The organism is Lacihabitans sp. LS3-19 (assembly GCF_024343575.1).
GTDB lineage: Bacteria > Bacteroidota > Bacteroidia > Cytophagales > Spirosomataceae > Leadbetterella.
Genome location: NZ_RJUA01000004.1, coordinates 1 through 230,686 on the forward strand (window position 1 = coordinate 1; position 230,686 = coordinate 230,686).

A 230,686-nucleotide genomic window follows, 5' to 3' on the forward strand; every position below is an offset into this window, starting at 1 on the left:
ACAGACGACACAAATGCAGCGATAGCTTCAACAGCAGGAGCAAGTCCAATCAATGCATTGGCAGCTACGGATACAGACGGAACAATAGTAAGCTATACAATATCAAGTCTTCCAACAAACGGTATATTGGCTTTGGCCGGAACACCAGTAACGGTAGGACAAATATTGACACCAGTAGAAGCGGCAGCTTTGACGTATGACCCAAGTGGAACATTTGTAGGCACCGATAGCTTTACATTTACAGCGACAGACAATAATGGAGCAGACGATACAACGCCAGCAACGGTAAGTATTCCAGTAGGAAACAATCCTCCAGTGGCAATTTCAGATACTTTAAACGCTCAAGTGCCTGGTAGTAACGCGGTGATAAATATTATTGCAAATGATACTTTGGTAAATGGTAATCCTTCTACTCCTGCCGATGTTATCGTGGATATAAACCCTTCAATTCCTGGTAATAATGATACTTTGATAGTTTCTGGTGAAGGAGTTTGGACATATAATCCAGCAACAGGCGAATTGACATTCAATCCTGAAGTTGGGTTTACAACTGACCCTTCTCCAATTACTTATATATTAACTGAGATTTCTACTGGATTACAAGATACTGTAAATGTAATAGTAGAATATGTTGAGGTTGAACCTTTGGCCTCAGATGATTCAGTTGATGCTATACCAGTGGGTACAGACGGAGTGATTGATATTTTATCTAACGACAATCTTTCTGATGGTAGTTCAGCTACTATAAGTACAGTTTCAGTTGATTTGACCCCACTAACACCTTTGGTTGATGATACCTTGATTGTGTTTGGTGAAGGAATGTATGTTTATAATCCAACAACCGGCGAAATAACCTTTACTCCTGAAGTAGGATTTACAGGTAATCCAACAACAATCCAATATGTTTTAATTGAGAATATTACTGGATTGAAAGATACTGCCAATATTAGTATATCATATTCTGGTAATCCTATTGCTATCAATGATGCAGATATGAACAATTTGCCAGGTATGGTTGGTATTGTCAATGCATTGGCTAATGATACACTCAGTACTGGTTTAACAGCAACTCCTTCAACTGCTTCAGTTGATTTAATTCCTTCAACACCAGCAATTGATGATACGCTTATTGTTGCTGGAGAAGGTATGTATGTTTACAATCCAGCTTCTGGTTTAGTAAGTTTTACACCTGAAAGTGGTTTCACAGATAATCCTACTCCAATTGTTTATAAATTAATTGAAACCTTAACTGGATTCAGTGACCAGGCGACAATTACAATGACTTATTTATTGCCAATTAAAGCAATTAACGATACTATATCAAGTGTACCTTCTGGTGTGTCGGCAGTAATTAATATTGTTTCTAATGATACACTTTCAAGTGGTTTAGTAGCTGATCCACTTGAAGTTACTGTAGATTTAAATCCTTTAACGCCAGAGACTGAAGATACGCTAGTTGTTACAGGTGAAGGGTCTTGGATTTATAATCCTTCAAATGGTGAATTAACGTTTACACCAGAACCTACATTCACTGGAAACCCATCACCAATTGAATATTTACTTACAGAAGATGCAACTGGTTTAACGGATACTGCGACGGTTTTTGTAGAATACTTACCTCTTAACCCTATTGCCGTTAATGATGAAAGTCTAAATAATTTAAGTGGAATTGATGCTATTGTTAATATTCTTGCCAATGATACTTTGAATAATGGCAGTCCAGCTATACCATCATTAATATACATTGACTTAAATCCTGCAACTCCAGCTTTGGACGATACACTAATTGTTGCTGGTGAAGGTATGTTTGTTTACAATCCTTTTGGTGAGGTTTCTTTCATTCCAGAGCCTGGTTTTGTTGATTCACCTTCTGTGATCAATTATGTTTTGGAAGAAATTTCAACTGGTTTTAGAGATACAGCAAGTATCACAATTACCTATCTATATCCAATAGAACCTGTCAATGACGAAAGTCTTGACAATACCCCAGGTGTAAATGCTGTAATAAATATTATTTCAAATGATACTTTAGCTAATGGAAGCCCTGCTACGCCATCTCAAGTATTAGTGGATTTAAATCCAGGTCTTGCTGGCAACGATACATCTTTAGCAGTTCCAGGAGAAGGAATTTGGATTTATAATCCTGCTACTGGTTTACTTACTTTTGATCCTGTAAATGGTTTCTCTGGTAGTCCAACGCCTATAGTTTATACCCTTACCGAAATTGCAAATGGATATTCTAAATCAGCATCCGTTAGTGTACAATATGCTCCAGGGCAACCGCCAGCGGCTCTTGATGATTCAAGTCTGGGTAATATGCCAACTTTAGCTGCGGTGTTGAACATTTTGACAAATGATACATTAAGTACCGGTTTGGTTGCGAATACGTCAAATGCAAATGTAGATTTGGATCCATCAACACCTACTTTGAATGACACTTTATTAGTTTCGGGTGAAGGTCAATTTGTTTATAATCCTTCAACTGGAGAGCTTACATTTACTCCACAAGTAGGATTTACAGGTAATCCAACTCAGATATCTTATGTTTTGGTAGAAATTACAACAGGGCTCAAAGACACTGCTAACATAAATATTAATTATTTGCAACCAATTGATGCCATAAATGATTCAAATACAGGAAACGTTCCAGGTGTAAATGCTGTATTTAATATTGTATTAAATGACACATTGTCAGACGGAAATGCAGCGATTCCTTCTGAAGTTACGGTTGATTTAGATCTGACAATGGCAGGAATTCAAACAATGTTAACAGTAACAGGTCAAGGGCTTTGGACCTATAATGCTACTTCTGGTAATATTACCTTCAATCCTGAAATTGGCTTTACTACAGATCCTACAAGTATTTCTTATGTTCTTACAGAAATAAGTACAGGGATGATAGATACTGCGATTATTAATGTTCAGTACACCGAAATTCCACCGATAGCGAATAGTGATTCAGATTTGACCAACGACCCTCAGATGCCTTCAGTAATTAATCTGTTGATAAATGATAAATTGTCTGATGGTAGTCCTGCTCTTTTATCTAAAGTTTCAGTTGACTTAGAGCCAACGGTGGCAGGAATCCAAACCAGTTTATTGATTCCAGGAGAAGGGGTTTATGCTTACAATAATACAAACGGCAATCTGACTTTTACTCCGCAAATAGGTTTTTATGCTAACCCAACCCCATTGGTTTATGGTTTAGTAGAAACACTTACAGGATTAAGCGATACTGCTTTGGTTACTATTCAATACCAATTTAATCCTTCATTGGAACTAATAAAAATTGGTACTTTAATGGGTCCTGGTGCGGTTGGTGATTCTATAGAATTTAGCTTCACAGTTATTAATACAGGAAATGTTCCTGTAACTGGAATTACCATCAATGATGCTATGATTTCGCCAAACCCTATTTCCGTTACGCCTTCATCTTTGGCTCCTGGTGGTACTGGAGTCGCAATTCAAATGTATTATTTGACATTGACTGATATTATGGCTAAAGAAGTAATTAACTCAGCTTTAGTTAACGGTATGTCTTCCAATGGTATAGCTGTTAAAGATACTTCTGACAATGGAGATCCAGGTATGCCTGGCGGAAGCAATGCGACAAGACTGGCTTTACCTTCTTTGGGAGACGCAGACGTTAAATTAACGGGAGATCTCTTAGGAGCTTGCGATCATTTAGTTGGAGATACTGTAACTTATGTAGTAAAAGTTTTTAGAGAAGATACTCTTTCATTGCCTTTAGTTTTAACTGTTAAGGATAGTATTGGCACAAATTTCCAACTTATCTCTCAAGTTGCTAGTGAAGGGTCTTATAACGCAGGAACTAATCTTTGGTCCGGTATTAGCATAAATAAAGGCGATACTGCTACCATAACCTTCCAATACAAAATATTGACCAATGCTGGCGGATTGACCTGTGTGGAATCATGGGTAGAAGCAATGTCACTGAATGATGTAGATTCAAATCCTGGAGACAAAGTTACAACTGAAGATGATATAGCAAGAGCATGTGTAAGTATTCCTATAGCTATCTGTCCTGCAAAATCAGAAACTGTGGAACTTTCGGCTCCACTTGGATATACAAGCTACCAATGGTACAATAATGGAGCTTTGATTTCAGGAGCAATTAGTGATAAATATACCGCAAGTGTAGGAGGTGCATATACGGTTATAGTTGATGGAGGCACATGCCCTAATTCATACTGTTGCCCTATAAATGTTCAAGAGATATGCCCTTGTCCAGTTAATATTTGTATTCCGATTTCAATAAAGAAAAACTAAAATCTAATTTTTTGAAAAAGATTGGGAGTTCAATTTTAAATTGAACTCCTTTTTTTGTTAAAAAAAGGAATGGGTATTTGGCAAATTTTCACAATGGAGAATTTAAATTATCAGGTTTTCTATCTTTGAAATTTTCAATAAAAAGTATCATAAAATTCTTTCTAGCTTCTCAAACAGAATAAGTCTAAAACAATACAAGAGAATTGAAATTGCAGTAAATTATGAAGAAAATACTAAGTCACTCGATAAAATTATTGCGTTTTTTTTAGTTTGACACAATCAAAATAGAAGATTTAGATTTTATTTTGGAAAAAAATTGTGAATTTTGGATTGTTTTATCCATGCCAAATCTGATGACTATTTTTTTTGCTAAATATTGTCAGTCATTTGATTTTAACTCATTTATCTTTAATTGTTTGATTATTAGATATTTAGAGTATTTGTAAATAAAATTTAAAAAGTAAAAGTTTTCAAAAATAATTGTTTTCTACTTTAGCTGGCAATTGGCATTTATTTTGCGGCGTAATAGAAAAAAAATAACAGTTTAAATGCAGCATCAAAAGGTATTTATCCCAGCCGAAGAAATAACCAAAGTTCTATCAATGAGTAAAGATGTGTTTAATAATGACGAAGAATTGTCATTTATTAAGTCATGTTTGTATTATCTTACCGAAGGTGTAAATGCAGATTATGCAATAGATATGGCCATGATAGATTATCTAATTGACCTAAAATAAAAAAAGCATTATTTCTAATGCTTTTTTTATGCTCATTCATTTCTTTCAATACAATTATAAAAAATAGTTTATCAAGCAGGCAAAAGGTTTTTACGTTTAATTATAGATTCAAACAGTTTTTGGTCGTGTTCGGTATTGAATACATTGAAGCCAAAATGCAAAAACTGGCCTCTTCCTATGTGTAAATAATAGCCAGAATCATCTTTTTCGGCAGATAAAATCGAATCCCATTTAACTATTCCGCCCTCTTTCTGATTCATTTTTACCATTATTTGCCTACTGTCAATCTCATAGGCAAATTTCTCAAACATCTGTTTGTTTTGGTCCATTTGAGTGGCTGCATAATATTGAACATACCAAAACAAAACAAACAAACCTCCTCCAATTATGGCAGTTATCATAATCCACCAGTTTTTATAAACACCTGTAAAGTGCAATGCAACACCCAAAATAGCAACCGCTAATGGTATCAAAAGCCACTTCCAGCTAGTTTTCATTTGGTTTGCAAAGGCTTTCTTTATGTATAGTTTTTTGTTTAAAGCGAATTTCTTGGTTTTTACTATCATCTAATACAGTTTTTAATTTTTGCAAAAATAAAAAAAAAGGCTCGGATGCCATCCGAACCTTATAAATATATTTGGTAATATTTCTTTTGTTTAATGGAAATTGATTCCAGTTTTCAAAAATTAATCCTTTTTAAGTTGTAGTGTATTTATTAGAAAACGATCATTTTTGTCTTTTTTAATTAACAAATAGACCAAATAATCATTGTTTTTGCTTCTATAGTTTCCAATACAATACTTTAATGCAGTGCTGTTGGCTCCTTGGTATACATAAGAGAACGAAAGTGGAGGGTTTTTCTTAAAAAAAGAGTTTAAAATATTCTTTGCCGTATTAGCTGGTAAGTTTTGATATTCTATTCTGTCTCCATCTATAATGAGTTCTATTTCATTGTTCAAACACGAACTAAGCATCTCTGAGTTGCCAAATCTAAATGATTCACTTATTACTTTCGAAACCTCATTTAATCCTAAAGCTTCCCGGCCATCTGTTTTGATTGTATAACTCGATAATAATGTAATAAAAATTAATCCTAAAAAATTCTTCATAATCCTAATGTGCATGTTTTACTTTATATTTGTTTCCTGACATGGTAACAATTACAGAAACTATGCCAATGTCAACATTATAGATTAACATTATTTCAGATGAGCCAAGACGTCAATTCAAAAATCTTAAACCAAAGCAAAACGCTTCAAAAAATTAAAAGAATAGCCTATCAGATTTATGAAAATAATTTTGATGAGTCTGAAATAATACTCGCAGGTATAGCAGGAGAGGGGTTTGTTTTTGCTGAAATGGTTAGGGCAAATTTGCAAGAGATAAGTCCGTTGAATGTAAGTATAGCCAAGATTATCATTGACAAATCCGCTGATTTTCAACCTGAAATAACAATCGAAAGCGATGTTGATACTTTTAGAAACAAGGCGGTAATAATATTTGACGATGTTTTAAACACAGGTAAAACCTTGGCTTTTTGCCTTAGACCTTTTTTGTCTATTCCTCTCAAAAAACTCCGTGTGGCAGTTTTGGTAGACCGAAACCATCCCCAATATCCGATTGCTGCGGATTATGTTGGTTATAGCCTTTCTACTACTTTATCAGAGCATGTAAAGGTTATATTAAGTAATGAAGAATCTTTGGGCGTATATTTGTATTGATTCTAAAAATCAGAATAAAAGTCAATTTTATTATAGGTTTCAGCCAAGCCTAATTATATTTACAAAAAATCCTAAATATTTAGTGGATCAAATCGTATCGTTTTTTAATTATATAATGAATTCAGAAGAAATCATCCAAACTGGAGGACTTCTTGCTATAATTCTGATAGTTTACGTCGAAAACGGTTTGTTTTTTGGTTTTTTCTTACCGGGCGATTATCTATTGTTTTTGTCAGGGGTTTTTGCCGCCACAGGTCTTTTAGAAGTTTCATTTATAGCTTTATTTTCAGGTATTTTACTCGCAGCATTTTTAGGTACGTTCACGGGATATATTTCAGGTAGATTCTTTGGAGATAAAATAGAAAACAGGAAAGATTCCCTATTTTTCAAGCAAAAGTATATCACAAAAACTCGTCGTTATTTTGAGAAATATGGTAGCAGAACGCTCATAATTGCTCGTTTTTTGCCAATTGTCCGTACTTTCGCTCCTATTTTGGCAGGATTAGTTAAAATGAATGTAATAACATTTACAATCTACAATTTATTAGGTGGTTTTGTATGGGTTTTTACATTGGTTGGTAGTGGATATTATTTGGGTATTTCGTACCCTTGGTTAGTCGATTACGTGCACTATATTATTTTCTTTTTCTTGGCTATTACTACTTTTACTGTTATAAAAGGCTATTTTTCAGCCAAAAAGGAAATGGAAACTACTGAAGAGGATTGATTTATTTGTATTCCATTAATCTTAATTCCTCTCCATCAAAACTCGCGAATGAATTAAACATAATCCAATCGCCTAAATTAACATAACGGCTATTTTTATTTATATCAAGGTCTAGCTTGTAATGTCTGTGGCCAAAAATGTAAAAATCACGATGTTCTTTTTTTTCTTCTTCTTGGCAGTATTTAAAAAGTATTTCTTTTTCCTGTGATTCAAAGAAATATACATCTTGCTCTTTATCGTGTTTTTTCCAAGAATGTCCCGCCCATAGGTAACCAAGCTTTAGACTTAAATCAGGATGAAGGAGATTCGCAAATAGCCATCTGAAAATTTTATTTTCAAAAACTCTTTTTAAATATTTATAGCCATAGTCACCAGGGCCAAGTCCATCGCCATGGCCAACCAGTAGGCGTTTTCCGTTTATTAAATATTCTTGTGAATTTCTGAAAGTAGGCGTATTGAGTTCTTTTTCAAAATAATCTCGCATCCACATATCATGGTTGCCAGTAAATACAATTAACTCTATACCTGAATCAACCAGTTCGGCAAGTTTTCCAAAGAATCTGATGTAACCCTTGGGTACGGTTTGACGATGTTCAAACCAAAAGTCGAACAAATCACCTACTAGAAAAACAATCTGTGCGTCAGATTTTATCGAATCTAGCCATTTTACGATCAGCTTTTCGCGAGCAAGACTTTTTTCATGGGTAGGAGCACCCAAGTGAAAATCAGAGGCAAAATATATTTTCTTTCCAGGTAAAAGTTTAATTTCTCTCAAGAATTTTTTTTCTTCAAAATTAATATTGAAAAACATAAAAATGCTTTTTATTCATTTTTTAATGTTTTTTTTTCAATTGCGTAAGGTTTATTTTAAAACATTGTCGTTTTAAATTATATTTACACTTTAACAAATATAACGAATTCAAATTATGCCTTCTCCAAATAGAGTTCTAATAGCGGAAGATAGCTCAGTTATCCAAAATTTAGTAAAAAAAATTCTTGAATTTCAGAATTTTGAAATAACCGCCGTAAAGAACGGTGAGCAAGTGGTGCAATTGTTGCAAAAAGAAAGTTTCGATATAGTTTTGCTAGATATCAATATGCCAGTAATGGATGGTATGGAATGCGTAAAGGCTATTAGAGGAATGGATGATGCTGCGAAATCCAAAGTGCCAGTTGTGGCAATTACAGGTAACGCTCGTAATTACACTGAGGAAGAATTTAAAGAGGCGGGATTTAATGATGTGCTGATGAAACCATTAAATTTTGACAAATTGGTGATAGTCGTAAAAAGCCTCACTGAGAAGTAAATAAAAAGCAATGAAAGTTACATTTTTAGGTACAGGCACATCCACTGGCGTGCCTGTGCTTACATGTAAATGCGAAGTATGTAGATCCCTCGATTACCGAGACAAACGCTTGAGGGTATCTATTTTGATTCAACACAACGGAAAAAATATAATTGTCGATACAGGTCCCGATTTCCGACAACAAGCTCTTAGAGAAAACCTTCAAAGTCTCGAAGCCGTAGTTTTTACACACGAACACAAAGACCATACTGCTGGTTTAGACGATATCCGCCCTTTCAATTATCTTTCTGGAATAAAAAATTGTCCTATTTATGCTCATCCTAGAGTATTAGCTCAGCTGAAAATGGAATATTTTTATGCATTTTCCGAAAATCCATATCCAGGGGTGCCCATCATTACTTGTAATGAAATTGATACAGAACCTTTTGAAATAGCAGGTTTGGAGTTTATTCCTATTCAAGTTATGCATCATAAATTGCCCGTTATCGGATTCAGAATTGGCGATTTTACCTATATTACAGATGCCAATTTTATTGAAGAGAAGGAATTGGAGAAAATTTATGGTTCTAAGGTTTTGGTTCTAAATGCCTTACAAAGAGAACCTCATATCTCACATTTTAACCTTAAGGAAGCCATAGCCCTTTCAGGAAAAATTAATGCTGAAAAGACTTATTTTACCCATATTAGCCACAAATTAGGTCTTCACAGAGACGTGGAGTCGGAGCTTCCAACCCAAATTGGACTTGCATACGACGGACTTTCGTTCGAAATTTAGGATGGTAGAGTTACCTCCTAAATATTACCATACCAATTTTGAATACCTTCTTACTTTTGTCAAAGACAAATACAAAACGCTTTTAATAGAGCAGGAGTGGAGGTTTTTGAGAAAATACTATGGTTTATCTGAAGATGCACAATGTCTTTTTATTCGATTTACCAATCGAAAAGGATTGTTTTTCAAAACTTCTACTCTTAAATATGAAGAACTTCAGGAAATTCCAAAACAATTAAAATTGCTTGAAAAGCAAGGTTTTATTTCGTCTTTAAATTTTGAAGAACATAAACTTTGGTTATCTGAAATATTAAATGTTTTAACGAAAGCCGAATTGCTCTCGGTTTTTGATTTAAAATCTTTAAAAAATGAAAAGCGGGAGATAATAGTTGAATATATAAAAAATGAGGTAGAAGCTGAGCAAATTATAAAGTTGATAAAACAAAAATTAGAGATTATTAAAATGAATTTCGAGCAAGAAGTTTCATTTTTAAGATTTATGTTTTTTGGCAATCGCTCCATGGATATGACGGAGTTTGTTTTGCGTGATATGGGTTTGATTCAATATTATCAGCATTCCGACGATGATCTGGTAGCTAGGTTTGAAACTCGAAAGGATGCTGAAGACAAATGGAAGGTATCGGATCAGTTTATGATATTTGAAAGCTTAAAAAACCTTGCAAAAGATGCCGAAATGTTGGATTGGTTTAATAATCTAAGGTTAGATTTTACAGATTTGAGTTCTGTCGCTCTTCCGTCATTTCAAAAACTACAGTTAAAACTTGGTAAGTATTTTGAGCAAAGAAAAAACTTTCAGGCTGCTGTGGAGATTTATGAAAACACTGAAATAGTCCCTTCACGTGAGCGTAGGGCAAGGTGTTTGGTAAAATTAGGTTTTGTAGACGAAGCCAAAGCTACTTGTATTGAAATGATTGAATTTCCTCTTAATGTAGATGAACAATATTTTGGAGAGTATTTCCTGAAAACAATTGATGGAAAGAAAAACAAAAAACAAACGACAGAATGGCTAAATACCGCTGATGAGATTTCTATAGATAGGATGTTTAGAAATCAAGTTGAGTTAGGAGGAATAGACTATTATGAAAGTTTAGGTTTTTCGGCTGGATTTTCAGAAAATCATACTTGGCGGACATTGTTTGGTCTTTTGTTCTGGGAAATTATTTTTGACCCAAGTTTGGTGTCTTTTCATCATCCGTTTCAGCGTCGACCATCAGATTTACACTTGCCGGAGTTTTATGAAAAACGAAAAACTCAAATCCATGGTTTGTTAGATTCTTTTGAAAATTCGGATGATTTTCTTGAACACCTTTGGCTTAACTTTCAAAAAAATGAAGGCATCGCCAATCCTTTTGTAGTTTGGCTAGAGGAGGTTTGGGCAATGGTAAGAGTAATGGTATTAAAAATAGAAATAGAAAAACTGAAGTTAGTGATGCTGAAAATTGCGGAAAACTTGGTAGAAAACTCGAGGGGTTTGCCTGATTTGTTGGTTTGGTCTGAAAGCCACTATGAATTTATTGAGATTAAATCACCAAACGATACCTTAAGTAATCAACAATTGTTTTGGCTTAGGTATTTTAAAGAATTGGGCGTTAATGCCAAGGTTTTAAGAATAAAATTTGATTAATATTTTTAGTTTTAACACCACATTAACATCAAAATATTCACATCGAAATAAAAAATAACTTACCTTTACAACAGTTTATTAGATGTTTTAAATTTGATTTTTAATAAAAAGAAATGAAAAAAGTAGTTTTGTCAATTGCCATCCTTCTTGCAGCTTTGGCCTCTGCTCAAGCCCAGACTAAGATACCACCAAATATTCAGAAATTATTGACTAAAAACACATGTTTGGCTTGTCATAATCCAGACAATAAATTGGTAGGGCCGGCTTATAAAGAAGTAATGAAAAAGAAAAAATATAAGCCTGAGCAAATTGTAGAGTTGATTTATAAGCCGAAACCATCAAACTGGGCTGGGTATCCTCCAATGGCACCAATGTCTCAAGTACCAAAAGAAGAGGCAATGGAGATAGCAAAGTGGATTGTAACTTTGAAATAACACAAAAGTATTGATATAAAAAAAGGATTGCGAAAGCAATCCTTTTTTTATAAATCCTTGTTGAAGTTATTAAACTTCAACTGTTTCAGCTACCACACTTACTGAAACTTCGTGTTTAACTTCTTTGTGCAAGTCAACAATCGCTTTGTAGTCACCTACAAACTTGATGTCGTCGATAGTGATTTTCTTTCTGTCAATATTGATTCCCTTAAGAGCCAAAGCGTCAGAAATTTGAATACTTGTAACTCTACCGAATATTCTACCACTTTCGCCAGTTTTCATAGCGATAGTAAATATTGAATCACCGATTTGTTGAGCTATAGCTTCAGCATCAGATTTAAGTTTCTCTGCTTTGTGAGCAGCTTGTTTCAAATTCTCAGCTAATATTTTTTTGTTTTGAGCAGTAGCCAAAACAGCATATCCTTGAGGTATCAAATAATTGCGGCCATATCCTGGCTTCACGTCAAGGGTATCATTTTTATATCCCAATCCGGCAATATCCGTTTTTAATATTATTTCCATTTTAAAATTAAATTAATTCATTAAGATGTTTACAATCTTACTTTATTTAAGGTCTTATTTAAGACCATCGGCTACGTAAGGCAATAAAGCCAAATGACGTGCACGTTTGATAGCAGTAGCTACTCTTCTTTGAAACTTAAGGCTGTTGCCTGTCAATCTTCTAGGAAGAATCTTTCCTTGCTCATTCAAAAACTTCAAAAGGAAATTAGGATCTTTGTAATCTACATACTTGATACCCAATTTTTTGAATCTACAATACTTCTTGCGGTTAAGCTCTTTTCTTTCTACCTTTTCGTTAACTAATGACATAATGTTAATGTTTTTAAATTTCTTACTCTGTTACTGGAGCTGCCTCTTTTGATTTTGAAGCACCACTTTTACGACGAACTGAATATGCAGCTGCATGTTTGTCGAGTTTAGTGGTTAAAAAACGCATTATACGCTCGTCACGTTTGTACTCGGTTTCTAAAGTAGCTACCAAAGTAGGTGCACTTTTAAATTCAAACAACTGATAGTAGCCCGTGGTTTTATGCTGAATTGGATAAGCCAATTTCTTTAGACCCCAAACTTCTTCGTTGAGAATCTCAGCACCATTCTCAGTTAAAACTGATTTGAATTTTTCTACAGTGTCCTTTATCTGGGCTTCAGATAAAACGGGAGTTAAAATGAACACTGTTTCGTATTGGTTTTGAAACATTTTACTAAAAAATATAATTGATAAATATTTTATTCCGAAAATCGGACTGCAAAATTACTCCTTTATTGTTGAAAGTCAAATTATTGTCTAATAATTATTCCATTTTTTAGGAAGTTTTGATCCATTTTTGGTCTATAAAAACCCTTTATATAAATTATCTTTTATTTTTTTGTATTTTAGGTACTTTATTGTCTCTATTTTACAATTTCTCGGCACTTAAAATATCTCAGCCAAATAGAAATTTTACCTTTGTATTGTATTTATCCTGATTGTTAATCTAACATAAATCAATGAAAACAGTAGATTCTTTTGATTTTTCGAACAAAAAAGCCCTGATTAGAGTAGATTTCAACGTTCCTTTAAATGAGAGACTTGAAATAACCGACGATACCAGAATTCAGGCAACTATCCCTACCATTAAAAAAATATTGAGCGATGGTGGATCGTGTATTTTGATGTCTCACCTTGGTAGACCAAAAAATGGTCCAGAGGACAAGTTTTCTCTAAAACACTTGGTAGCTCCTTTATCTTTGATTTTAGGTGTTCCTGTTAAATTTGCTGATGATTGTATTGGACAACAAGCAGTAGACATGGCTGGAGATTTAAAACCAGGTGAAGTTCTTTTACTTGAAAATTTAAGGTTTTATAAAGAAGAAGAGAAAGGCGATGTGGCTTTTGCCGAAAAACTTTCTAAACTTGGAGATGTTTGGGTAAATGATGCCTTCGGAACTGCTCACCGTGCACATGCTTCTACTGCTATTATAGGTCAGTTTTTTACAGATAAAATCTGTGGAAAAGTAATGCAAGCTGAAATTGACAACGCTCAATATATATTGGAAAGTGCTGAGAAGCCATTTACAGCCATAATGGGTGGAGCAAAGATTTCTGATAAAATTTTAATAATTGAAAGACTCTTAGATACTGTTGATAATTTGATTATTGGCGGTGGAATGACCTATACTTTTACAAAAGCCTTGGGTGGCAATATCGGAAAGTCGCTTTTGGAAGCCGACAAACAAGAATTGGCATTGGAAATATTAAAAAAAGCCAAAGAAAAAGGTGTAAATATTATAATGCCTTTGGATAATGTTTGTGCAGATGATTTTAGCAATGATGCAAATAGACAAATAGTTGACACTGGATTTATTCCTGATGGATGGGAAGGTCTCGACATCGGTCCTAAGTCAATAGAGTTGTTTAAAGAAGTCATCAAAAAATCAAAAACTATTCTTTGGAATGGTCCAATGGGTGTTTTTGAATTCCCGAACTTTGCAACTGGTACTAACGCCATTGCGGAGGCGGTTGTAGCGGCTACGGAAGAAAATAATGCATTTTCTTTAATTGGTGGCGGAGATTCTGCTTCGGCTATTAATAATGCAGGTATGGGAGACAGAGTTTCTTATGTTTCTACAGGCGGAGGAGCATTGTTAGAATACATGGAAGGTAAAGTTTTACCTGGTGTTGCTGCTTTAGATTGATATACACAATTAAGTAATATAGAAAAAAGGAACTTCGGTTCCTTTTTTTATTTGAAGCTCATTAAACCAATCTGCCCATTTCCACCTGCTGCTACACATTTTTTGTTTTTACATCCAACCACATGAAAAGACTCCCTGTCTATTTTTTTCCACTGGTTATTGTTATTTATAGAAATAGAAGTTCCATGTGTTCCAACAGTTATGTATTTATTTGATTCAATTTTTGCCAAACATTCAGTAAGCCCTTTTAAGTTATTTTCTGGTAGATTGTCGAAAAATTGACCTTGGTTTACCGTTTTGGAAATTTGTAAGGTCGCTGTTTTATCGTTTTGGTAATCGCCTCCGACAATATATCCTTCTTTTTTATTTAGATAAAAATTGCCGAAAATACCCCTTGTTTGAGCCGTTTCAAACGGTGTTTCCATTACTTCCCATGATTTTCCAAGGTTTTTGGAATGAAAAATTCGATTTTGGGTATTAAACCAAACATTGTTTTTGAAAATACTTATGCAAGAATTGCTAGCTGCAAAAGACGCTTCACCTACCAATATATCTGGCAAGTTTTCGATTCGAAACCAGTTTTTGCCACCATCTAAGGTTTTTAAAACATAGGGCTGATGGTCAATAGCATCCCCTAGAATAAAACCAATTTTGTCATTTTTAAATTTAATGGTATCAAAAAATACGCCTTTTTCTATTTTTCTTAATACTTCCGCCCAAGTTTTTCCTCCATCTAAGGTTTTTATTACCAAAGCTTTGCCTTCTGAGCCATCGCCCGCACTCATCGCCAGAATCTCATTTTTATTTAAAACGGAAATACCTCTAAAATCCAAACTTTTGAATTCTTCTGGACATGTATTTAACCAGGTTTTCCCGCCGTCAACACTTTTTAAAATCGAACCTTTGCTTCCTGAAACCCAAACGGTGCTTTCGTCTAGCATTTGCATTGCCCTAAATGAGGCTTTGGTTTCAATCTGTACTTTTTCCCATTGGCATTTTGCTTGGAAACTGATTAAAAAACAAAGAATAAATAATGTTCGCATATATTGTTTTGTATCAAATACACAATTTAGAGAAAAAACAGATAGCTTTTGTTAATTTTGCAGAATGTTTAAAATTCCCAAAAATCTTTTTTGGTTTCTAATTTTTATTTCAATCGGCGGTTTTGCTCAAAATCAAACTGTACGAGTTGAAATAAATCCTCTTGAAGTAATTGTGGATGGTCAAATTAGCATTCATATTTATATTTTAGGGAATCAATATGAGGTTGGGGAATTTCCTGATATTAAGGGTTTTAAGAAGGGGAATAAATCAGTAAAGCACGCTAAGGTGGTTTTGAATAAGAAAAAACAAGATCAACATCAGGTGTCACAAAATTATATTGCTGAAACTTCCGGCAAAATAACCATACCGGATTTGGAGATTTTGGTTAATCAGAAAATCGTAAACATTGACAGCAAAGTCATAAATGTTTTAAAAAAGAATACAGGAGGTGTTGAAAAGGTAATAGATGTAGAAGAGGTTGATTTTGTGGTAGAAAGCTCTAAAAAAGAAATTTTTGAGGGAGAGGGAGTAAAAATTAATATAAATTTTTACGTTTCTGACAAAACAAACATTCAATGGCAATTTCCTAATAATATAGGAACGCAGGTGGAGGATTTTGCGAAAAAAATTAAGCCAAAGGATTGTTTAGAAAGTAGACATACTATTTCAAATTTGTCAGGCAAAAAAATATTGGTAAATGATGAAGGCTACACGGTTTATAATTTGTTTGAAGCCGTTTATTATCCATTAAATGATAAGAATTTTGTAATTCCATCCCTTTCTATCAATATGGAAAAGTTAAAGGGAGATGAGTTTGAAGGAGTTAGTTTAAAGTCTAAAAATCAAACAATTAAAGTTAAAAAACTTCCTGACCATCCTTTAAAAGATAAAGTCCCTGTTGGTGTTTTTAAGTTTAGAGAAGATATAAAAAATGGTAATAAACAAACGACTGGCAACAGTTTTGAATATACACTAACAGTAGAAGGTGACGGTAATTTTAGTGCCGTAAATATTAATAAAAGCGAGAGTACAAAGCAGTTTGATTTTTTTGAGTCTAGCACAAATACCAAACAAAACCTAGGGAGTTTGTCGGGACAAAAAACTGTAAAATATAAAATTGTACCTAAAGAAGCTGGGAACTTCTCTTTTTCAAATTATTTTTCTTTTGTTTATTTCAATATTGAAAAACAAAATTACGATACTTTGAAATCTCAAAGGGAAATATTGGTTTCTGGAGAAGATATTTCTAACAATAAAGAAACAAAAAGAGACATTTATTCTGATATTGAAAATCTTAAAACAGATCAAAAATCCTATAATTTTAGAAATATGGCCAAAGTTTTCGCCAATTTTGTAGTTGGGATAATGATTTTGGTATATTTATTTATTTTGAAAAGCAAAAACAACGGTCAATGAGCAGTACTTACGGAAAGGTTTTTAAAATTTCAACTTTTGGTGAATCACACGGAAGAGGCATAGGTGTAGTGATAGATGGCTGTCCATCAGGTGTGGATTTTGATCATGATTTTATTCAGAATGAGTTGGATAGAAGAAAGCCTGGCCAATCAAAAATAACCACACAAAGAAAAGAAGCGGATAGTTTTGAAGTGCTTTCTGGGGTTTTTGAAGGAAAAACTACGGGTACTCCGATTGCGATAGTGATATTCAATGAAGACCAACGAAGCAAAGATTACGGCCATATTGCGGATAGATTTAGGCCATCCCACGCGGATTTTACTTATTCGACCAAATACGGCGTAAGAGATTATAGAGGTGGCGGGAGAAGTTCGGCAAGAGAAACCGCTGCCCGTGTAGCAGCAGGTGCTTTGGCAAAGTTAGTATTAAATCACTATGGCATTGAGATATATTCTTATGTAGCACAAGTAGGAGGCATGAAGCTCGGAAAATCTTATAAAGAACTAGATTTGAGCCTAATAGAGTCCAATGCAGTTCGTTGCCCGGATGCTGAAATGGCGGAAAAAATGTTCACCTATATAGACCAAGTCCGTAAAGCTGGGGATTCTATAGGAGGCGTTATTACTGGAGTGATTAAAAATGTGCCTGCTGGTTGGGGCGAACCTGTTTTTGATAAATTGCATGCGGAACTTGGAAAAGCAATGCTAAGTATTAATGCCGTAAAAGGATTTGAATATGGAAGCGGTTTTGATGGTGTGGAACTTTTGGGTTCACAACATAATGACGAATTCTACAAAGACGAAACTGGTAAGGTAAAAACCAAAACCAATCATTCAGGTGGAATCCAAGGTGGTATATCCAATGGCGAAGATATTTATTTCAATGTGGCTTTTAAGCCAGTGGCTACTATAATGATAGACCAAGACAGCATAAACGAAGCTGGTGAAAACGTGACTGTGTCAGGCAAAGGTCGTCACGATCCATGCGTTTTGCCTCGGGCAGTGCCTATCGTAGATGCCATGTCCGCATTGGTTTTAGTTGATTTTATGCTGAGGGCTAGATTGAATAAGTTGTAAAATCCTTGAATGAAAATTTTGTGGTTATATTTTTAAAATATTACTGATGAATATTCATTCTAAAATATTTCTTGTCGCTACATTTATTTTCTTGATAGCTTGTGTAGAGCCATTTTCTATTGCGGTGGATGTTCCTTTGGAGGTGATATCTGTCGAAGCGGAAATTACGGACGAAGATATTCAGCAAAAGTTAAACATTTCTAATTCTTATTATCTTCATGAAAGTCTTTACAAAGAACCTATTTCAGGTTTACAAGTTGAGATTATCATTAATGGAAGTCAAAAAATAGATTTAAAAGAAGAGGAATATGGGAATTATAGCTTTCCCGTAGATTTTAGAGCTAAAATTGGCGACTCTTATCAATTGCTTTTCCAGAAAAAAGACGGAGATCGGTATCAATCTAATGTTGAAAAACTAAGTAAATCTCCCGAAATTGATGCCGTTTTTGATGAATTTAAAGTCAATGGAACAATTGCCTTTGGAAGAACCGTTCCTTCTAAAAATGTCTACATCAATTTCAAAGATGTTGATCTATCATCAAATTTTTACCAATGGTCTTGGAAACTTTGGGAACAACAATTTGTTTGTTTGAGCACAGATTATTATGATTTATACTGCAGAGAGGAATGCTATGAAATGCTTTACAATGAGGAAATTAATATTCAAAGTGATGAGTTTTACAATGGGAAATCAGTTGAAGGAAAATTGATTGGAAAAATTCCATATTACCAATACGAAGGGGCTTTATTAGAAATTAAGCAAGAAACTATTTCTTCTGAAGCTTATAGTTTTTACAAACAAATAAAGGATTTATCTCAAAACACTGGCTCACTTGCTGATACTCCGCCTCAGATAGTGGAAGGAAATATAAAAAATATTGATAATCCCTCTGAAATCGTCGTTGGAATGTTGATGGCAAAAGGCGTGAGTACAAAATATTATTGGTTAGATAGAGAAAATGCAAAAGGCAAAGCCTCACCAATTGGACTTTTAGGAAGAAAATCAATAAGTTCAGGAGGAAGCGTCACCGCTCCATGTATACCTAGTAAAAACAAGACTAAAGATAAACCTAAGAATTGGTTGGGGTAGTATTTGAAATCTACACTATTTGTCAAATACTCTAAATTGCTTTCATTTTAGTGCTTTTCTACCTCACACCATCTCACTCAATTCCAACCACCTCAATTCTTTTTCCTCCAGATTTTCTACTGTCTCTTCGAGTTTTTTAGATATTTCGGCTATTTCATCAAATGGCAACGAGCCAGACGAGAGTTTTTCTGTTAGGTCAATTTTGGTTTTTTCTAGTATTTCTATTTCTTTTTCAAGACTCTCGAATTCCATTTTTTCTTTGAAAGAGAACTTCTTTTTCGGAGCTGCTTCTTTTTCTGGGCTTGCTTCTATTGCTATTGGCTGAGATTTTGCCTTTTTCTGCTCTTTGGCATTTTCTTCTTGCCATATTCTGTAGTCCGTGTAGTTTCCTGGAAAGTCTTTTATTACTCCATCGCCTTCAAAAGCAAAAGTGTGATCAACTATTCTGTCCAAAAAATATCTATCGTGCGAAACTACCAACAAGCATCCACCATAACTCATCAAAAACTCTTCTAATACATTCAGCGTAGCAATGTCTAAGTCGTTTGTAGGCTCATCGAGAATCAAGAAATTCGGATTTTCTATCAATACCTTCAAAAGTTGCAATCTGCGTTTTTCGCCGCCCGAAAGTTTCGATATTTGAGCATATTGCGTGGCCGGAGGAAATAAGAAAAGTGTTAAAAATGCCGAAGCACTTATTTCTCTTCCATCACCCATTTTTATAAATTCGGCCACTTCTCGCACGTTTTCTATAACTTTTTGCTCAGGGTCAAATACCAAACCATCTTGTTTATAATAGCCTATTTTTATGGTTTCACCTTTTACTACTTTTCCTATATCAGGTTTTATTTCAGAGTTAATCATACCCAAAAGCGTCGATTTTCCCATTCCATTTTTTCCAACTATACCTATTCTATCACCTTTTTTGAATGTATAGCTGAATTCTTTAACGATAACTTTGTCTTTAAAAGACTTGCTAACGTGCTGTATTTCAATTATTTTATTGCCAATTCGCTCAGATTTTACACTAAGTTCGAGTTTGTCTTCGTTTCGTTTCCCAGAAGTTCTTTCTTTAAGGTCATAGAATGCATTTTCTCTGTAAGTAGCCTTATGTGTTCGGGCTTTTGGTTGGCGTCTCATCCATTCCAACTCTTTCTTAAGCAGGCTTTTATCTTTTTCCAATGTTACGGCTTCTATTTCTGCTCTTTCAGCTTTTTTCTCTAAGAAATAGGCGTAATTGCCAACATATCTATGCATTTTAGAATCGACCAATTCCATGATTCTATTGCAAACTTTGTCCAAGAAATACCTATCGTGCGTAACCAAAAATAAGGTAGTATTGCTTGAGGAAAGATGATTTTCTAACCATTCTATGGTATCTAGGTCCAAATGGTTGGTTGGCTCATCTAAAATCAAGAAGTCAGGCTCTTCTATCAAAACCTTGGCAAGTGTAACTCTTTTTTGCTGTCCACCCGATAGCTCACCCATCAGTTTATCAAAATCGTGGACATCAAGTTTACCTAAAATCTGCTTTACTTTTGATTCAAAATCCCAGCCTTCAAGCTCTGTGATGATCTCAGTATATTTCGAAATGCCATCCAAGTCGTCATGCAAAATAGCATTTTCGTAATTTTTGATAGCTTCGGCTATTGGGTTTTTAGAAGCAAAAATGGTTTCTAAAACAGTATTTGTTTTAAGGAAATGAGGACTTTGGTTTAGGTATCCAACTTTTATTTCTTTTCGGATACTCATCACGCCTTCATCGGCTGGTATTAAGCCAGCTATTACATCCATTAGGGATGATTTCCCACAGCCATTGGTGCCAATTAGAGCCACTTTTTCGCCTTGTAATACACCAAATGATAAGTTTTTAAATAACCACCTTTCGCCGAGATTTCGGCCCAAATTTTCCGCAGATAAATAATTCATGCTGCAAGTTAATGAATATGTTCCTTAACATTTCTGTTTGCTTGCCACTTCATGAATTTAATATGATTTTAAGCACCGAAATAGGATTTTTGATGTAAAAACTTAGGCTTATTTTGTTAAATTGCGGAAAATATACTTTTAAAACCGATGATAAATAAAAAAGAAATTTTTCCTTCAAAATTTCAGAAGGAATACAGTAAATCTGTGGCTTATTTCTCTATGGAATTTGCTATTGACCAAGCATTAAAAACATATTCAGGTGGACTTGGCTTTTTGGCTGGATCACACATGAGAAGTGCCCATGAACTCAATCAAAATCTAATTGGTGTGGGTATACTTTGGAAGTTTGGATATTACGAACAACAGAGAAATACCGACAATAGCCTTCGGGTGTTTTTTAGAGAACAAATGTATAGTTTTCTAATAGATACTGAGATTCGATTTCAGATAAATATAAAAAATAGACCAGTTTGGGTGGCTACTTATTATCTTCCATCGAATGTTTTTGGCTCGGCTCCAATGTTTTTTATGACCACAGATACAGACGGAAACGACGAATGGGCGAGGTCTATCTCATACCATTTGTACGACAAAGATCCTGAAATAAAAGCCGCTCAATGTATGCTTTTGGGTATTGGAGGTGCTACTTTTCTAGACAAATCTAGTTTGTTGCCTGAGATATATCACTTCAATGAAGCCCATGCAGTTTCGGCAGTTTTTTATTTTATAAGCCAAAACCAAACCCTTGACCAAATAAAAAACAAGGTGGTTTTTACTACGCATACGCCCGAAGAAGCTGGAAATGAAAAACACGATTTCGGTTTCCTGAACAATCTTGGCTTTTTCTGTGGTTTGAATCTGAATATGGTAGCAGAGCTTTCTGCTGTAAGGAACAATGTTTTTAACCATACGCTCGCTGCTTTGAGATTTGCAAAAAGAGCCAATGGTGTCTCTAAACTGCATGGTGAGGTTTCGAGGCAAATGTGGGGAAAGGAAACCGGGATTTGTAAAATCGGCCATATCACCAATGCTCAAAATAGCAAATATTGGACAGATGATATTTTAGAATCTTTCAGAAAAAAAGGAAAGGCTCAAGAAATAGCAGGAAGAAAGAAAGAACTTAAAAAAGAGCTTTTTAAAGTGGTAGCAGACCAAGTTGGGAAGATTTTTGATCCTGAAAAATTAACGATTGTTTGGGCGAGGCGGTTTGCAGCTTATAAAAGACCAGATCTCATAACCAGAGATATTGAGCGGTTTGAAAAACTCATGAAAACTGGGAAAGTGCAGATTATTTGGGCAGGGAAGCCTTATCCTTATGATTTTGGTGCCATCGATACCTTCAATCGATTATATTATTTAAGTCATTTGCATAAAAATATGGCTGTTTTGACTGGTTATGAATTGGCCTTGTCGAAATTGATGAAAGATGGCTCAGATGTTTGGCTTAACAATCCTGTAGTTACGAGAGAAGCATCTGGTACCTCGGGAATGACAGCCGCTATGAATGGGTCTATTAATTTGACCACTTATGATGGTTGGGTTTGTGAGTTTTCTAACAATGAAAATTCGTTTATAGCCCCTGTAGCTAAGGCCAATAATGATTACGAACGCGATGTATTAGACATGAATAATATTTTGGATTTGATAGAGAATGAAATAATTCCTAAATATTATGATAAGCCTAAAAAATGGAACGAAATGGTGTTAAATAGTATGAATGATGTAAGCCCATTTTTTGATTCTGACCGTATGGCTGACGAATATTACAAAATTATGTACAATCCAAAATAAGGAATTATTGTTTCAAACGTTTTGTAAGCGTAAAAAGAGCAAAAAAGACGAAAAGAATCCTCGTTTTTTTTGCTTTTTTGTAGTCCAAAATCAAAATTGACTTATATACTTACAAACAAAAAAGCTATCTTTGTCATTTACAGAATTTTAAGAATGAAAGTCTTTTTTTTGCTTTTTATTGGCGTCATAACATACTCTTGCGGAGGTTCGACGGCTGTTTATTATCCTAAGCCAAAAGGTTATGAGAGAATAGATTTGCCAGAACATAGATACCAAACGTTAGAAGGTTCGTATCCTTATACTTTTGAATATTCTGAAAGTGCAGTCATTACCCCTGATAAGTCAAAAGATGCAGAACCCAACTGGATTTTGGTGGAATATCCTAAACTAAATGCTAAGGTTCAGTTTACATACAAACCTTTGTATGGTGATTTGCAAAAATTGGATAAACATGTAGCTGATGCTTATAAGTTGGCCTCAAAACATCAAGTAAGAGCAACTTCGCAAAAAGAACAAGTTATAAAGCTTGAAAATGGTAAAAGTGTTGTGGTGATTGAATTAGAGGGTGAAGTACCAAGCCATTATCAGTTTTATGCTACAGATACATCCAAGCACTTTTTAAGAGGAGCAGTTTATCTTAATTCCGCTACTTTTGGCGATTCACTTAGACCGATTGTTGATTTTCTAAAAATAGACAGCAGGCATATTTTGGAAACTTTAAAATGGAAAAACTAAATGGGACAATGGATTACGGTATTTAAAGAGAAAGTACGCTCAAGAGCAGAATTACTCAAGAATGAGTTAGAAAACAACAATGTACCTGCGGTAATATTTGATAAAGTGGATCATGTATATCCTATGCTCGGAATTGTAGAAATCAAAGTTCGGGAATCTCAAAAGGAGCAAGCCGAATCAATAATAAAAGAATTTAGATTTAATGATTAAAAATTTACAGAACAAATCAAATCTTGTTCAAAGAGTAGTTACTGCCTTAATTGGGGCACCTTTATTAATATTTTGTATTTACTACAGCCCAATTACATTTTGGCTTTTGTTTTTAACATTAACAATTCTAACCCAATACGAGTTTTATAAGTTGTTAGGTATGTCTGGCAGTTTTCCATTGAAAATCTACGGAACCTTTTGCGGAGCAATGTTAGTTTCTTTGACTTATTTTATAGAATCCTATCAGATAGATTTTGAAAACTACTATATAATGGTGCCTTTGCTGACTTTAACATTTTTTATAAAATTATATAGAAAAAAGGATAAGCGTCCATTTGAGAATTTGGGATATACTTTTTTGGGAATTATTTACGTCGCAATTCCCTTTTCTTTGCTTTATGAGGTTACGTTTTTGAAAGGTATTTTTCAGCCTATATTGCCAATTGGTATTTTGGTGATACTTTGGGGAAGTGATTCAGGTGCATATTTTGCTGGTAGTTTTTTTGGACGTAGAAAACTTTTTGAAAGAATTTCACCCAAAAAGACATGGGAAGGCTTTTTTGGAGGAGCAATAATAGCCTTGATAGTAGCGTTCTGTTTTTGGAAAGCTACAGGTCTGATGTCCTTAATAGAATGGTTGAGTATTGCCGCTATTATAGTGGTTACAGGGACATTGGGAGATTTGGTTGAATCGCTTTTTAAGAGAAGTATTGAAATCAAAGATTCTGGAAGTTTGATACCGGGCCATGGTGGTTTTTTAGATAGGTTTGATGGGCTTTTGCTTTCAATGCCATTTATTGTTACATTTATTAAATTTTACGCTCTATTAAATTGAAATATTTATTAAGCATTTTTATACTTTTTACTGTTTTATTGAGTAATCTTTCAGCTTCAGCTCAAGGTGAAAAGAAGTTTGTTACATTCTCAGGTTTTGTGATTGATGGGAGTAATGACGAGCCCTTGCCTGGGGCTTATGTTATCAATGATAGAGCAGGTAGGGGAGTATTTACCAATGTCAAAGGATATTTTATAATAGATGTGTTCCCAGGAGATTCAATTTTGTTTTCGTTTTTAGGATTTCGAAAACAATTTCATATTATTCCCAAAAACATTGGCTTAGATTATTCTGCTGTGGTTGAGCTAAGTATTGATGCAAAAATGCTTAGAGAAGTTAAAGTATATCCCTTTAGAACTGAAGAGGAATTTAAGACAGCATTTTTAGAAATGGAACTTCCAAACCAAAGAGAAAGAGAACTTTTAGAAAAGAATTATAGCAATGAAAATATAAAACGAATGGCGGCCAATCAAGCCATGGGTTCAGGTGGAAACTATAGATATGCAATGGATCAGCAAATGATGCATTTGCAGGGTCAGAAACAAGTCACTGTGAATCCTCTGACTAACCCATTTGCTTGGCGGAATTTTATCCAATCTGTGAAAAGTGGTAGTTTGACAGACAAAGCTTGGAAAAAAGGCACCTATATTCCTGCAGAAAGAGGTAGCAGAGATAATATTTTTAAAGGAAGTAATTAAAAAAAAAGAACCTATTTTCATAGGTTCTGTATTTTTTTAGCCTCTTCTTCTTTCCAATAAAGCCATCATCATTACGCCTAGTTTTACGCGTTCTTCTTCTCCAGGTTCAAAATCACTGTCTTGTGAAAGTGTGAATTTCCTTCCAAAGAAAGAAGAGTCTTTTTTGAAAGTACAAACCAAAGTGCCGTCAGGTCTTGTGATTTCATAACTGGGATTGAACATATATCCAGTTAATATACCTAAAACGGGAATTTCTCCCAAAAGCGAGTCAAAAACTTTTGTCCATGGATTTTTCTCTTGAATATGGAGATCTTGTTGGTCGTTTTCATCATATAGTTCATACGATGCTTTCCAAATACTCCTCCAGCCTTTTCTACATACTCTGCCGAGACTTGAGCCATCAGGATAAAGGAATTTATAAGTTGTATTAAAGTCCAACCATTTGTCGGCCTTTATTTGATATTTCAATGTTTCCATGGACTCATCCGTAAATACATTAATTTCTTCCTTTAATTTAAACAACTTCTGTTTTACATAGGCAATCACATTCCCAGAAACATCTGTTGCAGTGAAATCATTGTGAAAAGTACCTATGTTAAATTTGAATGAAATGGGAAAAGCAAAGCTTTCTAAGTGGTTTTCTTGTGACATTTTGCGGTTTTATTTTATGAATTTTTTGAAAAGTATTTTCTAATAAAAAGACTTCAATTTCTTACAAATACAAGATTCAAGCCAAATAATAAAAATATATCTTATATAAGTTTTATGAATGAGTTTATGGAATTATTTCTCTTTAAACCATTCTGAATACATCACATAATTGTTGGCTGTTCGAAGAAATACTTCCCCAAGTTCAGGGCTTACATCTTTTATTTTTTTAGCTGGATTTCCAGCCCATACGGTCCCTGGAGGTACTTTTGTGTTTTGAGTTACAATTGCACCTGCTCCAATTATGGCATTCTTCCCAATTACTGCACCATCCATTACAATTGCTCCCATTCCTATCAAGACCTCATCTTCTATAACACAGCCATGCACTATAGCATTATGTGCAATACTCACATTGTTTCCGATAATGGTTTGTGTTTTTTTATAAGTACAATGCACGACTGCACCATCTTGGATATTTACCCTATCGCCCATGATGATAGAATTTACATCACCACGAACAACAGCATTGAACCAAACTGTACAATCTTTTCCCATTACTATGTCGCCAACAAGGGTTGCATTTGGAGCAAACCAACAGTTTTCGCCATATTGTGGTGTTTTATCTAAAACAGGAAGTATTAGTGCCATATATTTTATATAAAAAAAGAGGTCGATTGACCTCAAATATTTTTAAATGTAATACTATTTTTCAGGATAATCAAAAATGACTTTCTCCTTTTTCTCTTTTTCCTAATAAAATTGCTCCGGACATTGCTACTAAAAACAAAACCGAAACCAATTCAAATGGCAACATATAGTTTTTATACAAAACCATTCCTAGCGTTTCGATCAAACCAGTATTAGGGTCAAAATCATTATAATTCACTCTTGTTATTTCAGCTTTACGGATTGTCGCTATCAAAATTAATCCTAAAAGTAAACCAGTGGAAACGGCGGCGATAAGCATTGGACTGGTTTTCATTTCTGTGGATTCTTCCTTTAGGTTTAAGAACATTAAAACAAAAAGGAAAAGGACCATGATGGCTCCCGCGTATACAATCACATTAACTGCAGCTAAAAATTGGGCATTTAACATGATATAAATCCCGGAAATAGAGAAAAATGTCACTACTAAATAGATTACGCTGTGTATTGGGTTTTTAGAAAGAATAGTACCTAAAGCACCATACAAGGTTAAAATAGACAAAAAATAAAATGCCCATTGAACCAAACTTAAATTTTTTATTATTTCTAGAAAATGCATAATTACTAATTTTTACTTCTGTTTTTCCCAAAGTTCTTGCATGTCTTCTTTAGTCCATGCATCTCTTGTATATCTGTTGTCCATGTCTTCTACCAATTGGTCTTTGCCATATATTACCTGGTCTCTCGATGTAAATACTGGTACAAATTTATCGTGACGTAGATATACCGCCTGTTTAGGACAAGCTTCTTCACATAATCCGCAGAAAATACACCTTAGCATATTTACTTCGTAATTGGCAGCATATTTTTCTTCTCGATATAAATGTTCTTCTCCTTTTACACGTTCCGCTGCAACCATTGAAATAGCTTCTGCAGGACAAGCAACAGCACATAGTCCACAAGCAGTGCATCTTTCTCTACCCGCCTCGTCTCTTTTTAGAATATGATGGCCTCTGAAAACTGGTCCTAAGTATCTTTTTTCTTCAGGATACCTGATAGTAGCTTTTTTAGAAAAAAAATGCTTTAAAGTAATAGCCATTCCTTTAGCTACACCAGGGAAATAAGTTTTCTCAAGTACGCTTAAGTCTGACTTATCAGTTTTTTTAGATCTATTTGTTAATTGCATACTTTAAAATCTTAAAGTTTACTTTTTTTATTATTATAAACTGTCCTACTTCCGAAATATAAGAAGGCAAAAATTGCTAAACCTATATAATTAAATAATAATGGATAAGGTGAAAGTTCGGCAGCAGCTACAATTATTAAATTCACAATAGATAGCGGCATCATCCATTTCCAGGCCATATTCATTAATTGGTCATATTTGAACCTTGGAAGTGTCCAACGGACCCACATAAATACAAAAATAAAGAAGAATATTTTTAATATATATACTAATATTCCCAATACCGTTGCCAAGTTATGACCAAAGCTTTCGCCTAATTTACCTGTTAAGAAAGAATGTACGAAATCCATTCCTGGGTAATTATATGCACCTAAAAACAAGCTAGCAATAATAGCTGAAGAAATAAACATGTTTACGTATTCAGAAAATAAATAAAGCCCTAACTTCATTGAACCATATTCGGTATGATATCCAGCAACCAATTCATTTTCAGATTCAGGTAAATCGAAAGGAGTACGATTACACTCTGCTAGTGAGCAAGTTACGAATATTAAAAAACCAACGGGCTGATAAAAAATATTCCAATCGATGCCATGTTGTAAACCTACAATAGTCCTTATTGATAAAGAGCCTGTTACTACAATTACAGACAAAAGCGTGATGCCCATTGCTAATTCATAAGATATATTCTGAGAAGCAGCTCTAATGGCTCCATACAAAGAATACTTGTTGTTTGATGCCCAACCTCCAATCAAAATACCGTAAACACCTAAAGAAACTATTCCAAACACCCAAAGAATACCGATATTTACATCCATACCTTGTACAGGAATGTACTGTCCTTTAATCAATAAAGTATCTCCGAAAGGAATAACCGCACTTGACATCAAGGCAGTTAGCATTGCTATGCCAGGGCCTATAATGAAAAGGCCTTTGTCAGCTAATGTTGGAATGAAATCTTCTTTAAAGAATAGTTTTCCGGCATCTGCCAAAGGTTGTAAAATACCGAAAGGACCTGCTCTGTCTGGTCCAACTCTATCTTGAATATAGGCTGCAATGACACGTTCAAAGTAGGTTTCATAAGCCGCTATGCCCAAACTCAAGGCAAATATGGTAAGAATGATGAGTCCTTTTATTAATAATATAAATTCCATACTTTACTTTTTACTCGTTTCTTTTGGGAAAAATTCTGCATTCTGTTCCATCAAAGCTTTATAGTCTTCAGAGCCTTTTACTTCTTTAAGATTTTTGTAATATGGTCTGTCATCATTAATTTTCTTGAAATTATGAGCAGCATAATCTAATGCAAAAGCAGGTTTTTTGATTTCGTTTTTAGGATATTTATTGGCAGAAATCACAGATGCTCTTTTTACTTTGGTAGGTCCTTCTATTACCCAATCGGCAGTTTTTTTAGAATCAAATCTACAAGAATTGCAAATAAAATCTTCTACTTCTCCCCATTGGTTTTTTCTGGCTGTTACCCTAATTACTTCATCGCCTTTATACCAAAGGTTTACTTTTCCGCAGCATTTATCACAATCTCTGTGTGCATCTACAGGTTTTGAAAACCAAACTCTGCTTTTAAATCTATACGTTTTATCTGTTAATGCTCCAACCGGACAAACATCAATAACATTTCCTGAAAAGTCATTTTCAATAACATTGTTAATATAAGTACTTATTTCAGCATGGTCACCTCTATACATCACGCCATGGACTCTCTTGTCAGTAATTTGGTCAGCTGTGTAAACACATCTGTAACACAAAACGCAGCGGTTCATGTGCAATTGAATATTGTCACCTAAATTCTCAGGTTCAAAAGTTCTTCTTTCTTCTTCATAACGCGTAGTTCCGACTCCGTTTTCGAAAGCGAAATCTTGCAAATGGCATTCTCCAGCTTGGTCACAAACAGGACAATCTAATGGGTGATTTAATAGTAAAAACTCAACAACGCCTTTCCTTGCTTCTACAACCTCTGGACTTGTGAAATTTTCCACAACCATGCCATCTTGAGCTCCGGTAATGCAAGAAGCCACCAATTTAGGCATTGGTCTTGGGTCTTTTTCTGATCCTTGGCTAACTTTTACCAAACAAGCTCGGCATTTTCCACCAGAACCTTTTAGTGGTTTGTAATAGCACATAGCAGGAGGAGCTACATCTGGCCCAATCTGTCTTGCAGCTTCCATAATGGTAGTACCAACAGGAACGTGTACCTCTTGCCCGTCTATCGTAACTTTTATCAATTGAGGAGTATCCATAGATATGCCTTAAATTTCTTATTTGTTTAAACTAAAACCTCTTCTTTCACATAAACCGCCCCTTTCATTGTAGCCTCTTTTGGGTATTTTACATGCCATTCGAACTCATCCCTAAAGTGTCTGATAGCACTCGCTACTGGCCAAGCTGCTGCATCGCCTAATGGACATATTGTATTGCCTTCTATTTTCTTAGCCACATCTACTAACAAATCTATATCTCTCATGTTTCCATGACCGTGTTCGATTCTGTGAAGCACTTTTTCCATCCAGCCTGTTCCTTCTCTACAAGGTGAACACTGACCACATGATTCATGATGATAGAATCTGGAGAAATTCCAAGTATTTCTAACAATACAAGTAGTTTCGTCCATAGCAATGAATCCTCCAGACCCTAACATGGTACCTGAGGCAAATCCACCATCAGATAGAGACTCGTAAGACATCAATCGGTCTTCTCCGTTTGCTGTTTTTAAGAACAAATTTGCAGGTAAAATCGGAACAGACGAACCTCCAGCTACAACTGCTTTTAGGTGATGGCCATCTCTGATACCACCTAAAAATTCGTCAGAATATAAAAATTCTTCAACTGGCAATCCTAATTCAATCTCATAAACACCAGGGTTTTTGATATGTCCAGATGCTGAAATTAATTTTGTGCCGGTACTTCTTCCAATACCAAGAGCTGCATACGCATCACCTCCATTGTTGATTATCCAAGGGGTGTTGGCTATAGATTCAACATTGTTTACTACAGTAGGACTTTGGTAGAGTCCTTTTACTGCTGGAAATGGTGGTTTATTTCTTGGATTGCCTCTTTTTCCTTCTAAAGATTCTAAAAGTGCAGTTTCTTCACCACATATATAAGCTCCACCTCCTGGTTGTACCACCAATTCAAGGTCATAACCTGAGCCCAAAATGTTTTTACCTAAATATCCTGCGGCTTTAGCCTCTTCTATTGCTTTTTCTAAAATTCTAATTACATACATAAGTTCTCCCCTTACATATATAAAAGATTTGTGTGCACCCAAAGCAAAACTAGAAACTATCATTCCCTCAATTAATAAATGAGGAATGCTTTTCATTAAAAAATGGTCTTTGAATGTTCCTGGCTCAGATTCGTCTGCATTACAAACCAAATATCTTGGTACACCTTCTGGTTTAGCCAAAAAACTCCATTTCATTCCCATAGGGAAACCTGCACCGCCTCTTCCTCTTACACCTGATTTTTTTACCTCCTCTACAACTTCCTCAGGGGTCATTTTTTTAATGACTTTTTCTACAGCAGCATATCCACCTGATTTTTTGTAGACTTCAAAAGTCTCAATACCTGGGGTATTTATATGTTCGGTTAATATTTTTATTCCTTTCGCCATTATTATTTACTGAGTTCTTCGATTATACCATCAACTTTCTCATTGGTCAAATGCATATAAAACTTTTCTCTTATCTGAAAACATGGTCCCCAACCACAGGCAGCCAAACATTCTACTTCTTTTAGTGTAAACAAGCCATTGCTAGTAGTTTGATTAGCTTCGATTTTAAGTTTAGTTTTTAAATGGTCGTAAACTTCTTCGCCACCCATAGTGCAACAAGGACCTGTTCGACAGTATTCAATTACATGTTTTCCCACTGGTTCAAGATGAAACATTGTATAAAATGTCGCAACTTCATATACTTCAATAGGCTCAATCTGTAGCATTTCTGCTATGTAGTCCATCGAGGCTGCACTTACCCATCCAAACTGCTCTTGTGCTAAGTGTAAAAGTGGCAAAAGAGCTGATTTTTGTTTCCCTTCTGGGTAACGCAATATGATTTCTTTTGCCTTAGCTAACCTGTCTTCCGAAAAAGCTATCTTATCCGACATATTTATTTAATATTCTAATTATTAGGCGTCTAATTCGCCAGCTATTACGTTCAAACTACTTAAAATTGGCACAGCATCTGATATTGTTAGTCCTTTTATCATTTCACCAAATGCTTGATAATAAATAAAACTTGGCCTTCTAAAGTGTAATCTAAATGGAGCACGACCTCCATCGCTAATTAAGTAAAATCCTAATTCTCCATTTCCACCTTCTACTGCATGATAAACTTCGCCTACAGGAGCATCTATTTCTCCCATTACAATTTTGAAATGGTAGATTAAAGCTTCCATGTTATTATATACATCTTTCTTTGGAGGTAAATAATAATGGTCTTCGTTGGCATAATATGGACCTTCGGGAAGGTTTTCCATTGCTTGGCGAATGATTTTCATACTTTCCCAGATCTCAGCATTTCTTACCATATACCTATCAAAGGTATCTCCGTTGTGACCTACTGGTACTTCAAAATCAAAATCTTCATAAGATGAATAAGGTTCTATTACTCTCATGTCATAATCTATACCAGCCGCTCTTAGATTTGGTCCTGTAAAACCATACTCCATCGCTCTTTTGCCCGTTATCGGACCAACATTAACGGTTCTATCTCTGAATATTCTGTTTCTATCAAAAAGCGTTTCAAATTCTTTCATCACCTTTGGTAAGGTGTTGTATATCAAATCTTTGATTTTTTTGAATGCGGTAGGGGATAGGTCTCTTTCCATTCCGCCTATTCTACCCATGTTGGTGGTTAGTCTAGCACCACACATTTCTTCGTAAATCTCATATATTTTTTCTCTCTCTTGAAAAACATACAAGAATGCAGAATACGCACCAGTATCAACACCCAAAATAGAGTTACAAACTAAGTGGTCGGCTATCCTTGCCAATTCCATCATGATTACACGAATATATTCGGCTCTTTTCGGTACAGTAATTTGAAGAAGTTTTTCTACAGTCATGTGCCAGCCAAAATTGTTTATTGGCGACGAACAATAGTTCATTCTATCAGTCAAGGTAGTGATCTGATAGAAAGGTCTTCTTTCTGCTATTTTTTCAAACGCTCTATGTATATAGCCAACTGTTTGCTCACTATCCATAATTTTCTCCCCTTCCATGGTCAGAATATTCTGGAAAATTCCGTGTGTAGCTGGGTGAGTCGGCCCAAGGTTTAATATAGATTGGTCTGTATCCGACACAATAGGCACATTTAGTGCTAATGCATCTGCTGTATTGTTAGGAGCTAATTTTGTCGTTTCTTCCATCATATTCAATATTATCTTCCAAACATTGCGTCTATTTTGTCATTCCTGGTGGCATCTTCCATTGGATACTCTTTTCGCATTGGGAAATAGTCCATTTCATCCATATTCAAAATTCTTTTCAAATTAGGATGGCCACTATACAATATTCCAAAGAAATCAAAAGCTTCTCTCTCTAACCAATTGGCACATTCGAAAAGAGGTGTCAAAGAAGGTACAATTGGAGCCGAAGTAGGAACAAATACTTTAATTCTAAGTCTTACGCGATTTTCCCAACTATGCAAATGGCAAACTGAACAAAATTCTTTCCCAGTATTGTCAGGTAAATGTATGCCTGTGACATCTGTAAGAAAAGTAAATTTGAAAGTAGGATGGTCTTTAAGATAACTTACAATCTCTATCAGATTTTCTGCATGGGTAGTAAATGTCAAAAGTCCGAAAGGCTCTTCAAACTCAAAAACTTTTTCACCAAAGTGACTAACAATGTCTTCAACAATTGATTGATTCATTTATCAAAGTATTTTATAAGATTCAAGAAGCTCCCGATATTCATCGGTATTTCTTCTTCTTAACGATTCATTTTTTGCTATTTCTTGCACTTGCATCAAACCATCTAAGATTTGCTCAGGTCTTGGAGGACAGCCCGGTACATATACGTCAACAGGGATAACCCTATCTATGCCTTGCAAAACTGAATAAGTATCGAAAATACCGCCAGACGAGGCACATGCCCCTACTGCCATTACCCACCGAGGTTCTGCCATTTGAAGGTAAACTTGCTTTACGACTGGACCCATTTTTTTTGCAATAGTTCCCATTACCATCAGTATATCAGCTTGTCTTGGCGAAAAGCTGGGCCTTTCTGATCCAAATCTGGAAATATCATAGTGTGAACCCATGGAAGCCATGAATTCTATTCCGCAACAAGATGTTGCAAAAGGCAGAGGCCAAAGGGAATTGCTTCTAGCCATACCGATAATTTTATCTAATGAAGTGGCAAAGAAACCAGCCCCTTCGTATCCTTCAGGAGCATCTACCATTTTAATTTTACTCATATCAACACAATCAATTTGTCCAGTCTAAAATTATTAATCTTCATCCCAGTTTAAAACTCCTTTTTTTATAATATAATAGAATCCCGCCATTAAAAATCCAACAAACATCAGCATTTCAGTAAAACCAAACCAGCCCAGTTTTTTGAAATTTACTGCCCAAGGATACATGAAAATTATTTCTACATCAAAGAGTACAAAAAGGATAGCTATAAGAAAGTATTTTACAGACATTGGAAGCCTTGCATCTCCCTGACTTTCAATTCCACATTCAAAAGGATCTTCTTTTCTTTTGCTTCTTAATCTTGGGCCTAAATATGTTGAGGCAAAAATTGTCATTACCACAAAACCCAAGGCTAAGCTAAATTGAATCAGCAGCGGTAAATAATCTTGAGGAAGGCCTTTGTTCATTTTTGTTCAGAATTTTGGTGCAAAATTAACAGCTTAAGGTATAGAAACAAAATTTATGATAGCTAATCTATTTAACTTCTAAGATTATTGAATTGTTTAACGTATTTCTTAGAATTTTATAATTTATTGCTCGTTCAAATTATGCCATATAACGTCTTTAAGTTCCAATAGGCCTTGTTGGGTTTTTGAAGAGAAAAATACATAAGGAAGGCCTTCAGGGATTTTTTTCTCAATCTTTTTCTTTTGAGCCTCCGTTAATAAGTCTATTTTAGAAATACCCAAAATCCTGTTTTTGTCCAATAATTCTGGATTGAATTTTTCTAATTCTTTTATTAGTGTTTTATATTCCTTCAGTGGGTTTTCGGCAGATCCATCTATTAAAAAAAGTAAATTACTATTTCTTTCGATATGCCTCAAAAATCTCGTACCTAGACCTTTACCTTCTGATGCTCCCTCTATTATTCCAGGAATATCAGCCATTACAAACGACTGGAAGTCGCGATATTGCACTACACCAAGGTTAGGTACCAATGTGGTGAATGGATAGTCGCCAATTTCAGGTTTAGCAGCAGAAATTGTGGAAAGTAAAGTGGATTTTCCTGCATTTGGAAATCCTACTAATCCTACATCAGCAAGTAATTTTAATTCTAGTACACACCATATCTCTAATCCGGGCATTCCAGGCTGCGAATATTCAGGAGCTTGATTAGTACTAGTTTTAAAGTGATGATTTCCAAGTCCGCCCATTCCACCGTTTAAAACGATGATCTCTTGCCCATCTTCTATTATTTCGGCAATCTTTTCATTTGTTTCAGCATTTCTGGCAATTGTACCTAATGGCACTTCGATTATTATATCTTCACCTTGTTTTCCTGAACTTTTACTTTTAGCTCCCGTTACACCATGACCTGCTTTTATGTGTTTTTGGTATTTAAGATGTATTAGAGTCCAAAGTTGCTTGTTACCTTTTAGTATAATATGACCACCTCTTCCTCCATCTCCGCCATCTGGGCCACCTTTATCTACAAATTTCTCTCTTCTAAAGTGAGTGAATCCTCTTCCGCCATTTCCGGATTTGAGGTTAATTTTTACGTAATCTATGAAGTTTGAAGTCATCTAAAAGAGAAATTTTATGCAAAAGTAAGGATTTTAAAGTGTTTCTTATCAAAAATTCTCGTTTTGCTTTCTTTCAGGCCTTTTAAATAAAAAAACTCCACTTTGTGAAGTGGAGTTTTTTTATAAAGGGCGAGTACTAAAGGCTTTTATCAATTGCTTTTGAAATATCATCAAAAATATCATCTATTTTACCAATACCGTTTACTTTATCTACCTTGTTTTGAGCTTGGTAATATGGTAATACATGGACTGTCTTTGAGAAGTATTCATCTATTCTTTTAATCAATTTTGAAGCATCGTCATCTGCTCTTCCGCTTACTTTTTGTCTTTCAGCAATTCTCTCTTTGATAATATCTTGATTTACTTCTAATTGTAAAACTAAATTTACTTTCGAGCCTTTACTCTCAAGAAATTTATCCAATGCTTCAGCTTGGGGTACAGTTCTTGGAAAACCGTCAAAAATAAAGCCTTTAACATCAGGATTATTCGTAACTTCTTCTTCTAACATATCTATAGTTATTGAATCAGGTACAAGCATTCCATCCGCTAAAATTTGTTTTACTCTTTTACCCAATTCCGTATCGTTTGATATATGCATACGAAACATATCGCCAGTGGATATGTGTGCTAGGTTGTATTTCGCTATTATTTTTTCTGATTGTGTTCCTTTACCAGCACCAGGAGGGCCAAAAATTACCAAATTGTACATATGAAAAACTAGAGGTTTTAATTAGGACTTAAATATAATCGTTCTTGTTCTGAAACTTTTATTTTTTTTGTCTTTTTTTCGAGATATTGAATAAACATAAAAAAAGCCTGATTGCTCAGGCTTTAATGTTATTGTTTCTTTTCTTGTCCAGTTTGGTTATGATGATTCTTGAGGGCTTCTAATTCGCCTTTAAGAGCTTCGTTTTCAGGGTCATATTTTACCATTTCTTCAAAATAGGCTATTCCTTTTGGAATATCTTTATTGACTTGGAACTCTCTTCCTGCTAAATATTTTAGAGCCTCTACTACTTTAGCTTTATTTTTAGCATCAGCTTTTCCTGTTTCTCCAAGTAGGTCTAAATATTTTTGATATTCTTGATAAGACTCAAAATTAGCACTGTATGTTGAGTCAGAACGATTCATGTTTGTTTTAACTCTTGCACTTGTATAATACAAGTCAGGCCATGTATCTTTATATCCTTCTTTGGCTTTTTCAACATATTCATTAGCTTTTGAGTAGTTTCCAGAAGCATTAAAGTATTGATATACCATGTAATAGTCACCAGCATTTACCTTCTTATTTGTTTGAGCATTTTTCTCAGCAAATATTGCTGCTTTAGCATAATCTTTATTTTTTGCAAAAGTGGCAGTTAAATCCTGATAGTAATTGAAGGTAGTGTCACCTAATTGAATTGCTTTCTCAATGTTTAATATACCTAAAGAATCGTTAAGGTTTCTAACGTCATCTTCTCCTGGCATACTGATATATGATCTACCGATAAATCCATAATCCATAGCTGGACTTTCATCAGCTGGAGCTATTTCAATGAATTTTTTCAAATTTTCAATTGCTTCTACAGGTTTATTTTCTTCAAAATCCATGATACCTAACATTCTATAAATATATGGATCAGGATTAGTTCCTTTGATTTCAGCTATAGTTTTCTTAACACTTGCGTAATCTTTGGCAACAAACGCAAGTTTAGCATAACGTAACTTAGCTTTGCTGTCACCATCAGAATTTTTCAAATACTGGCTCGCAGCTTCTGCTGATTCCTTGAATTTACCCATAGTTTGCAAATAAGAACTATGATATCTGTGAATTGGGGCATGCGTTGGGTCTGCAGCTAAACCTTTATTTAATGCATCATTTGCTTCTTTGTAGTTTCTTCCTTGCAGCCATACTCTTGACATCTTTTCATAAGTCTTACCACCCTTCTTGCCTAATCTTTCTGCATTTGCTAAGGCATTCATTGCATCACCGCCTTCATTTTTTAGCATGTAAGCATCCGATTTAACAAAATAGTATTCAGGATTATCTTTCAGTTTTGATTTTTCCAAAGCCAAATTGATGTTCATTATCGCCTCTGCAGGGTCTGAACTAGCCGGAAACATTGTATATGCTTCAGCTATTCTATATAAAACATCTGCATTTTTAAGCTTAGTTGATTTTTTTACTTCCTCGAATATAGTTTTTGCACCAGCCATATCTTTAGATGCAAGTTTCACCATACCCAATCCAACTTCGTTTAAAGGGTCTCCTTTTTTTGAAAGTGCATTCCCAGCTTCAAATGCAGCTTGAGCAGCCTTTAAATTATCTGGATTTGTTGCATCCGGGCTTTTTAAAATGCCATAACCTTTATAAAAAAAAGTTTCAGGACTTGGGCTGGATTCGGTAAGCGAGTTAAATGCTTTACTTGCGGCGGTATACCTTTCAGCATCCAAATGTTTAATGGCTTCGTCTAGTGTCTGAGATTTTGAAATAAACGGCACTAAAAATAGTAAAGCCAAAGCATAAGATTTCACAATTTTCTTCATCATTTCGTAACAAGTAATAAGGTTATTTGTTTGGTTTGAAAACAATTTAAGGTTGCAATTTAATGCATTTTGTTGGTTTGAAAAAATCATTTCTTTAATAATCTTTTGTACTTATCCTTTAGACTTTTACAAAAAACGTTGGTTTACTAACAAAATGTTAAAGAAGTTTTAATATCAAGATTCTAAGAAGCTTTAAATATTGTTTTTAAAACTTATCAGTTTTCAATCGGTTTCGTGTTTAGCAAAAACTCTTTTGGTATTATGTAAAAAGGAACTAAGCCCATTTTTTCTGTAACTAGTTGTCCAGTTTTAGAGCAACAAAATCTAATAAATCCATTTTCAACACCCCATGATTTGGTTAAGGTATGAAGATACACAAAACGCTCTAGTGGGTATTTTCTGTCATTTAAATTTTTTGTATTTATTTTGTAATACCCCAGTTTGTCGGATTCTCCTACAGCTATTACGTTTACAGAGTTTAATAATTCTTGGGATTTTTTGTCATCGGTATCACTTATCCAGTTAAATCCTATAAACCCTATAGCATTTGGAGATTTTTTTACATAATCTATAACGTTCAAGGTTCCATCTGCAGAAAAAACATTATCTATATTAAACTCTTTAATTTTTAGTTTTTCTAAAATTATATTTAGATTGCTAGAGTTACTTTTATCAAAAACTAATTTGGTTTTTGAATTTTTATCAGTCAATAATACCTTCAATTCTGAAAGTGACAAGGTAGTGTCTTTATTGTTTTTGTTCTGAACCAACGCTACTGCATCTAAAGCCATCCTAGCAGGTAAATATTTAATTCCTCTGTTTTTTAACTCTTTTAGTTCAGATTCATTAAACTCTCTAGTGGTACACGCTAGTGTCACAGAATCATCAAGCAACATGTTTATACCTTTTGTTTCGGGTATATATTCTACGTTAATTTTTGTGTGAGGATAATGTACATGGTGGGAGCTTATTTGAGCCTCCATTATTGGTTTTATAGATTCGTCAACAGCTATGTTTATTGTTCCTTTATTTATTGAAGGTTCTTCGACTTTGGTTGAATTACATGCATTTAATATTATAATACCAAATATCAAGATTAAGATTTTATTCATGTTTTTGTTTGAAAATTTATATTTTTAAAACTAAACCCATATAAATAAAGTTCAAATAAGCGAGTCTTTTAAAGACTCACTTATTGCTGTTTTTTAATCCAATTTGTAAGTAATTGGCATATTGAAGTAGACCCTAACCTCTTTGCCGTTTTGCCTGCCTGGTCTCCATTTCGGCATAGACTGAATTACTCTTATGGCTTCTTCGTCACAGCCAAATCCTATCCCTTTAGTTATTTGCACATCGGCAATAGAACCATCTTTTTCTACTACAAATTTTACAAAAACTTTTCCAGTTACCCCTGCATTTACTGCTGATTTAGGATAGTGAATGTTTTTTGACAAAAACTCATACATTGCCTTTGTTCCATTTGGGAATTCAGGTTTTTGCTCTACAGAAATGAAAATTTTATTATCTTCTGGATTATCGACTTTTATAATTTCAACAATTTCTGGAACCTTTGGCGGAGTTGTAAACGCTCCATTTGACTCGATACCTTCATTTGTTTTGTTTGAAATGACCTTTCCTTCTATCTCATCCTTAGTCGGAGGTGGTGTTTCTATAATGTCTAGATTATCTATAACTGGTTCGGGGGGAAGAAACGTTATAGTAGCTTTTGGTATATCTATTTCTTTTATAGGAGGCGGAGGTGTAATCTCAGGTATAACAATAGGTTTTTCTGGAGGTGGTGGAATTAATTTTATTGTTCCATGATTAATATCTTTATTGGAGTTTTTATCCAATACATATTTATTGTAGGTAAATGCTCCGCCAAATAGTAAAATAAAGATGCTGCTGCCAATCACCATGGCTTTTGTCAAATAATTACTATAGTTTTTTCTAAGAAAGTAGGCACCGTATTCTTTGTTACGGTTTTCGAAAATAATGTCATCGAAGTTTTGATTGCTTTTCATAATTGTAATTGTTTATTTGTTTTTCATAATTTGTGCCTTTTTTGTATTTTCGTAGGCCAATTTCTCGCTTGGGAAAAGGTCTACTAGTGCATATCTCGGGTTTTGGGTTATTTCCATTTCATCCAATAAGTCCACTGTGTTTTTGAGGTTTGAATCATTGCTCGGTTTTATTATCACTGTAAAAATTTCAGGTTTCGGAGCCAATTCTCTTTTGTTTAATATTATTTCTCTGATTCCATGGGCACTAAAATCTGTCTTAATTAGGTCATTTGCTTTTAAGTCTTTTAACTCTTTTTGGTACCAATACACTTCATTATTTTTACCTAATAAAATGGTCATGCTATTCTGTATGCCGACATCACCTGTGGGTCCATTTTTTTCAGGCATAAATAATTTCATAATATGTGGCTTTGTAAAGCTTGTAGTAAACATAAAGAATGTAATCAATAAGAAACCCAAATCAACCATAGGTGTCATATCTGGTTTTTTAGAGGTAGAGCCAAGCCGCCTTTTCTTTTCTTCTTTTTTTTCTTCAATCTCTGCCATTTCCTTTTCATTTATAGTTTTTCATTAATACTAACTTTACTTCCCTTTTTATTTATGATACTAAATTAACAAATAAATTTAAATAAACAATGTTTTTTTGCTTTTTTTAATTAAATATTTAGTTATATAACGTAAAGGTTAGTAATTCGCATTCTTTTCAAGCTTTTTGAATAGTTATATTATCAAAAGCAAATAGAATCTAAAGTAGATTTAATAAATATGATTTCGGCAGGAACAAAGTAAATAGTAAAGAAGATCTATGTGATTTTTTTTATTATAAGCCCAAGAAAGAACTCGATTTGGAAGGAGATAAATTAAATGTTGAATGAAGTATAAAATAGTACAAAAAAAAAGAGTCGTTTTACAACGACTCTTCCTTTTGAATTTGAAATGCTCTATAAATTCGAAACAATCCGTAAAGTATTAAGATTGTTCCTAAAATATAAGCGATTGTATTATCGAGTAAGGTTAAAAACCATTTTTCCTTTGCTACATAGGTGCCAAGTAGGATATATCCTAAGCCTATGAAAGCTTGAAGCCATATTTTAACTTTTCCGAATAAATTTCCCATTCGTATTAATCCAATTTATAAACCACTGGCATGTTGTAGAATACCCTAACGTTTTTACCGTTTTGGCGACCTGGATTCCATTTAGGCATAGACTTGATAACTCTAATAGCTTCTTCGTCACAACCAAAACCTATTCCTTTCATTACTTCTACATTTCCAATTGATCCGTCTTTTTCAACAACGAATTTAACAAATACTCTACCAGCTACGTTTGCTCTTTGAGCCGCTGCAGGATATTTAATATTATCACCTAAGTACTTATACATAGCTGATACTCCTCCTGGGAATTCTGGATTTTGCTCAACCGCCGTAAAGATTTCCTCTTCTTTTGGTTTTTCAATTGCCACAATTTTTACTTCCTCTGGTGGAGGAGGGGGAACAAAAGCGTCTATAGCTTCAACACCTTTAACTGTTTTATTAGAAATAACAGCTACTTCTATTTTTTCTGCAGGTGGTGGTGGTTCCTCTACTAATACTTCCTCGTCCTTTTTAGGCTCCGGAGGTAAGAACTTAATCTGAGCTACCTCAGGTGGCGGTTCTACCGGTGGCGGTGGAGGTGGCGGTGGGATGTCTATTTTTTCCTCAGGTGGAGCTTCTTCTTTCAACTGGGTCAAGTCTATTTCTACTTCCCTATCAGCATTGGCTTGCATTTTAGGTAATATGTAATTGTTGTAGGTGTAAGCACCTCCAAACAACAATACAAATATGCTTGTTCCGTAAATTAAGGCTCGAGTCAAATAGCTCCTATAATTTTTCCTTAGATAGTATGCTCCGTATTCTTTGTTACGGCCTTCAAATACTATATCGTCTAAGGTTATTTTGTCTGCTTTATTACTCATATTTTTTGAGATTAAACCTTAGTGTTAATTACCTCCTTTCGGAGTTTTCATTTTCTCTTGATATGCCTCTTCTTCTTGCTTTTGAACATCTACGATGGCATACAATTTATTTCCCGTAATATCCATTTCATCCAATATGTCGACAGTGTTTTTAAATGTCGCCTCATCAGTTGGTTTTAGAATTATGGTAAATTTGGAACTATCTATTGCAGCTAGTTTCTTTTTCATAATGTCAGCCCTTATTCCAGTTGCAGAATAATCTGTTTCATTTAAATCTGCTGCAGTAACATCCGCTACAGCCTGTTGATACCAGAAAACTCTATCATCTTTCCCCATTAAAATTGTAATGGTGTTTGATAATTTAATTTCACTAGTTTCTTGATCTTCAGGCTTTTCTTCGTCTTTCTCAGGCATGTTTAGCTTCATCATGTTTGGTTTGCTAAACGTAGTGGTAAACATAAAGAAGGTGATAAGAAGGAAACCTAAATCCACCATGGGTGTCATGTCAGGTTTTCCAGAATTCTTTTTTGACCTTACTTTTCCGCCTTTACCACCGGAGTCTTTCTCTTGTATTTCAGCCATTTCTTAAATTAAGGTTTTGGTATTATTCACCTTTAGTTACTAATCTAAACTTGTAAACTTTCGCTTTTGCCAACTCATCAAAAAGAATTTTGACAGCAGGGTATTGCGTTTTTACATCACCTCTTATCGCTAAGTTACCTGCAGGGTTTGATTCAGCATAAGCTTTTACCCAATCCACCAATTCAGTATTGGTTGAATCGCAAGGTATTCCTGGAAGTTTTGCTTTCTCTCTGTCTCCTTTGCTAAGGTTTAGGTAAGATTTTAAGCCTTCTTTTCCAATACCAACTTCTGCAATTTTAGTATACTCATTTTGTTCAGCAGCTGTTAGGCCCAAATCAAATTTGGTATTAAGTACATTAATAAATGCTCTTCTTTCAACTGGTTCTGTGATACCAAAATAATATTTTCCATCATCAGTAATAGATACTGTTCCAATGTTTTTTTCTTCAACAATAAGTTTGGAAATTGACGAAGGTGTAACAATCTTAACAGTCTCTTGACTCTTGAAAGTAGTAGTCATGATAAAGAAAGTCAACAATAAGAATGCTACATCACACATAGCAGTCATGTCCATCGCCGGTCCGTGTCTTTTTGGTTTTACTTGTGCCATCTATCTAAAAATGTTTTAAGTTTTAACAATTGTTTTTGAAAAATTAGTTATGAGCAGCAAAATTTTGTTGAAGGCTCATTCCTATTTCGTCAATTTTGTATGTCAAAGTATCAATAGATGATGTAAAATAGTTATAAACCATGATCGCAATAGCTGAAGTACCGATACCAAGACCTGTATTGATTAGGGCTTCTGCAATACCTTTTGCAAGTGCAGCAGCATCTGGAGAGCCACCACCTGAACCAAGAGCAAAGAATGATTTAATCATACCTAATACCGTTCCTAATAGGGCAACAAGAGTAGAAACTGAAGCCAAAGTAGATAAGATAGTTAGGTTTTTCTCTAACATAGGAAGTTCTAAAGAAGTAGCTTCTTCGATTTCTTTTTGTAGAGCAGCTAGTTTTTGCTCTTTGTTTAGTGCATTGTCTGTTTGAAGTTGAGCGTATTTCTCAAGGGCAGTTTTAGTAACATTACCTACTGTTCCTTTTTGTTTTTCACACTCTTTCATAGCATCAGCTATGTTGTTTTGGTCAAGTAAGTTTCTTACTTTCTTTACAAAGCCATCTAAATCTCCTGAACCACCAGCTTTACCCAAAGTGATAAATCTTTCTAGTGAAAATGTTAGTACAACTAACATAAATGTGATAAGGAAAGGTACGATAATACCGCCTGAATAAATGATACCTAAAGCATTTTTTGGGTCGTGCTTAGTTTCAGGGTCTTCAAAGTTTGATCCAGAGCCTAATATTACATAGTAGATAGCAAATGCAATCACCATTAATATTGGGATAACAATCATAGGATTAATACCTGTAGATTTTTTGGCTGGCTTTGCAGCTGGAGCTTTAGTCTTTTTTTCCATTTGATTAGAAAATTTTTAGGGTTTTTGAAAAATGATTAAACTATTTGTTTTTTTAATCTTTAGTAATTTTTATAAAGATTCAGAATTCTTTTCCACCTTGGAAACTTAATTCTTTGGCAATTCTAATTAAAAACTCTTAAACATAAAATTTTTTTTAGGATTTATTTTCCAAAAACTATAAATTTAGTTATTATTTGTAAATTCAAAATTCTTGAAAATAGGAATAATATATGTTTTCTATCCTAATTATTAAATACTTAGGATTATTCTATTGCATTGTTAGATGTTACTAATAGAAAATTTGGAAAAGTCTTTTTTTTGCATTTTAGGGTTTGTTGCTATCGACCAATATTTTATTTTCTCTATTGGCTAAATTCCAAGAGGTTTCGAAAACTAGTTTAACAATCTTAGCGTATTTTGGGAACATGATTTTTTCTACATCATCACCAGGTTTATGGTAGTCTTCATGTACACCAGTAAAATAGAAAATTACTGGAATTTTGTTTTTTGCAAAATTGTAATGATCAGATCTGTAATAAAATCTATTTGGGTCTTTTGGGTCATTGAATTCATAGTCTAGTTCGAAATTTATAGTTTTCGCATTTGTTTTTTCAGAAATGTCATGAAGCTCTGAAGAAAGTTTATCACTACCTATTAAATATACATAATTTGGGTTTGCTTCATGTTTTTTGTCAACTCTGCCTATCATGTCAATGTTGAGGTCGCAGATGGTATTTTCTAATGGAATAATTGGGTCTATGTCTGTGTAATATTTTGAACCTAACAGACCTTTCTCTTCACCAGTTACCCAAAGGAAAAGAATACTTCTACGTGGACCATTTCCTTCTGCTTTTGCTTTGGAGTATGCCTGAGCTAGTTCTAAAATTGAACAAGTTCCTGATCCATCGTCATCGGCTCCATTGTATATTTGACCTTTATCGTCTGTACCTACATGGTCATAATGTGCTGAAATAATTATTACTTCATCTTTTTTGTCTGTGCCTTCCAAGAATCCCATAATATTGGCGGTTTCTATTTGGTCAGCACCTCTTTCAGATTTTATTTTAATTGAAGTTTTTTTTGTCGAAATATTGTTTGTTTTTCCATTTAAGTACTGGCCTAGTTTTTTAGAATTTATTCCTAACATTTCCACCGCCATAGATTCTGAAATCACAAATGATGGTAATGAGCTCTCAGTTTCTGATTTTGGTTTTTCAATGGCCATTCTATTAAATCTTGATAATACTGCTTTTCTTTCTGCCGAGAGAGTTTTGAATTGTGAGGCTTCTTTAAGGGATATTTCAAATATAAAACTAGCTCCTAATTCTGCTGCTATCGTCTGCTTTTTCTTAAGACCTTGGTTTCCCTCCCAAATTTTATGATCAGTTAAATCTTTTGGAGAATCTTCAATGAAAATTATAGCCTTTCCTTTGATGTTTTTATTTTTATAGTCGTTTCTATTATCGTTTTTTATGCCGTATCCAACAAAAACTGTTTCAATAGTTTTTTCTGCCGGAATATTAACCATACCGATTGGGAAAAAGTCTTTAAAAAAAGTTTTTCTTTTTCCGTTAATGATAACATATGATTCTTTCCAACCATTTTTATAAACATTGAAACGTTGATAATAGCTTAAACTTCCATCCTCGGCTTTAACTATGGGTTTCAATCCATATTCTTCTAAATGTTTGACGATATATTCCCCTGCTTTTTTTTGTCCTTCAGAACCGGTATCTCTTCCGCCAAGTTCATCAGATGCTATATAGGTTAAATGTTTCTTTAAATCCGATTCAGTAATTGTTTCTTCATATTTTAAGGCAGTAGATTGCGAAATAGCTACAGAAACAAAAAGGAAATTAAGGGCGATTATGAGGGTTTTGTTCATGAAAATGTTTTTTTGTTTTTACACAAATAAATCAAAACATTTTCTTAAAACAAGAAGTTTGTTTTTATAAATTTGCATTTTTATTTTCCCTCAAACAAAACTTCATGAAAGTAAATCTTATTACTACCGAAAAGTTCGAAAAAAGACATCAAGGAAAAACTTCTGCCGAATTGAAATCAATGTGTGAAGAAATAGGTGTTGAAAGCCTTAAGCAATTGATTTTAGAAACTGTACCAGAGAATATTAGGTCTGAAAAACCATTGAATTTGCCAGAGGCTTTGTCAGAAATTCAACTTCTTGAAAAGTTAAAATTTTTAGGCTCTAAAAATAAAGTTTACAAATCATTTATAGGAGGGGGGTACTATGATACAGTTGTTCCCAAAGTAATTTTAAGGAATATCTTGGAAAATCCAGCCTGGTATACCGCTTATACACCATATCAAGCGGAAATAGCTCAAGGTAGATTAGAAATGCTTTTGAATTTTCAAACCATAGTTACTGATTTGACTGGGATGGAGATTTCGAACGCATCTCTACTTGACGAAGCTACTGCTGCAGCCGAGGCTATGTCTATGTTTTTTAACTTAAAGAAAGGAGCTAAGAAGAATGCTAACGGTTTTTTTATTTCAAATGCATGCCATCCGCAGGTAATAGATGTAATAACTGGAAGAGCTATACCAATTGGCGTAAATGTTATAGTTGGAGATTTGAACGATTTTGATTTCGAAAACTCCAATGTTTTTGGTGCCATGATTCAAAATCCTGATACATTTGGTGAAATAACTGATTTTACTGAATTGATTTCAAGATTGCACAATTCTGACATTAAAGTGTGTATTGGAGTTGATTTACTTTCCTTGACGCTGTTTAAAAGTCCCGCTGAAATGGGTGCAGACGTAGTAGTAGGTACATCGCAGAGATTAGGTGTTCCTATGGGATATGGGGGTCCACATGCGGCATTTTTTGCCACAAAGGATGAATTTAAAAGACATATACCAGGAAGAATAATAGGTAAGTCAATAGATTCAGAAGGAAATTCTGCTTTAAGAATGGCCTTGCAGACTAGAGAACAACATATTAGAAGAGAAAAGGCTACTTCCAATATTTGTACTGCCCAAGTTTTGCTTTCTGTAATGTCAGCAGCCTATTGTATTTATCATGGACCAAACGGATTAAAAGAGATTGCACTTAAAATACATGGTTTAACCAAGTTGTTTGCCAATACCATCCAAGGTTTGGATTACAGAGTTTTAAATCAAAATTATTTTGACACGATTACGCTTGATGTTTTAGATAATAGCAAAATTAGAGAAATAGCAGAAGTCAAAGGCGTGAATTTAAGATATCACGGAACCGAAGATATTAGTATTTCATTTGATGAATCTAAGACGCTAGAAGATTTAGCTTTGCTTTTAGAAATTTTTGCTGAAGCTAGGGGAGAGAGTCTGGTAATGAACCTTAAAACCGAAGTAGAGGCTAATATAGCCGAAAATTTATTTAGAGCCAGTGACTATATGCTGCATCCAGTATTTAATAAATACCATACTGAGCATGAAATGCTGAGATATTTGAAGTCTTTAGAAAGTAAAGACCTTTCTTTGGTGCATTCTATGATTTCGTTGGGAAGTTGCACAATGAAACTTAATGCTACTTCTGAAATGATTGCGGTCACTTGGCCTGAATTTGCGAATATTCATCCATTTGCACCAGTAAACCAGACGGAAGGTTACCAAATAATGTTTGAGGAACTTACTGCTTGGTTGGCTGAGATAACTGGATTTGCTAAAGTGTCACTTCAACCTAACTCTGGAGCTCAAGGAGAACTAGCAGGTTTGATGGTAATTAGAGCTTTTCATGCTGCAAATAATAATGGAGAAAGAAATGTAGCACTGATACCTTCATCAGCACATGGAACGAATCCAGCGTCTGCAGTTATGGCTGGAATGAAAGTAGTAGTTGTAAAATGCGATGAAAAGGGAAATATTGATGTCGCTGATTTGAAAATTAAAGCTGATGAACATGCCAAAGATTTGGCTTGCTTGATGGTAACTTATCCTTCTACCCATGGCGTATTTGAAGAAACTATCATAGAAATATGTGAGATAATCCATAGTCATGGAGGTAAAGTATATATGGACGGAGCCAACATGAATGCTCAAGTTGGATTGACTTCGCCGGGTAAAATTGGAGCTGATGTATGTCATTTAAACTTACACAAAACCTTTGCTATACCTCATGGTGGAGGTGGGCCAGGAGTTGGACCTATTGGTGTGACTGAAGAATTGTCTCAGTTTTTACCAGGTAATGCTGTAATAAAAACAGGTGGCGAAAATGCAATTCATGGCATATCAGCAGCACCTTGGGGAAGTGCTAGCGTTTTGCCGATTTCGTACGCCTATATTGCTATGATGGGGCCTGATGGATTGAAAAGAGCAACAGAATATGCTATTTTGAATGCCAATTATATTAAATCAAGGTTGGCTAAACATTTTGATATATTGTATACTGGAGCTAACGGACACTGTGCACACGAGATGATTGTTGAGTGCAGACCTTTTAAAATGTCGGCTCATGTGGAAGTAGAAGATATAGCCAAGCGATTGATGGATTACGGTTTTCACGCACCGACAGTTTCGTTTCCAGTTGCTGGAACGTTGATGATAGAGCCTACAGAATCAGAATCTCAGGCTGAATTGGATAAGTTTTGTGATGCTTTGATATCAATTAGACAAGAAATAGCAGAAATAGAAAATGGAATTTATCCATCAGACGATAATGTTTTAGTAAATGCTCCACATACTATGAGGGTAGTTTTAGAAGAAAACTGGACAAAGTCTTATAGTAGAGAGAAAGCGGCTTTTCCAAATGCTTCTTTGAGATTTAATAAATTCTGGCCATCGGTAAGTAGAATTGATTCTGCCTATGGCGATAGGAATTTGGTTTGTGCTTGTGAGCCGATTGAAGCTTATGCATAGTTGAAGAAATTATTATATTATAAAAAAAAGGGCAAGCAATTGCTCTTTTTTGTTTTTATAGCAAAAATTAAAATATTAAGAAGTTTTTTTTACTAATCTTTAGATCTTAAAATTCGAGCTTTTGAAATTGTTATAATCTTTAGGTCTTGGTTTAAAGGTGCTTAGGTTTTTAGATTAGAAAGTAAAGTGTCTAGCCTGCAAAGTTCAAAGTAATAGATTTCTATTTAAACAATTTGACATGGAATCAGATTGTGAATTATCCACGTAGGTACATTTAAGGGTATTAAAATCAGATTAAAGCTAATTTTATTTATCTGAAATTTTCTTTTTTTAGTTTAAAAATAGAATTGAATTATAAAATCTATTTTAATCGACATTTACCAAATTCCTTAAAATTACAAATGTTAAAAAAAGCACAAATATTAATCTTTCTACTTACCCTAAGCTGTGCATTGCAAGCACAGTCTCCGCATGGGAAAGGCTTTAAGATGGATTGTGCCAAATGCCATGAATCAGGAAGTTGGGATTTTAGTTCGAAGAATACTTTTGAACACGCCACTACAGGTTTTTTGTTAGACGGGGAGCATAGAAATATTAATTGTAATGCCTGCCATATAAAATCAGATTTTGTAAATACCTCAGCAGATTGTAAATCTTGTCATGCTGATATGCACAATCAAACCGTTGGAAATGATTGTGCAAGATGTCATACGACTAAGTCTTGGATAGTTGAAAATATTTCTAGTTTACATGAACAAACTTCTTTTCCTTTAGTAGGTGTCCATAAAACAGTTGATTGCAATCAATGCCACGTTACAGACACCAAACTGAGGTTTAATCCTATTGGCCAAACTTGTATTGACTGTCACAACAAAGATTTTAATAAAACTGTAAATCCGAATCATGTAAAGTTAAATATGTCAACTGATTGTTCGGCGTGCCATAACACCTTAACGAAAGACGATTGGGCAACTTCAACTTTTCCAAACCACGACGAGTTTTATCCTTTAACAGGTGGTCACGCTGCGATAGCTCAAGATTGCGAAAAATGTCATATTGGCGGTAATTTTAATAATACGCCTACTGAATGCGAGGCTTGTCATAAAGTAGATTTCAATAAAACATTGAATCCGAACCATGTTAAATTAAACTTTTCCACTGATTGTGTTTCTTGTCATACTACCACGCCAGGCTGGGCACCTGCACAGTTTCCAATTCATGATCAATTTTATCCTTTAACGGGTGCTCACCAAACAATTTCTAATAATTGTGTGGAATGCCATAAAGGTGGAAATTACGAAAATACGCCTAATGAGTGTGCCTCATGCCATACCGCCAATTATCAAGCTACACAAAATCCAAATCATGCCACCATTGGTTTTTCTACGGATTGTGTGGCATGTCATACCACGTCTCCAGGTTGGACGCCTGCATTGTTTACAGACCATGATGTTTTTTATCCAATTACAGGTGCTCACAAATCATTAAGTTGTAATGAATGCCATATTGGAGGGAAATATAGCAATACGACTAATGATTGTAATTCTTGTCACAATTCTAATTATACAGCTACAAAGAATCCCGATCACGCACTGTTTGGAATGTCGACAGATTGTGCCTCTTGTCATACTACAAATCCTGGTTGGAGGCCGTCAACATTTGATCATAGTAATTTCTATCCGCTAACGGGTGCTCATGCCAATATTGCAGGTGATTGTGCCAAATGCCATCAGGGTGGAGTGGCAAATACACCAACAGATTGTTATTCATGTCATACAAATGATTATACCTCTGCGAAAAATCCAGATCATGCAAATTTGGGTATGTCCACAGATTGTGCAGGATGCCATACAACCAATCCTGGTTGGTCACCAACTAGTTTTGATCATAATCGGTTTTTCCCATTGACTGGTGGACACGCAATTGTGGCTAGTGACTGTAACAAATGTCATAATGGTAGTAATTATAAAAACCCACCTACAGACTGTAATTCTTGCCATAATGCCAATTATCAATCTGCAGCAAGTCCAAATCACGTAACGCTTGGTTTATCAACTGATTGTATATCATGTCATACCACTGATCCAGGTTGGAGACCAAGTACTTTTAATCATGATAATTATTATCAACTAACAGGTGCTCACGCAGCTATAGCAACAAACTGTGTGCAATGCCATACGGCGGGAGTTACTAATACACCAAATGATTGTAATTCTTGTCATAATGCAAATTATCAGTCCGCCGCCAATCCTAATCATAACACATTAGGATTCTCTACAGATTGTGCCTCTTGCCATACTACCAATCCGGGTTGGAGACCAAGTACTTTTAATCATGATAATTATTATCAATTGACAGGTGCTCATGCGTCTGTGGCTTCTAACTGTGTACAATGTCATGCGGCAGGTGTTGCAAATACTCCTACTGATTGTAATTCGTGTCATAATGCTAATTATAAAGCTTCTGTCAATCCTAACCATAACACATTAGGATTCTCTACAGATTGTGCTTCTTGTCATACTACAAATCCAGGTTGGAGACCTTCAACTTTTAATCATGACAATTATTATCAATTGACCGGTGCACATGCAGCCGTGGCAAATAATTGCGTACAATGTCATGCAGGTGGAGTCACAAATACTCCAACTGATTGTAATTCATGCCATAGTGCAGCATTTGAATCAGCGACTAATCCAAACCATGCGGCGTCAGGATTTTCAAGAGATTGTGCGTTTTGCCATTCGACAACCCCAGGCTGGAGGCCTTCTACTTTTAACCATAATAATGTTTATCCTCTAACGGGTGCTCATGCCAATATAGCTTCAAGTTGTACTTCATGTCATGTTGGGGGTAATTTTAATAATACACCGACAGATTGTAATTCTTGCCATAGCGGGGCTTACAATTCTGCTAGCAATCCAAACCATGCGGCGTCAGGATTTTCAAGAGACTGTGCTTCTTGTCATACAACCAACCCAGGCTGGAGACCTTCGACATTTAACCATAATAATTTTTATCCATTGACGGGTGCACACGCAAACATAGCCTCAAGTTGTACTTCTTGTCATGCAGGTGGCAATTTTAATAATACCCCAACAGATTGTAATTCATGTCATAGTGGGGCGTACAATTCGGCAAGTAACCCGAACCATGCGTCATCTGGATTTTCAAGAGATTGTGCGTCTTGTCATACCACAAACCCTGGCTGGAGGCCTTCAACTTTCAACCATAACAATTTTTATCCTTTGGTTGGAGCACATGCCAATATAGCATCTAGTTGCACATCGTGTCATGCCGGTGGAAATTTTAATAATACGCCTAATACATGTTATGGATGTCACTCAAATAAATATAATAGTGCTAGTCCAAATCATGCTTCTTCTGGTTTTTCAACAAATTGCACAGAGTGTCACAGTCAAAATGCTTGGAAACCTGCCTCATTTAACCACGATGCTCAATATTTTCCAATTTATAGTGGTAAACACAAAGGGAAATGGAATAAGTGTACGGATTGTCATACCTCAGCTGGAAATTACAGTATGTTTAGCTGCTTTAGTTGTCATGGTAAATCTAGCACTGATAAAGAACATAAGAATAATAAAAATTATGTTTATGATAGCAATGCCTGCCTATCATGCCACCCACAAGGTAGAGGATAATAATTGAATTTATCGGATTCAGCCTATTTCTATATCTTTAGTATTGTTTTTTCGAAGACTTCAAGTCCTTTTTTGAAATTTTATCCGAATGAAAAAAATATTTTTAATTTCCTTGTTGTTAATAAGTTTCTGTCAAATTGCACTGGCTCAAGTCGGTGGTCGTGTGGAAGGAATTGTGACTTTTGTTAATGCAAAAAACATTTATGTACGATTTGAAAATACCAAAGATTTAGAAATAAATGATACATTGATGGTTTTAGTGAATGAGCAATGGATAAAATCATTGGTTGTGCAAATGGTCTCTTCAAAATCATTTATTACAACGCCAATTGGGGCTGAAAAAATAATAGCTGGAGATAAAGTATCGTATTTTAAAAAAGAAATTAAAGAGGATACATTGGCTTTGACCCAAATTAAAAAAAAGGTTGAGCCAGAAAAAAGAGTGATAACAAAGATTGTTGAGGATACGGAAAGGAAGCAAAGTTACAATGGCAAAATCATGGTTTCGGCCAACGGAAGCATGGTAGAGTCCGAAAAAGCCTATAACAGAGTGAGGACTTCTGTGGCATTTGATATTTATAATATAAAAGATGGTAAATTTTCATTCGAGAGTTATGTAAATTATAGAAATAGTACGAACTCCCTACAAACCGAAAAGAATTTCAATGATAATTTTAAAGTATACAATTTGGCTCTAACTTACCAACCTACAAAGAATTCCACATTTTCAGTAGGAAGGAAGTTGAATTTGCGAATGGCAAACATGGGAGCTATAGATGGATTACAAGTAGAAAACAAGTATAAAAATATTATTTTGGGAGGTTTTGGAGGCTTTAGGCCAGATGTGAATGATTATGGATTTAATGCCAATTTGCTTCAATATGGAGCATTTATAGCTCATGAAAAAGAAAAAGGTAATGGAGCTCTTTCTACAAGTATAGCTTTTGCTGATAAAAAAAACAATGGTATAACAGACAGAAGATTTGCGTATTTTCAACACAGCAATTCAATTGTTAAAAATCTCTATTTGTTTTATTCAATAGAAGTGGATTTATATCAAAATATAGATAGTATAAAAACCCACAACGTTAATTTGACAAGCACTTACCTTTCTCTTCGCTATAAGCCGTTTAAGGTTTTGAGTTTTAGCACATCCTATGACAACCGAAGAAATGTGATATATTATGAAACGTACAGGTCTTATATTGATCAATTGGTCAATCAAGAGACACGTCAGGGTTTTCGTTTAAATGTGAATTATCACTTTTCGAAGTATATGAACCTAAACGCAACGGGTTTTTATAGATATCAAGAGAGCCGACCAGATCCAACTAAAAACTATAATATTAACTTGAATTTCTCGAAACTTCCTGCCATAAATACCTCCTTGAATCTTAGTGCAAATATTATGAATACCTATTATTTTGATGGGATAATATATGGTGCTAGACTGAACAAATATTTGATGAAAGGGAGATTATCAACAGAGTTGAGTTATAGAAAGGTGGATTATGCGTTTTTTAACCAAGAACAGGGAAATCTCAAACAAAATATTTTGGGTGCTTCCTTAAATCTTTATACACAAAAAAATACTTCATTTATGATAAATTATGAAGGTACTTTTGAGCCAACGGCTAGTTATAATCGATATTTTGTGACCCTTTCACAGCGAGTAAGAAGCAAATAAGAAGTACAAACAGTTCTGCTTTTTATTGATATTATTTTTGTTTTTTGCTGAAATTCTTCCAATATTAACCTGCATTTTCTGCTGTTTTTTGTTCAAAAACGTTTAGAATACATATGGGGATTTTAAATTTTGCCAAGAAATCTTCTGGAATTCAAGAAAATATCTACTTTTGTTTGAAAAAATTTTCAAATTATCTTTAATTTTTCCACATGAAAATTGGTTTTATTTTTCTCAATTTGTTCATTTTAATAGTTGCATGCAAAAAAACGGATCATCCTGTAATAACTATGCCTGTAGAAAAATACAAAATGCTAAAAGAGATTCCTGATAGTTTTGAGAAAGTTGAGAAATTTTATGAGAAATCTAAAGTTGAAATTGTGTTTGATTTCAACTCTGGAAAGTTTAAGGGTAAATACAAAACGCTGGAATTTAAGGGCAAATACAATATTTTAAAAGTGAGCTCAGGTTTTACCAAGGGATTTAACTATAAAGTTGAGCTTGAATCTTTGATAAAAAACGCGACTGAAGACAAAGTCGTAGACGATTTTGTTAGACAATTGGCTATCTGTAATAGAATTTATGTAGCTCCTGATAATTTGGTGAATACAAAATATGTGCGTTTGGAAATGTCGAATGCAGAAAATGAAGAAAAAATAAAATTTGTTTTACTGAAATAAATTATAGCAATGTTTTTAGAACCAAAACCTGACCGATTTGAAACTACTTCTGGCCTAATAATAACGATAATTGCTTCTTTTTTAGCTTTCGTGCAAATAATGGATGATAACTTTGGGGCAGAAGAGCTGAAAGCCGTAAATGAAAAAGCTGGGGCTTTCCAGTGGCAACAATCCAAAAGTATTAAACAAAACCTCGTAGAAGGACAAGTTGGCTTAATAGAAACGCTCATAAAATCTAAAACGATTGGGAAAGGTGATGCAGATCTTTTGGAAATAGATTTGGAGAAGCTGAAAAAGAAAGTACACAGATACGAATTAGAGAAAACCGAGATACTGAAAGGCTCAAAAGCTGTGGGGAAAGACAACTGGGTGCAGGATGTTGATGGAGAATTAGGGAAAGTAATAGGTGCCAAAGAATGGGAAGAAAAAATCACCTTCTATGAAAATAAAGGTGACCAAATGGCTCTATCGTCGATGTTTTTGCAGATTTCATTAATGCTCGGAGGGCTTGCACTTATACTTCAAGAAGCAAAATTAAAACTGTTTTTCTTTTATGCCACGCTGGTTCTTGGAGCCATAGGTATATCTTATGGTGGATTTTGTTTGGTAGTTTAATTTCATTTCTCAATAAATTTCTTCAAACCACTCATGGCTGTTGCTCTTACTTTGTTTTTTAAAAAAAGAGTCCAACCCAATAATAATCCAGAAAAGCCCAAGGCTTGTCTGCTCCATTTGTAAAAATCAAATTTATCTCGATGCCTTATGATTTTGCCGTCTTTGATTTTGAATTCGGCCTTTATGTCGTTTATCACCATGCGGCCAGTTTTTGAAAATGTATATTTCGCTATCCATCTTGCTTTTATGGTATCATCTTTTGATTCTAGTATTTGGTATTTTAATTCCATGTCCTTGCCTGCTTTTATCAGCATTTCCCACATTTTTCCGGCTTCAACGCCATTGAGATTTTGGAATACTTCATCGCTAAAAGTTGCATCAGGTGCATAACTATTTTGCATGCTTATATAATCTTTGCTTTGAAAAGCACGGTAGAAATTTTCTATTAATTCTGCATTATTCATAACGAATCCAATTTTTTTTATAAAAATAGCCATATTCTTTTCTTGAAAAAAATGTTAATGATTTATTAATATTTAACATTGGCTTCTTACAATTTCTATATTGCATTGATAAAATCACATAAAAATATATGCGTTTAAGCTTTATTCTCTTTTTTGTATTTAAACTTTTTACGCTTTCTGCTCAGCCTGATTTTCGTAAAACTTATTTTCCTTTGATAAATAAAGCGGAATTGCTATTTATTGAAGAGAAATATACTGATGCAAGTGAATCTTATTTTAAAGCTTTTTCACAGACAAAAAGCCCATTGGTTCGTGATTTATTAAATGCTACAGTCTGTAAATTATATCAGGGAGATTTTGAAGGGGCTAAGTTATACTTGTTCAAAATGGCCCAAAGGGGCGTTAATCTTGAAACTTTAGAACAACTAGAGATTTTCGAGATAGGCAATAATCAAGATGCCTGGAAAATGTTTAAACCTAGTTATGAGCAGTTTTATGAACCCAAAGAGCTCAATGATTTTTTGAAATATCATTTCTCTAATCTTAGTTTACTTAGGTCCAAATTGATGGATATGCTTTCTGAGAATTTTATTTTAATTGAAAATGGAGCAGACGAGCAAAAGTTTGCGATAAAAAGGAAAGATTATTCTGGATTTTTTTCGTCAATTAGTAATGAGGCCAAAGAAAATATTAGGGTTTATACAAAAGCAGAGATGGAAAAAGAATCCATTGTTATTAAAATAAATACAGAAGAAATTTATCACGAAGCCAAAGAGATACTATTGCTCATTATGGAAAACCAAATGGCTTTGAGCGATGGCACTAGCCAGGTGGAGACTTTTCATACCCACGACCATGATATGTTTTCTTTTCTGAATTTTTTTATGTTTAACAAACCTCAAATCATTGTTGAGAACGGAAAAGCGGTTAATAAACTGGCAGATTGGATGAATGAGGAGGAAATATCTTATTTAGATAGTCGATTACAAGAAGCTGTTTCTCAAGGTATTTTGAGTCCACAATTGGCCATTTCACAGTCATCAGAAAGGGATATTCCAGAAAAAATACGGGTGACTTCTTTTACTTTAAAAATTGAAAATAATAATAATTGCAACAAAGAATTTGACGATTTAGATAATGTTAAGTTTTTGAAAAAGAATACTTTAACAAAGGATGAGCAAAAAGAATACAATAAAATCCGACAAAAATATGGCTTAGAAACTTTGGAAGATAGATTTAAGAAAGAGGAATTTGCCATAGATCAAAACAAATATTTTATTCTAAATACCCGTTCTACGCTAGAGTCTTCGGTGGTACCGAATTGCGAAGTAGCTCAAAATATGATTGCTGGGGCCACAATTGTCCACGAAAAATAAATGAAAGCTTTAAAACTTCTAATCTTCTTTTTACCGCTAATCTCTTTTGCTCAAGAAGATTTCGGGAAATTGTATTATCCAGAGATTAACAAAGCTGAGCTTGCGTATACGCAAGATGATTATCAAGCATCTTTTACACATTATGCTTCAGCATTTTCCGCTGTGAAAAAACCTTTAGCTCGCGATATTTTTAATGCAGTGGTTTGCAAGTTTATGTTGAAGGACTTTGAAGGAGCGAAACCAATGTTGTTAAAATTGGCCCAAAAAGGAATTCCAGCTGAAGATTTAGAGCAGAAGGAAATGTTTCAGATAGAAGGAATTAAGGCTGAATGGGCGAATTTCAGATTCGTATATGAGCAGTTTTATTCTATTCTTGAAGAAAAAAAAGACCAAGATTTTATCGAGAATATTAATACGATAAATGAGTTATTTAAACAAAATCAAGAAAACTCTATATTTCGAAAAATTTTAGACAATGAACTAAAGTATTTACCTAAAGACTCGACCAAAAATGTTGATGATATTCTGAAAGAAAAAGAACTGATTTTGAAAAAAAATTTAATAAATAGTGAATTATATCATAAAGCTCAAAACTTTTTGGTTGATTATGTAATAAAAAATGGGTTTAATGACGAAGAATCTTCGCATGTAAAATTCGGTAATTTTTATAGAAATGAATTATTAAATACTATACAGGATTTCAGATATATAATTGTTTTTACTGAAGAAAGTATTGTTAGAGAAAGTGATCCTTTTTCCTGTGTATCATCAGAGAAAAAAGAGCTTTTTGATCAAAAGGTTATTGAAGCGGTAAAAAATGGAGTTATTCATAGAGATGTAGCCTCCCAATTATTTTTAAATTTCAAGGAGAAAGAGAAAGTTATTTTCAAGAAAATTAATATAGAAAATTCAGAATCATGTAGCCTAGATTTACAAAATAAGAATAGCATGATTTATTATTCAACAAAGGTTTCGATAATTAAAGACGATATGAAATATTTACAATATTCAGACCTGTTTTTAGACAATAAATTACTTTTCGAAAAAGCCAAATATTCTGTTTTGAAGAATCAATATTTTTTAATTACCTCAAATGCATTTTCACAATTTGAAATAACTACAGTACCGAATTGCGAAGTAGCTCAAAATATGATAGCTGGTGCCACGATTGTTCAGGAGAAATAAATGAAAGCATTAAAACTTCTAATATTTTTTTTACCGCTAATCTCGCTTGCTCAAGAAGATTTCGGAAAATTGTATTATCCAGAGATAAACAAAGCTGAGCTTGCGTATACACAAGATGATTATCAAGCATCTTTTACACATTATGCTTCAGCATTTTCCGCTGTGAAAAAACCTTTGGCTCGTGACATTTTTAATGCGGTGGTTTGCAAGTTTATGTTGAAGGACTTTGAAGGAGCGAAACCTCTATTGCTAAAATTGGCTCAAAAGGGAATTCCAGCTGAAGATTTAGAAAAAAAAGAAGTGTTTCAGATAGAAGAAATAAAAAGCGAATGGGCAAATTATAAATTCGTGTACGAACAATTTCAGTCAATGGCTGAGGAAAAAGAAGATAAAGAATTGATTAAGAATTTAAGTAGATTTGATTCTTTATACAGTGAAGTTAATCAAAATCTTATGGTTTTCTTAGTAATAGATGGTGAATTAAAAAGGATGACTCGTAGAGATTTTGACGCGAATAAAAAAGATGAAATTTTAGACGAGAGCGAAGCAAAATCTAAGAGTATATTAAATGCAATAAAAAGTAGCGAATTGTTTGTGGAAGCTCAAAAATACATAGTTGATTATGTTTTGAAAAATGGAATTGTAAGTGAGGAAGTTTTGCACGTGAAAGGAATAAATTTTTATAGAAATGAATTTTCAGATGCTATTCAAAAGTACAAATTCAGAATTCTTCCAACTGAAGAAGGAGGTACACGAAGTGAAATTATTCCTTTTATAGCTATATCTGAACAAAAGAAGGTGCTTTTTGACCAGAAAATTATTGAAGCAGTAAAAAACGGAACAATTCACAGAGATCTTGCTCCGCAGTTGTTTTTAAATTTTAGAGATAATGAGAGAGTTCTATTTTCAAAAATCAATATTGAAAATACCGACGCTTGCAAGAATGCATTAAAGAGTAAAACCAGTTTGATTTATTATACGCCTGAAATAATTCTTATTCCTGACAGCATGAAATGCCTTGTGAATGCTGATTTGTTTTTGGATGATGATGAACTAATTTTCGAAAAAGCCAAATACTCAGTTTTGAAAAATAGCTATTTTTTGATTACATCAAACGCACAGTTAGAAGAAACGACTGTGCCGAATTGTGAAATGGCTCTTGATATTATGAAAACAGCCAAAATTGTTAATTTGGATTAATTTTGGTCTACTAAAACGCTAGCAGCAAAAGGACTTCTAACTTCCCATTCTGACTCAATGTTCTTGTACATTTTTCTTAAAAATAGCTGGAAACTCCAACTGTAAACGTGTTTTTTGAAATATACGTAGTTGAAGTTTGCCGTTGGTTTGGCTCCTAAACTAGCCTTGGCTACTTGTGCTGTTCTACCAAGTTCTAAAGATATTTGTTTGTCGTTTATGGCGTGTTCGAGGCCAAATTGCAGGATGTTGAAATATAGATTGTATTTTTTGTTAAAATCATAATCCAAACCAATATAATGGATTTCCATTTGTTGGTTTTCATTGTAAATATGGGTGGTAAATGCCAATAATTTATCTTCCTCAAAGAAACCAAATACTTTCAATTTTTCGCCTAGCGACTTTTTTAAATTAATAAAATAGTCTTCGAAAATCTCTGTTAATTTAAAGTCTTGTGTGCTATATACTTGATTGTAAAGAGCAAATATTTCGTTTTTGAAATTCACTAAATCGTTTTCAGTCAATTCTCTTTTGTTCAAAGCTAAACCTGCTTCTTTTATCTTCTGGAAGCGTTTTCTGTATTTTTTGTCAAGATCACCTACGTAGTCATCAATAGTCAACCAAGATGGATTAAGGTTCAATTCCATCGAAACATCTTGCTGAATTGGTTTTATTTTTTGGATGCCATTCAATGGTGAGCAGCATTCTTTAATCAACAATCCCGAAAAGTCTAGGCTTTTATCTTCTGATTCCAGAAAAGGTATAAATTCTTTGAAAACATCTTCTTTAATGATTTCAGGTTTTAGAAAATAACCTTCTTGATTAGGTCGGTAAATATTTCCACAAACCAAAAAATCCAAACCGCAACTTATGTTTTTAATAGAATTAGTCAGGAATTTTATCTTTTCAATATTTTGTAAGCTATAGCCGAGAGTATTTAATGGAACAACCACTTTTTGGAGATATATCTGACCAACAGTCTCAGTTCCAGATTTTACAACAATATAATGCCCTTTTATTGATGTGTTATTCTCTAAGAAATGTAAGTTGGTGCTATTGAGATGGTGGTTTTCTGGTAAATTATTATCCCAATCCTTCTCAATTTCAGAAAGTGACCCGTACAATTGAAACGTGAAAGCACTTTCTTTAGATTTTTTAAAAAAACTCTTTATCATCAAAGACAAAATTGGTATCGGACTAAATACGATTTTCAATGAAAAATAGTTCCGATTACTTATTTTAAGAATTTCTAATTCAAAATAGTTTTTTGTTTTCTGATTTTCTTTCATAGTTTTGCATCATCAATTCTTTCTTCTATTTCAAAAAGCTGAAAGATTGATTTATAAAGACGAGTGGAGAGAATAGGCTCTTTGAAACTCGGGCAACCTGACGATTCTCGTCGAGAAGGTGCCAATACCTACCTAAGTGGCTCAAAAGTGGCCTTTAGGACTTATAAACCAATCAAGCGATTTTCAAAATTCCTGTTGGTTTTATGCTATCTCCGAAAATCGGAGCTGGAATTGCTTTCGGGCAATGCATTGTTTTATTTATTAATTATTTACAAACATGTCAGATCAAAGATTTGAAACGCTGCAATTACATGCAGGCCAAGAGATTGACCCAACTACTCAATCTAGAGCGGTACCAATTTATCAAACTACCGCTTACCAATTTAAAAACTCAGAGCACGGTGCTAACTTGTTCGCTTTGAAAGAATTCGGGAACATCTATACCCGAATCATGAACCCTACCAACGATGTTTTTGAGAAACGAGTAGCTGCTTTAGAAGGTGGCGTGGCCGCTTTGGCTATTTCGTCTGGGCATGCAGCTCAGTTTATTGCTATCAACAATTGCACAACTGTAGGCGATAATTTTGTTACGAGTAGCTTATTGTATGGAGGTACTTTTAATCAATTTAAAAACTCATTCAAAAACATAGGCGTGGAGGCAAGGTTTGCCAATGGTAACGATTTGGAGAGTTTTGAAGCTTTGATAGATGATAAAACTAAATTGCTGTATATAGAAACTATTGGAAATCCAGGCTTAAATGTCCCTGATTTTGAAGGTTTTGTGGCTTTGGCTAAAAAATACGATTTGCCAATTTTTGTAGATAATACCTTTGGAGCAGGTGGAGCTATTTGTCAACCGCTCAAGCACGGTGCTCATGTGGTAGTGGAATCTGCCACAAAGTGGATTGGAGGCCATGGTACAACTATGGGTGGCGTGATAGTAGATGGTGGTACTTTTAATTGGGGAAATGGAAAATACGCTCAGTTTACCACACCATCGCCTAGCTATAATGGATTAGTTTATAATGACGTTTTCGGTATTGGTGGACCATTTGGCAACATTCAGTTCATTATCCGAAGTAGGGTAGAAGGTCTAAGAGATTGGGGTCCTGCTCAATCACCTTTCAACTCGTTTTTGTTGATTCAAGGCCTAGAAACACTTTCATTAAGAGTAGAAAGAACTTGCGAAAATGCTTTGGCTTTAGCAAAATGGTTGGAGCAACATCCTGATATTGAGTCTGTTTCATATCCTGGCTTAGAAAGTCACCCTTCACATGCTTTGGCAAAAAAATATCTTACGAGAGGTTTTGGTGGAGTTTTATCATTCAAACTAAAAGGAGATAGAGCTAAAGCTGAAAAATTTGTGAATAGTCTTTCGCTTATTTCGCATTTGGCTAATGTTGGAGATTCAAAAACGCTTATTATTCATCCGGCTTCTACGACGCATTCGCAATTGTCTGAAAAAGAGCAATTAACAGCAGGTGTGGATCCGAATCTTTTGAGAGTATCTTTAGGAATTGAACACATAGAAGATATCAAAGCGGACATTACGCAAGCTTTAGCATAATATATTTTTCCTCTTCTAAAATTTTTTAGAAGAGGATTTTTTATTCTTTCGAATCGAATTTATATGGTCAAAAATCACATATTTAAGCAAGAGACTCCATTTCAACTAGAAAGCGGCGAATGGTTACCCGAACTGGAATTGGCTTATACAACTTACGGCGATCTCAATGAGGATAAATCCAATGTGGTTTGGGTTTGTCATGCATTTACTGGCAATGCCAATCCATCAGATTGGTGGAGCGGATTGATAGGCGAAAAACGTCGGTTTAATCCTTCTAAATATTTCGTGATTTGTGTGAATGTTTTGGGCTCTCACTATGGCAGTACAAATGCTTTAAGTATAAATCCTTTAACAGGAGATCCTTATTTTCATGATTTCCCATTTATAACTATTCGGGATGTTGTAAATTCATTTGTGGTTTTACGTAAAAATTTAGAAATTAATAAGATAGCTTATCTTTTAGGCGGTTCTTTGGGAGGGCAACAAGCCTTGGAGTGGTCTTTGATAGAGCCAGATATTATAGAAAAACAAATTTTGTTTTCGACAAATGCCGTACATTCACCATGGGGAGTAGCGTTTAACGAAAGCCAAAGAATGGCCATTCAGAATGATCCTACTTGGGAAAAAAGCACGCCTGATGCTGGCATGGAGGGCATGAAAGTAGCTAGGGCGATAGCTCTTTTATCCTATAGAAATTACGAAACCTACAACAGAACCCAGTCGAGAGATGCAGGACAAATCGACTTTTTTAGAGCCAATACTTACCAAAACTACCAGGGAGAGAAGCTTTTGAGGAGGTTTAATGCCTATTCGTATTGGACACTTTCTAAAATGTTTGACTCTCACGATGTGGGTCGCAACAGAGGCGGTTTACAAAAAGCCTTGGAAAATGTAAAAGCAAAAACTTTGGTAATTGGAATTACCTCTGACATCTTATTTCCGCCAATAGAGCAGGAGCGAATAGCTCAATATACTCCAGAGGCAAAATATGTAGAGATCGATTCCACCTACGGTCACGATGGGTTTTTGATAGAGTTTGAGGCTATGACAAACGCAATAGCTGACTGGGAGAAAGCCAATTAAGATTTTTTAATTTCTTTCCGCTCTCTTTTTTGCATTTTTGATCTTCCAATCAAACCATTTTTGACCAAAGGCTTTGTTGAAAAGCTCGTCTAAATGTGTCATGATACCTACTTGCCAAAATCCTAAAAGTCTATCACTAATATGAGGACTCAAAGAGCGAATGGCAAAACCCAAGCCCGCAGTATTGTATTCTATATGATGCCACCAGCCAGCTGGCATAAAAATGGTATCTCCAGGCCCAATGGTGCAGTCTATCCCTTTTACGTTTTTTAATGCCGGATATTTTTCGAAATCAGGATTGTTTACGTCAATAGACGTATGCGTTGAAAAAGGATATTGATATAAAGCATCAGAATATTTTGGGTCAAATAAAACCACTCTTTTATATCCTGCCAATTCGGTAAGAAACACGCAGCTATTGTCCATGTCGCGGTGAATACGCGTTATAGCTCCTTGTCCACCAAAAAATGCTAAAGGCAAGAAAGTTAGTACTTTATCGGCAATATTAGGAAAAGTAAAATGTTCATGAAGTTCTTTTTTGTATTTGAATACATTAAAAAGAAATAGTCGTTTTGTGGTGGGTCTTTCTTGAATCAGACTTAGGTATTCTCCAAACTTCATGGTTCTAGGAGCCTTTTTATACGATTTATCATCCTTCTTTTTGTCTGATTCGTCATCGTAAACACCCACGTCTATATTTCCCAGTTCTTTTTGGAAATAGTCGAAAGTCCAATTATAAACTTTGGCGTCTTTCCCATAAAGATTTTTGATGATAACTGGCCGCTGAGGCAACATGTAGAATTTTTGAAAATCCTCTCGGCTGATGTTTTCAACCACGTCTATGTGGTTATTCAAGTCTAATGCAATTGATTTATTGGCTACCATATCATATTAGATTTTTTATGAACTCACAACAAAAATCCAACGGCGATATGTTCCTTAAATTGTATAAAAAATGTTCATTTCTTTAGAAAAATCCCACTTATTATTTCTGCAGTACCATTATGATAATTTCCTTCGCTTAAAATAGTAGGCTTTTCTACTAATTCTAAAACCTCACATTCCTCAAAATCTTCCAAAAGCATTTCTTTGCTAAAAAGCATTTCCAATACTTTTGGTCCGCCAGAAGGATTTCCTAATTGTTTTTTATTGAAGCCTTCCAAGATTATCACACCGCCTGGTTTTAATAGGGATAGTAATTTATGGTGTACTTTTTTTCTGATGCTTTCTGGAAAATGAGCAAATACCAAAACTATTGCATCAAACGAATTTTCTTCAGCTTGATAATCAAGGATATCACAGACTTGATAGTCAAAATTGGTATCATATTTTTGGGCTAATTTTTCAGCTTTTATTTTTCCTTCCTCACTTATATCACAAGCAAAAACCACCCAGCCGTTTTTAGCAGCATAAGTTGCATTTCTACCTTCTCCTTCACATGGAAACAGTATTTTGCCTTTATTAAATTGCTTGAGTTTTTCTTCTACATATACGTTCGGATTTTCTCCGTAAGCATATTCTGTTTCGTTATATCTTTCGTTCCAAAATTCTTTCATATCTCTAATATAAAAAGAATGCCCCATTTCGGAGCATTCTTACAGTAATATTTAATAATTGTCTATCCAAGAAAAGTAAATCTGATTTATTGACTTATAAATTTAAAACCTCCCGAAAGCTATCAAGACACCCAAAACTAATCGACTAATAACAAATCTACCAATAAACTAATAACCATTAGACCAATCAACTAGTAAACCAATAACCAATTAACCAATAACTATTTTACTAATCAACCAATTACTAATTAACCAATTAACTAATCAACCAATAACTAACTAACTAACCAATCAAACCGCCTGAGCAGCATAATAGTTTACATCTAACCAAGATCCACCATTGTAACAATCCACACCTTGGGCTTTTAAAAATGCAGTTGCTTGTCCACTTCTTCCGCCAGATGCACAACATAGTACCAATGGCATTTTCAATGCTTTAATCTCTTCCAATCTAGCTTGAACTTCGTTTAATGGAATATTTAAAGATCCAGCCACATTTCCACCCATAAATTCGCCAACAGTTCTTACGTCTACTATTGTTCCTTCGTTGTTTTTAATTATGTTCTCTATCATTGTTTTTTTGTTTTATTTTTCTACAAATTTCAGCCAAATAAAAATCATCGAAGGTGAGAATTGTTACAAATGCGTTTTTCCTTTAATTAAAATACGTCTGGAATTGTAAAATAAATCCGCCTTTTCGCTCCGTGAAATTTCCCGAATTGTCAAACAAAGGTCTGTTTTGGTAGGCAGCAGTAAGTTTTGAGGTATTTCCAGTCATGTACATATTCAATCCTAAATCAATATAATTCATTTGGTGATTGAGTCTCTCAAATTTTGCTGATTGGATTGAAGCATAAGGCATGAAAGTGTTTTTACCCAAGGCATTGTCATTGAGTTTATATCCCACTTGTGTGTAGAAAACCGTTCCAGTGCCAATGGCAGGGAAACCATTTCCGCTTCCATTCATTAAATTGGCGTTTGTGGTGCCATTTACAGGATTCATAACCGCTTGATTCCTGATATAATTAGGTCCGAAATTGAAATTCGTTATGTTTGCATAAACCGAAATTGCTTGACCTTTTGTTCCTACAGGTGCATCATAAAATACGTCGGCGGCTATTTGTACCATGTTGGTTAAAACGGTGTCTTTGGCATTTTCTGCCAAGTGCCACATGGCTTGCGGCTGGTAAACCAAACCTGCACCAATGTTAAACACTTTCTTTTTGCCCAAATACGAACCCGCCATATAAGGCGTAAGATTGCTCTCTTGGTCTTTGAATTGGTATTGCAAATAAGAGTTTAACTGCATTTTTGGCGGTTTCGAAGAGAAATTCGATATAGGTTTTACTACGCCGGAATATGAGGCAGCTTTTTGGAAAGACATGGGGTCTGCCAAACTAATTCTATAATCCAATTTGCCCAATTTGCCTTTGGCATAAACCGAAAGTTTTCTTAGGAATTGATCCGTTACATCGTTTGTTGACTGTAAAAACAAAGGAGCATCAACGCCTAAAATAGCACCAACTGAAGGTGAAGAGAATCTCGAAAGTCCGCTCCAAGCGTTTAATCCAGCACCCATTGAGAGTTTGTTTTTCACTATGGAATATTCACCTAGTGCATCGTGAACAAAAAAGCCCAATTTGCGGTCTGAAATATTGCTAAAGTTATTTTCTCCAAACTGACTGTAAATAAAAACTCTGTCAGTCAATTGTCCGTATAATTGCACTCTATACCTTCTAATTCCTAAATCTGCACCTTTTTCTTTTGAATATCCAAAAAGCGTTGAGCCAGGATTGTAGTTCATGTCTCGAAGCCAAATTTGAGACAAAGCCGTGATTTTGAAATAATGAGAGCCACTTTCATTCAAAGTGAGTTTGCCGTCTTTAAAGCTTTGAGCAGAAGCAGAATACGTGAAAACTGATATGGCAAAAAGAGCCAAAATGATTTTTTTTATCATGATTTTATTGAATTTTCGAAATAAAATGAATAGTAGTTTTCTTGTGTTGGAAAACTAAAGAGGAAATTAAGCAATAGGGAAAATCTCAGAGTCTGAGGTTTCGAAAAAGGATGAATAAAAGGCTGGCTTTTAATCTTCTATTAAAAAATGTTGAGTATTCGGTCGGAATCCATGTTTCCTTTGTGAGTTGCCAATTTACAGTATTTGCAGGCAGAAACCCTTGAAATGCATCATCAGAATGCTCTTCTTCGTTTTCCTGGAAGTTTTCACTCCAAAAATAAATTGTTTTCTTATTCTGTTGACTAGAACTGTATGATTTGGCTTTTTCTTTTTCAAAATTTCTTCCTCCCGCAAATGTAGAAATCCATGGCAATAGTATAAATACTGCCGAAAGAATCAAAAAGCGAGAATATTTATTCAGTAAAACCAATCAATTTTCTTGTTAGTAGAGACTAAAAGTAATTTTCTTTCTTTATTTATTTAACTACAAACTTAAGATTTATCTTATTTTCAAAGAAAAGTCCAAAAAAATATTAAAATAAATATCAATTTTTTCTTTCGATTTCTCTCAAGTTCTCCAGTTTTTTATTTCTCAAAAATCCATTGATATCTTCAAAATGTTCCCGAACGCGTTTGTTTCCAAATTCAAAAACTTTTTCTGCTAAACCATCTAAAAAGTCTCTATCGTGTGAAATTAGAATTATTGTACCTTCAAAGGCTTTTAAAGCTTCTTTCAAAATATCTTTGGTACGTAAGTCTAAGTGGTTGGTGGGCTCATCGAGAATAAGCAAATTGACAGGAGAAAGCAGAAGCTTTATCATAGCCAATCTGGTTTTTTCACCTCCTGAAAGCATCTTTACTTTTTTATTCAAATCATCTCCTCTGAATAAAAACGCTCCCAATAAATCTTTAATTTTCGTACGAATATCGCCCACCGCTATTTGGTCTACAGTGTCAAAAATCGAAAGATCCTCGTCAAGTAGAGAGGCTTGGTTCTGTGCAAAATACCCAATGTAGCCATTGTGCCCAACTTTTAGATCACCATCAAAGTCGATTTCACCCATTATGGCTTTCACCATGGTTGATTTTCCTTCACCATTTTTACCAACAAATGCTACTTTTTGACCTCTTTCTATCGTAATATTCGCTTCCTTGAACACCAAATGATCTCCATAGCTTTTGGTAACATGGTCAGCAATAACGGGATAATTACCAGAACGTGGAGCCACAGGAAACTTAATACTAACCGCTGATGTGTCTACTTCGTCAACTTCTACAATGTCCAATTTTTCCAGCATTTTCACTCTTGACTGTACCTGGAGCGTCTTTGAGTAAGTACCTTTAAACCTGTCAATAAACTCCTGGGTCTCAGCTATCATTTTGGCTTGGTCGTTAAACTGCTTTTGCTGTTGCTCCATACGCTCTTTTCTTAATTGCAAATAGTGCGTATAGTTTACCTTATAGTCGTAGATTCGGCCCATGGTCACTTCAATGGTACGATTGGTAATGTTATCTACAAAAGCCCTGTCGTGAGAAATCACAATAACTGCCTTTGAGCTATTGATCAAAAAGTCCTCAAGCCACTGTACAGACTCAATGTCCAAGTGGTTTGTAGGCTCATCCAAAAGTATCAAGTCTGGATTTTTTAATAAAATTTTTGCCAACTCTATTCTCATTCTCCAGCCACCACTAAACTCCGAAGTAGGTCTGAGGAAATCTTCCCTTTCAAAACCCAAACCTTTCAGTATTTTCTCTATTTCGGCATCGTAGTTTATTTCTTCTATCGAATAATATTTTTCGCTCAAGTCAGATACTTGCGTGATGATGTCCATGTATTCGTCTGACTCATAGTCTGTTCTGGTTTCTAATTGATGATTGAGGGCTTCTATTTCCTCTTTCATTTTCAAAACTGTAGAAAAAGCCTTCGCGGTTTCCTCAAAAACAGTCGAGTCGTCTTCTGTAAGTAAGTGTTGAGGCAAATACGCAATAATCGCATCGCTGGGAGCAGATATTTTGCCTTTGGTGGGTTTGCTTTCGCCGGCTATTATTTTGAGCAAAGTAGACTTTCCAGCTCCATTTTTGCCCATCAATGCTATCCTGTCTTTTTCGTTTATGTTGAATGTAATATCAGAAAAAAGAGTCGTGCCGCTAAATTCTACCCCTACGTTGTCTACAGAAATCATTTTTTTGTTTTTAAAATAAAACGCAAAGGTAATCCAAAAAACAAAGAGGCCGAATCAAGAATTGAAATAATGTTAAGGATAAAGGCTATTAAAGATTTAAGTTTTGGATTGAAATTAAATAAAGTACTTAACCAAGATAAACTTAATCAGCATTTTCTTCGTCTTCTACATGCAAAATATGTAATAATCGGTGAATGATAGGGGCAAAAAATACGGCAGTAATACTCAAAAAGGCAACTCCGCTGTATAATGCATAAAAAGCTGAGAAAATCTTTGCGGAATCATTGGTCATCTCAGAAACTGGCCCCATTCCTGTCAAAATCATAGAAGCCATATAGAAACTATCAAGCCAGGAGATTTTGTCAAAATACCAATAGCCAATTGTGCCAAAACCTACCGAGAAAAATATAAGAATGAATGCAAAAAATGAATATTTTGCTAATCTAATCGCAAAATTTCTTGGGGTCAATAATTTCTGTTTTTTGTTTTCCAATGTTCTGAATGTTAAAAACTTACAAAGTCAACTCCATTTTGTCGCCCAACAAGATCTTGCCAGTTTTTATTACTCTGCACGTTATTCCTCCATGGCCTCGCATGGCATTAAATCCTCCTTTGCCTAAATTTTGTTCCATTCTGCTACATGGATAACAAAATCCCGTCATTTCTAAAATTGCCTCACCAATTTTAAATTGTCGACCTTTTAATGCATTTAGATTTATGCCTTTTACTACTATGTTTCTTCTTGTAAGACTTGGATCTATGTTTTCTTTACCAAGAAATGATGCTACTGCTGCCAAATGCTCTTTCTGAATCAGTGTTACTTGTCTTTTATTTGCAGGGCTATTTTTAGTAGCTCTGTCACCTTCAAGACCAGTTTCGGTTACATTTACTTCTTCTATCGCCTTCATTTCTTTCCGAGTAGCAGGCCTTAAGCCCATCCAAACCACTTCGCCTATTTGTGTAAAGTTTTCGAAAAGGGCCTTAAATGGAGATTCTTCTTTGTCAATGAGCATTTTTTGATTTTTAAATTAATTTCACTTTTAAAGATATTATGGTGGAAAAATGTTTTGAACGATGTATCATTTTGGAAATTTAAAATAAAAGATTTGATTCGACAATTTGATTAATCAATACAATTTTTGCCTAAAATATTTAAATTAATTCCCTAATAACCAATCAACAAATAACTAATTAACTAATAACCAATTAACCAATCAACTAATTGCCAATCAACAAATAACTAATCAACAAATAACTATTTAACAAATCAACCAATAACAAATCAACCATTCACCCATTCAATTTAGCATTCAATATCTGCCCAATTTCCAAAGCTTTTGATTTTACAAATTCGGCATTCTTTCCTGCAAAAAGAGCATCCGTGCACGTAATCCAATAAGCCAGCCAACGCTCAAAAAGTTCGGTGGTTAAAGGGTGCGTAGCATGGCGTTCCATGTGTACCCACATCATACCGCCTGTGTAGGAGCCCGTTTGAAACAGCCAGTTTTCCCAAAAATTATATACTCTCACGATGTGTTGTTCCCAATGGTGTGCCGAAGGGCCAAAAACAGGAGCGAGTTGTTCGTCAGCTAAAACGTTGTCATAAAAAGTATCTACTAATTTCACCACGTCTTCACGGTTTTCTATATCTTTCATAAAATTTAGTATATTGCATCAACATTTAACGCTCAGCTTACGTTAATGTATTATTAACCTTTGTTTTTTGATGAGATTTTCATTCATTTTTCTTCTGCTGATAATCACCACCGTTGGATGCAAAGTTCAACAAAAAAAGCCTGTTTCCAAAGAATCTGCCGTATTAGATAGGGGCAGAGCAAGAGAATCAAAACCTGTCGTTTCTTCAATTAACGGAAAATACAATTTTGTAGATTCTACGTCGGCAAAAGTTTTCCTTTTGGTAAATTTTGACAATTTAGCTGGAGACATAAGTTTTGAAAAACTCAATAAGATTTTTAGAGTTCAATGGTCTATTTTGCCAGAATATGGCACCAAAGAGCGTTTGAAGTCTGGCAAATTGGAGTTTTCTGAAAAGTATGTAACAAAAACGGAAAATGCCTACCAAATGACATTTGATGTGCCAAAGCTGAAAGATTTGGAGTCGGCGGTTTTGGTAATGGATTTTATAGATATTGATGCAGCTACAAAGTACACCTATGATTTGCCCATAGATTTTTATGCAAAAAAAGTTGATACCAGATATTTACTCTACGACAAAGAATCTTCTGAGTTTCCTAATTTTACACCGTATTTGTTTGAAAACGAGACTTTTGTGGTTAAATCCATAAATCCTAGTATTGAGAAATTATATTTAAAAAGATATTCCAATAATTCTTTACCTGCACTATCGCCAATGTCTGCTGGTAAAAGAGATCCTTTGGCGGAGTTTGAGGCTTTAGAAACCTTGGAGATTATTCCTGGAAAGGCTACTTCAATAAAAGATAAAGGTGTATATGTACTAACCCAAGATCCTGACAATCATACAGATGGGTATGGGTTTATGGTAGTAGGTGAGCGTTTCCCAAGAGATACAGAAGCTGACGCTCTAAGGGCTTCTTTGGTGTATATGAGTACCCCAAAAGAGATAGAAGAACTGAAAACTACTGAAGACCCAAAAGAAGCTTTGGATATGTATTTTTTAAATGTCAGCAAGGGCAACCAAGCCATGGCAAAGCAATTGATAAAAACCTATTACAAACGTGTGGCTGATGCCAATAAGCTGTTTACGAGCTACAAAGAAGGTTGGAAAACAGACAAAGGTATGGTGTTCGTAATCATGGGGCCGCCATCAAGAGTACAAAGAAATAGACAGCGAGAAGTATGGCTGTATGCTCAAAATTCAAATAATTCAGAAATAATTTTTACATTTTACCGAAAATCGAACGCATTCACTGACCAAAATTTTGAGCTGGTCAGATACCCCGAATACAGTTCGTTTTGGTATCCTTTTGTTGACGCATGGAGAACAGGAAACGTAGTGGAGTAGTAGATCGTGGTGGAGAATCCCCTCGCAAATTTTATAAACCAGTAAATAGACCTAACAAAGAGGATTTTGTTTTCGGAATCCAGTCGGTTTTAGAAACCCTAAAATCAGACAAAGAAATAGATAAACTGCTCCTTCAGAAAGACCTCAAGCATTTCGAAGAAATCGAGATTCTAGCCAAACAACGTGGAGTGCCTATTCAGAGGGTGCCATTGGAAAAACTCAACAGAGTGACCATGAAAAACCACCAAGGTGCTATTGCGTTTGTTTCTACGGTGAATTTTGCCATTTTGTCTAATGTGGTAACTTCTGCCTTTGAAACAGGCGAAGTGCCTTTGATATTGATGTTGGATAGAGTTACCGATGTTAGAAACTTCGGTGCGATATGCCGTTCGGCGGAATGTAGCGGCGTACATGCCATCGTGTTGCCTTCAAGAGGTGCCGCACAAATCAATGGCGATGCAATGAAAACATCCTCTGGGGCATTAAACTTTGTGCCAGTTTGTAGAGAAAACGATCTTTGGAATGCCATAAAATATTTAAAAAACTCAGGCTTCCAGGTAGTGGCTTGTACCGAAAAATCAAATGATTTTGTTTACAAAGCAGACTATACCTTACCGACAGTGATTATAATGGGTTCTGAAGAAGACGGTATCTCTGAGAATTTGTTGGCGGAGTCAGACGTTCGGGTCAAAATCCCTTTAAAAGGTAGAGTAGAGTCTTTAAATGTATCAGTGGCTACAGGAGTAATATTGTTTGAGGTTGTAAGACAAAGAGATTTCTCTTAAAATCTAAGGCATTGATTTTGGACGCCAGCTTTTAGTATTTGCTGAAAGTTGGCGTTTTCTTTTAAATTCATTAGATCTACCACACTGTCTAGGCTATGAACATTACTGCCAACAAAATCTATTAAGTTATTATTGATCAGGTATTTTAGGTTGTCTTTTTTTGTTTTTATGGCAGACTCAAGAAATGCATCCAAATCTACTTGAAACTTCAGTCCCATTTTTCTAAGTATATTAATTTTTTTATCTTCTTCAAAAAGGTAATTGAATTTTTCAGGGTGAGCCATTACAGGTGCGTAACCAAACATTAAGAGTCTTTCTATGGCATATTGCAGAAAATTGAATTCATTCAGAAAAGCTGTTTCTATCAAAATATGATATTCATTGTCGTCTAACGTTAGCAAAGGCGAAAAGGACTTTAATTTTTTTATAAATGATTCATCGATATAATACTCAGCGGCAGCTTTTAGTTTAATCGGAATATTGGCTTCTTCAATTCTACTTTGCAGATCAGAGCAAATTTCAATTATGTTTTTTTCGGAATTTTCATAATATATCGACATAATATGTGGAGTCACTATACATTGTCGAAAGCCCAAATTGGCCAACATGTCGCACATATCTAAGGATTCTTCAATTGAACTTGGGCCGTTGTCTAAAAACGGGAGGACGTGTGCATGCACATCTACATCAACAATTTGTTGACCTTGATTTAAAAATAAATTACAATTTTTTTGTAAATTTTTAAACATGCGTATAGATTCAAGAATATTGAGTTAAAATAGAATTATTTTGGCTATTAAACAGTTTCTATTAGCTCAATTAAAATGTCGAAAATCAATTGATTTGTATATGTTTTTCAGCATTAATAATGCCAACGAGGTGTTTTCCTTTATAAACTAATCTAAAGGTAGTGTGTGCGAATAAGTGGTTTGTAGTTAACCTTTTAACGTGGTTTTTATTTCTAAAAAAGTAGGAAGTTCAAGATCTTTTTCTGAAACATTTGGGTTCTCTATTCCCCAGTCAATATTAAGTGTTGGGTCATTGAAGATGATTCCAGCCTCTGAGGCTTTATGGTAGGTGTTGGTGCATTTGTACACAAATATGGCATCTTCAAGTGTAGAAAATCCATGTGCAAAACCTTCGGGTATAAACACCATATTTTGTTTTTCTGCACTCAATATAAAAGATTCGTATTGACCAAAAGTTGGAGAATCGGGTCTGATGTCAACAGCTACATCTAAAACACTACCCGAAATCACTCTAACGAGTTTACCTTGTGCATGGGGAGAATGTTGGAAATGTAAACCTCGCAAAACACCTTTGGTAGAGAAAGATTGATTGTCTTGTAGAAATGTTAGGTCTGCTATGTTTTCTGAAAACAATTTTTGGCTGAATGTTTCGAAAAAGTAACCTCTATCATCATGAAAAACCCTCGGTGTAATTTCAAAAAGTCCCTTGATCTTCGTTTCTCTAAAATCCATGTATTTTCGTTTGGTATAAATTCCCCGTAAATTTAGAAATAATTTATCTGATTTTTTATTTTAAAAGCATTTTCAATTTTTTGCAAATTGGAATTGTGTAAAATTTTAGAAAAAAGCCATAGCCTTAAAAGTCCATATTTGATATTCTAGACGATTTCTTTCTTATTTGGTTTAATTAAAATTGAAAAAGAAGATTAAAAACATTTATTTTATGAAAATTTTAAAACTGTTAGATGACCAAAGCTGAGCTTTTTGACCAAATTAAAACTAAGAAATCGTATTTATGTGTTGGATTGGATACCGATATCCGGAAAATCCCCAAGCATCTTTTGGGAGCAGAAGACCCAGTTTTTGAGTTTAACAAACAGATTATTGAAGCTACAGCAGACTACTGTGTGTCTTACAAACCTAATATCGCCTTTTATGAAGCCATGGGGCCAAAAGGTTGGGAAAGTTTGCGTAAAACTTTAGAAATAATTCCTAACAATTGCTTTACAATAGCCGATGCCAAAAGGGGAGATATTGGCAATACTTCGAGCTTGTATGCAAGAGCTTTTTTTGATGAATCATCATCTGGAATGTCATTTGATTCGGTAACAGTTGCACCTTATATGGGTGCTGATTCTGTGCAGCCGTTTCTAGCGTTTGACGATAAATGGGTTATATTGTTGGCCTTGACTTCAAATATCGGCAGTCATGATTTTCAGTTCAATGAAATGGCCAATGGCAAAAAACTCTTTGAACAAGTCTTGGAGAAATCGCAAGAATGGGGAAATGACCAAAACATGATGTATGTAGTAGGAGCCACCCAAACAGAAAGTCTTATGGAAATACGTAAAATTGTACCTGAGCATTTTCTTTTGATTCCTGGTGTGGGTGCCCAAGGCGGAAGTTTGGAGGAGGTTTCTCAATACGGTATGAACAGTACTTGTGGACTTTTGGTAAATTCGTCTCGTGGAATTATTTATGCATCTGACGGAGAGGACTTTGCGGATGTAGCTCGCGAGGAGGCGAGGAAAATACAGATCGAAATGGAAAAATATTTGCAAAATGTATGAAAAACGAAGACTTTATCCACTACACTTGGCAGTTTCAGCAATTTGATAAAACCAATCTTAAAACCACCGAAGGCCAGAACTTGGCCGTCATAAAAGCAGGTTACAGGAATCCCAATTCTGGGCCGGATTTTGAAAACTGCAGAATAAGCATTGCTGACATAGATTGGGCAGGAAAAGTAGAAATGCACATAAAATCTTCGGATTGGAACAGGCACAATCATCAGCGTGACGCAGCTTACGAAAACGTAATCCTGCATGTAGTTTGGGAGCATGATTTGGAGGTATATCGCCTAGATGGTACACTTATACCTACACTAGAAATCAAGGATTTGGTATATAAAGAAACCCTAGAAAAGTACGAAAACCTGCTAAGAAATCCTGTTGAAATTCCTTGCGAACAGCATATACCGGAAGTTTCGGACTTAGCAAAATTGGGAATGTTTGAAAAAGCTTTGGCACACAGACTCGAACAAAAATCTCAAGGTTTGAAAGAAATTCTCTTGGAAACCAATAATGATTTTGAGGAATTGACCTATAGAGTTTTAGCCAGAAATATGGGCTTCAAACTTAATTCCGAAGCTTTTCTGAGATTAGCAGAAGTACTACCTTTTAAAATCATCCAGAAACACAAAGGCAATTTAACGCAAATAGAAGCTTTGCTTTTTGGTCAGGCGGGATTTTTGGATACTCCCAAAGACGAATATGCCAAATTGCTCGCAACTGAATATGCGTTTTTATCCCAAAAATATGGCTTGAATTCCACTAAAATGGAACGTATGCAATGGCGGTTTTTAAGAACTCGTCCGAATAATTTTCCAACCATAAGAATTGCACAATTTGCGGCTATTCTGAATTCCAATTACGGCCTATTTTCCTTATTTATTGAAAATGCCGAAAAAAAAGTTCTGGAAACAGCTCTAAAAGTTAAGCCATCGGATTATTGGACCAAACATTATGATTTTGGAAAAACTTTGGAAACGCCATCAAAATGCATGGGAGAGAGTTCAGTAAATAATATATTGATAAATACCTGCGTGCAGCTTTTGGCATTTTATGCTGACGAAGTAGATCAACATACGTTTTTCGAAAAAGCCATCAAGATTTTGGAAACCATAAAGCCTGAGACGAATTTTATTACTAAAAAATGGCAGAATCTGGGTTTTAAGATTTCATCTGCTTTTGATTCACAGGCTTCGATAGAGCAATACAATCATTTTTGTACACACAAACGCTGTCTTCAATGCCCCATTGGTATCGAGATTCTGAAAAAGCCTATTCAGTGATTTCAGTTTTCAGTTGAATTTCCTCCAAAGTTTTTAAGGGCACAAAATTCATTTTTTCTCCTAGTTCGAGCAAAAGCGTAAAACTGGCTTCTAGATTGTTCTCTATTTTACAATCCAATATCGCTTCTCGGATTTCATTTTTCAATATCCCAACTTCTCGCGAAGGTTTCAAGGCAAAAACTTCCATTATCAACTCCCCAGTCATAACAGGCTGAAAACTCCTCAATTTGTCTTTTTCTTCAATTTCAAACAGCAATTCTTCTACTTTGTCAAAGTTCTTGAGGTATTTTTTTACTCTGTTGGGGTCTTTCGAAGTTATATCCGCTCTACACAGTTTCATCAAGTTTTCGATGTCATCGCCTGCTTCTACCAACAAACGTCTAACTGCCGAGTCCGTAATGCCATCTTTAGCCAAAGCAATTGGTCTGAGATGTAATCTAACCAAGTTCGAAACTTTTCTCATTTTTTCGTCCAGCGGCAACTTCATCTTTCTGAAAATTCCCTTTACCCAACGAGCTCCAAGTTCTTCGTGTCCATGAAACGACCATCCGTTTTTAGGGTGGTATCTTTTGGTGGCAGGTTTGGCTATGTCATGCAGTATCGCTGCCCAACGCAACCAAAGGTCATCTGATTTAGTGGCGGTGTTATCCAATACTTGTAGTGTATGGTAGAAATTGTCTTTATGTCCTTTGCCATCCATGGTTTCTACGCCCATCAGGTTCACTAATTCAGGAAAAATGATATCCAAAAGGCCAGTTTGCTGCAAAAGCTTAAAACCATAAGAAGGTGTTTTCGACAAAATGATTTTGTTCATTTCGTCTGTAATTCTTTCTTGCGAAATAATCTCAATACGCTTTGCCATGGCTTTTATGGCCAAAAAAGTATTGGTTTCTATGTCAAATCCCAGTTGGGATGCAAACCTGATGGCACGCATCATTCTCAGTGGATCGTCTGAAAAAGTAGTTTCTGGCTCTAAAGGCGTTTTTATGATTTTGTTTTCAATGTCTGCTACGCCACCAAAAGGATCTATCAAATCGCCAAAGTTTTCGGGATTGAGCGAAATCCCCATGGCATTTATTGTAAAATCTCGCCTGTTTTGGTCTTCTTCCAGCGTGCCGTCTTCTACCAATGGTTTCCTGGAATCTGACCTGTAGGATTCTTTCCGAGCACCTACAAACTCTATATCGTACTCGCCGAAATTAAACTGTGCCGTGCCGAAGTTTTTGAAATAATTAACATGCAAATCCTCGTCAATCAATGCTGCCGTGGCTTTGGCGAGCTCTATGCCGCTGCCCACACACACAAAGTCAATGTCTTTGTTGGGTCTATTTAGTATGAGGTCTCTCACAAAACCACCCACCACATAGCTCTCTATGCCCAAGTGCTTGGAAGACACCGCTATTAAGCTGAAAATCGGATTGCTTAATATCTCGTTTTTAAAGTTCTTTTTACTCATTGGTGCAAATTTAGGGTTTTGCATCGATTTGATAAAAGAAAACCCAAAATATGAGATAGGAATTGAGTTTTGGGAGGGGATTGGAGGTTTTTGGAAATTTATTTCTGTTTATTTTGTCATAAAACTAAAAAGGTTTTTCAAATTATTTAAGCCCAATTGTTTTTTGCTAAAAAACAAGGATAAGGCAATTTCGAAATGCTTTTGAATTAGTTTACGAGTAAAATAAAGAATATTTTACAAATTATTGAGATTTATGAAAATTGCATTTATTTTAATATCTTCACTTCATTAATAATTATATAATGACAATCATTCTTAAAAAAGGGCAACATTTAAATGATTTATTACCCACAAACACGTCAATTAAAGGTACAAAAAAGTTTAATGCAAAAAAATACGTTGGCGTGCTAAATCTTAAGGAAGAACCTATTTTAATTCAAAGAAAAATGCGAGATGAATGGGAATAAAATCTTAATTGATACCAATATTACACTTTATTAATTGAATGGTGATCAAACTTTGATATTCTGATATTTACAACAACGCCAACCAAAGAGGAAGCTTTGGCAGACCTGTTGTGATTTGCTTTCGTTCTTTGATATTCTGATATTTACAACAACCTAAAATTTGATTTAAATAATCTTTTGTAAGTTGTGATTTGCTTTCGTTCTTTGATATTCTGATATTTACAACAACGTTGAATATTTAAACTATTTGTGAAATGACGTTGTGATTTGCTTTCGTTCTTTGATATTCTGATATTTACAACAACTGAAGATGGTATTTTGATGTTTACCGGCAGTTGTGATTTGCTTTCGTTCTTTGATATTCTGATATTTACAACAACAATGAGACACAATTGTTTTACGCACATGGTGTTGTGATTTGCTTTCGTTCTTTGATATTCTGATATTTACAACAACCGACTGCTGAGTGCTGAGCAATATGCTTCTGTTGTGATTTGCTTTCGTTCTTTGATATTCTGATATTTACAACAACAAAAACAGTATCCTCGAAGCCATCGTCCAGTTGTGATTTGCTTTCGTTCTTTGATATTCTGATATTTACAACAACAAACCTTTTGAATCCTTGCTGATAAGCTCAGTTGTGATTTGCTTTCGTTCTTTGATATTCTGATATTTACAACAACACGATAGGTTCAGGGTAGTACTATCAAACCGTTGTGATTTGCTTTCGTTCTTTGATATTCTGATATTTACAACAACCCTATCTCAAGAATCTATCACCAAAGCCATGTTGTGATTTGCTTTCGTTCTTTGATATTCTGATATTTACAACAACCAGCTCCAAGCGAATACATTACTCGGTCTGTTGTGATTTGCTTTCGTTCTTTGATATTCTGATATTTACAACAACCCTATGTATTTCGCTTATGGTATGCATAACGTTGTGATTTGCTTTCGTTCTTTGATATTCTGATATTTACAACAACACTGACCTTCTCACTATCTATTGTCAACTGTTGTGATTTGCTTTCGTTCTTTGATATTCTGATATTTACAACAACCCGCAGGATTGGCGTATTTTACCCAAATGGTTGTGATTTGCTTTCGTTCTTTGATATTCTGATATTTACAACAACTTCGCATTGAAGACCTAGAGCGTGATATTAGTTGTGATTTGCTTTCGTTCTTTGATATTCTGATATTTACAACAACTGGCTATTGTGGAATAGAATATGCCACACTTGTTGTGATTTGCTTTCGTTCTTTGATATTCTGATATTTACAACAACAACAGGACAATTTAAGAAAATGATGCCTTCGTTGTGATTTGCTTTCGTTCTTTGATATTCTGATATTTACAACAACTAAAATTCCAATTATTAGTATTGTAGTGCTGTTGTGATTTGCTTTCGTTCTTTGATATTCTGATATTTACAACAACAAATGAGCTCAACCTTATTATTTGAGCCTGTTGTGATTTGCTTTCGTTCTTTGATATTCTGATATTTACAACAACTTGAAAATAACTTCAATCTTATTGAAAGTGTTGTGATTTGCTTTCGTTCTTTGATATTCTGATATTTACAACAACTCAAATGATTATCAAACAGATAAGGCACTGTTGTGATTTGCTTTCGTTCTTTGATATTCTGATATTTACAACAACAAAAGGCAGAACTAAAAGCATTGAGCGACAGTTGTGATTTGCTTTCGTTCTTTGATATTCTGATATTTACAACAACATCTAAGAACTGAATGAGTATGCAAGGTATGTTGTGATTTGCTTTCGTTCTTTGATATTCTGATATTTACAACAACGGTGTCCAAAACGCCTCCTCTACCTTTAAGTTGTGATTTGCTTTCGTTCTTTGATATTCTGATATTTACAACAACATTCTGCTTTCCACTCTCCTTCATCTTCAGTTGTGATTTGCTTTCGTTCTTTGATATTCTGATATTTACAACAACAGACGGCAATATCCTTTCTGTACCATCTCCGTTGTGATTTGCTTTCGTTCTTTGATATTCTGATATTTACAACAACACTTGTTGCAAAGTTTAATCTTGATGAAGAGTTGTGATTTGCTTTCGTTCTTTGATATTCTGATATTTACAACAACAAAGAGGAGATAAACATATTTTACATATTGGTTGTGATTTGCTTTCGTTCTTTGATATTCTGATATTTACAACAACATGTTACCGTTTGTTTCAATCTCCGACATTGTTGTGATTTGCTTTCGTTCTTTGATATTCTGATATTTACAACAACTTCAGGAAAAACAATTTATAGCAGAACAGTGTTGTGATTTGCTTTCGTTCTTTGATATTCTGATATTTACAACAACACATTTTGAAACTCTTAAACTTCCAAAAGAGTTGTGATTTGCTTTCGTTCTTTGATATTCTGATATTTACAACAACTTACCGGAATATTTAGCTTTTAAAAAGTCTGTTGTGATTTGCTTTCGTTCTTTGATATTCTGATATTTACAACAACAATGATTTTGCGGCCATTACTGTATTTACGTTGTGATTTGCTTTCGTTCTTTGATATTCTGATATTTACAACAACAGATACCCTTATAAGTCATATCGACAATTGGTTGTGATTTGCTTTCGTTCTTTGATATTCTGATATTTACAACAACGCTTGGACGAAGATGTCTCTGACGCAATGCGTTGTGATTTGCTTTCGTTCTTTGATATTCTGATATTTACAACAACATGGTGGCCGGAAGTCCACAGCATCCGTTTGTTGTGATTTGCTTTCGTTCTTTGATATTCTGATATTTACAACAACTTCAAAATCAATATGCCGCTGCTCAAAGTGTTGTGATTTGCTTTCGTTCTTTGATATTCTGATATTTACAACAACATACCTGCTGTTATCTATCAGAATATCAATATTTTAAATCAGTTATCAGGATAAAAAAATCAAATAATTATCATAAAGTCTTGCCCCGACTTGGGGCATTTTTTTTATCAGAACATCTCCAATTGCTGCGGATTTTCCTTGGTTTGGGTTCGTTTGTATCCGTTATAAAACTCCATTCTGCCAAATTGGGCGTCTGTTATTTCGAAAACTATGATGTTTCCTTTGGCTGGCATATTGTTTTTTACTCTGCGTTTATGCACTTCAGCATTTTCTCTGCTATTGCAATGGCGGAAATACACCGAGTATTGCATCATTCTGAAGCCGTCTTTTTGTAATGCTTTTCTGAAATCCTGATAAGCTCGCTTATCTTTTTTGGTTTCGGTTGGTAAGTCAAAATATACAATTACCCACATGATACGGTATTGGTTTAGTCTTTCTAATGACATGGCATTATAAAGTTGGATAAGAAATTTTTCTACTTTCGCCCATAAAACACTTCATCACTGATGCCGTGGTGCGTTGCACACCTACCATCAATGGACTTTTTTTGCCTTCTATTTCTACGTCTATATTCACCAAGTCTAGAATATGAGCTTTTTCCTTTTTGCCCAACTCTAGTGGCAAAAACTGCTGCAGTTCGATATTGTCAAATATATGTTGGTCTATAATAGGTCGGTAGGGTTCCATGATATCGTTTGCCAAACAATAGGCATTGTACTTGTTGCGGTGATGAATGCCCAAAACAGGCAATAAGCCACTTCCTACCAAGTTTCTGGCTACCGTGGCCCTTAAGATAGCATAAGCATAATTAAGGAAATTGTTCGGCGGCCCGTCAAAACGTCCTCGGGTGGTTTCAAACTGTTCGAGCATTTTATCCCAATACTTTGCTGCGGCTCTTCCTTCCATATTACCTGTATCGCCGCTGAGTACCTGGCTAGACATATTGATGAGGTCTTGGTAATGATAGCCAAAATGCTTTAATACTGCGGCTTGGTTAAGTATTTTGGACTCAATGGTTTGACGCCACAGTTGTTTTTTGAGAGGCTCTGAGGCTTCTATTTGGTATCTGGTTTTTTCAGAAAGTGTATCGTTGGCCGCAAAAGGTAGTGTCATACCCGTTGGGTGGTGTTTGGCGTCGCACCAAACTATAGCAGAATTGTTTTCTATCAGTTTCTCACAGAGGTCGTGGGTGATTGTAATCTGTCTGTGGTCTATGATTACCATACCTATATCTTCTATCGGTATGGTGGTCTCAGCTTCTTTCTTGAAATGAATCGGAAGGTTTTCGTTTTTCTCTACGGCGGGGTACTTGAGTACCAACTGCTCGTTTCGCATGGAGAGATAAGATGGATTTCCGAAATAAAGTGTCCGTTTAATCATGTTTGTAATGGCTTTATAATAAAGCCATTACAAATGACATGCCAAGAAGTTACTAAGCAAAACGAATATTTCCTAACCAATCCAAATTTAGCTTAACACAAGTGTCTTGAATCTTCTGAGGTTTAAACTGCTTATTTTTACCTTTAACTCCTTCATTTAAACTTCTAATAAACAATTCTCCAGACTCGTAGGGAGAACAATCTCTGTAGGAACCATATTCAACAAAATTGATTTCACTTTTAGGGATACTCTTTTTTCCTTCGTATTTCTTTTTTAGTTCTTCTTTATCTTTTTCAGTTAAATCTTTTGTAACGCTAATTATATTGGCATAATTGTGAGGAACAAAGTGACAGTCTTTTCCTGTGAATTTTGCTACTTTATATACACGTTTACTAAATAATCTTTTGTTTTCTGTATCATTTAACCAATCTTTAAATTGATAATTATTAAACTTTAAAATTGGATCATCTACATTTTCGGGAAGATAAACTAAATCATTTTGTTGCAGTGAAAATAAAAATTTTTCAGGCTTTTCTTTATGCTTTACTCTATAATCTTCACAAATACGCTGTCTGAAATTTTCGTCTTTTTCACGTAGAGATCTTTTCGCAATATCAGAAGAGTCATATAGAGAAGCAATATCAAAAATGCGGTTACCAGCTTTTTCCATCACCATAAACAGATAATTATCTCCTGTAACTACACTTAATTTGTCGTTGTCATCATACAACCTTTGCAAAGAGCTTTCCTCAGTTTGTTTATTAGTATACCATACTTTTAATTTATAAACAGGTGGTTTGAGAGTTGCATCATCATAAATTGATATTTTTCGCCTTTTTGGAAATCTATTCTTAAACTCTGTTAATCCTGCATCATTTAAAAGGTTATTTACTGAATGATTTTCAAATAGTTTCGATAAAAAATCTCTCAATTCTGAATTTACAATTTTTGAAATATTGTTTTTAGATAATTTAGTAATGGAAATTTTATTCGACTGAAATCTATTCTCATTAAATGCTTTTAATCCCTCTCCCGTAAAGGCTTCATTCAGAGAATCATATTTCCTACGATGGCTATCAATTTCACTTTTAATAACTTCATCAATGATTTGAGAAATGTCCTTACCCGCTATTTTTGATAGGTCAATGGTTTTAGTATCACGCAACAATCCGGTTTTAGGGTCTTTAGTTTTACCATAATTGGTTTCCTGATGTAACGCACCTTTTATTTTTAATTGTATGTTACCCTTATTGTCCTTTTTGATGCCTAATTTATCTTTTGGCTTAATTGATACAACCATTGCCTCCAAAAGTGCTTTGGTTTGTTCTATCAAATCCACAAAAGGTTTTTCAAAATATCTTGAACTTTCTATTTGCTTTTGTACTTCTTCTCTTCGATGTTTCTCTAAGTTAAAAAATGCTTCTAAAATAGTTTCATCTTCTTTCACCTCAATTTTAAATTCCTCTTTCCTTTTAGTTAGTTCATCTTGAAGATATTTGTTTAGATTGTTTAGACGCTGAATATGACTTTGTTGTGTCAATGCTACAACCAATGCATCAATAGCGTGATGACGATGGTCATATCGTTTACTCCAATTCTTGATTTCGTATATGTGCTTTCCTTTCTCTTTGTCAAAATATTTTTTAATCCATTCGCTATTGGATTCATTAGTTTCTTTGTTCCAATCCCATAATTCCATTTGTTTAAACCGATTTTCGGTAAGCTCCATAAATAGTTTTTTTAACCCCCAACGGCTTCTTAAAAAATCTGTCACTTCACCAGTACTGGTTTTTACATTATCGCTTCCTACAATTTTTGCCAGTTCATTTTTCACAGCCAAAGAAATATACTGTGTGTCTTTTATTTGGCGTTCAACTGGATTAGACGGTATTTTTTCAAGCAATAGATTTTTCTTTTTCCTTCCGTAAAATATACGACTCGTATGTGAGAGGTAATCTTGAACGGAAGCAATTTGAAAAGCTGAACTTTGTTGTGAGATATATTCCCACGCAGTCCTGTTGCTTTTTTCTTCATTGATATTCGTTTCACAAACCACTTTGTTAGAGGTAGAATCATCAAAATATCTTGACTTAGGTATGATGTGATCAATATCGTACAGCCTTTCGGGTGAAAACAGCTTTGATAATGGAATAGGCTTTAATGTATATGGCGAAATACATCCCTGTTCTTCCCAAAGCCTCAATTTTTCGATTTCATCTTTTGTTGGTTCAGTAGCTTTCTTTGGAGCAGGATAATCTTTGTTGTTTTGAGTACTCCAAAGCTTATACATTTCAACATTTTTAGGAGTTATTTCTTGTTTTAACTCCATTAAACGCTGCTTTATCCGCTCATTTACTTTTCTATTTTTGTCTTGCCCTTTGGAAATCTTATCTCTTTCCTTCGCACTATTTTTTAAATCCCTTGCTAGTTCTACCCTTATTTCGAGATCTTCTGGATTGAATTTATATTGTTTCCAAATAGCTTTCACCACCTGCATAGTCTCGTTGGCTAACTGCTCCACTATTGGGTTTCTTAAATTTCTATCTACTCGTTGTATTTCGTGGTAGTCTTTGAACAATGCTGAAATTTTTTCGGCAGTATGTTTGCCATAAACCAACGAGACAGCGAAAGCTTCCATGAATCCGCCTGTTTCTAAAATATTTGCATTGTTCTGTATATAACCAATGACGTAATCTTCTAAATCATGAATTACCTCACCCGTTTCTACGTCCACGGTCTCATTTCCATTCAATCTTTCAATGCCATTTTTAACCGCTTCAAACTTGGCAATAATTTCATTCGCTACAATTTTAGGGTTCAATTGCATCAATGGCAAAATATTGAGAATTGCCTTTTCTGAAAAACTTGAATACTTTCTTGGAAACTTGACGGTTTGGGCAAATTTTAAAGCCAGTTCAGTTGCTAAATCATCATTACCTAACGGCTTCACAATTTCTTTAATTGATGAAACTTTAGGGCTTTTTGGGTCGTACTCGCTACCATTGTTTGAATTATCAAAAATGGCTTTCCAAATTTTTTCTACTATTCTTTTATCAATAACACATAGCGTTTCAAAATACTCACCTAGTTTCTTTTTAATCTCAATTTGCGTATCACAGCCAATAAGTTTTGCTTTTACGTTAAGTCCGTTTAAGTATTCGGTTTTGTCATCTTTTAGACCAACAATTTTTTTAACATCATTAAAACCAACTTGCTTTTGAATTTGAAGCTTTGCATAGATTTGTTGTTTTTGTTCATTCGTCAAAAATCTGTCTGTATATTGAAAAACAAATTTCTTTTTCCTTTCATTATACACTTCCGCTTTTGAGGTGATATACAAATTATTGATCTGTTTCCAACATCTAAATTCTTGGAACAAAGGATGGGAGTTAGCTAAAACTGCCTCTTCTTTCTCAAACTGACATTTGCTAATTAATTCTTTTTGTGGCTTTAATGGTCTTTGGTAGTAAATTACTTGTTCCTTGATTATGTATTTTAGCCCTCCAATTATAGCTTCTTGACGTAATTTATCCTGCGATTCGCTTTTCCCAGGGAACAAATAATTGGCAATTTTTTCTATTTTTTCCTTTGGACAATTATCTAAAACAGAATGGACTTTACTTTGAGTATCCCAGATGGCATCAAATTCTGCCTGGTAACGATTACGCAGGAAAACGCGATTTCTGATTTTAGTCCATTTATTTTGTTGTAAATCTTTTATAATGAGTTGGCTAATATGTAAATTACCTTGTTTGAGGTCTTCTTCTGTTTTTTCCATTTGCTTACGCCAATTCGTTTTTGAAGGCAAAGCAAATACAACAGACGTTGTTTCCCCCTTTTTATTTCGCCTGATTCTTATTTCTAATTCTTCTTCTTGGTCAATTTTTTCAGATAGATTTTGAAGTTCTGTTTCCCCTTCCAACCCTTCATCCTCAAGTAAAATAGTTACATTAAACTTATTAAACTCTTGACCTTTATTTTTCCCTCTTCCTTGAAATTTACTTTCTGATTGCTCAACTTTTTGTATAAAAGCCTTATGAGTAGATACTTCATATTTTTTTATACCTTCGTTTTCATCATCATTATTATCCTCCTTTTTCTCTTTGGTATTTTCCTCATCACTATTTCCCCCTGAATATCCTCTCAACTGATTAAAGCTATACAATAATTTACCGAATTCTTTTGCTGCAATTGGTTCGCTTAATGCTCTTACTTTTAATTGATAATGTTGCAGAGAATCCAATTGTAGTATTCCTTTTTTAATAGGTAAAAGCTCCAAATCTTGAATTTTGGTTGCTTCAGGAATGCCATTTGTAAATTGAAACTGTTCTGGCAGCATTCCCAGTTCGTGAAGAATAAACAATAATTTATTTCTGCGAAGTTTATAACGTTTGTTCATTTTACGAATAGTACGTTTTATTCTTCGGTCAGCATTCTTGGTTATACCAATACCTTTTTCATAGTCTTGTTTATCTGTTCCCATAGGAATTATTCTACTTCCCATTCCGAGGATCTTTCCAGATTTGTTTTCAAAGTCTTGATTGATTAATGCCCACCCAATTGAGTTTGTGCCGAGATCAAGTCCGAGGATTGTTTTCATAATGATTATAATTGTAGAATTTTTTGCAAGATAAATTAAAATCAAGAATTAAAAAATACGTATTTCTACTTGTTTTTTATTTCAAAACTTTTTCTACATTTGCAATACGAAAGCAAATCACAATAAGGATTATTCCGTTGTGAAAACATTTAAGGCGGGGCAACTCGCCTTTTTTTTTTTAAGTTCTGCTCTATTTAATTTTCTTCAATCTGTATTTTTTGTCTGCTTTTTTTGTTTTCATGCTTAAAATCAGCCTTTAGAAAATTATAAATCCAATTTCATATTTTTTATAATTATTTGAGAATTTGTAAAAATTGAATTTGATATCGCCAAAATTGACCTTAAAATTGCCAAATTTTAACTCAAATTTCTCAAAATTGAATCCGATTTTGCCAAAAATGAATTCAAATTCGCCAAAATCAAACACGAATTCGTCGAAATCAAATACGAATTCGTCGAAATCGAATTCAAATTCGCCAAAATCAAACACAAATTGGTCAAAATCAAATACGAATTCGTCAAAATCGAATACGAATTCGTCAAAATTGAATACGAATTCGTCAAAATTGAATACGAATTCGTCAAAATTGAATACGAATTCCACGAAATGAAACAGAATTTCGTCGATTTTACACTCGAATTATAGGAAATTTAGCATTGTTGCATATAAATCAAGTCTGATTTGTGGAGTTTTAGCATTGCTTTCTGTCTTATATTCAATAGATTATGTAAAATTCAATTCTCAGCATGTTAAATGAATAAACATTTTACTAAATAAACAAAGTTTAGGTATTGAGTAAATATCTTTAGCAAGTAAGGAACAAAGAAGTTTTACTTAATCAAAAAGCTTTGTCATTAAGTAAAAATTCTTTGAAATCAAGTAAGAAAGCTTTGTTACTAAGCAATCAAAGACTATTACAAAGTAAGCACCCTTTGTTATAAAGTAAAATATGTTTTGTATAAAGGAATAGTTGTTTGTTGCATTGTAAAAATGTTTTGTTACAAAGTAAAAGATGTTTGCTGCTTTGTAAAGATCTTTGCTTGCAAAGTAAAATGTTTTTGTTGCTTAATGCAGAGTCCTTCTTGTAAAGTAAAATGTTTTTGTTGCTTTATGCAGCGTACTTCTTGCAAAGCAAAATGTTTTTGTTGCTTTATAAAAAGCTCAGCCAACAAAGCAAAAACTTTCTTTCATTTGGCGGCTACCTGACATTTTCGGGTATTTTTAAAACCGCCATCGCCAAAGTTTTACCCTAATTCACTATTTTTGTCAAAATCAAAAGTCAGAAGGTTTTTTTCTATCATGCTTAAACCTGAGGCTTAAAATAAATTCAAAGATTGAAATAAAAGAGACTTTGCGTCTTTGCGACTTTGCGAGATAAAAAACAAAAGAATGATTCTCAAAAACAAGAACATATTAATAGGCGTATCAGGAAGCATCGCAGCTTACAAAATAGCCACTTTGGTGAGGCTTTTGGTAAAAGAACAAGCGAATGTCAAAGTCATTATGACGGATGCCGCCAAAACTTTTATAACACCACTTACGCTATCTACCCTTTCTAAAAATCCCGTGTTGTCCAATTTCACTGCGGACGAAACAGGCCAATGGAATAACCATGTTGAACTTGGCCTTTGGGCAGATGTTATGTTGATAGCTCCGGCTTCGGCGAATACATTGGCCAAATGTGCCCATGGTATATGTGATAGCTTGTTGGTGGCTACCTATTTTTCTGCCAGATGTCAGGTGTTTTTTGCTCCAGCTATGGACTTGGACATGTACCAGCATTTTTCTACAAAAAACAATCTCCAGATACTTTCTGAAAACGGTAATACCATCATTGAACCCAATGAAGGCGAGCTGGCATCAGGACTGGAAGGCAAAGGAAGAATGGCTGAGCCAGAAGAATTGGTTTATTTCTTGGAGGCTCATTTTGCCAAAATAGATGCACTGAAAGGAAAAAAGGTGTTGATTTCGGCTGGGCCAACGCAAGAAGACATCGATCCTGTGAGATATATATCCAACCATTCCTCGGGAAAAATGGGCTATGAAATAGCCAAAAGTTTTGCTTTGGCAGGAGCGGAGGTGATTTTGGTTTCTGGGCCATCGGGTGTGGCAAAGCCGCATGGCGTGCATTTAGAAAAAGTGCGGTCAGCCCAAGAGATGTTTGATGCTATGGTTTTGCACCATGCCGCTGCCGATTTTGTGATATTTTCGGCCGCAGTGGCAGACTATAAACCCAAGGAGGTGGCAGACAAAAAACTTAAGAAAAATGATGCGGAGCTATTTATCGCCTTGGAACGAACGCAGGACATAGCGGGATATTTGGGAAAGAACAAAAAACAAAACCAGGTGCATGTAGGTTTTGCTTTAGAAACCAACGACGAGCTAGAAAACGCCAAAGGGAAACTCGAAAGGAAGAATTTTGACATGATTGTTTTGAATTCATTACAAGATAAAGGGGCGGGGTTTCGTTATGATACCAACAAAATCACGATTATTGATAAAAAAGGCAGTTCTCAATCCTACGACTTAAAGTCTAAGGAAATGGTGGCCGAAGATATCAAAAATGCGATTTTGGCTTATATATACCAGTCTACAATATGATAAAAAGAATATTATTTTTCCTGTCGTTTTTGATTTCGGGACTTGTGCAGGCACAGGAACTCTCTTGCAAAGTCGTAGTGAACTCCTCACAATTGAAGCTCAGCACCTCTGGTGATAAGCAGATATTTACGGAAATAGAGCAAAAGATTAAGGAATTTATGAACAATCAGAGATGGACGAATGATCTTTTTTCGGAAAAAGAAAAAATTAAATGTTCATTGATTATCAATTTGTTGAGTTCGCAGGGACAATACAAGTATTCAGGAAATGTGCAGTTTCAGGTAATCAGGCCGGTATATGGTACTACGTATGAGACGGTTATTTTTCAATTTGTAGATCAAAATTTCGAAATCTCGTACGCTCCCGAAGACCGACAGATGATATACAACGAGCAGAGTTATTCGAGCAATTTTACCTCTACTTTGGCTTTTTATTCTTTGGCTGCCTTGGTGTTTGACTATGATTCGTTTTCAAAGCTTGGTGGAAATCCATATCTAGAAAGATTGTTCAATGTGGTTACATTAGCTGCAGGGGCTGGCTCTAAAAGTCCTTGGACTTATGATTCAGACATAAGAAGTAGATATTGGGTTATGGAAAATCTGAGAAATCAGCAGTTTGGAGCATTTAGAGATGGTTTTTATGAATACCACAGACTGGCTTTAGACGATTTTGCCAACAATCCTGCCAATAGCCGAAAGATTGCTTTGGAGTTTTTGAATACCATAAAAACGGTTTCAACGCTGAAACAAAATTCGATTGTAATCAATACTTTTTTTGATGCAAAATCCGACGAATTGATCAACATATTTTCGGAAGGTTCGAAAAAAGAAAAGCAAGAGGCATTCAATATCATGTCAAGCTTGGATCCAAGCAAAACCGATACGTACAGAAAATTAATGAAGTAAGAATTTTAATCTCTTCAAAATCTAAAAATAAAAATGAACAAAATAGCTCTAATAACGGGTGCTTCGTCTGGAATAGGTGCCGCTACAGCGGAGGCTTTTGCCGAAAGCGGAATAAACCTAATACTCTGTGGAAGAAGAATAGAAAAACTAGAGGAACTCAAAGCTAAGCTTGAACAAAAAGTAGAAGTTCGGATACTAACATTTGATGTAATAGATTTCAAAGCTGCTCAAGATGCTATAGAATCCTTGCCACAGGAATGGAAAAACATAGATATTTTAGTAAATAATGCAGGAAATGCCCATGGCATGTCACCCATCCATGAAGGCGAAATAGCAGACTGGGAAATGATGATTGGCAGTAATATCACAGGATTATTGAATGTTTCGAAAATCGTATTGCCGAAAATGGTGGAACGTCAAACTGGACATGTGGTAAACCTTAGCTCTGTGGCTGGAAAACAAACTTATGAAAATGGAGCGGTTTACTGTGCCACCAAAAAAAGTGTGGAAGCACTAAGTGAAGGCATGCGTTTGGACTTAACAAAACACGGCATAAAAGTAACGAATATCGCTCCAGGAGCTGTGGAGACTGAGTTTTCGGTGGTGAGATTTAAAGGAGACAAAGCCAGAGCAGCTAAAGTGTACGAAGGCTTCGCTCCACTTACAGCCAAAGATATAGCAGATGCCATAAACTACTGTGTAATGGCTCCAGATCATGTAACCATAGCAGACATGACAATCTACGCCAAAGCCCAAGCAGCTCCAACTACTGTTTATCGGAAGTAGAGCAAATTCTTCATATTAAAATAAAAAATTACTGTAATCCGAGAAAAAAAATAAAAAAAAATGAAATCGTTATATCGCCCTGCACTGTTTGAACACAGTCAAAATTCTCAAAAGGGAACATTTTTATAACTGCTTGTATATGAGAATTTTGAATGTGTGAGTTTGCAGGGTGCAGTTTTTTTTGCTTCGTTTTTTTTTGAAAAAAAATGAAGGCCTAGGCGGCAGCCGACACAAAGTATATTGGGGGGCATTTTCATACAAGATAAAAAAAGTGGCTTGAATGGTCATTGGAGGCCGATTTGTTTCAAAAATAAATTTTAGTATGATGCCAGTAAAAATGAATTAGTCATTATACAAAAGAAAAAGGCGGACATTGTCCGCCTTTTTGCTTATTAATCCCATAATTAACCATAAATCTAATTCTCTGTTGAGAAACTATTTTTATCTCTTTTGCGACACTTGCTCTTTTTCTACAAAAAGCTCTTTGCCGTTTTTGTTTACATAACCGTTTTTGTTAAAAATCTCCACTTTTGCCAGCTCACCTTCAAAGTCTTCAACTTTATCGTAGATAAGTGGAATGATTTCCTCACCTTTTTGATTAATAAACCCATATTTTCCATTGATAGAAACTTTAGCGAGTTCGCCTTTAAATCTACCTATCATATCATATTTTAATTCTGCTATTTTCGAGCCTTTAATATCCAAAAGGCCCATTTTGTTCCTGATTTTTACATAGTACAAGTCTACGTCGGCTTTAATGACTTGGTCGTAAATAACAGGTATTATTGGTTCGCCTTTGATGTCTATTACGCCATATTTGGTTTTGTGTTTTACCAAAGCTAGATCTTTTTCAAAATCCTCGGCATAATCATATACATCCTGAATCATCAAAACGTCTTCGGAGTTTATGTAGCCCCATTTGTGGTTGGGCGTTTTTACGGCTGCCAGTCCATTTTTAAAATCTGAGGCTTTCTCATATCTAAAAGGAATAACAGTTTCGCCTTTTTCATTGATATAGCCATATTTTTGATTTACCGACACACAAGCCAGTTTCTCTGAGAATGGCGAGACCCTTTCAAACTGTGGCCTGCTTACAATTTTGTTCTTTTTGTTAATAATTCCCCAGTTTCCGTATTGTTTTACAAATGCCAAGCCATCGCTAAAAGCCGTTGCGTCATCATATTCGTTAGGTATCATCATTTTGCCACTTTTCGAAACATATCCCCAGTGATTATAAGATAATACAGGAGCGAGACCTTCCGAAAACTCCTTGGCATCTTGATATTTTAAGTCTATTATTAATGTTCCTTTTGAATCAAGAAATCCCCATTTTCCGTTTTTACTTACTGCTCTTAATCCTTCCTCTTCTTTGGATATATTGTCAAAGTATCTGTTTACTAAATTTCCATTTCTTTGGCTGAATGTACGCTCTTTTTTGCCTCCAAACTGATTCTCCAACGAGTTATTGCTGTAAGCCAAGTCTGACTGGCAAAATGCGGTCGAGGTTGAAAAAACTACGACGGAAAAAGTCAATCGTAGTTTTGTGATTTGGTTCATCATAATCTTATTTTTTAGAAAAGCACGTTGATTGTTACTTTGCCAAACCTGTGCCAAACCAGCCTCATTTTTTTTTAATTTACCCAACGGATACATTTAAAAAATATACCACCATTTAATCATATTTTAAATTCTAGTTTTTCATTTTTACTTTTTATAAAATGGGTTTTTACAAGAAATATGTAACTTCAAAAAGCTTTTTTCTGCCATTTTTCAAAAAAACATTTATAAGCCAGCTATTTTCAAATCCCTTTTATTATTATTAATTATCGTTGTCCTAGAAAAAATAAAAATAGATGATTCCTTATATCAGCCAGCAAGGGTTGAAATGGTACTGCATACAATAATCTAAATTCGCATTTCATAATATTTTTTTTGCAAATTGTTTTTTGTGGGAATTTTAAGTTGGGACTGTTTTCAGAAATAAGAATTTTGACGGTAAATAGCTTATTGGTTTTTTTTCAAGGACAAAAGCCTTTATGAAAGATTGCCTACAAGTGTGAGAAATGATATTAATACCAATGTCGATTTAATAAATAGAGTTTTTTCTTTTGTTAGGATTAAAATTCACTGAAGTTCCTTAGAATATGTAAAGGTTTAAATATCAACTTTGAAAAAAAGAAGAATTTAATCAAAACCAAAATATTGCTGCACCTGAATATTACAAATGGTACTTATAATTTCTGAACAGTCCGTTGTGAAATTTTGGATTCGACAATTTTATTTTCAGTTTCAACTTTTAATCCAAAATTTCGCAGAGGATCATTGTTCAGAAAGTGTTTTTTTTGTTACTTTTTTTTCAAAAAAAAAGTAAGCCCGCCTGGCAAGGCACACAAAGTATATTATTTAGTAATATTTGTATCCTCAAAACTTTAGTATTTAATTATCTTTGTGAAATTTTATTCTAGAATAATGAAGATTTCATATAATCACCTAAAAACACTCATTGATTTTAACCACGATCCGCAAAAACTCGGGGAAATATTAACAGGTACTGGCCTTGAGGTGGAGGCAATCGAAAAAGTAGATGCTGTAAAAGGAGGACTTGATGGCTTAGTAATAGGTGAAGTGATGGCGTGTGGAAAACACCCAGATGCAGACAAATTAAGTGTAACTAAAATAGATATAGGTTCGGGAGAGTTGCTTGACATAGTTTGCGGTGCTCCAAACGTAGCACAAGGGCAGAAAGTAATCGTTGCTACTGTAGGTACTACTTTGTATCCAAGTACAGGCGATTCGTTTGTTATTAAAAAATCAAAAATCAGGGGAGCGGTATCAGAAGGAATGCTCTGTGCTGAAGATGAAATAGGACTTGGAGCTTCGCATGCAGGTATTATGGTCTTAGATACTAATTTGCCAATTGGCACCCCAATTGCCAAATATTTTAATTTAGAGCCAGATTATTTAATAGAAATAGGACTTACACCCAATAGGGCAGACGCGGCTTCACATTTGGGCGTGGCCAGGGATATAAAAGCAGCTGGTGATCAAAATATCAAAACGCCTGATATCAGCAAGTTTGCTTTAGGTATTTCTGCTTCAAGTATTTCTTTGACAGTTGAAGATTTGGAAGCTTGTCCAAGATTCTGTGGTTTGGAGATAAAAGGCATAGAAGTAAAAGAATCTCCCGATTGGTTGAAAAGATTTTTGAACACTATAGGTGTTAATGCCATCAATAATATAGTAGACATCTCAAATTATGTTTGTCACTATTTAGGTCAACCGATGCACATGTTTGATGCTGACGAGATTCGCGGCAGTAAAATAATCGTGAAATGTCCGAGCGAAGGAACTGAAATAGTGACATTAGACGGTCTAAGCAGAAAACTAAATGGTACCGATTTGGCAATTTGCGACGCCGAAGGACCAATATCTATTGCCGGGGTTTTTGGTGGACAAAATTCTGGTGTGAAACCAGAAACAAAAAATGTTTTTCTTGAGGTTGCCTATTTTAATCCTGTTTCGATTCGTAAAACATCGTCAAGGTTTAGTCTAAAAACCGACGCTTCGTTTAGATATGAGCGTGGCACAGATCCTAACATGCCATTGTTTGCTATAAAATTTGCTGCTTTGATGGTGCAAGAATTGGCAGGAGGAGAAATCTGCGATACGCTAATTGATAATTATCCGCAGCCCATTGCCAACTTCGGGTTTGATGTAAAAATTAAAAACATAAATAGGTTACTTGGAAAAGAACTTGGGGAAACGCTCATTATCGATATTTTAGAAAAATTAGATATTAAAGTTCTATCAAATATTGAAGGAATATTAAAAGTAAGCGTGCCGCCGTACAGAGTAGATGTAACCCGCGAAGCCGATGTAATTGAAGAGATTTTGCGGATTTATGGTTTTGATAATATCGAATTGTCAGAAAATCTAAGTTCGGATTTTATCTCTGATTTTCCTGCAAAAGACTTAGACAATCTCCAATTTAAGCTTTCTGATAGTTTGGCGGCTATGGGTTTCCATGAAATCCAAAATCTATCGATAGTGAAGCCAGCAGACAATGCATGGTTAAACGAAGGTGAGTCTGTGGTGAAATTGCTCAATCCATTGAGCGAGGAACTTTCCGAAATGCGTCAATCTTTGTTGTTTTCAGGTTTAAGTAGCGTGCTTTACAATGTTAACAGGAGGAATAAAGACTTAAAGTTTTTCGAAATTGGTAGGACTTACAACAAATCTGAAGTAGAAGGAATCACCAAAATCAAAGAAAATAAAGTTTTGAGTTTGCTAATGACAGGCAATGTTAGTGCTGAGTCATGGATGCAAAAAAGTACGGCTATAAACTACCATCATTTGTTTCAGGTAGTTAGTCAAGTTTTGAATTTGATGAAAATCAAAAAGATGGACACCAATGAAACTTCAAACGCAATGTTTGCCTATGGCTTGGAGCATATTGTTAGAAACAAATCTTTAGTGAAATTCGGATTGGTTTCCAACGAGCTTCTTGCAAAAGCAGATATCAAACAACCTGTGTTTTATGCGGAGTTTGATTGGGACTTGCTTTGTAAAATATATTCTGGAGAAAATAAATTCACAGAAATACCAAAGTATCCTGAAGTGAAAAGGGATCTATCTTTGGTGCTTAACAAAGATGTGAAGTTTGAGCAAATTAAAAAAGTGGCTTACAATATCGAACGTAAATTATTAAAAAGTGTAAATGTTTTTGATGTTTATCAAGGAGATAAATTGCCAGCTGACCAAAAATCGTATTCGGTGAGTTTTATTTTGCAAGACGAAGAAAAGACTTTGAACGATCAGCAAATAGACAAAACCATGACCAGATTAATGGTGGCGTTTGAAGCAGAAGTAGGTGCTGTAATCAGAAAATAAAGATGAGTAATGACTTAAGTTTTGAAAAAGACAATGCCTTTTTGCTTTCCAAGTTTGAGGAAGTAAATGGGCTAATAGCGTCTTTGAAATCACAAAGTAAAAGTCAAAAAAGTCAAATTCTTGGATTAGAATACAAAATCGAAAACCTTGAGTCGCAAATAAAAACTTTAAAAAAAAATAATCAGCTATTAAAGGAAGAAAATGCGGAATTGAGAGAAAAAATGAGTGATGAGGATAGATTAATTCCCCAAAACTTTAAAATAAGAAATAAAATTGTTAAGATTGTATCCGATATTGAAGATAAAGAATCGACAGAACAACAAAGCCTCAAAGATTTGTTAAGTATGTTGATAGAAGAAATAGATTTTTGTGTAAATCAGTTAGCGAAATAATATAGTTTCAAGTAAATGGAGTCCCTAAAAGCCAAAGTAGTTGTGAATCTAAATGGTGAACAATTGCCCTTTGTGGTTCCAAAATCAGACGAGCCCTATTTTAGAGAAGCTAAAGAAATGTTAAATGACCGTTTGGCTGTCCTAACCCGTGAATATTCTGCGTTTGCAAGTTCACAGATGTTAGTTTCTGTTTTAGCTGTAGAAGCACTTGTTGACGCAATGAAAATAAACGAGAACTATCAAAGGTTGAAAGGAGAGGTACAAGAAAGGTTAGAATTGATTCAAACAAATTTTGAGGATTAATACCACAAACGCTATTCCTACTTATTTTTTAATATCATTAAATGAAACGTTAGTTTTGATATTATTAAAATTTTAAATTTAAAAAAATGCCAGTATATCTTTTTATAATTGTAGGCCTAGTGGTAGGACTTGCAATTGGGTATTTCTTAGGTCAAAGCCTAATGAAAAAAAACCTCGCTAACCAAGAGGAAGAAGCCAATAAATCAGCCCAAGAGATTATCAGAAATGCCAAAAATAGTGCAGAAAACATCAAAAAAGATAAGATGTTAGAAGCCAAAGAGCATTTTATGAAGCTCAAGTCAGACTTTGACGAAGATGCCAATCAACGCAAGAATACCATTGTTCAGAATGAGCAAAAGGTGAAACAAATGCAGCAACAAGCTACTACTGAGCTTGAGAAAACAAAACGTCTTGAGAATGAATTGATTGCTAAATCTGAAAGACTAGAAAGCCAAATTGAACAAGCCACAAAAAAACGCGAGGAGGCAGAAAAAATGCACCAACAGCAGGTGTATCAATTGGAAAAAATCGCCAACCTAACTGCTGAGCAAGCAAAACAACAGTTGGTAGATGCTCTTAAGCAAGAAGCAGAAACTAAAGCTTCGAGTTTTATCAAACAATCCATTGAAGAAGCTAAATTAACGGCTACCAAAGAAGCTAAAAAGATTGTCATTGAAACCATTCAAAGAACAGCCGCCGAACAAGCAATTGAAAACTGTGTTTCCGTGTTTAATATCGAAAGTGACGAAATCAAGGGTAAAATAATAGGTAGAGAAGGAAGGAATATCAGAGCACTAGAAGCTGCTACAGGTGTGGAGATTATAGTAGATGATACCCCAGAAGCTATTGTGATTTCAAGTTTTGATCCAGTAAGAAGAGAAGTTGCAAGGCTATCGATGCATAGATTGGTACAAGATGGAAGAATTCACCCAGCCAGAATCGAAGAGATTGTAAATAAGACCCGCAAAGATATTGACAATGAAATCATTGAAATAGGAGAGAGGACTGTTATAGACTTGGGCATTCATGGTTTACATCCTGAACTAATCAAGATGGTGGGTAGAATGAGATTTAGGTCTTCTTATGGTCAGAATCTATTGCAACACTCAAGAGAGGTAGCCAAGCTTTGTGCTACTATGGCGGCCGAAATGGGCTTGAATGTAAAACTGGCCAAAAGAGCAGGTCTATTACATGATATTGGAAAAGTTAACCAAGAAGAGTCAGACCTACCACACGCTATTTTGGGTATGGAAATGGCCAAAAAATACAAGGAGAATCCAGAAGTTTGTAATGCCATCGGTGCACACCATGACGAGATAGAGATGACATCAATGATATCTCCACTAGTACAAGTTTGTGATGCTATATCAGGTTCAAGACCTGGTGCTAGACGTGAAATGATGGAATCTTATGCAAGAAGACTACATGATTTAGAAGATTTGGCTTTGTCATTTAAAGGCGTTGAGAAATGTTATGCCATCCAAGCAGGTAGAGAGTTAAGGGTTTTGGTAGATGCTGAAAATATCTCTGACGACGAAGCAAACATGATGTCGTTTAATATTTCTCAAAAAATCGAGAAAGAAATGCAATATCCAGGTCAAATTAAAGTGTGTGTTATTCGTGAAATGCGAAGTGTAGCGTATGCTAAATAAGTTAAATTGAAAAGAAACAGTTTTTGAACTATATCAAGAAAACCGAAAGTAAATTTTCGGTTTTCTTTTTTGTTTATAGTCAAATCTTGAGAATTTCAACTATTGATACAAATGTATGTATTTTGCGGAATTTCAATATTTTTGCTTTGAAAAGAGGTAATAATCGAATTTTTCTTTCAAAAAATAATCCTTTTTTGACCAATATCAATCTTCTCAGTTTTAAATTAAATTTTTTTTGCGATTTGTACTATTTTTAGTAAATTAGCACAATAATAATAGGGTAAATTATAATTAATAAAATAGTATGGCGGAGTCGGCTAAGATAATAATTGATGGGAAAGAATACGAGTTCCCAGTCATTGAGGGTTCTGAGAATGAAAAAGCAATTGATATCTCGAGCTTAAGGGCTAAAACAGGTTATATCACCATAGATGAAGGTTTTAAAAACACTGGTTCTACTACAAGTGATATTACTTTTCTAGATGGTGAGGAAGGAATATTGAGATACAGAGGATATTCGATAGAAGACTTAGCTGATAAGGCTGATTTTCTTGAGGTGGCTTATTTGTTGATTTATGGTGAATTACCAACGACTGAAGAGTACGATGTTTTTGTGAATAAAATCACAAAGCATACAATGGTAAATGAAGACATGAGAAAAATCTTTGATGGTTTTCCTGTCAACGCTCACCCAATGGGCATCATGTCAGCATTGGCTAGTGCTATGTCAGGTTTTTACCCTGATTCGTTTGACGACAAAAAACCTGATAATACAGAGTTACATATCATTCGTTTGTTGGCTAAGTTTCCTACTTTGGCTACTTGGTGTTACAAAAAGTCACAAGGGCACCCAATAAACTATCCTAAGAACGATTTAGACTATTGTTCTAATTTCTTACACATGATGTTTGCTTTGCCTGTTGAGAACTACAAAGTAGATCCAAAAGTGTCTTCAGCATTGAATAAACTTTTGATACTTCATGCAGACCACGAGCAAAACTGTTCAACCTCAACAGTAAGATTGGTAGGCTCATCTAAAGCAAATATCTATTCTAGCATATCAGCTGGTATTTCAGCTCTATGGGGGCCATTGCATGGCGGTGCCAACCAAGAGGTAATAGAAATGTTAGAAGAGATTAAAAATGGTGGAGGAGATGTTCAGAAATACATAGACAAAGCTAAAGATAAGAATTCTGGCTTTAGATTATTTGGATTTGGACACAGAGTTTACAAAAACTTTGACCCAAGAGCCAAAATCATAAAGAAAGCAGCTGATGATGTTTTAAGTTTATTGGGAGTTACTGATCCAGTTTTGGAGATAGCCAAAGGTTTAGAAGAAGCGGCTTTGAAAGACGATTATTTTGTGTCAAGAAAACTTTATCCTAACGTAGACTTTTATTCGGGTATAATCTATAGAGCATTGGGTATACCGACCAATATGTTTACTGTAATGTTTGCCATCGGTCGTTTACCAGGATGGATAGCCCAATGGATGGAACTAAGGGACCAAAAACAAGCTATTGGAAGACCTAGACAAATCTATACAGGTTCTCCTAAAAAGGATTTTGTAGAGAAATCTAAAAGATAATAATTCTTTAAAATAGAAATAAAAAAACTCTTCAGGTATGAAGAGTTTTTTTTGTGCTTCTTATTTCGAAAAAATCATTTTTCTTGCGTCTACTTAGTTCAACTTTATTGTTGTTAATAAGCTCTATATGCCTATCTGAATGGAATGAACAGGAAACTACGTGTTCTAGATTTATTAAAAAAGATTTATGAGGTCTAAAAAAACCATAAGGTACAAAAATACCTTCTAGCTCTTTTAAAGTTCTTGAAAGTACTATTCTTTTGCCGTCCGTCATAAAGACTTCAGAATAGTTAGCTTCAGCTTTTAGGAATATGACATTTTCAGGCGTTACGGTGGTTTTTCCCACCAAATGTATTTTTGGACTCATAAAAATCGTGGTGTTTTTTATTAAGACCCAAGGTGTTACAAAAAGGTTGGAATGGAAGATGAAATTATTTTACAATATTTAATCTCAAACCAAGATTAATATTGGGAGCCATAAAAAAAGGTTTCGGAGCAATTTCTAAATAGCCACCGGCATCTATAAACACTGCCAAATCATTTTCAGGTATGCTAAGTTCTATACCACTATTTACTGCTGGACCCAATGAGATAACTCTAAAAGCATCCCTGGTGCCGATTTTTGGAGTTCTGTTGCGAGAGTTTATTTGTCCACCAAATCCATAATAGGCATGTAGCCTTTCTCTCTTTCCAATACTTTTCTGAAAATTATACAAACCTTGCACCATTATTCCAGCTTCGTCATAAATGGTTTCCTTATTATAATTTCTAACCCTTCCATACAGAAAACCAAAGCTACCTACGTTTACATCAAAAGAACGGTCACCATAAGAAAAATATTTCCTAATGTTCAAACCTAATGGTTCTCCAACTTTTAGTCCTAAAGCCCAATTATTTTCGTATTGTGCAAATGCTCCAGAAAGTCCTAGGATTGTAAGTGTTAAGGTTAAAATTGTACGTTTTTTCATAATTCTATCTCAGCTTTATCTATTATGTAATTTAATTCGTTAATGTCGTCGGTATTTAATGTGAAAATACCTGTTACAGTCACCCTATCATCCGTATTGAATCTTTTAGATACTTTCTTGAACTTTACAGAAACCACCGATTCTGGACCAGCCTGTCCACAAAAAAAGCAGGAAGAAAATGGATTAGCAGACAAAACATAATAATTTGCGTCTACATCTATTGGGATCATATAGCCTGTTAGGGCAATTTCTTTCCCTTTTAGTGCATTTACTTTTGTTCCAAACTGTGGTTCTAGGACAAACATATTTTCAGAGGCATTCCACTTTTTCTTAAATGTTACGTCTCGTAAGTTTTCCCAAGTGATTTTTATAGGAGTAGCTGCAAATACTAAAAAAGGGATAAGTAATAAAACTGCTATATATTTTTTCATTTTAATCGTTTGCCAAGGTTTTTGAAATGTTTATTCTATAAATTCCTAAAGAAGGAATTAGTGCTGCAAAAATACCAACTAATAACGCTGCAATCAACAAATATATTTCTTCTTTTTGTAATACAGTCTGATCTAGGCCAAAATTAAAGCTTTCATCTAACATTCTAGAGGCTAACCAAAGCCCCAATCTACTAACCAAAATGCCTAAAATATATCCAGAAATACTTAGTATTAAACCCTCCAACATCAACATAAAAAAGAGTTTGATTCTTTTTCCTCCCATTGAAAGCATCAGTGCCATTTCGTATTTTCGTTCTTTTAAGGCATTGTATAAGGTTACAAATACACTAATGCCACTAATCAGCATTATAGCCAGTGCAAGGGCCTTGAATGCATCCATCCCTATACCCATATGTTCAAAGAGTCTGTTTATCTCGATGGCAGGCAATGCGGCTTGCATATTTGTATTTTGATTGATAGTTCTCGGAATCGTCATCAATCCTAAAGGCGACCTAAACTTTATTAAAGCACAGGTGATATTTTGGTCTTCTGAATGCGTTTCTTCTTCATGATTACTTTCTTCGTGTTCATGAACTTCCCAAATACTCGCTAAGTTGCATAAAATCAAATTGTCGATTACAGAATTGTTGTATTTAAGAATACCAACGACTTTATAGCTTTTATCACCGTGTTTTTCTCCTTCTTTTTCCAATCCATGCGAACTTGTAAAAGTATCGTCTACTTTGACATTTAGTTTTTTAGCAGCATTGGCACCAATTACCACTTCCATTGTGTTCTTAAAACCCCTTCCAGATGCGTAATCTGCCGAAAAATGCTTTAAATAGGGGTAGATGGTTCCAACAATTCTAAAGCCTTGGTAATTATCACCCATTGAAAGCGGCAACACTTGTTTTATCAATGGATTGTTTTGAAGTGGTTCTAATTCCTTCATTGGAATGTTACCAGTCGGAGCATCTATTTGGTAAACACCAGACAAAATCAATTGAAGTGGACTTCCTTTGGCTCCGACCACCATGTCTATACCTGAGATGTTTTTGGAGAATTTACTCTGCAGTTGATTTCCAATGTTGATTAAAAGTGAAATGATACTTATACCAAACATCATCAATAGGACACATAAGAAACTGTTAAGTTTTTTAGCCCAAATGTTTTTCCAAACTATTTTTAAAAGCATCTTAAAGTGTTATTTGGTTTGAAAATCTACTTTTTAATCTTTGGTCGTGCGTAACTATTACCAAGGCAGCACCCACAGCATTGGCTTGGGTTTCTAACAAATCTGCCACTTTCTCGCAGTTTTCGTCATCTAGTGCAGAAGTTGGTTCGTCGGCAAGAATAATTTTTGGCGTATTCATCAGTGCCCTCGCTATGCTTACTCGCTGTTGTTCCCCACCACTTAGTTCTTGTACTTTATTACGTAGTAAATCATGCAGGCCAAGGCTATTTGCTAATGCATGCATTTTTCCTTTGTCGAGGGCTTTATTGCCAAGGTAATTTGCTAAAAGTAGATTGTCTGCTACATTTAAGGCATTGACAAAATACGGTTTTTGAAAAATTATCCCAATGTTTTTGGCCCTAAAATTCGTCAATTCGGCAGAATTTAAACCTGTTGTTTCTGTTTCTTCAATGATTAAACTTCCAGATTTTGGTTGTATCAACAATGCCAAAATATTCAATAAAGTGGTTTTTCCTGTTCCAGAATTTCCCAAAATCAAGAGGGTTTCTTTGGGTTTTAATTTAATGTTGGGAAAATCAAATTGATTATTATTTCCGTATGAAAACGCTAGCGAGTTAGTTATTAGCATTTGTTGATTTTATTTATTCAAAAATAATTTAAATGCTCTTTAATCAAAAACGCTTTCAGGTTTATTTCAAGAAAAAAGTTTTTTGTGCAATCTTATTTTTACTTTATTTGTTTATAAAATAGATTTATTAAACTTTAAAACTATATCATATGTCACTAAGATTAGGAGATGTGGCTCCAGATTTTTCTGCGGAGACTACACAAGGACCAATTAATTTTCATGAATGGTTAGGAGATTCTTGGGGAATGCTTTTTTCGCATCCTGCAGATTTTACGCCTGTGTGTACTACTGAGTTAGGAAAGACGGCTCTTCTTAAAGGAGATTTCGAGAAAAAAGGGGTTAAAGTTATCGCCATATCAGTAGATAGTTTGGAATCGCACAACAAATGGATTCCGGACATTGAAGAAGTAAACGGAATTAAAATGAATTTTCCGATTATTGCTGACCCAGAAAAAAAGGTTGCTGAGATGTATGATATGATTCATCCAAATGCATCTGAGAAAGCCACTGTTCGTTCGGTATTTATCATTGGGCCAGATAAGAAAATTAAATTGATGCTTACATATCCTGCTTCTACAGGCAGAAACTTCCAAGAGTTGCTTAGGGTGATTGATTCTTTGCAGTTAACAGCTGTTCATTCGGTTGCTACACCTGCAGATTGGAAAGACGGAGATGATGCCATCGTAGTACCTTCGATATCTACTGCGGATGCCATACTGAAGTTTCCTAAAGGAGTGAGAGAAATTAAGTCATATTTGAGGTATACGCCTCAACCGAATAAATAATATAGAAAAAGCTGAACTTAAGGTTCGGCTTTTTTTATCTATTGTTTTTTAAGATTTGGTAGCCTATCAACTTTTCAGAGCGAGCTCCTGGAGGTTTATGATAAATGAAAATCTCATAAGTGTTTCCAGTATCCGAAAAATTCCCTTCATATATATCTTCATCAGCTATTTGAGAATTTGTATTTACTTTTCCAAACGCAAAATCATAAATGCCCTGCTTTAATAAAAGCCTTTTTTCATACAGTTGTTGATTAGGATTAAAATCCATTTCTAACTTATCCCAATTGCTAAGTTTACCATAGATTACAGGCTTTTCATTTTCATCCAAGTAGGGGATGTTTAATTGGAAAATCGCATCTATGTAATCACTATTTAGGTCTATTTCTCCGCCTTCTAAGTTATAAACTAAATACCCTCCGTCGTTGTCATAGGCATTTAAATAGGCTTTGTTTGATCTCTTTTCTTGAGGAAGAATCCAAAGCTGATCAGGTTTGCCTAAAACTATTTGAGAAATATTTTGACTTTTTCTAAATGAACTCGATAAATCTACAAATCTGAATTCATTGCCTGCCTTTATTAGATTTTTACTGTCAAAATACTTTAAAGTGAAAGTGTTTCTACCAGAGTTTATCAAATTTTGATTATCAATTTCTGTTTGTTTATCTTCTCTTTGATTTTGTCTAATTAAAATTTTAAGGTCCCTTTGAGGAAAAAGTACATTATAGTTTCCTATTTCTATTTTGAAATTTAATTGTTGGTAACTTCTCCAAAACCCTGGGTCTTGTGCTTGGCTAATATTTCCGTCAATCCCAATATTTTGTTCGAATACACTAAATTCTCGTTCAAAAAGGGGCTCTCCTTCTGTTCTATTTTCAAATATTTGCAATATGAAATTACCGCTGATTTTAGTTTTAGGTACTTTAAAACTATAATGATAGTAGGGTATTTTGGTGTTTTGAGATACTTCAAAAGTATTAATGAAATATTCGTTAAAACCATCTAAGTACTCCATTTCACTCAATTGAGATTTTTGCCAATCATAATCACAATGTATGATTTTTGCACTATAAGAGGTGTATTGAGCTCTTAAGTCGTCAAATTCAAGTATTAAACTTGCTGAAGGGTTATTTTTATTGAGTACAGCTGGATTATTATATCTTTCGTTAAAATTGTCATTTGGACTGTATGAATACAACAATATAGTTTTAATGAAATCATTATCAATTTCAGTTTTTGATGGATAAATGGTTTTTTCTCCTAAGTCTCTTAACCCAAAACAAAAAGACAGCTTTGATATAAATATTATCCCAAAAACTAAAAGTGATTTATTCATGATTTAATAACGTATAAAAACAATTAAGCTTCTAATTCCATCATTTTTTCTTCCCATTTTTCGTTTAGGCTCTCCAATTCTTTCTTTATTTTGGAATAGGCCTCATTGGCCTGCTTTAATTTTGAAGGATCAGAGAAAACATCAGGATTTGCCAAGTCTTCCTCTATTTCAGATTTTTTAGCTTCAAGATTCGTAATATTTTCTTCTATTTCATTTATTTCCCTTTCAAGCTTTTTGTTTTCTTTTTTAAGCTCTTTTGGTTTTTCAGGCTCATTTTTTTCAGTTTTCGCATTTATCTCTTTCACAGCTTTTCTGACAGGCTCGTCTAATGTTTTGCCATTGTCTTCCATCCAAATCACAAACTCCTCATAACTACCTGGAAATTGCTTTATTTCTTGGTCTTCTATATACCAAACTTTGTTTGAAACTCTACTGATAAAATGTCTGTCGTGCGAAACAACAACATAAGTTCCTTCATATTGGTCTAAAGCTTGTACCAATATATTTACCGACTGCATGTCTAGGTGGTTGGTTGGCTCATCCAATAGCAAAAAGTTGGCTTCCGATATTAGGATTTTTGCTAAAGCAACTCTTGATTTCTCGCCTCCAGACAATACCTTGATCTTTTTGAATACATCCTCACCTCCAAAAAGAAAACACCCAAGGACAGACCTCAATTCAGTTTCTGACTTTGAAGCATCTGCATATTTCAATTCTTCCAGTAGGGTCTCCTCCATGTGTAATGACTCCAACTGGTGCTGAGCATAAAAAGAAAAATTCACATTGTGTCCAAGTTTTCTTTCGCCTTTCATTTGTTCGGTTCCAGCTATTATTCGCAACAAAGTGGATTTGCCTTTTCCGTTTGCACCTATCAATACTATTTTATCGCCACGTTCAATAGTTGCCGAAGTACTTTTAAGTATAGGATTGTTCGGATATTCTTTCGAGATATTGTCCAGCTCCATTACGTGTCTGCCCGGTTGGGTTCCAAACTTAAACTTGAAGTGTACCTTGGCGGAATCGTCAATTACATCGTCAATTACGTCCATTCTATTCAAAGCTTTCACCCTAGATTGCACTTGGCGGGCTTTGGTAGCTTTAGCTTTAAAACGCTCAATAAATCTTTCCGTTTGTCTTATTTGAGCTTGTTGGTTTTCAAAGGCACCCTTTTGTATTTCATTTCTAAGTGCTTTTTCTTCAACAAAGAAAGAATAATTTCCTGGATAATAATTCAGTTTTGTATTAGCCACTTCAACGGTTGTTGTACAAACATTATCTAAAAATTGCCTATCGTGAGAAACCACAACAACTGCATTTTCATAGTTGGCTATGTATTTTTCAACCCATTGTATTGAAGGTAAATCCAAGTGGTTAGTAGGCTCATCTAATAACAATATGGAAGGTTTTGCCAACAATAATTTGGCAAGCATAACCCTCATTCTCCATCCACCAGAAAACTGTCTCAATGGCTTGTGTAATTCCCAGGTTTTAAAACCTAAACCTTCTAATATTTCCTCTGCTTTGGACTCAATTGAATATCCATCCAAAAGGTCAAATTCATGCTGAAGTTCTCCCAGCTTTTCTACCAAGTCATCGTGGTAATCGTTCTCCATTTGGTGTAATACAGCTTCTATTTGATGATGCAGCTCAAGTTGGCGTTCAAAACCCTGCATTGCTACATTGAGTATGCTATCATCAGTTTGGTAGGAGAGGAGGTCTTGGTTTAGAAATCCAATAGTACAATCCCCCGATTTTGAAATGTTGCCAGCGTCTGGTTGGTATTCTCCAACTATTATTTTCAAAAGTGTAGATTTACCTTTTCCGTTTAATCCTATCAAACCTATTTTGTCTTTAGGTTTAATTTGTAAGTTGGCGTCTTCAAAAATGGCCCTTCCGCCGAAATAAAAAGAAAGATTGTTTATTGTTAACATGCAGTGATTGCTCTGGTTTTTTTAAAATGCAAAATTACGATTTTAATTACAGAATACATAGGAAATGAGGTGGAGCGATTTTTCAAATCGCTCAAACGTAAATCAATTTTTCAAATCGCTGATTAATTTAATATACATTTCTAATACACGATTTAAAAAATCGTGATACATCTAACGTAAATCAATTTTTCAAATCGCTTAGTAATCTATTAAGCATTTCTACTTCACGATTTAAAAAATCGTGATACATCTAACGTAAAGCGATTTTCCAAATCGCTTAGTAATCTATTAAGCATTTCTACTTCACGATTTAAAAAATCGTGAAACGTTAAACGTAAAGCGATTTTTCAAATCGCTTGATAATCTATTAAGGATTTCTACTTCACGATTTAAAAAATCATGATACGTCAAACGTAAATCAATTTTCCAAATCGCTTAGTAATCTATTAATCATTTCTAATTCACGATTTTAAAAATCGTGATACGTTAAACGTAAAGCGATTTTCCAAATCGCTGATTAATCTAATGCAAATTTCTACTTCACGATTTTAAAAATCGTGATACGTTGAAGGTAAAGTGATTTTTCAAATCGCTTGATAATCTATTAAGCATTTCTACTTCACGATTTAAAAAATCGTGATACGTTGAAGGTAAAGTGATTTTTCAAATCGCTTGATAATCTATTAAGCATTTCTAATTCACGATTTAAAAAATCTTGATCCTTTGAAGGTATAGCGATTTGAAAAATCGTTCCACTTTTGGCCTAAAACAAAAAAAGCAAGACCGAAGTCTTGCTTTTTTAAAAATGATATAGATAAAGCTTAGTTCAAGCCAGCTGGCCATGAACCACTTGATCTTTTCAATGTAGTTACACCTGCATCTCCATAATTATTCTGCCATTTGAATGTTAGTTCAGTAGCAGTATGACTAATGTAAGATAAGCTGTAAGCTAAACCATATTGGTCAGCTCCTTTCATTCCAATCTTACCGCAAGAATCAGTAAATCTGATAGTTCCAGTAGCAGGATTGTCACCCCAAGCACAACCATATTGTCCAAAAGTACCATCAGAAATGATATATTCTCCTGTTACGCTAGTAGCAGTCATAACTAATTTACCAGAAACACTAGCTCCACAAGCAGCTGGATTAGCTCCATCAGCAACTGAACCTTCGATGTTTGTAGTAGTATAATCATACGTTCCTGCAAGGTCTGAAGGACATACCACAGCTACTCTATAAAAGAAAGGAGAAGCATAATATTCCCCACCTGATACGTCAGCAGTAAGGTTTGAGTTTGTAAAAGTTTTACCATCGTTAGTTGTTAATACCAATCGATACTCTAAAAAGTCGCCACCTTTGATGTTGGTTTTAGAAAAACCAAGTTTTGACAAAGCAGCTGTGAAAGGAAACGAAACAGTACCTCTTGGCCATTTCGAATCTCCAGTTGTTGTAAATGCACCTCCATCAACAGTTCCTAATAAAACTTCTGAAGATAGTGTAGCACCTCTCCTGTGTTTTACAAAAACATCTACTGATTTTACATTATTTATTTTATCAATAGCATGACATTCTAACAAAGCCGAAAACTTAGCATTGTCCATATCAAAGAAATTGATCGGAGCTGGAGCTGTAATTGTTTTAAGATATGTTCCCGTTTCAAATCCATTGTAAGGAATGGCCGGCTCAACAAAATCCGTACACGATGACGCAACAAACATTGCTATCATTAGTGAGTATATTAATTTTATTTTTTTCATTATTATTCTCAATTTAGAATTAGTTAATAAAGCCATCTGGATTTTTATCCCAGAATACTTTTACTTTAAAATCAGGCTTCTGAGAAGCACTTGAATTCGTATTTACATAGTTAGCAGGGTACAAATATGACATTGGGAAAGGACCAACAGAGGGGTTTAGGCCTGGCTGCATTCCACTAGGCTGACCTGTTCTTCTGTATAAGTTATAAGCCTCGGTTCCATTACCATATAGAGCTAACCAATATTCTCTTCCTATCAAGTACATTTTTTTGGTCTCAGTTGTAGCTGCATCAAATTCAGAAGCTACATATCCAACATATTTAGTACGAGCAGCATCAAATGTTGCATTTGATTCGAAAGCAGTAATTTTTGCAGCTTGGTTGGTAGTTAAAGACCAAGATCTAACAAAATTTATGCTTTTTGTAATACCAGAAGTTAACAATGCTTTTACATCACCAGCAGTACCTAATGTCAAAGCTGATTCAGCCAACATAAAGTCTACATAAGAAGCCAACATAATTACTTCAATACCAGCACCATTTGTAGCCATATCAGCAGATCCGGCTGCGGCTGGTGTATTGTTATCAAATCTATATCCAGCTGGATAAACGCCAAACAATGTTCTTTTCAAACCATCTGGTGGGATACCTTCGTTATTCAAATGGTCTCTACCCCAATATCCTCTTGTTCCTGGTAAACAGAAAACCATATCTTCTGGATAATGAGCAGGTTTGAAAGCACCAATACATGTAATTTCAGATGTACTTGTAGAGTTAGCTCCAACCTGACGATAGAAATAGTATTTGGCACGTGGGTCATCAAAGCCTTTTGCTTCAGTTAAATGCCACATATAATAAGTAGATTGGTAATCTCCACCACCAGCTTGTGCTTGAGCAGCATAGTCTGGGTGACGGCTATCAGGGTCATTACCAGATACACCATATTTGAATGTGAAATCATCACCTGTTCCAATGAAAGCATTTTCAGTAATTAAAGCTGAAATTGCAGAAGTACTTCCTGCTTTATCAACCATTTTTCTGTTCAAGTGATACTTCAACATCAATGTGTTTACTAACTTAGTCCACTTTGTATAATTACCTCCATAGTAGTAATCATTAGGAGTACCAGTTGCAGTACCAGAGAAATCAGTTTTAGCTGATTTTAACAATTCCAAAGCAGCGGCATAAACTGAAGCACCATCATCAGCTTTTGGATTAAAATTATTTGGATCTAAAGCCTCACTGTAAGGTACATCTCCAAATGAATCAACCAACATCATCAAAGTAAAAGCTTCTAGGGTTTTTGCAATACCTGCATGTCTCTTGAAGTTTTTCTCTGCAGCAATAGCCTTCATTGCCTTAATATCAGCTAATAGTCCAGCGTATCCAGTTGACCATAAGCCACTGAAACTCGTTGGCTGGTAAGCTGTTTGGTAAGTGTTTCCTCCTTGATTAATCATTCTGGTTAATCTCTTACCTGTGTCACCAACTCCATTAAACATACCAGCAAATTGAAGTTGAATGGTATTTAATAGGAAGTTAGGGTCAGTGCTACTTTCTGTTACTGCGTTTGGGTTATCAAGATAATCCAGCTCGCAAGAACTTACTAAAAACACTCCAAGTGCCATTAGTAAAGTATATATTTTTCTTTTCATCATTAATCTTCTGTTTAAATAATTAGAATGTTAAGCTTAATGTTCCACCTAATCTTCTAGCACTTGGGCCAGTTAAATAATCGAAACCTAATCCGTTACCAACACCTAAGCTTAATACGTCTGTATCAAAGTTCACATATTTAGGCATGTTCAATGCTCTAAACCATAGGTTTGAACCAGTAAAGGTAACTGAAGCCTTTTTGAAAGGTGTCTTACCAATTACTTTGCTAGGCAAATTGTAGCTTAAAGAAGCTTCTCTCAATCTTGCAGTACTTCCATCAAATGTAACAGCTTCGTCAGTGAAGAAGTAGTTATCAAAGAAATAGTTAGCAGCTGTAACTTGTACAGTGTTTTTGCTTCCATCTTCTTGTACACCAGGAAGAATTAAAGTCAAATCTCTGTCTAACTGATCTGTATCTTTTGAAAGACCTCTAGCAAGTACACCTTTAACAGTATTTGAAAGTATTACACCTTTGTGACGATATTCAAACATAAACGATAGATTGAATCCTTTGTAAGATAAATTGTTTATCAACGAAGAAGTAAATGCTGGGTTAGGATCTCCCAATTCAGCTAAATCATTAGTTGCTTTATATTGACCATTAGGCAATACTATTTTCTCGCCATTTGCGTTTTTGTCAATTCCCGATCCCATGATTAAGTTGAATGGTTTTCCAGGTATTGCAAAGTTACCTAAGTTAGTAAAACCAGCAATTACAACTTGCTCTAAACCACCACCTAATTCCATTACAATTGTTTTATATTTACCATAGTTAGCAGTGATATCCCATTGTAATCCAGAAGATGTTTTAACAGGAGTTACTGTAGCAGAAACCTCTGCTCCTCTAGTTCTGATTCTACCAATGTTGATAAAAGTAGATGTATAACCAGTAGATGGGTCAATTGGAGCGTTTGTAATCAAATCTCTTGTGTTTTTCTCATAGATAGACACATCATATTTAAATCTGTTATTAAACATTACTGATTCAACACCAAATTCAAACTCTTTGTGGAGCTCAGGCTTTAAGTTAGGATTACCCAAAGCATTTGAAATTGATTGAGTTGAAGATAATGAACCTCCTGCATCAGACCAACCTCTTGCGTTTTGACCAAGCGTATTTCTTGTGTTATACGGCGAAGGGAAACCTGCAGAAGTACCATAACTTACACGTAGTTTCAAATCATTCAATACTTTAGATTTGATGTCAAATGCTGAGGTAGGAAGGAATGATAAACTAGCACCTGGGTACAAAATTCTTCTGTTTTCTGTTTCAACAGTTGAAGTCCAGTCATTTCTAGCAGACATATTTAAGAATAGGTAGTCTGAATAGTCTAAAACCACGTTGGCATAAGTTCCAATTCTTCTTTGCTGAATTGTGTAGTTTAGGCCGCTACCCGTAAATGGATTTCTGGAAGATGAAGCAGTAAAGTTAGTATGATTAAACAATCCAAAAGTTAATTGACCAGTACTAGCTAAGCCAAATTGCTCATAATTGTCAAATCTATTGTTAGCTCCTACTAAAGCAGTCAAATTCAATTTATCTGAAAGCTTTTTGTTATAATTCAATATTACATCATGGTTCCAAATAGAGTTTTTAATATTAACACTTTGGTAGAAACCATTGATGATATTTACATTACCACCAGTTGCACCTTTGTTATATCTTCTCTCTTGATTCTCAGAATAAGTATCAAAACCTACACGATAAGTTAGGGAGAAATCGCTGTTAATATCATAGTTCATTGATGAAGAAGTAAAGAATCTGTCTACCTTACTTACGTCTGAATGATATTTTGCCAACCAATTAGGGTTTGTAATATCATTTCCACCTCTGTAGTAAACAGAGCTTCTGTCCACTGGATTTTCATAAGGCCACTCACCTAAATTTACGTTTCTAGGTGTGTACATTACGTTTGCGAAAATTGATTGAATTCCACCGTCAGGACCTGATCCATAACCTGCATTCAAAGGAGGTGTTTTGTAATCAGTATTAGCAAAAGTAAACGAAGAACGAATCGAGAATTTCTTAGTAACTTGAGAGTTCATGCCCAAACCTAAGTTTAATTTTTTCAAATCATTTCCAGGTGTAAAACCTTGCTCGTTTTGATAACCAATACTCGCATTGTATCCTGATTTGTCAGAAGAACCAGAAATTTGAACTGAAGTGTTAAACACTTGTCCTTTTCTGAAGAATGATTGACCAATGTTTGGCTGAGCTTCGTTAGGAATGTTAACTACGTTGTTAACTAAAGCAGCAGCACCATTTCCCCAAGGTTTAGTAGGATCTACAGCATATTCAGGGAATGCATTTCTAATGTTTGCAACACCAGATAAACCATAAGGGTGTTTTACTGTAGGTTGGTCAGCAAAATTTGCTCCCCAGTTTGAATAAAACCATGAAGTTGGTGTCAACTGTTGGAAACCACCACCATAATTGTTTTGGTAGTCAGGAAGTGAAGCAATTGTGTTTTGAAAATACGATTGGTTTAAACTAACCTCTGCATTTCTTCTCTTTCCACCACCAGATTTGGTAGTAATCAAGATAACACCGTTACGACCTTGGTCACCATAAAGAACTGTAGCAGAAAGACCTTTCAATACCGAAACACTTTCGATGTTGTTAGGGTCAATGTCCAACATACGGCTTGAAGTAGTTTGTCCACCAGATGTGAATCCTGCTTGTCCGTTTGTGCCTGAGTTGAAAGGTACGCCGTCAACTACAAATAATGGCTGGTTAGAACCTGTAGCTGAAGAGTAACCTCTAATTGTGATGTTTGTACCTGAACCAGATACTCCACCTGTAGACGTGATGTTAACACCAGGGGCTTTGCCTTGAAGTACACGGCTAATGTCCGCCTCTGGACGATTGTTGATGAGCTCCTTGCTTACAGTAGTCACTGCATAACCCAAAGCTTTTTTCTCTCTTACAATACCTTGGGCTGTTACTACCACTTCAGATAGTGCTTTGGCATCGTTTGAAAGAACTACATTGATAATTGTTTTTGTGCCTGTAGCTACCTCTTGAGGCTGCATACCTACAAAACTAAATACCAAAGTTTGACCTGATGCACCATCGATAGAATAGTCACCACTTAGATCGGTTTGTGTACCTTTCGAGGTACCTTTGATTTGAACAGTTACCCCAGGGATACCAGTTCCGTCGTCTGCTGAAGTTACCTTTCCGCTTATTTTACTCTGGGCCAAAGCCACCATTGATGAGCAAAATAGCACAAGGGCAAGAAGTAAATTCTTTCTCATGCATTATTAAGTTTAGGTTAAAAAAAAAATTTGTTATGCAAACATAACAAATTTTTAATAAAAAAAAAACTTCGATTAATTAATAATCGAAGTTTATATGGAATAAATCTAAATTATTGAAAGGTTAAAACTCAATCTTTATAAAGTCCAATATTACAGTATTTTATCATTGTTAATTTGATAAAAACGAAATATTCATTTACTTAATATTTGTAAAGTTTCTTATTTATTGAATTTTGGTCATTCGAAATAACAACATTAAACAATCCTTGACCAAGATTATTAATAGGTATCAAAATATTTTCATTTTCTTTTAAGAATATTTCCTTCGTTAATACTATTCTATTGTTACTATCATAAACTTTTAAAGTATACCCATCTGTTAAGTTAATATTTTCACTTTTTATGTTTATAAATTCAAATGCAGGGTTTGGATACATTGTAACATTTAATGCGTTAGGAATACTTCCTTGACCACTCATTTTTATTGTTTCTAAAGAAGAATAATTTGATGAGCCAAGCGTATTTACAGCTTTTACTCTGTAAATATAGGTTTTTCCAGCAGATACATTTTCGTCAGTATAGCTGGTAATATTTTTTCCTAATGTAGCCACTAATATGAATGTAGAACCACCGTCAATTGATTTTTCTATTATATAGTTTTCTTCTCTTATTGAGTCATCTCTCCATGTTAAATCTACCTTAGATTCTCTTTCTTTTGCTTTCAAGCCATAAGGTGCATTAGGTATTTTAGAATATTGTGTAAGGAATGGGCCAATCACTGGAGAGTATTGAGAATCACCTTCGGTATTGCTTCCTGCTTTGACTCTATAGTAGTAAATCACCCCTTCTTCAGTAGTTAAATCATTAAAATTTGTTAAATTGAAATTAATTTTTCCTAATTCTTGAAATGAAGTGTTATTTAAAGTACTTCTCTCTATTATAAAGTAATCTTCGTCTTTTGAATTATCATTCCAGCTTAACCCATAGTTTAAATTCCCAAAAGCGTCGTCATACAATACAGCTATCATATTCGAAGGAGCATAAGGAGGTCCAGCTGTTGTATCTTTCACATATCCATTTGTCGAAAATAACCCTTTGTCACTTACCGCAAATATTTGAACTTCTACAATATCTTTTGGCTTTAAGTTATCTATTTTTATCGAACTTTGAAATCCTGGAATGTTAGCATATTCAACAAAATTGCCAATTCCATTTACTTTTACCATGACATAAGAGTTGGTTCTTATATTGGTCTTACATACCTGATCTTCAGTTCCATTTGTCCATTTTATAGTTAAGTGATTTCTGGATTTATCACCCTGGTCAGAAATTAAAGCAGTTGGAGGGTTTGGATTTACATAGTCCAGTGCAGTTACTGTTACAGTTTGGGAAGGGGTAGATCCCGTAATATTTCTGGTAAATAACTTATAAAATTGAGTTTTTCCAGGTATGGAAGATTGGTCATAGTAATCTAAACTAGTGATTGGAGGAGTAGCCAAATCAAAAAAGTTTACGTTGTCAAAAGATTTCTTTATAATATATTCTTGAATATCTTCCACATTGTTTGGTATTGTCCACTTTAGATGAACCAAAGTTGGACAGTTTTGGTCGGATGAAAGATTTGGAGAAGGAGGGAATCCTACTTTTGTAGTGCCATACACAAGTTCAGACCATGGTCCAACCAAAGCATTATATTTGGCTCTAACTCTTACTGAATATTGAGTTTTAGGTTTTAAACCAGTTAGTGCTTTGAAAATTGTAGATCCTGTGTTTTCAGTTAACATAGTTACGTTACCTCCTTCTTTTAACTCTATATCAAAACCTGTTTCATTAACATTTACATCATCTATTCTTAGCCATATAGTATTATGAGTAATTAAGTTGAAGTCAATCGATGGTGTTGGGGCAACCAAGCCTAGAACCAATACATTTACAGAATCAGATTTAACTGAATATATTGTATCTGTTGGAGTTGAACCAATTTTGAAAGACTTTAAATAAATAGTATAAGTAGAATTAAAAACTAAATCATTCAAAGTGTCTTTTGTTGCAACAGCACTTTTTTTATGAGATTTTATTGGGTCAGAGGGACTTCTATAGAAAACTTTGTATCCAGCTATTGTTCCTACTGGAGCAGTCCATTGAAGGCTTATTTGGTTTCCTAAACCAATTTGACTACCAGAAAGTCCGGTTGGAGCGGCGGGTGGGATTTGAGCAAAAGTTTTAGTGAAAATAGATAAGCACGCAAAAAGTACCAAAAGTTTTTTCATCTTCTTTATTAATTAAGGAATTGCATATTGAATGCGGTAAAATTATATAAAAAAAGTAATATTCTAAAAAAAAATATGGTAAAGCGAATATGTTAGGAAATTATTTAGAATTTTTAATATTAAAATTTCAAGGTTCTTTTTTGTTCTTTGCAATATAAAATCCAGATTATTGATTGTGCCGTTTTGAATGTATAAAAAAAAAGAGCAACGAAGTTTTTCGTTGCTCTTAAATATAAACAGAAATTTATATTAATATTTATAAACCTTTTTAGAAGATTTAAATTCATTTGATTTAATAACCAAATTATATAAACCTGGTTTTAATTCACTCATATTAACCTCAATTTTTTGAGAATTAAATGTTTTTGAATAAACCGTTCTGTTTTTCTGGTCTAATAACGATATTTCTACATTTTGGTTGCTTACTCCTTCAGGTAAATTAACAGTTACATAATTTAGCGTAGGATTCGGGAATAGGCCAATTAGTTCTTCGTTGATCACACCTGAAGTAGCAATGACTTTGATCTCAGAAATGTTAGAGGCAGCAGAACTTCCAATAGTGTTCATTGCCTTTACTTGATAGAAATAAGTTTTACCTGCTGTAACAGTTTTATCGGTGTAAGTGATAACGTTTCTGCCTAATTTAGCTAATTCAACAAAGTTTTGATTGTCGTCAACTGACCTTTCCAAAATAAAATTCTCTTCGTTGTTAGAATCGTCATACCAAGTTAAATCTACTCCAGAAGTACTAGCTTTTGAACTCAAACCGAATGGAGCATTTGGAGCTTTAGAATAAGGATACATAATCTTTTGAGTCGTAACCCAGTCAGACTCCCCAAATAGATAGTTGCCTGCTTTAATTCTATAAATATAATCTACACCTTCTTGAATAGGCTCATGTTTGAAAGTATTTACTTCGGCAGTTTTAAATTTACCCAATTGTAAGTAATTAGTTCCATCTTCGCTTACTTCAATTATAAAATAATCTTCATCATCAAGTGGATGATCCCAACTTAAACCAATAGATGAATTATTAAGGGCATCTTTGTAAGCTACTCCAATGAAATTTGAAGGTGCACTTGCAGGTCCGTAGGTTTTGTCTGTTCCTCCAGCATGTCCTGAGAAGATATTTTTGTCACTAATAGAGAAAACATCATAAGACACAGTTTCGTTTGGTTTTAGACCTGTGATATATATATCTGTTGTAGCTGGATATGTCAAAGAATAAAGTGAATAGTCAGCTTCTCCTTCTCTCTTAACCATTATATAATAGGCCGCTCTAATGTTTGTGCCACAATGGGTATCTTCAGGTGCATTTTCCCAAATAATATGTAATTGAGTGTCTGTTTTTCCACTAAATGAAGAAATTAGATTTTGGGGTGCTGCCGGAGCAACATATGCTTGAACAGGTACTGTTAATGTATTTGACACCGTAAGTCCAGTAGAGTTTCTGGTGTATACAACATAATGAGTAGTAATGCCGGGAGCTGGTCCAATGTCGTAATATGATCTTTCTCCTGGTCCTATATTTGCAAGTGTATGAAAATTAGAGCCATCGAAAGATCTTTTTATAATAAATTCAGATATATCTTCTGGTCTTTCGTCTATTCTGATTTGGAATCCAACAAAGCTAGGACAGTTGTTTTCTAAAGTTAAAGTAGCTTTAGGAGGAGCTGCAACTAAAGTTAGAACTGGCATAACTGGAGACCAAGAGCTTACTGTACCACATCCGGTGGAAGTAGCACAACCTAATGCTCTAGCTCTAACAGCAAAATAGGTTTTTGGTAAAAGATTTGTTAAACTCTGGTTGAAGTTTGAACCTGCAGGAACAATGATTGTCCTAGTTAAACCTCCTCCCATAGCTTCGATTTCTATCGCAACCTCCGTCGCATTTGTGTCAGAAACACTAATAAGGAATGAAGTAGGAGTGACGGTAGAAGGGTAATAAGATAAAATAGGAGCCCCTAATGAAGCTGCCACTACTGTTGTAGGAGTATTTGCATTCACAGATAATCCAACAGTTATCAAATAAAAGAAAAGTAATAATTTTCTCATGATCTAAGTGTTTATGTACGTTAAGATTTATTAAATGTAAATATAGTAGACAAAAAAGGAAATTCTAAAATAGAATTGAAATATTATCTGGAAAATTATTTTACGGTTTTCTTGATATGGTTATTTCAATAATTCATATAAGGCAATTGTGTGTTTTGCAGCCAAAACATCATGTGTACGTATTATTTTGGCATTTTTTAATAGGGCCAACATGTTTAATTGGGTTGAAGCTTCCAAAGATTCTTCTGGAGTGATCTTTAAATGTTTGTATATCATTGATTTACGGGAAAGTCCTGCTAGGATTGGATAATTCTCATCGTTGAATATTTCGAGATTTTTTAATAAAGAATAATTTTGTTCTAATGATTTAGCGAAGCCAAATCCAGGGTCAATTATTATATCTTTCACACCATTTTTTCTTAAATAATTTGCTTTTGAATAAATTTCATGAATGATTTCAGGAAAAAAGTCATTATAGTAAATTAAGTCTTGCATTTTTTTTGGATTTCCTCTCATGTGCATTAAAATATAGGGGCAGTTTCTATCAATTATAAAAGGAAGCATTTCTTTGTCAAGGTCACCTCCTGAGATATCGTTCACTATTTTTGCTCCTGATTCTAAAGCTATTTTCGCTACATTTTTTCTAAAGGTATCAATTGAAATTGTAATTTCTGGAAAGTTTTTAGTTAGAATTTCAATGGCTGGTGTAACCCTGTCAATTTCTTCTGTTTCAGTAACCTCGTCTGCCCCTGGCCTAGAAGAATAGCCACCGATATCAATGATTGAAGTTCCGTTGTCAAGCATTTCCTTAGCTTTTTTTAAAAAACCTTCCTCATAAGGATTAAATCTACTATCTTTGTGGAAAGAATCTGGGGTAATATTTAGGATACCCATAACCGCGGGTTTTTCAAGGCTCAACAAATTGCCACCTATATTTATCGTATTTTTCATAGTTTGCAAAAAAAGCTAAAAATATTGGATAAAATTAATGTCTAGCACAGAAATAGAATATTCAGAAATAATAAATAATTGCTTTGAAATATTTTCAAAGAAAAATTTAGACTATGGCACATCATGGAAAATTCTTAGATTGCCTTCCATTACGGATCAGATTTTTATTAAAGCCCAGCGAATTAGGACGATACAAGATAATGGCTTTTCCAAGGTAGAGGAGGGACAGGTGTCGGAATTTATAGGTATCATAAATTACTGCGTTATGGCTCTGATTCTTTTATCTAATAATCATGAGGGTGAAGATGATTTGGTTACATTGAGTGCAAAATATACCGCAGAGATTGAGGAAGTTAAAACTTTGCTTTTTAACAAGAATCATGACTATGGCGAGGCATGGAGGGAAATGAGAGTAAGTTCAATGACCGATATAATCTTGATGAAATTGCTCAGAATTAAACAAATAGAAGATAATCAGGGTAAGACAATTATTTCAGAAGGAATAAAGGCTGGTTATCAAGATATTATTAATTACTCAGTTTTCTGTTTGATCAAATTAAAAATAGTACAAGTACAACAAATTCAGCAGTAACAAAGAAATGAAATTAATTGCAAACCTATCTAGAATTCTTGTTGGATTAGAGTTTATTTTTTCCGGATTTGTCAAAGTTGTAGATCCATACGGTACCGGGCTGAAACTTCAAGAATATTTTGAAGTGTTTGCAGCTGATTTGCCTTTTATGGCTCCCTTTTTTCATGTTTTTGCAGATAATGCATTAATCTTATCCTTGATATTCTGTTGTTTAGAATTGATATTAGGTGTCGCCTTATTGTTTAGTTTTAAATTGAAAATATCTTCTTGGTTGGTGCTTTTATTAATGTTGTTTTTTACTTTTTTGACTTTTTATTCAGCTTTTTTCAATAAAGTAACTGATTGTGGATGTTTTGGCGATTTCTTGAAATTAAAACCTTGGCATTCATTTTATAAAGATGCAATAAGTCTGATCTTTATTTTAATAATATTTTCATACAGAAATAAGTTTGGTAAGTCTGATTTGGGTACGCCAATGGTGCTTTTGGCTACAATATTTGCCTTAGGTATCGGTGTTTATGCTATTAGATATTTGCCAATTATCGATTTTTTGCCTTATGCTGCCGGCAAGAGTATTCCAAAGCAAATGGAACGTCCTGACATAAAGCCTGAAATACAATATGTATTTCTAGATAAAGAAAATAATAAAGAAATAGAGTCTATAGAATATTTAGCAGATACTAACAAATACAAATATGTTTCATCCGAAGTTTTAAATGAGGATTTGATAAAACCTAAGATTACGGATTTTAGCATTACAGATACTTCTGGAAATGATGTAACCCAACAAACTTTTGAAGGAAAAGTGTTGTTGATAATTTTAAAGAAAACAGAAGGACTAGAGAATTTAGATTTTGGCCCCATAAATGCTTTAGGAAATAAGGTTTCTAAAAAGAAGATTAGACCTATGGTTGTTTCTTCCATAGCTACCGAAGAATTTCAAAAGCTTCAATCTGAAAAGAAGTTAAGGTTCGAAAGTTTTACAAGTGATGAAAAAGTTCTAAAAACTATGGCTCGTAATAATCCTTGTTTTATTTTGATGAACGATGGCGTTGTGATAAAGAAGTGGAGCTACAATAATCTACCAACTGCAGACCATATAAATGAATTGATAATTAGTACTAAGTTTTAAGAATGACGACAAATATTTTTATGTTGGGGATGCCTTCCTCAGGAAAAAGTACCCTTGGAAGACAATTAGCCAAAGAATTAAATTACGATTTTATTGATTTAGACAAAAAAATTGAAATCTCCGAAGGGAAAAAAATTAATGAAATTTTTACTTTAGAAGGAGAAGATTACTTTAGGAAATTAGAAACCGAGCAATTAAAGAAAATTGAGGCCAATAATAAATTGGTGATAGCAACTGGTGGAGGTACGCCGTGTTATAATAACAATTTGGCTTTAATTAAAGAAATTGGGATTAGTGTATTTTTAGACGTTAAGCCCAATAAATTGGAGGAGCGTATGAGGAACTCAAAGAAGAACAATAGACCTTTGTTTAGTCTTGAAAGTGATTCTTTATTGGATACGCTTACAGCTACTTACGATTCAAGAATTGATATTTATAATCAAGCAGATATAGTAATTGAAGGTGATACGGATGCCAATACTATTATGTGGATTTTAGATGCCCATTTCTCCAAGTTGGTAAAATAAAAAAGGGGTGAATTTTTGAAATTCACCCCTTTTTTAATAAATTCCTTTTCAGAAGAAAGTTCCAAAGCTTATACCTACAGTCCCTGTGCTTTGTTTGAGTGCAACTGATTCATAGTCTGTCGCATTACTAACAGTATATGGAGTGAATGCAAATTGTTTAGACGTCCTCGAATAAGAAATATCTGCAAAGAATTTGTTGTTTCTTATGCCAGCTCCAAATGTTCCTACCAATGCAGACTTGGAATTGTAAGCTTGGTTATTTTTTCTTGGATCCCCAAGGTAATTTAATCCAGCTCTTACTCTTGCTTTGCCAAATCTTAATTCTCCCCCGGCTTTGATGTTTATAGCATCTTTAAATTCGCTTTGAACACCTCTTTTTTGATCATTTGACCAACTTAGGTCTTGCTTATCTTTTATATTCATCATGCTGTAACCTACATATTCGGCATCGATACTAACAACACCCATTTTTTTAGGAAGAAATGCCGATAAGCCAATGTTAGCTCTCAATGGTGAAGTTATTTTATAATTAAAGTCGTTTGGTACAGTATACAACTCTTGTTCTTGAGATTCGAAAGTATTAGGCTTTTGGTCAAATTTGATCCCTGAAGTGTAGGTTTCTCTGATTTTCATTGCAGTTGGACTTATTATACTTGCACCTAATCTTACGTTTTCAGTCAATTTAGTAATTATTCCCAAGCTCAAATTTAATCCTGAACCTTTTACTAATAATTCATCGCTGAATATAAAGCCATTAAAAACCTGTCCATTAGGAAATGTTTCAGTTAGGTCTGTAAGTTGCGTATAATTTAAACTTTGTAGACCTACAGTACCTCCTATATATGTTTTGTCATCATAATTAATTCCATAACCAACATTCATTTGACCTAGGTTTCCAGCTTCTGAGACATTTCCCACTTGATTAACTGGCGTACTTAATTCTGAAGAAATATAACCTCCTCCATCTAAAGGGTCAAATAAATAGGCTTGGTATGCCAAAGCTGTGCTGTTGTCTGCTAACCTTGTATTAGTGTCAAATTCATTATTTAAATCTACTGAATTTATACCTCGAGCAGTAGCTTTTTCCGCAAAATAATCAGAAATCGAACTCCTATTATTTGATCCACTATAGGTATAATCGCTACTAAAATTTGCTAAGGTATTATAAGAAAAACTCCATGCAGTTCTTTTCTTTCTTGTTCCAACACCTCTGTTACTAAAAACAGCTCCGATTTGGCCAATTCGTAAGTTTGAAGAAGTTAATTTATCAGTATTCGAAATATAACCAGCTGTGGTGTTGCTTGATTGAAAAATTGGGGTAATCGAAAATTCTGATTTATTAAAAAAGCCTAGTCCAGCTGGATTTATAATTACACTACTTTGGTCACCACCTAAAGCAGTAAATGCCCCTCCCATTCCTTGTACTCTTGCAGTTCCATTATTGCCAAAAGAATAGAATTTTAGAGCGTCTTCGCCATAAAAATGGCCATTAAGCGATAGTTGAGCAAATGCAGATTGTATTCCAAAAAGCAATACAAATGCCCCGAAAATTAACTTTTTCATAATATTTGTGTTTGAAAAGGATAAAAAAATCCCCGCCAACAACAATTGGTTTATCAGCGGGGAATTAAAAAATTTTAAAAATCAAATTGAGTTATCTTGGGCCTCTTGAGCCACTGCTACTTGAGGAACCTGATGAACGAGAGCTACTTCCTCCACTTGAAGAAGATGATGAAGAAGAGCTTCTTGAGCCTGAATTAAATCCGCTATTACTGTTTGAATAAGACGGTGTCGAACTTGATCTGCTACCATTGTTAGAATTATTGTAGCTATTATTAGATGATTGATTTGAATAGCTAGAATTACTTCTTGTATAAGTATTTGCTCTCGAAGAGTTATTCAAAGCACTGCTCCTAGAACTAAATGTTCCCGCATTGTTTCCAGTAGATCTGTTGTAAGAATCATAGCTTACTGGTCTTCTAGAGCTTGGGCTGTAGGCTTCAGTGCTAGAGTTTTTACCAGAGTATGAGTTATTGGTAGAACGATTTCCAGTCCAAGTTCCATTACTTCTGTCAGCTAATACTCTTTGAGAAGAATTATTTGCTGATGAATTTGAATTTCTTGCTGCTGAAGAACTTCTTCCGCTTGAGGCACTGGCTGAAGGACGAACTGTATTTACAAATCTATCATTGTAGAGACTTGAGTTTCTGCCGCTATCTCTAGCTCCATAAGTTCTAGAGCCACTGCTGTAAGCATCTTTTCCATATGCGGATTGATTATAATTGCCATAACTGTTATAATAGTTTCCTGAACCATAATAGCCATTACCATAATAACCATAATAATCGTAAGGATTAAAGAAATTGTTGTACCCCCAAGGTGAATACATAGATCCAAATGAGCTAAAACCGCCATACATACTTCCAAATCCTCCATAACCAAATGCAGAATAAGGAGAATATCCGTATGCAAATGATGAATAAGGAGAGTATCCATAACCGAAAGGTGAGTATGCAAAACTAAATCCGCTTCTAAATGGCGAGAATGAGTTGTAGAAAAACGGGCTAGAATATGCAAACATATTCATTGGGGAGTAAAAATTCGAAAAAGGAGAATTAAAATTTGGTCTACTCCAAGAATAATCGGTCCAGGCTTGGCTGTATCCCTGTGCATATCCATCTGAATATCCAGGGTTGGAGCTAAGTGGTCTTTTTAAATCTTTGGTAGTCAAATAATCTTCACTATAATAATCATCTGTACTTTCTACATTTTGATCATTTTGTACTCTATCATATTCGTCTTCATACTGCATTTGTTGCGTATTTGTTGCAAAAGGAGAGTTTTGAGAAACAATTAATGGAGCAGATGCTGCATCCGCTGAAGAGGCATACATGTCATCGCTTTCGCCATTTGTTGGGATTGTTTTGTTTGTACATGATGCAAAAAACAAACCTATTCCCAAAAACAAGATTGAACTTTTAAGTTTCATAATTTTTTAGATAAAATTGTACCTAATCTATAATGGTTAGACGATAAAATACCCCAAAAGGTTGCGATTCGTCTAAAATTTATTTTTGAAACATTCTATATTAAATATTTCATTACAAAAATAATATTAAAACTTATCTTTGCAACCATTATAGGTGGTATTAACAAAATATTTAACAAATAATATTATTAGTAAAACACAAGTTTTGCTTTAAATAATTAAAATAAATTCAGAAAAATGTCGAAGGGACTTCCAAAACGTAGTGAGAATTATTCAGAATGGTATAATGAATTAGTAAAAAAAGCTGATTTGGCAGAGAATTCTGCTGTGAGAGGTTGCATGATAATAAAACCATATGGGTATTCAATTTGGGAAAAAATGCAGAGGGCTTTGGATGATATGTTTAAAGAAACGGGCCATTCAAATGCTTATTTTCCATTGTTTATTCCAAAATCTTTTCTATCTAAAGAGGCTTCTCATGTGGAGGGTTTTGCAAAAGAATGTGCAGTAATTACACATTATAGATTAAAAAATGATCCAAATGGTGGTGGGGTAATTGTAGACCCTGAAGCTAAACTAGAAGAAGAATTAATTGTAAGGCCTACTTCAGAAACCGTGATATGGAGTACTTATAAAAACTGGATTCAATCTTATAGAGATTTGCCTTTACTGATTAATCAATGGGCCAATGTGGTAAGATGGGAAATGAGAACAAGGATATTTTTAAGGACTTCTGAGTTTCTTTGGCAAGAAGGTCATACTGCACATTCTTCTAGAAAAGAAGCCGAAGAAGAAACGGCACAAATGCTTGATGTTTATGCGACTTTTGCGGAAGAATGGATGGCTGTGCCTGTAATAAAAGGTAAAAAGACAGCCAATGAGCGTTTTGCAGGTGCCGAAGAAACGCTTTGTATTGAAGCCATGATGCAAGATGGAAAGGCTTTACAGGCTGGTACTTCGCATTTTTTAGGTCAAAATTTCGCTAAAGCTTTCGATGTGAAGTTTCAAGATAAATCAGGAAGTTTAGAATATGTTTGGGGTACTTCTTGGGGTGTGTCTACCCGTTTAATGGGAGCATTGGTTATGGCTCATTCTGATGATTTAGGTTTGGTTTTACCTCCTAAATTGGCACCGATACAAGTTGTGATTGTTCCTATATTTAAAGGTGATGAACAATTGGATCAAATCTCAGAAAAAATTAATCCTATACTTAAAGAATTAAGGTCAAAAGGTGTTTCGGTTAAGTTTGACAAAGATGATCAATCGAGACCAGGATGGAAGTTTGCAGAGTATGAGCTTAAAGGTGTGCCATTGAGAGTTGCAATAGGTATGAGAGATTTGGAAAGTAATACTGTGGAAGTAGCCAGAAGAGATACTTTGACCAAAGAAGTCGTTTCGATCGAAGGGATTTCTGATTACTTGGTAGATATGCTGGATAAGATACAAGCGAATATTTATAAAAAAGCTTTTGATTTTAGAGCATCAAATACCTACGAGGTGAATTCATGGGAAGAGTTTTGTGTTAAGATAGAAGAAGGCGGATTTTTGTTGGCACACTGGGATGGTACTTCTGAAACTGAAGACAAAATCAAAGATGAAACAAAAGCTACCATTAGATGTTTGCCTTTTGACGTGGCAGATGAACCAGGGGTTTGTGTTTATACTGGAAAGCCGTCTGAGCGAAGGGTAATTTTTGCGAGAGCGTATTAATAATTTATAAATATATAATAATGGTAAAAACAGGAGATATCGTTTCACTTCATTATAAAGGGACTTTAAATGACGGAACAGTATTTGATTCATCAGAAGGGAGAGATCCTTTGGAGTTTGAAGTTGGAAGTGGAATGGTAATAAAAGGATTTGACGATGGCGTAATGGGAATGGCTGTTGGCGAGAAAAAATCCATACATATTGGTGTAAATGAAGCTTATGGTCCAAGCAATGAGCAAATGATATTTAAATTTGACAAAGCAGGTATACCTGGCGATGTGCCTTTGGAAGTTGGTGGAACATTAAACATGCATGATGGTCAGCAAGCTGTGCCAGTTGTGATAAGAGAAATTGGCGATTCTTACGTTTTAATGGATGCTAATCATCCTTTGGCTGGTCAAGAATTGAATTTCGAACTTGAAATGGTTGCGATTAAAGACGGAAGCAATCTAGAGGTTGAGTTTGACGAAATAAACTAAAAAAAAAGAGCCGAAAGGCTCTTTTTTTTCTAAAAAATATGTTTGGCCACAGCCATAGTAGTGGTTGACTTGCTCATGGTATAAAAATGTAAAGCAGGCACACCAAAATCCATAAGTTCTTTACATTGTGTAATACACCATTCTATACCTATTTGTCTCGCGGCTTTATCATCATTGGCTTCTTCTATTGCATTTCTGAAATCAAGAGGCATTTCTAAGTAAAACAATTTTGGCAAAATACTTAATTGTTTTTTAGTAGATAGAATTTTTAATCCAGGTATAATTGGAATATCTAAACCATTTTCTCTGCATTTTTTTACAAAATCAAAGTATTTCTGATTGTCAAAAAACATCTGCGTGACTAAGTATTCTGCTCCTGCTTTTACTTTAGTTTTTAAATGTTCAAAATCAATAGCTTCACTTTCGGCTTCGAAATGCTTCTCTGGGTAAGCTGCAGCACCTATGCAAAAATCACTTTTGGATAAATATTCAGTTTCATCATGCAAGTATTTTCCATTGTTCATGTCTTTGATTTGAGTAATTAACTCAGCGGCGTAAGCATGTCCATCAGCTTTTGGCTTAAAAGTTTGGAATGGCTTGGCGTGATCACCTCTTAGAGCCATTACATTTTTGATTCCTAGATAATTTAAGTCTATTAGTAAATCTTCGTTTTCATCTTTTGTAAAACCTCCGCAAAGAACATGAGGAACTGGGTCCACATCAAATTTGTGCATTATGGCTGAGCAAATTCCTACCGTGCCGGGTCTTTTTCTGGTTTTTATTTCTTTTGAGGTGCCATCTTCTTTTTTTACTGAGATATATTCTTCCCTGTGATAAGTTACATCAATAAATGGAGGTTTTAACTCCATCATTGGAGATATATCATGCAGCAATTCGTCTATTTTTCCGCCTTTGGCAGGAGGGATAATTTCTATTGAAAATACGGGTTTATCTTTAGCATTTGCTAAATGTTCAGTAACCTTAGGCATAGAATCAAATTATTGTTTCAAATGCAAAAATAAAACAATTGAAATTTTTTCAGGTGAAAATAGAATTTAAATGATTCAAAAAATTATTTTTGGATAATTTATCTAAAAACCTTAAAATTTAATACTTCAAAAAGATGAAAAAACTATTTTCTATTGTAATTGCCTTCTGTTTTTGTTCAAGCGTTTTTGCCCAAAGTACTGTATTGTCAGATTATGAAGGAGCTTTTAGTTTCGCTTCGGCACCTTTCTCTAAAATCGTATTTTCCGTCGAAAACAATACCATTTATGCTGATGCAGAGGGAATAGGCAAAGGTGAGATATTCTCAACAAACCAAAAAGATGAGTTTTCGGAACCAAACAACGATGCTAAATTGCAGTTTGTGAGAGATGATGCCGGAAAAGTTGTAAAGGTGATTGTGAAAGTACAAGGAAGCGAAATGTTGGGTGAAAAAGCCGCTGACCCATTGACAGAATTTGTTGGCGAGTTTAATTTTGACGATGACAGTCCTATTTCTAGTATGACTGTTGATATTAGAAATGGCTCACTTTATGGTGATACTTCCGAAGGAGGAGCTCCATTGAAGCCTTCTTCAACAAAAGATATTTTTGATGTAATTGGCTATGAAGGTACAACAGAATTTTTAAGAGATACCACAGGCAAAATCTCAGGGGTAATTTTAAAAGTTCAAGGAATGAATATGAAAGGAGTTAAAAAATAAATTAAAACTCCCATCTATAATTTAACATCGGAATCATGCCCAGCTGGTATTTCGGTGTTATTTTTTCTAACAAAACATCATAGTATTGATAAGCCAGGTTTTTCTGACCAGTGAAATTTTGTAAATCTATAGATATTGTCCTTGAATATTTATCACGAGATTTTTTCAAATAAACTCTAATGTCCGGTCTGAAATAGTCAGGATTTTTTTCTATCAAAGGCTGGCTGTAGTCATAAACAGTAGATTGCGTAACGATAGACGCACCTTGGGCGATCGCATAGTTTCTAAATCCACCAAGCCACGATATTCTACCATTAACTCCTATAAATTTCCCAGGTTTTTTGCTCCACTCTTTACCGATTGTTACGTTCACGATATGATTTCCACTGAAGCGAGTCTCATAATATTTGTTGTCAAATGCTTTAAATTCGGATTTGTAAAGCGTAGTGTTGATCAAAGCAAAAACACCTTTGCTGAGATATTTTCTGTAACTTATTTCTAAACCATAGTTTCTTCCTTGTTTTTTCTGGTTGCTTTGATCGTCTGCCAAATCAGCTACGGTATTTTCATAACCATTTAACACAGAAAGATATTGGTTTTTAAATACGGGTGTATTGAAAATACTTTGATAAAATATTTCGCCAAAAAACTCTTGGTTTTGATTGATAGCATATTTGTAGCCCAGATTGAAGTGATTGGCTCTGATTGGCTTATAAGGCAAGGCAAATGCATTTCTGTTTGAAGATTCGTAGCTATGAAGCCCATAAGATGCTTTAAGGCTAAACTTGCTTGTGATTTCATAACCCAAACCTAGTCTTGGTTCCAGAAAAGTAGTTTTGCTTAAAGTATAATGAGGTAAAACTAGTCCTAGATTATAACTTAGTCTTGAATTTTCGGCATTGGTTATTCTCGCAAAAGGCTGAATTAATAGCCCGTCAAAACTATAAAATGAATTTCCGTCGTTTTTGAAATTGAACTCATTGAAATAATGGTTGATGTTTATACCTGTATTCAAAGCAAAAGTTTTGTTCAAATTGCCACTAAGAATACTTGAAAAACCCGCGATATTTCTGGCTTGATAGGTATAACTTATATTCGTTAAAGGTTGATTGCGATAAGCATCTCTCAGGTTTTCTAGTCCAGAGTTGGCCATCACTGTTTTTAAATTCCATTTTTTAGATAAATTAATGGAATGTTTTAATCCTGCTACACCCATTCTGCTGTAAAAGTCTATGTTGTTGAACTCTTTGTCAGACTCCCATTGGGTTTTGTCAGGATTAGGAACAAATATATTTGAAGAGTTTCCGCCCATTCCGAATATCATAAATGTCCCTGCTCTTTTGGTTGGAAAATTTAAATTAAAGGCCAAATCTTGAAACTTTATACTTTCACCACCAAAATCTACCCCCATCAAACCTAAAAGTCCCGTGAAAGAATACCTATAATTAAACAAATAGCTGCTGCCTTTGGCTTTATTTAATGGTCCTTCTGAAGAAATATCAACACCGATTAGGCCAACTTGGGCTGTGTGTTGAAACTTTTTATTATTTCCAGCCTTGAATCTCATGTCCATAACACCTGCCAAAGTGTTTCCGTATTCTGCAGGAAATGCACCCGTTAGGAAATTCATGTGTCCTAACATTTGAGCTGAAAGAATGTTTGTTCCGCCACCAGTTTGTGTTGGTTGGTCAGAGAATGTTCCTGCATTGCTAAGATGATTTGGGTTTACTATTTCTACGCCTTCAAGTTTCCATTGAACACTTTCAGGTGCGTTTCCTCTGATAGACATACCGTTCGCTTGGTCGTTGGTATTGCTTACACCTGCAAATGAAAAAGCCAAACGAGCAGGATCGAAAAACGTAGCTGGGAAACGCATGATTTGCTCGTAAGTGATAGTATTTAAGCCTGTTATGGCATTTGACATGTTTGGTGATGCTGCCGTTACCACTATCTGGTCAAGATTATTAGCGTTTGCTTGCATTTCAACGTCCAACACAAGTTCTCTACTGTTTTCTAAGATTAGTTCTTTTAAAATTATAGTCGAATACCCAATCGAACTTATTTCTATTTCATGTCTTCCCAAAGGCACCGCAGTCAAAACAGCCTCACCTTTTTCGTTGGCTATGGCATTGATATTTAGATTCTTGATGCTTACCGTAGCTGAAGGAATCGGACTTTTGGCGTTTTGGTCTTTTAGGTTTATCCTGATGTTTTGTGTTTTTTGAGCAAAACTTTGGACAGAAATAAATATTAAAAATAGACGAAGGAATTTCATTTTGTATTGAATAAATTAAACACAAATATACTTTGCAAAAAATTAAAAAATACGCTCAATTGGGTTTGATTTTACATTTAATGATAAAAATCACAAATGTGTTTCTTTGGTTTTAAAGTTTGAAAGTCTGATTTTACTTAGAAAAAAAAATTATATTTGATGTTTCAAAAAGATTCAAATGTCGCTATTCAAAATCTACGGTTCTTCTGCTGGTTCAGGCAAAACATTTACACTTACCAAAGAGTATCTCAAATTGGTTTTGAACGAAACGGATCCTAGGTATTTTCAGAAAATTTTAGCGATAACTTTTACCAACGACGCTGCCAACGAGATGAAGCAGCGTATTATGCGATCATTGAAAGAGATTTCTAATATTGACGAAAAATCCACTCTTTTAATAAATATTCTAAAAGAAGAGTTGCCTCATATTGAAGAAGCTGAAATACGAAAAAGAGCAGGTTTAGTTTTTGTTGAAATTCTACATGAATACAATGATTTTGCAGTAAAAACCATCGATTCGTTTGTAAATCAGATTGTTAGTTCGTTTACTTTTGATTTGGATTTGCCCTATAACTATGAAATAAATCTGGATACTAATCAGCTTTTGAGTGAAGCAGTTGATAAGCTGATAGATAAAATTGGCCAAAATGCTGATTTGAGTTCACTTTTGTTAGATTTTGTGTATCATAAAATTGAAGAAGATAAGGGTTGGAATACTTTAGTAGACGAGATAAAGACATTTGGTAAGAATATTTTTGAAAATGAAGGTTCTTATTTGATAGAAAGAAATCTGGATATTTCGCTTTCGGAAATTAAAGATATTCAATCTAAAATTATAGTTTTTCAAAAAAATACTTTAAAAAATATCTCAGAATTAGCCAAGTCTGGCTTGGATTTAATTAAAAGTCGAGGCTTAGCTATGGATGACTTTTATTATGGCAAGAGCGGTGTTTATGTTTTTTATCAAAAATTGGCAGAATCACCAGAAGATTTGTTTTACAGTGTTCATCCTTATCCAAAAACAAGACATATTGATGCTTTCGAAAATGGAAAGTGGTACGGAAAGAATAATCCAAATTCAAATTTAATAGATGAAATTAAGGGGAAATTAACCGATATAGCATACGAAGTTCTCGCGTTCAAATCTGATAAATATTATATCCTTGCCGAAATCAAGAAAAATCTATTGAAAATCCCACTCTTATCAATGATTAAGGCAGAATTGGATATTATCAAAGAAGAAAGAAATGAGGTGTTTTTGTCAGAATTTAACAAGAAAATCCTAGATATTGTGGTCAAAGAGCCCGTTCCGTTTATATATGAGCGGATTGGTGAAAAATACGACCATTTGTTGATAGATGAATTTCAGGACACGTCTAATATGCAGTTTTTCAATCTTTTGCCTTTGATTGACAATGCCATTTCAAAGAATAAATTTAACCTAATTGTGGGTGATCCAAAACAGGCAATTTATGGTTGGCGAGGTGGTAACATACTGCTAATGTTAGATTTGGTCAATAAAAATGCTTCGGGGTTAAAACAAAATAGAGAAACTAGCGAGAGTCAGTTTTTTCAGATTGAAAATGTTTCTTCTTCAAGCGAAATAGCTAGTCTGAATGTTAACTACAGGAGTAAAAAAGAGATAATCGACTTCAATAATTTATTTTTTGAATCCTTAATAAGTCAAAAACAAGCTGAATATCCATTAATTGGACAGGCATTTTCCGAGTATTTTCAGTATAATCCGGAAAATCCCAAACTTGGAGGGTTGGTAAATTTATCTTTTTTGGAGAAAGATGAAGAACCTGTTTTGGATAAGATTTTAGCTCAAGTAATTGACTTGATTGCAGAAGGTTACAAAGCAGGAGATATAGCAATATTGTGTAGAACAAATACACAAGGTGCTGAAATTGCCGATTTCTTGAAAAAAGGAGGTTTTGAAATAAATTCTGTAGATTCTCTAAAGATTTCTAAAAACTTAGAAGTTGGGTTTTTGATTTCTGCATTGAAATTTGTCAATCAGCCTGAAAATCAATTTGCAAGATTTGAGTTTCTTCAGTTTGCCATACATCTCCAAAAGATTTCAAAAATTGAGGGCGAGCTTAATGCCATCTGCTTATTGCATTTGGATGAGTTCATGCAAGTGTTTTCTGATTTTGGTTTAGAAACCAATATGCTTTTTGAAAGCGATTATTATACTGCTGTTGAGTATATTATAGAAAAATTTGGCTTGTTTCAAAATTCTAAATCTGTTGATTTTATTCTCACTTTTCTGGATATTTTATTGCAGTATTTCCATAAAAAAAGTAAAAATCTTTCTGACTTTTTAGAGCATTGGGAAATAAAGAAAGACAAGTTTTCGATAAATAATAAGTCTACTGATGCTATAACCGTTACCACTGTACATAAATCAAAAGGTTTAGAATATCCGATTGTGATTTTACCTTATGCCAGTTGGCCTTATGTACCCAAAAACGATGCTGAAATATGGTTGGATATTTCTGAATTGAATTATCCTGAACTCAAATCCGAACAAAAAATACTTCAAGCAGCACCATTTAAACTTTCTCTGAGGAAATATATAAGTTTTTCTCAAGAAATACTCAGTAAGCAAGAAGAAGCCATTTTTGTTGAAAATCTAAATATGTTGTATGTGGCTTTGACTAGACCCGTGGAGAAACTTTTTATTTGGTGTCATTATAAAAACAATAAAAATGGAAGAAAATTAGATGGTGTCGGGGAGTTTTTTATGGATTTTTTGGTAAATACTTCAAGGTTTCAAGAAGGCAAGTTTGATTATCTATTTGGAGAAAATGAGAAATCAAAAAAAATACATCCAATTATTGATTTAAAAGAAGGTTTTCTGTTAGAATTTATGCCTATTTTCAAAGAAAAGCATGTTTTGAAACTTAAAACTGAAAATAATTTTAGATCAATCAATCAGGCAGAAAAGATAACTTTAGGCAATCTTGTACATGCCGCATTTGAAAAAATAAAAACATCAAAAGATGTAGAAGACGCTATAGAATCTTTGAGATCAGACGGTTTTTTAAATGATGACCTTACAATTTTATTAAGAGAAAAAATAAAATTAGTAATTGAAAACGAGAAGATAAGTTTTCTGTTTGGTGAAAAAGCTTTGGTGAAAAATGAGATGGAAATTTTATCAAAGGGTGAGCCAGTTCAGCGGCCAGACAGAGTTGTTTTTGTGGATGATAAAGTATATTTGGTAGATTATAAAACGGGAGAAAAAAACGAAAAACACGCCAAGCAAATTCAAAATTATGGAAGATTGCTTTCAAGAATGGGCTATACTAATATCATTTTAATTTTAATATATTTTGAGCCTTTGGATATTATAAAAGTTCCTTTTTTGCAACATAGTAACATTTAGTGGCTGGAATAAAATTTTTTTGAATTAAATCTTCGTAAATTGCGTCTTGAATTTATAAAAATATCTAAGTGTCATTTATTTCAGAGCTAAAAAAGAGGAGAACCTTCGCAATAATCTCCCACCCAGATGCTGGGAAAACTACATTAACCGAGAAACTTCTGTTGTTTGGTGGTGCTATTCAAACTGCAGGAGCTGTTAAGTCCAATAAAATCAAGAAAACTGCCACTTCCGATTTCATGGAAATTGAGAAACAAAGAGGTATTTCGGTGGCAACATCGGTAATGACTTTTGAGTATGGTGGTCGGAAAATCAACATCTTGGATACACCTGGTCACAAGGATTTTGCTGAGGATACCTATCGTACACTTACTGCGGTTGATAGTGTGATATTGGTGATTGACTGCGTGAAAGGCGTGGAGGAACAAACCGAAAGGTTGATGGAAGTTTGCCGCATGAGGGATACGCCAGTAATTGTTTTTGTAAACAAAATGGACCGTGAAGGCAAGGATCCCTTTGATCTACTAGACGAACTTGAGCAAAAACTTTCTATAAAAGTAAGGCCCATCACTTGGCCAGTAAACATGGGTACAGGTTTTAAGGGTGTTTATCACATGTTGGAACACCAAATGAACTATTTCAAAATCAATAAGACTAAGCTCGAGGATGATATTAAGAAAATATCTTTAGACTCTCCTGAATTAGACAATAGTGTAGGTGCAAAAGATGCGTCTCAGTTACGTGAAGACGTTGAAATGATAGAGACTATTTATGATAGTTTTAATGTAGATGACTATCTGGCAGGAAAAGTTGCCCCAGTGTTTTTTGGCAGTGCCGTAAATAGTTTTGGAATAAAGGAGCTTTTGGATTCTTTCTGTGGAATTAGCCCAGAACCTATTTCACGAAATACAAGTTTAAGAATAGTAGAACCAACTGAAAACAAATTTACCGGTTTCGTGTTTAAAATACATGCAAATATTGACCCTCGTCACCGAGACAGGATTGCATTTTTAAGAATTTGTTCGGGTACTTTTGAAAGAGGAAAGTTTTATAAACATGTCAGATTAAATAAAGACGTTCGTTTTTCTAATCCGTATATGTTTATGGCAGACTCAAAAAATGTTGTGGACGAAGGTTTTCCTGGCGATGTAGTTGGATTATATGACACAGGTAATTTTAAAATTGGTGATACTTTGACTGAAGGCGAGAGTTTGCAATTTATAGGTATTCCAAGTTTCTCACCAGAGTTATTTAGAGAAGTAATAAATACCGACCCTATGAAATCTAAGCAATTGGAAAAAGGTGTGTCGCAGTTGGCAGAGGAAGGAGTAGCTCAGTTGTTTACAATGCAACCAGGTAATCGGAAGATTATAGGCACAGTTGGAGAATTACAATTTGAAGTGATTCAACACCGTTTGTTGCATGAATATGGTGCTTCGTGTAGATTTGAAGGCAAACCTTATTCAAAGGCCTGCTGGATAACAAGTGATGATCATAATAAATTGGAAGAGTTTATACGTTTAAAGTCAAATTATATTGCTTTAGACAAAGATGATAATCCTGTATTTTTAGCTGAAACTGATTGGATTTTGAGGATGAACAAAGAGAATAATCCTGAAATCGAGTTTCATACTACTTCGGAGTTTAAAGTTGCTCAGGCCTAGTTTTGTGACCAAAATCATTTTCTCATTTTTATTTTAAGGTGTAATTTTGTTTTTTTAATAAATAATAATTGTTGATGGCTATTTTCATTTTCTTTATTTCACATTGGTATTTATCATTATTTGCTCAAACATTTTTTTTGCATAGATATGCTGCTCATAAAATGTTTACGATGAGTCCGCGAATGGAAAAAATCTTCTATTGGCTAACGTTTATTTTTCAAGGTTCATCATTTTTGAGTCCTTACGCTTATGGTGTTATGCACCGTCTTCACCATGCATTTGCAGATACTGAGCAAGATCCACATTCACCGAGTTTTTCAAAGAACCTTTTTGATATGATGTGGAAAACTAAAAATTATTATCAAGAGATATGTCATAAGGTTGATAATGTAGAAGCTAAGTTCAAAAAGAATGTTCCCAATTGGGAGTTTATGGAAAAACTAGCAGATACTTGGGTTTCAAGAATAGGCTGGGGAGTAGCATACACTTTATTTTATTTCTATTTTGCTGAAAGTTACTGGGTGTTTTTATTGTTACCAGTTCATTTTCTAATGGGACCTGTTCATGGTGTAATCATCAATTGGTTTGCACATAAATATGGTTACAGAAATTATGAAGTTGACGATACCGCCAAGAATTTGTTGCCTGTAGACATTCTTATGATGGGCGAGTCTTATCATAATAATCACCACAAGTTTGGCGGAAGAGCCAATTTTGGAATCAAATGGCATGAGTTTGACCCAACATATCCAGTTATTAAAATTCTGGATAAGTTGAAGTTGATTAAACTCAAACCCAATAATGATTTAAATTATATGTAAAAAGAAAAGCCGATTCGTCGGCTTTTTTTTATGAAAAGTGGAATAGTTTTATTCTTTTCGTAAATTGCAATCGCAATCTGTAATCTTTACTATGACATTAAAAAAGTTTATCCAAAATACATGGAAACTATGGTACAAAGGGATGGTCACGTCGCTGATTGTTATGTGCCCTATTTTTGTGAGCGATGGGCAAAGTTGGATATTTGATAAAGATTATGGTCTAGAGCTCCCAACCATTTATCAAATTCATGGAATTGATATATCTCGTCATAATGGTATTATTGATTGGCAAAAGATAAATGAAGACAGAATTGAGAATAATTTGATAAAATTTATTTTTATTAAAGCTACCGAAGGTGGAGATTTAGTTGATTCAAATTTTGAAACCAATTGGGCGAAAGCAAAAGAGCATGGGTTTACTAGAGGGGCCTATCATTTTTTTGTTTCTTACACCGATCCAAAACTTCAAGCTCTAAACTTTATCATAAACGCTAAGCATGAAAAGGGAGATTTTGTGCCTGTTTTAGATTTTGAAAATAATGGCCGAACAAACAAAGAAAGAAAAGAATTAAGCAAAAATGTAAAAATATGGCTCGAAACTGTTGAAAAATATTTAGGCGTAAAGCCGATAATTTATACCAATAAGCCGATTTTTAGAGAGTATATTAAAGGGAAGCTTGATGAATACCCAATTTGGGTAGCAGATTATTATTCTGAAAACCTCAACAACTTCGATTGTGAAAACCTCATCCTTTGGCAACATTCTGACAAGGGAAAAGTGCCGGGAATAAGAGAAAACGTAGATTTTAATGTTTTTTTAGGAACTCCTCATAAGTTTCAAAAATTCATACTTTAATATAAATGAAATAATACCAAAGAAATATATATGTTAACATCTGTAAAGTTTGATCAAACCAAGGCTTTTAAAAAGCTTAAAACACACTACAAAACTATTTCAAAAACTACCATAAAAGACCTTTTTGCAGACGACTCAAAGCGTTTTTCCAAGTTTTCGATTAAATTCCAAGATATTCTGATAGACTATTCTAAAAATAATATCAATGGTCGTACGATGGCTTACCTTCAAGAATTGGCAACTGAATGTCAGCTGGAGGATGCGATTCAACGAATGTTTGCAGGAGAAGCTATAAATGCTACCGAAGGAAGAGCTGTACTTCATACTGCCTTGAGGAATAGAAGTAATACTCCTGTTATAGTCGATGGAAAGGATGTAATGCCTGATATCAATAGAGTATTAGACCAAATGAAAGACTTCTCCGAGAAAGTTAGGTCTGGCGAGTGGAAAGGGTATACTGGAAAAAGTATCAGTGATATTGTAAATATTGGTATTGGTGGATCTGATTTAGGTCCTGTTATGGTAACCGAGTCACTAAAATCGTATGCTAAAAAAGGTTTGAATGTACATTTTGTTTCAAATGTAGACGGTACGCATATAGTAGAAACTTTGAAAGGTTTGAACCCAGAAACGACGATTTTTATGGTTGCCTCAAAAACCTTCACCACGCAAGAAACGATGGCAAATGCCCATTCTGCGAGAAATTGGTTTTTGGAAAAAGCTGAAAATCCAGATTTTGTAAAAAAACATTTTGTGGCTATTTCTACAAATGCCAAAGGTGTTTCTGAGTTTGGTATAGATACGCAAAACATGTTCGAGTTTTGGGATTGGGTAGGTGGTAGGTACTCTCTGTGGAGTGCTATAGGATTATCAATTGCATGTTTTATAGGATTTAATAATTTTGTTTCGCTATTAGATGGTGCACATCAAATGGATTTGCATTTTAAAAATACACCTTTAAAAAGAAATGTTCCTGTTATTTTAGGATTGTTGGGAATATGGTACAATAATTTTTTTAATGCTCAGTCACAGGCAATTTTACCTTATGATCAATATATGCATCGTTTTGCTGCTTATTTTCAGCAAGGAGATATGGAGTCTAATGGTAAAAGTACAGATAGGGGAGGAGAAGGTGTGAATTATCAAACTGGGCCGATAATTTGGGGTGAGCCAGGTACAAATGGTCAGCATGCATTTTATCAGTTAATACACCAAGGTACCAAACTTATTCCTTGTGATTTTATTGCACCTGCTATTAGTCAAAATCCAATAGGTGAGCATCATAAAATGTTAATGTCTAACTATTTTGCTCAAACCGAAGCATTGATGAATGGTAAGACAAAAGAAGAAGTGATAGCTGAATTTGTAAAAGCTGGAAAGTCTCAAGAGGAGATTGACTTTTTGACGCCTTTCAAAGTATTTTCGGGAAATAGGCCTACAAATTCGATACTTGTAAAAAAACTTACGCCAAAAGTTTTAGGTAGTTTAATAGCTATGTATGAGCATAAAATATTTGTTCAAGGAATTATTTGGAATATTTTCTCATTTGATCAATGGGGAGTGGAGCTTGGAAAACAGCTAGCCAACAAGATTTATCCAGAATTACAAGACGATGCTGAGGTTGATACGCACGATGTTTCAACCAATAATCTTATAAATACCTTTAAAAAGTGGAGAAAATAGGGCTTTGGCTCTATTTTTTTTGTATTTAATTTTCAATAAATATTGAAAGAATAAAAATTTTAAAAAATTTTGGTTATTTATTTGGAAGTATAAATTCAATAAATTAAATTTGAAACATCTTTTAGAAATACATAATATTGTATATCAAAAAGTAAAAGAGTGAATCAAACAAAAATGAACTTACGTGCCTTCTTTAATATATCAATCGAGGTAGTGAAAAGAGGAGTTTTTCTTTTTTCGGTCTTTACTTTCTTTAATGCGGCTGCCCAAGACGTACCCATTAGGGAAAGTAAAGTGCCTTTTGAAATAAAGTTTGCAAACGTAACATTTCAATTAAATGACGTGACACGTTATATGCTGTCGCAAGAAATTTTAGCTTTTTCAAGAAACTCAGATTCTAAGCAGGAATATTTAAAAAAGTTTGCATTGGTATTACCATCGGTGGAGCCAATTGTAGAAAAAGCCAGAGTCCCGGATGATTTTAAGTATCTAAGTATTTATAATAAATTTCAAAAAACTGTTAGCTCTAGCGTAATTTTAGAAAAAGGAGTATTTTGGGGTTTAGATACCGAGAAAGCAAAAGATGTAGATTTAATAATAGACGATAAAATAGATGAACGTAAACATTTACTCCTGGCTACAAGAGGAGGGATGGTTAATCTAAAAAGAGATCAGGTTCTATATGAAAACTGGGGAGTTACTCTTTTTTCGCACTTAGCAAGTAGAGAAGTTTTAAAAGTTTTAGATGTAAATAGAAAGTGGGCAGGTAATTTTATAGTTTTAGATTCGCCCGCATATAGTTCTTTGATACAGTTTTTAGCCTTTAAGTGGGTTTTGGAGTCTGAGTTTAATAGTTTCAAAAATACCGAGCAAAATATTGTTTATGAGTATAAAAACGGAGCAGGTAAGACCTTAAATCTTATTGCTGCGGACTTGAAACTTGACCCAAAGGAATTGCTTGAAAATAATCTTTGGTTGAAATCCAACAGGGTACCAGAAGGAGATGCAAATATATTGGTGGTTATTCCTGCTTCAAGATATACAGAAATTAGGATTTTGGATGAGATGTCGAGAAATACCGCTGTTCAAAACATGGATTTGGGCTTTCCAATTATTGCTTCAAACCCAAAATTGAGCAAAGGTCTAGGAGGAATGTTTTATGACATAAATTCTTTGAAAGGTATTCAAGCTGAGATGTGTGATGATTTTGTAAATTTAGCATACAAAGCAGATATTTCTAACAAAAAATTTCTTGAATATAACGACATTAGCAATAGAGATTTTTTGCAGATTGGTCAGATTTATTATATCCAATCAAAAAATAAAAAAGGGAAGATTCCACATCATATAGTAAAAAATGATGAAACACTTTGGGAGATTTCGCAACAATATGGCGTTAAACTTTCAAGTCTTTTGAAATATAATAGAATGGAGACATTGGGAAGACTCCAAAGGGGTAGATTGGTCTATTTACAATCAAAAAGGCCTAAACACAAACCGATAGAGTATATAGAGTTTCCGACTGAAGACCATGAAGAAACTCCAGCTAGGTTGAAGTTAGATGATGAAGTTATAGCGGATTTTGTAAAAACAGAAGAAGAGCCGAAGACTGAAATTCCAGTTCAAAAATTTGAGCCAAAAGTTTTAGTAAAGAATGAACAGCCCTTGGTACAAGAAAAGGAACCAGAGGAAGTTACAAGCATTTTATTAAAAGAAGATGCAAAAGCCAAAAAAGAAAAAGAGCCAGAAATAGTGGTAAAGGAAGTAAAAACGGCTAAAGTTGTATCAGAAAAACCATTCTCTGAAGATTTAAAAGAAACGATTGTTATACCTAAAAATAGAGACAAAGAGTACGTTGTTCACGAGGTAAAAAAAGGAGAAACATTATATAGAATATCTGTAAATTATAAAGTTAGTGTAGATCAACTTTACAGATTAAATAATTTAATAAATAGCACAATTGAAATCGGAGACAGAATAATTGTCAAAAAATATTAGATTTCAATATAAAGATAGTAATAAGTAGTATAGATTCACTCGATAGTTGGATTAGCCTCGGTCAATGATTGGGGCTAATTTTTTTACCAAACATAGGTTGCTACATCACCGGGATCAAGTTTCTCAATTATTTTTTTGTTTTTATAATCAATTGCAAATTCACTGCTTTTGTCCGATTCGTTTATTACTATCAAAACTGTTTTGCCTTCAGGTGTTTTGAATGCCACATTGGCTAAACTCATGGTGTTGTTTGAAGCAATCCTTACAGAATTAGGTCTAACAAATTTTGATGCATGAGCAATAATATAGTGAGCCGCATTTCTAGTTATTTTTTCATTTTCAATTGTCAATGCTCCAAGGCATGCTGTGCATCCACCTTCGGTGTGAGGATTTTGGTTTTCATCAGCAGCAAGATTCCATTCCAAAACTGTTTTACACCAATTTTTTGATGCACCAATTATTAAATTCTTAATGTGCCAACTCAAATCACCACCAAAGTAAGAAGGATAACCAATCCATTGCTCTGTAAAATACAAGTTTTTATCAGGATGTGCTTCATGAACTTCTCCAATATTTTCTACATTGCCGCCATATAAATGAAAGGCAGTTCCATCAATAAATTTTCTAGTAGCTGGATCATTTAATATTTGGATTGGATAATCTGGTCTATCTGCGTTATGGTCATAGATAATGATTTTAGTTTTTATGTTTTGCTTTAAAAATGTGGGTCCCAAATTATTCTTAACAAAATTTCCTTGATCACTTGATTCCATCAATAAACTTGGATTGTTGCCTGGGTGTAAAGGTTCGTTCTGAACTGTAATGGCATCTATCTTGATTCCATGTTTTGCCATTTCTTTGATGTATTTGGCTAAATAATCAGCATAAACTTGAAAATATTCAGGTTTTAATGAGCCACCTTTAGCGTTTTCATTTGTTTTCATCCATTTTGGTGGAGACCAAGGAGAACCAAGTATTTTTATCTTTGGATTTATTTTTAAGATTTCTTTTAAAACAGGAATCATATCTTTTTCTTCCTCTTTTAAGCTAAAGTTTTTGAGTGATAAGTCTTTTTCGTTAGAATAGCTATAGTCATAAGCACTTAGGTCTGACGCACCGATACTGATTCTTAAATAACTTATGCCGATATTGTTTTTGTCCGTCCTAAACAATTCATTTAGCAGTTCTTTTATATTTGGTAATTGGTTTATTAAGTTAGCACTTCCACTTGTTAGCGTGTATCCAAAACCATCCATCGTTTGAAATTTCTGCTTCTCGTTAACGAAAATTGTAGGGATATTAGTTTGTGTTTTTTGGAAAGTTAGTTCTTTGTTTTGTTTCTCAAATAGCACACTTTTGTCTGTTTTTGTCAACCAGAGTTCGGCTTTTTGAGCAAATAAGATATTAGAAAAGAGGATACTGAAAGCCAATAATTTTTTCATTTGAGGGGTAATTATTTTACTTTATAAAAATCTCAGGAATTAAACGATACTACTTTTAATTAACCTTTCTCTTCCAAAATGAAATGTTCGAATTTAGTTCTGAAAAATTTCCAAATTTTGAAAAAAAATAAATTACAATAGTTTTTGTGAAATTGCAGCATTTTAAATGAAAATAAAAAAAAAGCACTATTTTTTAGAATTAATCTGTGAAATTCTTCCCATATAATAGAAATTGATAGGCTAAAAACATGATTTTTTTTTTATTAATCAATATTGGCGTAATTTGCGAATAATTTTATAACAGACCATAATTTAGAATGAACATCCTTGGCATCTCGGCTTTTTACCACGATTCAGCAGCTTCTATTATTCAAGATGGTAAAATAATTGCCGCAGCACAAGAAGAAAGATTTACAAGGAAAAAACATGATCCTGGTTTTCCATCGAATGCTATTAAATTTTGTTTAGAATACAGTGGTTTAGAATTGAAAGATTTAGATGCGATTGTGTTTTACGACAAACCACTTTTGAAATTTGAACGACTTCTCGAAACGTATTATGCTTTTGCACCTAAGGGTCTGAAATCATTTATTACTTCAATTCCTGTTTGGATTAAAGAAAAAATGTTTTTGAAACGACTGATTCATGAGGAATTAGAAAATATCGGTAAATACGATAAGAAAAAAACAAAGCTTTTATTTCCAGAGCATCATTTGTCGCATGCGGCAAGTGCATATTATCCTTCGCCATTTGAAGATTCTGCGATTTTGACTATTGATGGAGTAGGAGAGTGGGCGACGGCGTCGATTTGTCATGGCGAAAAAGGTAATATCAAAATATTAAAAGAAATGCGTTTCCCGCATTCTTTGGGTTTACTTTATTCTGCTTTTACTTATTTCTTAGGATTTAGAGTAAATTCTGGAGAGTACAAATTGATGGGCTTGGCACCTTATGGCAATCCGGTTTCGCCAGATATCAAAAAATATGTAGATACTATCAAAAAAGATTTGGTAAGCATCAAAAAGGACGGATCTATTTGGCTAAATCAGGACTATTTTGATTATGCTACTGGATTGAAAATGGTGAACGAGTCTAAGTGGGAAGCCTTGTTTGGTTTCAAAACTAGAAAGCCTGAGGATGAACTTTTACAACACCATTGTAATCTAGGCTTAGCTATACAACAAATAACCGAAGATGTTGTAGTTATGATGGCTCAAGAGGCAAAAAGACTAACAGGGTCAGAAAATATTTGTTTGGCTGGTGGAGTGGCCTTAAACTGTGTATCCAACGGCAAACTACAGAAATCAGGTGTTTTCAAAAATGTATTTATACAGCCAGCAGCTGGAGATGCAGGTGGAGCATTAGGAGCAGCTTTGGCCGTAAATTATATCTACTACAAACAAGATAGGGTGGTTGACTATAAAATGGATGCCATGGAAGGTTCGTATTTGGGGCCAACCATTTCTGACTTAGATGTAGAGTTAATGTCAAAAAAATATAAAGCTCAATATCAATATTTTGAAAATTTTGATGATTTGGCTGCTAAAACGGCGGATTTATTGACAAAAGAAAATGTGATTGGTTGGGTTCAAGGCAAAATGGAATTTGGTCCTAGAGCTTTAGGTGCAAGAAGTATTTTAGGCGACCCAAGAAGTCCTGAAATGCAGAAAAAGTTGAATTTAAAAATCAAATATCGAGAGTCATTCAGACCTTTTGCTCCTTCGGTGCTAGCAGAAGATGTTAGTAAAATGTTTGATTATGATGGTATTTCCCCTTATATGCTTTTGGTTCATCCTGTGGCTGATGCTATAAAGAAAACTTTGCCTGAAGGATATGATGATATGAATTTGAGAGATAAATTATATCATTTAAGGTCAGATTTGCCTTCTATAACGCATATTGATTTTTCTGCTAGAATTCAAACTGTTCATAGTGAAACTAACCCTCGTTATTATAAAATGATAGAGGAATTTAAGAAAATCACTGGAATGGGAGTGGTTGTGAATACTTCTTTTAATGTTAGAGGAGAGCCTATCGTAATGACGCCAAATGATGCTTATAGGTGTTTTATGAGAACCGAAATGGATTATCTTGTAGTTGGTAATTTTTTGTTTAGTAAAACAGACCAACCAGAGTGGCAAGAGAAAGACAATTGGCAAGAAGAATTTGTATTAGACTAAAAAAAATATAAAAAAATGGATTTTATTAAAGATTTATGGGGTTTTTTGTTGGCTAGAAAAAAGTTTTGGTTAGCACCTCTGATTATTATTTTGCTTCTGGTTGGTATTTTGATTGTAATTGGTGGTGGTTCGGCTATTGCACCATTTATTTATACTTTGTTCTAAAAAAATCTCTGAAAAGAGAAAAAAACATATTAGCAAATGAAGAATTCTGATAAATATCAGTCACTGCTTGTAATAGTAGTTGGTTTTTTAGTTTTATATTTTATTTTTCAAAAAAACTACGATTGGCGTGTTTTTGAATTCAAAAGAATTTATTTTATCTATGCTGCTTTGGGAGTAGGGGTTTTATCTTTGATGTTTGATAGCGTTGGTGATTGGATTCTGAAAGGTTGGATGAAAATTGCTGAAGTTTTGGGCTTCATCAATACAAGAATTATAATGAGTTTGGTGTTTTTTGTGTTTCTTACACCATTTGCTCTGCTTCAAAAGTTATTTTCAAGGAGTAATTTTCTGTCTCTTAAAGATTCGGAAGATTCGGTTTTTCACACGAGAGATCATCAGTATAAACCTGAAGATTTTGACAATATTTGGTAATAAAAAATGGCCTCTCGAGGCCATTTTTTATACGTAATATTTTTGGTATATATTTTCTAATTATTTACGCAACCACCTATCAAAGCTTCGAAAATGCCTTCTTTTATCATGAAACCTGGCTCTAGGACAATATTTTTTGCTGCTGAAAAACTAGAATTGGTAGGGTTTAAAATTACTGAGGAAGCATTTATGGTTTCTGAAGTGGAAACATTCAATACAGATAAGCTATCAATGATATTATTAACCGATTGTGCTTGTTTACATGTGTCTGGAATTTGAATCTTAAAAGTATGTTCAAAACAGCCTAAGCTATCTTTTACATGAAATTGCATTCCATTCAAAGGATTGTATACAGCTATTTGGCTAAGAATTTGATTTGGGTAGGCCGACCACAAAGTATGAGCCGCATCTGGGCTATTTAGTGTGAGGGTTGTCGCATTTTTGGGTAAGTTTATAATTTCTTCAGAAGGCCCTTTATCTTTAAATATGGTAAATTTATCATAAATATTTCCATCATCTGCTATCCATTTTGAATCCAATCTGTCACCTTCTATTTCAAGATATAAGCTTCCTGCATGTGATCCATTTGAAAAAGGCATGGCATCATGAGGAAATGTAGTTTTCTCTGGGCCATTTTGCCCAGCTGCCCCCGCCACAACATATATTATTCCCTCATTTTGGGCATTTGTCATTTTTGTATAGGGGCATGAGTTTGGACTTCCATCATAAAAACCTGAGCTGTGTTCGATCTCGTGTACATTTGGGTCATAAGTAGTTTCAAGGCCGAAATTACCTTTCATAAGTTTGCTTCGTTCGTAATTGTGGCTGTGGCCGCAGAGGATCAAATCCACATGATATTGTTCAATTAAAGGCAAAGCTTTTTCTCTAATATACCTTAGTTCAGTTTCAGTGTCAGAGTTGTGGCTTCCCATGGTGTAGGGTGGATGATGCCAGTACAGAATTGTCCATTTTTGTGTGTTTGTTGCCAAATCTTGCTTAAGCCAAGTCATTTGCGGCCCTAAAGTATCTGACAATCTATAGTTTGCTGCAGTTTCCCTACCATAAGAATCTAAACTCACAAAGTGGACGTTTCCAATATTATAGGAATAATAAGCTTCGGTATAGGTCGGCAATCCACCCAATTGACCTAATTGGGGCAAGTCAAATATTTGGTAATAAGCTAAGGATTGATTATTTTGATATCCAGCAGCATTTCCATAGTCATGGTTTCCTGGACAAGGTAATATAGGCGTTTGCTTCATTATCCTGTCGTTTTGATAAGGCTCGAAAAATCTGGCTTGATATTCTGTATCTAAACCATAACTATAAGCATTGTCACCTAAAAGTAGCCAACCGTCTAACGTATCACTTTGAACGTAATTCAAAAATTCATTTTTTACAAGAGTTTGTGCAGGAGTTCCTGTTCCGCAATCGCCTGTTATCCAAAATTTTAGTTTTTTTTCGCTACCTTGCAATGTAGGTGTTCTAAAATAATTAGAAGTACTTCCTTCTAATAAATTACCATTGCCATAAACAGAATAGAAATAAGTAGTTTCATGTGCTAAACCAGGTAGATTTATCGAATGGTCGATACTTGGGTTTAGATCCTCAATTGTTAAGTTTTGATTTGAAAATGATAAACCATACATTATTTTGCTGCTTGCGGCAATGTCTGTTCTCCATTTGATAGTAATGCTAGAGTCGGAGGTAAGCTGGAGGTATGGACCTCTAACTATTGTTTGAGCTTTAGTAGAATTAAGAATAGAAAATAGGATACAAAAAACACTAAGTTTTATTTTCATACTTTTGAAAAAGGCTAAAAAATCAGAATATTTCTATTAGTGCGTAAACCAACATTATAATACAAAGTATAGTTTTAGCAGCTATTCCCGCAATCAATCCTAAAAAACTCCCTACAGCTGCCTTGAAAGCAATATTATGATTTTTATTTGAAAGGTATTCTCCTACAAAAGCCCCAGCAAAAGCCCCAATGAAAAGGCCGAAAGGTCCAAGGAAAAGTCCGACTAAAAGCCCAATTGCAGAACCAATTGAACCCCATTTGCTTCCTCCAAATTTTTTGGTGCCCCAAACAGGAACATAATAATCTAAAACTGTAATGACTGCAGTTAGAATTCCAAAGAGTATTAATGTGTTTTCGGAGAATTCTGCAAATTTAGAAAAATGAATAAGGAGCATTCCTCCAAAACTCAATGGCGGCCCTGGTAATGGCAAAACAGCTCCAGCGAGTCCTATTAACAAGCAAACTATTCCGATTACCAGCAGCAAAATATCCATTAAGCTTCTATTAATTTCTTCGATTTTACTCTTCGAGTATCCAAAAACTCACCAATTTTATTTATGGCCAACTCCAATGTATCAACTTCAGGTAAAAAAACGGCTCTAAAATGTTGTCCATCATTGTAGTTGAATCCTTTACCAGAAACTACAAACACCTTTTGCTCAGATAGTAAATCCAAGGCAAATTCTTCATCATTTTTGATGTCAAATTTACGCATGTCAATTTTCGGAAAAACATACAATGCTCCTTTGGGTTTAACACAAGTGACTCCAGGGATGTCCGTTAGTTTATAGTAAATAAGATCTCTTTGTTTTTTCAATCTGCCACCATCGGCAACTAAGTCATTGATAGACTGATAACCTCCAAGAGCTGTCTGTATAGCATATTGCGTTGGTACGTTAGCACATAGACGCATAGATGCCAATAGCGTCAATCCTTCTAAGAAAGATTTTGCTTTGTTTTTTGCACCACTCGGTATTACCCATCCACCTCTAAAACCAGCCGCTCTATAGTTTTTAGATAAACCACCAAATGTCATAAAGAAAACATCTTCTGATAAAGTAGCAGCTGGTACATGCTCGTAACCATCATATAAGATTTTATCATATATTTCATCTGAAAAAACAATTAAATTGTTTTTTTCTGCCAATGCTATGATTTTCTTCAAAACATCTCTTTCGTAAACTGCTCCCGTTGGATTATTCGGATTAATAAGTACAATTGCTTTTGTTTTAGAAGTGATTTTAGCTGCCATGTCTTCCACATCAGGATTCCAATCAGAGGCTTCGTCACAGATATAATGAACGGGTTTTCCACCAGACAGTGCCACGGCGGTAGTCCAAAGTGGATAGTCTGGAGAAGGAATTAGAATCTCATCACCATCATTTAAAAGAGCCTGCATGCACATTACAATCAGCTCACTCACACCATTTCCAATAAAGATGTCTTCCATTTTTACATCTTTTATGCCTATCTGTTGCGTATAGTGCATGATGGCTTTTCTTGCAGAAAAAATACCTAAATGATGCGAATAACCTTGAGCATTTCTTAGGTTGAGGATCATGTCGTGTACAATTTCGTCAGGAACGTCAAAACCAAACGGTGCTGGATTACCGATGTTTAGGTTTATGATTTTTTGTCCCATAGCTTCAAGCTGTTGAGCTTTTTCAAAAACTGGTCCCCGAATGGCGTAACTCAAATTATTAAGTCTGTCGCTTTTTTTGTATTCGCCTGGCATTTTATATCTGTTTTAAAAAGTCATTCACGTTTTTCTCCACTCGCTCTATAATATTTGCAGACTTGTCTTTTTTGAATTTTTCGCCCGTTACTTTTTCGTATAATTCTATGTATCTGTTCGAAATCTCCTCTATTTTTTCATCTGTCATTTCTGGTATTGTCTGTCCTTCTTTTCCTTGGAAGTTGTTTTCTATGAGCCATTCACGCACAAATTCTTTCGAAAGCTGCTTTTGAGAAATACCATTTTTTTGGTTTTCTTCGTAGGTGGCAGCATAAAAGAATCTTGAAGAGTCTGGTGTGTGTACTTCATCTATCAAATAGATTTTATTGTCTAACTCACCAAATTCGTATTTAGTATCTACCAAAATTAGGCCATTTTGCAAAGCCATTTCGGTGCCTTTTGCAAATAATGCCAAGGCATATTTTTCTAAAGTCTTATATTTTTCCTCTGATACGAGCTCTTTGGTTATTATTTCTTCTCTCGAAATATCCTCGTCGTGGCCTTCGTGGGCTTTGGTAGTTGGTGTAATAATTGGTGTAGGAAGTCTATCGTTTTCTTTTATTCCTTCAGGTAATTCTACTCCACAAATACTTCTTTTTCCTGATTTATATTCTCTCCAAGCATGTCCAGCTAAGTATCCTCTAACCACCATTTCTACAGGAAATGTCTCACAATTTAAGCCAAAAGAAGCATTTGGGTCTGGAGTGGCAATTAACCAATTAGGTACTATATCTCTCATGGCCTCCAAATTTTTGGCCGCAATTTGATTCAAAACTTGGCCTTTAAAAGGAATAGGCCTTGGTAAAACTACATCAAATGCAGAAATTCTGTCCGAAGCCACCATTAATACATGTTTGCCAATGTAATACACGTCTCTAACCTTACCTCTGTAAAATGCTTTCTGGTTTTTGAAATTGTAATTTGTCTCCTTAATGCTGTTCATTTTGTATTTTTATAATCTCCCTAAACGTTTGTGAAATAAGCTGAAACTCATTTTTTTACAAATTTCGGTTTATTACCAATCTTTTTCTACTTTTTTCTTACTATTTTTTCCAGAAATCAAAACTTTCATCTCTGAGTTTTTCAAATCTTCTAGTAATTGAAGAGCTTTTTCTTTTGATATTTTGTTAGAAGTATACTGATCAAGCTCTTTCTCTTTCTCTTCTGAGGCTATAATTTCTTGACTTTGTTTTTGGTCTTGTTGGGGAGGAGGTGGAGAGAATTTGGGATGATAAATTCTGCTTATTAGTTCAAAGTTAAACCTAGCTTTCTCATTATCAATGTTTTTTTCCATAGAAGATTTAAAGAGTTTCAATGCCAAAGCACTATCTCCTTTCATCAATGCCAAAATACCCAATTGGTTTTTTGCCTGTGCGGCTTGTATGTTATTGGGGTTATCTTGAAGATATTCGTAATTTATTCTTGCATTTAGTGTATCATTTACCGCAAAATAAGCATGAGCTACATCAAGACGAAGCTCAGGCTCAATTAATCGATTTACATTCTCTATTTGTTCGAAAATTCCAATTGCTTTAGCAAACTCTCCTTTAAGCAAAACTTCATTAAATTCTTTCTTTAAAGTATTCTGTTGCTCAATATTTCCAAAAAATTGAGGATTTAAAAGAAAGAAAACAATATGATAAATAAATTGGTACATTTTAAAGCTTAAGGACATTTACTGTAATCATAAAATCTAGCACAATAAATAGCAAGGCTATTAATAGAAAGTAAACGTATTTGTTGTAAGTAACTGTCTGTAAATTAATATTTTGTTCTGAATTTTTTATTTGATTTAGTTTTCCAATTAAGCTATTTATTTGATTTCTTTGATTATTTATAATAAAATACTCACCCTTTGTTTTCTTAGCTATTTGGTTTATTTGATTTATATCCAGTATACTAATTACTTCATTTCCATTTTTGTCTTTCTTAAACCCATTTAAAGTTGGGATTTTTCCGCCCATTTGAGTGCCTACACCCAATATGTACAAATTGATGCCATTTTTGGCAGTAAGGTCAAGCAGGTTTTCGTTAACTCCTCCGAAATTCTCGCCATCTGTTATTAAAATACAAGTTTTTATCTGGGAGTTTTTTTTTGAATCCAAGCCAAACTTATCAATTAATAAATTAAAAAAAGCATTAAAATCCGTCGAGCTATTTGCCAACAAATTGGTTTTTAGGCTAGATATGTTATTTTTTAGATTTTCATGATCAAATGTCAAAGGCGTGTAAATAAAAGCATCAGAGTTAAAAACTATAATACCGATTTTGTCAGATTTGAATTGATCAATCAAATTAAGCATCTCGCTTTTTGCCTTATCTAGCCTTGAAGGCTCCACATCGTTGGTGTTCATAGAAAGCGATAAATCAAATGCCAAATAAATGTCTTTACTCGACGATCTTGCTTCTATTTCCGTAATACCGAAGTTTGGGCCGAGCAAAGCCAAACCTAATAAGCCAAGATAAATAGCTCTTATGAAAAACTTTAGTGAAGAAGATGCAGCAGATGTTTTAAGCTTTTTAGAAATAAAATATAATCTCCCAAAATATATAAAATAAATCAGGAGGAAAATTATTAGGAAAGCTAGGTCTGCTTGAGAATATTCTCTACTCCAATTCATTATTTTTTGTTAAACGAAATCAAATTGGCCATCAATCTGAAAGCACCTGGGACACCCGCTGGTAATTGCCTAAAAAATGAAAGTCCGGTAAAAATATAAGCTCCTTTTCCATATTTAGTATATAAAAGAGAACCTTCTAACTCTGTTTCACCTTTGTCTTTTATTGCAAAAACTGTGGTATACTTATCAGACCATTTTTCGGCAAAATACAATCCTCGCTCTTGAACCCAGCCTTCGTAGTCTTTATTTGTTATTTTATTTGGATAGTTCAAAATCGGTTCATTGGTATTTATTACCTTCATTTCTGCATCTTCCTCAGTTACTCTTCCTCTACCAATACTCAACGGATAAGGCCCTAGTTCTTTGGTTTTGACTACGCCATAAAAAGCTTGGGTCTGGTATTGAACAATCAGGTTTCCTCCATTTTTTACATATTCAAATAGTAAGTTTTGAGCATTTGGAAGCCAATCTTCCGTATTATATGCCCTTACGCCAACAATAATTGCATCAAATTTTGAGAGATTTCCTGTTATTGTGTTTTCGTTTAGAAAAGTTAAATCATAACCAATTTGTCGCAAAGAAGCCGGTACGTCATCTCCTGCTCCAGCTATGTAGGCTAAGTTCTGCCCTTTTTTGATGATATTAATTTTGTTAGCAACTGCTTTGGCCTCTGGAAAAACATTCAACTCAGGTATATGGTCATATTTGACTGTTTTCAAAGCTCTTTCATAAGTGCCATTGGGTGTTGTGGCAGAGGCTTTTATTTCAGTCTCTGAGGTATTAACTGGAGGCGTAACCGTGAAAAATATTTGTTTTTCTTGGTTCTTTTCTGTGAAGGTTACTGGAATAGTTGCTGGGGAGTATTTCCAGTCTTTACTTAAATTTAATTTTACATCAGCAGTGAGATTAGCCACATTAGACCTAACCATCACGCTTACTTGCTTTGGTTTGTTATCAGCAAAAATGTAAACCTTTTGGTCTAAGTTTAGCATTATTTCAGGCCTTACTTCAAGATATTTATAAATTTCTCCTACTGCAGGCTCAGTGTATTTATACTTTATTGGATGAGAGTAATTTATTTTTTCGCCAAAAATATTCAAGGTATACTTAGCCCAAAGTGCATCTGGTGCCATTGGCAATCCTCTGTATTTTTCATCAGATAATTTATAAAATCCTTTTTCAGATTGTGTCTGTAGCCAATAGGGTTGTGTGATGGCTGCATTTTGCGGAATAATAATTTCCATCGCAAAATCAAGATTTTTATTGTATTTGAGATCCAAAGCCAATGTAGTATCTTTTTGTGCCGACCCTGAAATTTCCAATTTTTCTAATTTTACATCAATATCAGATCGATTTACTGTATTCGAAAACAGTTTTAACGATTGACCAGGAGAAACCATATAAGTTGAAGGGTTTACTTCACAATAGATACCGCCACAAGCCATTATTATATTTACACATTCTTTAAGCTTGTCTGCTTTATAAACAGATTCTGGAAGGTTTTCTATGGTTTTGTAAACCTTTATTAACCCCTTTACACTTTTGGAAGGATTCGTAAAATCGAAATTCTTTAAAATTTCCTTCAGTTCAACAGCAACCGCTGCCCCACCAGGTGTTCGGTTCCATGTCAAATCTACACCATCAAAAAGGTCATCTTTAGCTGGTTCCCCTTTAATACTTACTGCAAAATCATAACGCTCGTTTCTAGTTGGAGCAGAACCAAATCCTTGACTTCTGTGCTTGCTCCGTGCTTCTGCGGCTATTTCTGAATAAGATTTTCCCAAAAGTGGATTAAAATCAGCCAAAGGGATTTTAATAAATGGTCCATCAGTAGGTTCTGAATTTGTAAATCCTCTATTGAAAGAGTTCCAAACTAATCTTTTGGCTTGCCAAACACTAACTGTTTTTAGTTGCTCAGGAAATTTCGTCGGGTCAGCAGCTGCGTCAAATGCTTCAGCAGACAATACTGCAGATGCAGAATGGTGACCATGCCCGGCTCTTTCATCTGGCGGAAATCTGTTAATAATTACATCAGGCTTGAATTTTCTAATTTGATAAACCAAATCTTCTAATATTTTTTCTTTACCCCAAGTACTTAGGGCTTCTTCGGTATGCTTAGAAAAACCAAAATCAATTGCTCTCGAAAAGTATTGCTCACCGCCGTCAATTTTTCTTGCTTCAAGTAGTTCATGTGTACGTAGTAAACCAACATATTCTCCTTGTTCAGCACCAATAAGGTTTTGACCTCCATCTCCTCTGGTCATTGCCATGTAGGCAGTTCTGACTTTTTTCTCTTTCGAAAGCCACGAAATCAATAAAGTGTTTTCGTCATCAGGATGTGCGGCAACATAAAGTGCATTGCCCACAGTATTAAGTTTTTCTAGGTTTTGGTATATTTCACTACTCGAAATCGCTTTTGTCTGAGCATGAACATTTACCGATAAATAAAAAAGAGAACAAAAAAGGCTCGTTTTTTTTATAGATTTGTACCAATCAATTTTTTTTAATGAAATTCTCATTTGGTTTTTTTATAATTTTTCTTATCAATTTTAATAGTTTTTCCCAAAAAGGTCAAAGTCAATTTGTAGTTGGGGAAATATATGTTAAAGTAAAAGCAATAAATGCCAAAACAATAAAAACAAACTCTAAAACTGTAGTTATTAGTGAAGAATTACCTTTTTTGAGTAATATAAAAGCTTCAAAAAATATTACCAAAGCTGAAAAGCCGTTTTTGAATCTCAAAAATAAGGATTTAAATAATATTATCAGATTAAAAGTATCAGAAAGCCAGAATATTGATGATTTAATAGCTCAATTAAAAGACGAAGGGTATTATGAGTATGTTGAGAAAATACCTTTAAGGAGCATAATATCAACGCCTAACGATCCAAGTTTTGCAACACAATGGTCATTGACTAAAATAAATGCACCGCAAGCTTGGGATGTAAACCCTGGTGGAAGTAATATAGTAGTGGCTGTTGTGGATAACGCCATCCAAACAACGCATCCTGATCTCGCTGCAAATATGCTTGCAGGCAAGGATATGTCCTCAGAGTTGGATTTTGACCCAAATCCACCTAATGATAATTTTTCTCATGGAACTCATGTAGCAGGTATTTTATCTGCGGTTACCAACAATTCCATAGGTATTGCGGCCGCAGCAAATAATAAAGTGAAGATAATGCCCATCAAAGCTACGCCTGACGATGGCAATCCTAACAGCATATATTATGGTTTTGAAGGTGTAGTCTGGGCGGTAGATCATGGAGCAAAAATCGTTAGTTTGTCTTGGGGAGGAGTTGGATATTCAAGTGCTGAGCAAGATGTAATGAATTATGCGTTTGATAATAATGTAATAGTTGTAGCGGCGGCAGGGAATGATAATAATGCGGAACCAAGTTATCCAGCGGCCTACAATCATGTGATATCTGTGGCAAGTTTAGATGCCAATGACGCAAAGAGTTCATTTAGTACTTTTGGTTCTACCGTAGATATTTCAGCACCTGGAAGGTCTATTTTAAGTACTTTACCCACTAATACTTATGCTTCTTACAGCGGTACTTCTATGGCTACTCCATTGGTGGCATCATGTTTAGGATACCTTTGGTCTTGTTTTCCTACTTTAACAATGGCAGAGTTAGAAATACTGTTAAAAAGTACTGCAGATGATATCTCAAGCCAAAATCCTGGGTTTGATGGAAGTTTAGGAGCAGGTAGAGTGAATCTTCTCAATGCGATTTCTTGTGCCAATGAAAACATTGATCAATTAAGTTTGAATATCTCTCCAAGTCGTTTTTTCTGTGTAGGCGATAGTGCCATTATAGCCGTTCCATTTATTTCAGGTGCAAATTATTCATGGAAACTAGACGGAAATGCCATTACAGGCACAGATTCTTCTATTTACGCAAAAAATGAAGGCGTTTATTCTTTAACTATTTCCAAAAACTCTTGTATTAAAACACTCATATCTAAGCCTTTTGTGTATAATTTATTATTAAGTGAAAGTCCAGTTGCTGATCCAAAAATCAGTATGTATTGTTCTGGAATTCCTGATACTTTGAAGGCATTAAGCCCTATTTGTTCTTTTCCAGAGTTTTATCAAAAAAACTACGTTGGTCCAACAGTTGGATATGATGGATATGACCAATCGGGCGATGATATGACAATTCTCTTGCAAAATACCGTCGGATTGATCGATTCTTTAGAGGTTAGCATAACTTGGCAAAAGAAAGATGGCGGCGGTGCGATTTCATGTGGAACTGTTGATGCTGGAGGAATTCCTTATAATGAAGAGGTTAGTTTTAAAATTTTAAGTCCTTCTGGTCAAGAATTGATTTTAGTTTCTGAAGGTACTTATGCTAGAGGATTGGTAACAAGTGGTGAAGTTACAACCGTTTTTAAAAATAGTGCCCCGTCAATTGGTTCAAATTCGCTTCCAGCTTCTGGTAGTTTTGCTCCACAATCTTCTTTTGCCATTTTAAATGGAGAAAATGCCAATGGGGTATGGAAATTACTGCCTTCTGACAATTCATTTCTAGATCCGCTTTGTGTGTCAGGTTTCAGTATTAAAGTTTACACAAATGCCCATTTGTCTACAAATGTTACTACATGGTGGGACAACGCCACTGGAGGAAACCTGATTTCTTCTAACTCAGAGTTGATTTTAAGTAATTTACCTGTAGGTATAAATGAATATTTTACTCAAAATCAATGTACTGGATTGTGCCCATCTCCAAGAACAAAAGCAGAGGTTTATATTAAAAATACTCCTGAAATTGTTGGTTTCCCGAAAGACGATATTTTACTGACACAAGCTCAAGCTCAGGAAATTATGTATTCTACTAATATTCAAGTATCTAAAAATGCTTCAAATTTATACTATGTGTCTGGAACAAATATCTACAGCCAGAATTTCAATTATTTGATTTCTTCTTCACCGCCTTTACGTTCGCCAGTAAGCTTTTGTAATACTGCAAATTATGGACTTTTGGCAATGGGCTGTACAGGGACAGTTTTATGGAGTAATGGCGAAACCAACCAAGGCGTGTATTTGCAAAACATAAATAATGAATATCAAATTACTGCAACTTGTCAGCAAGCCTGGAATTGTCCTGTTCCATCCCCTACTACATTTAGTTTTTTTAAAGCCAATGCAAACCAAACCATAGACGGAATTGTAGATGGGAATCTTACTCAAAATACATTTGCTAAAAAACTTACTTCAGTTCAAAAAATAATTCCTACTACAAATATTTTATATCAAGCCAATGAAAGCATTTTGCTTAGTCCGGGTTTTTCTGTAAAAGCAGGAAATGTGTTTACTGCCAAAATTGGAGGCTGTTTTTAAAAGTTAAGCCTAAGAAAAAAAGCAGATTTTATTCAAAGAATTATTGAGATTTTCATAAAAAAAATATTTTTAATTCAGTTTTACTTTTTTATTGTGTCCTTCTCGTCTTATTTTTGCAAAATTTTTTACTTAAAATTCTTAATTTAAACCGTTTTTATATGAATTCAATTGTTTATTTGGTTCCATTATTCGGTATTGTCGGATTGTTATACACAGCTTGGAAGTTCAACTGGGTATCACGTCAAGACGCCGGTGATGAAAACATGCAAAGATTATCAGGTTATATAGCCGATGGTGCAATCGCATTTTTAAAAGCTGAATGGAAAGTGTTAGCTATGTTTGCTATTCCTACAGCTATTATATTGGCATGGTTAGGTATGGATGAAGGTACTATCGAAAACCCAATTCATTCTTCGCCAATTATCGCTGTAGCTTTTTTAATAGGTGCTATTTTTTCAGCTTTTGCTGGATACATTGGTATGTTAGTAGCTACAAAAGCCAACGTTAGAACGGCTCACGCTGCAAGAACCTCTTTAGCTAAAGCTCTCAATGTTTCATTTACAGGAGGTTCTGTAATGGGAATGGGCGTAGCAGGCTTAGCAATATTAGGTTTAGGGGGCTTGTTTATAGCATTTTACAATATATTTGCTCAAGGTCAAGCTTTGACTTCTGACGAAATGAAAAAGGCTATCGAAGTTTTAGCTGGATTTTCATTAGGAGCTGAATCAATCGCTTTGTTTGCAAGAGTAGGTGGTGGTATTTATACCAAAGCTGCTGACGTAGGTGCTGACCTTGTAGGAAAGGTTGAAGCTGGAATTCCAGAAGATGACGTTAGAAACCCAGCAACAATTGCGGACAACGTAGGTGACAATGTGGGTGACGTGGCAGGTATGGGAGCTGACCTTTTCGGTTCTTATGTGGCTACTATATTAGCTACTATGGTGCTCGGTCAAGAAATTTCGGTTACAGATAATTATGGTGGTTTTTCACCGGTTCTATTGCCGATGTTAATAGCAGGTGTGGGTCTTTTGGCTTCAATGGTAAGTACGTTTTTTGTGAAAGTTAAAAACGAGACTGATTCTGTACAAAATGCATTGAATCTTGGAAACTGGTTGTCAATTGTAATTACTTTGGTTGCTTCTTTCTTCTTGGTTAAACATATTTTACCTGAGAACCTTAATTTAAGAGGTTTTGAGTTTACTTCAATGGACGTGTTTTATGCGATTGTGGTAGGGTTAATTGTAGGTACTTTGATGTCTATCATTACTGAATATTACACTGCGATGGGCAAAAGACCTGTTCAATCTATCATAGAAAAATCAGGAACTGGTCATGCTACAAACATTATTGGTGGTCTTGCAGTAGGTATGGAATCTACAGTGTTACCAATTTTAGTGTTGGCTGCTGGTATCATATTCTCTTATGCTTTTGCTGGTATTTACGGTGTTTCTATCGCTGCTGCTGGTATGATGGCTACAACTGCTATGCAATTGGCAATTGATGCATTTGGTCCAATTGCTGACAATGCTGGTGGAATTGCCGAAATGTCACAGTTACCTGCTGAAGTTCGTGAAAGAACTGATAATTTAGATGCTGTAGGTAACACGACTGCCGCTACAGGAAAAGGTTTTGCCATAGCGTCTGCTGCACTTACTTCATTGGCTTTGTTTGCAGCTTTTGTTGGTATTGCGGGTATAGATGCTATTGATATTTATAAAGCACCTGTTTTAGCTGGATTGTTTGTAGGTGGTATGATACCATTTATTTTCAGTGCATTATGTATTTCAGCTGTAGGTAAGGCTGCTATGGAAATGGTGAACGAGGTTAGACGTCAGTTTAGAGAAATTCCAGGTATTATGGAATATAAAGCTCAACCTGAATACGAAAAATGTGTAGAGATCTCAACGAAAGCTTCTATAAAGCAAATGTTGTTGCCAGGAGCTATTGCTCTTTTGGTACCCGTAATTATCGGTTTCGGATTTAAAGGTGTTTTTGAAACAACAAGTTCTGCTGAGATTCTTGGTGGACTTTTGGCTGGTGTTACAGTTTCAGGTGTTTTGATGGGTATTTTCCAATCAAATGCTGGTGGTGCATGGGATAACGCAAAGAAATCTTTCGAAAAAGGTGCTTTGATTGGAGGTGAAACTTTCAAAAAAGGTTCAGAACCACATAAAGCAGCAGTAACTGGTGATACTGTTGGGGATCCTTTCAAAGATACTTCGGGTCCTTCAATGAACATTTTAATTAAATTAATGTCTATCGTTTCCTTGGTAATTGCTCCTTACATCGCTGTTGAGAAATCAGCACATGCCACTGAGGTAGAAGTACCTACAGAAATCGTTGTAGTTGAAAACTTATCGAAAGAACTTTCGACTGGTGTAAAACTTTCTTTCGCTAAAGGTGGAATCGAAGATAACTTAATCAGTTTTATAGAAAACTCAGAAGCAGAAGCAGGGAAAGACAATTGGTTTAATTTTGTCAATCTTAATTTTGAAACTGGAAGCGATAAATTAGATGCTAATTCAACACTTGAGGTTAGTAATATTGCTGAAATCATGAAAGCATATCCAGAAGTTGGAATTAAAGTTGGAGGATATACCGATAATGTTGGTAATCCTGCTTCAAACTTAGAACTATCTGGCAAAAGAGCATCTTCCGTAAAGGCAAAGCTTGTGGAAATGGGAATTGCTGATAGCAGATTAGAGTCAGAAGGATACGGTGAGCAACATCCTGTAGCTTCTAACGACGAAGAAGAAGGTCGTAAAATGAATCGAAGAATTGCTGTTTCTGTAAGAAAGAAATAATAATTCAGAAAAATAAATCTAAAAGCCGCTCAAACTCTTGAGTGGCTTTTTTCGTAAAAAAATATTGAAAATGTCTTTTTATTTTACCGTATTACAGTGGTCTTTTGTTTTGATTGCCAGTTTTATTATTGGTGTATCTAAAGCCGGCATAAAAGGTATAGATATGCTAAATGTACTATTAATGGCGGTTGTTTTTGGAGGAAAAGCTTCCACTGGCGTAGTATTGCCTCTTTTGTGTATTGCTGATATTATGGCGGTAATAGTTTACAAAAGACATGTGGAATGGCAGTATTTCAAAAAACTAATGCCAGCCATGGTTGTTGGGGTTTTGTTGGCTGTTTGGGTTGGAAATGGTATTGATGAAGCCATGTTTAAGAAAATCATCTCGGTTATTATAGTTCTAACGATTGTCCTAATGCTTTTTCTTGAAAACACAAAGGATGCACACTTCCCCTCAAAATATTGGTTTAGCGGCACTATGGGATTGATTTCAGGTTTTACAACTATGATGGGAAACCTTGCAGGAGCATTTTCTAATATTTATTTTTTAGCTCTTAAACTTGATAAAAAAACATTTATAGGCACAGCAGCTTGGGTATTTTTGGTGATTAATTTATTCAAGGTTCCGTTTCAAGTTTTTGTTTGGGAAACCATAAACACTCAAACTTTTTTATTAGATATTGTACTTTTGCCGGCCTTGTTTTTAGGTTTTTATGTGGGTTTAAAATTGGTTGGAAGAATCAACGAAAAGTTGTTTCGCAAACTTGTTATGATAATCACTTTTTTAGGAGCACTTTTGATATTATTTAGGTAAAAAAATCCTTTTAATAGCTCATTCAGGCCATTTGTTCCTGATTTTTTGTATATTTAATTTGAAATTGACAATATGGAAGTAGGTAAATATAATACTTTACAAATACTAAGAGGAACGAGCGTAGGTATGTACTTGGGCGACGAAGAAGGAAACGACGTCCTTTTGCCACATAAATACATACCTGAGAATGCTCAGATTGGAGAAGATATTGAAGTCTTCATCTACAGAGATTCGGAAGATAGGCTTATAGCAACTACCCTAAAGCCTTTTATAACTTTAAACCAGTTTGCAATTCTTGAAGTGGTTGCCGTCTCAAAATTCGGGGCATTTTTGGATTGGGGTCTTGAAAAAGACCTTTTTGTGCCATTCAAAGAACAAAATCATAAATTGGTTACTGGACATTATGTTGCTGCTTATCTTTATTTAGACGAGCAGACAGACCGTTTGGTGGCTTCTGCCAAAGTTCATAAGTTTTTCAAAAACTTAGATGGCGTAGATTTAGAAATTGGGCAGGAAGTCGATTTGTTGGTATTTGAAAAAACAGATTTGGGCCACAATGTCATCATTAATAATCTTTATAAAGGATTAATCTACGAAAACGAGGTTTTTAAACGATTGGCCTGGGGCGATGTAAGCAAAGGCTACGTAAAAACAATCAGAGAAGATGGGAAAATCGATATTTCTCTTCAACCAATCGGTTTTCTGAAAACTTTGGAGCCCAATGCAAAAGCAATACTTGAAAAACTGGAAAGTTCTGGAGGTGTTTTGAATTTGAGCGATAGCTCGGAGCCATTTGAGATAATGGAGATATTGGAAATGAGCAAGAAAAACTTTAAAAAAGCAATTGGCTCATTGTATAAAGACAAAAAGATAAGAATTTTAGAAACTTCAATCGAACTAATAAAATAAACCAAAATTGAATCATGAAAAAGCTTGTATTTACTGCTTTGGCTTGCCTGATGCTAACTTCTGTTTTCTCCCAAAAACTTTCAACCACTGAGGAAGATTTAATAAAATCAGTCGAAAAGAATTACGAAAAAACCTTTAAATTATTAGAGGAAGTAGTGAATATCAATTCTGGAACATTAAACAAAGAGGGTGTAAAGCAAGTAGGGGATATTTTTAAAAGGGAATTTGAAAAGATAGGATTCGCTACAGAATGGGTTTCACTTCCGGATTCTTTGAACAGAGCGGGACACTTTGTCGCTACTCGAAAAGGCACAAAGGGTAAAAAACTATTTTTAATTGGCCACTTAGATACTGTTTTTGAAAAATCCATGGAGTTTTCGCCTTTTACAATTATTTCAGACTCGATAGCTACAGGGCAAGGAGCCAATGATATGAAAGGTGGCGATGTAATGATATTGGCCTCTTTACAAGCATTGAATGAATATAATCTATTAGATGACAGACATATCACGGTTTATTTTACGGGAGATGAAGAATCATCAGGAAAACCTACATCAATAAGCAGGGCAGATTTTATAGAAAGAGCCAAAGAGTGCGATATTGCCTTAGCTTACGAAACTACAGCGGGCTTTGGTATAGCTACCACCGCACGCCGCGGAGCGAGTGGTTGGACTTTGGTAGTTACAGGCAAACAAGCTCATTCTTCGGGTGTTTTTAGTCAAAATGTGGGCTATGGCTCGATATATGAAGCAGCCAGGATTTTAAATACTTTTAGAGAGACTTTAAGCAAAGAGAAATATTTGACATTCAATCCTGGTCAGATTGTCGGAGGTTCGTTTGTGAATTATGACGAAACAGAAGCCAAAGGGATTTCTTTGGGAAAAACCAATATAGTAGCAAAAAGAACCATAGTTACGGGAGATTTGAGGTTTCTGACTGAAGACCAAAAGATAAATGCCCGAAAAAAGATGGTAGAAATAACCAAGAAAAGCCTCAACCAAACTTCTGCTCATATCAAGTTTTCAGATGGAATACCATCTATGCCACCAACTGAAGGCAATCGCAACATTATGAAAGTGCTGAACCAAATAAGTTTGGATTTGGGAATGGGGCCTGTGAAAGAAGGCGATCCGGGCTCAAGAGGAGCTGGAGATATAAGTTATGTTTCACAATATTTAGATTGCCTTGATGGCTTGGGTTCTTCTGGCTCGGGAGCACATACGCCTGCCGAAACCATAAACATAAAAGAATACCCAAAATTGATAAAAAGAAGCACATTGTTAATGTATAGACTTTTGAAGTGATGGAAAGCTCTACGATGGTTTTAACATCGTTGGAGCTATGCTTAGTCTTCAGACTAAGCATCGGTGTATCTCGGTCTTCAGACCGATTCTAGTATCAGTGTATTCTGAAATTTAGTATATTGGTGTAAAAAAAGATATGGAAGGTGGTTATGCGATAAGAAATCAGGAAGCAATGCATTTTCTTACATTCACGATAGTTGATTGGGTAGATGTTTTCTCAAGAAAAATATATCGAGATATTGTCATTGATAGTTTAAAATTTTGTCAGGAAAACAAAGGGATGAATTTGATTTCTTATGTCATTATGAGTAATCATATTCATGTAATTTGTCAATCAGATAAAGGAAACTTATCAGATTTAGTTAGAGATTTTAAAAAATATGTAGCTCAAATGATTCTCAATCAAATTAAAATTGGACCTGAGTCAAGGTCTGACTGGATGTTAAAGCGTTTCGAATTTGCTGCTAAGAGTAATCAGCGGAACTCAAATTTGCAATTTTGGCAAATAAACAATCATCCTGAAGAAATTTTTACTGACCCGTTTTTATGGTCTAAAATAAATTACATTCATATGAATCCAGTTAGGGCTGGTATTGTTTCTAAAGCATCAGATTACTTGTATTCAAGTGCGAGTAATTATTTGCAAAAAGAAAGTTTAATTCCTGTAATGTTGCCATCAAATCCAATTATAAATCCTTTAAAGAAATCTGGATATGACATTGATATCGAGTTATGGTGATAGTATTTGTGGTTTTCGGTCTGAAGACCGTTTGTCACTCGTGCTTAGTCTGAAGACTAAGCACAGCTGAATAGCGATTTATTAGCAGAAATCTAAACTATCAAACAATTAAGAGAAAGTAAATTTTAAAAATGGGATAACAGACTTTTAAAAACTAAATGCATCAAAAATGGATTACAACATGTTAAATTTTATTTTATTCTGTTTAGGAGTTTTCTTATTTTTCTTTTTCAAATATAAAAGAGAGGACAAGATAAATGCCAACCGTAAAACTAAAGAAATAGAAAGCGTAGCTTCTCAAGAATTTAGCAAACCACAATCTTTTGGCTTTAAAAATCCACATGGATGGATGGCTGTTAAAACAGATGATTATTTAAAAGTTGCTGACTTTTTATCACATAGTAATAAATACAGAACTAATTGGGAAAAGGGAATTCAATACGCGTATGATGGAGGTTGCTTTATTTCACCAAGTTTAAGAGGTTGGACATTAGTTGTTTCTCCTGGTTTTTTTATTGACGAGCTTTTTAAAAGAGATGGTTTGTCGAATAAATTAAAGGAAATGTCAATTGAATTTGATGAAGTTCACTGTTATACTAGTTATAGGATAATAAGTCAAAATTCATGGGTAAAAATTGTAAATGGCGAAATAGAAAGAGCATTTTCACAAAATAACCAAATAAATTTTAATATAGGTAAAATAACACAAGTTGAAAATGAACTTATTCAAAAGGAAAAAAAAGAGTTTATTAAAAATATGGAACAATATGGGCTTGTTATTCCTGAAAATGACTTAGAACTCTTAATAGATGAAAACCATGTATTTAATGTTGCTAAAGATTGGGATATTAACCCTTTAGAATTGGACAATATTTCTGAAATAGATGAGCGTTTAGGCGTTTTTATTTATGGTCAAACTATATTTAATTTATAAAATTGATACTATCTGCTAAATAAGGGTTTGCCGAAATACTGGCAGAAGGAATTAAGTGAACTTTTGGAATTATATATCGCTCTTCGACATCTTCCCGATGTCGAAGCTAGATAGGGAGGATTTCCAATCCGACTAAAGTTCTGCCAATTCCATAGGGCTGGTATTCCTATACCATTTCAAATATTTGTTTAATGCTTAAGCTCAAAAATAGGATTGGAAATCCTATTTTATCTAGCTTCGACATGCCCTGCGGAACATGTCGAAGAGCGAAAAAAAAGCTAACAATAGTCTTATAGGTTTTTTCTTTTGGGTAATTGCAATCACGAAATTTTTAATAATTAGGGCAAAAGTTCAATGACAACTAAGAGTGTTCAGTATAACCATGGTAAAAATAAGTTGACAACTGTTCAATTTGACATTGTTATTGTAAATGGAAAGAAATTAGCTAGTAATATTATTATAACGTCTAACTTTAGACTCTATTATCCTAAAAATCCCCAAATAAGGTTAGATCCCAAAGCGGGATACGGCTTTTTTGAAAATGGTGTATTTAGTACTAATGGTGACATACAGCAAATAATAAAACGCATTCATAAAATCGTCGAAGAAACAAAAGACTGAAAAAATATGCGGACACGCAAGCAAGACTTAAAATGTTTACGCAAACCGAACCGCTAACAGCACCTACTTGCAATTTTTTGCGGGTTAACGCTCAAATGCGTAACTTGACATAGCAAAAAACTGCAAGTAGCTCCGCTCTTCGGGATGTTCCGCAGGACAATCCCGAAGCTAGATAAAAAGGATTTTTAATCCGCTAAAATAGAAAATGAGATAAATAGAAAAACAGCATTTCTACGCAAACACTAAATGTCTTGCTTTGCTGCAAAAAGTCAAACCCGAAATAGTAAATTTCTATAATTGAAATAAATCAATGGTGAGTTACAATTGCCGCGGTTAAAGACCCCATTACATACGTGTGTAGGCTGGAGTATTCGCACACCTAAGTTAGATTCGATATTTAATCGCTAGTCAAATTTTTTTAACGTCATGTAATATGTAGGTAATGTTTCATTATAGCGAAACTTTATTTACCTTGATTTTTTAAGATTATGAACTAAATGGAGAACAAATTTGAAATCGTTTTATTGGCAGAAGCATTTGAATTTTTAAAGTCGCTTGACATAAAACATTCCAATAAAATTCTTTTTAATATTAGAAAGTCCAACTTTAAAACGACCCTGAACTTTTTATAAAATTGACAGACGATATTTGGGGATTTAGAACTTTATGCGAATGATTACAATATAGAATGTTAGCTTTTTGGGACAAGACTGACTATTAAAATAAATTAGTAATTTCTACAAATGGGTTTATAATAAAGCAAAGTAAAGTTCCAGAGAATGAAATCTTAAAAGCAGAAACACAAAGAAAAAAATATTTTCAAGACAATTTAAATAACAAGAAATGAAAACTTACACTTTAGACGAGGTACAAGACAAAATAATTGGCAAGAAAGGAACACCAAACAGAGAAAAATTTGAATACGAACTTCAAATGGATTTAATTGGTAAAGCGATTAAAGAAAGCCGACTAGAACGAAAATTAACACAAGAGCAATTAGGTGAATTAGTTGGAGTACAGAAAGCTCAAATTTCACGACTTGAAAGCAATGCAAGTAATGTAACTATAGACACTTTGATGAAAGTGTTTACTGCATTGAAAGCTAAAGTGAAACTACAAATTGAATTACCAAATGCTAAATTTAATTTGGCTAGATAAAACTAATGCCGTTTCAAAGTCCGCAAAGTGGCCACTCCGTTCTACGATTCTTCCACCATCGTTGAGGCAACATCAGAGTTTTACTCGAAATATTCTAATATTAAATATCCGAAATAAAAGATGGATAGTAATGGATTTAGAGATGATTCGAAGCCTCTTTGCTTTTATTTGTAAAAATTCTGATAGATTTACATTTTTAAAAAGTAACCTTTTGAAATGATAATAAAAGAACTTACAGAATATTTAGAAAAATTTGCTCCATTAAGCTACCAAGAAGATTACGACAACTGCGGCTTGATAGTAGGAGATGCCGAAGCCGAAATAACGAATGTATTGGTTAGTTTAGATGTTACTTTGGAGGTTTTAGAAGAGGCCGTATCTAAAAATTGCAATTTAGTCATAGCCCATCATCCGCTTATTTTTAAAGGATTAAAGAAGTTAACGGGTAAAAATTACATAGAAAAAGCTGTGGTTTTTGCCATAAAAAATGATATTGCGATATATGCTATTCATACCAATCTCGACAATGTGATGAATGGCGTCAACTTCAAAATAGCAGAGAAATTAGGTCTTCAAAACGTGAAAGTGTTAAGACCCAAAGCGAATACTTTAATGAAGTTGATTGTTTTTGGGCCAGTCGAAAATACCGCCACACTTCAAAATGCCTTATATGCCGCTGGGGCAGGAGAGATTGGGAATTATGCCAATTGTAGTTTTAAAACCTCTGGAACGGGAAGTTTTAAGCCCAACGCCACTGCTGTTCCGTTTATTGGCAAAAGTGGACAGTATGAAGAGGTGGAGGAAAACAGATTGGAGGTTGTTTTTCCTGCACATTTAAAATCGAAAGTATTAAATGCCATGCGGAAAAATCATGTGTATGAAGAAATAGCCTATTATCTTCAAAATATCGAAAACGAGAATCAAGACATTGGTTCTGGAGCTATTGGTAATTTACCTGAGGAATTGTCAGAAAAAGAGTTTTTGGCTTATTTGAAAGACAAAATGAACTTGAATGTTATTCGATATACAAGTTCAGAAAATAAAAAAATAAGAAAAATTGCGGTTTGTGGAGGAGTAGGCAGTTTTTTACTTTCTGATGCCAAAAGAGCGGGAGCAGATGCTTTTGTAACGGCCGATTATAAGTATCATGAGTTTTTTGATGCCGAAAATCAGATAATTATTGCAGATATTGGACATTTTGAGAGTGAAGTATACACAAAAGATTTAATTGTAGAAATTATTTCAAAAAAATTCACTAATTTTGCGTCCTATTTATCGGAAATAGATACAAATCCAATTAAATATTATCATTAAAAGAGGTGTTCTTTTTACATTCTTAAGTATATGGAGATTACAATAGCAGACAAGCTGGTTACCCTTTTGGAATTACAGGAAATTGATTCAAGATTGGATCAATTGAGAAAACTTCGTGGCGATTTGCCAGAAGAGGTGAAAGACCTTGAAGATGAGGTGATTGGTATTGAAACTAGAATCAATAAGTTTCAAGTGGAGATCAACAGTTTCAAGGAAGAGATAGAACGTCACGTTCAAAACAAGAAAGAGGCTGAAAAACTTATACTAAAATATAAGGATCAACAAATGAACGTTAGAAATAACCGTGAATTTGATGCTATTTCTAAAGAATTGGAATTGCAAGAGCTTGAGATTCAACTATCTGAAAAACGTATCAGAGAAGCTGAGTACAAGATCAGCATGAAAGATACTGAAATTGACTCAACAACTGCTTCAAAAGATAGAAGAGCTGATGTTTTAGAACAAAAACGTCAGGAACTTGATAAATTGGTAAATGATAGCCAAGAAGAAGAGGAAAAGCTAATCAAGCAATCTGAAAAACAAGCAAAGAAAGTTGAAGATAGACTTTTGAAAGCTTATGTTAGAATCAGAGGAGGAGCTAAAAATGGTCTTGCGGTAGTAGCTGTTGATAGAGGTGCTTGTGGAGGTTGTTTTAACGTAGTACCACCACAACGTCAGGCTGACATTATGGACAAGCAAAAAATCATTATCTGTGAGCACTGTGGTAGAATATTGGCTGATGCTGATATGATCAAAGTACACAGAAAGAAGAAATAAGGATACTTATTGTATTTCAAAAGAGGAAGCTTCACCGTTTCCTCTTTTTTTTTGTGCTTTTTTTTGATTTGGTTAAATCTTTACATCTTTCGATTGCCAAAAAACAATTAGCAATTTCGCCAATTAATCCTCAAACTGATTTCCAAATTCTCCGCTTAAATAATTTCCAAAAAAACCAATCCTCCCAAGTTAAAATTATTCCTCAAAATAATATCCGAAAATTATTCCCATTTCGTCTTCCGATGTAAACCCAAATCTGATTGTTTGGTCAGTGTAATTATTGTAAGTAATTCTTGAAGTAAGGCCTTCTCCAGCTTTAAGAGAAATAGGAATAGCATAATCTATTTTCTCAGGATGCTCCCAGTTGGTAGATGTATAAATGATTTCTCCATCTCTATTACCACCTTTTATTAATATTTCGAATTTTTCTCCCAGTTTGTGCGTATGCGAGAAAAGAGTAACAATTTTAACATTTTTGTCAAATTTAAAATCTCTTGTAGCTACAGTTTTTTGCTTAGGAGGCAAAGTAAAGCCGGTGTTACCCATATCGATTATTTTTAGTGGATTTTTTACCTTTTCTTTGGGTATGGTATAAAGATTTACATTTACCTCTCCATTATAAGATTTGGCTCCTTTGTTGAAATAGTGCGAATTCATGTCAAATTCCATGTTTGCAGGAAGCTCAACGGCTGTACCCTCAGGGAAATTAAAAGTAAAATTGCTTTCACTTCCTCCAAAATAAAAAACGTGATTTCCCATTTGTTGGAAAGTCGTAAGATTTAAGGATAAATCTTTATTTCTTAAATCTCGAAGTTCCTCATTTTTGGGTAAGTTAATATTATTTCTAAATCCATATAATATAAAATGATGACTCCCCGGATGCATTTTTATTTGGAATTTGTTCACAAATACGGTTTGATTGTTATTTAAAGGTTTTCTGATAAATATCTCTCTTTCAAAAAACGGATAAATTTCAAAGGGTTCAAGTTTCATCTGGAAACCTTGGCCAGGTTCGGGTGGCGTGAGCGGTTCAAATTTAGCTATCACAGGTGTTTTATCTAAAAGCAAGCTAGCGTCCGCTACTGAGCCAGTTTGTGGGGCACCAGCCTCTATCCATCTTCTGATGTATTCTATTTGACCCATATACAACATGTCTTTACCTAAGGGCATTATGCTTCCAAAGTTTTTTGAACTTTTATGAGTAGTTTCAAACAAGAGTTTTTGGTATAAAAGACTATTTTGAGCATCAAAAGGGCTGACTCTTTTAAGGTTTTCTTGGGAAGCGGTAATGTTTTTAGGTGAAATGTTTATTAAATTTTGATAGGCTTTCTCTTTGCTCAGAATTAAGCCGTGTTGGAGGAATGTCCCATCAGTTTCACTTAAATGGCAACCTGAAATGGCACAAGAAGTATTTAATATTTCTGTTTGAATATTGTCAAAAGTATTGGCAGTTTCAAGGTCAATGTTGTTTTTGTCACAACTAATAAATTGGATAAAAAATACCAGTGTAAATATTGAAATTATACCTTTTTTCATTTTCGTCTTTAATTGCAATGTTTGATTTCTGTACAAATTATACAAATTGCTTTACAATCTATTAGCTTTTAAACGCAGATTATACAATTTACATTTCATGTAAATAAGTTTTTAGTATATTTAGCATAATATATTAACCGTTATGTTGAATGTAATAATATTAGACGATGAATCTAAAGCGATTCAAAGTCTTGAATGGGAACTTAAGAGTTTTTGCCCTAAAGTAAATGTTTTAGCCACCTTTACCAACCCATTCGAGGCCAAAGATTATATTCTAAACAATCCCATTGATGCAATATTTTTAGATATTGATATGCCACAAATGGACGGTTTCCACTTTTTAGAGTTTTTCCCATCTCGCGAGTTTTGTGTAGTTATCACTACTGCCTATGATCAATATGGAATTCAAGCCCTAAAACAGCAAGCAATAGACTATCTTTTAAAACCAATTGATTCAGATGATTTGATAAAATCAGTAGAAAAAATCAGGGAAAAGAGAAGTGCCTCCAATATTAAAGACATGTTGGAAGATATGTTATTAAACATCAACAACTCGCAAACGCTTGGGCCTAAAAAAGTTAACATTAGTTGTGACGGCAAGATATATTTTCTAGAACCTGACGAAATTCTTTATTGTGAAAGTGATGGGAATTATTGTAATGTTTTCCTTGAAAATGGCCAAAAGCTTTTCCTAACACAAATTTTAAAACAAATAGAGGAAAAGTTACCCAAGAATTTATTCTACAGAGTGCATAATTCTTATGTGGTTAACCTAAACAAAGTAAGAGAATATCAAAAAAATGAAGGTTTTTTGGTGCTAACCAATGGAAAGAAAGTGCCAGTTTCTAGAACTAAAAAAAGCCTATTTCTCGAAAAATAAATGAATAAAATCTTTAAATTCCTTTTTGTGTTTCTATTCTTTTTCAATTTATCATTCGGAAAAGATATAGACATCTTATCAGAGGCAGAAAAATTAAGGAATAAATCCAATTTGGATTTAATGAAAATAGATTCTGTTTTTTATTCCTATAAAAGAGATTCTGTCCAAATGAAACTATTGGCAACAGTTTCAGAATTTCCTATTGTTAAGATTTTTGCTATCAATTCTTTAGGTATTATTGCTAGGAATAGCTCCCAATATAAAAAGTCGATTGAATTACATACAGAAGCACTGAAGTTATCAGAGAGTATTGCCGATAAAGAATCTATAATCTCAAGCTTAAATCTTATCGGTGTTACCTACAGAAGATTGGATAATGTCAGATTAGCATTAGATTTTCATAAGCAGGCCTTAACATTAGCAGAGAAAATGCCTGAAAAAACAGAAGGTATTTTAAGGAGTACAGCGGTTTCTTTAAATAGTATTGGGAATATCTATTTGACTTTGAAACAATACCAATTGGCTCAACAACAATTCGAGAAATCGTTGCGAATTGAAAAGGAACTGGATAATAAATTAGGCCTAGCAATAAATTATCAAAATTTGGGAATAATAAATGAAGCTCAAAATGAATTGGATGCAGCTTTGGGAAATTATTCCACTTCATTAGAGTATAATAAAGCAATCAATTCAAAATTGGGAAGGATTATTTGCAATAATTCTATCGCCCAAATTTTGATTAAAATGAATAAGCCTAAAGAAGGCCTAAAGTTGATTTTGCCAAGTATAAGAGAAGCTGAAGAGCTGGGTGATAAGTTTTATATAACAATGGCTCTGATCAATTCTGGATGGGCTTATAGTATCTTAAAGGAATATGATAATGCGGAAAAGAATTTGGAAAAAGGCTTGAAAATGGCGATTGCAAACCAATTTAATTCCTCAACTTCAGAGGCATACTCCCATTTGGCTTTTTTATATGAATCTAAAGGTGATTATCCTAAAGCGTTGAAAAACCTTAAAAACAAGCAAGAGTTTAGCGAGAAAATATTAAATGAAGAAAATCTTCACTATACGGCTGAATTGATTGTAAAGTATGATAATGAGAAAAAAGAAAATCAAATCGCTTTGTTAGAAAAAGAAAATGAACTTGTAAAATACCGTTTAGGCGAAAATCAAAAGTTTATGATTTTTGCAGCTATTTTGATTGGTTTGATTGCAGGAATTTTGATTATCTGGTACAGGCAATACCAATTAAGAAATGAAAAGCAGGTTTTGATGCTTGAACAACAAATGATGCGATCGCAAATGAATCCTCATTTTCTTTTTAATTCCTTAAACTCTATAAAATTGTATATTATAAATAATGAAAAGGAAAATGCTGTTTATTATTTAAATAAATTTTCAAAACTTATAAGAACGATACTTTCTAATTCTAGAGAAAAAGAGATAAGCTTAAAAGAAGAACTTAACACAATGGAACTTTATGTAAATATTGAAAGTATTCGTTTTTCGGAAAAGATAAATTTTGAAATTAATGTTGCAGAAGGGATTGATGTAGAGGTTATTAAAATACCTTCATTAATTTTACAGCCATTCATTGAGAACTCAATATGGCATGGATTATCAAATATTGAAGGCGACAAAAAGCTTAGCATTAATGTAACAAGCCAGAAAAATGGGTTTATAAAATTCGAAATTATTGACAATGGTATAGGTAGAGAGAAAGCTCAAGAAATAAAAGAGAAAAAAGTGTCAAAGCAAAATTCTGTTGGGCTCAAACTTACAAAAGAAAGGTTAGAGAATTTTGCTAAAAATACAAATAGCAATATTTTTATGGATTTTGAAGATCTTTATGATGAAAATCAAAAATCGATAGGTACAAAAGCAATAATCATTTTGCCTATAAAATAAAAAGAGGAGACCATTGGCCACCTCTTTTCTAAAAATGAATAATAATTAATTATTATTTCAAAGATTTTATTAGCTTTTCATTCAAAGCTACATAATCAGGATTGTTTCCTTTTTGAGCTAATTCCATTGATTTTTTTGCGGTAGCTATTGCACCAGCTTTATCGCCAGCTTTGGCTTGGATTTTTGCTTTCAAGTGAGCAACCCAGTAAGCTTCTGGTTGAGCTTCAACCGCTTTGTTTGCCCATTCTAAAGCTTTTCCAAGATCTTTGCCGTTGTCAAAATAATATCCAGCAGCAGCAAAATATGGCTTGCTATCTACATTCATAGCTTTGTCTATGTCAGCCATTATTTTGGTGTCAATATCTGCTTCGATATCGAACTCAACTTCAGTGTTTTCCCAAATCATGTTGATGGTTGCCATGTTGCTACTTTGAGAACTAAACATAATTACGAAATTTTCAACTGCAAAAGGTAATTTGTTTGATTTTGCCATAAATCTTGTTACTTCGTCTTCAGCTTTGTAATTGAAAACGCTAGCTTCAGGCTTGCAAAGAATCACTTCCCATTCAGATTTGCCAGGAATCGTAAGGATAGAATATTTACCAGCTTTTACGGCTTTTCCACCCACTTTTACGTCTTCACCAAAAGTAATGGTTGTTTGACCGTTAGCACCAGTTCTCCACATTTTACCATATGGTACTAAATCTCCAAAAATAGTTCTGCCTTTGGCACCTGGTCTAGAATAGGTGATTTCTACAGATGAAAGGGCAAATTCTTGTTTGATTGTTTGGGTTGGGCTAGGAGCAGGAGTTTTGATTCCTTGAGCAAAAGCTCCGAATGAAAGTACAGAAAGAGCAAGTACAATTATTTTTTTCATAAAAATATAAAAGGTTTGTTTATTAATCTTGAACGCAAATTAGTACAAATTAGTTTTTTGATGTCATAATTTATCAAAAATACCTATAAACTCATGGACAAACCTCCATCTACTGGTAAATTTATTCCATTTATTGAAGATGCCGCAGGCGAACATAAAAATGCAACCGCAGCCGCGACTTCTTCTGCAGAAGCAAATTTGCCTACTGGTACATTGGCAATGATTTGTTTTTCAACTTCTGATTTTTCTATTCCCAGGCTATCAGCCCGCATTTGATTTACATTTTCTAGTCTTTGGGTCTGTGTATACCCTGGCAAAACATTGTTTACTGTAATACCGCTACCCGCTATTTCTTTCGAAAGGGTTTTGGCCCAACTTGCTACAGCCCAACGAATGGTATTTGATACACCAAGACCGACAATCGGCTGTTTTACTGATACAGAAATTATATTAACAATTCTTCCAAAGCCTGCTTGTTTCATGCCTGGAACTACGGCTTGGGTTAAAATCTGATTGTTTATTAAATGTTGGTTAAATACTTCTTGGAATTTTTCTGGACTTTCGTCAATAATTGCTCCACCAGCAGGACCACCGGTATTATTAATCAAAATGTCAATTTTATTTCCTGAAGCAATAAAACTTGAGATGACAGTTTTAACATTATCATTAGAAGTAAAATCTGCAACCAGATATTGGTGACTTTGATTTTTTGCTTTTGGCAATTCTTCAGTTCTATTTTTTAATGACTCCTCATTTCTAGCCATTAGCACAATATTAGCACCCAATTCGGCCAATTCTATTGCTGTTGCCCAGCCAATGCCTTGGGTACTTCCACAAACCAAGGCAGTTTTGTTTTCAAGATTTAGATTCATATTCGTCTTTATAATTCCCTACGTGGCCGTAACTTTTCTTTATTTTATTTTTGTGAACAATATAATTTGCAATTCCATAAATTAAAATGAACAATGAAATGGAGAACATAATAATTTCAACAATTCTATGCTGCTCTATTTTTAATAAATTTTCCAAACTCAATCCCGCCAAAGAAAAATATAAGGAGGTTCTTAAAAAAGCTAATAGGGTGGTTTGGTTAGCCAAAGTAGTTCTTTGTAAGGCCAAATTCTCCCTTAATATTAAATCTCTGTTCACTATCTTTAATTTTAAAACATAAAAAAAACCTGCTTCAAAAGAAGCAGGTTTTTTGCGAAATATCTAAAGATATTAATTAAATGAATATCTAACTGATAATTGTGCCCCCCAAACAGAGCCTGTAGAAATACTAGGCACATAGCTATCTTGTAACAATACAGTTTGACCACCTACTTGTTGAGTCGCCATTCTGAATTGTGGTACACCAGAAGCATTTACACCAGCAGCAGCCAAAGGTCTATCTGCTGATAATCTATTTAATACACCCCATTTGCTATTAAGTAAATTACCAACATTTAAAATGTCAAATCTAACTTGAAGAGCATTTGACGTGCTTCCAGCATTAATTTTGATGTCTTGAATTACACTAAAATCAGTTGAATTATACCAAGGAAATTGAATGCTGTTTCTTTTAACATATGTTCCTCTTAAAGCATCTAGTTGACTGTTTTGAGAAATAAATTTCTCAAATGCAGTAGCTTGTTCTTCAGGAGAGAAAGTTTTTCCGCCTGATGTTAATGGTAAGAACGTCATGTCGCTTCCTTTATTAGGAATAAAAAGTAGGTCATTATTAGAAAGACCATCTTGGTTCATATCTCCAGCATACACTAATGAATAGTTACCTTGATTTCTTCCCTCATAAAACAAACTAAATGTAGTTGAACCACCTAATTTTTTGCCGTAATTCAATTTATAGTTCAATGCCAAGATTGCTCTATGTCTTTGATTAAAATTAGAATTAGTTAATTCAGTGGTATTTGGAGTACCGTATATTGGATTGGTTGACCATGAACCAAAGGCAATTGAACCTGCATTTGTGATGTCTTTTGTAGATCCATAAGTATAGGCAGCCATAGCATACAAGCCATTTGCAAAAGGCTTTTCTAATTTTATAGTCGATTGTAAACCACCACCTATGTTAGAAGATTTAAGTACTATATTGTTTGTGATATTACTATTTATTCTGTTGGCAGTTCCACCAGCAAATCTTGGTCTTGTGTCTGGGCCAGCAAAATTACTTACTGGATCTTTTAGATTCGAATTTATATATTGAACAGCATTGATGTTCTTGCTGTAAATAAATTCTCCAGTTGCGATAATGCCACCTGGAAGTTTGTAATCAACAGCGATATTTGTTTTCCAAACTTGAGGAAATTTGTAATTCTCATCCGCAACCGCAATGTCAAAAGTAGAAGCCGCATAAGGATCAGCTGTAGCTGGCTTATATTTCGATGGGTCTAATGTAAAAGCAATCTTATTTGTGTTAGTCTCTTGGGTAAATCCAGATAGAATACCATTATTTCCAATTTGGTTTGATAACCATACAAAAGGAGGGCGACCAGTAAATATACCTGATCCACCTCTGACTTGGATAGTTTTATCACTTTTTACATCCCAGTTAAAACCTAATCTTGGAGACCATAAAGGATTTCCAGTCGGTAAAACTCCTGTATTATATTTAACGGTTGCACCAGTTTCATCTTTAAATGATAATCCACTAACCACTGTGTTTTCAAGTGAAGTTTGTTCTATTAATGGGATATCAACTCTTAAGCCTATTGTAAATTTCAAATTAGGTTTTGCTTGATATTCATCTTGAATATAAATGCCTGGAGTTGTTGCTTTCATTACCTGCAATGGAGGTGCTGCACCACCAGCAAAATCAAACCTATATTGGAACCTGTTGATAGTAACATCTGTAGCAGGGTTGTTTGGATTTGCTAAATAATCATTTGTTGATTTGAAGAAATCATCCAATGAATTATAAACATAAACACCATTAGATGCAGCATAGAATGAGTTGTTTGAAATAAATCTCTCTAAAGCAATACCTCCTGTAATAACGTGTTTTCCAGCATAATAAGTTAAGTTATCGAAGAACTGGAAAGTGCTATAATTCAATAGGTTATTTGGTGTAAAAGGGTCAAATCCTGCAGAAATATAAGTACTATTGTTTTGTAAAATATCAATAGTAGGGAAAACTCTGTCAGATAAATATGCTCTATCTTCGTTGTTTTTAGTATAACCTACGATTAAATTATTTGACAATTTATTTGAAATCGTAGTGTTTAATTCAGCTAATGTCGAGAAATAATCCTCATTTAACACATAACCTGAGTTAAAATAAGACATAGAAGTTGAATTATTACCTCTATTACCTGCACCAGCAGAAGTTGAATTAGAAATTGGATTTTGAGATCCTCCATCTAATTTCGAAACACGAATGTTGAATTTATTCTTTTGGTTAATGTTCCAGTCTACACGAGCAAGGAATTTGTTACCAGTAGTACTGAAATTATAGTTTTCATAAGGACCAGTTTCAAAACCTAATTTAGACATTTGAGCTGAAACAGCATCAAGGTCAGTAGCCAAAGTTCTTGTAACATTCGAACCTGTTTGTCCTCTATTTGCCTGCCATGTAGTTCCAGGAGTAGTTAAGCTTTCCAATTCAGCATTTACAAAGAAAAATACTTTGTCTTTAATGATTGGTCCTCCTAAACGGAAACCATAAACATTTTTCTTGAAAGTTGAATTTGTCAAAGTCTCGTCATTTACTTTAGTTCCTAAAAACGCTTTTCCGTTGTCTCTGAACATTGTAAATACTGAGCCTTGTACTTGGTTATTACCTGAACGAGTTACCGCATTGATACCAGCTCCTGTAAAACCGGTCTGACGAACATCAAAAGGTGCAATGTTAACTTGAACCTCTTCGATAGCGTCTAATGAGATAGGTGATATTCCTACTCTCGCACCTGGTTGGTCACCCAATCCAAATCCGTTGTTAAAAACAGCACCGTCAATTGTGATGTTGTTTAATCTAGTGTCTTGCCCACCAAAAGACTTACCTGAAGCCTGAGGGGTCAATCTAGTGAAGTCGTTGATAGTTCTACCAATAGTTGGCATGGAGTTAATCTGCTCTTTGCCAATAGTGGTAGCAGCACCAGTTCTTCCCGAGCTAAAAACATCTGATTTGTCTGATCTAACAACCAACTCATCCAATGTAGTGTTGTTGTCAGAAAGAGAAAAGCTTACGTTGGCAGCAGTACCAAGGTTAGCAATTACGCCTTCTTTTACTTGATCTTTAAATCCTACAAAAGAAACTGAAACTCTATACGGTCCACCAACTCTAACAGAAGGGATAGCATAACGACCGTTTACGTCAGACATAGCAGCGTATTTTGTACCTGATGGCACGTGTAACGCGATAATAGTAGCACCTGGAAGTCCTTCGTTTTTGTTGTCAGTGATTAAACCAGAGATAGCCGAAGACGTAACCTGGGCAAAACTTGAAAACGAAAGAACTAAACCTAAGACAGCAACAATGGCTTTCTTAAAATAAGTAGTTTTTTGATTCATAAGAAAAAATTTGAGGTTAATTTGTTAATAAGTTCTTGTAATAAAAGTACATATAAATTAATCGACACAAAGGTAACAGTTTTTTTAATTCAAAAAAAAAGTGCCTTATTCTAATGTGTTTAAACTTAGAATATTACAGTTTAATATTAGATAGTGTAAATTATTAAATTGTTAAATTGGAATAGTGCTATGTCGTCTTAAAATTGTGAAATATAATACTATATTGGGGAAGAAAGTATTATTTTTTCAGGTAAACTTCCAAAAGTCCTAACAATCATAAATCTTGCAAAAAGTTCTTCAGAGTACCAATTGTCAGATTTTGTTTTAGTAATTACATCTTTATGATGGGCACCTTTATAAGCAAACGATTTCATAGATTCCACATCTTTCCAAATAGAAAGTGTGGCTTGTTTTAAAAAAGGTATTTCTCCAAAACCTATAGAATAGATTAAACCAGGCGTCTGACTTAAGTTTTCAGCTACCTTGGGTACATTTTTCCAAAAATCATTAGCTTTCCACAAATTTATAGTTGCACGTGTAAGTACAGCTATATTATTAATTGGCTTTTCTGTAGATGTTATTTTAAACGGTTCTTGTTTGTCCCAAAGTCCGTGAGATTGTATTGGAGACAGTATTATAGAGAATTCTGTTTTGGAGAAGTAATTAATGTATCGGAAGATTTTACTCTTATTTCTGTAATCTTCAAATTCTGATTCTTTATCCCAAGTAAAAAAATAAACCCATTGCCCTAAGTCAGGTTTGATATCAAATGTGCCATTTTTGCCTGTTCCCATTAACTTTCTGAATTTTGGGCCTCCATTATCAAAAAATAAAAGGATCCTGAAAACTATCATTGAAAAAAAACCAAAAATGATTTTTATGCCAGTATACTTTACTACGGTTATTGTTGTTAGCATATACTGAGATTTTTAAACTTTTCGAAGTATTTTTTCGTATTTATCATATAATATATGTTTAAGTCTATTTCAATTAACTAAATATCATGAAAATCGTTTTATTTTTTTTCGTTTCTTTAATTTTTATTCAAAGTTGTTTTGCTGTAGATTCTCCAACTTCTAACGCAGCACCTATTTCTCATGATATCTTTGATAGACTTTTGAAAAAATACGTCACAGATAAAGGAGAGGTTAATTATGCGGGTTTTAAAAAAGAGCAGAAAGAGTTTGCTAAATACCAAGATTTGATCTCTAAAAATGCACCAGCAAGCAATTGGTCAAAAAACGAAATATTAGCGTATTGGATCAATGCATACAATGCATTCACGATTCAATTAATATTAGATAATGCCGATCAAAAAATTACGAGTATCAAAGATATTGGAAGTAAAATAAAGATTCCTTTTGTAAATACCCCTTGGGATGTGAAATTTATAGAAATTGGCGGCAAAAAGATGGATTTAAATAATATCGAACACGGTATAATAAGAAAACAATTTAAGGAACCACGTATACATTTTGCATTGGTATGTGCCGCAAAATCGTGCCCGCCGCTTAGAAATGAAGCATTCACAGCTGAAAGATTAGATGCTCAGTTAAACAGTCAAGCAGAAAAATTCATAAACGATGATTCAAAAAATAACGTTTCAGCAAATTCGGCAGAAGTTTCGAAGATATTCGATTGGTATGGGATGGATTTTAAGCCTACACCAATTATTGATATATTAAATAAATACTCTAAAACTAAAATAAGCAACAAAGGTAAAATTACTTTTAAAACATACGATTGGGCTCTCAATGGTTCGCTTTAAAAAGTTAGAGGTATTAATTTTATTCTTTTTTTGTTTCTTTTACCAATCACATTGAAGAACTTTGTTTTTTATTATTAAAATATGAGCAACGTTCTTTTTTGGTTTAGAAACGATCTTCGACTTCACGACAATGAGGCACTACTAAAAGCTGCTCAGCAGGGCAGTGTTGTGCCAGTTTATATTATAGATACTAGATTATTTCAGAATACTTTTTTAGGATTCAAACGTACAGGAAAGTTTAGAATTAAGTTTTTGTTAGAATCTTTGGTCAACCTAAAAGAGAATCTTCAGAAAATTGGCTCAGATTTAATCGTTAAGGTAGGGATTCCTGAGAAGGAACTATTTGATTTAGCGGTAGAATACAATGTAGAGCACGTTTATTGCTCAAAAGAAGTTACCCAGGAGGAGACAACTGTAGAGGCGGAGTTCTCTCAAAAACTCAAAACAAAAAACATAGAAATGGAATTGTTTTGGGGAAATACGCTCGTTCATGTGCGAGATTTGCCTTTTCAAATCCATTTTGTTCCTGATGTTTTTACAGATTTTCGTAAGAAAGTTGAAAACTCATGGAAAATTCGTCCGGTTTTTGAATCGGTAACTTCTATAAACTCTCCTTCAAATATTGAAAAGACTCAAGTGCCCACGATGGAGGACTTGGGTTACGAAAGTTTTAGCAAGCACGCCAATGATTTGATTGATTGGAAAGGTGGGGAAAGTCAAGCTTTAAGCAGATTAAATGAATATGTTTGGGAAAAAAAATTAGTTCATAATTATAAAAATACCAGAAATGAGCTTAAAGGGAAGGATTTCTCTTCCAAGTTCTCTGCCTATTTAAGTTTAGGATGTATTTCTCCAAGGAAAATATACTTTGAGATTAAAAAAGCGGAAGAGGAGCGAGGAGCCAATGAATCAACATATTGGTTGATTTTTGAATTACTCTGGAGAGATTATTATTATTTTATTGCTTTAAAATTTGGCGTTAGGCTTTTCAAAAGAGCAGGTATCAAAAACGATTTTAACAGAAGGTGGAAACGCAATCGTGAGCATTTTAAAAGATGGATGGATGGAACTACAGGAATTCCGTTTATAGATGCTTGTATGCGAGAATTGAAAGAAACGGGTTACTTGTCAAACCGCGGCCGCCAAAATGTTTCTAGTTATTTCACAAAAGACCTTGGCTTGGAATGGTGGTGGGGAGCTATGTATTTCGAAAGTCAATTGGTTGATTATGAGGTTTGTAGTAACTGGGGTAATTGGAACTATTTGGCAGGAATAGGTACAGATCCAAGAGAAGACAGGTATTTTAGTCCTGTAAGTCAAGCCAAAAAATACGATCCGCAAGCAGAGTACATTAGGTTTTGGCTTCCAGAGCTTTCGATGGTTTCAGATGAAGTCATTCTAGAAATCAACGAGCTCAAGGATATATTAAACGAAACGATTGATTATCCTATATCAAGTATACCAAAAAACAAAAAATGGTAATTGTTACCGCTTAACACTGAATCGGAATATTCTATAAATATTTATTTTTTTAGTATTCGATAGTTTAATTAAATTTGAGAAATTTTAACAAAAAATAAACTGAAAATGAAAAAAGGAACACTAGCAATCGTAGCAGTTCTTCTGTTGTTTGGAATGTATGGATGTAGTTCATACAATGGTTTAGTAGGAAAAGATAACAATGTTCAAAAGCTTTGGGCTGATGTACAAACACAATATCAAAGAAGGTCTGATTTAATTGGAACTTTGGTGAAAACTGTTCAAGGTGCAGCTGATTTTGAAAAAGGTACTTTGACAGAAGTAATTCAGGCTAGGGCTTCTGCTACGCAAACTAAGTTTGAAGCCAAAGATCTAACGCCAGAAAATATGGCAAAATTCCAAGCTGCTCAAGATCAACTAAGTGGTTCTTTGAGCCGTTTGATGGTCACAGTAGAACAATATCCTAATTTAAAGGCAAATCAAAACTTTTTAGACCTTCAGGCTGAACTTGCAGGTACGGAAAACAGGATTGCGGTAGCGAGAAGAGATTTTAACGGTGCTGTTGGCGAATATAACCTTTCAGTTCGTTCGTTTCCAAATAACATTATGGCAGGGATATTCGGATTTGCAGTTAAAGGCTTTTTTGAAGCATCAGATAAAGCACAATCAGCTCCTGATGTTAACTTCGATTTTAAGAAATAATTTAATAGCCCGTTAATCACGGGCTTTTTTTATGTTTATCCTTTCAGAATTACAGCAAAAAAACATTGTTGAAGCTATTAAATTGGCCGAAACAAATACTTCGGGTGAAATCAAAGTTCACATTGAGGAAAATTGCTCTTCAGACAATCCTATGGTAAGAGCTGAGGAAGTATTTAAGTATTTGTCTTTGCATAAAACAGCCCTTAGAAATGGCGTTTTGTTTTATTTAGCCTATGAAGATCGCAAGTTTGCTGTTTTAGGTGATTCAGGTATAAACAATAAAGTAGGTCAGACTTTCTGGGATTCTACAAAAGATTTGTTGGCTAAGCACTTCAAAGATGGAGATTATGAAAAAGGTTTATGTCTAGGAGTTGAAGAAGCCGGAAAACAATTAAAAGCCTATTTTCCTTATCAGTCTGACGACAAAAATGAAATTTCGGACGAAATAAGCCGAGGATAAAAACATGCGTAGAATTCTTATTTTTTTTATTTTTTTCAAATCTTTTTTGAGTTTTGGTCAGGATATTCCTGAAAAACCCAATCCCCCAAAATTGGTGAATGACTTCGTAGGAGGATTGCTAAGTGATGCTCAAAAACAAGCCTTAGAGCAAAAGCTTGTGGCTTACAATGATTCTACATCTACTCAAATTACAGTTGTAATTATTAAATCAGTAGAACCTTATGATATTGGGGATTATGCTTTGCAATTAGGTAGAAAATGGGGAGTAGGACAAGAAGGCAAAAACAATGGCATAGTTTTACTTTGGGCACCTGGCGATAGAAAAGTAACGATTCAGACTGGTTATGGCATGGAAGGTGTTTTGCCAGACATGTATGCCAAAAGGATTATTTCAGATGTAATTGCTCCAAATTTCAAAGCTGTTCAATATTATCAAGGACTTGATCAGGCAACTTCGGAAATCATGCGGTATGCCTCAGGTGAATACACAGCTGATCCAGCAGAGGATGGAGATGCATTTTTAGGCTTTTTTATTATTTTGATTATTGCCATTTTCGTCATTTGGGTTTTATACAAAATAGGCAAAAATGGCGGCGGAGGAAATGATAATGGAACCCCATTTACTACCTATACAGGTTGGGGTAGGCAGTCAGGCAACTTCGGTGGAGGTTGGAGTAGCGGCGGTGGTGGCTGGTCCGGTGGTGGCGGAGGCGGAGGCTTTGGTGGCTTCGGCGGTGGTAGTTTCGGCGGCGGCGGTGCCAGTGGAGGATATTAAACTTAATCTATAAATTGAAATACCTGTTCAAAAGAGCAGGTATTTTTTTGTTGGTGGAGCGATTTTTCAAATCGCTCAAAATAGTATTATTGTACCCATAACCGTAAAGCGATTTTGTAAATCGAAGGAAACCATGTTAAACTAAAGTTTTTTTTGGAACTAAAAATCAAGGATTATGTGCGATTGAAAAATCGCACCACCTTATTACAAATTCCCCTTCTTCAATTCACTTACAGCAAAGTCAGCTGCACGAGCAGTTAAAGCCATATAGGTAAGAGAAGGGTTTGCACAACTATTGGAAACCATACATGCTCCATCTGTTGCAAAAACATTCTCAGCACCCCACACTTGGTTATTTTTGTTTAGTATTGAATCTTTAGGCGTATGACCCATGCGAGCAGTTCCCATTTCATGAATGCAACGTCCAAACCCTTCAAAATCATCATAAGTACCAATGTCTTTGTAACCAGCGGCTTCTAGCATTTCTGCCGCGTCGTTTACCATGTCTTTTCGCATCAGTCTTTCGTTTTCTCCTATTTCTGCCGAGAAATTCAAAAGCGGCATACCCCATTCATCTTTTTGGTCTTCTACTAGCCACATTTTGTTTTCGAAATATGGTAAGGTCTCGGCAAATGCACCGAGAGAAATATTCCAAGGGCCAGGTTTTGAAGCATTTTGTTTGAAATCTAAGCCAAATTCGTCATCGGGTATATTCCAACCTCTACCACTGCCACCTTCATAGCCAAATCCTCTCAAATAGTCGCGTTTATCACTACCCACGTTTCTGTATCTCGGTACATAAAAACCATTGGGTCTCCTGCCATAATAATATTGATCCTCAAATCCTTCCACACCTGCATAAGCTCCTGCCGAAAAGTGATGGTCCATTAAATAATGTCCCAACACTCCGCTATCATTTCCCATTCCATTAGGAAATCTTTTGCTTTTTGAATTCATTAAGATAGAAGTTGAGGCCATAGCTGAAGCATTTAGGAAAATGATTTTTGCAGAAAAATCTATTACTTCTTTACTGGTTTTATCTACAACCCTAACGCCTGAAGCTTTTCTTGTCTTTTCTTCATAAATTATCTCCGTTACCACACTGTTGGGTCTAACCGTAAGGTTGCCTGTTCGCATAGCGGCAGGAAGTGTAGCAGATTGCGTACTGAAATATGCACCATAAGGACAACCACGCCAACACATATCACGAGCTTGGCACTTGGCTCTTCCGAGTGCAGTTTGTTCTTCGGTAGGTTCAGTAATGTGTGCCTGACGCGGAGGTATGATATGTCTACCCTTAAATTTTTCGTTTACTATACCTTTTAAATGAGTCTCGACACAAGTCAAGTCAAAAGGTTTCTGAAATATCCCATCGGGGAGATGAGGCAAATTTTCTTTACTTCCAGAGATTCCCGCAAAACGCTCAACATAGTCATACCAAGGAGCTATGTCTTTGTACCTTATCGGCCAATCGGCTCCCACGCCTTCTTTAATATTTGCTTCGAAATCTAAATCGCTAAATCTCAATGCTACGCGTCCCCAAGTTAAACTTTTTCCTCCTACTTGCCAGCTACGTATCCAATCAAAGCGTTTTTCTTCTAAATAGGGATATTCTATGTCTTTTACAAACATATCCTTAGATGCCTCTGAAATTGTAAATCCCGTACGCTCATTTATAGGATAGTCTTTCATTTCCTCTAAAGGCATTTTGATATTTCTATGAGGGAAATCCCATGGATTTTTGGTGGCTGTATCGTAATCTTTGATATGCTCTATATTTCTACCTCGGTCTAACATTAAAACTTTCAGACCTTTTTCGCAAAGTTCTTTTGCTGCCCATCCTCCTGAAATTCCCGAACCTATCACGATAGCGTCGTAGGTTAATTGTTCCTTGCTTTTTATCTGCATTTTTTATTTAAGTAGGTTGTTCAAAAATACTTGTTCTGTTTTGGAAATAATAATTTTTAGTGAAGAATAGCGTTTTTTTGAATATTTCCCCCTTCCAGATGAAACATGTATTTCTTTTTTTTTGCTTTCCTTATTTTGTTTTTGGACAATTCGTAACGGATTATCCGTCTATTTTGAAATCAAATACGCCGGATTTGGTATTAGAAAAAGTCGTAAATAGTACGCTTAGAACTTCATTGACTTTTAAATTTACATACAAGAAAAAATCAAATACCAATCCACTAGGCAGGCTTTTAGGCTTAAATCCGGATAAAGTTGCAGTGTGTATTCGTGATAAGTCTTTTTTAGTAGATTCATTAAAAGGCAAAAGATATGAAATGTTGAGAGCAATTGACATTCCCTATTGTTCCGCAGGTAGGACTTATCTAAGTAATAATCAATCTTTAATTTTTGATTTGTATTTTGAAAGATTGGAGCAAGGCTTGGAGGTTTTTGATTTTAAAGAAGGTGTGTTTTTCGATACAACACTTATCAATAGGAATACTTGGGAAATATCAGGTATCGAAGCATTAAATCCTAGAGAAGGAGAGGTTAGTAAAATAAAAAATAGTAAAAGCAGTATTCATATAGCTAAAAGTGAAGAAGATAGTGGAAAGTTTTATTTTGTAGAAACCAAAGCAGAATTACTCCCAGAATCGGAAATTAGGCTTCAAGAATTCTTAAAATTAAATTTAGATAAATTACAAAACGCCAAAAAAATATTAATAGAAGGGCATACAGACCGAATAGGAGATTATGAAAAAAATAGGACATTGAGTCTTCAGCGAGCGGATTTGATAAATGAGATTCTTTTAAAGGAAAACATAGATAAAAATATTATTCAAGTAAAAGGATACAGTCATTTGAAAATTTTAAGTTTTAGGCGAGACGAAGAATCAAAAATAAAAAATAGGAGAGTAGAGGTTAAGATTATGTAAATGAAGAGATTTCATAATAAGAAATTAGAGAGAATTTTGCTAATTTTGAATTATGTAAAATACCTTAAATTGGAAATAAAAAAAGACTTTGGGTTTAATGTAAATGACAATAATTCAAACACTTACGATGCCATTGTTGTTGGTAGTGGAATAAGCGGAGGCTGGTCGGCTAAAGAACTTTGTGATCATGGCTTGAAAACTTTGGTTTTAGAACGTGGCAGAGATGTGGAACATATAAAGGACTATCCGACAGCCACTAAAAACTCCTGGCAATTTCCACACAGACTGTCTACTCCTCTTAAAACCAAAACAGAAAATCCGATAATTTCGTTAGCTGCAGGATATGGAGAAGATACCGAACATTTTTTTGTCAAAGATGCAGACCACCCTTATATACAAGAAAAACCTTTTACCTGGGTAAGAGGATACCAAGTAGGAGGGAAAAGTTTGATTTGGGGAAGGGCTTGCCCACGCTGGAGTCCGCATGAATTCACATCACCGAGCAAGCTTGGATACGGTATGGAATGGCCCATTAGATATGAGGATGTGGCTCCATGGTATAGTCATGTTGAAAAATTCATTGGAGTTTGTGGACATAGAGATGGACTCTCAACCATGCCAGACGGTGATTTTTTGCCACCTTTTGATATGAATTGTGTTGAATTGGACATGAAAGCAAAATTTGACAAACATTATACTGACCGAAAAATGGTGCAAGGTCGTTGGGCTCATGTAACACAATCATCAGAATTATTTGCCGAACAGGGTAGAGCAGTTTGTCAAGCTCGCAACAAATGTATGCGAGGTTGCCCCTATGGTGGATATTTTAGTAGCAATAGTTGTACGCTACCATGGGCTAAGAAATCTGGAAATCTAACTGTTAGGCCGCATTCGGTGGTAGAATCTATTCTTTTTGATGAAGAAAAAAACAAGGCAGTTGGAGTGAGAGTAGTGGATGCAATAACAAAGAAAACCACGGATTTTTACGCTAAGATTATATTTTTAAATGCATCAGCACTCAATACCACTTTGATTTTATTGAATTCGAAGAGTAAAAGATTTCCAAATGGCATTGGTAATGACAGCGAAACTTTGGGGAAATATGTTGGATTTCATAACTACCGAGGAACAGCCGGAGGGGATATTGAAGGATTTGAAGATAAATATTTCTATGGCTCTAATCCTTCAGAATGTATGGTGCCAAACTTCAGAAATGTAGGAAAACAAGATACTGATTTTGTTGGAGGTTATATGTGTTTTATGGGTGCATATCGTACAAATGGTGATGAAAAACTTACAAAAGCTGAGTTTGGAGAGGATTTTAAGGAAGGAATGAGTCGACCTGGGAAATGGGGGGCGTATATTTATATGCAAGGCGAAACGATTTTAAAACCGACCAATCAGGTTTATTTAGATAAATCAAATACAGATCAGTGGGGAGTACCATTGTTAGTAACTGATGTTAGCTATGACAATAATGATGAAAAAATGTTGAAGGATTTTTTGGTTCAAGGTGCAGAAATGTTGGAAGTAGCGGGCGTAAAAAACATTTACACAGAAGATAGGGGATGGGCACCGGGTTTGGATATTCATGAAATGGGTGGTTGTAGAATGGGAGCTGACCCTAAAATATCTATGCTAAATGAGAACAATCAGCTGCATGCTTGTAAAAATGTTTTTGTGACAGATGGTGCTTGCATGACGAGTACGGGAATTCAAAGCCCTTCGATTTTTTATATGGCCCTTACGGCTAGGGCGGTAGATTTTGCTGTTGGAGAACTTAAAAAGGGTAATTTATAAAGAAAAGACCTGAATTTAGAAATTCTTTCAACGCAATAATTTTTAATTATTTCCAAAAACATTTCTTGAATTAAAATAAATATTCCTACCTTTGCAATCCGTTTAAAAAAGAAGGAGGTGTAAATTATGCTACATATTCAAATTAAAGACAATGAGTCAATCGATAAGGCTCTAAAGCGTTTCAAGAAGAAGTTTGAAAAAACTAAAGTTTTGAAAGAACTAAGACGTCGTCAAGCGTTTGAGAAAAGTTCAGTAGCTCGAAGATTCGAGGTTATTAGAGCATCTTACAAGCAGAAAACATACGGTCACATCGACGATTAATCGTCTTTGTTTAACCATATATTTCGACTAATTTTGTGTTGTAAAATTACAATACAGAATTGGTCGATTTTTTTTTATCATATCTTCAAAACGAGAAGCGTTTAAGCCCACATACTGTGTTGGCTTATAAAATCGACCTTTTACAATTCGAAAATTTCTTAAAAATTCATGCTCCTGAATTGCCAATTCAAAACGCCGAATACAATGATATCCGAGCATGGATAGTTGAACTTTCGGAAAGCAAAATAGATAATAGAAGTATAAATCGTAAAATGGCAAGCCTCAAAGCCTTTTATAAGTATTTGATTATAAAGAAAAAAATAGAATTAAATCCTACTTCACTATTAAAGTCCTTAAAAACTTCGAGCCGATTGCCCGTTTATGTGGAGGAGCAACCTATGGAGAACTTATTCGAGTTGGTTGACTTTACCAATGATTTTGAAGGTTTAAGGGATAAATTGCTTTGTGAGCTTTTATACGGAACGGGTATTCGACTTTCAGAATTAATCAATATTAAAACTTTAGATATTGATTATTTTGACAAAAAAATCAAAGTTTTAGGAAAAGGAAATAAATACAGAGTGCTTCCTTTGCACCAAACTTTAGTAGATTTGCTAATAAATTATAACAATGTGAAAATTCAAACTTTGGGAAGCGATACTGAGTTCCTTTTGTTAACAAATAAGTTTGAACCATTGTATAGAGTTTTTGTTCAGCGGAAAATTAAAGAATTTTTAAATCAAGTCACAACAATTTCTAAAAAATCACCTCACGTTTTGAGGCATTCTTTTGCAACTCATTTGCTCAATAGAGGAGCGGATTTGAACGCCATAAAAGAATTGTTAGGTCATGCAAATTTGGCCGCTACCCAGATATATACACACAATTCAATCAGTCAATTAAAGGAAGTTTACAAAAAAGCACATCCAAAAGCGTAATTTTATGAAAATCAAAATTTTTAGTTTTTTCTTATTGGCATTCCAGATTGGATATGCTCAAGATGCCGTAGAGAAATCTATTTATGACCCTACAGCGGTCTTTAGTCCATTTATTAATTTTCAGCCTTCTACGGTATACAGAAGTGCATCTGGAAATCCCGGCCCAAATTATTGGCAAAATCAAGCCAATTATAAAATTTCGGCAACACTTGATGACGTTAAAAACAGTGTGACTGGCTCAGTGAAAATTGAATATGTCAACAATTCGCCAGATGAGCTTACTTTTATTTGGTTACAATTAGACCAAAATAAGTTTAATCCTGAATCTCGTGGTAGCAAAACAACTCCTCCTGGATTGGGAAGATACGGAATTAAAGAATTTGTAGGTGGTTATTCTATTTCAAAACTTAAGGTAAATCAACCAGGTGCTAATTCTAAAAACAAAGAAAATAAGTCAATAATTGACGACACAAGAATGCAGATTTTTCTGAATGAACCCTTAAAATCTAAACAGAAGATAGAGATTTCAATGGATTTTAATTTCTTGATTCCGAGCAACGGAGCTGATAGGATGGGGTTGTTTGAAGCCAAAGAGGGGAAAGTGTATGAAATAGCCCAATGGTACCCTCGAGTTTGTGTTTATGACGATATAGAAGGTTGGAATACCACTCCCTATTTAGGTGCTGGTGAGTTTTATTTAGAATATGGAAATTATGATTTTGAAATCACTGCACCTTATGACCATATTGTAGTGGCTTCTGGAGAGTTGAAAAATGCCAAGGATGTATTGACTTCAAAACAATTGGATAGACTAAAAAAAGCTCAGAATTCTGACGAAACTGTCATGATAATTGAGAAAAATGAAGTTGGCAAAAAGAATTCAAGACTTAAAAACGATGGTACATTGACGTGGAGGTTTTCATGTGAAAATACCAGAGATGTCGCATGGGCAAGCTCTAAGACTTTTATGTGGGATGCTGCCAAAGCAAATTTGCCTTCGGGAAAAAACATTTTAGTGCAGTCTGTTTATCCTGAGGAGTTTGATGGAAACAATGCTTGGGGACGTTCGACAGAATATACCAAGCATAGTATGGAGTTTTATTCAGCAACTTTATATGAGTTTCCTTACCCTGTAGCTACAAATGTGGCTGGCATTGTGAGCGGAATGGAATATCCTGGAATAGTATTTTGTGGTGCTAAAAGCAAAAAAGCTGGTTTGTTTGGAGTTACTGATCATGAGTTTGGCCATACATGGTTTCCGATGATTGTAGGTAGTAACGAACGGAAATATGCTTGGATGGATGAGGGTTTTAATACTTATATCAATATGCTTTCTGAGAAAAACTTTAATAATGGCGAATACCATAAGTTTACTAAAACGCAAGATATGGCATTTTTCTTAAGAGGAACTATGCCAATTGCAACCCAACCTGATGCCATGGTGGAAAGAGAAATTGGCTCTTTGGCGTATTTTAAACCAGCGATTGGTTTGAAAATGTTAGCTGAAACCATAATTGGAGAAGAAAGGATGACTTTGGCTCTTCGAGAATATATCCGAAGATGGGCTTTTAAACATCCTACACCATTTGATTTTTTCCATACTGTTGAAGACGTCGCTGGTGAGGATTTGGGATGGTTTTGGAAATCATGGTTTTTTGAAAATTACAAGATAGATCAAAGTATCAAAAGTGTAAAATATAAAAATAGTAAACCTTCTGAAGGTGCTATAATAACTCTCGAAAATATGGAGCAAATGCCAATGCCTGTTGAACTTGAAATAAAAGAGAAAAATAAAGATGCATACACCGTGAAGCTTCCGGTAGAAATATGGGAAAAGAGCCAACTGTGGACTTTTAATTATTCGTCTTCAGAATCATTGGAATACATAAAGCTAAATCCAAGTGGTGCTTTGCCAGACGTAAACACTAAAAACAATATTTGGAAGCCAGAATAATATTATTTAAATATTTCTAAAAGGGTATTGACTTCGTTTTGTTTTACTTCGTCACCAATTTTTTGGTAGGAGAATGATAAATTAGTCAGTATCCTTTTTATTATTTCTACGTTTGTGCAAGCCTTGTAGTACTTATCACTAGGGTCGACATTCATTTGTTTTAAATAATCATCAATGTCTTTAGCATAAAAAATTTGACCTTTATTAAATGGATTTATATAAAATGGATATCCAGGATAGTCAAAGATAAGCACAAATAAATTGGGCAAGTTTACCCCAAAAATAGGCAAATCTAATTTTTTTGCTAATAAAATATACAAACAACTTAATGCTACAGGGTTTCCTTTTTTTTCTGTTAAGACCTCATTAAACATGGAGTTTGAACTAGAATGGAAATTTTTTATGTTTGGTTCGTATTTGAAATGTTCGAAAATCACCTCGTTTATGATTTTTACCATATCATTTGGGTGCATCTTTTCTTGTGTTCTTATCCAAATTTCGAGTTGTACTTTATTGATTTCCTTGCTCAGTGTTTCTATTTTTAAATCGGGATATTGATATTTTGCAATCAGCCAAAGTCCTTTTAATAGATCATCACTTTCGCTTTCTTTCCATTTGAAAAAATCCTTAGAGAGATTTTCAAGAGATAAATTATGAACTAAACTTTCAATTCTTTTTTGTAAAACAGGATTTAGGTTGCTTTTTTCCCATTCTTTTTCAAGAAAAGGAATTGCTTCTTTCCCGAGATTTTTTATATTGTTTTCAACAATATCTACTACTTCCGAGTCATTGTCGTCAAGTAAAGAAATCATCGCTTTTATATCTTCGGTCCGCATTCTTGTTTTTTTTGGTCAATATCCTAAGTAATCTATTTAAAAGCAAACAAAATTTTTAAAACATTTTTTATCTCGCTATTTTTGTAAAAATTTAAAAATATGAATATTCTAGTAACTGGCGGTGCTGGTTTTATAGGTTCACATACTGTAGTAGAGTTAGTTAAGGCTGGTTATTCTCCTTTTATTATTGACGATTTGAGTAATTCAAACGAATCTGTTTTAGAAGGCCTAAAAAATATTTTAGGTTTTGACGTTCCGTTTTTTAATGCTGACTGCAATGATTTTGAGATTGTAGATCAGATTGTTAAAGAAAACAAAATTGAAGGCATAATTCATTTCGCTGCTTTTAAAGCAGTTGGAGAATCTGTAGAAAAGCCTTTGAAATACTATAGAAACAATATTGGGTCTTTGTTATCTATTTTGGAAGTTATGCAAGCCAATAAGGTTAGGAATCTCGTTTTTAGTTCATCATGTACAGTTTATGGCCAGCCAGATTTTATTCCAGTTACGGAAGATACTCCCAAGAAAAAAGCGGAGTCTCCATACGGAAATACGAAAGCAATAGCTGAGGATATTTTGGAAGATGTGATAAAATCAGGAGAAAATGTGGCTATGATTTCTCTGAGATATTTTAATCCAATTGGTGCACATGAATCTGCTGAAATTGGAGAGTTACCTAACGGCGTGCCGAGCAATTTGATTCCATTTGTAACTCAGACAGCTATAGGTAAAAGAGCTAAATTAACTGTTTTTGGGGATGATTATGATACAAATGACGGTTCGAATGTACGTGATTTTATTCATGTTGTAGATTTGGCCAAAGCTCACGTTTCGGCTTTAGATTTGCTAAAAACTAAAGAAAATGCATTTTACGATGTGTTCAATTTAGGAACTGGAAGAGGCAATTCAGTTTTAGAAGTTATTCAAACTTTTGAAAAAGTTAATAATGTTAAACTGAATTATGAAATTGGGCCTAGGAGAGCAGGTGATGTAGTCAAAATATATGGTAATGTAGAAAAAGCAGATGAAATATTAGGCTGGAAAACTGAGAAAACATTAGAAGAGAGCTTGAGAGATGCTTGGGCTTGGGAATTAAAACTAAAAAACAACAAAAAATGATGACCTTCGAAAAAACGATTTTGATTACTGGCGGTGCTGGATTTATTGGTTCGCATGTAGTTAGATTATTTGTAAATAAATATCCACAATATCAAATAGTTAACCTTGATAAATTGACTTATGCAGGTAATTTAGAAAACCTAAAAGATGTTGATTCTAATCCAAATTATAAGTTTGAACATGGAGATATAGTAGACGAAAATTATATCAATGAATTGTTCGGAAAGTATAGTTTTGATGGCGTAATCCATTTAGCTGCTGAATCTCATGTGGATAGATCCATAACAGACCCGATGGCTTTTGTGAAAACTAATGTAATAGGTACTTGTAATCTTTTAAATGCTGCGAAAAACACGTGGAAAGGTAACTTTGAAGGAAAGCGTTTTTACCATGTTTCAACTGACGAAGTCTATGGGGAGTTACACGACCCAAGTGAGTTTTTTGTAGAGACTACAAGTTATGATCCCCGCTCACCATATTCTGCTTCTAAGGCAAGTTCTGATCATTTTGTGAGAGCTTATCATAATACATATGGCCTACCAATTGTAGTTTCTAATTGTAGTAACAACTACGGTCCCAACCATTTTCCAGAAAAACTTATCCCATTAATGATTAACAATATCAAAAATGGCAAACCACTTCCTGTTTATGGTAAAGGGGAGAACGTCAGAGATTGGTTATTTGTAAAAGATCACGCAAGAGCGATTGATAATATTTTTCATGATGGAAGAAATGGAGAAACCTACAATATTGGCGGTAATAATGAATGGAAAAATTTAGATTTGGTACATTTATTATGTGATTTGATGGATTCTAGACTTGAAAAAGAAGTTGGTACCAGTCGCAATTTGATAACTTATGTTACCGATAGAGCAGGGCATGACCTGAGATATGCTATAGATGCAACCAAGTTGATGAATGAATTGGGATGGGAACCATCAGTGACTTTCGAAGAAGGTTTGGCTCAAACTGTAGATTGGTATTTTGATAATTGGTCATGGATTGAGAATATTACATCTGGCGATTATCAAAAATATTATACTTCGATGTACGAAAATTCATCTAAATAAACTATAAATTCAAACTCCAATTAGGAGAGTAAAATATTATGAAAGGAATAATTTTAGCAGGCGGAAGCGGTACCAGACTTCATCCATTGACTTTGGCAGTTAGCAAGCAGCTAATGCCAGTTTATGACAAGCCAATGATTTATTATCCATTGTCGATTTTAATGTTGGCAGGAATTCATGAGGTCTTAATAATTTCTACGCCACATGATTTACCGCATTTTAAAAAACTTCTTGGAGACGGCTCAAGGTTAGGCTGTAGGTTTGAATATGCCGAGCAACCTAGTCCAGATGGTTTAGCACAAGCATTTATTATTGGAGAAGAGTTTATTGGTGATGATAAAGTCGCTTTGGTCCTTGGAGATAATATTTTTTATGGAAGTGGATTAAGTAAATTGCTACAGTCATGTGCAAATCCCGACGGCGGAATGGTGTTTGCATATTCGGTTCAAGATCCGGAGCGATATGGTGTGGTCGAATTTGATGCAGATTTTAATGCATTAAGCATAGAAGAAAAACCAGAGAAGCCAAAAAGTCATTATGCTGTTCCTGGACTTTATTTCTATGACAATTCTGTTGTAGATATAGCAAAAAATATAAAACCTTCACCTAGAGGCGAGTTGGAAATTACGGATATAAATCGAGTATACCTAGAGCAAGGGAACTTAAAAGTTGGGGTAATGAATAGAGGCACAGCTTGGTTAGATACAGGTACTTTTAACTCATTGATGCAGGCGGGTCAATTTGTTCAGGTCATTGAAGAAAGACAAGGTTTGAAAATTGGTTGTATCGAGGAAGTGGCTTACAGGATGGGTTTTATTAGTAAAGAACAATTAATAGAAATAGCCCAACCTTTGGTAAAGTCGGGCTATGGTCAATATCTATTGAATATATTGAAATAATATTTTACCAGCCGTCGTCTACTACTTTCTTTTTAACTGGGGCGGCGGCAGGTGCTTTCCCTTTTGTTTTTGGATCAATCTTGGCCGTTGCAATCGGATTTGAGGAGGTAACACTTTCTCCTTTTTCTATTCTTGAATAAACTCTACTAACTATTTTCCACTCATTATTTATTTTCAATAAATTTAATAAGTCAATTATTTTTGAAGTAGGATATTCTGTTTCGGTAATGGCTGTGGCTGCAGTGCCAGCATAAGACCAAGAAACTATTTTGGTAGTTCTCTCCATTTTTTGGTTAGGCTTGATTTTGGAAGCCAAAGATTCTACTGACATTCCTGTTACTCCATTTTTGCCAACAGATTTCTGAATGGCATCACTGAAAAAAGCATTTTTGAATCGTTCAACTTCTCCATTTGTTCCTCCTTCGAGGTAATCATTAACCGTTTGAGCTATTAGTTCTTCGTCAGATTGTGCATATGCTAAGTTAAGTGCAAAGACAAAAGCTAGATTTAAAAATAGATTTCGCATTTATTTTGTTTTTTTATTCTGCAATTTAAACGTAATTTTTTAATGAATATTTTTTGTGACATTTTTTTTTCTTAGTAGTCTAAAACATGACAAAAAAAGTTAAATTTGTCTGAAAATAAATTTTTAATTAAAATTACTACAACAATGGGATTAATGTCGTTTTTTAAAGGGGTAGGTGAGAAACTATTCGGTAAAAGTGAAGCCGAAGTAGCTGCTCAAGCTCCAGAACTTAAAGCCTCCGCTTTACTTGCTCACGTTCAAGGATTAGGATTAGCTTTCAAAGCTCTTACAGTTAAAGTTAACGGTGACACGGTTACTATTACTGGAGAAACTGAATCTCAAGAAGATGCAGAGAAAATAGCTCTAGCAGTAGGGAATGTAGAAGGTGTAGGTGCTGTTGATAATCAAATGGTTGTATCTGTACCAACTCCAGAAGCTAGATATTATACAGTAGTTAAAGGTGATTACCTTTCTAAAATTGCCAAAGCTATGTACGGAGATGCAAGTAAATATCCAGTGATTTTTGAAGCTAACAAGCCAATGCTTAAAGATCCAGATTTGATTTATCCAGGTCAAGTTTTAAGAATACCTGAATTATAATAAAAAAGGCTCTTCGGAGCCTTTTTTTATTTTATGATCTGCTTGTAATACATTTTTTCTTTTCCTCTAAGTTCTAAAATATATCTTCCAGATAACAAATTTGATATTTCTAATTTTCCAAGAGTAACATTATCCATTTTTTCTTTTAGGATTTCTTTACCTAATAAATCCAATATAATTACTTCTGAAATTTTATCATTCTCAATTTCGAAATTTAATATCCCATTTGAAATTGGATTAGGAAATACTTTTACATTAATATTTTCGCTCGGTTCTACCCCTAAAATTGAAATGACCTCGACAGTTGCCAAACCTGAAATAGTTCCTTCGCCACAATGATTAGAGATCGATTTTACTTTATATGTTGAAGTTTTATTCGGTTTTACGTTAATATAAACATCTTCATTTGATACATTATAATTTCCTATATTCTCGATATCAAGATTCCATGGAGGTAAACCAGTTAAATGTATTTTGAGAAATGCGGAATCTCCCAAAAATATGGTTGAGTTTCCTAATATTTCTGCTGATACAGGTGCATTTATGTTGACTTCCATTTTGCTTTTTCTGCTTTCGCAGCCATTGGAATCACTTTGGCTAACATAATAATTAGAGGTTCCAGTATCTTTTGTATTTAACAAAACGCTATACGTGAAATTATTAGATTCTTCCTCGGCATACCACTTGAGGTTTTGGCCATTCGCCTGTAAGAATATATTTTCTTCACCATAGCATACGTTTATTGGAGTAACTATACTAGGTTGTTCAGGTGGTGACTTTACAATGAAAGGCATTGTGTTGCTAAAATCGCCTAAAGATTTTCCTGCAATTTTCAAAGTATAGGATTTGTCTTTTTGGATTTCTTCTGGGAGATAAAACCAAATAGCATTTTCCGTAAAATTAGGTAATATTGATATGTTTTGGTTCAAGCCTTTAATTGTAACTTTATAGTAATCAGCACTTTGGTTTGGCATTAAGCCTTCGAGCGGAAGGTTTATTAGGTTAGTGTAACAAAAAGTGCCGTTGTCTTGGATTTTGATAGAAGGTTTTAGTACTTCTACATATACACTTGGTTTTTGTGAAATAGTACCACATTCGTTTCCTATTTGCGATATGGTAAAAAGCTTACTTTCTGGTGGGTTTAGAGAAAAAGAAATTGAGGAGGAGTTGATTTTTTCATATTTATTTCCATCCCAATCTGTAAAATTCCATGGGCCAGTTCCTCCAAATTTTATGTTTAGCTGAATGTCATCTCCTTCGTTTATAGTTTTTTGCGAAGTGCTTATTTCTACAGTTGGTAGGGCTTGTATTTCAAAATGGTCACTTAATGGACTTTCGGTATAAGGCAGGCTCGTTTTTAAGATTAAGCGATAATTATTGCCTGGCTCTAAAGTTGGACTTAATTTAAGTTTTAATTTATTTTCTGATATAATTTCGAAATTTGAAAAGTTTCGAAAATTTAGGCCATTTTTATCTGATACTTCAATAGATAACTCGTTTTTTAGATCATAATTTCCATTTTTTACAAAATCAATAATCATTTCCTCTCCTTGACAAAAAACGGTTTTTTCTAGATAATCTATACTTACAAAATTCGAAACATCCTTTGTTATATCATATTCAGCTTGTGGAGATAATCTAATGTTTAATCCTGATTCCATTTTTTGGAACTGCATGGGGGTAAACGAAAAACCACATTTGGTTTGATAGGACATGAAGTTGTCTACAGGAGGTGTATAATAATCCCCATTAAAATCATAAATTGTATTCGGAATTTTTGATTCACAATCTATCGAAAATATTGATGGCACTCTTTCAAACGGGTCAGCAGGTGTGTCACACAGTTGGTCTCCCGCCGTGTTACAATTAGCACCTATTCCTCTAGTCACCAATTCTCTTTTATTGATATCGCTATTATTGCTATCTTGATAGGTATGTAGGAGACCAAAATAATGACCGAATTCATGAGCAATTATTTTGTCTTTTAAAAAAGCAAACTGACTTACGGTATTGTCTAAATAGCTTAAAATTATAGTATTAGAGCCCTTGCTTAAATTAGGTAAACTTGTGTAACCGTTTAGTTGAGCGAGGTCAGGTTTAATTATAGTGTGGGTAAAATAAAGATTTATTGCATCGTCACTATTATATTTTGCTTTTAATGAACCGTCTTCGGCAGTTTTTAGATTGTAAAATTGCTCATCATAAATTTTTTGAACGAAATTTCCTTCTACAACAAACTTTAGATTTATACTCGAAAATATTTCGTTTAGTTTATTGATTAGCTCTATTACTTGTGTGGTTTCTAAAAGTGGATTTGCAGATGGGCTGTTTATTATTTTAGGCTTTACATATATTACGTAAGTTGTTCCTTTTCTGGCTTTTTGTAAATAAGAATTATTGATTGTAGATTGGAGGAGCATTTGCTTTTGTTCCTCTGTTACTTCGGGTAAGCCGCACCAAGACTGACTTTTGGCCGAAAGCCAAAAGAAGAATAAGCCCAAAAATAGAAATATTCTCCGGAATGCCATGTCTTTTACCTAACAAATTTCGAGCCGTAAAGGTATAAAAAACAGATTAAATTTTCTTGTAATTTTCTTTAAAAACTTGAAACTCATGCTTTAATATTTGCATTCTTTCTTCGAAATTTTCAAGATTTCCTGTTTTTGCAGGTACTTCAATTTCTTTGGTTATTTCATGAATTCGCATTAAACCGATAGTGCCAGAGTTGCCTTTTAAAGTATGTAACTCTTTTTGGATGGTTACCACATTTTTTTCTTCAAATGCCTTTTGAGTATTAATAATTTGCTCAGATGCCTCGTTTTCGAAATCCTCAAAAACTGAAATTAGTGTCTCTGAACCCACCATTTCACGGAGACTATCGATTACCTCCTTGTCAAAGGCTGGAATGTCTGAAGAAATTTCAAGGCTATTGCTTAATGACTCTACTTTTTTGATTTTAGGTATCTCAGTTTTGTTTTTTAATTTTCCCTTCGAAATATGCTCTTCTATTTTCTTAATCAACAAATTAGCCCTTATAGGTTTAGAAATATAATCATCAAGGCCTTTTGATAGGAAATTTTCTCTGTCATGTTGCATAGAGTAGGCAGTCATAGCCACAACATTTGGTAGTATCGAACCAAATTGTTTTTTAAGTCTTTGGGTGGTTTCTATTCCGTCCATTTCTGGCATCTGAATATCCATTAGAATCACGTCAAAATTACTATTTTCCGTAAATATTTCAATGGCTCTTTTTCCCGAGTCTGCACTTTCAACTGTGCAATTGGCTCTTTTCAATATCTCTGAGGCTACTTTTCTGTTTACGGCGTTATCATCAACTAATAATATCCTAGGAGATTTTTCTTTAAAATAATTGATAAAAGAAATTTCTTCTGATACTGACTCTTCCGCATTTATTTCTTTTTGATTTGCGATTTTCGCCTTTATGGTAAACCAAAAATTGCTTCCTTCATTTTCATTTGAAATTAAGCCAATTTCTCCTCCCATTTTTCGACACAATTCCTTGGAAATCACTAAACCAAGACCTGTTCCTCCAAACGATTTTTTTGTTGAAATATCTAATTGTTGGAAAGAATGGAAAAGCTTTTTCTGGTTTTCTTCTGAAATTCCAATTCCAGTGTCAATAATTTCAAATTTAATTATTTTGTTTTCTTCGTCTATTTTTTCACTACTCACTCTAACTTTTACCGTACCACTTTGCGTAAACTTTATAGCATTTGAAGTTAAGTTAGAAAGGACCTGAAGAAGCCTTATTTGATCGCTTTGAATATAGTGAGGTGTGTTTTCCTCGATTTCGTATAAAAGTTCGTCATTTTTTTCTCTTGCTTTTTGATTAAACAGTGCCACCAGATTTCCTAATAAATCCTTTAAATCAAATGGTTTATAATTCAATTCCATTTTTCCAGCTTCTATTTTTGAAAGATCTAAGATGTCATTCAAAATGGTCAAAAGCGTTTCTGAAGATTTTTTAATAGTCTGAACATAATCTTTTTGGTTTTTTTCAAGCGGCGTCTCGTTGAGTACATCTATCATTCCGATTATACCGTTCATAGGTGTTCGGATTTCATGACTCATATTTGCTAAAAACTGTTCTTTGATTTTCAATGAATGCTCTGCTTCATTTTTTGCTTTTTTGAGCTCTTCTGCACTTTTCATTAGCTCTGTGATATCCCTGGCCACACCTTCTACCTCTATCGGAATGCCTTTGCTGTCTTTTATCATTCGGATATTGAGCATAAACTTCCGCAACGTTTGGTCCTTACGTTTTACAATAACCTCAAAGTTTGTAATGCTCCCGGTTTTCAAAAGTGATTTAATATTTTGAGAAGAATCAAGTGCATTTTCGAAAAACTTATCAACTTTTTGATGAATTACTTCTTCTACTGAATATCCTGTGTGCGTTAAAACCGAAGGTGAAATCATTATGACGTTTCCTGCCAAATCAGTTCGATAATATATGTCGATAAAAGACTCAATAATGTTTCTAAACTTATTTTCGCTCTTTTGAATGTTGATTAAGGCATTTTTTTTCTCTGTTACATTTCTAGCTATTCCCGAAACTTCGTCAATTTCTCCATCATCAGCAGATAGGATAGGGTTGAGGTAAAACTCAAACCAGTTATTTCCACCGTCTTTTTCGCCCCAATGCATTTCAAAATATTGTGGCAAACCCTGAAAAGCCATGTTGTACTTTTCTCTAAGTATTGGTTTGTCCTCAGTTGATATTAATTTCCAACCAAGTTTTTCTATGCTTGCGTTTATAGTTGGAGATTGTCCGAGTTGCTCGAATATAAGATTATGATAATTTTTATTGAAAGAACTCAATTGGCGTTTTTCGTTAACTGTCCAGATGTAATGTGTACTGCTATCAAAAATCGCATTTAACCTCGCTGTTTGGAGTAAAAGCTCCTCTTCTGATTTTTTTCTTTCCATGGCAATTGCCACCTGACCCGAAATAAACTCTAACAATTCAAGGTCGCGAGAAGAGAATTTGGTTTCGTCAGAATATGACTTTATACCAATTACCCCAACGGTCTTTTCGTTTATTTTTAGTGGAACCAAAATCTGAACCGCTGGCAAGTTGGATTCATAAATAAAAAGGCCTTCTTTTTCTATGAGTTCCCTAAGCTCTTCTTTGTTGAATATCAGTGGTTTGTTTTGTAATATGGAATATTCAATTAGGCCATTTCCAAGCTTTCTTTTTAAATAATTTTGGCCAGTTTCATAATATTCATCTACGTGGTAAGGAAAGTAAATGCTATTGTTTTCAGGCTCGTATACCGCCACAAAGAAATTGTTGGCATATATGTTTTTTTGAAGATTTTGATGTACTTGAAATAAAAAATCCTCTAAGTTTTTAGTGTTAAGATTGCTCTGGGCTATTGCATAATATAGATTTTGTGCAGCTTCAGCTCTTCTTCTTTGGGTAATATCTTTCAAAATACATCTAAATGATGTCGGTTCGCCTTTTACAAATCTACAGTTTACATCTCCAGAAAGGTATATTCGTTTTTTTTCTTTATTTCTTACTACCAACAGAAAATCACTTATAGGCTCGCCATTTTTTATTTTTTCAAAATTCACTTTTATAGATTCTTGAAATTGTGGATGAAGAATATCGTCAATTTTTAGGTCTTTAATAACAGAGCGTGAATAGCCTAATAATTCAAGAAAAGCATTGTTTACATACATAAAATCTCCTTTTAGAGACAACATCATGATTATATCTGATGTATTGTCAACAAAATCTTGAAGTAAATCTAAATGTTCGTTGCTATGCGTTTCTGACTTTGAATTTTTTTCTTCTGCCATAAATTTCCTTTGCGTTTTTTTCTGCCTAAAACTAAAGAATTAATGCTTAATTTTGGGTATTATTTTAATAAAATTAGATTTTCATTTGGAAAAAGTAAGGGCTAAAAAGCATTTGGGGCAACATTTCTTGAAAGATTTAGATGCGGCAAAAAGAATTGTGGATTTGTATCAAGATAAAAACGGCAATAAATTATTGCTGGAAATTGGTCCTGGTATGGGTGTGCTTACACAGTATTTGGTAGGTCGTAAAGAATTGGATTTGGTATTGGTCGAAATTGACACTGAATCTGTTGTATACTTAAAAAAGCATTTTAGTTTTCCTGAAGAAAAAATAATTGAAGGAGATTTTTTGAAAATGGAGTTTGATAAAACGCTTCAATTGGCTGAAAATCAAAAGTTTGGAATCATTGGTAATTTCCCCTACAATATTTCTTCTCAAATATTTTTTAAAGTACTAGAGCACAAAGATCAGATAGAAGAGATAGTCGGAATGGTTCAAAAAGAAGTTGGCCAACGTATAGCTTCTAAACACGGGAATAAGGATTACGGAATTTTGAGCGTGCTATTACAGGCTTTTTATGATATAGAATATAGTTTTACTGTTCTACCAGGAGCATTTAATCCACCACCAAAGGTTGACTCTGGTGTGATACGATTGGTCCGGAATTACGACAAAGTCCTTGATTGTGATTTTAAAAAGTTTAAATTGGTTGTAAAGACTGCTTTTAATCAAAGGAGGAAAATGCTCTCAAATGCCTTGAAGCCTATCACTAACAGAGCAGATTTGCCTTACGCCAACAAAAGAGCGGAGCAATTGGACTATTTGCAATTTGTAGAGCTAACTAAACTAATTTTTGAGATGGATTAATTTTTCTTGATTGATTATTTTAATTTTTCCAGAAGAAATTTCTATCAGTTTTTCGTCTTTGAAATCTGATAAAGTCCTTATTGCAGTTTCAATGGAAGTTCCAGCCATATTTGATAAGTCTTCTCTACTGATTTTTAGGCCATTTTCCGGGTTTTTATCATCGCTTTGTTCGAAAAACTTCAGCAAACATTCAGAAACTCTTTTTCTGACTGAATTATAGGCAAGTTTAAGGAGTTGGTCTTCGTTTTCTTTAATATTATCAGACAGCATCTTGATAAACATCTGCGAAACTTGTCGGTTTTGATGTATTAGTTTGAAAAACTCAGTCTTAGGAATAAGTGTGATTTCGCAGTCCTCTAGGGCAGATGCAGATTCCATATAACTGCTTTCTCTCATTAGATTTACATATCCAAAGAAATCCCCCTCACTATGGAGGTTAATAATCAGTTCTTTAGCGTCTTCGTTGGTTTTGTATGTTTTTATTTTCCCTTTTTCTATAAAAAACAAGTACAATGGAAAGTCACCCTCTCTGAAAATCTCTGATTTTTTTTTATATTTTCTCTTCTCACGGTTCATAGTTAGGTTTTTCAACTCTTCTTCACCTCCTACATCTCGAACTAAATTATTTAAACCATCAATGTTTTTGGAATACTTTTTTTCTAAAAGCTCAATTTTTTTAAATCTACTTTCTATCGCATTCAATAGATCAACATCATCAAATGGCTTTGTTATATAATCATCAGCACCCATTTCCATGCCTTTTCTAAAATCGCTTCTGTCGGCTTTGGCGGTAAGGAAAATAAAAGGGATATTTTCGGTTTCTGGGTTTTTAGAAAGTAAATGTAAAACGCTATAGCCATCTAAAACAGGCATCATTATGTCGCAAATTATGAGGTCAGGTTTTTCATTAGTAGCCAATTCTACCCCAATTTTGCCGTTTTCCGCTGTTAGGACTTGGTAACCATCTAATTCCAATATCTCTGATGTGTTTTCTCTAATTTCTGGATTATCTTCAATTAATAGAATTCGTTTCATTTAGTGTTTTTTTTCTATAAATTAATTGGGTTTCAAACTTCTAGGTAAATTTACATTAAAAATACTTCCTACGCCCACTTCGCTTGAAAATTTTATCGTACCTTCTAAATAATTAACATATTGTAATACAATACTTAAACCCAAGCCTGTACCTTGAATGTTTTCTACATTGCTTGATCTGAAAAATCTAGTAAAAAGTTTTTTGTGATCTGCTTCAGGAATACCCACGCCACTGTCTTTTACGGTAAAATAGGCATCAGATTTCTCGAGTTTAACTATTAATTCAATCTTCGAATTTTCATATGAAAATTTGATAGCGTTAGTCAGGAGGTTTACTAAAATATGTCTTAGCAATTTCGGGTCTTGGAAAATAAATGGACTGTCAAACTCATCTAATATTAGTTTTATCTCTTGACCATTTTTTAATAATCCCTGCAAATCTAAAATCAACTCTTTGCAGAAACCGATTACATTGAAACTATCTGGTTTGACTATAACTTTTCCTTCTTCTATTTTATTTACTGACAATATGTCATTTAATATTTCTGTAAGATTTTTTATAGATTTTTTTATTCTATCTATATGTTTTACTCTTTTATCTTTGTCGTCAAGCTCAATGTATTTTTCCATCAATGAAAGCGATGATAAAATAGTAGACAATGGAGTCCTAAACTCATGAGAGGCTATTGAAATGAACTTAGTTTTCATTGAATTTAATTCTTGTTCTCTTTTCAACGAGTTGTCCAATTCGTTTTTAGTCTTTTCGAGTTTTTGAATAGCTTCTTTTAATATCAGAGTTCTCTCTTCAACTTCTTTTTCTAACTTTTTAAGATAATTTTTTTCACTTTCCTCAGCTTTTTTTCTAATGGTAATATCAATAATAAAGCAAATAACGAACATTCCAAAAGAATTGTTATATGGACTTAGGCTGACTTCTATTGGAAATTCCTCACCTTCTTTTTTTAGGCCAAACAAGTCATATTTTTCTCCCATACTTCTTGCATGAGGATTTTGTACATATTTACTTCTATGCTCTACATGGTTTTTTCTGACTTTCTTAGGTATTAATATTTCAATTTCTTTGCCTATAAGTGACGATTCATCATCATAACCAAATGTTTTTAGCCCTGATGGATTTATCTTTATTATTCTACTGTTTTGGTCTGAAATAATAATTCCTTCATTGGCAAATTTAAAAATAGCTTCGAATTGGTTAGACATAGTAAACCCCTTAGGTGTTTCTTTTGGTAAATTCTCTTTATTCATTCGCAAACTATCTATTAAGGATTTTCAAAAATATGACATTTGTCAGGAAATTCTTAGTGGTAATATATTTTTTTCTTTATATAATTTTAATCGTAATGATTACAGTCATAATAATTGAAAACATATTTAGCCAATTTTGAATCTGTATTAGAATGTTTTTTGAATGAATAAAAAAGCTGAAATAGAAATTGATGTTGAAACACGAATTTCCCATCTAATTAAGAAATTCAATAAGTTGTTTCCTTTTCTGAGAATTGAGGTTTTCAGAAGAGGAGAAGATATGGGTATAGATCATAGAGACTTTAAACTTTTTGATATCTCTAGCAATAAAAATCCATCGAGTTTTAAGTTTGACGGAGAGTCAAAAGTGATTGATGTTGAGACTCTTTTTAAAGAAAAATTGGGTTTACATATTGCTATATTTCGAAAAATGGGAACTTCCATTGTCGAAACAACTTTTACGAGCGATTGGACATTGAACCATCAAAACCAGAAAGGGGAAGAGATTTTTCTAGCTTATTAGAAATATTTTCATATTTCTACAACGACTCTGCCTGTCTGATTTCCTTTTAGCATTTTCTCTATTTCTATATTAATATTTTCAAGTTTTACTGTTTTTGCTATAGTTTCCAGATTTTCTGGTTTCCATTCTTTTCCCAATTTTTCCCATAAGTTTTTACGCCAAATATAATCAGCTTCAGCGGAATCTATTCCAATCATAGCTATACCTCGCAAAATAAATGGAAAGACAGTTGTGTTGATATTAGCTGAAAGTGCCATTCCACAAATACTCACAATACCATTTGGTTTTATCTGTTTCAAAATATTTTCTAGGACATTTCCACCAACGGTATCGATAGCTCCAGCGTAAATTGGCTTTAATAGCGGCCTTTTATTTTCTTCAAAAGATTGAATTATTTCTTTCGCACCAATATTTTTTAAAAAATCTACAGCGGAAATTTTTCTTGAAAGTGCGGTTACTTCAAAATTCAGTTTATTCAATATCATAATAGCTAAACTTCCCACTCCACCAGTAGCTCCGCTAACTATTATGTTGCCTTTTTCTACACCGAAAGTAAGAAGTTTGTCAATACTCATTGCTGCTGTAAGGCCAGCAGTTCCTAAAATCATACTTTCTTTAAGCGTTAGGCCTTTAGGTTTTTTAATAATCCATTTAGCTGGTACAGAAATGAATTCAGAGAAGCCACCAGCAGTATTCATACCTAAGTCATAGCTAGTTACTATTACCTCATCTCCAGGGTTAAATTCTGAAGATTTAGATGAAAATACAATTCCAGCTGCATCTATACCAGGTGTGTGTGGATAGTTTTTTGTAACGCCTTTGTTTCCGCTTGCCGAAAGTGCATCTTTATAGTTTAAAGAAGAGTATTTTACATTAATGATAACTTCATCCTCTTTTAAAGAATCAAGGCCCACTTCCTCGATTTCTCGAAAAAATGAGCCTTTATCGTCTTCAAATACGGTTAGTTTTTTAAACTTTTCCATTTTTTTTATTTGAATAATCTAATGCTGCTTTTACAAAAGCTATAAACAATGGATGAGGTTGCACCACTGTACTTTTGAGTTCTGGATGGTATTGAACTCCGATGAAGAAATCATTTGCTGGAATCTCAATTATTTCAACTAAATCGTTTTCAGGATTTGTTCCGCCTATGACCAGCCCTTTATCCTCAAAATCTTTTCTGTATTTGTTGTTAAACTCCCATCTATGTCTATGTCTTTCAGAAATCTTAGATTTTCCGTAAATTTTTCTGGCAAGAGATTTATCGGTAAGTTTACAGTTGTAAGCCCCCAATCGCATTGTTCCACCTTTGTTTTCAACGTTTTGTTGGTCTTCCATTAGGTCGATTACAGGATATTCAGTTGTTTTCTCCATTTCAGTGGAGTGAGCACCTTCCCATCCTAATACATTTCTAGCATATTCTATGACGGCCATTTGCATACCTAAGCAAATTCCTAAAAACGGAATATTGTTTTCTCTAACAAATTTAACCGCTGCAATTTTTCCTTCAATGCCTCTCTCTCCAAACCCTGGAGCAACCAAAACACCGTCTAAACCACTGAATTTCTCTTCGATATTATCAACCGCTAGCGATTCAGAATGAATCCATTCTATTTTTACCTTGCATCTATTTTCGGCTCCGGCATGAATAAAAGACTCAATTATAGATTTATAAGCGTCTTTTAGTTCTACATATTTTCCTATTAAACCTATAGTAACCTCATGTTCAGGTTTTTTAAGTCTTTGTAAAAATTCCTCCCACTTTCTCATGTCTGAGTCGGCATCGTTATATAGATCCAGCATATAAAGCACCCTTTGATCAAGCTTCTCTTTTTTCATGAGAATCGGCACTTCATAGATAGTTTTGGCGTCCATGGCTTCTATTACTGACATTACCTCAACATTACAGAATAGAGCGATTTTTTTTCTGATGTCTGCAGGTAAATGATGCTCAGTTCTACAAACTAAAATATCGGGCTGAATTCCAGACTCTTGCAATTGCTTCACAGAATGCTGTGTAGGCTTAGTTTTAAGCTCTTCGGCAGACTTTAAAAAAGGAACCAAAGTAAGGTGAATGGTAAGCATGTTTTTTTCACCCAATTCCCATTTTAATTGCCTTACGGCTTCTAAGAATGGAAGAGATTCAATGTCACCAACACAACCGCCAATCTCGGTAATTACGATATCGTATTTTCCTGTTTTACCAAGTAATAGAATGTTTCTTTTGATTTCGTCTGTGATGTGAGGAATAACCTGAACTGTTTTTCCCAAAAAATCGCCACGACGCTCTTTGCTCAATACATTGTAATATATTCTACCTGTAGTTACGTTGTTTGCTTGTGAAGTTTGAACGTTAAGAAAACGCTCATAATGTCCCAAATCCAAGTCAGTTTCAGCCCCATCGTCAGTTACATAACATTCGCCATGTTCATATGGATTCAGCGTGCCTGGATCAACGTTTAGATAAGGGTCGAGTTTTTGAATGGTGACAGATAATCCTCTGGCTTGTAGTAGTTTAGCTAATGACGAGGCTATGATGCCTTTACCAAGGGAGGAGGTTACACCTCCAGTTACAAAAATATACTTAGTTTTCTTCTGTTTACCGCTCAAAGACATTGTATTAAATGATTGATTACGGGATACAAAGTTAGGAATAAAAGGTATTGCTTGGCATACTTTTTATAATAAAATAAATATAATTTTTAAGTCCTTAGAAACTACAGAATTATAAATTGCAATCGTAAGAGAATTTCTCGGACAAAGGGGTAGGTCTGTTATTTTGGGTACGGGTATAATCTACATCAGAGGGAAATCCGGAAGAATTGTACTGGTATTCGTAACTATAATTTATAATTTCTACGCCTTTTTTTACTACAGCAGTTTTTACATTATTAGAATTTAAATAATGAGTAAAATTCAAGCCACCACTTAATAGAGAATACACCATGTAATAACTCAAGATATTTCCTAATTGTTGATTTTTATATGGAGATGGTTTGTCATCAAATTCGGTGTTTTCTAAAATAGTCTCCCATTCTCCTTGAAGAAAAGCACTTATGGATTTTACGTTACCATTGGCATCATAAGCAAAACGGGTATCAACTTTATCAGGGAATGTTGGCCAGTTTAATACTAATTTATCTATTTTATTGATATTGTTATAGGTAATAACGGTAGGATAGGAAAATGATTTACCTTGGCTATCTTTTCCTTCGAAAGTTATCGTATTCAAAAGACCTTTTGAGTCTATGTCAAATAAAACATTAAAACCAGGGTTTTTAGAATGAAATGCCTTTGTTAATTTTGAACCTGTATAAACAAAAGTGTCAAAGTCATTGAAGCCCAAGATATTTTGAAGTTTTCCTTCTTTAAAAATATAATTGAACTGCTGACCATCAGAACGCGTATTGGATAATATTTTACATGCATTTGCTTCTACCACTGGTGGAATGATGCCTAAATCTTTTTCATCTTTAGATCGACAAGCGAACACAGTTGAAAACAAAATAGCAATAGCAAAAATCTTTCTTTTCATTATGGAATAATTATTAAGAGTATCCATGCAAAAATTGTGCTAAAAAAAAACCTGCAAGGAATATTGCAGGTTTTTTTGAAAATATTTAGGGAAATGAATTACATCATTCCGCCCATTCCGCCGCCTCCGTGCATGTGAGGAGCGTCACCTTTTTCTTCTGGAATATCACAAACTACAGCTTCGGTAGTCAACAATAGACCTGCGATTGATGCTGCGTTTTCTAAAGCCAAACGAGTTACTTTAGTAGGGTCAATAATACCCGCTGCAATCATATCTTCGTATCTGTCGTCACGAGCATTGTAGCCATAAGCTCCTTTCCCAGTTTTTACTTCTTGTATTACCACAGAACCTTCACCACCAGCGTTTGAAACGATAGTTCTCAATGGTGCTTCGATTGCATTTCTGATAATGTTGATACCTGTTTTTTCGTCTGGGCTAAGGATTTCGATGCTATCAAGAGCAGATTGTGCTCTGATAAACGCAACGCCACCACCAGCTACTATACCTTCTTCAACAGCCGCACGTGTTGCATGTAATGCATCATCAACTCTGTCTTTTTTCTCTTTCATTTCTACTTCAGTAGCTGCTCCGATGTAGATAATCGCAACTCCACCTGACAATTTAGCCAAACGCTCTTGCAATTTCTCTTTGTCGTAGTCAGAAGTAGTGCTTTCGATTTGAGCTTTGATTTGACCAACTCTTCCTTTGATTTCGTCTTCTGCTCCACCACCGTTGATTACAGTTGTATTGTCTTTGTCAACGATAGCTTTCTCACACTGTCCAAGCATTGAAAGTTCTACACCTTCAAGTTTGAATCCTCTTTCTTCAGATATTACTGTTCCTCCAGTAAGGATTGCGATGTCTTCAAGCATAGCTTTACGACGATCTCCAAATCCTGGAGCTTTTACAGCACATACTTTCAAGGCACCTCTGATTTTGTTAACTACCAATGTAGCCAAAGCCTCACCGTCAACATCTTCAGCGATGATCATCAAAGGACGACCTGTTTGAGCTACTGCCTCTAATACTGGCAACAATTCTTTCATTGAAGAAACTTTCTTCTCCGAAATCAAGATAAACGGACGCTCCATTTCGGCTTCCATTTTCTCCGTGTTTGTTACAAAATATGGAGATAAATAACCTCTGTCAAACTGCATTCCTTCTACAGTTTTAACTTCAGTTTCTGTTCCTCTAGCTTCTTCAACAGTGATAACACCTTCTTTACCAACTTTGTCCATTGCATCAGCGATCATTTGGCCGATTTCGTGGTCGTTGTTAGCAGAGATAGTTGCTACTTGTGTGATTTCTTTAGAAGTAGTGATTGATTTAGACTGTGAGTGCAATTCTTTTACGATTGCAGTTACAGCTTTCTCAATACCTCTTTTCAATTCCATTGGATTTGCACCTGCAGCTACGTTTTTGGCACCGATAGTGTAAATAGCCTGAGCCAATACAGTAGCAGTTGTAGTACCGTCGCCCGCTTGGTCAGCAGTTTTTGAAGCTACTTCTTTCACCAACTGAGCTCCCATGTTTTCGATAGCGTCAGCCAATTCTATTTCTTTGGCCACACTCACACCGTCTTTGGTGATTGAAGGTGAACCGAATTTTTTGTCAATGATTACGTTACGACCTTTTGGTCCTAAAGTTACTTTAACTGCATTAGCCAAAGTGTCAACACCTCTTTTTAGTTTATCTCTTGCGTCTGTATCGAAAAGAATTTGTTTTGCCATTTCCTTATTGTTTTATGGTTGTAATCTGTCTTAAAAAATGAAATTAAACGATAGCATAAATATCTGATTCTCTCATAATCAAATACTCTTTTCCATCAACTGTTAATTCTGTGCCTGAATATTTACCATATAATACAGCATCTCCAACTTTCACAGTCATAGGCTCGTCTGTTTTACCAGGTCCTACAGCTACTACTGTTCCTTTTTGAGGTTTTTCTTTTGCTGTATCAGGGATAATAATTCCAAAGGCTGTTTTCTCCTCTGCTGGAGCTGCCTCTATCAAAACTCTGTCTGCTAAAGGTTTCACGTTTACTGACATAATACTATTTAAATTTTAAAGATTGTTTAATTTTATCTGCATTCCCTAATATCAATTTCTAAGCCAAAGGGTAGGGGAGTGGATTTTTACTGACATTTTTGCAGGTTTGTCTGCCAAATGTGAAATTCACCTTTTTGAACATGTATTTTTTGACATGATTTTTGTCATTTTTGTAGATAAAAATGCACTATTTGTTTTTTAAGACAAGGTCGTTGAATGCAAAAGGAAGAATTGTTTGAGCAGATTCGAACACAAAAGATTGAGCACCAAGTTTGTGTAAAATGACCTTAATTGGCGATTTTTGATTCATTTCCATTTCAACAATCACCTGTCTGCAAAATCCACATGGACTTACTGGCTCTGCGGCTGTGGCATTTAGTGCGGTAATGGCAATCGTTTTTATTTTTTTGTCTGGAAAATTGGCATGAACGTAGTTTAAAACCGTTCTCTCGGCACAAGTACCTGACGGATAAGCTATATTTTCTTGGTTATTTCCTGCGAAAACTTCACCTGTTTCCATAAGCACAGCCGCTCCAACTGGGAAATTTGAATAAGGTGAATAGCTTTTTTTGGCTATTTCTATAGCTTTTTCTACCAAAACGATGTCTCCAGCGGCTAAATCTTCCAGTTTTTCTATTTCTAAGAAATCAATTTGAAGGGTTCTTTTTGTCATTATTTATTTCAAATGAAGTTATTTAATACTTTTTCTACCATTTCCTCTACAGATTTTTTATAATCTTTGGAATATTCTTTGGTAAATCTATTGGCAATAATACAATTTATTGAGATGGCTTTGTGCCCTAAAAGTTTCGATAATCCAAAAATTGCTGAAGTTTCCATTTCGAAATTGGTGATTTTCAGACTTTTGAATTCGAAAGAAGATAGTTTTTCGTTTAATTCTGTATCTTGAATATTTAATCTTAAAACTCTGCCTTGCGGACCATAAAACCCACATGCTGTAGCAGTAACACCAGTAAGAAATCCTGAATCTTTAGCTTTCTGGATTAAATCTTTGTCAGCTTCAACAAAGTATGGTCTTGGATGTTTGGTGTTCCAATTGGTGGTTTCGATAAAATGCTCCACAAAACCATTAAAAGTAAAAGGCTCGGTGTTTCTATAATAATGTATAAGACCGTCCATTCCTAAGCCATGCGTACTTGCCAAAAAACTATCAACCGGAATGTCTGCTTGCAAAGACCCAGAAGTGCCTAATCTAATAAAAATCAGTTGTTTATGTTCAGTTTTTAGCTTTTTTTCTTTTAGGTCAATATTTACTACTGCATCGAGTTCATTCAATACTATGTCTATATTGTCAGTACCCATGCCAGTTGAAATAACCGAAATTCGTTTGCCGTTTTTTGTGCCCGTATGTGTAACTATTTCTCTTTTTTGTGTTTTAAAATCCACGGTGTCAAATTTTGAAGATACCATAGGTACTCTGTCAGGGTCACCAACTAAAAGAACGGTATCTGCTAGGTTTTCGGGTAAGAGGTTACAATGATAAAGGCTACCGTCGGGATTTAATATTAGTTCGGATGCTGAAAGGTTTTTGTTCATTAGTTTATGTTTCTGAAAAGTATTTTCAGTTGTTGATTATTAGGTAAATAAAACAACATTCCTTGAATTTTGCAAATAAGACTAATTTTGCTGAATTTAAAGGAGTGCTGAAATTATTTTTGGACGTCTAATCTCCAATGAATTAGATTGTTTTCATGCCCACAAATCACAAACCCGTTTTTCTCCAGTATTTTTGCAGAGGCATGATTTTCTTTTTCACAAGAAGCCAAAATAGCATTGATATAAGGCTTAATCCAATTAACTAAACCCATTACAGCTTCGGTCATAAACCCTTGGTTTCTGAAATCCTCATAGGTACCATAGCCCAATTCTACTTCACCAAGTTCGTTGGGTTCACCTACAAAACAAAGGTCGCCCACTAAGCAATTTTCTTTTTTCCAGATTACTGTCCAAAGTGTAAAAAACAGGTGGTTTTTAAGTGGATTTTCTACATTTGGCAAAATAGAATATTCTAAAACTTCCATCAAATCTGGTGTTATTTCTCTTTTGGCTGGGGTAAGTTTTAGGCTATTTTCTAAGCTATTGTCTAGTTTTATATATTCTTGGATCTGTTTGTGGTTTAATGGTTTTATTATCAATCTGTTCGTTTCAATCATTCTTTATAAAAGTTTTCATTTTGGTTTTAAATACTCTTGGTGTAAAATCCTTCTGATGAAAGCTGGAAGCCCATTTTTTGAATATATGTTTCGTTTTGATTGTTTACTTTGGAGAATTTCAAAGTCTCAAAACCTTCTTTTTTTAATCTGTCTTGAATATTTCCATACAAGAAAATTCCATTTTTATAATCTCTAAATTCTTCTATCACATAATCCAACTCAATATTTAGTGTATCTATTGATTCTTTCTGTGAAAGAAAAATACCAATTGCTTTCATATTCCTAAAAATCACAAAATTTAAGCCCAAATCTTTGGATGAATACTCTAATTCGGGATTGAATTTGTAGATATCGTTTTTATGAAACTGCATGAATTTATTCAAAAATTTGTCATTTATATCTACTTCCATAATATCAAAATCGTCTTTTTTATTATAGAATTTATAAAGATAAATGATGTTAATAATGACAATAATGGAATTGAAAAAACTAACAGGCCAAGCACTGATTAAAAACCCATAAATGGCAAAAATGACACTTCCAGCAAGATTTATCCACCTGAATTTCAGAATAGAATTCATTACCAAAGACACCGCAACCACTATCGATGCCAAGTAGCCAATCCATTCTGCGTAATTTATTTGCATTTCTTGATTCTAATAAACCGCAAAACTAATTTTTAATATTGGTAAATTTATTGAGTTTTTTGATTTTCTAAAAGATTGAAACTTTGAATGGCTATTTCAAGCTCTTCATTTGTCGGAATAATCAAAATTTTGGTTTTACCTTTTTGAATTTCTCTTATACCTTTCTCAGGGAGAATATTTTTATTTTTGTCTAATTCAATACCAAGAAAATCAAGATCTTCGCAAACTTTTGCTCTTAAAATTGAACTGTTTTCGCCAATTCCTGCAGTGAAAACTATGGCATCGAGACCGTTCATGGCAGCTGCATAAGCTCCAATTTGTTTTTTTATTCTGTAAGCCGACATTTCTATGGCTAATATACAATCTAGATTTCCGTTTTCTGCTCCTATTTGTATCTCTCGCAAATCACTAAAGCCGGTTAAACCCAATAGTCCACTTTTTTTATTCAATATTTCGTTTACTTCTTTCGCAGAATATCCAAGTTTTTCTATCAAAAATAAGATTACAGCAGGATCAATATCACCGCTTCTGGTACCCATAATCAAACCAGTGACTGGGCCAAAACCCAAAGAATGGTCTATGCTTTTTCCAGCATTTACCGCTGTGGCACTGCATCCGTTGCCAAGATGCAACACTACAATTTTGGCTTCTGGATTTTTTAAATATTCTGTTGCTTTTTGACTAACATATTTGTGGCTTGTGCCATGAAAACCGTACAATCGGATTTGATGTTTATCAGAAAGTTCTTTCGGAATAGCATATTTATAGGCTTTTTCAGGTATAGTTTGATGAAATGCCGTATCGAAAACTGCGATTTGGATGGCGTTAGGGAATATTTTTTCGGAAACCTCAATGCCTGTTAAGTTAGCTGGATTATGCAATGGAGCTAAACTAAAAAGTTCTTTTATTTGGAGTTTTACTTCGTCATTTATCAAAGTTGTGTTTTTAAAATGACAACCGCCATGTACCACTCTATGCCCAACTGCAGCTATCTGAAATGGAGAATCTATTACGCCTTTAATCGGTTCTAATAAATATTCTGCTAAAAGCTCCATGGCATGCTCATGGTCAGGTATAACTTCAGACTCCGACAAACGAGAGTTTTGTGTTTCAAATACAAATTTTGAAGAATCTTGCCCAATTCTATCTGCCATGCCTTGAGCTAAAACGATTTGCTCGGGCATTTCAATTAATTGAAACTTCAGCGATGAGCTTCCGGCATTTATGACAAGTATTTTATACATATTATGAATTTATTCAGAAAACAATTAGATTCCTTGAGCTTGGATGGCTGTAATTATGACGGTATTATAAACATCGTCAACCGTGCAACCACGACTGAGGTCATTTACAGGTTTGTTCAGCCCTTGCAACATCGGCCCAATGGCAATAGCACCAGTTTCCCTTTGCACTGCTTTGTAGGTATTGTTTCCAGTATTTAAATCTGGAAAAATCAAAACACTTGCTTGGCCAGCCACTTCGGAATTTGGCATTTTGCTTTGACCTATTTCCATATCCACAGCTGCATCATATTGAATGGGTCCTTCAATTTTAAGATCAGGTCTTTTTATTTTTACTATTTCTGTAGCTTCTCTTACTTTTTCTACTTCTGTACCTTTTCCAGATGAGCCTGAAGAATAAGAAAGCATAGCGATTTTTGGTTCAATTCCAAAGGCCAAAGCACTTTCAGCTGACGAAATAGCGATTTCGGCTAATTCAAAAGCAGTTGGGTTCGGATTAATGGCACAGTCTCCAAATACTACCACGCGGTCTTCTAAGCACATAAAAAAAACAGAGGAAACGAGATTTATGCCCGGTTTTGTTTTTATAAATTGCAATGCTGGCCTAATAGTATGTTGAGTGGTATGGGTAGCACCAGAAACCATTCCATCTGCATGACCTTTGTAAATCATCATTGTGCCAAAATAGGAGACATCGAGCATATAGTCTCTGGCGATATCCATATTGATATTTTTGTGTTTTCTAAGCTCGAATATAGTTTTTACATAGTCTTCAAAATGCTTGGATTCAATCGGGTTTACAATATTAATCTTTTCATAATCAAGGTTTAATCCTAATGAAATTACCTTTTCTTTGATTTTGTATTCTTCGCCTAAGAGTGTAATATCAACGAGATTGGCAGAAACTAATCTTGCAGCGGCAATGATTATTCGCTCGTCGGTGCCTTCTGGTAAAACTATGTGTTTTTTGCTTATTTTTGCTTTTTTTATCAAGCTATATTGAAACATTCTAGGAGTAAGACTTAGGTTTTCAAAGCTCATGAGTTTTTCAAGCAAGGGTCCAATTGGGACATTTTCCTCGAAAATCTCTATAGAGGTTTGAATTTTTTTGTGGCTGTTTGCGTATATTTTTGATTTCAGTGCACCCACTTTGTTAGCTATCTGGAAAGTGCCTTCTTCCACTGAAACGATTGGAACAATAAAAGATAAACCTTCAATCAGTTTAATAATTGGCTCTTCTGGCACAAGTCCACCAGTAAGTATAATGCCTGCTATTTGCGGATAGTTTTTGGAAATATTGGCTTGCAAAACACCCAAAATTATATCTGCTCTATCGCCAGGCGTGATTACCAAATTGTCTTCTTTAACTTGAGGCAAGTAGTTACGCAACTGCATAGCTCCAACACCCATAGAGCCGACTTGGTTTTCTAAATAATCTGCACCAAATAAGATTTTGCCATCTAAATCAGCGATGATTTCTCTCATGGTTGGGTTCAATAATGAGCCGATTCGGGGAATTGCATAGGCTTCAATATCTGCTGGAAGAAAATCTTTCATAGCCATATTGGCTATTTCTATATTTTCTAAAAGTATTTTATTATTAATTATAGCAATAACCTGCACGTCCTTTTCTTCGTATGAGTTGTAGGCCATCTGCATTATATCTTGCAGTTCTTCTTTGGTTTTTTCTATGCCATTTCCTATTAAAATAACCGGTAATCCAAAGTTTTTGGCAATCAATACATTAATATTGAGTTCTGCTAAGCCACCTTCACTTTTGAAATCTGTGCCTTCCACCAACACAAAATCTGATTGTTCCTCCAATTGCTTGTATTTATCTATAAGTAAGTCAATGATTTCACCAGTTTTTCCTTGATTTATCATGTGTACTGCAGTGGAACGAGTGATGCCTATCGCTTGTTCATAAGAGATTTTCAGATCAAAATGCGAGAGCATCATTTGTGTATGCGTGTCAAGCTCTCCATCTTCTATAATAGGTCTGAAGAAACCTACTTTAGGCATTTTGCCTAAAAGTTTGTGCATTAATCCTAAAGAAATAAGTGATTTTCCACTATGGTCTTCTACGGTAGCTATATAAATTCCTTTGGTCATTCTCTTTGGTTTTCAGCAAAATTACTGGTCATTATACCTAATTTTAATAATAGATGTCATTAAAAAAAGATGTATTGGTCATAATATAAGAAGCAATCGTGATAGATTTGTATGGAAATAAAGAGAGAAAAATATCAATTTCGAATAGATTTTACTCCATTACAATCTTGTGATCTCTGTCAATATTTGTTCTACCATCAAACAAAAAGTCAAAATATTTAGCATCTCCGGCTTCACCTTTTACCAAGGTTTTTGACCTTCCTATTTCTAAACCTTCGTTGTCATAAACTTTCAATGTAATATTCCGATTGATGTTTTTATCAAAAATCATGTAAACATTTAAAAGATTATGTCTGCCATTTTTACTGTTTAAAGTAACCTTTCCAGTAGAAATGCCTTTTGCTTTCAAACTTTCCGATACATCTATTTTGATTTTGGCTACTTTCTCGATTCCTTCTTTTACACTTTTTACAACTGTTGCTGCCGATTTACCTACTTTTTCGCTGGCTTGTCCAAGTTTTTCGTTTCCTTCATCCGAACCACATGAAATAAGTGTGGCTTGAGCTATTAGAATAAATAAGATTAATTTCTTCATTTTAAAAATAGTTTATTTTATTCGTTTATAACCAATGCCATCCATTGATCTTTTATAGCTATGCGGCTGATTTTGTTTTTTTGCAAATCGGCTGGTAAGCTTACATTTTTCCAAGTTTTAGATTTTTCTTTCAAATAGAACAATTCATCATTTTTCGAGCCAAATAAAATCCCGTCTTTATCCCAAGCATTATACTGGTCTGATTCCGCCAAAGCATCAGCATACATCGAAATCTGACCAGTTTTTGGGTCAAGTAGCTTTATTTTCCAATTTTCTCCGTCTTTTTCTACAAAACTAAATGATTTTTTGGAAGGAATATAGTGTAAAGATCTACCGATATTGGTACCTAGTATTTTACCTTTTTTAGTTTGTAAATCAAATTGCTGCAGGGTATTGGGTTCACCCAAAACAAAAGCAATTAGATCACTTTGTGTACTCCAAGCATGATAACCAATCTTTCCAGTCTTTTGTGATTCCAAAATAATCTCCGTTTTTCTTGGGTCTTTTAAAGAAAATTTTACCAAATCTTGGTCTCCGTTAGATTTTCTTTGAACTATACAAGTCAGGAATTTTTCGTCGGGTGTAACGGTAGGGGAGTACTCTGAGTCTTCAGTGTTTGTTATTTGTGTTAGTTTTTTTGATCCGTAATTATATGACCAAATATCTGTTTGACCGTTATTTTGTGAGCTAAAATAGATCAACGTTTTTTTAGGATGAAAACTAGGTTGATTGTCGTAACCTGTTCTATTTGAGATATTTCTTGGGTTTATAGTCGAAAAGCCATCCGAAGTTTTCTGGATTTCGAGTAAATATATTTCGGTGCCATTTTGTGAAAATGCTGCTACTTGAAGACAAAAAAGGAAAAATAGTATTTTCATAAATTTTGATTTCACTTCAATCACAAATTGAAGAATTTTCCAAAAATACTATTTTTGATTGGTTTTCGTGAATTTTTACTCAAGAAATGAGTTGACTTAACCTTTGCTTTCCCCTAGCCATTTTTTCGGTTTATACTTTAAGCCAAAGCCAGTTTCGGTTTTTGACTTTATAAAATTAATAGCTTCTGACACAACTGAGGTTACTAAGAATAATTCTTTATCGTGTGACGATATTGTGCCTTCTTCTATCATTTTGTTTATATGTTGGATGATATTGGAATGAAATCCATCATCAAAAATCACCACAGGGAATTTTTCTATTTTTCCAGTTTGAATAAGCGTAATGGCTTCAAAAAACTCATCCAAAGTGCCAAAACCTCCAGGGCAAATCACAAACGCATAAGAATATTTAATAAGAAGCGTTTTTCTAACAAAGAAATATTCAAAATCCATCCATTTGTCAAGATATGGATTTGGTTTTTGTTCGAAAGGTAAAACGATATTGCAGCCAACTGATTTTCCTCCAACGTCTTTGGCACCTCTGTTAGCAGCTTCCATTATTCCTGGGCCGCCTCCAGTTAGTACCGTAAAACCTAATTCTGCAAGTCCAGCTCCAAGTTTTCTGGCATCTTGGTAATATTTGTTGTCTTCTTTAAATCTTGCTGAGCCAAAAATGGTGACACAAGGTCCGACAAAATGTAAGGTTCTAAATCCCTTGATAAACTCAATTAGTACTTTGGTAGCAAATTTGAATTCTGACAAACGTGATTGAGGTCCGTCTAAAAACTCAATTTCGGTATGAGGAGAAGCCATGGTTTGTTAAAATTTTATAGGTTGATTTATAGTGTAATGAAAATAATAGTAAGGGGTTGAAATAGTTTCAACCCACTTTAAAGCCTTCTTTTAATCCTACAGTTTTGTTGAAGACCAATTTCTCAGAAGTGAAATCTAAGTCAGGAACAAAATATCCGTTTCTCATAAACTGGTATCTATTGCCAATTTTAGCTTCTTTTAGTGAAGGTTCAACAAAAGCTTCCACAACTTGTAATGAGTTTTCATTGATATAATCTTTAAAATCGCCTTCCTCATTGCTCAAGTCTTCTACTTTAAACAATCTGTCGTATATCCTTATTTCAGCTTTCAAAGCTTCAGTGGCACTAACCCAATGTATTACGCCTTTAACTTTAATGCCACTTTCGTCATTGCCACTTTTCGAATTTTCGACATAAGTACAATGTAATTCTTTTATTGTTCCGTCGTCATTTTTAACAACTTCGTCACATTGAATAATATAGGCACCTTTTAGTCTGACCATTTTACCTGGCGACAATCTGAAGTATTTGGCAGGCGGTTCTTCCATGAAATCACTGCTTTCAATAAAGATTTCCTTCGTGAAATTCACAATTCGATTGCCTGATTCCACCTCTTCAGGGTTGTTTTCCAAAATACAAGGCTCAACTTTACCGTCTGGCATGTTTGTTATAACCACTTTGATAGGGTCTAAAACTGCCATAACTCTAGTTGAAGTTTTATTAAGATCCTCTCTTACAAAAAACTCTAAAAGGCTTACGTCTATTAAGTTATCTCTTTTTTGAATACCTATTCTATCACAAAAATCCACGATTGATTTAGGCGTATATCCTCTTCTTCTCATGCCTGAAATAGTAGGCAAACGAGGATCGTCCCATCCATTTACGTGATTTTCGTTTACCAATTGGAGCAATTTTCTTTTGCTCATTATGGTATATGTAAGGTTTAATCGAGCAAACTCATATTGTTTTGAAGGGAAAATTTCGAGTTTTTCAAGAAACCAATCGTACAATTCACGGTGCGATACAAACTCTAAGGTACATACTGAATGAGTTATACCTTCAATAGAATCAGATTGACCATGGGCAAAATCGTACATGGGGTAAATGCACCATTTGTTGCCTGTACGGTGATGGTTGGCGAATTTTATACGATAAATAATCGGATCACGCATGAGCATATTGCTTGAGCTCATATCTATTTTGGCTCTTAAGACCTTGCTTCCTTCCGCAAAGTCTCCGTTGGCCATACCTTCAAAAATATCTAAATTCTCTTCCACGCTTCTGTCTCTGAAAGGACTCGGTTGGCCAGGAGCATTTGGTGTGCCTTTTAATCGGGCCATTTCCTCTGCGGAGATTTCGTCTACATAGGCTAATCCTTTCGTAATAAGTTTTTTAGCATATTTAAACAGCTGATCGAAATAATCTGAGGCGTACATTTCATGTGTCCATTCAAAGCCCAACCATTTTACGTCATTTTTTATAGAGTCCACATATTCAGTGTCTTCTGTCACTGGGTTGGTGTCGTCAAAACGCAAATTAGTTCCTCCGCCATATTTTTGGGCAAGGCCAAAATTAAGACAGATGGATTTAGCATGACCAATATGTAAATAACCGTTAGGCTCTGGAGGAAAGCGAGTTAATAATCTACCACTATGTTTTCCGCTTTTTAAATCTCCTTCTACAATTTCCTCGATGAAATTCAAACTTCTTTCTTTAACAATCTCCGACATACATTGATTTTTGTTGTACCAAAAAGCTAATTTATGAAAACGATATATTCTTTAAGCTTATTCTTCCTTTGTTTTATAATTTATACTTATTAAAATCCAAAAAAATATTCTGAAAATTTAATTATTTAATAATATTCGAAAAATTGATTCTTTGAAATAAAATATACATTTGTATTATTTGCCTTTGAAGTTGGCTTCTCGTTTTTGCAAAAACGCCATGACGCCTTCCGCAAAGTCATGACTGTGGCCGCACTTTGTTTGCCCTTCTGCCTCTAAATTCAAAACACCCTCTAGGTCATTTTCGAACGTTTTATTTAAGATTTGCTTCATTAACCCGATACTTCTAGTGGCAGAATTGGCATAAACATTTGCTAATTTTTCTACTTCTTCTTCAAGTTTGTCACCTTCTACGGCCTTGTTTATCAGGCCAATCTGTTCGGCTTCTTCCATAAATACTTTTCTGCCTGTGCTGCAAAGCTCGAAAGCTTTCAGTGTACCTATCATTCTTGGTAAAAAATACATAGAGCCAGCATCTGGCAATAAACCTATTCCAACGAAAAGTTCGGACATATAGGTAGTTTTATCTGCAATGATTACGTCGCATGCAAGCACCAAAGACATACCTGCTCCAGCTGCTATTCCGTTTAGTTTGCATATTATAGGTTTTTCTAAATTTCGCATGCCTGTTATCAGCGGATTGTAGGTGGTTTTTAAAACTTCACCTAAGTTTGGATTTGAAAGGCCTGATTTCAAATCTGCACCCGAACAAAATGCCTTTCCATTTCCACCTGAAATGATAACCACACGAATATTCTCGTCATTTTTGCAAATATCGATTGCTTCCGTAAGTTCTAAAAGTAAAGTTTGGTTTAAGGCGTTATAAACTTCTGGCCTATTGAGTTGAATATAAGCCTTTTGCTGGTTTATATTAAAAAGTATGGTCTGAAACATTTGATTTTTATTTATGATGAAAATCAAATTTCGACAATTAAATCAGAAAAATAAAATTAAGAGAAAGGCAAAAATTAGGGAAACGTTATATAATGGCAATAGGGTTCTACCTGCTAATCTTTGAGTTTAGCACAAAAAAGCTTAATGAGTTTCGATTTTGATAGCTAATCATTTGTAAATCGAACGGTAAGGAGATTGGTTAGGCTTGTCTTTTTTGTTTCCTAAAGATAACACCACCACTCCAACAGCCACCGCTGCTAATCCGAATAATACCCCTTTTTTCATCTTATTTTTTGTTTTTACAAATAACGGAATTCTTTCAAAAATTGTTATAACAAGTACTTAAAAAATCCTTAAAATCTTATTTTAAGGTAAAAATTTTAGAAATTGTTAATTCTAGTTAGATAAGTGCAAATATTAATCCATAAATGAATATTTTATTAAAATATTTATTAAATGGCTATAATTTTATTTTAAGAAAAATTTAAGCTAGTTTTGTTAAGGTTTAAATCACAAAATTTGGAAAACAAACTAGGAACAATCTTTAGGTCGACGGGAAGCTGGTATGAAGTGGAAGATGAGCAGAAAAACGTTTTTTCTTGCAGACTTAAAGGTAAATTTAAGATTAAAGATTTGAAAGTAACCAATCCACTTGCGGTTGGTGACAAAGTGATTTTTGATTTAGATGATGATAAAGTTGGTATCATAAAGGAAATTCTTCCCCGCAAAAATTATATTATTAGGAAGTCTGTTCACAAAACCGCTCATGGGCACTTATTAGCCTGTAATATTGACCAATTGGTTCTAATTGCTACGCTTGCTAGCCCAAAAACTTCCTTAGGATTTATTGATCGTTTTTTAGTAACTGCTGAGACTTTCAGAATTCCTGTACTAATTGTTTTCAATAAATTTGATCTTTTAAACAAAAAAGGAGTGGAATTTCAAGATGCTTTGATGGATTTATATATTCATTTAGGCTATGATTGTATTTCTACTTCTACCTTAACCGAAAAAGGAATTGACCTTTTGAAATTGAAATTAGAGAATAAAGTTTCTTTGATTTCTGGACATTCTGGCGTTGGTAAATCTACTTTAATAAATATTTTAGCTCCAGATTTGGATTTGGCAACTTCCGAAATATCGACTTTTGCAAATAAAGGCGTTCACACTACTACTTTCTCTGAAATGTTTGAGCTTCCAAACAAAACCTATATAATAGATTCACCTGGAATTAAAGAGTTGGGTTTGGTAGATATTGCCAACGAAGAGCTTGCTCATTTCTTTCCGGAATTCAGAGATTTGTTGGGTCAATGCAAATTTCATAATTGCTTGCATATCAATGAGCCCAAATGTGCTGTCAAAGATGCAGTAGAGGAAGGACTGATTTCAGAAAGTAGATACATGAGTTATTTGAGTATGTTTGAGAATGACGACAACCGTCGATAAAGATTTATTTTAAATCGTAACAATTTATTAACAAAAAATAAGTCTAATAATTATTGTATGATTTGAATTCATTCTATATTTGCATCGATTTAAACAAAAGATGATCAAAATTAATCTTCCAATATCGCCATTCCGACGAATGAGGTCCGCAAGGACCCAAGCATGAGGCATTTTGCTTATAAGCGAATCGCCCTTATTCTTTTCAATTAATTTTTTCATATTTAACAATTGCGGATACACCGTCTCCATTAAGGGTCAGCCCCTGTCAAATGACGATGAGTACAATAGAAAAAAGTATTATTGGCAATTATATAGTTCAAGTAGCCGATGAAAAACACTTGAATTACGCGGAAGAGATATGTTCTGAAATGGAACTTAGTGCAAAAGCCCGTGGAACTGGTATCGCTAAAAGATCCCCAGATTATATCCGTCTTAAAATGAAGGAAGATAAAGCTGTAATAGCTACTACTTTAGACGGAGAATGGGTGGGTTTTTGTTACGTCGAAACCTGGGAACATGGCAAGTTTGTAGCCAATTCTGGACTGATTGTTCATCCAAATCATAGAAAAAGCGGTATCGCAACTTCTATCAAAGCTAAGGCATTTAATCTTTCTAGAAAAAAATACCCTGAGGCTAAGATAATAGGCTTGACAACTAGCTTGGCCGTAATGAAGATCAACTCTGAATTGGGTTATTTGCCTGTGCCATTTTCGGAGCTACCCAAAGACGATGAGTTTTGGAAAGGCTGTTCGAGTTGTGTGAACTTCGATATTTTGAATAGGACAAATAGAGCTCATTGCCTGTGTACGGGAATGAAATATGATGCCACAGAAGTAAAGACCACAATTTCGAATGGCAAGAAACCTGAGTTTTGGGATTTTATAAAAGAATCAAGCATTTACGAAAGGTGGATGAGTATGAAACAAAGAATATTGCTAAGAAGAGAGGAGAAAAGTAAAAAAAAAGCTCTCAATCGTCCAGTGAAGGTGCTGGAACCGATGGTATAGTAAAAAACATAAAAGGCCGAATTGAATAAAACCCACTTTACGTGGGTTTTACTTTTTATGCGATGAAAGAATATATAAAATTACATTTTTTGATAATCCTCCTGAGTTTTACCGGAATCTTAGGGAAACTTATTGAGGCTAACACTTTAGCTGTAGTTTTCTATCGGACTTTGGTGGCTGCTTTTGCTCTTTTAGTGATTTTAAAATTCAGGAAAGTAAATCTTAAATTAAACTTTAAAGATTTTTCGTTTTTAAGTTTTGTCGGGATACTTCTCGGCTTACATTGGTTATGTTTTTTTGGCTCCGCTAAAGTATCTACTGTGGCCATCAGTATGATTACATTTTCAACAACTTCGTTTTTTACAAGTATTTTAGAACCCATCTTTTTTCGAAAAAAAATAGTGATTAAAGAGCTGATTTTGGGAATGTTAGCCGTGGTTGGAGTCGCTATTATGTTTAGTTTTGAATCAGAATATTTTCTAGGAATTACCCTTGGCTTATTTAGTGCATTCTTTTGTGCTATTTTTACAATTTTCAATTCCAGACTAACTTATAGATTTGATAGCCAATTGATTAGTTTTTATGAATTAAGTGCGGCTTTTGGAGTTTGTCTATTAGTTTATCTTTCATTTTATACCAAAAGTGACCTAGTGATGAGCAAGCAAGACTGGCTTTGGTTAATGATTTTGGCATTGGTTTGCACAGTTATTCCTCATGCTCAGATGATTAAAATCATGAAAAAACTGAGTGTTTTTACTGTAAATCTAAGTTTAAATTTAGAGCCCGTTTATGCAGTGGTTTTAGCTTATTTTATTTTTGGTGAAAGTGAAAAAATGACCAATCAGTTTTATTTGGGTGGAGTTTTGGTATTACTTTCTGTGTTTCTTCATCCGCTTATAAATAAAAAACAAGTTTCTGAAACACCATCACTTACTTGATTTTGAGTTGATTGAACTCCTTTTTTGAATCTTTAAAAACATTGAAATCTACATAACCTTCTATGCCATTTACATGTGCTTCTTCGCTTAATTGCCAGAAAATCCATTCTTTTCCCACCCTTGGCTTGCCCATTTTGGTATAGTGTGCTACCCAAAGCGGATATTCGTCAAAATAGCCTTCAAGGTGGTTTTGGTAAAAATTCGCATGCGTATATATAATTGGCTTTACGCCATATTTTCTTTCGATTAATCTTATGAAGGTTTTGAGATTTTTCCTGATTTTTTCATCAGATTGGCCATATTCGTTTTCCACATCAACCACAGGTGGTAAATCTCCTGTTTTTAGACTTACAACTTTTGAAAAAAGATTGGCTTGAGCAATGGGATCTTTACTTGCCACAAAAAAATGATATGCACCTATAGTTAAACCTGCACTTTTTGCTCGCAACTTGTTTTGAAAGTATTGATAATCAACAGTTTTTGTTCCTTGAGTTGCTTTTATGAAAACGAAATCAACTTTTACATTTTCCACTTTCATTGCTTTTACAGCCTTCCAGTTTATGATTTGTTGGTATCTCGACACATCAATTCCATGGATGTCATAATTGCTCGGAATGTATGTCCCAAAAGCTTTGTATTTTATATAACCAGCCTTGAATTCTTTGTAAAAGTAATAGGAGAGATAAATCAAAAATGGACTAAGCAATATTAGACCAATTTTAAAATACCTTCTAGTGGATTTTGAGGGTTTCTTTTTTCTATATGTAGGTTTTTTGGCCAATGGTTTAAGTTTTCAATAAAAAAGCCCTTTCGAAATATCGAAAAGGCTTCCTTAATAATTTTTCTACGAAATTATTTTTTTCCGTAACGTTTGTTGAATTTATCAACACGACCTGCGGTATCTAATAATACGTTTTTGCCAGTATAGAATGGGTGCGACTTAGAGCTAACCTCGACTTTACAAACAGGGTACTCTTTTCCGTCTTCGAATACAATAGTTTCTTTTGTTTCTACGCATGAACGGCTTAAGAATTTGTCGTCAGAAGTTAAGTCCCAGAATACTACTTCTCTATAATTTGGATGAATATCTTTTTTCATTTCTCTATTGATTAATATCTAATTATTCCTCGATTGGGCTGCAAAATTAGGAGTTTTTATTTTGAATTCCAATATTTTCTAAAACTTTTCAAATTCTTTTATCAAATTATCAATTTGTTCAGGACTATTGGCTATAAAATTCGATATTCTTATCTGGGTATCTTTACCAGATCCATAGCCCGCACCCACTATCATATTTTGCTCTTTTAGTTTTTGGATTATTTCAGCAGAAGGTCTTTCTGTGTTTATTACAGCCACGGTTTTTGATCTTAAGTTTTGGTTTTCCACGGCTGGAGAATATCCAGATTTTTGCTCAAAATATTTGTATAATTTCTTAGCTTTTTCTTCAGTTTCTTTTCTGATTTTATCTATACCAGTTTTGTTCATGTCTTCAGCTATTTTACCCAAAATATATATGCCCATCACGTTAGGTGTAGCTGGATTTTGATATTCTTTGGCGTTTTTCCAAAGTGTTGGCAAATCATGGTGTGCACCTAGGCTTTTGCCTTTGCTTTTCAAGATGTTTGCTTTTTCAAGGCATTTTTCATTGGCTATCCAAACTCCTAAACCCGCCGGCATGCCGAAACTTTTTTGAACAGAGAAAAAGGCTGTGTCGATTACAGTAAAATCCAGCTCAGGTATCGGTGCAGAAGAAACCATGTCCACTGCCAAAATTTTATTATTATTACTTCTTTTGAGCTTATGAATGTCCGCTTCACGCATTTGCACGCCTGTTGAAGTTTCATTTTGAGTAGTACAAATAAGCTCCGCAAACTCTGGAACTTCGACTTCACTGTAAACAAATCCTTCACCTAAAGGCTTCTTTAAAACATTTGTATGTTTTTGAAGCATTTGTGCATATTGGTAGAATTTTTCCGAAAAAGAGCCATTTACCAAATGAAAAGATTCATGTTCAACAGTACTCAAAATCAACTTTTCCCAAATCTCAGAAGCGGAACCTGTAAACATTATGGCATTTTCAGAAGGAATATTCATCAAAATTCGCAGCTGCTCATCAGTATGTTGATATATTTTTTTAAACTGGCCACTCCGGTGCGAAATCGAGCCAATCTGTTGTTCTACAAACGCTTGTAGGTATTCTTCAAATTTCGGATACAATTCTGCTGGTCCTGCGGTAAAAAAAACTTGGGCTCTCGACATATTATTTTTAAATGAGGTGCAAATTTAATTAGAATTCTCGTTTAAATGTTAATTGGTAATTCATTTATATGGTTGTATTTTTGTAGAAAAAATAAAGATTGGATGTTAGTTAATGTATTCAAATCAAAAATTCATAGAGTTAAGGTTACACAGGCCGAGTTAAATTACGTTGGAAGTATCACCATAGATGAGGCCTTGTTGGAAGCTGCGGGCATTATGGAAAATGAAAAAGTGCAGATTGTAAACAATAACAATGGCGAACGCATAGAAACCTATGCCATAAAAGGTAAAAGAAATACAGGCATAATTTGCTTAAACGGTGCTGCTGCCAGAAAAGCTCAACCCGGAGATATTGTAATCATTATATCTTATGCTTGGATGACGCCTGAGGAGGCTTCTTCTCATAAACCCACCGTTGTATTTCCTGATGAAAACAATCGCGTAATCTCCTGATATTTTATATGAAAAAACTCTTACAATATGTCTTACCCATAGGCCTTGCAGTTGCATTGATGTATTGGGTTTTTAAAGGTATTGATATTGAGAGTATTTTAGAAAGTTTCAGAGGAGCCAATTATTTTTTGGTGTTTTGTGCCGCTGTTTGCTCATTTTTAGCACATTTTAGTAGAGCCATTCGCTGGAATATCATGATGGAGCCTTTGGGTTATAAACCATCGGTTAAAAATACCACCATTGCTGTTTTGATTGGTTATATGACCAATTTGGTTTTACCTCGAGCTGGTGAGTTTGCTCGATCTGCAAGTTTGCAAAAAAGCGAAAATGTGCCGTTTCAAGTATCTTTTGGAGCTGTAATAGCCGAGAGAATTATTGATTTGGTAGTTGCGATTGGTTTATTGGCCTTAAATATTCTTTTGGAATTTGACCGAATAAAAGGCTTAGCCATGGAGCTTTTTGGAGATAAAATAAGAAATCCTATTTTCTTACTTTCATCTCTTGGAATACTTGTTTTTTGTCTTGTTTCAGGTTTTTATCTTTTTGACAAATACAAAAATAGACTTTCTCAAATTGCTTTTTTTAAGAAAATTATTGATTTTTTAGATGGCTTAAAAAGTGGATTTTTAGGCGTTTTTAAAATCGAAAAATTTTGGCAGTTTTTATTTCACACCATATTTATTTGGGTCATGTATTATGTTGGGACTTATTTTTTATGCCAATCAATAGCCATCGGAAGTCAGTTGTCTCTTTTAGCAATTCTTACTATTTTAGTAATGGGTTCAGTCGGAATGGCAATTCCTACCATTGGAGGTTTAGGAAGTTATCATCTTTTAGTTGGGAAAATCGTAGTACTTTACGGTCTTACCAATCAAGAAGGAATCAATTTAGCTACATTTTTACATACCATGCAAGGACTTTTATTTGTCTTGGTTTTCGGACTTATAGCATTGGTTTTGAGTTTTTTGTCTACAAAAAAGAGCTCTAAAGCTTAATAAAGTTTTTTTTCAAAACAATTTGATGGTTTTTTTAGTAATTTCGATAATAAAACAATCGAAAAATGCCAGAATATTCATTAAAAATAAATGGAAAAAAGCTAAAAGTGGATGTCTCCGAAGATACACCATTGCTTTGGGTATTGCGAGATCATCTCAATCTTACAGGAACCAAATATGGCTGTGGAATAGCTCAATGTGGAGCTTGTACTATTCACGTTGACGGAATGCCCACTCGCTCTTGTATTTCACCCGTAACACTTGGGATTGGAAAAGAAATCACCACCATTGAAGGTCTATCTGAAAATGGAGATCACCCTGTACAAAAAGCTTGGGA

General features: G+C 34.4%; 196 protein-coding genes, 2 CRISPR repeat arrays and 1 riboswitch (1 of these 199 cut by a window edge). Of the genes, 90 read left to right on the forward strand and 106 right to left on the reverse strand.

The window, feature by feature from the left end; genetic code table 11:
- Both EGI22_RS05375 and EGI22_RS05380 read left to right on the forward strand, forming a co-directional pair.
- The coding region (locus EGI22_RS05375) for an Ig-like domain-containing protein (RefSeq protein WP_255066913.1) at positions 1 to 4,290 on the forward strand (4,290 nt) is incomplete at its 5' end.
- Positions 4,291 to 4,838: 548 nt separating this feature from the next.
- Entirely contained in the window at positions 4,839 to 5,027 is a 189-nt protein-coding gene (locus EGI22_RS05380; RefSeq protein WP_255066914.1) for a hypothetical protein, read from the forward strand.
- A gap of 71 nt (positions 5,028 to 5,098) precedes the next feature.
- Here EGI22_RS05380 and EGI22_RS05385 read toward each other — a convergent pair whose 3' ends face one another.
- Entirely contained in the window at positions 5,099 to 5,593 is a 495-nt protein-coding gene (locus tag EGI22_RS05385) for a YcxB family protein (RefSeq protein ID WP_255066916.1), read from the reverse strand.
- A gap of 120 nt (positions 5,594 to 5,713) precedes the next feature.
- Complete coding sequence (locus tag EGI22_RS05390; protein ID WP_255066917.1) at positions 5,714 to 6,136, reverse strand: DUF4783 domain-containing protein; 423 nt, start codon at positions 6,134 to 6,136, stop codon at positions 5,714 to 5,716.
- 99 nt (positions 6,137 to 6,235) lie between these two features.
- Between EGI22_RS05390 and EGI22_RS05395 the strand changes: the two genes are divergently transcribed.
- Together EGI22_RS05395 and EGI22_RS05400 are read left to right on the forward strand one after the other, a co-directional pair.
- Positions 6,236 to 6,748, forward strand: coding sequence for a phosphoribosyltransferase family protein (locus EGI22_RS05395; protein WP_255066918.1), 513 nt, complete (start codon positions 6,236 to 6,238; stop codon positions 6,746 to 6,748).
- 82 nt (positions 6,749 to 6,830) lie between these two features.
- The gene (locus EGI22_RS05400) at positions 6,831 to 7,475 is read left to right on the forward strand and encodes a DedA family protein (RefSeq protein WP_255066919.1); all 645 of its coding nucleotides are present in this window, start codon (positions 6,831 to 6,833) and stop codon (positions 7,473 to 7,475) included.
- A 1-nt stretch (position 7,476) separates the two neighbouring features.
- Here EGI22_RS05400 and EGI22_RS05405 read toward each other — a convergent pair whose 3' ends face one another.
- Positions 7,477 to 8,286, reverse strand: a complete 810-nt coding sequence (locus tag EGI22_RS05405; protein WP_255066921.1) for a UDP-2,3-diacylglucosamine diphosphatase — start codon at positions 8,284 to 8,286, stop codon at positions 7,477 to 7,479.
- A 115-nt stretch (positions 8,287 to 8,401) separates the two neighbouring features.
- On the opposite strand from EGI22_RS05405, the gene EGI22_RS05410 reads away from it, so the two are divergent.
- The 4 genes from EGI22_RS05410 to EGI22_RS05425 all read left to right on the forward strand — a co-directional run bounded on the left by EGI22_RS05410 (position 8,402) and on the right by EGI22_RS05425 (position 11,633).
- Complete coding sequence (locus EGI22_RS05410) at positions 8,402 to 8,782, forward strand: response regulator (protein ID WP_255066923.1); 381 nt, start codon at positions 8,402 to 8,404, stop codon at positions 8,780 to 8,782.
- Positions 8,783 to 8,792: 10 nt separating this feature from the next.
- Positions 8,793 to 9,557 (forward strand): MBL fold metallo-hydrolase, encoded by a 765-nt coding sequence (locus tag EGI22_RS05415; RefSeq protein WP_255066926.1) that lies wholly within the window; start codon positions 8,793 to 8,795, stop codon positions 9,555 to 9,557.
- A gap of 1 nt (position 9,558) precedes the next feature.
- The gene (locus EGI22_RS05420; protein WP_255066927.1) at positions 9,559 to 11,199 is read left to right on the forward strand and encodes a VRR-NUC domain-containing protein; all 1,641 of its coding nucleotides are present in this window, start codon (positions 9,559 to 9,561) and stop codon (positions 11,197 to 11,199) included.
- Between the two features lie 113 nt (positions 11,200 to 11,312).
- Positions 11,313 to 11,633, forward strand: a complete 321-nt coding sequence (locus tag EGI22_RS05425) for a c-type cytochrome (protein ID WP_255066928.1) — start codon at positions 11,313 to 11,315, stop codon at positions 11,631 to 11,633.
- Between the two features lie 69 nt (positions 11,634 to 11,702).
- On the opposite strand, the gene rplI is transcribed toward EGI22_RS05425, so the two are convergent.
- The 3 genes from rplI to rpsF are packed head-to-tail and all read right to left on the reverse strand — an operon-like array spanning position 11,703 to position 12,852.
- Positions 11,703 to 12,155, reverse strand: a complete 453-nt coding sequence (gene rplI, locus EGI22_RS05430; RefSeq protein ID WP_255066930.1) for a 50S ribosomal protein L9 — start codon at positions 12,153 to 12,155, stop codon at positions 11,703 to 11,705.
- A gap of 54 nt (positions 12,156 to 12,209) precedes the next feature.
- On the reverse strand, positions 12,210 to 12,464 hold the full coding sequence (rpsR, locus tag EGI22_RS05435) for a 30S ribosomal protein S18 (protein WP_255066931.1): 255 nt from the start codon (positions 12,462 to 12,464) through the stop codon (positions 12,210 to 12,212).
- A gap of 22 nt (positions 12,465 to 12,486) precedes the next feature.
- Entirely contained in the window at positions 12,487 to 12,852 is a 366-nt protein-coding gene (rpsF, locus tag EGI22_RS05440; protein ID WP_255066932.1) for a 30S ribosomal protein S6, read from the reverse strand.
- A 290-nt stretch (positions 12,853 to 13,142) separates the two neighbouring features.
- Between rpsF and pgk the strand changes: the two genes are divergently transcribed.
- Positions 13,143 to 14,330 (forward strand): phosphoglycerate kinase, encoded by a 1,188-nt coding sequence (gene pgk / locus EGI22_RS05445; RefSeq protein WP_255066933.1) that lies wholly within the window; start codon positions 13,143 to 13,145, stop codon positions 14,328 to 14,330.
- Positions 14,331 to 14,377: 47 nt separating this feature from the next.
- On the opposite strand, the gene EGI22_RS05450 is transcribed toward pgk, so the two are convergent.
- On the reverse strand, positions 14,378 to 15,373 hold the full coding sequence (locus tag EGI22_RS05450; protein ID WP_255066936.1) for a YCF48-related protein: 996 nt from the start codon (positions 15,371 to 15,373) through the stop codon (positions 14,378 to 14,380).
- Between the two features lie 64 nt (positions 15,374 to 15,437).
- On the opposite strand from EGI22_RS05450, the gene EGI22_RS05455 reads away from it, so the two are divergent.
- Genes EGI22_RS05455 through EGI22_RS05465 form a run of 3 tightly spaced genes read left to right on the forward strand, consistent with a single transcriptional unit; the run spans position 15,438 to position 18,956 of the window.
- The gene (locus tag EGI22_RS05455) at positions 15,438 to 16,790 is read left to right on the forward strand and encodes a BatD family protein (RefSeq protein ID WP_255066938.1); all 1,353 of its coding nucleotides are present in this window, start codon (positions 15,438 to 15,440) and stop codon (positions 16,788 to 16,790) included.
- Complete coding sequence (aroC, locus tag EGI22_RS05460; protein ID WP_255066940.1) at positions 16,787 to 17,866, forward strand: chorismate synthase; 1,080 nt, start codon at positions 16,787 to 16,789, stop codon at positions 17,864 to 17,866. The genes EGI22_RS05455 and aroC overlap by 4 nt, the downstream gene beginning before the upstream one ends.
- A 46-nt stretch (positions 17,867 to 17,912) precedes the next feature.
- Positions 17,913 to 18,956, forward strand: a complete 1,044-nt coding sequence (locus EGI22_RS05465) for a DUF4249 domain-containing protein (protein WP_255066941.1) — start codon at positions 17,913 to 17,915, stop codon at positions 18,954 to 18,956.
- 63 nt (positions 18,957 to 19,019) lie between these two features.
- Here the strand turns inward: EGI22_RS05465 and EGI22_RS05470 are convergent, their stop codons facing one another.
- Positions 19,020 to 20,885, reverse strand: coding sequence for an ABC-F family ATP-binding cassette domain-containing protein (locus tag EGI22_RS05470; RefSeq protein WP_255066942.1), 1,866 nt, complete (start codon positions 20,883 to 20,885; stop codon positions 19,020 to 19,022).
- 147 nt (positions 20,886 to 21,032) lie between these two features.
- Between EGI22_RS05470 and glgP the strand changes: the two genes are divergently transcribed.
- From glgP to EGI22_RS05495, 5 genes are all read left to right on the forward strand, one after another.
- Complete coding sequence (glgP, locus tag EGI22_RS05475) at positions 21,033 to 22,676, forward strand: alpha-glucan family phosphorylase (RefSeq protein WP_255066943.1); 1,644 nt, start codon at positions 21,033 to 21,035, stop codon at positions 22,674 to 22,676.
- Positions 22,677 to 22,829: 153 nt separating this feature from the next.
- Positions 22,830 to 23,411, forward strand: coding sequence for a gliding motility lipoprotein GldD (gldD, locus tag EGI22_RS05480; RefSeq protein ID WP_255066944.1), 582 nt, complete (start codon positions 22,830 to 22,832; stop codon positions 23,409 to 23,411).
- The gene (locus tag EGI22_RS05485) at positions 23,412 to 23,621 is read left to right on the forward strand and encodes a DUF2007 domain-containing protein (protein ID WP_255066946.1); all 210 of its coding nucleotides are present in this window, start codon (positions 23,412 to 23,414) and stop codon (positions 23,619 to 23,621) included. It abuts the gene before it with no gap.
- A complete protein-coding gene (locus EGI22_RS05490; protein ID WP_255066947.1) occupies positions 23,614 to 24,456 on the forward strand; it encodes a phosphatidate cytidylyltransferase in 843 nt (280 codons plus the stop codon). The genes EGI22_RS05485 and EGI22_RS05490 overlap by 8 nt, the downstream gene beginning before the upstream one ends.
- Positions 24,453 to 25,154 (forward strand): carboxypeptidase-like regulatory domain-containing protein, encoded by a 702-nt coding sequence (locus EGI22_RS05495; RefSeq protein WP_255066948.1) that lies wholly within the window; start codon positions 24,453 to 24,455, stop codon positions 25,152 to 25,154. The genes EGI22_RS05490 and EGI22_RS05495 overlap by 4 nt, the downstream gene beginning before the upstream one ends.
- A 36-nt stretch (positions 25,155 to 25,190) precedes the next feature.
- Here EGI22_RS05495 and EGI22_RS05500 read toward each other — a convergent pair whose 3' ends face one another.
- From EGI22_RS05500 to EGI22_RS05610, 23 genes are all read right to left on the reverse strand, one after another.
- Positions 25,191 to 25,805 carry a hypothetical protein gene (locus tag EGI22_RS05500; RefSeq protein ID WP_255066949.1) on the reverse strand — a complete coding sequence of 205 codons (615 nt, stop codon included), beginning with the start codon at positions 25,803 to 25,805 and terminating at the stop codon, positions 25,191 to 25,193.
- A 132-nt stretch (positions 25,806 to 25,937) separates the two neighbouring features.
- Positions 25,938 to 26,453: a gamma carbonic anhydrase family protein gene (locus tag EGI22_RS05505; protein ID WP_255066950.1), complete on the reverse strand. Its 516-nt coding sequence runs from the start codon at positions 26,451 to 26,453 to the stop codon at positions 25,938 to 25,940.
- Between the two features lie 70 nt (positions 26,454 to 26,523).
- Positions 26,524 to 27,069: an NADH-quinone oxidoreductase subunit J gene (locus EGI22_RS05510; protein ID WP_255066952.1), complete on the reverse strand. Its 546-nt coding sequence runs from the start codon at positions 27,067 to 27,069 to the stop codon at positions 26,524 to 26,526.
- A 12-nt stretch (positions 27,070 to 27,081) separates the two neighbouring features.
- Complete coding sequence (locus EGI22_RS05515) at positions 27,082 to 27,636, reverse strand: NADH-quinone oxidoreductase subunit I (RefSeq protein ID WP_255066954.1); 555 nt, start codon at positions 27,634 to 27,636, stop codon at positions 27,082 to 27,084.
- Between the two features lie 11 nt (positions 27,637 to 27,647).
- Complete coding sequence (nuoH, locus tag EGI22_RS05520; RefSeq protein ID WP_255066955.1) at positions 27,648 to 28,790, reverse strand: NADH-quinone oxidoreductase subunit NuoH; 1,143 nt, start codon at positions 28,788 to 28,790, stop codon at positions 27,648 to 27,650.
- A gap of 3 nt (positions 28,791 to 28,793) precedes the next feature.
- A complete protein-coding gene (locus EGI22_RS05525) occupies positions 28,794 to 29,894 on the reverse strand; it encodes a 2Fe-2S iron-sulfur cluster-binding protein (protein ID WP_255066957.1) in 1,101 nt (366 codons plus the stop codon).
- Positions 29,895 to 29,920: 26 nt separating this feature from the next.
- Entirely contained in the window at positions 29,921 to 31,267 is a 1,347-nt protein-coding gene (gene nuoF / locus EGI22_RS05530; protein WP_255066958.1) for an NADH-quinone oxidoreductase subunit NuoF, read from the reverse strand.
- 2 nt (positions 31,268 to 31,269) lie between these two features.
- The gene (nuoE, locus tag EGI22_RS05535) at positions 31,270 to 31,758 is read right to left on the reverse strand and encodes an NAD(P)H-dependent oxidoreductase subunit E (protein ID WP_255066959.1); all 489 of its coding nucleotides are present in this window, start codon (positions 31,756 to 31,758) and stop codon (positions 31,270 to 31,272) included.
- 21 nt (positions 31,759 to 31,779) lie between these two features.
- Positions 31,780 to 33,021, reverse strand: coding sequence for an NADH dehydrogenase (quinone) subunit D (gene nuoD / locus EGI22_RS05540; protein ID WP_255067225.1), 1,242 nt, complete (start codon positions 33,019 to 33,021; stop codon positions 31,780 to 31,782).
- Between the two features lie 11 nt (positions 33,022 to 33,032).
- Positions 33,033 to 33,527, reverse strand: a complete 495-nt coding sequence (locus EGI22_RS05545; protein WP_255066961.1) for an NADH-quinone oxidoreductase subunit C — start codon at positions 33,525 to 33,527, stop codon at positions 33,033 to 33,035.
- A 3-nt stretch (positions 33,528 to 33,530) separates the two neighbouring features.
- Entirely contained in the window at positions 33,531 to 34,073 is a 543-nt protein-coding gene (locus tag EGI22_RS05550; RefSeq protein WP_255066962.1) for an NADH-quinone oxidoreductase subunit B, read from the reverse strand.
- Between the two features lie 33 nt (positions 34,074 to 34,106).
- Complete coding sequence (locus EGI22_RS05555) at positions 34,107 to 34,481, reverse strand: NADH-quinone oxidoreductase subunit A (RefSeq protein WP_255066965.1); 375 nt, start codon at positions 34,479 to 34,481, stop codon at positions 34,107 to 34,109.
- A 123-nt stretch (positions 34,482 to 34,604) separates the two neighbouring features.
- A complete protein-coding gene (gene obgE / locus EGI22_RS05560) occupies positions 34,605 to 35,597 on the reverse strand; it encodes a GTPase ObgE (RefSeq protein ID WP_255066970.1) in 993 nt (330 codons plus the stop codon).
- Between the two features lie 136 nt (positions 35,598 to 35,733).
- Positions 35,734 to 36,306 carry an adenylate kinase gene (locus EGI22_RS05565; RefSeq protein ID WP_255066971.1) on the reverse strand — a complete coding sequence of 191 codons (573 nt, stop codon included), beginning with the start codon at positions 36,304 to 36,306 and terminating at the stop codon, positions 35,734 to 35,736.
- 128 nt (positions 36,307 to 36,434) lie between these two features.
- Entirely contained in the window at positions 36,435 to 38,126 is a 1,692-nt protein-coding gene (locus tag EGI22_RS05570) for a hypothetical protein (protein WP_255066972.1), read from the reverse strand.
- 212 nt (positions 38,127 to 38,338) lie between these two features.
- Entirely contained in the window at positions 38,339 to 39,235 is an 897-nt protein-coding gene (locus EGI22_RS05575) for a PstS family phosphate ABC transporter substrate-binding protein (protein WP_255066973.1), read from the reverse strand.
- Between the two features lie 93 nt (positions 39,236 to 39,328).
- Positions 39,329 to 40,147, reverse strand: coding sequence for an energy transducer TonB (locus EGI22_RS05580; RefSeq protein ID WP_255066974.1), 819 nt, complete (start codon positions 40,145 to 40,147; stop codon positions 39,329 to 39,331).
- Between the two features lie 12 nt (positions 40,148 to 40,159).
- A complete protein-coding gene (locus EGI22_RS05585; protein WP_255066978.1) occupies positions 40,160 to 40,693 on the reverse strand; it encodes a biopolymer transporter ExbD in 534 nt (177 codons plus the stop codon).
- A gap of 576 nt (positions 40,694 to 41,269) precedes the next feature.
- Positions 41,270 to 42,103: an energy transducer TonB gene (locus EGI22_RS05590; protein ID WP_255066981.1), complete on the reverse strand. Its 834-nt coding sequence runs from the start codon at positions 42,101 to 42,103 to the stop codon at positions 41,270 to 41,272.
- Between the two features lie 24 nt (positions 42,104 to 42,127).
- A complete protein-coding gene (locus EGI22_RS05595; RefSeq protein ID WP_255066982.1) occupies positions 42,128 to 42,685 on the reverse strand; it encodes a biopolymer transporter ExbD in 558 nt (185 codons plus the stop codon).
- Between the two features lie 22 nt (positions 42,686 to 42,707).
- Positions 42,708 to 43,295, reverse strand: coding sequence for a biopolymer transporter ExbD (locus EGI22_RS05600; RefSeq protein WP_255066983.1), 588 nt, complete (start codon positions 43,293 to 43,295; stop codon positions 42,708 to 42,710).
- 43 nt (positions 43,296 to 43,338) lie between these two features.
- Entirely contained in the window at positions 43,339 to 44,157 is an 819-nt protein-coding gene (locus tag EGI22_RS05605) for a MotA/TolQ/ExbB proton channel family protein (RefSeq protein ID WP_255066985.1), read from the reverse strand.
- Between the two features lie 325 nt (positions 44,158 to 44,482).
- Complete coding sequence (locus EGI22_RS05610) at positions 44,483 to 46,042, reverse strand: M28 family peptidase (protein ID WP_255066986.1); 1,560 nt, start codon at positions 46,040 to 46,042, stop codon at positions 44,483 to 44,485.
- Positions 46,043 to 46,146: 104 nt separating this feature from the next.
- Here EGI22_RS05610 and gcvP point away from each other — a divergent pair, with 104 nt between their 5' ends.
- The 5 genes from gcvP to EGI22_RS05635 all read left to right on the forward strand — a co-directional run bounded on the left by gcvP (position 46,147) and on the right by EGI22_RS05635 (position 55,655).
- Positions 46,147 to 49,017, forward strand: a complete 2,871-nt coding sequence (gene gcvP / locus EGI22_RS05615) for an aminomethyl-transferring glycine dehydrogenase (RefSeq protein ID WP_255066987.1) — start codon at positions 46,147 to 46,149, stop codon at positions 49,015 to 49,017.
- 401 nt (positions 49,018 to 49,418) lie between these two features.
- Positions 49,419 to 52,676 (forward strand): hypothetical protein, encoded by a 3,258-nt coding sequence (locus EGI22_RS05620; protein ID WP_255066988.1) that lies wholly within the window; start codon positions 49,419 to 49,421, stop codon positions 52,674 to 52,676.
- A gap of 88 nt (positions 52,677 to 52,764) precedes the next feature.
- The gene (locus EGI22_RS05625; protein ID WP_255066989.1) at positions 52,765 to 54,363 is read left to right on the forward strand and encodes a hypothetical protein; all 1,599 of its coding nucleotides are present in this window, start codon (positions 52,765 to 52,767) and stop codon (positions 54,361 to 54,363) included.
- Positions 54,364 to 54,599: 236 nt separating this feature from the next.
- Positions 54,600 to 55,040 (forward strand): hypothetical protein, encoded by a 441-nt coding sequence (locus tag EGI22_RS05630; RefSeq protein ID WP_255066991.1) that lies wholly within the window; start codon positions 54,600 to 54,602, stop codon positions 55,038 to 55,040.
- 9 nt (positions 55,041 to 55,049) lie between these two features.
- Complete coding sequence (locus EGI22_RS05635) at positions 55,050 to 55,655, forward strand: DUF4337 family protein (protein ID WP_255066992.1); 606 nt, start codon at positions 55,050 to 55,052, stop codon at positions 55,653 to 55,655.
- A 2-nt stretch (positions 55,656 to 55,657) separates the two neighbouring features.
- Here EGI22_RS05635 and EGI22_RS05640 read toward each other — a convergent pair whose 3' ends face one another.
- On the reverse strand, positions 55,658 to 56,119 hold the full coding sequence (locus EGI22_RS05640; protein ID WP_255066994.1) for a nuclear transport factor 2 family protein: 462 nt from the start codon (positions 56,117 to 56,119) through the stop codon (positions 55,658 to 55,660).
- 128 nt (positions 56,120 to 56,247) lie between these two features.
- Here EGI22_RS05640 and EGI22_RS05645 point away from each other — a divergent pair, with 128 nt between their 5' ends.
- From EGI22_RS05645 to EGI22_RS05655, 3 genes are read left to right on the forward strand one after another with little or no spacing between them, the layout of a single operon-like run.
- Entirely contained in the window at positions 56,248 to 57,495 is a 1,248-nt protein-coding gene (locus EGI22_RS05645) for a hypothetical protein (RefSeq protein ID WP_255066996.1), read from the forward strand.
- On the forward strand, positions 57,496 to 58,680 hold the full coding sequence (locus EGI22_RS05650; RefSeq protein ID WP_255066997.1) for a hypothetical protein: 1,185 nt from the start codon (positions 57,496 to 57,498) through the stop codon (positions 58,678 to 58,680).
- Positions 58,681 to 59,880, forward strand: coding sequence for a hypothetical protein (locus EGI22_RS05655; RefSeq protein ID WP_255066999.1), 1,200 nt, complete (start codon positions 58,681 to 58,683; stop codon positions 59,878 to 59,880).
- On the opposite strand, the gene EGI22_RS05660 is transcribed toward EGI22_RS05655, so the two are convergent.
- Positions 59,877 to 61,166, reverse strand: coding sequence for a hypothetical protein (locus EGI22_RS05660; protein WP_255067001.1), 1,290 nt, complete (start codon positions 61,164 to 61,166; stop codon positions 59,877 to 59,879). The genes EGI22_RS05655 and EGI22_RS05660 overlap by 4 nt on opposite strands.
- Positions 61,167 to 61,214: 48 nt before the next feature.
- Positions 61,215 to 61,336: riboswitch (SAM riboswitch) on the forward strand.
- Between the two features lie 107 nt (positions 61,337 to 61,443).
- On the opposite strand from EGI22_RS05660, the gene EGI22_RS05665 reads away from it, so the two are divergent.
- Positions 61,444 to 62,733 (forward strand): O-acetylhomoserine aminocarboxypropyltransferase/cysteine synthase family protein, encoded by a 1,290-nt coding sequence (locus EGI22_RS05665; protein ID WP_255067002.1) that lies wholly within the window; start codon positions 61,444 to 61,446, stop codon positions 62,731 to 62,733.
- Between the two features lie 63 nt (positions 62,734 to 62,796).
- On the forward strand, positions 62,797 to 63,816 hold the full coding sequence (gene metX, locus EGI22_RS05670; protein WP_255067004.1) for a homoserine O-acetyltransferase: 1,020 nt from the start codon (positions 62,797 to 62,799) through the stop codon (positions 63,814 to 63,816).
- Positions 63,817 to 63,822: 6 nt separating this feature from the next.
- Here the strand turns inward: metX and EGI22_RS05675 are convergent, their stop codons facing one another.
- The 9 genes from EGI22_RS05675 to EGI22_RS05715 all read right to left on the reverse strand — a co-directional run bounded on the left by EGI22_RS05675 (position 63,823) and on the right by EGI22_RS05715 (position 71,168).
- Positions 63,823 to 64,701 (reverse strand): cupin-like domain-containing protein, encoded by an 879-nt coding sequence (locus tag EGI22_RS05675; RefSeq protein ID WP_255067005.1) that lies wholly within the window; start codon positions 64,699 to 64,701, stop codon positions 63,823 to 63,825.
- A gap of 74 nt (positions 64,702 to 64,775) precedes the next feature.
- A complete protein-coding gene (locus EGI22_RS05680) occupies positions 64,776 to 65,399 on the reverse strand; it encodes a bifunctional 2-polyprenyl-6-hydroxyphenol methylase/3-demethylubiquinol 3-O-methyltransferase UbiG (protein ID WP_255067007.1) in 624 nt (207 codons plus the stop codon).
- Positions 65,400 to 65,663: 264 nt separating this feature from the next.
- Entirely contained in the window at positions 65,664 to 65,945 is a 282-nt protein-coding gene (locus EGI22_RS05685; protein ID WP_255067008.1) for a rhodanese-like domain-containing protein, read from the reverse strand.
- 82 nt (positions 65,946 to 66,027) lie between these two features.
- On the reverse strand, positions 66,028 to 67,329 hold the full coding sequence (locus EGI22_RS05690; RefSeq protein ID WP_255067010.1) for a hypothetical protein: 1,302 nt from the start codon (positions 67,327 to 67,329) through the stop codon (positions 66,028 to 66,030).
- An 85-nt stretch (positions 67,330 to 67,414) separates the two neighbouring features.
- A complete protein-coding gene (locus tag EGI22_RS05695; RefSeq protein WP_255067012.1) occupies positions 67,415 to 67,759 on the reverse strand; it encodes a hypothetical protein in 345 nt (114 codons plus the stop codon).
- Positions 67,760 to 67,874: 115 nt separating this feature from the next.
- Positions 67,875 to 69,512, reverse strand: coding sequence for an ABC-F family ATP-binding cassette domain-containing protein (locus EGI22_RS05700; RefSeq protein WP_255067013.1), 1,638 nt, complete (start codon positions 69,510 to 69,512; stop codon positions 67,875 to 67,877).
- Between the two features lie 142 nt (positions 69,513 to 69,654).
- Positions 69,655 to 69,981, reverse strand: coding sequence for a hypothetical protein (locus EGI22_RS05705; protein WP_255067015.1), 327 nt, complete (start codon positions 69,979 to 69,981; stop codon positions 69,655 to 69,657).
- A 43-nt stretch (positions 69,982 to 70,024) separates the two neighbouring features.
- Positions 70,025 to 70,525, reverse strand: a complete 501-nt coding sequence (locus tag EGI22_RS05710) for an MOSC domain-containing protein (protein WP_255067016.1) — start codon at positions 70,523 to 70,525, stop codon at positions 70,025 to 70,027.
- 277 nt (positions 70,526 to 70,802) lie between these two features.
- Entirely contained in the window at positions 70,803 to 71,168 is a 366-nt protein-coding gene (locus EGI22_RS05715) for a group III truncated hemoglobin (RefSeq protein WP_255067018.1), read from the reverse strand.
- 70 nt (positions 71,169 to 71,238) lie between these two features.
- Here EGI22_RS05715 and EGI22_RS05720 point away from each other — a divergent pair, with 70 nt between their 5' ends.
- Together EGI22_RS05720 and rlmB are read left to right on the forward strand one after the other, a co-directional pair.
- Entirely contained in the window at positions 71,239 to 72,516 is a 1,278-nt protein-coding gene (locus EGI22_RS05720) for a GWxTD domain-containing protein (protein ID WP_255067020.1), read from the forward strand.
- The gene (gene rlmB / locus EGI22_RS05725; RefSeq protein ID WP_255067023.1) at positions 72,489 to 73,301 is read left to right on the forward strand and encodes a 23S rRNA (guanosine(2251)-2'-O)-methyltransferase RlmB; all 813 of its coding nucleotides are present in this window, start codon (positions 72,489 to 72,491) and stop codon (positions 73,299 to 73,301) included. Before EGI22_RS05720 ends, rlmB begins: the two co-directional genes overlap by 28 nt.
- On the opposite strand, the gene EGI22_RS05730 is transcribed toward rlmB, so the two are convergent.
- Positions 73,298 to 74,050: a tyrosine-protein phosphatase gene (locus tag EGI22_RS05730; RefSeq protein ID WP_255067024.1), complete on the reverse strand. Its 753-nt coding sequence runs from the start codon at positions 74,048 to 74,050 to the stop codon at positions 73,298 to 73,300. The two genes, rlmB and EGI22_RS05730, sit on opposite strands and share 4 nt — an antisense overlap.
- A gap of 186 nt (positions 74,051 to 74,236) precedes the next feature.
- Positions 74,237 to 74,782 (reverse strand): dTDP-4-dehydrorhamnose 3,5-epimerase, encoded by a 546-nt coding sequence (gene rfbC, locus EGI22_RS05735; RefSeq protein WP_255067025.1) that lies wholly within the window; start codon positions 74,780 to 74,782, stop codon positions 74,237 to 74,239.
- 233 nt (positions 74,783 to 75,015) lie between these two features.
- Here rfbC and pyrF point away from each other — a divergent pair, with 233 nt between their 5' ends.
- Entirely contained in the window at positions 75,016 to 75,840 is an 825-nt protein-coding gene (gene pyrF / locus EGI22_RS05740) for an orotidine-5'-phosphate decarboxylase (protein ID WP_255067027.1), read from the forward strand.
- On the forward strand, positions 75,837 to 77,123 hold the full coding sequence (locus EGI22_RS05745) for a DUF2851 family protein (RefSeq protein WP_255067028.1): 1,287 nt from the start codon (positions 75,837 to 75,839) through the stop codon (positions 77,121 to 77,123). Before pyrF ends, EGI22_RS05745 begins: the two co-directional genes overlap by 4 nt.
- On the opposite strand, the gene EGI22_RS05750 is transcribed toward EGI22_RS05745, so the two are convergent.
- From EGI22_RS05750 to cas9, 4 genes are all read right to left on the reverse strand, one after another.
- The gene (locus tag EGI22_RS05750) at positions 77,113 to 78,579 is read right to left on the reverse strand and encodes a CCA tRNA nucleotidyltransferase (RefSeq protein ID WP_255067029.1); all 1,467 of its coding nucleotides are present in this window, start codon (positions 78,577 to 78,579) and stop codon (positions 77,113 to 77,115) included. The genes EGI22_RS05745 and EGI22_RS05750 overlap by 11 nt on opposite strands.
- Positions 78,580 to 79,153: 574 nt before the next feature.
- Positions 79,154 to 79,729: direct repeats of the CRISPR family, unit length 46 nt; unit sequence GTTGTGATTTGCTTTCGTTCTTTGATATTCTGATATTTACAACAAC.
- Between the two features lie 106 nt (positions 79,730 to 79,835).
- A CRISPR array of direct repeats spans positions 79,836 to 81,924; the repeat unit is 46 nt; unit sequence GTTGTGATTTGCTTTCGTTCTTTGATATTCTGATATTTACAACAAC.
- A 107-nt stretch (positions 81,925 to 82,031) separates the two neighbouring features.
- Positions 82,032 to 82,370, reverse strand: coding sequence for a CRISPR-associated endonuclease Cas2 (cas2, locus tag EGI22_RS05755; protein ID WP_255067032.1), 339 nt, complete (start codon positions 82,368 to 82,370; stop codon positions 82,032 to 82,034).
- 4 nt (positions 82,371 to 82,374) lie between these two features.
- Complete coding sequence (cas1, locus tag EGI22_RS05760) at positions 82,375 to 83,304, reverse strand: type II CRISPR-associated endonuclease Cas1 (RefSeq protein ID WP_255067037.1); 930 nt, start codon at positions 83,302 to 83,304, stop codon at positions 82,375 to 82,377.
- Positions 83,305 to 83,356: 52 nt separating this feature from the next.
- Positions 83,357 to 87,904, reverse strand: a complete 4,548-nt coding sequence (gene cas9 / locus EGI22_RS05765; RefSeq protein ID WP_255067038.1) for a type II CRISPR RNA-guided endonuclease Cas9 — start codon at positions 87,902 to 87,904, stop codon at positions 83,357 to 83,359.
- Between the two features lie 1,390 nt (positions 87,905 to 89,294).
- On the opposite strand from cas9, the gene coaBC reads away from it, so the two are divergent.
- Genes coaBC through EGI22_RS05780 form a run of 3 tightly spaced genes read left to right on the forward strand, consistent with a single transcriptional unit; the run spans position 89,295 to position 92,197 of the window.
- Positions 89,295 to 90,506, forward strand: a complete 1,212-nt coding sequence (gene coaBC, locus EGI22_RS05770; RefSeq protein WP_255067041.1) for a bifunctional phosphopantothenoylcysteine decarboxylase/phosphopantothenate--cysteine ligase CoaBC — start codon at positions 89,295 to 89,297, stop codon at positions 90,504 to 90,506.
- Positions 90,503 to 91,411 carry a DUF4835 family protein gene (locus EGI22_RS05775; protein WP_255067042.1) on the forward strand — a complete coding sequence of 303 codons (909 nt, stop codon included), beginning with the start codon at positions 90,503 to 90,505 and terminating at the stop codon, positions 91,409 to 91,411. Before coaBC ends, EGI22_RS05775 begins: the two co-directional genes overlap by 4 nt.
- Before the next feature lie 33 nt (positions 91,412 to 91,444).
- Complete coding sequence (locus EGI22_RS05780; protein ID WP_255067045.1) at positions 91,445 to 92,197, forward strand: SDR family NAD(P)-dependent oxidoreductase; 753 nt, start codon at positions 91,445 to 91,447, stop codon at positions 92,195 to 92,197.
- A gap of 441 nt (positions 92,198 to 92,638) precedes the next feature.
- Here the strand turns inward: EGI22_RS05780 and EGI22_RS05785 are convergent, their stop codons facing one another.
- Positions 92,639 to 93,757, reverse strand: a complete 1,119-nt coding sequence (locus tag EGI22_RS05785) for a WG repeat-containing protein (protein WP_255067046.1) — start codon at positions 93,755 to 93,757, stop codon at positions 92,639 to 92,641.
- A 909-nt stretch (positions 93,758 to 94,666) separates the two neighbouring features.
- Here EGI22_RS05785 and pheT point away from each other — a divergent pair.
- From pheT to EGI22_RS05810, 5 genes are all read left to right on the forward strand, one after another.
- Positions 94,667 to 97,087 (forward strand): phenylalanine--tRNA ligase subunit beta, encoded by a 2,421-nt coding sequence (pheT, locus tag EGI22_RS05790; RefSeq protein ID WP_255067047.1) that lies wholly within the window; start codon positions 94,667 to 94,669, stop codon positions 97,085 to 97,087.
- Positions 97,088 to 97,089: 2 nt separating this feature from the next.
- On the forward strand, positions 97,090 to 97,479 hold the full coding sequence (locus EGI22_RS05795; RefSeq protein ID WP_255067048.1) for a hypothetical protein: 390 nt from the start codon (positions 97,090 to 97,092) through the stop codon (positions 97,477 to 97,479).
- A gap of 15 nt (positions 97,480 to 97,494) precedes the next feature.
- Complete coding sequence (locus EGI22_RS05800; RefSeq protein ID WP_255067049.1) at positions 97,495 to 97,782, forward strand: cell division protein ZapA; 288 nt, start codon at positions 97,495 to 97,497, stop codon at positions 97,780 to 97,782.
- An 86-nt stretch (positions 97,783 to 97,868) separates the two neighbouring features.
- Positions 97,869 to 99,434 carry a ribonuclease Y gene (rny, locus tag EGI22_RS05805; protein WP_255067050.1) on the forward strand — a complete coding sequence of 522 codons (1,566 nt, stop codon included), beginning with the start codon at positions 97,869 to 97,871 and terminating at the stop codon, positions 99,432 to 99,434.
- Between the two features lie 304 nt (positions 99,435 to 99,738).
- The gene (locus tag EGI22_RS05810) at positions 99,739 to 101,022 is read left to right on the forward strand and encodes a citrate synthase (RefSeq protein WP_255067053.1); all 1,284 of its coding nucleotides are present in this window, start codon (positions 99,739 to 99,741) and stop codon (positions 101,020 to 101,022) included.
- 31 nt (positions 101,023 to 101,053) lie between these two features.
- On the opposite strand, the gene EGI22_RS05815 is transcribed toward EGI22_RS05810, so the two are convergent.
- The 5 genes from EGI22_RS05815 to EGI22_RS05835 form a co-directional block, all read right to left on the reverse strand.
- On the reverse strand, positions 101,054 to 101,389 hold the full coding sequence (locus EGI22_RS05815) for a LytTR family DNA-binding domain-containing protein (protein WP_255067054.1): 336 nt from the start codon (positions 101,387 to 101,389) through the stop codon (positions 101,054 to 101,056).
- Positions 101,390 to 101,453: 64 nt separating this feature from the next.
- The gene (locus tag EGI22_RS05820; protein ID WP_255067056.1) at positions 101,454 to 101,990 is read right to left on the reverse strand and encodes a hypothetical protein; all 537 of its coding nucleotides are present in this window, start codon (positions 101,988 to 101,990) and stop codon (positions 101,454 to 101,456) included.
- A complete protein-coding gene (locus tag EGI22_RS05825; protein WP_255067058.1) occupies positions 101,987 to 102,421 on the reverse strand; it encodes a DUF3299 domain-containing protein in 435 nt (144 codons plus the stop codon). Before EGI22_RS05825 ends, EGI22_RS05820 begins: the two co-directional genes overlap by 4 nt.
- A 1-nt stretch (position 102,422) precedes the next feature.
- Positions 102,423 to 103,616: an ABC transporter permease gene (locus EGI22_RS05830; protein WP_255067060.1), complete on the reverse strand. Its 1,194-nt coding sequence runs from the start codon at positions 103,614 to 103,616 to the stop codon at positions 102,423 to 102,425.
- A 1-nt stretch (position 103,617) separates the two neighbouring features.
- Positions 103,618 to 104,244 (reverse strand): ABC transporter ATP-binding protein, encoded by a 627-nt coding sequence (locus tag EGI22_RS05835; protein WP_255067062.1) that lies wholly within the window; start codon positions 104,242 to 104,244, stop codon positions 103,618 to 103,620.
- A 149-nt stretch (positions 104,245 to 104,393) separates the two neighbouring features.
- Here EGI22_RS05835 and EGI22_RS05840 point away from each other — a divergent pair, with 149 nt between their 5' ends.
- Positions 104,394 to 105,029, forward strand: a complete 636-nt coding sequence (locus tag EGI22_RS05840; RefSeq protein WP_255067064.1) for a peroxiredoxin — start codon at positions 104,394 to 104,396, stop codon at positions 105,027 to 105,029.
- A 34-nt stretch (positions 105,030 to 105,063) separates the two neighbouring features.
- On the opposite strand, the gene EGI22_RS05845 is transcribed toward EGI22_RS05840, so the two are convergent.
- The 8 genes from EGI22_RS05845 to folP form a co-directional block, all read right to left on the reverse strand.
- Entirely contained in the window at positions 105,064 to 106,362 is a 1,299-nt protein-coding gene (locus EGI22_RS05845; RefSeq protein WP_255067066.1) for a type IX secretion system plug protein domain-containing protein, read from the reverse strand.
- A 23-nt stretch (positions 106,363 to 106,385) separates the two neighbouring features.
- Positions 106,386 to 108,293: an ABC-F family ATP-binding cassette domain-containing protein gene (locus EGI22_RS05850; protein WP_255067068.1), complete on the reverse strand. Its 1,908-nt coding sequence runs from the start codon at positions 108,291 to 108,293 to the stop codon at positions 106,386 to 106,388.
- A gap of 821 nt (positions 108,294 to 109,114) precedes the next feature.
- Positions 109,115 to 110,050 (reverse strand): hypothetical protein, encoded by a 936-nt coding sequence (locus EGI22_RS05855; RefSeq protein ID WP_255067070.1) that lies wholly within the window; start codon positions 110,048 to 110,050, stop codon positions 109,115 to 109,117.
- 19 nt (positions 110,051 to 110,069) lie between these two features.
- Positions 110,070 to 111,707 carry a SusD/RagB family nutrient-binding outer membrane lipoprotein gene (locus EGI22_RS05860; protein ID WP_310588130.1) on the reverse strand — a complete coding sequence of 546 codons (1,638 nt, stop codon included), beginning with the start codon at positions 111,705 to 111,707 and terminating at the stop codon, positions 110,070 to 110,072.
- A gap of 19 nt (positions 111,708 to 111,726) precedes the next feature.
- Entirely contained in the window at positions 111,727 to 114,963 is a 3,237-nt protein-coding gene (locus tag EGI22_RS05865; protein ID WP_255067074.1) for a SusC/RagA family TonB-linked outer membrane protein, read from the reverse strand.
- Positions 114,964 to 115,166: 203 nt separating this feature from the next.
- A complete protein-coding gene (locus tag EGI22_RS05870; RefSeq protein ID WP_255067078.1) occupies positions 115,167 to 117,236 on the reverse strand; it encodes a fibronectin type III domain-containing protein in 2,070 nt (689 codons plus the stop codon).
- Positions 117,237 to 117,485: 249 nt separating this feature from the next.
- Positions 117,486 to 119,291, reverse strand: coding sequence for a T9SS type A sorting domain-containing protein (locus tag EGI22_RS05875; RefSeq protein WP_255067080.1), 1,806 nt, complete (start codon positions 119,289 to 119,291; stop codon positions 117,486 to 117,488).
- 120 nt (positions 119,292 to 119,411) lie between these two features.
- Positions 119,412 to 120,209 carry a dihydropteroate synthase gene (gene folP, locus EGI22_RS05880; protein ID WP_255067081.1) on the reverse strand — a complete coding sequence of 266 codons (798 nt, stop codon included), beginning with the start codon at positions 120,207 to 120,209 and terminating at the stop codon, positions 119,412 to 119,414.
- 70 nt (positions 120,210 to 120,279) lie between these two features.
- Here folP and EGI22_RS05885 point away from each other — a divergent pair, with 70 nt between their 5' ends.
- Genes EGI22_RS05885 through EGI22_RS05895 form a run of 3 tightly spaced genes read left to right on the forward strand, consistent with a single transcriptional unit; the run spans position 120,280 to position 122,493 of the window.
- A complete protein-coding gene (locus EGI22_RS05885; protein WP_255067083.1) occupies positions 120,280 to 120,834 on the forward strand; it encodes a DUF1599 domain-containing protein in 555 nt (184 codons plus the stop codon).
- Positions 120,835 to 120,841: 7 nt separating this feature from the next.
- Positions 120,842 to 121,966, forward strand: coding sequence for a BT_3928 family protein (locus EGI22_RS05890; protein ID WP_255067084.1), 1,125 nt, complete (start codon positions 120,842 to 120,844; stop codon positions 121,964 to 121,966).
- A 2-nt stretch (positions 121,967 to 121,968) separates the two neighbouring features.
- A complete protein-coding gene (locus tag EGI22_RS05895; protein ID WP_255067086.1) occupies positions 121,969 to 122,493 on the forward strand; it encodes a shikimate kinase in 525 nt (174 codons plus the stop codon).
- Positions 122,494 to 122,541: 48 nt separating this feature from the next.
- Here EGI22_RS05895 and EGI22_RS05900 read toward each other — a convergent pair whose 3' ends face one another.
- Together EGI22_RS05900 and EGI22_RS05905 are read right to left on the reverse strand one after the other, a co-directional pair.
- Positions 122,542 to 124,056 (reverse strand): hypothetical protein, encoded by a 1,515-nt coding sequence (locus EGI22_RS05900; protein WP_255067087.1) that lies wholly within the window; start codon positions 124,054 to 124,056, stop codon positions 122,542 to 122,544.
- A 91-nt stretch (positions 124,057 to 124,147) separates the two neighbouring features.
- Positions 124,148 to 125,482 (reverse strand): hypothetical protein, encoded by a 1,335-nt coding sequence (locus EGI22_RS05905; protein ID WP_255067088.1) that lies wholly within the window; start codon positions 125,480 to 125,482, stop codon positions 124,148 to 124,150.
- Positions 125,483 to 125,719: 237 nt separating this feature from the next.
- Here EGI22_RS05905 and proS point away from each other — a divergent pair, with 237 nt between their 5' ends.
- Both proS and EGI22_RS05915 read left to right on the forward strand, forming a co-directional pair.
- Entirely contained in the window at positions 125,720 to 127,192 is a 1,473-nt protein-coding gene (proS, locus tag EGI22_RS05910) for a proline--tRNA ligase (protein ID WP_255067089.1), read from the forward strand.
- A gap of 20 nt (positions 127,193 to 127,212) precedes the next feature.
- A complete protein-coding gene (locus tag EGI22_RS05915; protein ID WP_255067090.1) occupies positions 127,213 to 127,671 on the forward strand; it encodes a peptidylprolyl isomerase in 459 nt (152 codons plus the stop codon).
- Positions 127,672 to 127,700: 29 nt separating this feature from the next.
- Here EGI22_RS05915 and EGI22_RS05920 read toward each other — a convergent pair whose 3' ends face one another.
- Positions 127,701 to 128,660, reverse strand: a complete 960-nt coding sequence (locus tag EGI22_RS05920) for a methylenetetrahydrofolate reductase (RefSeq protein WP_255067091.1) — start codon at positions 128,658 to 128,660, stop codon at positions 127,701 to 127,703.
- A gap of 134 nt (positions 128,661 to 128,794) precedes the next feature.
- Here EGI22_RS05920 and EGI22_RS05925 point away from each other — a divergent pair, with 134 nt between their 5' ends.
- On the forward strand, positions 128,795 to 129,379 hold the full coding sequence (locus tag EGI22_RS05925; protein WP_255067093.1) for a hypothetical protein: 585 nt from the start codon (positions 128,795 to 128,797) through the stop codon (positions 129,377 to 129,379).
- Position 129,380: 1 nt separating this feature from the next.
- Here EGI22_RS05925 and EGI22_RS05930 read toward each other — a convergent pair whose 3' ends face one another.
- A complete protein-coding gene (locus EGI22_RS05930; RefSeq protein ID WP_255067094.1) occupies positions 129,381 to 131,654 on the reverse strand; it encodes a TonB-dependent receptor in 2,274 nt (757 codons plus the stop codon).
- A 178-nt stretch (positions 131,655 to 131,832) separates the two neighbouring features.
- On the opposite strand from EGI22_RS05930, the gene EGI22_RS05935 reads away from it, so the two are divergent.
- The 6 genes from EGI22_RS05935 to EGI22_RS05960 all read left to right on the forward strand — a co-directional run bounded on the left by EGI22_RS05935 (position 131,833) and on the right by EGI22_RS05960 (position 142,067).
- A complete protein-coding gene (locus tag EGI22_RS05935; protein ID WP_255067095.1) occupies positions 131,833 to 135,048 on the forward strand; it encodes an exodeoxyribonuclease V subunit beta in 3,216 nt (1,071 codons plus the stop codon).
- Between the two features lie 68 nt (positions 135,049 to 135,116).
- Positions 135,117 to 136,709 carry a peptide chain release factor 3 gene (locus EGI22_RS05940; protein ID WP_255067096.1) on the forward strand — a complete coding sequence of 531 codons (1,593 nt, stop codon included), beginning with the start codon at positions 135,117 to 135,119 and terminating at the stop codon, positions 136,707 to 136,709.
- Between the two features lie 74 nt (positions 136,710 to 136,783).
- On the forward strand, positions 136,784 to 137,530 hold the full coding sequence (locus tag EGI22_RS05945) for an acyl-CoA desaturase (RefSeq protein ID WP_255067097.1): 747 nt from the start codon (positions 136,784 to 136,786) through the stop codon (positions 137,528 to 137,530).
- A 91-nt stretch (positions 137,531 to 137,621) separates the two neighbouring features.
- Positions 137,622 to 138,386, forward strand: coding sequence for a glycoside hydrolase family 25 protein (locus EGI22_RS05950; RefSeq protein WP_255067098.1), 765 nt, complete (start codon positions 137,622 to 137,624; stop codon positions 138,384 to 138,386).
- Between the two features lie 30 nt (positions 138,387 to 138,416).
- Positions 138,417 to 140,069 carry a glucose-6-phosphate isomerase gene (pgi, locus tag EGI22_RS05955; RefSeq protein ID WP_255067099.1) on the forward strand — a complete coding sequence of 551 codons (1,653 nt, stop codon included), beginning with the start codon at positions 138,417 to 138,419 and terminating at the stop codon, positions 140,067 to 140,069.
- 174 nt (positions 140,070 to 140,243) lie between these two features.
- Entirely contained in the window at positions 140,244 to 142,067 is a 1,824-nt protein-coding gene (locus EGI22_RS05960) for a LysM peptidoglycan-binding domain-containing protein (RefSeq protein WP_255067100.1), read from the forward strand.
- An 83-nt stretch (positions 142,068 to 142,150) separates the two neighbouring features.
- Here EGI22_RS05960 and EGI22_RS05965 read toward each other — a convergent pair whose 3' ends face one another.
- The gene (locus EGI22_RS05965; RefSeq protein WP_255067101.1) at positions 142,151 to 143,509 is read right to left on the reverse strand and encodes a glycoside hydrolase family 30 beta sandwich domain-containing protein; all 1,359 of its coding nucleotides are present in this window, start codon (positions 143,507 to 143,509) and stop codon (positions 142,151 to 142,153) included.
- Between the two features lie 317 nt (positions 143,510 to 143,826).
- On the opposite strand from EGI22_RS05965, the gene EGI22_RS05970 reads away from it, so the two are divergent.
- From EGI22_RS05970 to EGI22_RS05980, 3 genes are read left to right on the forward strand one after another with little or no spacing between them, the layout of a single operon-like run.
- Positions 143,827 to 145,689 (forward strand): carbamoyltransferase, encoded by a 1,863-nt coding sequence (locus EGI22_RS05970; RefSeq protein ID WP_255067102.1) that lies wholly within the window; start codon positions 143,827 to 143,829, stop codon positions 145,687 to 145,689.
- A gap of 15 nt (positions 145,690 to 145,704) precedes the next feature.
- Entirely contained in the window at positions 145,705 to 145,854 is a 150-nt protein-coding gene (locus EGI22_RS05975) for a DUF5989 family protein (RefSeq protein ID WP_255067103.1), read from the forward strand.
- A 36-nt stretch (positions 145,855 to 145,890) separates the two neighbouring features.
- Positions 145,891 to 146,286 carry an SxtJ family membrane protein gene (locus EGI22_RS05980; RefSeq protein ID WP_255067104.1) on the forward strand — a complete coding sequence of 132 codons (396 nt, stop codon included), beginning with the start codon at positions 145,891 to 145,893 and terminating at the stop codon, positions 146,284 to 146,286.
- Between the two features lie 56 nt (positions 146,287 to 146,342).
- Here the strand turns inward: EGI22_RS05980 and EGI22_RS05985 are convergent, their stop codons facing one another.
- From EGI22_RS05985 to EGI22_RS06015, 7 genes are all read right to left on the reverse strand, one after another.
- Entirely contained in the window at positions 146,343 to 148,088 is a 1,746-nt protein-coding gene (locus tag EGI22_RS05985) for a metallophosphoesterase family protein (RefSeq protein WP_255067106.1), read from the reverse strand.
- Between the two features lie 22 nt (positions 148,089 to 148,110).
- Positions 148,111 to 148,581 carry a DUF456 domain-containing protein gene (locus EGI22_RS05990; RefSeq protein WP_255067107.1) on the reverse strand — a complete coding sequence of 157 codons (471 nt, stop codon included), beginning with the start codon at positions 148,579 to 148,581 and terminating at the stop codon, positions 148,111 to 148,113.
- Positions 148,581 to 149,822 carry a pyridoxal phosphate-dependent aminotransferase gene (locus EGI22_RS05995; RefSeq protein ID WP_255067109.1) on the reverse strand — a complete coding sequence of 414 codons (1,242 nt, stop codon included), beginning with the start codon at positions 149,820 to 149,822 and terminating at the stop codon, positions 148,581 to 148,583. Before EGI22_RS05995 ends, EGI22_RS05990 begins: the two co-directional genes overlap by 1 nt.
- Position 149,823: 1 nt before the next feature.
- The gene (locus EGI22_RS06000; protein WP_255067110.1) at positions 149,824 to 150,765 is read right to left on the reverse strand and encodes a phosphoribosylaminoimidazolesuccinocarboxamide synthase; all 942 of its coding nucleotides are present in this window, start codon (positions 150,763 to 150,765) and stop codon (positions 149,824 to 149,826) included.
- 72 nt (positions 150,766 to 150,837) lie between these two features.
- Complete coding sequence (locus EGI22_RS06005) at positions 150,838 to 151,479, reverse strand: hypothetical protein (protein ID WP_255067111.1); 642 nt, start codon at positions 151,477 to 151,479, stop codon at positions 150,838 to 150,840.
- 1 nt (position 151,480) lies between these two features.
- A complete protein-coding gene (locus EGI22_RS06010; protein ID WP_255067113.1) occupies positions 151,481 to 152,443 on the reverse strand; it encodes a VWA domain-containing protein in 963 nt (320 codons plus the stop codon).
- Entirely contained in the window at positions 152,443 to 154,962 is a 2,520-nt protein-coding gene (locus EGI22_RS06015) for a PIG-L family deacetylase (protein ID WP_255067116.1), read from the reverse strand. The genes EGI22_RS06010 and EGI22_RS06015 overlap by 1 nt, the downstream gene beginning before the upstream one ends.
- On the opposite strand from EGI22_RS06015, the gene EGI22_RS06020 reads away from it, so the two are divergent.
- The 11 genes from EGI22_RS06020 (at position 154,950) to EGI22_RS06070 (ending at position 169,164) form a co-directional block, all read left to right on the forward strand.
- Positions 154,950 to 157,790, forward strand: coding sequence for a S8 family serine peptidase (locus EGI22_RS06020; RefSeq protein ID WP_255067117.1), 2,841 nt, complete (start codon positions 154,950 to 154,952; stop codon positions 157,788 to 157,790). The genes EGI22_RS06015 and EGI22_RS06020 overlap by 13 nt on opposite strands.
- Positions 157,791 to 157,948: 158 nt before the next feature.
- Positions 157,949 to 160,594 carry a sodium-translocating pyrophosphatase gene (locus EGI22_RS06025; protein WP_255067118.1) on the forward strand — a complete coding sequence of 882 codons (2,646 nt, stop codon included), beginning with the start codon at positions 157,949 to 157,951 and terminating at the stop codon, positions 160,592 to 160,594.
- A 70-nt stretch (positions 160,595 to 160,664) separates the two neighbouring features.
- A complete protein-coding gene (locus EGI22_RS06030) occupies positions 160,665 to 161,408 on the forward strand; it encodes a sulfite exporter TauE/SafE family protein (protein ID WP_255067119.1) in 744 nt (247 codons plus the stop codon).
- A gap of 72 nt (positions 161,409 to 161,480) precedes the next feature.
- Positions 161,481 to 162,317: a S1 RNA-binding domain-containing protein gene (locus EGI22_RS06035; RefSeq protein ID WP_255067120.1), complete on the forward strand. Its 837-nt coding sequence runs from the start codon at positions 161,481 to 161,483 to the stop codon at positions 162,315 to 162,317.
- Between the two features lie 14 nt (positions 162,318 to 162,331).
- Positions 162,332 to 163,621: a M20/M25/M40 family metallo-hydrolase gene (locus EGI22_RS06040; protein WP_255067121.1), complete on the forward strand. Its 1,290-nt coding sequence runs from the start codon at positions 162,332 to 162,334 to the stop codon at positions 163,619 to 163,621.
- Positions 163,622 to 163,757: 136 nt separating this feature from the next.
- A complete protein-coding gene (locus tag EGI22_RS06045) occupies positions 163,758 to 164,360 on the forward strand; it encodes a transposase (RefSeq protein ID WP_255067123.1) in 603 nt (200 codons plus the stop codon).
- Positions 164,361 to 164,529: 169 nt separating this feature from the next.
- Positions 164,530 to 165,294: a hypothetical protein gene (locus EGI22_RS06050; protein WP_255067124.1), complete on the forward strand. Its 765-nt coding sequence runs from the start codon at positions 164,530 to 164,532 to the stop codon at positions 165,292 to 165,294.
- Positions 165,295 to 165,648: 354 nt separating this feature from the next.
- Positions 165,649 to 165,915: a hypothetical protein gene (locus EGI22_RS06055; protein ID WP_255067125.1), complete on the forward strand. Its 267-nt coding sequence runs from the start codon at positions 165,649 to 165,651 to the stop codon at positions 165,913 to 165,915.
- 843 nt (positions 165,916 to 166,758) lie between these two features.
- Entirely contained in the window at positions 166,759 to 167,073 is a 315-nt protein-coding gene (locus tag EGI22_RS06060) for a helix-turn-helix domain-containing protein (RefSeq protein WP_255067127.1), read from the forward strand.
- 216 nt (positions 167,074 to 167,289) lie between these two features.
- The gene (locus EGI22_RS06065) at positions 167,290 to 168,387 is read left to right on the forward strand and encodes a Nif3-like dinuclear metal center hexameric protein (protein WP_255067132.1); all 1,098 of its coding nucleotides are present in this window, start codon (positions 167,290 to 167,292) and stop codon (positions 168,385 to 168,387) included.
- A gap of 30 nt (positions 168,388 to 168,417) precedes the next feature.
- Entirely contained in the window at positions 168,418 to 169,164 is a 747-nt protein-coding gene (locus EGI22_RS06070) for a zinc ribbon domain-containing protein (protein ID WP_255067135.1), read from the forward strand.
- 195 nt (positions 169,165 to 169,359) lie between these two features.
- On the opposite strand, the gene EGI22_RS06075 is transcribed toward EGI22_RS06070, so the two are convergent.
- Entirely contained in the window at positions 169,360 to 170,700 is a 1,341-nt protein-coding gene (locus tag EGI22_RS06075; RefSeq protein WP_255067136.1) for a hypothetical protein, read from the reverse strand.
- A gap of 142 nt (positions 170,701 to 170,842) precedes the next feature.
- On the opposite strand from EGI22_RS06075, the gene EGI22_RS06080 reads away from it, so the two are divergent.
- Positions 170,843 to 171,580: a LytTR family DNA-binding domain-containing protein gene (locus tag EGI22_RS06080; protein WP_255067138.1), complete on the forward strand. Its 738-nt coding sequence runs from the start codon at positions 170,843 to 170,845 to the stop codon at positions 171,578 to 171,580.
- A 120-nt stretch (positions 171,581 to 171,700) separates the two neighbouring features.
- Positions 171,701 to 173,491 carry a tetratricopeptide repeat protein gene (locus tag EGI22_RS06085; protein WP_255067139.1) on the forward strand — a complete coding sequence of 597 codons (1,791 nt, stop codon included), beginning with the start codon at positions 171,701 to 171,703 and terminating at the stop codon, positions 173,489 to 173,491.
- A gap of 52 nt (positions 173,492 to 173,543) precedes the next feature.
- Here the strand turns inward: EGI22_RS06085 and EGI22_RS06090 are convergent, their stop codons facing one another.
- The 5 genes from EGI22_RS06090 to EGI22_RS06110 form a co-directional block, all read right to left on the reverse strand.
- On the reverse strand, positions 173,544 to 174,368 hold the full coding sequence (locus EGI22_RS06090; protein ID WP_255067140.1) for a DUF2911 domain-containing protein: 825 nt from the start codon (positions 174,366 to 174,368) through the stop codon (positions 173,544 to 173,546).
- An 83-nt stretch (positions 174,369 to 174,451) separates the two neighbouring features.
- On the reverse strand, positions 174,452 to 175,240 hold the full coding sequence (locus tag EGI22_RS06095; RefSeq protein WP_255067141.1) for an SDR family oxidoreductase: 789 nt from the start codon (positions 175,238 to 175,240) through the stop codon (positions 174,452 to 174,454).
- On the reverse strand, positions 175,224 to 175,517 hold the full coding sequence (locus EGI22_RS06100; protein WP_255067144.1) for a DUF202 domain-containing protein: 294 nt from the start codon (positions 175,515 to 175,517) through the stop codon (positions 175,224 to 175,226). The genes EGI22_RS06095 and EGI22_RS06100 overlap by 17 nt, the downstream gene beginning before the upstream one ends.
- 72 nt (positions 175,518 to 175,589) lie before the next feature.
- Positions 175,590 to 178,874, reverse strand: a complete 3,285-nt coding sequence (locus tag EGI22_RS06105) for a TonB-dependent receptor (RefSeq protein WP_255067145.1) — start codon at positions 178,872 to 178,874, stop codon at positions 175,590 to 175,592.
- Positions 178,875 to 179,092: 218 nt separating this feature from the next.
- Positions 179,093 to 179,791: a DUF3291 domain-containing protein gene (locus tag EGI22_RS06110; RefSeq protein WP_255067146.1), complete on the reverse strand. Its 699-nt coding sequence runs from the start codon at positions 179,789 to 179,791 to the stop codon at positions 179,093 to 179,095.
- 86 nt (positions 179,792 to 179,877) lie between these two features.
- Here EGI22_RS06110 and EGI22_RS06115 point away from each other — a divergent pair, with 86 nt between their 5' ends.
- The 5 genes from EGI22_RS06115 (at position 179,878) to EGI22_RS06135 (ending at position 184,058) form a co-directional block, all read left to right on the forward strand.
- On the forward strand, positions 179,878 to 180,642 hold the full coding sequence (locus EGI22_RS06115; RefSeq protein WP_255067147.1) for a DUF547 domain-containing protein: 765 nt from the start codon (positions 179,878 to 179,880) through the stop codon (positions 180,640 to 180,642).
- An 81-nt stretch (positions 180,643 to 180,723) separates the two neighbouring features.
- Positions 180,724 to 182,124 (forward strand): DASH family cryptochrome, encoded by a 1,401-nt coding sequence (locus EGI22_RS06120; protein ID WP_255067149.1) that lies wholly within the window; start codon positions 180,724 to 180,726, stop codon positions 182,122 to 182,124.
- Positions 182,125 to 182,229: 105 nt separating this feature from the next.
- The gene (locus EGI22_RS06125) at positions 182,230 to 182,823 is read left to right on the forward strand and encodes a LemA family protein (protein WP_255067150.1); all 594 of its coding nucleotides are present in this window, start codon (positions 182,230 to 182,232) and stop codon (positions 182,821 to 182,823) included.
- 31 nt (positions 182,824 to 182,854) lie between these two features.
- Positions 182,855 to 183,283 carry a TPM domain-containing protein gene (locus EGI22_RS06130; protein ID WP_255067152.1) on the forward strand — a complete coding sequence of 143 codons (429 nt, stop codon included), beginning with the start codon at positions 182,855 to 182,857 and terminating at the stop codon, positions 183,281 to 183,283.
- Positions 183,284 to 183,287: 4 nt separating this feature from the next.
- Complete coding sequence (locus tag EGI22_RS06135) at positions 183,288 to 184,058, forward strand: YgcG family protein (RefSeq protein WP_255067153.1); 771 nt, start codon at positions 183,288 to 183,290, stop codon at positions 184,056 to 184,058.
- A gap of 204 nt (positions 184,059 to 184,262) precedes the next feature.
- Here EGI22_RS06135 and EGI22_RS06140 read toward each other — a convergent pair whose 3' ends face one another.
- Positions 184,263 to 185,966, reverse strand: a complete 1,704-nt coding sequence (locus EGI22_RS06140; RefSeq protein ID WP_255067154.1) for a GMC oxidoreductase — start codon at positions 185,964 to 185,966, stop codon at positions 184,263 to 184,265.
- Between the two features lie 98 nt (positions 185,967 to 186,064).
- Here EGI22_RS06140 and EGI22_RS06145 point away from each other — a divergent pair, with 98 nt between their 5' ends.
- The 5 genes from EGI22_RS06145 (at position 186,065) to EGI22_RS06165 (ending at position 191,956) form a co-directional block, all read left to right on the forward strand.
- Complete coding sequence (locus tag EGI22_RS06145) at positions 186,065 to 186,943, forward strand: OmpA family protein (RefSeq protein WP_255067155.1); 879 nt, start codon at positions 186,065 to 186,067, stop codon at positions 186,941 to 186,943.
- Positions 186,944 to 188,743, forward strand: coding sequence for a GMC oxidoreductase (locus tag EGI22_RS06150; protein WP_255067156.1), 1,800 nt, complete (start codon positions 186,944 to 186,946; stop codon positions 188,741 to 188,743).
- Positions 188,744 to 188,869: 126 nt separating this feature from the next.
- Positions 188,870 to 189,064, forward strand: a complete 195-nt coding sequence (gene rpsU, locus EGI22_RS06155; RefSeq protein WP_255067158.1) for a 30S ribosomal protein S21 — start codon at positions 188,870 to 188,872, stop codon at positions 189,062 to 189,064.
- Positions 189,065 to 189,123: 59 nt separating this feature from the next.
- Complete coding sequence (locus EGI22_RS06160) at positions 189,124 to 190,002, forward strand: tyrosine-type recombinase/integrase (RefSeq protein ID WP_255067163.1); 879 nt, start codon at positions 189,124 to 189,126, stop codon at positions 190,000 to 190,002.
- Positions 190,003 to 190,006: 4 nt separating this feature from the next.
- On the forward strand, positions 190,007 to 191,956 hold the full coding sequence (locus EGI22_RS06165; RefSeq protein ID WP_255067164.1) for a M1 family metallopeptidase: 1,950 nt from the start codon (positions 190,007 to 190,009) through the stop codon (positions 191,954 to 191,956).
- 2 nt (positions 191,957 to 191,958) lie between these two features.
- Here EGI22_RS06165 and EGI22_RS06170 read toward each other — a convergent pair whose 3' ends face one another.
- Positions 191,959 to 192,792 carry a transglutaminase-like domain-containing protein gene (locus EGI22_RS06170; protein ID WP_255067166.1) on the reverse strand — a complete coding sequence of 278 codons (834 nt, stop codon included), beginning with the start codon at positions 192,790 to 192,792 and terminating at the stop codon, positions 191,959 to 191,961.
- A 99-nt stretch (positions 192,793 to 192,891) separates the two neighbouring features.
- On the opposite strand from EGI22_RS06170, the gene galE reads away from it, so the two are divergent.
- Genes galE through rfbA form a run of 3 tightly spaced genes read left to right on the forward strand, consistent with a single transcriptional unit; the run spans position 192,892 to position 195,880 of the window.
- Entirely contained in the window at positions 192,892 to 193,911 is a 1,020-nt protein-coding gene (gene galE / locus EGI22_RS06175; RefSeq protein ID WP_255067167.1) for a UDP-glucose 4-epimerase GalE, read from the forward strand.
- Positions 193,911 to 194,981 (forward strand): dTDP-glucose 4,6-dehydratase, encoded by a 1,071-nt coding sequence (rfbB, locus tag EGI22_RS06180; protein ID WP_255067227.1) that lies wholly within the window; start codon positions 193,911 to 193,913, stop codon positions 194,979 to 194,981. The genes galE and rfbB overlap by 1 nt, the downstream gene beginning before the upstream one ends.
- 38 nt (positions 194,982 to 195,019) lie before the next feature.
- Positions 195,020 to 195,880 carry a glucose-1-phosphate thymidylyltransferase RfbA gene (rfbA, locus tag EGI22_RS06185; protein WP_255067170.1) on the forward strand — a complete coding sequence of 287 codons (861 nt, stop codon included), beginning with the start codon at positions 195,020 to 195,022 and terminating at the stop codon, positions 195,878 to 195,880.
- A 4-nt stretch (positions 195,881 to 195,884) separates the two neighbouring features.
- Here the strand turns inward: rfbA and EGI22_RS06190 are convergent, their stop codons facing one another.
- Positions 195,885 to 196,406, reverse strand: a complete 522-nt coding sequence (locus EGI22_RS06190) for a nuclear transport factor 2 family protein (RefSeq protein ID WP_255067171.1) — start codon at positions 196,404 to 196,406, stop codon at positions 195,885 to 195,887.
- A 144-nt stretch (positions 196,407 to 196,550) separates the two neighbouring features.
- Between EGI22_RS06190 and lysM the strand changes: the two genes are divergently transcribed.
- Positions 196,551 to 197,006, forward strand: a complete 456-nt coding sequence (gene lysM / locus EGI22_RS06195; RefSeq protein WP_255067172.1) for a peptidoglycan-binding protein LysM — start codon at positions 196,551 to 196,553, stop codon at positions 197,004 to 197,006.
- 26 nt (positions 197,007 to 197,032) lie between these two features.
- Here the strand turns inward: lysM and EGI22_RS06200 are convergent, their stop codons facing one another.
- The gene (locus EGI22_RS06200) at positions 197,033 to 199,534 is read right to left on the reverse strand and encodes a T9SS type A sorting domain-containing protein (protein WP_255067176.1); all 2,502 of its coding nucleotides are present in this window, start codon (positions 199,532 to 199,534) and stop codon (positions 197,033 to 197,035) included.
- Between the two features lie 46 nt (positions 199,535 to 199,580).
- The gene (locus EGI22_RS06205) at positions 199,581 to 202,835 is read right to left on the reverse strand and encodes a PAS domain S-box protein (protein WP_255067178.1); all 3,255 of its coding nucleotides are present in this window, start codon (positions 202,833 to 202,835) and stop codon (positions 199,581 to 199,583) included.
- An 85-nt stretch (positions 202,836 to 202,920) separates the two neighbouring features.
- Here EGI22_RS06205 and rsmA point away from each other — a divergent pair, with 85 nt between their 5' ends.
- Positions 202,921 to 203,703, forward strand: coding sequence for a 16S rRNA (adenine(1518)-N(6)/adenine(1519)-N(6))-dimethyltransferase RsmA (gene rsmA / locus EGI22_RS06210; RefSeq protein ID WP_255067180.1), 783 nt, complete (start codon positions 202,921 to 202,923; stop codon positions 203,701 to 203,703).
- On the opposite strand, the gene EGI22_RS06215 is transcribed toward rsmA, so the two are convergent.
- Together EGI22_RS06215 and EGI22_RS06220 are read right to left on the reverse strand one after the other, a co-directional pair.
- On the reverse strand, positions 203,683 to 204,738 hold the full coding sequence (locus EGI22_RS06215; protein WP_255067182.1) for a response regulator: 1,056 nt from the start codon (positions 204,736 to 204,738) through the stop codon (positions 203,683 to 203,685). The genes rsmA and EGI22_RS06215 overlap by 21 nt on opposite strands.
- Before the next feature lie 21 nt (positions 204,739 to 204,759).
- Positions 204,760 to 206,004, reverse strand: a complete 1,245-nt coding sequence (locus EGI22_RS06220) for a PAS domain-containing sensor histidine kinase (RefSeq protein WP_255067183.1) — start codon at positions 206,002 to 206,004, stop codon at positions 204,760 to 204,762.
- A 163-nt stretch (positions 206,005 to 206,167) separates the two neighbouring features.
- On the opposite strand from EGI22_RS06220, the gene EGI22_RS06225 reads away from it, so the two are divergent.
- The gene (locus EGI22_RS06225) at positions 206,168 to 206,527 is read left to right on the forward strand and encodes a hypothetical protein (RefSeq protein ID WP_255067184.1); all 360 of its coding nucleotides are present in this window, start codon (positions 206,168 to 206,170) and stop codon (positions 206,525 to 206,527) included.
- An 8-nt stretch (positions 206,528 to 206,535) separates the two neighbouring features.
- Here EGI22_RS06225 and EGI22_RS06230 read toward each other — a convergent pair whose 3' ends face one another.
- From EGI22_RS06230 to EGI22_RS06305, 16 genes are all read right to left on the reverse strand, one after another.
- Positions 206,536 to 207,510 (reverse strand): YhdH/YhfP family quinone oxidoreductase, encoded by a 975-nt coding sequence (locus tag EGI22_RS06230; RefSeq protein WP_255067185.1) that lies wholly within the window; start codon positions 207,508 to 207,510, stop codon positions 206,536 to 206,538.
- Positions 207,497 to 209,143 (reverse strand): CTP synthase, encoded by a 1,647-nt coding sequence (locus EGI22_RS06235; protein ID WP_255067187.1) that lies wholly within the window; start codon positions 209,141 to 209,143, stop codon positions 207,497 to 207,499. Before EGI22_RS06235 ends, EGI22_RS06230 begins: the two co-directional genes overlap by 14 nt.
- Positions 209,144 to 209,252: 109 nt before the next feature.
- Complete coding sequence (locus EGI22_RS06240) at positions 209,253 to 210,062, reverse strand: hypothetical protein (RefSeq protein WP_255067188.1); 810 nt, start codon at positions 210,060 to 210,062, stop codon at positions 209,253 to 209,255.
- Between the two features lie 98 nt (positions 210,063 to 210,160).
- The gene (gene groL, locus EGI22_RS06245) at positions 210,161 to 211,792 is read right to left on the reverse strand and encodes a chaperonin GroEL (protein WP_255067189.1); all 1,632 of its coding nucleotides are present in this window, start codon (positions 211,790 to 211,792) and stop codon (positions 210,161 to 210,163) included.
- Positions 211,793 to 211,835: 43 nt separating this feature from the next.
- A complete protein-coding gene (gene groES, locus EGI22_RS06250) occupies positions 211,836 to 212,111 on the reverse strand; it encodes a co-chaperone GroES (protein WP_255067190.1) in 276 nt (91 codons plus the stop codon).
- A gap of 187 nt (positions 212,112 to 212,298) precedes the next feature.
- Entirely contained in the window at positions 212,299 to 212,784 is a 486-nt protein-coding gene (locus EGI22_RS06255; RefSeq protein ID WP_255067191.1) for a cytidine deaminase, read from the reverse strand.
- Between the two features lie 8 nt (positions 212,785 to 212,792).
- The gene (locus tag EGI22_RS06260; RefSeq protein WP_255067192.1) at positions 212,793 to 213,668 is read right to left on the reverse strand and encodes a nucleoside phosphorylase; all 876 of its coding nucleotides are present in this window, start codon (positions 213,666 to 213,668) and stop codon (positions 212,793 to 212,795) included.
- A 113-nt stretch (positions 213,669 to 213,781) separates the two neighbouring features.
- Complete coding sequence (locus EGI22_RS06265; protein ID WP_255067194.1) at positions 213,782 to 214,285, reverse strand: GNAT family N-acetyltransferase; 504 nt, start codon at positions 214,283 to 214,285, stop codon at positions 213,782 to 213,784.
- 26 nt (positions 214,286 to 214,311) lie between these two features.
- The gene (locus EGI22_RS06270; protein WP_255067195.1) at positions 214,312 to 214,932 is read right to left on the reverse strand and encodes a YgjV family protein; all 621 of its coding nucleotides are present in this window, start codon (positions 214,930 to 214,932) and stop codon (positions 214,312 to 214,314) included.
- Positions 214,933 to 214,979: 47 nt separating this feature from the next.
- Positions 214,980 to 216,176 (reverse strand): acetate/propionate family kinase, encoded by a 1,197-nt coding sequence (locus EGI22_RS06275; RefSeq protein WP_255067196.1) that lies wholly within the window; start codon positions 216,174 to 216,176, stop codon positions 214,980 to 214,982.
- A 24-nt stretch (positions 216,177 to 216,200) separates the two neighbouring features.
- Positions 216,201 to 218,285 (reverse strand): phosphate acetyltransferase, encoded by a 2,085-nt coding sequence (gene pta / locus EGI22_RS06280; RefSeq protein ID WP_255067197.1) that lies wholly within the window; start codon positions 218,283 to 218,285, stop codon positions 216,201 to 216,203.
- A gap of 151 nt (positions 218,286 to 218,436) precedes the next feature.
- Positions 218,437 to 218,880, reverse strand: a complete 444-nt coding sequence (locus tag EGI22_RS06285) for a hypothetical protein (protein WP_255067198.1) — start codon at positions 218,878 to 218,880, stop codon at positions 218,437 to 218,439.
- Between the two features lie 17 nt (positions 218,881 to 218,897).
- Positions 218,898 to 219,758, reverse strand: coding sequence for a hypothetical protein (locus tag EGI22_RS06290; protein ID WP_255067199.1), 861 nt, complete (start codon positions 219,756 to 219,758; stop codon positions 218,898 to 218,900).
- Between the two features lie 96 nt (positions 219,759 to 219,854).
- On the reverse strand, positions 219,855 to 220,571 hold the full coding sequence (locus EGI22_RS06295) for a TIGR00730 family Rossman fold protein (RefSeq protein ID WP_255067200.1): 717 nt from the start codon (positions 220,569 to 220,571) through the stop codon (positions 219,855 to 219,857).
- 67 nt (positions 220,572 to 220,638) lie between these two features.
- Positions 220,639 to 222,300: a glutamine--tRNA ligase/YqeY domain fusion protein gene (locus EGI22_RS06300; protein ID WP_255067201.1), complete on the reverse strand. Its 1,662-nt coding sequence runs from the start codon at positions 222,298 to 222,300 to the stop codon at positions 220,639 to 220,641.
- A gap of 174 nt (positions 222,301 to 222,474) precedes the next feature.
- Entirely contained in the window at positions 222,475 to 223,251 is a 777-nt protein-coding gene (locus EGI22_RS06305) for an enoyl-CoA hydratase/isomerase family protein (RefSeq protein WP_255067202.1), read from the reverse strand.
- Positions 223,252 to 223,770: 519 nt separating this feature from the next.
- On the opposite strand from EGI22_RS06305, the gene rsgA reads away from it, so the two are divergent.
- From rsgA to EGI22_RS06320, 3 genes are all read left to right on the forward strand, one after another.
- On the forward strand, positions 223,771 to 224,697 hold the full coding sequence (gene rsgA / locus EGI22_RS06310) for a ribosome small subunit-dependent GTPase A (RefSeq protein ID WP_255067206.1): 927 nt from the start codon (positions 223,771 to 223,773) through the stop codon (positions 224,695 to 224,697).
- A 275-nt stretch (positions 224,698 to 224,972) separates the two neighbouring features.
- Positions 224,973 to 225,704: a GNAT family N-acetyltransferase gene (locus tag EGI22_RS06315; protein ID WP_255067207.1), complete on the forward strand. Its 732-nt coding sequence runs from the start codon at positions 224,973 to 224,975 to the stop codon at positions 225,702 to 225,704.
- Between the two features lie 89 nt (positions 225,705 to 225,793).
- Positions 225,794 to 226,642, forward strand: coding sequence for a DMT family transporter (locus EGI22_RS06320; RefSeq protein ID WP_255067208.1), 849 nt, complete (start codon positions 225,794 to 225,796; stop codon positions 226,640 to 226,642).
- Here EGI22_RS06320 and EGI22_RS06325 read toward each other — a convergent pair.
- The 3 genes from EGI22_RS06325 to EGI22_RS06335 all read right to left on the reverse strand — a co-directional run bounded on the left by EGI22_RS06325 (position 226,635) and on the right by EGI22_RS06335 (position 228,901).
- On the reverse strand, positions 226,635 to 227,348 hold the full coding sequence (locus EGI22_RS06325) for a glycoside hydrolase family 25 protein (protein ID WP_255067209.1): 714 nt from the start codon (positions 227,346 to 227,348) through the stop codon (positions 226,635 to 226,637). The two genes, EGI22_RS06320 and EGI22_RS06325, sit on opposite strands and share 8 nt — an antisense overlap.
- A 146-nt stretch (positions 227,349 to 227,494) precedes the next feature.
- Entirely contained in the window at positions 227,495 to 227,740 is a 246-nt protein-coding gene (locus EGI22_RS06330; protein ID WP_255067212.1) for a type B 50S ribosomal protein L31, read from the reverse strand.
- 78 nt (positions 227,741 to 227,818) lie between these two features.
- Positions 227,819 to 228,901, reverse strand: coding sequence for an aminotransferase class V-fold PLP-dependent enzyme (locus tag EGI22_RS06335; RefSeq protein ID WP_255067213.1), 1,083 nt, complete (start codon positions 228,899 to 228,901; stop codon positions 227,819 to 227,821).
- A 102-nt stretch (positions 228,902 to 229,003) separates the two neighbouring features.
- On the opposite strand from EGI22_RS06335, the gene panD reads away from it, so the two are divergent.
- The 3 genes from panD to EGI22_RS06350 form a co-directional block, all read left to right on the forward strand.
- Positions 229,004 to 229,354, forward strand: coding sequence for an aspartate 1-decarboxylase (panD, locus tag EGI22_RS06340; protein WP_255067215.1), 351 nt, complete (start codon positions 229,004 to 229,006; stop codon positions 229,352 to 229,354).
- Between the two features lie 8 nt (positions 229,355 to 229,362).
- Positions 229,363 to 230,349, forward strand: a complete 987-nt coding sequence (locus EGI22_RS06345; protein WP_255067217.1) for a lysylphosphatidylglycerol synthase transmembrane domain-containing protein — start codon at positions 229,363 to 229,365, stop codon at positions 230,347 to 230,349.
- A gap of 65 nt (positions 230,350 to 230,414) precedes the next feature.
- Positions 230,415 to 230,686, forward strand: partial view of a (2Fe-2S)-binding protein gene (locus tag EGI22_RS06350; protein ID WP_255067218.1) — the 5' portion only. It continues 193 nt past the right edge of the window; the window shows 272 of its 465 coding nt (coding positions 1-272); it begins with the start codon at positions 230,415 to 230,417; the stop codon falls past the right edge of the window.

Excerpts from the sequence above, each read along its gene's own strand:
- EGI22_RS05380 (WP_255066914.1), top strand. The coding sequence starts at position 4,839 with ATGCAGCATCAAAAGGTATTTATCCCAGCCGAAGAAATAACCAAAGTT.
- EGI22_RS05385 (WP_255066916.1), bottom strand. The coding sequence starts at position 5,593 with ATGATAGTAAAAACCAAGAAATTCGCTTTAAACAAAAAACTATACATA.
- EGI22_RS05390 (WP_255066917.1), bottom strand. The coding sequence starts at position 6,136 with ATGAAGAATTTTTTAGGATTAATTTTTATTACATTATTATCGAGTTAT.
- EGI22_RS05395 (WP_255066918.1), top strand. The coding sequence starts at position 6,236 with ATGAGCCAAGACGTCAATTCAAAAATCTTAAACCAAAGCAAAACGCTT.
- EGI22_RS05405 (WP_255066921.1), bottom strand. The coding sequence starts at position 8,286 with ATGTTTTTCAATATTAATTTTGAAGAAAAAAAATTCTTGAGAGAAATT.
- EGI22_RS05410 (WP_255066923.1), top strand. The coding sequence starts at position 8,402 with ATGCCTTCTCCAAATAGAGTTCTAATAGCGGAAGATAGCTCAGTTATC.
- EGI22_RS05415 (WP_255066926.1), top strand. The coding sequence starts at position 8,793 with ATGAAAGTTACATTTTTAGGTACAGGCACATCCACTGGCGTGCCTGTG.
- EGI22_RS05420 (WP_255066927.1), top strand. The coding sequence starts at position 9,559 with ATGGTAGAGTTACCTCCTAAATATTACCATACCAATTTTGAATACCTT.
- EGI22_RS05425 (WP_255066928.1), top strand. The coding sequence starts at position 11,313 with ATGAAAAAAGTAGTTTTGTCAATTGCCATCCTTCTTGCAGCTTTGGCC.
- rplI (WP_255066930.1), bottom strand. The coding sequence starts at position 12,155 with ATGGAAATAATATTAAAAACGGATATTGCCGGATTGGGATATAAAAAT.
- rpsR (WP_255066931.1), bottom strand. The coding sequence starts at position 12,464 with ATGTCATTAGTTAACGAAAAGGTAGAAAGAAAAGAGCTTAACCGCAAG.
- rpsF (WP_255066932.1), bottom strand. The coding sequence starts at position 12,852 with ATGTTTCAAAACCAATACGAAACAGTGTTCATTTTAACTCCCGTTTTA.
- pgk (WP_255066933.1), top strand. The coding sequence starts at position 13,143 with ATGAAAACAGTAGATTCTTTTGATTTTTCGAACAAAAAAGCCCTGATT.
- EGI22_RS05450 (WP_255066936.1), bottom strand. The coding sequence starts at position 15,373 with ATGCGAACATTATTTATTCTTTGTTTTTTAATCAGTTTCCAAGCAAAA.
- EGI22_RS05455 (WP_255066938.1), top strand. The coding sequence starts at position 15,438 with ATGTTTAAAATTCCCAAAAATCTTTTTTGGTTTCTAATTTTTATTTCA.
- aroC (WP_255066940.1), top strand. The coding sequence starts at position 16,787 with ATGAGCAGTACTTACGGAAAGGTTTTTAAAATTTCAACTTTTGGTGAA.
- EGI22_RS05465 (WP_255066941.1), top strand. The coding sequence starts at position 17,913 with ATGAATATTCATTCTAAAATATTTCTTGTCGCTACATTTATTTTCTTG.
- EGI22_RS05470 (WP_255066942.1), bottom strand. The coding sequence starts at position 20,885 with ATGAATTATTTATCTGCGGAAAATTTGGGCCGAAATCTCGGCGAAAGG.
- glgP (WP_255066943.1), top strand. The coding sequence starts at position 21,033 with ATGATAAATAAAAAAGAAATTTTTCCTTCAAAATTTCAGAAGGAATAC.
- gldD (WP_255066944.1), top strand. The coding sequence starts at position 22,830 with ATGAAAGTCTTTTTTTTGCTTTTTATTGGCGTCATAACATACTCTTGC.
- EGI22_RS05485 (WP_255066946.1), top strand. The coding sequence starts at position 23,412 with ATGGGACAATGGATTACGGTATTTAAAGAGAAAGTACGCTCAAGAGCA.
- EGI22_RS05490 (WP_255066947.1), top strand. The coding sequence starts at position 23,614 with ATGATTAAAAATTTACAGAACAAATCAAATCTTGTTCAAAGAGTAGTT.
- EGI22_RS05500 (WP_255066949.1), bottom strand. The coding sequence starts at position 25,805 with ATGTCACAAGAAAACCACTTAGAAAGCTTTGCTTTTCCCATTTCATTC.
- EGI22_RS05505 (WP_255066950.1), bottom strand. The coding sequence starts at position 26,453 with ATGGCACTAATACTTCCTGTTTTAGATAAAACACCACAATATGGCGAA.
- EGI22_RS05510 (WP_255066952.1), bottom strand. The coding sequence starts at position 27,069 with ATGCATTTTCTAGAAATAATAAAAAATTTAAGTTTGGTTCAATGGGCA.
- EGI22_RS05515 (WP_255066954.1), bottom strand. The coding sequence starts at position 27,636 with ATGCAATTAACAAATAGATCTAAAAAAACTGATAAGTCAGACTTAAGC.
- nuoH (WP_255066955.1), bottom strand. The coding sequence starts at position 28,790 with ATGGAATTTATATTATTAATAAAAGGACTCATCATTCTTACCATATTT.
- EGI22_RS05525 (WP_255066957.1), bottom strand. The coding sequence starts at position 29,894 with ATGGATACTCCTCAATTGATAAAAGTTACGATAGACGGGCAAGAGGTA.
- nuoF (WP_255066958.1), bottom strand. The coding sequence starts at position 31,267 with ATGGCGAAAGGAATAAAAATATTAACCGAACATATAAATACCCCAGGT.
- nuoE (WP_255066959.1), bottom strand. The coding sequence starts at position 31,758 with ATGTCGGATAAGATAGCTTTTTCGGAAGACAGGTTAGCTAAGGCAAAA.
- nuoD (WP_255067225.1), bottom strand. The coding sequence starts at position 33,021 with ATGGAAGAAACGACAAAATTAGCTCCTAACAATACAGCAGATGCATTA.
- EGI22_RS05545 (WP_255066961.1), bottom strand. The coding sequence starts at position 33,527 with ATGAATCAATCAATTGTTGAAGACATTGTTAGTCACTTTGGTGAAAAA.
- EGI22_RS05550 (WP_255066962.1), bottom strand. The coding sequence starts at position 34,073 with ATGAGTAAAATTAAAATGGTAGATGCTCCTGAAGGATACGAAGGGGCT.
- EGI22_RS05555 (WP_255066965.1), bottom strand. The coding sequence starts at position 34,481 with ATGAACAAAGGCCTTCCTCAAGATTATTTACCGCTGCTGATTCAATTT.
- obgE (WP_255066970.1), bottom strand. The coding sequence starts at position 35,597 with ATGACTTCAAACTTCATAGATTACGTAAAAATTAACCTCAAATCCGGA.
- EGI22_RS05565 (WP_255066971.1), bottom strand. The coding sequence starts at position 36,306 with ATGTACAATTTGGTAATTTTTGGCCCTCCTGGTGCTGGTAAAGGAACA.
- EGI22_RS05570 (WP_255066972.1), bottom strand. The coding sequence starts at position 38,126 with ATGATGAAGAAAATTGTGAAATCTTATGCTTTGGCTTTACTATTTTTA.
- EGI22_RS05575 (WP_255066973.1), bottom strand. The coding sequence starts at position 39,235 with ATGAATAAAATCTTAATCTTGATATTTGGTATTATAATATTAAATGCA.
- EGI22_RS05580 (WP_255066974.1), bottom strand. The coding sequence starts at position 40,147 with ATGAAAAGCAATCAAAACTTCGATGACATTATTTTCGAAAACCGTAAC.
- EGI22_RS05585 (WP_255066978.1), bottom strand. The coding sequence starts at position 40,693 with ATGGCAGAGATTGAAGAAAAAAAAGAAGAAAAGAAAAGGCGGCTTGGC.
- EGI22_RS05590 (WP_255066981.1), bottom strand. The coding sequence starts at position 42,103 with ATGAGTAATAAAGCAGACAAAATAACCTTAGACGATATAGTATTTGAA.
- EGI22_RS05595 (WP_255066982.1), bottom strand. The coding sequence starts at position 42,685 with ATGGCTGAAATACAAGAGAAAGACTCCGGTGGTAAAGGCGGAAAAGTA.
- EGI22_RS05600 (WP_255066983.1), bottom strand. The coding sequence starts at position 43,295 with ATGGCACAAGTAAAACCAAAAAGACACGGACCGGCGATGGACATGACT.
- EGI22_RS05605 (WP_255066985.1), bottom strand. The coding sequence starts at position 44,157 with ATGGAAAAAAAGACTAAAGCTCCAGCTGCAAAGCCAGCCAAAAAATCT.
- EGI22_RS05610 (WP_255066986.1), bottom strand. The coding sequence starts at position 46,042 with ATGAACAAAACCCTCATAATCGCCCTTAATTTCCTTTTTGTTTCTGTA.
- gcvP (WP_255066987.1), top strand. The coding sequence starts at position 46,147 with ATGAAAGTAAATCTTATTACTACCGAAAAGTTCGAAAAAAGACATCAA.
- EGI22_RS05620 (WP_255066988.1), top strand. The coding sequence starts at position 49,419 with ATGTTAAAAAAAGCACAAATATTAATCTTTCTACTTACCCTAAGCTGT.
- EGI22_RS05625 (WP_255066989.1), top strand. The coding sequence starts at position 52,765 with ATGAAAAAAATATTTTTAATTTCCTTGTTGTTAATAAGTTTCTGTCAA.
- EGI22_RS05635 (WP_255066992.1), top strand. The coding sequence starts at position 55,050 with ATGTTTTTAGAACCAAAACCTGACCGATTTGAAACTACTTCTGGCCTA.
- EGI22_RS05640 (WP_255066994.1), bottom strand. The coding sequence starts at position 56,119 with ATGAATAATGCAGAATTAATAGAAAATTTCTACCGTGCTTTTCAAAGC.
- EGI22_RS05645 (WP_255066996.1), top strand. The coding sequence starts at position 56,248 with ATGCGTTTAAGCTTTATTCTCTTTTTTGTATTTAAACTTTTTACGCTT.
- EGI22_RS05650 (WP_255066997.1), top strand. The coding sequence starts at position 57,496 with ATGAAAGCTTTAAAACTTCTAATCTTCTTTTTACCGCTAATCTCTTTT.
- EGI22_RS05655 (WP_255066999.1), top strand. The coding sequence starts at position 58,681 with ATGAAAGCATTAAAACTTCTAATATTTTTTTTACCGCTAATCTCGCTT.
- EGI22_RS05660 (WP_255067001.1), bottom strand. The coding sequence starts at position 61,166 with ATGAAAGAAAATCAGAAAACAAAAAACTATTTTGAATTAGAAATTCTT.
- EGI22_RS05665 (WP_255067002.1), top strand. The coding sequence starts at position 61,444 with ATGTCAGATCAAAGATTTGAAACGCTGCAATTACATGCAGGCCAAGAG.
- metX (WP_255067004.1), top strand. The coding sequence starts at position 62,797 with ATGGTCAAAAATCACATATTTAAGCAAGAGACTCCATTTCAACTAGAA.
- EGI22_RS05675 (WP_255067005.1), bottom strand. The coding sequence starts at position 64,701 with ATGGTAGCCAATAAATCAATTGCATTAGACTTGAATAACCACATAGAC.
- EGI22_RS05680 (WP_255067007.1), bottom strand. The coding sequence starts at position 65,399 with ATGGGGCATTCTTTTTATATTAGAGATATGAAAGAATTTTGGAACGAA.
- EGI22_RS05685 (WP_255067008.1), bottom strand. The coding sequence starts at position 65,945 with ATGATAGAGAACATAATTAAAAACAACGAAGGAACAATAGTAGACGTA.
- EGI22_RS05690 (WP_255067010.1), bottom strand. The coding sequence starts at position 67,329 with ATGATAAAAAAAATCATTTTGGCTCTTTTTGCCATATCAGTTTTCACG.
- EGI22_RS05700 (WP_255067013.1), bottom strand. The coding sequence starts at position 69,512 with ATGATTTCTGTAGACAACGTAGGGGTAGAATTTAGCGGCACGACTCTT.
- EGI22_RS05710 (WP_255067016.1), bottom strand. The coding sequence starts at position 70,525 with ATGCTCATTGACAAAGAAGAATCTCCATTTAAGGCCCTTTTCGAAAAC.
- EGI22_RS05715 (WP_255067018.1), bottom strand. The coding sequence starts at position 71,168 with ATGAAAGATATAGAAAACCGTGAAGACGTGGTGAAATTAGTAGATACT.
- EGI22_RS05720 (WP_255067020.1), top strand. The coding sequence starts at position 71,239 with ATGAGATTTTCATTCATTTTTCTTCTGCTGATAATCACCACCGTTGGA.
- rlmB (WP_255067023.1), top strand. The coding sequence starts at position 72,489 with ATGGAGAACAGGAAACGTAGTGGAGTAGTAGATCGTGGTGGAGAATCC.
- EGI22_RS05730 (WP_255067024.1), bottom strand. The coding sequence starts at position 74,050 with ATGTTTAAAAATTTACAAAAAAATTGTAATTTATTTTTAAATCAAGGT.
- rfbC (WP_255067025.1), bottom strand. The coding sequence starts at position 74,782 with ATGGATTTTAGAGAAACGAAGATCAAGGGACTTTTTGAAATTACACCG.
- pyrF (WP_255067027.1), top strand. The coding sequence starts at position 75,016 with ATGACCAAAGCTGAGCTTTTTGACCAAATTAAAACTAAGAAATCGTAT.
- EGI22_RS05745 (WP_255067028.1), top strand. The coding sequence starts at position 75,837 with ATGAAAAACGAAGACTTTATCCACTACACTTGGCAGTTTCAGCAATTT.
- EGI22_RS05750 (WP_255067029.1), bottom strand. The coding sequence starts at position 78,579 with ATGAGTAAAAAGAACTTTAAAAACGAGATATTAAGCAATCCGATTTTC.
- cas2 (WP_255067032.1), bottom strand. The coding sequence starts at position 82,370 with ATGTCATTAGAAAGACTAAACCAATACCGTATCATGTGGGTAATTGTA.
- cas1 (WP_255067037.1), bottom strand. The coding sequence starts at position 83,304 with ATGATTAAACGGACACTTTATTTCGGAAATCCATCTTATCTCTCCATG.
- cas9 (WP_255067038.1), bottom strand. The coding sequence starts at position 87,904 with ATGAAAACAATCCTCGGACTTGATCTCGGCACAAACTCAATTGGGTGG.
- coaBC (WP_255067041.1), top strand. The coding sequence starts at position 89,295 with ATGATTCTCAAAAACAAGAACATATTAATAGGCGTATCAGGAAGCATC.
- EGI22_RS05775 (WP_255067042.1), top strand. The coding sequence starts at position 90,503 with ATGATAAAAAGAATATTATTTTTCCTGTCGTTTTTGATTTCGGGACTT.
- EGI22_RS05780 (WP_255067045.1), top strand. The coding sequence starts at position 91,445 with ATGAACAAAATAGCTCTAATAACGGGTGCTTCGTCTGGAATAGGTGCC.
- EGI22_RS05785 (WP_255067046.1), bottom strand. The coding sequence starts at position 93,757 with ATGATGAACCAAATCACAAAACTACGATTGACTTTTTCCGTCGTAGTT.
- pheT (WP_255067047.1), top strand. The coding sequence starts at position 94,667 with ATGAAGATTTCATATAATCACCTAAAAACACTCATTGATTTTAACCAC.
- EGI22_RS05795 (WP_255067048.1), top strand. The coding sequence starts at position 97,090 with ATGAGTAATGACTTAAGTTTTGAAAAAGACAATGCCTTTTTGCTTTCC.
- EGI22_RS05800 (WP_255067049.1), top strand. The coding sequence starts at position 97,495 with ATGGAGTCCCTAAAAGCCAAAGTAGTTGTGAATCTAAATGGTGAACAA.
- rny (WP_255067050.1), top strand. The coding sequence starts at position 97,869 with ATGCCAGTATATCTTTTTATAATTGTAGGCCTAGTGGTAGGACTTGCA.
- EGI22_RS05810 (WP_255067053.1), top strand. The coding sequence starts at position 99,739 with ATGGCGGAGTCGGCTAAGATAATAATTGATGGGAAAGAATACGAGTTC.
- EGI22_RS05815 (WP_255067054.1), bottom strand. The coding sequence starts at position 101,389 with ATGAGTCCAAAAATACATTTGGTGGGAAAAACCACCGTAACGCCTGAA.
- EGI22_RS05820 (WP_255067056.1), bottom strand. The coding sequence starts at position 101,990 with ATGAAAAAACGTACAATTTTAACCTTAACACTTACAATCCTAGGACTT.
- EGI22_RS05825 (WP_255067058.1), bottom strand. The coding sequence starts at position 102,421 with ATGAAAAAATATATAGCAGTTTTATTACTTATCCCTTTTTTAGTATTT.
- EGI22_RS05830 (WP_255067060.1), bottom strand. The coding sequence starts at position 103,616 with ATGCTTTTAAAAATAGTTTGGAAAAACATTTGGGCTAAAAAACTTAAC.
- EGI22_RS05835 (WP_255067062.1), bottom strand. The coding sequence starts at position 104,244 with ATGCTAATAACTAACTCGCTAGCGTTTTCATACGGAAATAATAATCAA.
- EGI22_RS05840 (WP_255067064.1), top strand. The coding sequence starts at position 104,394 with ATGTCACTAAGATTAGGAGATGTGGCTCCAGATTTTTCTGCGGAGACT.
- EGI22_RS05845 (WP_255067066.1), bottom strand. The coding sequence starts at position 106,362 with ATGAATAAATCACTTTTAGTTTTTGGGATAATATTTATATCAAAGCTG.
- EGI22_RS05850 (WP_255067068.1), bottom strand. The coding sequence starts at position 108,293 with ATGTTAACAATAAACAATCTTTCTTTTTATTTCGGCGGAAGGGCCATT.
- EGI22_RS05855 (WP_255067070.1), bottom strand. The coding sequence starts at position 110,050 with ATGAAAAAAATAAAATTAATATACTCACTAATGATAGCAATGTTTGTT.
- EGI22_RS05860 (WP_310588130.1), bottom strand. The coding sequence starts at position 111,707 with ATGATGAAAAGAAAAATATATACTTTACTAATGGCACTTGGAGTGTTT.
- EGI22_RS05865 (WP_255067074.1), bottom strand. The coding sequence starts at position 114,963 with ATGAGAAAGAATTTACTTCTTGCCCTTGTGCTATTTTGCTCATCAATG.
- EGI22_RS05870 (WP_255067078.1), bottom strand. The coding sequence starts at position 117,236 with ATGAAAAAACTTTTGGTACTTTTTGCGTGCTTATCTATTTTCACTAAA.
- EGI22_RS05875 (WP_255067080.1), bottom strand. The coding sequence starts at position 119,291 with ATGAGAAAATTATTACTTTTCTTTTATTTGATAACTGTTGGATTATCT.
- EGI22_RS05885 (WP_255067083.1), top strand. The coding sequence starts at position 120,280 with ATGTCTAGCACAGAAATAGAATATTCAGAAATAATAAATAATTGCTTT.
- EGI22_RS05890 (WP_255067084.1), top strand. The coding sequence starts at position 120,842 with ATGAAATTAATTGCAAACCTATCTAGAATTCTTGTTGGATTAGAGTTT.
- EGI22_RS05895 (WP_255067086.1), top strand. The coding sequence starts at position 121,969 with ATGACGACAAATATTTTTATGTTGGGGATGCCTTCCTCAGGAAAAAGT.
- EGI22_RS05900 (WP_255067087.1), bottom strand. The coding sequence starts at position 124,056 with ATGAAAAAGTTAATTTTCGGGGCATTTGTATTGCTTTTTGGAATACAA.
- EGI22_RS05905 (WP_255067088.1), bottom strand. The coding sequence starts at position 125,482 with ATGAAACTTAAAAGTTCAATCTTGTTTTTGGGAATAGGTTTGTTTTTT.
- proS (WP_255067089.1), top strand. The coding sequence starts at position 125,720 with ATGTCGAAGGGACTTCCAAAACGTAGTGAGAATTATTCAGAATGGTAT.
- EGI22_RS05915 (WP_255067090.1), top strand. The coding sequence starts at position 127,213 with ATGGTAAAAACAGGAGATATCGTTTCACTTCATTATAAAGGGACTTTA.
- EGI22_RS05920 (WP_255067091.1), bottom strand. The coding sequence starts at position 128,660 with ATGCCTAAGGTTACTGAACATTTAGCAAATGCTAAAGATAAACCCGTA.
- EGI22_RS05925 (WP_255067093.1), top strand. The coding sequence starts at position 128,795 with ATGAAAAAACTATTTTCTATTGTAATTGCCTTCTGTTTTTGTTCAAGC.
- EGI22_RS05930 (WP_255067094.1), bottom strand. The coding sequence starts at position 131,654 with ATGAAATTCCTTCGTCTATTTTTAATATTTATTTCTGTCCAAAGTTTT.
- EGI22_RS05935 (WP_255067095.1), top strand. The coding sequence starts at position 131,833 with ATGTCGCTATTCAAAATCTACGGTTCTTCTGCTGGTTCAGGCAAAACA.
- EGI22_RS05945 (WP_255067097.1), top strand. The coding sequence starts at position 136,784 with ATGGCTATTTTCATTTTCTTTATTTCACATTGGTATTTATCATTATTT.
- EGI22_RS05950 (WP_255067098.1), top strand. The coding sequence starts at position 137,622 with ATGACATTAAAAAAGTTTATCCAAAATACATGGAAACTATGGTACAAA.
- pgi (WP_255067099.1), top strand. The coding sequence starts at position 138,417 with ATGTTAACATCTGTAAAGTTTGATCAAACCAAGGCTTTTAAAAAGCTT.
- EGI22_RS05960 (WP_255067100.1), top strand. The coding sequence starts at position 140,244 with ATGAACTTACGTGCCTTCTTTAATATATCAATCGAGGTAGTGAAAAGA.
- EGI22_RS05965 (WP_255067101.1), bottom strand. The coding sequence starts at position 143,509 with ATGAAAAAATTATTGGCTTTCAGTATCCTCTTTTCTAATATCTTATTT.
- EGI22_RS05970 (WP_255067102.1), top strand. The coding sequence starts at position 143,827 with ATGAACATCCTTGGCATCTCGGCTTTTTACCACGATTCAGCAGCTTCT.
- EGI22_RS05975 (WP_255067103.1), top strand. The coding sequence starts at position 145,705 with ATGGATTTTATTAAAGATTTATGGGGTTTTTTGTTGGCTAGAAAAAAG.
- EGI22_RS05980 (WP_255067104.1), top strand. The coding sequence starts at position 145,891 with ATGAAGAATTCTGATAAATATCAGTCACTGCTTGTAATAGTAGTTGGT.
- EGI22_RS05985 (WP_255067106.1), bottom strand. The coding sequence starts at position 148,088 with ATGAAAATAAAACTTAGTGTTTTTTGTATCCTATTTTCTATTCTTAAT.
- EGI22_RS05990 (WP_255067107.1), bottom strand. The coding sequence starts at position 148,581 with ATGGATATTTTGCTGCTGGTAATCGGAATAGTTTGCTTGTTAATAGGA.
- EGI22_RS05995 (WP_255067109.1), bottom strand. The coding sequence starts at position 149,822 with ATGCCAGGCGAATACAAAAAAAGCGACAGACTTAATAATTTGAGTTAC.
- EGI22_RS06000 (WP_255067110.1), bottom strand. The coding sequence starts at position 150,765 with ATGAACAGCATTAAGGAGACAAATTACAATTTCAAAAACCAGAAAGCA.
- EGI22_RS06005 (WP_255067111.1), bottom strand. The coding sequence starts at position 151,479 with ATGTACCAATTTATTTATCATATTGTTTTCTTTCTTTTAAATCCTCAA.
- EGI22_RS06010 (WP_255067113.1), bottom strand. The coding sequence starts at position 152,443 with ATGAATTGGAGTAGAGAATATTCTCAAGCAGACCTAGCTTTCCTAATA.
- EGI22_RS06020 (WP_255067117.1), top strand. The coding sequence starts at position 154,950 with ATGAAATTCTCATTTGGTTTTTTTATAATTTTTCTTATCAATTTTAAT.
- EGI22_RS06015 (WP_255067116.1), bottom strand. The coding sequence starts at position 154,962 with ATGAGAATTTCATTAAAAAAAATTGATTGGTACAAATCTATAAAAAAA.
- EGI22_RS06025 (WP_255067118.1), top strand. The coding sequence starts at position 157,949 with ATGAATTCAATTGTTTATTTGGTTCCATTATTCGGTATTGTCGGATTG.
- EGI22_RS06030 (WP_255067119.1), top strand. The coding sequence starts at position 160,665 with ATGTCTTTTTATTTTACCGTATTACAGTGGTCTTTTGTTTTGATTGCC.
- EGI22_RS06035 (WP_255067120.1), top strand. The coding sequence starts at position 161,481 with ATGGAAGTAGGTAAATATAATACTTTACAAATACTAAGAGGAACGAGC.
- EGI22_RS06040 (WP_255067121.1), top strand. The coding sequence starts at position 162,332 with ATGAAAAAGCTTGTATTTACTGCTTTGGCTTGCCTGATGCTAACTTCT.
- EGI22_RS06045 (WP_255067123.1), top strand. The coding sequence starts at position 163,758 with ATGGAAGGTGGTTATGCGATAAGAAATCAGGAAGCAATGCATTTTCTT.
- EGI22_RS06050 (WP_255067124.1), top strand. The coding sequence starts at position 164,530 with ATGGATTACAACATGTTAAATTTTATTTTATTCTGTTTAGGAGTTTTC.
- EGI22_RS06055 (WP_255067125.1), top strand. The coding sequence starts at position 165,649 with ATGACAACTAAGAGTGTTCAGTATAACCATGGTAAAAATAAGTTGACA.
- EGI22_RS06060 (WP_255067127.1), top strand. The coding sequence starts at position 166,759 with ATGAAAACTTACACTTTAGACGAGGTACAAGACAAAATAATTGGCAAG.
- EGI22_RS06065 (WP_255067132.1), top strand. The coding sequence starts at position 167,290 with ATGATAATAAAAGAACTTACAGAATATTTAGAAAAATTTGCTCCATTA.
- EGI22_RS06070 (WP_255067135.1), top strand. The coding sequence starts at position 168,418 with ATGGAGATTACAATAGCAGACAAGCTGGTTACCCTTTTGGAATTACAG.
- EGI22_RS06075 (WP_255067136.1), bottom strand. The coding sequence starts at position 170,700 with ATGAAAAAAGGTATAATTTCAATATTTACACTGGTATTTTTTATCCAA.
- EGI22_RS06080 (WP_255067138.1), top strand. The coding sequence starts at position 170,843 with ATGTTGAATGTAATAATATTAGACGATGAATCTAAAGCGATTCAAAGT.
- EGI22_RS06085 (WP_255067139.1), top strand. The coding sequence starts at position 171,701 with ATGAAAATAGATTCTGTTTTTTATTCCTATAAAAGAGATTCTGTCCAA.
- EGI22_RS06090 (WP_255067140.1), bottom strand. The coding sequence starts at position 174,368 with ATGAAAAAAATAATTGTACTTGCTCTTTCTGTACTTTCATTCGGAGCT.
- EGI22_RS06095 (WP_255067141.1), bottom strand. The coding sequence starts at position 175,240 with ATGAATCTAAATCTTGAAAACAAAACTGCCTTGGTTTGTGGAAGTACC.
- EGI22_RS06105 (WP_255067145.1), bottom strand. The coding sequence starts at position 178,874 with ATGAATCAAAAAACTACTTATTTTAAGAAAGCCATTGTTGCTGTCTTA.
- EGI22_RS06110 (WP_255067146.1), bottom strand. The coding sequence starts at position 179,791 with ATGCTAACAACAATAACCGTAGTAAAGTATACTGGCATAAAAATCATT.
- EGI22_RS06115 (WP_255067147.1), top strand. The coding sequence starts at position 179,878 with ATGAAAATCGTTTTATTTTTTTTCGTTTCTTTAATTTTTATTCAAAGT.
- EGI22_RS06120 (WP_255067149.1), top strand. The coding sequence starts at position 180,724 with ATGAGCAACGTTCTTTTTTGGTTTAGAAACGATCTTCGACTTCACGAC.
- EGI22_RS06125 (WP_255067150.1), top strand. The coding sequence starts at position 182,230 with ATGAAAAAAGGAACACTAGCAATCGTAGCAGTTCTTCTGTTGTTTGGA.
- EGI22_RS06130 (WP_255067152.1), top strand. The coding sequence starts at position 182,855 with ATGTTTATCCTTTCAGAATTACAGCAAAAAAACATTGTTGAAGCTATT.
- EGI22_RS06135 (WP_255067153.1), top strand. The coding sequence starts at position 183,288 with ATGCGTAGAATTCTTATTTTTTTTATTTTTTTCAAATCTTTTTTGAGT.
- EGI22_RS06140 (WP_255067154.1), bottom strand. The coding sequence starts at position 185,966 with ATGCAGATAAAAAGCAAGGAACAATTAACCTACGACGCTATCGTGATA.
- EGI22_RS06145 (WP_255067155.1), top strand. The coding sequence starts at position 186,065 with ATGAAACATGTATTTCTTTTTTTTTGCTTTCCTTATTTTGTTTTTGGA.
- EGI22_RS06150 (WP_255067156.1), top strand. The coding sequence starts at position 186,944 with ATGAAGAGATTTCATAATAAGAAATTAGAGAGAATTTTGCTAATTTTG.
- rpsU (WP_255067158.1), top strand. The coding sequence starts at position 188,870 with ATGCTACATATTCAAATTAAAGACAATGAGTCAATCGATAAGGCTCTA.
- EGI22_RS06165 (WP_255067164.1), top strand. The coding sequence starts at position 190,007 with ATGAAAATCAAAATTTTTAGTTTTTTCTTATTGGCATTCCAGATTGGA.
- EGI22_RS06170 (WP_255067166.1), bottom strand. The coding sequence starts at position 192,792 with ATGCGGACCGAAGATATAAAAGCGATGATTTCTTTACTTGACGACAAT.
- galE (WP_255067167.1), top strand. The coding sequence starts at position 192,892 with ATGAATATTCTAGTAACTGGCGGTGCTGGTTTTATAGGTTCACATACT.
- rfbB (WP_255067227.1), top strand. The coding sequence starts at position 193,911 with ATGACCTTCGAAAAAACGATTTTGATTACTGGCGGTGCTGGATTTATT.
- rfbA (WP_255067170.1), top strand. The coding sequence starts at position 195,020 with ATGAAAGGAATAATTTTAGCAGGCGGAAGCGGTACCAGACTTCATCCA.
- EGI22_RS06190 (WP_255067171.1), bottom strand. The coding sequence starts at position 196,406 with ATGCGAAATCTATTTTTAAATCTAGCTTTTGTCTTTGCACTTAACTTA.
- lysM (WP_255067172.1), top strand. The coding sequence starts at position 196,551 with ATGGGATTAATGTCGTTTTTTAAAGGGGTAGGTGAGAAACTATTCGGT.
- EGI22_RS06200 (WP_255067176.1), bottom strand. The coding sequence starts at position 199,534 with ATGGCATTCCGGAGAATATTTCTATTTTTGGGCTTATTCTTCTTTTGG.
- EGI22_RS06205 (WP_255067178.1), bottom strand. The coding sequence starts at position 202,835 with ATGGCAGAAGAAAAAAATTCAAAGTCAGAAACGCATAGCAACGAACAT.
- EGI22_RS06215 (WP_255067182.1), bottom strand. The coding sequence starts at position 204,738 with ATGAAACGAATTCTATTAATTGAAGATAATCCAGAAATTAGAGAAAAC.
- EGI22_RS06220 (WP_255067183.1), bottom strand. The coding sequence starts at position 206,004 with ATGAATAAAGAGAATTTACCAAAAGAAACACCTAAGGGGTTTACTATG.
- EGI22_RS06225 (WP_255067184.1), top strand. The coding sequence starts at position 206,168 with ATGAATAAAAAAGCTGAAATAGAAATTGATGTTGAAACACGAATTTCC.
- EGI22_RS06230 (WP_255067185.1), bottom strand. The coding sequence starts at position 207,510 with ATGGAAAAGTTTAAAAAACTAACCGTATTTGAAGACGATAAAGGCTCA.
- EGI22_RS06235 (WP_255067187.1), bottom strand. The coding sequence starts at position 209,143 with ATGTCTTTGAGCGGTAAACAGAAGAAAACTAAGTATATTTTTGTAACT.
- EGI22_RS06240 (WP_255067188.1), bottom strand. The coding sequence starts at position 210,062 with ATGAAAAGAAAGATTTTTGCTATTGCTATTTTGTTTTCAACTGTGTTC.
- groL (WP_255067189.1), bottom strand. The coding sequence starts at position 211,792 with ATGGCAAAACAAATTCTTTTCGATACAGACGCAAGAGATAAACTAAAA.
- groES (WP_255067190.1), bottom strand. The coding sequence starts at position 212,111 with ATGTCAGTAAACGTGAAACCTTTAGCAGACAGAGTTTTGATAGAGGCA.
- EGI22_RS06255 (WP_255067191.1), bottom strand. The coding sequence starts at position 212,784 with ATGACAAAAAGAACCCTTCAAATTGATTTCTTAGAAATAGAAAAACTG.
- EGI22_RS06260 (WP_255067192.1), bottom strand. The coding sequence starts at position 213,668 with ATGAACAAAAACCTTTCAGCATCCGAACTAATATTAAATCCCGACGGT.
- EGI22_RS06265 (WP_255067194.1), bottom strand. The coding sequence starts at position 214,285 with ATGATTGAAACGAACAGATTGATAATAAAACCATTAAACCACAAACAG.
- EGI22_RS06270 (WP_255067195.1), bottom strand. The coding sequence starts at position 214,932 with ATGCAAATAAATTACGCAGAATGGATTGGCTACTTGGCATCGATAGTG.
- EGI22_RS06275 (WP_255067196.1), bottom strand. The coding sequence starts at position 216,176 with ATGTATAAAATACTTGTCATAAATGCCGGAAGCTCATCGCTGAAGTTT.
- pta (WP_255067197.1), bottom strand. The coding sequence starts at position 218,285 with ATGACCAAAGGAATTTATATAGCTACCGTAGAAGACCATAGTGGAAAA.
- EGI22_RS06285 (WP_255067198.1), bottom strand. The coding sequence starts at position 218,880 with ATGAAGAAATTAATCTTATTTATTCTAATAGCTCAAGCCACACTTATT.
- EGI22_RS06290 (WP_255067199.1), bottom strand. The coding sequence starts at position 219,758 with ATGAAAATACTATTTTTCCTTTTTTGTCTTCAAGTAGCAGCATTTTCA.
- EGI22_RS06295 (WP_255067200.1), bottom strand. The coding sequence starts at position 220,571 with ATGGCTTCTCCTCATACCGAAATTGAGTTTTTAGACGGACCTCAATCA.
- EGI22_RS06300 (WP_255067201.1), bottom strand. The coding sequence starts at position 222,300 with ATGTCGGAGATTGTTAAAGAAAGAAGTTTGAATTTCATCGAGGAAATT.
- EGI22_RS06305 (WP_255067202.1), bottom strand. The coding sequence starts at position 223,251 with ATGTTTCAGACCATACTTTTTAATATAAACCAGCAAAAGGCTTATATT.
- EGI22_RS06315 (WP_255067207.1), top strand. The coding sequence starts at position 224,973 with ATGAGTACAATAGAAAAAAGTATTATTGGCAATTATATAGTTCAAGTA.
- EGI22_RS06330 (WP_255067212.1), bottom strand. The coding sequence starts at position 227,740 with ATGAAAAAAGATATTCATCCAAATTATAGAGAAGTAGTATTCTGGGAC.
- EGI22_RS06335 (WP_255067213.1), bottom strand. The coding sequence starts at position 228,901 with ATGTCGAGAGCCCAAGTTTTTTTTACCGCAGGACCAGCAGAATTGTAT.
- panD (WP_255067215.1), top strand. The coding sequence starts at position 229,004 with ATGTTAGTTAATGTATTCAAATCAAAAATTCATAGAGTTAAGGTTACA.
- EGI22_RS06345 (WP_255067217.1), top strand. The coding sequence starts at position 229,363 with ATGAAAAAACTCTTACAATATGTCTTACCCATAGGCCTTGCAGTTGCA.